The organism is cyanobacterium endosymbiont of Epithemia turgida isolate EtSB Lake Yunoko, from assembly GCF_000829235.1.
Taxonomy (GTDB): Bacteria; Cyanobacteriota; Cyanobacteriia; order Cyanobacteriales; family Microcystaceae; genus Rippkaea.
Map to the genome: position 1 here is coordinate 980418 of NZ_AP012549.1, position 230686 is coordinate 1211103.

Annotated in this window: 154 protein-coding genes, 1 tRNA gene, 1 other RNA gene and 9 pseudogenes (1 of these 165 running past the window's edge); 88 read left to right on the forward strand and 77 right to left on the reverse strand. The window is 33.2% G+C overall.

What is annotated here, in order from left to right:
• Both ETSB_RS10830 and ETSB_RS10835 read right to left on the reverse strand, forming a co-directional pair.
• Nucleotides 1–260: the 5' portion of an aminotransferase class V-fold PLP-dependent enzyme gene (locus tag ETSB_RS10830; RefSeq protein ID WP_408643664.1), read on the reverse strand. The gene continues 22 nt to the left of window position 1, outside the view; 260 of the gene's 282 nt are visible here — the first part of the coding sequence; the start codon lies at nucleotides 258–260; its stop codon lies off the left edge, out of view.
• A 370-nt stretch (nucleotides 261–630) separates the two neighbouring features.
• Nucleotides 631–834 carry a hypothetical protein gene (locus ETSB_RS10835; protein WP_408643665.1) on the reverse strand — a complete coding sequence of 68 codons (204 nt, stop codon included), beginning with the start codon at nucleotides 832–834 and terminating at the stop codon, nucleotides 631–633.
• 183 nt (nucleotides 835–1017) lie between these two features.
• On the opposite strand from ETSB_RS10835, the gene ETSB_RS10840 reads away from it, so the two are divergent.
• From ETSB_RS10840 to ETSB_RS03040, 3 genes are all read left to right on the forward strand, one after another.
• Nucleotides 1018–1182, forward strand: coding sequence for a hypothetical protein (locus ETSB_RS10840; RefSeq protein ID WP_408643666.1), 165 nt, complete (start codon nucleotides 1018–1020; stop codon nucleotides 1180–1182).
• Between the two features lie 210 nt (nucleotides 1183–1392).
• Nucleotides 1393–2880, forward strand: a complete 1488-nt coding sequence (locus ETSB_RS03035) for a TM0106 family RecB-like putative nuclease (protein WP_044106201.1) — start codon at nucleotides 1393–1395, stop codon at nucleotides 2878–2880.
• Nucleotides 2881–3157: 277 nt separating this feature from the next.
• A complete protein-coding gene (locus ETSB_RS03040; protein WP_044106202.1) occupies nucleotides 3158–3394 on the forward strand; it encodes a hypothetical protein in 237 nt (78 codons plus the stop codon).
• A 90-nt stretch (nucleotides 3395–3484) separates the two neighbouring features.
• Here ETSB_RS03040 and ETSB_RS09860 read toward each other — a convergent pair whose 3' ends face one another.
• The 3 genes from ETSB_RS09860 to ETSB_RS03050 all read right to left on the reverse strand — a co-directional run bounded on the left by ETSB_RS09860 (nucleotide 3485) and on the right by ETSB_RS03050 (nucleotide 5515).
• Nucleotides 3485–3649: a hypothetical protein gene (locus ETSB_RS09860; RefSeq protein ID WP_171816386.1), complete on the reverse strand. Its 165-nt coding sequence runs from the start codon at nucleotides 3647–3649 to the stop codon at nucleotides 3485–3487.
• 913 nt (nucleotides 3650–4562) lie between these two features.
• On the reverse strand, nucleotides 4563–5231 hold the full coding sequence (locus ETSB_RS03045) for an HAS-barrel domain-containing protein (RefSeq protein ID WP_044106203.1): 669 nt from the start codon (nucleotides 5229–5231) through the stop codon (nucleotides 4563–4565).
• A gap of 89 nt (nucleotides 5232–5320) precedes the next feature.
• A complete protein-coding gene (locus tag ETSB_RS03050) occupies nucleotides 5321–5515 on the reverse strand; it encodes an NAD(P)H dehydrogenase subunit NdhS (protein WP_171816454.1) in 195 nt (64 codons plus the stop codon).
• Between the two features lie 2244 nt (nucleotides 5516–7759).
• Here ETSB_RS03050 and alaS point away from each other — a divergent pair.
• Complete coding sequence (gene alaS, locus ETSB_RS03055) at nucleotides 7760–10408, forward strand: alanine--tRNA ligase (RefSeq protein ID WP_171816387.1); 2649 nt, start codon at nucleotides 7760–7762, stop codon at nucleotides 10406–10408.
• A 1363-nt stretch (nucleotides 10409–11771) separates the two neighbouring features.
• On the opposite strand, the gene ETSB_RS10240 is transcribed toward alaS, so the two are convergent.
• Nucleotides 11772–11927, reverse strand: coding sequence for a hypothetical protein (locus ETSB_RS10240; RefSeq protein WP_232509850.1), 156 nt, complete (start codon nucleotides 11925–11927; stop codon nucleotides 11772–11774).
• Nucleotides 11928–12601: 674 nt separating this feature from the next.
• Between ETSB_RS10240 and ETSB_RS10245 the strand changes: the two genes are divergently transcribed.
• From ETSB_RS10245 to ETSB_RS09160, 5 genes and pseudogenes are all read left to right on the forward strand, one after another.
• Entirely contained in the window at nucleotides 12602–12841 is a 240-nt protein-coding gene (locus ETSB_RS10245) for a cytochrome P450 (RefSeq protein ID WP_232509851.1), read from the forward strand.
• A gap of 139 nt (nucleotides 12842–12980) precedes the next feature.
• On the forward strand, nucleotides 12981–15998 hold the full coding sequence (locus tag ETSB_RS03065; RefSeq protein ID WP_044106206.1) for a UPF0182 family protein: 3018 nt from the start codon (nucleotides 12981–12983) through the stop codon (nucleotides 15996–15998).
• Nucleotides 15995–16759: an SDR family NAD(P)-dependent oxidoreductase gene (locus tag ETSB_RS03070; protein WP_044106207.1), complete on the forward strand. Its 765-nt coding sequence runs from the start codon at nucleotides 15995–15997 to the stop codon at nucleotides 16757–16759. Before ETSB_RS03065 ends, ETSB_RS03070 begins: the two co-directional genes overlap by 4 nt.
• Before the next feature lie 996 nt (nucleotides 16760–17755).
• Complete coding sequence (locus ETSB_RS03075; protein WP_044106210.1) at nucleotides 17756–18136, forward strand: hypothetical protein; 381 nt, start codon at nucleotides 17756–17758, stop codon at nucleotides 18134–18136.
• Nucleotides 18137–18538: 402 nt separating this feature from the next.
• Nucleotides 18539–18755, forward strand: a pseudogene (locus tag ETSB_RS09160) (photosystem I iron-sulfur center protein PsaC).
• A 451-nt stretch (nucleotides 18756–19206) separates the two neighbouring features.
• Here the strand turns inward: ETSB_RS09160 and ETSB_RS10615 are convergent.
• A pseudogene (locus tag ETSB_RS10615) lies at nucleotides 19207–19449 on the reverse strand (SDR family NAD(P)-dependent oxidoreductase); the annotation flags it as partial.
• 320 nt (nucleotides 19450–19769) lie between these two features.
• Between ETSB_RS10615 and ETSB_RS03080 the strand changes: the two are divergent.
• The 3 genes from ETSB_RS03080 (at nucleotide 19770) to ETSB_RS08815 (ending at nucleotide 22500) form a co-directional block, all read left to right on the forward strand.
• A complete protein-coding gene (locus ETSB_RS03080) occupies nucleotides 19770–20480 on the forward strand; it encodes a DUF1997 domain-containing protein (RefSeq protein WP_044106212.1) in 711 nt (236 codons plus the stop codon).
• 1334 nt (nucleotides 20481–21814) lie between these two features.
• On the forward strand, nucleotides 21815–22009 hold the full coding sequence (locus tag ETSB_RS03085) for a hypothetical protein (protein WP_044106213.1): 195 nt from the start codon (nucleotides 21815–21817) through the stop codon (nucleotides 22007–22009).
• A 299-nt stretch (nucleotides 22010–22308) separates the two neighbouring features.
• Nucleotides 22309–22500 (forward strand): P-loop domain-containing protein, encoded by a 192-nt coding sequence (locus ETSB_RS08815; RefSeq protein WP_052470615.1) that lies wholly within the window; start codon nucleotides 22309–22311, stop codon nucleotides 22498–22500.
• A 716-nt stretch (nucleotides 22501–23216) separates the two neighbouring features.
• Here ETSB_RS08815 and ETSB_RS03095 read toward each other — a convergent pair.
• From ETSB_RS03095 to ETSB_RS03105, 4 genes are all read right to left on the reverse strand, one after another.
• Nucleotides 23217–24008, reverse strand: coding sequence for an MlaE family lipid ABC transporter permease subunit (locus ETSB_RS03095; RefSeq protein WP_044106214.1), 792 nt, complete (start codon nucleotides 24006–24008; stop codon nucleotides 23217–23219).
• 2254 nt (nucleotides 24009–26262) lie between these two features.
• A complete protein-coding gene (locus ETSB_RS09865; RefSeq protein ID WP_171816388.1) occupies nucleotides 26263–26424 on the reverse strand; it encodes a DUF5989 family protein in 162 nt (53 codons plus the stop codon).
• On the reverse strand, nucleotides 26424–26828 hold the full coding sequence (locus ETSB_RS03100) for an SxtJ family membrane protein (protein WP_044106215.1): 405 nt from the start codon (nucleotides 26826–26828) through the stop codon (nucleotides 26424–26426). Before ETSB_RS03100 ends, ETSB_RS09865 begins: the two co-directional genes overlap by 1 nt.
• A 45-nt stretch (nucleotides 26829–26873) precedes the next feature.
• Nucleotides 26874–28724, reverse strand: a complete 1851-nt coding sequence (locus ETSB_RS03105; protein WP_044106216.1) for a carbamoyltransferase family protein — start codon at nucleotides 28722–28724, stop codon at nucleotides 26874–26876.
• A gap of 823 nt (nucleotides 28725–29547) precedes the next feature.
• Here ETSB_RS03105 and ETSB_RS03110 point away from each other — a divergent pair.
• A complete protein-coding gene (locus ETSB_RS03110; protein WP_044106218.1) occupies nucleotides 29548–29736 on the forward strand; it encodes a hypothetical protein in 189 nt (62 codons plus the stop codon).
• Nucleotides 29737–29772: 36 nt separating this feature from the next.
• Here ETSB_RS03110 and rpoD read toward each other — a convergent pair whose 3' ends face one another.
• The gene (rpoD, locus tag ETSB_RS03115) at nucleotides 29773–30912 is read right to left on the reverse strand and encodes an RNA polymerase sigma factor RpoD (protein ID WP_044106219.1); all 1140 of its coding nucleotides are present in this window, start codon (nucleotides 30910–30912) and stop codon (nucleotides 29773–29775) included.
• Between the two features lie 97 nt (nucleotides 30913–31009).
• Here rpoD and ETSB_RS03120 point away from each other — a divergent pair, with 97 nt between their 5' ends.
• Nucleotides 31010–31198, forward strand: coding sequence for a hypothetical protein (locus ETSB_RS03120; RefSeq protein WP_044106221.1), 189 nt, complete (start codon nucleotides 31010–31012; stop codon nucleotides 31196–31198).
• 738 nt (nucleotides 31199–31936) lie between these two features.
• Here the strand turns inward: ETSB_RS03120 and ETSB_RS03125 are convergent.
• Complete coding sequence (locus ETSB_RS03125) at nucleotides 31937–32392, reverse strand: divergent PAP2 family protein (RefSeq protein ID WP_044106223.1); 456 nt, start codon at nucleotides 32390–32392, stop codon at nucleotides 31937–31939.
• A 20-nt stretch (nucleotides 32393–32412) separates the two neighbouring features.
• A complete protein-coding gene (gene crtE, locus ETSB_RS03130; protein WP_044106225.1) occupies nucleotides 32413–33342 on the reverse strand; it encodes a geranylgeranyl diphosphate synthase CrtE in 930 nt (309 codons plus the stop codon).
• A 1253-nt stretch (nucleotides 33343–34595) separates the two neighbouring features.
• On the opposite strand from crtE, the gene ETSB_RS03135 reads away from it, so the two are divergent.
• Nucleotides 34596–35765 (forward strand): tetratricopeptide repeat protein, encoded by a 1170-nt coding sequence (locus tag ETSB_RS03135; RefSeq protein WP_145972225.1) that lies wholly within the window; start codon nucleotides 34596–34598, stop codon nucleotides 35763–35765.
• 82 nt (nucleotides 35766–35847) lie between these two features.
• On the opposite strand, the gene mnmH is transcribed toward ETSB_RS03135, so the two are convergent.
• Nucleotides 35848–36894: a tRNA 2-selenouridine(34) synthase MnmH gene (gene mnmH / locus ETSB_RS03140; protein ID WP_044106229.1), complete on the reverse strand. Its 1047-nt coding sequence runs from the start codon at nucleotides 36892–36894 to the stop codon at nucleotides 35848–35850.
• Between the two features lie 2367 nt (nucleotides 36895–39261).
• Here mnmH and ETSB_RS03145 point away from each other — a divergent pair.
• Both ETSB_RS03145 and ETSB_RS03150 read left to right on the forward strand, forming a co-directional pair.
• Nucleotides 39262–40188: a UDP-glucuronic acid decarboxylase family protein gene (locus ETSB_RS03145; RefSeq protein ID WP_044106231.1), complete on the forward strand. Its 927-nt coding sequence runs from the start codon at nucleotides 39262–39264 to the stop codon at nucleotides 40186–40188.
• Nucleotides 40189–40232: 44 nt separating this feature from the next.
• Complete coding sequence (locus ETSB_RS03150; RefSeq protein ID WP_044106232.1) at nucleotides 40233–41579, forward strand: UDP-glucose dehydrogenase family protein; 1347 nt, start codon at nucleotides 40233–40235, stop codon at nucleotides 41577–41579.
• Between the two features lie 92 nt (nucleotides 41580–41671).
• Here the strand turns inward: ETSB_RS03150 and ETSB_RS10250 are convergent.
• The 3 genes and pseudogenes from ETSB_RS10250 to ETSB_RS10255 form a co-directional block, all read right to left on the reverse strand.
• Nucleotides 41672–41893: pseudogene (locus ETSB_RS10250) on the reverse strand (HAD-IA family hydrolase); the annotation flags it as partial.
• Nucleotides 41894–42043: 150 nt separating this feature from the next.
• Nucleotides 42044–42166 carry a hypothetical protein gene (locus tag ETSB_RS10465; RefSeq protein ID WP_269763979.1) on the reverse strand — a complete coding sequence of 41 codons (123 nt, stop codon included), beginning with the start codon at nucleotides 42164–42166 and terminating at the stop codon, nucleotides 42044–42046.
• Between the two features lie 6 nt (nucleotides 42167–42172).
• Entirely contained in the window at nucleotides 42173–42355 is a 183-nt protein-coding gene (locus ETSB_RS10255; protein WP_232509853.1) for an HAD family hydrolase, read from the reverse strand.
• 182 nt (nucleotides 42356–42537) lie between these two features.
• Here ETSB_RS10255 and ETSB_RS03160 point away from each other — a divergent pair, with 182 nt between their 5' ends.
• The gene (locus ETSB_RS03160; protein WP_145972226.1) at nucleotides 42538–43947 is read left to right on the forward strand and encodes a peptidoglycan DD-metalloendopeptidase family protein; all 1410 of its coding nucleotides are present in this window, start codon (nucleotides 42538–42540) and stop codon (nucleotides 43945–43947) included.
• Nucleotides 43948–46777: 2830 nt separating this feature from the next.
• Here the strand turns inward: ETSB_RS03160 and ETSB_RS03165 are convergent.
• The 3 genes from ETSB_RS03165 to ETSB_RS03175 form a co-directional block, all read right to left on the reverse strand.
• The gene (locus tag ETSB_RS03165) at nucleotides 46778–48550 is read right to left on the reverse strand and encodes a ribonuclease J (RefSeq protein WP_044106235.1); all 1773 of its coding nucleotides are present in this window, start codon (nucleotides 48548–48550) and stop codon (nucleotides 46778–46780) included.
• A 178-nt stretch (nucleotides 48551–48728) separates the two neighbouring features.
• Nucleotides 48729–49619, reverse strand: coding sequence for a 4-hydroxy-tetrahydrodipicolinate synthase (gene dapA / locus ETSB_RS03170; RefSeq protein WP_044106236.1), 891 nt, complete (start codon nucleotides 49617–49619; stop codon nucleotides 48729–48731).
• Nucleotides 49620–49670: 51 nt separating this feature from the next.
• Entirely contained in the window at nucleotides 49671–50702 is a 1032-nt protein-coding gene (locus tag ETSB_RS03175) for an aspartate-semialdehyde dehydrogenase (protein ID WP_044106238.1), read from the reverse strand.
• 455 nt (nucleotides 50703–51157) lie between these two features.
• Between ETSB_RS03175 and tig the strand changes: the two genes are divergently transcribed.
• From tig to ETSB_RS10260, 5 genes are all read left to right on the forward strand, one after another.
• Complete coding sequence (gene tig, locus ETSB_RS03180; protein ID WP_044106239.1) at nucleotides 51158–52552, forward strand: trigger factor; 1395 nt, start codon at nucleotides 51158–51160, stop codon at nucleotides 52550–52552.
• A 250-nt stretch (nucleotides 52553–52802) separates the two neighbouring features.
• Complete coding sequence (gene clpP / locus ETSB_RS03185) at nucleotides 52803–53426, forward strand: ATP-dependent Clp endopeptidase proteolytic subunit ClpP (RefSeq protein ID WP_084220235.1); 624 nt, start codon at nucleotides 52803–52805, stop codon at nucleotides 53424–53426.
• Between the two features lie 21 nt (nucleotides 53427–53447).
• Nucleotides 53448–54791 (forward strand): ATP-dependent protease ATP-binding subunit ClpX, encoded by a 1344-nt coding sequence (clpX, locus tag ETSB_RS03190; protein ID WP_044106242.1) that lies wholly within the window; start codon nucleotides 53448–53450, stop codon nucleotides 54789–54791.
• 207 nt (nucleotides 54792–54998) lie between these two features.
• Complete coding sequence (locus ETSB_RS03195) at nucleotides 54999–55571, forward strand: 5-formyltetrahydrofolate cyclo-ligase (protein ID WP_044106244.1); 573 nt, start codon at nucleotides 54999–55001, stop codon at nucleotides 55569–55571.
• Between the two features lie 668 nt (nucleotides 55572–56239).
• On the forward strand, nucleotides 56240–56485 hold the full coding sequence (locus ETSB_RS10260; RefSeq protein WP_232509854.1) for a hypothetical protein: 246 nt from the start codon (nucleotides 56240–56242) through the stop codon (nucleotides 56483–56485).
• Between the two features lie 2307 nt (nucleotides 56486–58792).
• Here ETSB_RS10260 and holA read toward each other — a convergent pair.
• Nucleotides 58793–59776: a DNA polymerase III subunit delta gene (gene holA, locus ETSB_RS03205; protein ID WP_044106247.1), complete on the reverse strand. Its 984-nt coding sequence runs from the start codon at nucleotides 59774–59776 to the stop codon at nucleotides 58793–58795.
• A gap of 66 nt (nucleotides 59777–59842) precedes the next feature.
• Between holA and ETSB_RS03210 the strand changes: the two genes are divergently transcribed.
• Nucleotides 59843–60616, forward strand: coding sequence for a DUF1868 domain-containing protein (locus ETSB_RS03210; protein WP_044106249.1), 774 nt, complete (start codon nucleotides 59843–59845; stop codon nucleotides 60614–60616).
• 2182 nt (nucleotides 60617–62798) lie between these two features.
• On the opposite strand, the gene ETSB_RS03220 is transcribed toward ETSB_RS03210, so the two are convergent.
• From ETSB_RS03220 to ctpA, 4 genes are all read right to left on the reverse strand, one after another.
• Nucleotides 62799–63116, reverse strand: coding sequence for a hypothetical protein (locus tag ETSB_RS03220; RefSeq protein ID WP_044106252.1), 318 nt, complete (start codon nucleotides 63114–63116; stop codon nucleotides 62799–62801).
• Nucleotides 63117–64299: 1183 nt separating this feature from the next.
• Complete coding sequence (locus ETSB_RS03225) at nucleotides 64300–65577, reverse strand: DNA cytosine methyltransferase (protein ID WP_084220236.1); 1278 nt, start codon at nucleotides 65575–65577, stop codon at nucleotides 64300–64302.
• Nucleotides 65578–65597: 20 nt separating this feature from the next.
• The gene (gene xth, locus ETSB_RS03230; RefSeq protein ID WP_044106254.1) at nucleotides 65598–66386 is read right to left on the reverse strand and encodes an exodeoxyribonuclease III; all 789 of its coding nucleotides are present in this window, start codon (nucleotides 66384–66386) and stop codon (nucleotides 65598–65600) included.
• Nucleotides 66387–66658: 272 nt separating this feature from the next.
• A complete protein-coding gene (gene ctpA / locus ETSB_RS03235; RefSeq protein WP_044107588.1) occupies nucleotides 66659–67900 on the reverse strand; it encodes a carboxyl-terminal processing protease CtpA in 1242 nt (413 codons plus the stop codon).
• Between the two features lie 1661 nt (nucleotides 67901–69561).
• Here ctpA and ETSB_RS03240 point away from each other — a divergent pair.
• The 5 genes from ETSB_RS03240 (at nucleotide 69562) to ispE (ending at nucleotide 78278) form a co-directional block, all read left to right on the forward strand.
• Nucleotides 69562–71265: an ArnT family glycosyltransferase gene (locus ETSB_RS03240; protein WP_408643872.1), complete on the forward strand. Its 1704-nt coding sequence runs from the start codon at nucleotides 69562–69564 to the stop codon at nucleotides 71263–71265.
• 1032 nt (nucleotides 71266–72297) lie between these two features.
• Entirely contained in the window at nucleotides 72298–73692 is a 1395-nt protein-coding gene (pds, locus tag ETSB_RS03245) for a 15-cis-phytoene desaturase (RefSeq protein ID WP_044106256.1), read from the forward strand.
• Nucleotides 73693–73884: 192 nt separating this feature from the next.
• Nucleotides 73885–74817, forward strand: coding sequence for a 15-cis-phytoene synthase CrtB (crtB, locus tag ETSB_RS03250; RefSeq protein ID WP_044106258.1), 933 nt, complete (start codon nucleotides 73885–73887; stop codon nucleotides 74815–74817).
• 1071 nt (nucleotides 74818–75888) lie between these two features.
• Complete coding sequence (locus ETSB_RS10470; protein ID WP_269763980.1) at nucleotides 75889–76020, forward strand: hypothetical protein; 132 nt, start codon at nucleotides 75889–75891, stop codon at nucleotides 76018–76020.
• A 1316-nt stretch (nucleotides 76021–77336) separates the two neighbouring features.
• Nucleotides 77337–78278, forward strand: a complete 942-nt coding sequence (gene ispE / locus ETSB_RS03265; protein WP_084220180.1) for a 4-(cytidine 5'-diphospho)-2-C-methyl-D-erythritol kinase — start codon at nucleotides 77337–77339, stop codon at nucleotides 78276–78278.
• Between the two features lie 104 nt (nucleotides 78279–78382).
• Here ispE and ETSB_RS09870 read toward each other — a convergent pair whose 3' ends face one another.
• The gene (locus tag ETSB_RS09870; protein ID WP_171816389.1) at nucleotides 78383–78544 is read right to left on the reverse strand and encodes a hypothetical protein; all 162 of its coding nucleotides are present in this window, start codon (nucleotides 78542–78544) and stop codon (nucleotides 78383–78385) included.
• Between the two features lie 17 nt (nucleotides 78545–78561).
• Between ETSB_RS09870 and ETSB_RS03270 the strand changes: the two genes are divergently transcribed.
• On the forward strand, nucleotides 78562–79815 hold the full coding sequence (locus ETSB_RS03270; protein ID WP_044106265.1) for a GNAT family N-acetyltransferase: 1254 nt from the start codon (nucleotides 78562–78564) through the stop codon (nucleotides 79813–79815).
• 105 nt (nucleotides 79816–79920) lie between these two features.
• The gene (gene ruvX, locus ETSB_RS03275) at nucleotides 79921–80370 is read left to right on the forward strand and encodes a Holliday junction resolvase RuvX (protein WP_044106266.1); all 450 of its coding nucleotides are present in this window, start codon (nucleotides 79921–79923) and stop codon (nucleotides 80368–80370) included.
• A 596-nt stretch (nucleotides 80371–80966) separates the two neighbouring features.
• Here the strand turns inward: ruvX and ETSB_RS03280 are convergent.
• From ETSB_RS03280 to ETSB_RS03290, 4 genes are all read right to left on the reverse strand, one after another.
• Nucleotides 80967–82286 carry an aminopeptidase P N-terminal domain-containing protein gene (locus ETSB_RS03280; protein WP_044106268.1) on the reverse strand — a complete coding sequence of 440 codons (1320 nt, stop codon included), beginning with the start codon at nucleotides 82284–82286 and terminating at the stop codon, nucleotides 80967–80969.
• A gap of 1270 nt (nucleotides 82287–83556) precedes the next feature.
• On the reverse strand, nucleotides 83557–83625 hold the full coding sequence (locus ETSB_RS10845; protein ID WP_408643873.1) for a DUF2973 domain-containing protein: 69 nt from the start codon (nucleotides 83623–83625) through the stop codon (nucleotides 83557–83559).
• Between the two features lie 159 nt (nucleotides 83626–83784).
• Complete coding sequence (locus tag ETSB_RS03285; protein ID WP_044106271.1) at nucleotides 83785–84108, reverse strand: DUF2605 domain-containing protein; 324 nt, start codon at nucleotides 84106–84108, stop codon at nucleotides 83785–83787.
• Nucleotides 84109–84326: 218 nt separating this feature from the next.
• The gene (locus tag ETSB_RS03290; RefSeq protein ID WP_044107593.1) at nucleotides 84327–85514 is read right to left on the reverse strand and encodes an LptF/LptG family permease; all 1188 of its coding nucleotides are present in this window, start codon (nucleotides 85512–85514) and stop codon (nucleotides 84327–84329) included.
• Between the two features lie 178 nt (nucleotides 85515–85692).
• On the opposite strand from ETSB_RS03290, the gene ETSB_RS03295 reads away from it, so the two are divergent.
• Together ETSB_RS03295 and ilvC are read left to right on the forward strand one after the other, a co-directional pair.
• Nucleotides 85693–86472: an SDR family NAD(P)-dependent oxidoreductase gene (locus tag ETSB_RS03295; protein ID WP_171816390.1), complete on the forward strand. Its 780-nt coding sequence runs from the start codon at nucleotides 85693–85695 to the stop codon at nucleotides 86470–86472.
• Nucleotides 86473–86799: 327 nt separating this feature from the next.
• Nucleotides 86800–87795, forward strand: coding sequence for a ketol-acid reductoisomerase (ilvC, locus tag ETSB_RS03300; protein WP_044106275.1), 996 nt, complete (start codon nucleotides 86800–86802; stop codon nucleotides 87793–87795).
• A 2321-nt stretch (nucleotides 87796–90116) separates the two neighbouring features.
• Here the strand turns inward: ilvC and ETSB_RS03305 are convergent.
• A tRNA-Thr gene (locus ETSB_RS03305) sits at nucleotides 90117–90188 on the reverse strand.
• 1420 nt (nucleotides 90189–91608) lie between these two features.
• On the reverse strand, nucleotides 91609–91986 hold the full coding sequence (locus tag ETSB_RS03310; protein ID WP_044106278.1) for a DUF423 domain-containing protein: 378 nt from the start codon (nucleotides 91984–91986) through the stop codon (nucleotides 91609–91611).
• A 977-nt stretch (nucleotides 91987–92963) separates the two neighbouring features.
• On the opposite strand from ETSB_RS03310, the gene ETSB_RS09570 reads away from it, so the two are divergent.
• Together ETSB_RS09570 and ETSB_RS10850 are read left to right on the forward strand one after the other, a co-directional pair.
• The gene (locus ETSB_RS09570) at nucleotides 92964–93146 is read left to right on the forward strand and encodes a hypothetical protein (protein WP_145972227.1); all 183 of its coding nucleotides are present in this window, start codon (nucleotides 92964–92966) and stop codon (nucleotides 93144–93146) included.
• 823 nt (nucleotides 93147–93969) lie between these two features.
• On the forward strand, nucleotides 93970–94062 hold the full coding sequence (locus ETSB_RS10850) for a transposase (protein WP_408643874.1): 93 nt from the start codon (nucleotides 93970–93972) through the stop codon (nucleotides 94060–94062).
• Between the two features lie 203 nt (nucleotides 94063–94265).
• On the opposite strand, the gene ETSB_RS03315 is transcribed toward ETSB_RS10850, so the two are convergent.
• Nucleotides 94266–95012, reverse strand: a complete 747-nt coding sequence (locus tag ETSB_RS03315; protein ID WP_044106279.1) for a tetratricopeptide repeat protein — start codon at nucleotides 95010–95012, stop codon at nucleotides 94266–94268.
• Between the two features lie 213 nt (nucleotides 95013–95225).
• On the opposite strand from ETSB_RS03315, the gene ETSB_RS03320 reads away from it, so the two are divergent.
• Together ETSB_RS03320 and hemL are read left to right on the forward strand one after the other, a co-directional pair.
• Nucleotides 95226–95552, forward strand: a complete 327-nt coding sequence (locus ETSB_RS03320) for a septal ring lytic transglycosylase RlpA family protein (RefSeq protein WP_044106280.1) — start codon at nucleotides 95226–95228, stop codon at nucleotides 95550–95552.
• A gap of 213 nt (nucleotides 95553–95765) precedes the next feature.
• A complete protein-coding gene (hemL, locus tag ETSB_RS03325) occupies nucleotides 95766–97067 on the forward strand; it encodes a glutamate-1-semialdehyde 2,1-aminomutase (RefSeq protein ID WP_044106282.1) in 1302 nt (433 codons plus the stop codon).
• Nucleotides 97068–97522: 455 nt separating this feature from the next.
• Here the strand turns inward: hemL and ETSB_RS09580 are convergent, their stop codons facing one another.
• The 3 genes from ETSB_RS09580 to ssrS all read right to left on the reverse strand — a co-directional run bounded on the left by ETSB_RS09580 (nucleotide 97523) and on the right by ssrS (nucleotide 99677).
• Nucleotides 97523–97636 (reverse strand): DUF2997 domain-containing protein, encoded by a 114-nt coding sequence (locus ETSB_RS09580; protein ID WP_145972228.1) that lies wholly within the window; start codon nucleotides 97634–97636, stop codon nucleotides 97523–97525.
• Nucleotides 97637–97876: 240 nt separating this feature from the next.
• Nucleotides 97877–98992, reverse strand: a complete 1116-nt coding sequence (locus ETSB_RS03330; RefSeq protein WP_044106283.1) for an ABC transporter permease — start codon at nucleotides 98990–98992, stop codon at nucleotides 97877–97879.
• A gap of 501 nt (nucleotides 98993–99493) precedes the next feature.
• A non-coding RNA gene (gene ssrS, locus ETSB_RS08995) (6S RNA) lies at nucleotides 99494–99677 on the reverse strand.
• A gap of 1175 nt (nucleotides 99678–100852) precedes the next feature.
• On the opposite strand from ssrS, the gene ETSB_RS09875 reads away from it, so the two are divergent.
• Nucleotides 100853–101020, forward strand: a complete 168-nt coding sequence (locus ETSB_RS09875; protein WP_171816391.1) for a hypothetical protein — start codon at nucleotides 100853–100855, stop codon at nucleotides 101018–101020.
• A gap of 1606 nt (nucleotides 101021–102626) precedes the next feature.
• Nucleotides 102627–104099, forward strand: coding sequence for a sodium:solute symporter (locus tag ETSB_RS03335; RefSeq protein WP_044106284.1), 1473 nt, complete (start codon nucleotides 102627–102629; stop codon nucleotides 104097–104099).
• A gap of 75 nt (nucleotides 104100–104174) precedes the next feature.
• Here ETSB_RS03335 and ftsH3 read toward each other — a convergent pair whose 3' ends face one another.
• Together ftsH3 and ETSB_RS09880 are read right to left on the reverse strand one after the other, a co-directional pair.
• Nucleotides 104175–106025, reverse strand: coding sequence for an ATP-dependent zinc metalloprotease FtsH3 (ftsH3, locus tag ETSB_RS03340; RefSeq protein ID WP_044106285.1), 1851 nt, complete (start codon nucleotides 106023–106025; stop codon nucleotides 104175–104177).
• A gap of 176 nt (nucleotides 106026–106201) precedes the next feature.
• Complete coding sequence (locus tag ETSB_RS09880; RefSeq protein WP_171816392.1) at nucleotides 106202–106354, reverse strand: hypothetical protein; 153 nt, start codon at nucleotides 106352–106354, stop codon at nucleotides 106202–106204.
• A gap of 1171 nt (nucleotides 106355–107525) precedes the next feature.
• On the opposite strand from ETSB_RS09880, the pseudogene ETSB_RS03345 reads away from it, so the two are divergent.
• Nucleotides 107526–107818, forward strand: a pseudogene (locus ETSB_RS03345) (S9 family peptidase); the annotation flags it as partial.
• 618 nt (nucleotides 107819–108436) lie between these two features.
• Here the strand turns inward: ETSB_RS03345 and ETSB_RS03350 are convergent.
• From ETSB_RS03350 to ETSB_RS03365, 4 genes are all read right to left on the reverse strand, one after another.
• A complete protein-coding gene (locus tag ETSB_RS03350) occupies nucleotides 108437–109003 on the reverse strand; it encodes an anti-sigma factor family protein (RefSeq protein WP_232509856.1) in 567 nt (188 codons plus the stop codon).
• Nucleotides 109004–109032: 29 nt separating this feature from the next.
• Nucleotides 109033–109686, reverse strand: a complete 654-nt coding sequence (locus ETSB_RS03355; RefSeq protein WP_044106288.1) for a sigma-70 family RNA polymerase sigma factor — start codon at nucleotides 109684–109686, stop codon at nucleotides 109033–109035.
• A 1996-nt stretch (nucleotides 109687–111682) separates the two neighbouring features.
• On the reverse strand, nucleotides 111683–112132 hold the full coding sequence (locus ETSB_RS03360) for a YlqD family protein (RefSeq protein ID WP_044106289.1): 450 nt from the start codon (nucleotides 112130–112132) through the stop codon (nucleotides 111683–111685).
• A 36-nt stretch (nucleotides 112133–112168) separates the two neighbouring features.
• On the reverse strand, nucleotides 112169–114097 hold the full coding sequence (locus ETSB_RS03365; RefSeq protein ID WP_044106290.1) for an AMP-binding protein: 1929 nt from the start codon (nucleotides 114095–114097) through the stop codon (nucleotides 112169–112171).
• A gap of 640 nt (nucleotides 114098–114737) precedes the next feature.
• On the opposite strand from ETSB_RS03365, the gene ETSB_RS09885 reads away from it, so the two are divergent.
• Nucleotides 114738–114893: a hypothetical protein gene (locus ETSB_RS09885; protein WP_171816393.1), complete on the forward strand. Its 156-nt coding sequence runs from the start codon at nucleotides 114738–114740 to the stop codon at nucleotides 114891–114893.
• Between the two features lie 1459 nt (nucleotides 114894–116352).
• Here the strand turns inward: ETSB_RS09885 and rnhA are convergent.
• Both rnhA and ETSB_RS03375 read right to left on the reverse strand, forming a co-directional pair.
• Nucleotides 116353–116829 (reverse strand): ribonuclease HI, encoded by a 477-nt coding sequence (rnhA, locus tag ETSB_RS03370; protein ID WP_044106291.1) that lies wholly within the window; start codon nucleotides 116827–116829, stop codon nucleotides 116353–116355.
• A 90-nt stretch (nucleotides 116830–116919) separates the two neighbouring features.
• The gene (locus ETSB_RS03375) at nucleotides 116920–118437 is read right to left on the reverse strand and encodes an ammonium transporter (RefSeq protein ID WP_084220181.1); all 1518 of its coding nucleotides are present in this window, start codon (nucleotides 118435–118437) and stop codon (nucleotides 116920–116922) included.
• 311 nt (nucleotides 118438–118748) lie between these two features.
• Here ETSB_RS03375 and ribD point away from each other — a divergent pair, with 311 nt between their 5' ends.
• The 5 genes from ribD to ETSB_RS03395 all read left to right on the forward strand — a co-directional run bounded on the left by ribD (nucleotide 118749) and on the right by ETSB_RS03395 (nucleotide 125902).
• Nucleotides 118749–119831 (forward strand): bifunctional diaminohydroxyphosphoribosylaminopyrimidine deaminase/5-amino-6-(5-phosphoribosylamino)uracil reductase RibD, encoded by a 1083-nt coding sequence (ribD, locus tag ETSB_RS03380; protein WP_044106292.1) that lies wholly within the window; start codon nucleotides 118749–118751, stop codon nucleotides 119829–119831.
• Between the two features lie 1328 nt (nucleotides 119832–121159).
• The gene (rpmG, locus tag ETSB_RS09180) at nucleotides 121160–121354 is read left to right on the forward strand and encodes a 50S ribosomal protein L33 (RefSeq protein WP_084220182.1); all 195 of its coding nucleotides are present in this window, start codon (nucleotides 121160–121162) and stop codon (nucleotides 121352–121354) included.
• 42 nt (nucleotides 121355–121396) lie between these two features.
• A complete protein-coding gene (gene rpsR, locus ETSB_RS03385) occupies nucleotides 121397–121612 on the forward strand; it encodes a 30S ribosomal protein S18 (RefSeq protein ID WP_044106293.1) in 216 nt (71 codons plus the stop codon).
• A gap of 297 nt (nucleotides 121613–121909) precedes the next feature.
• Nucleotides 121910–123925, forward strand: coding sequence for a ribonuclease catalytic domain-containing protein (locus ETSB_RS03390; protein ID WP_044107596.1), 2016 nt, complete (start codon nucleotides 121910–121912; stop codon nucleotides 123923–123925).
• A gap of 1323 nt (nucleotides 123926–125248) precedes the next feature.
• Nucleotides 125249–125902 (forward strand): DUF3386 domain-containing protein, encoded by a 654-nt coding sequence (locus ETSB_RS03395; protein WP_044106295.1) that lies wholly within the window; start codon nucleotides 125249–125251, stop codon nucleotides 125900–125902.
• Between the two features lie 1442 nt (nucleotides 125903–127344).
• Here the strand turns inward: ETSB_RS03395 and ETSB_RS03400 are convergent.
• Nucleotides 127345–127602 carry a hypothetical protein gene (locus ETSB_RS03400; protein WP_044106296.1) on the reverse strand — a complete coding sequence of 86 codons (258 nt, stop codon included), beginning with the start codon at nucleotides 127600–127602 and terminating at the stop codon, nucleotides 127345–127347.
• A 2295-nt stretch (nucleotides 127603–129897) separates the two neighbouring features.
• On the opposite strand from ETSB_RS03400, the gene hemC reads away from it, so the two are divergent.
• On the forward strand, nucleotides 129898–130860 hold the full coding sequence (gene hemC / locus ETSB_RS03410) for a hydroxymethylbilane synthase (protein ID WP_044106300.1): 963 nt from the start codon (nucleotides 129898–129900) through the stop codon (nucleotides 130858–130860).
• 108 nt (nucleotides 130861–130968) lie between these two features.
• Here hemC and hemF read toward each other — a convergent pair whose 3' ends face one another.
• The gene (gene hemF, locus ETSB_RS03415) at nucleotides 130969–132003 is read right to left on the reverse strand and encodes an oxygen-dependent coproporphyrinogen oxidase (protein ID WP_044106301.1); all 1035 of its coding nucleotides are present in this window, start codon (nucleotides 132001–132003) and stop codon (nucleotides 130969–130971) included.
• A 1357-nt stretch (nucleotides 132004–133360) separates the two neighbouring features.
• Between hemF and zds the strand changes: the two genes are divergently transcribed.
• The 6 genes from zds (at nucleotide 133361) to ilvB (ending at nucleotide 139800) form a co-directional block, all read left to right on the forward strand.
• The gene (zds, locus tag ETSB_RS03420; protein WP_044106302.1) at nucleotides 133361–134794 is read left to right on the forward strand and encodes a 9,9'-di-cis-zeta-carotene desaturase; all 1434 of its coding nucleotides are present in this window, start codon (nucleotides 133361–133363) and stop codon (nucleotides 134792–134794) included.
• A 103-nt stretch (nucleotides 134795–134897) separates the two neighbouring features.
• Nucleotides 134898–135347, forward strand: coding sequence for an SRPBCC family protein (locus tag ETSB_RS03425; RefSeq protein WP_044106303.1), 450 nt, complete (start codon nucleotides 134898–134900; stop codon nucleotides 135345–135347).
• Nucleotides 135348–135407: 60 nt separating this feature from the next.
• Complete coding sequence (locus ETSB_RS03430) at nucleotides 135408–136439, forward strand: thiamine phosphate synthase (RefSeq protein ID WP_044106304.1); 1032 nt, start codon at nucleotides 135408–135410, stop codon at nucleotides 136437–136439.
• Nucleotides 136440–136515: 76 nt separating this feature from the next.
• Nucleotides 136516–136743 carry a sulfur carrier protein ThiS gene (gene thiS, locus ETSB_RS03435; protein WP_044106305.1) on the forward strand — a complete coding sequence of 76 codons (228 nt, stop codon included), beginning with the start codon at nucleotides 136516–136518 and terminating at the stop codon, nucleotides 136741–136743.
• Nucleotides 136744–136759: 16 nt separating this feature from the next.
• Complete coding sequence (locus ETSB_RS03440) at nucleotides 136760–137422, forward strand: class I SAM-dependent methyltransferase (protein WP_044106306.1); 663 nt, start codon at nucleotides 136760–136762, stop codon at nucleotides 137420–137422.
• 518 nt (nucleotides 137423–137940) lie between these two features.
• Nucleotides 137941–139800: a biosynthetic-type acetolactate synthase large subunit gene (ilvB, locus tag ETSB_RS03445; RefSeq protein WP_044106309.1), complete on the forward strand. Its 1860-nt coding sequence runs from the start codon at nucleotides 137941–137943 to the stop codon at nucleotides 139798–139800.
• Nucleotides 139801–139997: 197 nt separating this feature from the next.
• On the opposite strand, the gene ETSB_RS03450 is transcribed toward ilvB, so the two are convergent.
• Nucleotides 139998–141032 carry a hypothetical protein gene (locus tag ETSB_RS03450; protein WP_044106310.1) on the reverse strand — a complete coding sequence of 345 codons (1035 nt, stop codon included), beginning with the start codon at nucleotides 141030–141032 and terminating at the stop codon, nucleotides 139998–140000.
• Between the two features lie 1645 nt (nucleotides 141033–142677).
• Between ETSB_RS03450 and ETSB_RS03460 the strand changes: the two genes are divergently transcribed.
• Entirely contained in the window at nucleotides 142678–143400 is a 723-nt protein-coding gene (locus ETSB_RS03460) for a WecB/TagA/CpsF family glycosyltransferase (RefSeq protein ID WP_044106314.1), read from the forward strand.
• A 432-nt stretch (nucleotides 143401–143832) separates the two neighbouring features.
• Here ETSB_RS03460 and ETSB_RS03465 read toward each other — a convergent pair whose 3' ends face one another.
• On the reverse strand, nucleotides 143833–144999 hold the full coding sequence (locus ETSB_RS03465) for a pyridoxal phosphate-dependent aminotransferase (RefSeq protein ID WP_044106315.1): 1167 nt from the start codon (nucleotides 144997–144999) through the stop codon (nucleotides 143833–143835).
• A 146-nt stretch (nucleotides 145000–145145) separates the two neighbouring features.
• Here ETSB_RS03465 and ETSB_RS03470 point away from each other — a divergent pair, with 146 nt between their 5' ends.
• The 5 genes from ETSB_RS03470 to ETSB_RS03485 all read left to right on the forward strand — a co-directional run bounded on the left by ETSB_RS03470 (nucleotide 145146) and on the right by ETSB_RS03485 (nucleotide 152758).
• Nucleotides 145146–145892 carry a DUF561 domain-containing protein gene (locus ETSB_RS03470; RefSeq protein WP_044106316.1) on the forward strand — a complete coding sequence of 249 codons (747 nt, stop codon included), beginning with the start codon at nucleotides 145146–145148 and terminating at the stop codon, nucleotides 145890–145892.
• A 1491-nt stretch (nucleotides 145893–147383) separates the two neighbouring features.
• Nucleotides 147384–147524 carry a hypothetical protein gene (locus ETSB_RS10265; protein ID WP_232509857.1) on the forward strand — a complete coding sequence of 47 codons (141 nt, stop codon included), beginning with the start codon at nucleotides 147384–147386 and terminating at the stop codon, nucleotides 147522–147524.
• A 194-nt stretch (nucleotides 147525–147718) separates the two neighbouring features.
• On the forward strand, nucleotides 147719–149419 hold the full coding sequence (locus ETSB_RS03475) for a peptide ABC transporter substrate-binding protein (protein ID WP_408643876.1): 1701 nt from the start codon (nucleotides 147719–147721) through the stop codon (nucleotides 149417–149419).
• Nucleotides 149420–150592: 1173 nt separating this feature from the next.
• The gene (locus tag ETSB_RS03480) at nucleotides 150593–151561 is read left to right on the forward strand and encodes an ABC transporter permease (protein ID WP_044106319.1); all 969 of its coding nucleotides are present in this window, start codon (nucleotides 150593–150595) and stop codon (nucleotides 151559–151561) included.
• Nucleotides 151562–152116: 555 nt separating this feature from the next.
• Nucleotides 152117–152758 (forward strand): phosphoribosylanthranilate isomerase, encoded by a 642-nt coding sequence (locus tag ETSB_RS03485; RefSeq protein ID WP_044106320.1) that lies wholly within the window; start codon nucleotides 152117–152119, stop codon nucleotides 152756–152758.
• Nucleotides 152759–153586: 828 nt separating this feature from the next.
• Here ETSB_RS03485 and ETSB_RS03490 read toward each other — a convergent pair.
• Genes ETSB_RS03490 through ETSB_RS03500 form a run of 3 tightly spaced genes read right to left on the reverse strand, consistent with a single transcriptional unit; the run spans nucleotide 153587 to nucleotide 158413 of the window.
• A complete protein-coding gene (locus ETSB_RS03490) occupies nucleotides 153587–155185 on the reverse strand; it encodes a CPBP family intramembrane glutamic endopeptidase (protein WP_044106322.1) in 1599 nt (532 codons plus the stop codon).
• A 48-nt stretch (nucleotides 155186–155233) separates the two neighbouring features.
• On the reverse strand, nucleotides 155234–156796 hold the full coding sequence (locus tag ETSB_RS03495; protein ID WP_044106323.1) for an ArnT family glycosyltransferase: 1563 nt from the start codon (nucleotides 156794–156796) through the stop codon (nucleotides 155234–155236).
• A gap of 30 nt (nucleotides 156797–156826) precedes the next feature.
• The gene (locus ETSB_RS03500; protein ID WP_044106326.1) at nucleotides 156827–158413 is read right to left on the reverse strand and encodes a hypothetical protein; all 1587 of its coding nucleotides are present in this window, start codon (nucleotides 158411–158413) and stop codon (nucleotides 156827–156829) included.
• Between the two features lie 82 nt (nucleotides 158414–158495).
• On the opposite strand from ETSB_RS03500, the gene ETSB_RS03505 reads away from it, so the two are divergent.
• The 4 genes and pseudogenes from ETSB_RS03505 to ETSB_RS10270 form a co-directional block, all read left to right on the forward strand.
• Nucleotides 158496–159845 carry a histidine phosphatase family protein gene (locus ETSB_RS03505; RefSeq protein ID WP_044106327.1) on the forward strand — a complete coding sequence of 450 codons (1350 nt, stop codon included), beginning with the start codon at nucleotides 158496–158498 and terminating at the stop codon, nucleotides 159843–159845.
• Between the two features lie 732 nt (nucleotides 159846–160577).
• Entirely contained in the window at nucleotides 160578–161171 is a 594-nt protein-coding gene (gene leuD / locus ETSB_RS03515) for a 3-isopropylmalate dehydratase small subunit (protein ID WP_044106329.1), read from the forward strand.
• A gap of 617 nt (nucleotides 161172–161788) precedes the next feature.
• Nucleotides 161789–162724 carry a tRNA epoxyqueuosine(34) reductase QueG gene (gene queG, locus ETSB_RS03520; protein ID WP_044107597.1) on the forward strand — a complete coding sequence of 312 codons (936 nt, stop codon included), beginning with the start codon at nucleotides 161789–161791 and terminating at the stop codon, nucleotides 162722–162724.
• Between the two features lie 286 nt (nucleotides 162725–163010).
• Nucleotides 163011–163966, forward strand: a pseudogene (locus tag ETSB_RS10270) (nitrogenase component 1); the annotation flags it as partial.
• Between the two features lie 325 nt (nucleotides 163967–164291).
• Here ETSB_RS10270 and lepB read toward each other — a convergent pair.
• Nucleotides 164292–164891, reverse strand: coding sequence for a signal peptidase I (lepB, locus tag ETSB_RS03530; RefSeq protein WP_044106330.1), 600 nt, complete (start codon nucleotides 164889–164891; stop codon nucleotides 164292–164294).
• Between the two features lie 157 nt (nucleotides 164892–165048).
• Here lepB and ETSB_RS03535 point away from each other — a divergent pair, with 157 nt between their 5' ends.
• Nucleotides 165049–166359: a dihydroorotase gene (locus ETSB_RS03535; RefSeq protein WP_044106331.1), complete on the forward strand. Its 1311-nt coding sequence runs from the start codon at nucleotides 165049–165051 to the stop codon at nucleotides 166357–166359.
• A 90-nt stretch (nucleotides 166360–166449) separates the two neighbouring features.
• Here the strand turns inward: ETSB_RS03535 and stpA are convergent, their stop codons facing one another.
• The 4 genes from stpA to ETSB_RS03555 form a co-directional block, all read right to left on the reverse strand.
• Nucleotides 166450–167766, reverse strand: coding sequence for a glucosylglycerol 3-phosphatase (stpA, locus tag ETSB_RS03540; protein ID WP_044106332.1), 1317 nt, complete (start codon nucleotides 167764–167766; stop codon nucleotides 166450–166452).
• Between the two features lie 2302 nt (nucleotides 167767–170068).
• The gene (locus ETSB_RS03545) at nucleotides 170069–171256 is read right to left on the reverse strand and encodes a DUF445 domain-containing protein (RefSeq protein WP_084220183.1); all 1188 of its coding nucleotides are present in this window, start codon (nucleotides 171254–171256) and stop codon (nucleotides 170069–170071) included.
• 163 nt (nucleotides 171257–171419) lie between these two features.
• Nucleotides 171420–174485 (reverse strand): phosphoenolpyruvate carboxylase, encoded by a 3066-nt coding sequence (ppc, locus tag ETSB_RS03550; protein WP_044106334.1) that lies wholly within the window; start codon nucleotides 174483–174485, stop codon nucleotides 171420–171422.
• Between the two features lie 228 nt (nucleotides 174486–174713).
• The gene (locus ETSB_RS03555) at nucleotides 174714–174917 is read right to left on the reverse strand and encodes a hypothetical protein (RefSeq protein WP_044106335.1); all 204 of its coding nucleotides are present in this window, start codon (nucleotides 174915–174917) and stop codon (nucleotides 174714–174716) included.
• Between the two features lie 651 nt (nucleotides 174918–175568).
• On the opposite strand from ETSB_RS03555, the gene ETSB_RS03560 reads away from it, so the two are divergent.
• Nucleotides 175569–177395 (forward strand): DNA polymerase III subunit gamma/tau, encoded by a 1827-nt coding sequence (locus ETSB_RS03560; protein WP_044107599.1) that lies wholly within the window; start codon nucleotides 175569–175571, stop codon nucleotides 177393–177395.
• Nucleotides 177396–179340: 1945 nt separating this feature from the next.
• Here the strand turns inward: ETSB_RS03560 and ETSB_RS09190 are convergent.
• Entirely contained in the window at nucleotides 179341–179538 is a 198-nt protein-coding gene (locus ETSB_RS09190) for a sigma factor (RefSeq protein WP_232509859.1), read from the reverse strand.
• Nucleotides 179539–179996: 458 nt separating this feature from the next.
• Here ETSB_RS09190 and ETSB_RS03565 point away from each other — a divergent pair, with 458 nt between their 5' ends.
• From ETSB_RS03565 to ETSB_RS03575, 3 genes are all read left to right on the forward strand, one after another.
• Nucleotides 179997–180728, forward strand: coding sequence for a Bax inhibitor-1/YccA family protein (locus ETSB_RS03565; RefSeq protein WP_044106337.1), 732 nt, complete (start codon nucleotides 179997–179999; stop codon nucleotides 180726–180728).
• A 505-nt stretch (nucleotides 180729–181233) separates the two neighbouring features.
• Complete coding sequence (locus tag ETSB_RS03570; protein ID WP_044106338.1) at nucleotides 181234–181518, forward strand: hypothetical protein; 285 nt, start codon at nucleotides 181234–181236, stop codon at nucleotides 181516–181518.
• Nucleotides 181519–181640: 122 nt separating this feature from the next.
• Complete coding sequence (locus tag ETSB_RS03575; protein ID WP_044106339.1) at nucleotides 181641–181922, forward strand: DUF3288 family protein; 282 nt, start codon at nucleotides 181641–181643, stop codon at nucleotides 181920–181922.
• Between the two features lie 175 nt (nucleotides 181923–182097).
• On the opposite strand, the gene ETSB_RS03580 is transcribed toward ETSB_RS03575, so the two are convergent.
• A complete protein-coding gene (locus tag ETSB_RS03580; RefSeq protein WP_145972230.1) occupies nucleotides 182098–182547 on the reverse strand; it encodes a hypothetical protein in 450 nt (149 codons plus the stop codon).
• 1183 nt (nucleotides 182548–183730) lie between these two features.
• Here ETSB_RS03580 and ETSB_RS10475 point away from each other — a divergent pair.
• From ETSB_RS10475 to ETSB_RS03620, 8 genes and pseudogenes are all read left to right on the forward strand, one after another.
• Nucleotides 183731–183853: a hypothetical protein gene (locus ETSB_RS10475; protein ID WP_269763981.1), complete on the forward strand. Its 123-nt coding sequence runs from the start codon at nucleotides 183731–183733 to the stop codon at nucleotides 183851–183853.
• Between the two features lie 1742 nt (nucleotides 183854–185595).
• Nucleotides 185596–185739, forward strand: a complete 144-nt coding sequence (locus ETSB_RS09890; RefSeq protein WP_171816394.1) for a hypothetical protein — start codon at nucleotides 185596–185598, stop codon at nucleotides 185737–185739.
• Nucleotides 185740–185983: 244 nt separating this feature from the next.
• Nucleotides 185984–187097 (forward strand): peptide chain release factor 2 gene (gene prfB, locus ETSB_RS03595; RefSeq protein ID WP_145972231.1). Its coding sequence is split into 2 segments (ribosomal slippage): nucleotides 185984–186055 and nucleotides 186057–187097, totalling 1113 coding nucleotides; the frame shifts between segments, so codons are not numbered across the junction.
• Between the two features lie 336 nt (nucleotides 187098–187433).
• Complete coding sequence (locus ETSB_RS03600; RefSeq protein WP_044106343.1) at nucleotides 187434–188708, forward strand: glycoside hydrolase family 10 protein; 1275 nt, start codon at nucleotides 187434–187436, stop codon at nucleotides 188706–188708.
• A gap of 155 nt (nucleotides 188709–188863) precedes the next feature.
• Nucleotides 188864–189100 carry a 50S ribosomal protein L28 gene (rpmB, locus tag ETSB_RS03605; RefSeq protein WP_044106344.1) on the forward strand — a complete coding sequence of 79 codons (237 nt, stop codon included), beginning with the start codon at nucleotides 188864–188866 and terminating at the stop codon, nucleotides 189098–189100.
• Between the two features lie 193 nt (nucleotides 189101–189293).
• Entirely contained in the window at nucleotides 189294–190355 is a 1062-nt protein-coding gene (locus tag ETSB_RS03610; RefSeq protein WP_044106346.1) for a mannose-1-phosphate guanylyltransferase, read from the forward strand.
• 207 nt (nucleotides 190356–190562) lie between these two features.
• A pseudogene (locus tag ETSB_RS09000) lies at nucleotides 190563–191688 on the forward strand (ABC1 kinase family protein).
• Nucleotides 191689–193554: 1866 nt separating this feature from the next.
• A complete protein-coding gene (locus ETSB_RS03620) occupies nucleotides 193555–194667 on the forward strand; it encodes a metallophosphoesterase family protein (protein ID WP_044106347.1) in 1113 nt (370 codons plus the stop codon).
• Nucleotides 194668–195019: 352 nt separating this feature from the next.
• On the opposite strand, the gene ETSB_RS10275 is transcribed toward ETSB_RS03620, so the two are convergent.
• Complete coding sequence (locus ETSB_RS10275) at nucleotides 195020–195202, reverse strand: hypothetical protein (protein WP_232509861.1); 183 nt, start codon at nucleotides 195200–195202, stop codon at nucleotides 195020–195022.
• A gap of 183 nt (nucleotides 195203–195385) precedes the next feature.
• Between ETSB_RS10275 and ETSB_RS03630 the strand changes: the two genes are divergently transcribed.
• Nucleotides 195386–195850, forward strand: coding sequence for a J domain-containing protein (locus ETSB_RS03630; protein ID WP_044106348.1), 465 nt, complete (start codon nucleotides 195386–195388; stop codon nucleotides 195848–195850).
• Nucleotides 195851–196216: 366 nt separating this feature from the next.
• On the opposite strand, the gene ETSB_RS03635 is transcribed toward ETSB_RS03630, so the two are convergent.
• Entirely contained in the window at nucleotides 196217–196600 is a 384-nt protein-coding gene (locus ETSB_RS03635) for an AbrB family transcriptional regulator (RefSeq protein ID WP_044106349.1), read from the reverse strand.
• A gap of 314 nt (nucleotides 196601–196914) precedes the next feature.
• On the opposite strand from ETSB_RS03635, the gene ETSB_RS03640 reads away from it, so the two are divergent.
• Together ETSB_RS03640 and cbiB are read left to right on the forward strand one after the other, a co-directional pair.
• Complete coding sequence (locus tag ETSB_RS03640) at nucleotides 196915–197358, forward strand: Rrf2 family transcriptional regulator (RefSeq protein ID WP_044106352.1); 444 nt, start codon at nucleotides 196915–196917, stop codon at nucleotides 197356–197358.
• 260 nt (nucleotides 197359–197618) lie between these two features.
• Nucleotides 197619–198617, forward strand: a pseudogene (cbiB, locus tag ETSB_RS03645) (adenosylcobinamide-phosphate synthase CbiB).
• Nucleotides 198618–199073: 456 nt separating this feature from the next.
• Here the strand turns inward: cbiB and ETSB_RS10620 are convergent.
• From ETSB_RS10620 to ETSB_RS03655, 3 genes are read right to left on the reverse strand one after another with little or no spacing between them, the layout of a single operon-like run.
• On the reverse strand, nucleotides 199074–199574 hold the full coding sequence (locus tag ETSB_RS10620; RefSeq protein WP_408643878.1) for an aminotransferase class I/II-fold pyridoxal phosphate-dependent enzyme: 501 nt from the start codon (nucleotides 199572–199574) through the stop codon (nucleotides 199074–199076).
• Nucleotides 199575–199580: 6 nt separating this feature from the next.
• Entirely contained in the window at nucleotides 199581–199715 is a 135-nt protein-coding gene (locus ETSB_RS10625; protein WP_332403778.1) for a hypothetical protein, read from the reverse strand.
• A gap of 16 nt (nucleotides 199716–199731) precedes the next feature.
• Complete coding sequence (locus ETSB_RS03655; RefSeq protein ID WP_044106353.1) at nucleotides 199732–200013, reverse strand: HU family DNA-binding protein; 282 nt, start codon at nucleotides 200011–200013, stop codon at nucleotides 199732–199734.
• An 881-nt stretch (nucleotides 200014–200894) separates the two neighbouring features.
• Here ETSB_RS03655 and cobO point away from each other — a divergent pair.
• Nucleotides 200895–201370: pseudogene (gene cobO, locus ETSB_RS09195) on the forward strand (cob(I)yrinic acid a,c-diamide adenosyltransferase); the annotation flags it as partial.
• Nucleotides 201371–201415: 45 nt separating this feature from the next.
• Here the strand turns inward: cobO and ETSB_RS03665 are convergent.
• Together ETSB_RS03665 and ETSB_RS03670 are read right to left on the reverse strand one after the other, a co-directional pair.
• Nucleotides 201416–201946 (reverse strand): hypothetical protein, encoded by a 531-nt coding sequence (locus ETSB_RS03665; RefSeq protein ID WP_044106354.1) that lies wholly within the window; start codon nucleotides 201944–201946, stop codon nucleotides 201416–201418.
• A 504-nt stretch (nucleotides 201947–202450) separates the two neighbouring features.
• The gene (locus tag ETSB_RS03670; RefSeq protein WP_044106355.1) at nucleotides 202451–203437 is read right to left on the reverse strand and encodes an RNA polymerase sigma factor, RpoD/SigA family; all 987 of its coding nucleotides are present in this window, start codon (nucleotides 203435–203437) and stop codon (nucleotides 202451–202453) included.
• Between the two features lie 455 nt (nucleotides 203438–203892).
• Between ETSB_RS03670 and ETSB_RS10855 the strand changes: the two are divergent.
• The 4 genes and pseudogenes from ETSB_RS10855 to gltX all read left to right on the forward strand — a co-directional run.
• A pseudogene (locus ETSB_RS10855) lies at nucleotides 203893–204024 on the forward strand (transposase); the annotation flags it as partial.
• Between the two features lie 305 nt (nucleotides 204025–204329).
• The gene (locus tag ETSB_RS09895; protein ID WP_171816395.1) at nucleotides 204330–204482 is read left to right on the forward strand and encodes a hypothetical protein; all 153 of its coding nucleotides are present in this window, start codon (nucleotides 204330–204332) and stop codon (nucleotides 204480–204482) included.
• Between the two features lie 509 nt (nucleotides 204483–204991).
• Complete coding sequence (locus ETSB_RS03675) at nucleotides 204992–205582, forward strand: YdcF family protein (RefSeq protein ID WP_044106356.1); 591 nt, start codon at nucleotides 204992–204994, stop codon at nucleotides 205580–205582.
• A 504-nt stretch (nucleotides 205583–206086) separates the two neighbouring features.
• A complete protein-coding gene (gene gltX / locus ETSB_RS03680; RefSeq protein WP_044106357.1) occupies nucleotides 206087–207538 on the forward strand; it encodes a glutamate--tRNA ligase in 1452 nt (483 codons plus the stop codon).
• 1102 nt (nucleotides 207539–208640) lie between these two features.
• Here the strand turns inward: gltX and ETSB_RS03690 are convergent.
• From ETSB_RS03690 to ETSB_RS03715, 6 genes are all read right to left on the reverse strand, one after another.
• Complete coding sequence (locus ETSB_RS03690) at nucleotides 208641–209735, reverse strand: glycosyltransferase family 4 protein (protein WP_044106360.1); 1095 nt, start codon at nucleotides 209733–209735, stop codon at nucleotides 208641–208643.
• Between the two features lie 12 nt (nucleotides 209736–209747).
• Nucleotides 209748–210905 carry a glycosyltransferase family 4 protein gene (locus ETSB_RS03695; RefSeq protein WP_044106362.1) on the reverse strand — a complete coding sequence of 386 codons (1158 nt, stop codon included), beginning with the start codon at nucleotides 210903–210905 and terminating at the stop codon, nucleotides 209748–209750.
• Nucleotides 210905–212074, reverse strand: coding sequence for a glycosyltransferase family protein (locus ETSB_RS03700; RefSeq protein ID WP_044106363.1), 1170 nt, complete (start codon nucleotides 212072–212074; stop codon nucleotides 210905–210907). The genes ETSB_RS03695 and ETSB_RS03700 overlap by 1 nt, the downstream gene beginning before the upstream one ends.
• Nucleotides 212075–212178: 104 nt before the next feature.
• Nucleotides 212179–212748 (reverse strand): D-glycero-alpha-D-manno-heptose-1,7-bisphosphate 7-phosphatase, encoded by a 570-nt coding sequence (locus ETSB_RS03705; protein WP_044106365.1) that lies wholly within the window; start codon nucleotides 212746–212748, stop codon nucleotides 212179–212181.
• A 13-nt stretch (nucleotides 212749–212761) separates the two neighbouring features.
• Entirely contained in the window at nucleotides 212762–213355 is a 594-nt protein-coding gene (gene gmhA, locus ETSB_RS03710; RefSeq protein ID WP_044106367.1) for a D-sedoheptulose 7-phosphate isomerase, read from the reverse strand.
• 22 nt (nucleotides 213356–213377) lie between these two features.
• A complete protein-coding gene (locus ETSB_RS03715) occupies nucleotides 213378–214304 on the reverse strand; it encodes an NAD-dependent epimerase/dehydratase family protein (protein WP_044106369.1) in 927 nt (308 codons plus the stop codon).
• Nucleotides 214305–215098: 794 nt separating this feature from the next.
• Here ETSB_RS03715 and ETSB_RS03720 point away from each other — a divergent pair.
• Nucleotides 215099–216133: an agmatine deiminase family protein gene (locus ETSB_RS03720; RefSeq protein WP_044106371.1), complete on the forward strand. Its 1035-nt coding sequence runs from the start codon at nucleotides 215099–215101 to the stop codon at nucleotides 216131–216133.
• Between the two features lie 667 nt (nucleotides 216134–216800).
• On the forward strand, nucleotides 216801–217688 hold the full coding sequence (locus ETSB_RS03725) for a carbon-nitrogen hydrolase (protein ID WP_044106373.1): 888 nt from the start codon (nucleotides 216801–216803) through the stop codon (nucleotides 217686–217688).
• A gap of 83 nt (nucleotides 217689–217771) precedes the next feature.
• Here ETSB_RS03725 and ETSB_RS09205 read toward each other — a convergent pair whose 3' ends face one another.
• Complete coding sequence (locus ETSB_RS09205; protein ID WP_084220185.1) at nucleotides 217772–218020, reverse strand: hypothetical protein; 249 nt, start codon at nucleotides 218018–218020, stop codon at nucleotides 217772–217774.
• Between the two features lie 2116 nt (nucleotides 218021–220136).
• On the opposite strand from ETSB_RS09205, the gene ETSB_RS03730 reads away from it, so the two are divergent.
• Nucleotides 220137–221030: a S66 peptidase family protein gene (locus tag ETSB_RS03730; RefSeq protein ID WP_044106374.1), complete on the forward strand. Its 894-nt coding sequence runs from the start codon at nucleotides 220137–220139 to the stop codon at nucleotides 221028–221030.
• A gap of 722 nt (nucleotides 221031–221752) precedes the next feature.
• On the opposite strand, the gene ETSB_RS03735 is transcribed toward ETSB_RS03730, so the two are convergent.
• The 3 genes from ETSB_RS03735 to smpB all read right to left on the reverse strand — a co-directional run bounded on the left by ETSB_RS03735 (nucleotide 221753) and on the right by smpB (nucleotide 227522).
• A complete protein-coding gene (locus tag ETSB_RS03735) occupies nucleotides 221753–222724 on the reverse strand; it encodes a glycosyltransferase family 2 protein (RefSeq protein WP_044106376.1) in 972 nt (323 codons plus the stop codon).
• Nucleotides 222725–223046: 322 nt separating this feature from the next.
• Nucleotides 223047–224270: an argininosuccinate synthase gene (locus tag ETSB_RS03740; protein WP_044106377.1), complete on the reverse strand. Its 1224-nt coding sequence runs from the start codon at nucleotides 224268–224270 to the stop codon at nucleotides 223047–223049.
• Between the two features lie 2784 nt (nucleotides 224271–227054).
• Entirely contained in the window at nucleotides 227055–227522 is a 468-nt protein-coding gene (gene smpB, locus ETSB_RS03745; protein ID WP_044106379.1) for an SsrA-binding protein SmpB, read from the reverse strand.
• Nucleotides 227523–228542: 1020 nt separating this feature from the next.
• Here smpB and ETSB_RS03750 point away from each other — a divergent pair.
• The gene (locus tag ETSB_RS03750; RefSeq protein WP_044106381.1) at nucleotides 228543–229739 is read left to right on the forward strand and encodes a DNA double-strand break repair nuclease NurA; all 1197 of its coding nucleotides are present in this window, start codon (nucleotides 228543–228545) and stop codon (nucleotides 229737–229739) included.
• A 282-nt stretch (nucleotides 229740–230021) separates the two neighbouring features.
• Here ETSB_RS03750 and ETSB_RS03755 read toward each other — a convergent pair whose 3' ends face one another.
• Entirely contained in the window at nucleotides 230022–230585 is a 564-nt protein-coding gene (locus ETSB_RS03755; protein WP_044106382.1) for a TIGR04376 family protein, read from the reverse strand.
• Between the last annotated feature and the right edge of the window lie 101 nt (nucleotides 230586–230686).

The following is a 230686-nucleotide window of genomic DNA, read 5'->3' on the forward strand; positions in this document are numbered from 1 at the left end:
GTAAAATAATGAATGCAGACTCGAATGCAATCGGGATAATAGAGGTTTTTCAATAAAAACCCTTTATTATCCAATGCCTGAAATAATTTTTTATGAGCAAAGTTTCGGGTAACCTGAAAGGAAACTAAACCAGCTTCAGTATCAGAGTTATTCAAGCATTTTATACCCTTAATTTTAGATAATACCTGCCATAAATAGGCACTCAATTGACAAATTTGTTTATAGCGGGTTTCGACTTCTCCCCAATTTTTATGAACCACCAGGGCTGCCCGTAATCCTTTATATTGGGGATAGGCTGAGGAGGCTACTTCAAATTCCCTTCCATTATTTTTCCAAGCTATAGGTTGTCCATTCCCGTTAACATCAATCCTTCACCAACCAATAAAAGTTGGATTTAAGTAATCGAAACTTTTAGGTTTAAGATAGAGTACCCCAACACCTACTGGACCGCAAAACTATTTATGGGCAGTAAAAGCAAGCATAACAATCTCCCCCCGAGGTAGCTAAATATAGGAGTGAAGAGCCAGCTGACTGGGCTGCATTGACTAAAACCCTGATAAAGCGATCACTGTGAGAAAAATGATAACAAACACTGACAATCTCATCCAAGAGTAACATATGTCCGGTATTCTAGAGTAAATGGCTGAGGATCACTAATCGGGTTGTGGGGGTTAAATAGTCCTGAATTAAGGTGGTGGGGTTTCCTTTATTTAGGGTTTTTAAGATGGAACAGATTGTAATTTCTCCCCCAAAACGCCGAGCAATTTCTTGAACAATAGCAATGATACCAGGATGCTCACAATTGGTTATTAAAATGCGACATATTTTTGTCAATCAATGCCCCAGAGAACAATATTACATCCAAAGGTCACGTTTTCAGTCAAAGAAATTGTTTAAGTAAATATACTTAATTTTCAAGCTAATTCTTGTCTGAGTAAAACTTCCTTTTGTTGTCAGCAACTATTAACTCGTAGGGAAAACGGTCCTTTCTGCTGCAAAAATTCGTGAGGATCAATAATGGCTTCTAAAGCTGAACGGGGTAGGGTTCCTTGTCCTCGAAAATTTAAATCAACCTTGTTGCTTAGGCTAGGAAATTCTTGTCGTTACTGTTTTAAGAGGAAGGTAATCCCTTGGATGTCTATCATGGGCTACCCAACATTCACAGTGAGGAAAAATCTATAAGGCAAATATGACATAGATAGTTGGCGTTAAAATGTCTTCATTGCTCTTAGTTTATATTTTTAGGATAGTAGAAATATTTTTAGTGATATTCCACTTTAGTAGCTTTTTCTAAAAGCAGAAATACTACGCTAAAGCAAAGATAGTTACTTTTTCTCTGTTTTGATATCTATATCCTTTTTCTAGCTTTATGTTTTATCCTCAAACTCAAGAATGCTGCTAACTGATATCCTCTTACTCGATTATAAACGCTGTCAACGGCGTGCCTTTCTTAATGTTTATGGTGATTCCCTCAAAAAAGGTGTTGAACGGGACTTTTTGCTAAAGTTACGTCAGGAAAATCAACTTCATATTACTTCAACCCTGGAAACATTTTATTCCCATTATCAAAAGCCTCAATATGACTTAAAAAATTCGAAAGATCAGGCAAGAGCCACGGAAGCTTTGATGAGACAAGGGATTAGCTGTATTTATAACGGAACATTGTTTGAATCTCACGAATTTAGGGAGCAGTATCACCCTCACTCGACTCTAACACTGTTCCCGGATCATCATGAGTTTAATTGTCTGGGAAAACCCACATTATTAATTAGACACCCTGGACAGTCAAAATTTGGGGATTGGTTCTATTCTCCTGTAAGTATTTATTTAGGTCGTCGTCCCAAAACTGAATATAAAATCGTTGCAACGTTTTATGCTTATCTTTTAGGCAATCTTCAAGAAACCCTTCCTCCAGCACCGACGTTAATTTTACGCCAACATAACCATTATGAAGTAGATTTGAGCCAATGGTTACCAAGACTTAAGATACTGGCTACAGACTGTTTGGAAATGCTCACCCAATCTCAAGAGCCAGAAGTGTTTATTTCTCGTCAACGGTGTAATTTGTGCCATTGGTATAAACATTGTTATGCAATTGCCCAATCTCAAAAACATTTATCGTTAGTTCCAGGGGTAACACAGAGTCGTTATCAGTCTTTGTTGGACATAGGGGTAGGGACAGTAGAATCTTTGGCCGATATTTGTCCTGTGAATATGAAAGAAGTCATGGATTCTGATTTGGCTAACCAACTCCAACAACAAGCCCAAGCGATAGTAGACAATCGGGCGATCCGAAAATCCAAGTTTCAAAGCGATATTCATGGATTAATTCCTACTCGAGAATTTGAGTTATATTTCGATATTGAAGCTGAACCAGAACGGAACTTAAATTATTTATTAGGGGTACTATTGGTAGAACACTCAACCCAAACAGAGACATTTTATCCTTTGTTGGCAGAAAATCCTGAAGACGAGCAGCAAATTTGGCAACAGTTCCTTGACTTAGTTGACCAATATCAAAATGCTCCTATTTTTCACTTTTCTGAGTATGAAGTAGAAACAATGAAACGGTTAGCTAAATTGTACCAAACTCCTCAATGGCAACTAGAACATTTATTATCTCGTTTTGTTGATCTTCATCACCGTGTTATTACCTCTGTAATTTTACCTGTGGAAAGTTATTCCCTAAAATCATTAGCAAACTGGATTGGATTTCATTGGCGTGACCCTGGTATTAGTGGAGATCAATGCGTTTGTTGGTATGATCAATGGTTAAAGACAGAAGATCGTACTTTATTATCCTCTATTTTGCGTTATAACGAGGATGACTGTCGTGCAACTCTTTGTCTCAAAAATTGGTTATTAGAATTTCTAGGTTAAAGATTTCGAAGAACTGATATGAAAAGACTCTAAACTTTTTTAATCTAGTTCAACAATTATTTATGAACAAGACTAATTTCTGATGAGCAATGTCTTTGTTTTTAAAGTTATGTAAATATTTTTTACAATTTCTCAGTTTGGTTATCTAGATTACCAGTTTTTTGAGAACGTCAATGTTATCCTCAAATTAAGGACAGGCGTTCAGAAGATGATGAGGACCGTAGGATTTTCCCTCTAACGTTTTTGTTAACCTACAGTGATCAGAAGGTGATTTGTTATGATGCTCCCAGTTTTTCCTCTCTTATTCTTCATAATCTCCATCGGGAGTACTTTGTGGTACCAACGGACAGACAATGATATTTTCGGGGTTTTAGCCGCTGCGAGTGCCCTGACTTGTCTAATTTGGGGATTAATCATTGCCCATTGGTCAATTCATTTGGTGAGTTTAATTATGTTGCTAAGATTTGGATCGCCTGTTTTCAATGCTATTCAAGTTAACGTGAGCGATAAATAAGTTTAAGATCACTAGGAAACAACAAAAAGCTGTTGGAATTTAGACTTTTCATATTTCATCAATCCAACAGCTTCGGTCTAAAAAAATGAATTAGTCTTCGCCACTTTCGGCGTCTTCAGCACCAGGAGTAATTTCTTCGGTAGTAGGTTGAATGCTATCTTCAAGCGTTCCATCTTCTTCAGAAGGACTAGAACAAGCTCCGATGATAGTGGCTAGACTAAGAGCGAAAAATAATTGCATTGTTTTCGAAGGCATAGCTATTCTCCTAAAAGAATCTTCTAAAGCTTCTATTGTAGATATAAATACTTATTTTTTTCAATAACAGAGATTGACAGAGTATAATGTTTAGTTCCAATGACCACTATTAACAGATGATGGTTTTGACTATTTACTCAGGTTTTGATGTCCGAAAAATTAAAGGCTCTAAATTAAGAAGGTATCTCAAGTGAATCTCGTTGGTGAGATAAACACTGTAGTTCAGCAAGCAAAACCAGCCAAGAATACTACTTAGGCTTATCAAACCAGTTCTCAAAGTTGAAAAGTATAAAATATTCTAAAAACTTTTCTAGAACGTAACTTTTTTTAGAAAATGGCGGTTTATCCTAAGTGTATTTATTTTTCTTTAGTTGCTACGAGAAAAAAATGTCCTACGGAAGTCATACAAATAATGTTTTTATGGAGAGTCAGTGATTTTTACCTTCTAATGTTTTGTTTATCTTATTTATCAATACTTTTAAGACTCATTAAGGGAGTAAATTGGTATATTGAAAAGACTAAAAGGAAAATCGCTTATAGATTTATAACAGATTTAATGCTAGTATTTATGTTTTCTTTTTTACATGATGTTAACCTTATGACCTAAACAGTTTGATTAGTTGTGATAGGATGGATTGAAGGTTTAGTCATCAAGTCAGCATTAAATTTTATTTAATCTAGATTAAGATTTGTCGTTTAGTTTTTGCTAAAGACAGTAAAATCTTATAATTTAATTTTTTGTCTAAAACTTGTACAAATTTGTTACGTAAATAAGTAAGTTTATAATTAGAGAGGTGTTAATCGTAAAGATAATTAACAATTAAAGCTATTATAAACTATTTATGACAAAAACACAGTAAATAAAGTATTACTTTGTAAGCTTTACTACAATTCCCTACAATTTGTTTTCTAGTTAAAGAACAACTTGGCTTAGAATATATTGCAAACGATCATAATCGTCTTTTAGTAAAATACTTAAATTTCGTCCGACTTTAACTAGCCAATCCCGCTCAGTTTTTCGTAATAAATAAATCTCTCGTATTGTAGCAGCAATTAAGGCTTCAAGTGGGGCATCCTTAACTTGTAGAAGAATGCGCAAAAAATCTGTTTTGTCACTAAAGTGAATAATTTCCTCAGGTTGACATAGATAGACTCCCTGATGAATTTGGGGCGGACGAGGGGGTAAATATTGATAAACTCTGTCATGAGTTTTTCCATTATTATTGACCCCATGATAAGGAGTTTCAAAACCGACAATGCTGGTGCGAAACTCGGTTCTTAGCATAGCAAAAATTTGGGGTTGCTGCTCGCGTAAATCTGTCAAAGATAATCCTAACGCTCGTGCTCGATGTACTGAGTCAATGGGTGAAGTAGTAGCGTAAGTGACAATCCCCAAAATTTTATTCCCTGATTCTTCATCTAAGGATTTAACCCAACTGCCAAAAGCAGGCATCACCGGAAAGTTGAGTTCTTCAGGTTCGAGACATTGAGCTAAAAATTGAGTGGTTGATGTTTCAATGACCTCAGCAATATGACTCGGTTGACGGTTATCTGTTACAAATCGGAGTAGGGGAAAACGCATACGCTATTCATTATCTAAATTATTAGAATAAGGGACTGAGCCCCATTTAATCAATCTTAAAGGAGCCCACTACAAACGTACAATTAATGCTATTTCTTATTTTTAACAGCTATGGGATCAAATGCTTCTAATTCGGATAGTTGGAAGGTGACGAGTTTATCCCAGTTACCTCCTTCAAATAAAATAGCAGCTTTTCCATCGCTCACCCGCTGTACAAGTCCTTCAAAAGAGTAGTAAGTATCATCAGGATTAGTAACTCGCACGGTTGTACCAGGTAAAATCATCATAGTTTTTGTCTCATTAGTAACGTTTCTCTGTATTAGCTTAACACCAAAGATATTTAGTTCATAGGATAAACAACAGTTGATCGTAAGGAATAGTTCCCTATTATTTATTTTGTTTGATTATCGTTTAAGATCTATATATTACAGTCACAAAAAATTATTATTTAACTTAATAATATTTATTGTAGTTTCAACAGAACTATTAAATCTTTGACTGAACTGATTAGTAAAATTAATTTTTCCATGAATCTCAATTATCGAGATATTATCTTTAGAATTTTTTTTAGTTATGTTAAATTTTGATTATAAAATTTATGTTAATAAGTAAATACTTGTTTAAGTAATAGACTGTATTTTAGTTTTTTAGACGATAAATAGCTTGTCAGGGTAAGTAATCTTTGGAAGAAAGACAAATTATTTCTATTGATCGATTGACTACCCTGAATTTTTAAAATTTTATGATTTAATGCAGACAATTATTTATTAGACAATGTTATCTTTGTATTTTTTCAAACTAACTTTGGTGAATAATATTATGATTTGACAAAGTCAACTATACGGTATAACTTATAATATAGTTATTATCTTCTATTGTAAGAATAATATATTTACTTTTAAAATAGAAGATAGGTTTAAAGTGATTAACAATTATTTTATCGAGACTGTGAGCAGTTATTATATTAATTTTATAGACCTAAAATTGTATATTTTTATATTGATAATCATATTTTATTAAGTTGATTAACTTTCGTATATTTTAGGCAAAAAATAGCAGAATAAATCCAGTTAATTTGATAACCGTCTATAGTAATATCCATTTTATAAAAAAATAGCAAATAAAATTTGATACAATAATCTTATTATAAGTTGCATCTTTTTATAATTATTTAGTAATAAATATGCTAAATTTAGTTAGATAGCAAAAAGTTATATTATTTTCTTCAAGAGATTTAATTATATAAAAACTTACTTAGTTTTTAACTTTAATATTTTTTTAGATAGATAAATATAAATATTTATTATTTTTTTAAAAAAATAAATAAGTAGAGGTAAGATATTAAGTATTTATAATATTGTTGGTTATTTAACTTATAATTAAGTCACAAAAACTTAGATTATAAATTAAGATTTTATAATCTAAGTTTTTTAAAAATTATTTTTGTTGTAATTTTTCTAATTAATAAAGAATAAATTATGAGGAGATCAATAATTATACTTTGATTGATACATAATCCAAAGTGTAATTATTGATTAATTTAAAATATTTTTTATAAAACAATTTTAGGTTAATTAATATAGCTTAATTAATTTAAGTGTAAAAGCTAAAATAATTAGATTTTTAAGGATTAAAATTATCATATATTTATGACTATTATTTCTCAGTACAAAGTATATATATACTAGTTTGTATCAAAATACTTAGTACTTGTTTTTTGTATTTACTAAATGAATGCTTATGGTCAAGATGAATAATATTACTAGATTTAAGTTATTCTATAGTTTATTGTCTTTGTTTAAATAAAAAAATCTTTATTTTAAAAAATTAAAAAGTAATAATCATCTACTATCTGTTTAGTGATCTTTTGGTTTTAGATTGAGTTTGAAAACATTGCTAATCATTAATGAATATATATAATTTAATTTTTAAAAATCATTAAAAAATATCAACCAAGAAAGCTAAAATACAATAAATACAACCGACGAATAAAATAAATATGAGTTTAATATCTGTAATATTTATTACAATATTTTTTCAATGAATTAAAAATATATTTAAGTATATTTTTAATGAATTAAAAAATAATAAAAATAATGAATTTAAGTTGATTATTTGATTAAAAAATATTTGCTCATGGTATATTATATACTGAAACCTAATATAAAGAAATTACAATTAAGATAAGTAATTAATCAATAAAATTTTTATTTTATTGACGACTTCTCAAGTAGATAGTTACCGTGATACTTTATTTATATTTTATTTTTTGAATTATTTTTTAAAATTATTTAAGTAATAACTTGGTTAATTTTTCTCACTTTTAGGTTGATATCTTTAACCTAAAACTCTACAATATCCTTTTTAAACTAACGTACGCTTCATCATTATTTATATGAATAACCAAGATTATATCAAAATTATTTTATTCATATGATAAGGTGACATGATAGGTAAATCATGCTACATTCCTCACAATGCCACAATAATGAAAATATGATCACGACAGACTCCTATTGGTAACTTTTATGGCTAGAATTTCTAAAACTCCTAAATCACTTACTGGTGCTCAGATTCGAGATAAATTTCTTAAATTCTACGAAAAAAAACAACACAAAATATTACCCAGTGCATCTTTAATTCCAGAGGATCCTACTGTACTTCTAACCATTGCAGGGATGTTACCTTTTAAACCTATTTTCTTGGGAAAACAAAAACCAGACTATCCTCGGGTTACTACCTCGCAAAAGTGTATTCGTACCAATGATATCGACAATGTGGGACGTACTGCGAGACACCATACCTTTTTCGAGATGTTGGGAAATTTCAGTTTTGGGGATTATTTTAAAGAAGAAGCAATCGTCTACGCTTGGGAATTATCAACTCAAGTGTTTGAATTATCCCCAGAAAACCTTGTTGTGAGTGTTTTTGAGGACGATGACGAAGCGTTTGCCATTTGGCGTGACAAAATTGGCATTCCTCCCTGTCGCATTCAAAGAATGGGGGAAAAAGATAACTTTTGGAAAGCAGGACCCACGGGACCTTGTGGCCCTTGTTCAGAGATGTATTATGACTTTTCTCCTGAATTAGGGGACAATAATATTGATTTAGAAGATGACTCCCGCTTCATCGAGTTTTATAATTTGGTGTTCATGCAATATAACCGTGATGCCGAAGGAAATCTAACCCCGTTAGAAAATAAAAATATTGACACAGGAATGGGGTTAGAACGGATGGCTCAAATTTTACAGAAGGTCCCTAATAATTACGAAACAGATCTAATTTTTGCCATTATTGAAACGGCAGCAAAAATTGCTGGAATTAACTATAGAAAAACAGATAAAAAAACCAAAATATCTTTGAAAGTAATTGGCGATCATGTACGGTCCGTAGTTAATATGATAGCTGATGGAATTACTGTTTCAAATACAGATCGCGGTTATGTATTACGTCGATTGATTCGTCGAGTGGTACGTCATGGTCGGTTAATTGGAATAGATGGGGAATTTATTACTAAAGTTGCTGAAACAGCGATGCAACTTGCCGAAGAAGAATATCCTAATGTTAAAGAACGAAAAACGATAATTAAAAAAGAATTACAAAGAGAAGAATCTCGTTTTTTAGAGACCTTAGAACGCGGAGAAAAACTATTAGTTAAAGTTATTGAAAATACCGATAAGAATAATAAAATTTCCGGAGTAGATGCGTTTACCCTTTATGATACCTATGGGTTTCCTCTCGAATTAACCCAAGAAATTGCAGAAGAACAGGGGTTTACTGTTGATGTTGACGGCTTTGAAGTAGCGATGAAAGAACAGAAAGAACGGTCAAAAGCTGACTATGAAACCATTGATTTAACCGTAGAAGGTAGCTTAGATAAATTGCGTGAATATATAAATCCTACATTTTTTTTAGGCTATACAGAACATAAAATAACGGCTAAAGTAAAAGCGATTTTGGTAAAAGGAAAACTCGTTAACAATGCGACATCAGGAACTAATATTCAGATTATTTTAGATCAAACTCCTTTTTACGGAGAGTCGGGGGGACAAATCGGTGATCGTGGTTATTTGACTGGGGATAATTTACTGATTTGTATTAAAGATGTTAAGAAAGAATCGGGAATTTTTATTCATTTTGGACGAGTTGAACGAGGAACTATTGAAGTAGAAAATACTATCACCGCAACTATTAATACCCTCTGTCGTCATCGGGTTCAAGCACATCATACCGCTACCCATTTATTGCAAGCAGCGTTGAAAAAAGTAGTTGATAATTCTATTTTTCAATCAGGATCATTAGTCAGCTTCGAACGCTTGCGTTTCGATTTTAATTGTATCCGCAGCATAAGACCGGAAGAATTGCAAGAGATTGAGACTTTAATTAATAGTTGGATCTCCGAAGCGTACGATACCCAGATATCAGTTATGGAGTTAAAAAAAGCTAGAGATAAAGGAGCAATTGCTATGTTTGGGGAAAAATATAGCACAGAAGTTCGGGTGATAGATATTCCAGGAGTTTCTATGGAATTATGTGGGGGAACTCATGTTAAGAATACTGCCGAGATTGGACTATTTAAAATTATTCATGAAAGTGGTATTTCTTCAGGAGTAAGACGTATTGAAGCGGTAGCAGGTCATGCGGTTTTAGAATATTTAAATGTGCGGGAAATAGTAATCAAAGAACTTTGTGATCGCTTTAAAATTAAACCCGAAGAAATTAGCAATCGTATTAAATCTTTACAATCTGAATTAAAAACTACTCAGAAAACATTAGAATTAGTAAAGCAAGAACTTGCTATTGCTAAATCTGATAAATTATTGAGTGAAGCTGAGGCGGTTGGTTCCTTTAAGATTTTAGTTTCAGAGATGGGAGATCTAGAAGGAAAAGATTTACAAACTGCGGCAGAAAGACTACAACAAAAATTAGGAGAAGCTGCGGTTATTTTAGCTTCAGTTTCTAGTGAAGGAAAGGTTAATTTAGTGGCTGCATTTAGTAAAAAAGTTAACAAAGAAAAGAAACTGATGGCAGGCAAGTTCATCGGTGAAATTGCCCAAATCTGCGGAGGAGGTGGCGGAGGTAGTCCTAATTTAGCTCAGGCAGGGGGAAAGAATACTAGAAAGTTAGCTGAAGCTTTATTAATGGCTAAACAGCGGTTAATAGAGCAGTTGCAATAATGACAAAAAAGGGTGAGGAGAAAATTATTTTACTTTTTCTCCCTCAGCCCCAATTCTAAACTCAGTGCTTTTCCTGATGTAAGTTATCATCTTAGATGAAGCAAAAATTTTAATATCTCAAACACATAAATTTATTCCATAAACCAATACTATTTGAGTAGTGAAAGAATTGAAGATAATAATTTAAATTAATTAGAGAGCCGGTTTCTGTCAATTCAATCAATTAAGTAAGTATCGTCTTTTCGGTATTAATTCTCATTACTGTTTAATAAGTAGTTCTTCTTATTTACTCATGACCATCTCATTATACAAATGATACTTTGATCTTAACCTATAAGATAAGTAATCACACTACGATTATGTTATGTCCAACAACATGGGCTAGTCTGTAGTTGTGATAATTAAAAACCTTTTTGAGGCCTTGCTAAGTCTACTTGATGTGAATTTTATTTTAGCTCATCATCATTTCATGTTTTAACTAATCAGCTTTTTTGTACTAAAAATAACTAATTGTTAATTAATGAATTATGATATTATTATTTTAAATATATTCAATAACTATAAAAATTAAGTTTTTATAGAAAAAATAAATATTTATTAAACAACACTTTTATTTATTTAATCATATTTTTTTATAGCTAACTTAGAAAATTTATAACATTAATAATTTCTTAATAATAAATAATACAAATTTTACTTTTGGTATTGGTTATATTAGGATATTTGCTGCCTTATAAATTCTCCTATAATTTAGGATTTCCTTTTTTATTGGTCTAGAGAAACCAAACTATGGAAGATTAAATAATCATCCTATCTTATTAATCTGATAGCTAACCATCCCTGGACTATTAATTGCTAGGTGGAGGTTTTCTAAAATATCTGATTCCCAATGTTTGGTTTATCTTTTGATTGTATCCAATGACCATTATGAGTTAAGTCCTAATTGCAATAAACAAGTTAATTGTCCTTAGTTAATTTTACAAAAACTTACTGATCGGGCATCGTAATAAGTAGTAAATCCAATAACTCGCTTATCGACAAAGAGATTAGTGATGTTTTAGAGTATATTCAATAACATTTTCTGGTTCTTCAACACGAAGTCTTACCCAAGGAGTTTCATGATGAAAACAAATTTTGAGTAAAAATAACTTTTATATTTCAGCAGATAAAAATATTATCTATTTGCTCCAAAGGTCTTTGTTGCTGATTAAAAAACATGTTAATTGCCCCGAATTTAACTATAATTTTTACGTTATAACGTCTCTATGTTTTACCTTGGAGCAAGGATTCATAATCAAGGAAATTTTTTATAAACCTGTTTGTGATATGATCACTTATTTCTGAGTTAAAAACCTCTTTATTGTTACAATGTCTGCAATGGCTTTTTAGTACGGTGAGTTACCTCAAAAATACCCAAAATCACTGTTTCGACATATTCTTTGACCAAGTAGGAATACAAGGACCAGTCATCTTGAGCCATCCTTAGGCTATGAGAGAGCTTTCGATCTAAAGATTGCAAAAAATTCAGCGTATCAAGTTAATACAATAAATTGTTCCAACTTATTTTCGGGGATGATCTCACTACAATGATAGATGGCGGGCGATTACCGTTACGATGGTGCTCTTTTTTCATGGCGAACGACTCAAAAGCTATGAAGACTTAACAATATATATCACTAAAGAAGTCATGGATTAACTTCCAACAGATAAATCATTTCTAGCACGAAGTGCCATGCAATCTGCCTCTCTAAAAGTTTTTACGGAAACTATCTTTGGAATCAATCAGTCGGGGAGAGTTTTCCTGAAGACTCCAGAGTCTTATAGGTCAGTTGTACAGATATTCTTTTTTTGCTAATGGAAGCGCGAGACAAAACAGGAGAAACCCTTAATGATAATGAATTATTACGCGATGAACTAATAGTCCTATAAATTGCAGGTCATAAAACAAGACAGCGATGACCTGTAATTTATGTTGGCTTCATCATTCCTTCGACGTCAAAAAACTCCTTTTCAAAGAGTTAGCTAATTTTGAGGATTCGCTTAATCCAATAGCAACCTTCTGTCTCGCTTACTTAACGACGATTTGTAGTTAAATTTGACGAATTCTACCGGCGGCGATGTTAACTTTTCCTCAAATCGCCTAAAAATAGGTCGATATTTTGGTTTATTCCATTGTGCCAAAAACTCTTCATTATGGGCCGTATCTACTTGACCTTGCAACAGGAAAACCTTTATGCTGATATTTGTGAGGTTAGACCAGAACACTTTCTGGAAAAGCAATATTCTCCCTATGAGTTCGCTCCTTTTGGAGGTCTGGTGGTTTATCGTTGTTTGGAAGAAATTTTAGCTAAATTCGAAACAAAGTTAGTTCTGAAATACTATTGTCTCAGGTTATTAACTAAAGTTATGGGAGCAACAACCAGAAACTTATAACGCCATGGCTTGACTTTAATCTCCAACTCGGGGAGTTAAAATGATTAAGTTGAAAGTCTTAGACAATTCACCTCAAAGAAAGACCTAACTTAATAGAGTCTAAGGTAAAACTCTTGATTTCATATTACTTGCGTCCTGAATGTTAAAACTTTCCACCCATAGTATTTTAAAAGTCCTCGTCGGCAGTTTATTTGGACTGTGGATAATCTTTGAATTACTCTCCCATCTGGTGGTGGAATCTCTTTGGTTTCATGAGTTAGGCTATCTGAATTCCTTTTTAAAGCGGTTACTGTGGCAATTTGGGCTATTTGGTATAACAACAGGATTTTCTCTTGTTTTTTTACTAAAGAACTTACACCAAGCACAGTATTATCAATGGCATTCTATCCCAGAACCCTATTCTCTCCAGAAAGGACGACACATGAGGAATAGGAGCAATCACATCCAAAAAAACTATCAAACCTCATTTCCGGAATCCCGTTCCTTTGGTCTATCTTGGTTATTAACCCTAGTGATGTTCTTGGGAACACTTATAGGATTAATGTTACTATACTACAGTCAAGTTGCTTATGATATTTGGACTCCTGATCTAACTCTTCCAAATATAACTCCCCCGCTTCCTTCTCCTTTTTATTTCAATTCTATACCAAAACTTTTTTCTCAAATTTACCAGCAGCTTTGGAAAGTTGGAGTTGTTGGGGGATTAATTCTTTTGACTTTATTGAGAAGAAAATACTATCTAAAAGCCATGGCTATCATTTTTAGTATTATTTTTGGCTTAGTAATATCAGGGAATTGGACAAAAATTCTTCAGTATTTTAACTCAAACCTTTTTTTGACAATAGATCCTCAATTTGGTAGAGACATCAGTTTCTATGTTTTTGAGTTACCGTTTTGGAAATTGCTTAATTTTTGGTTAGGTGGACTATTTATCTACGGCTTTGTCGCCGTTAGCCTTACTTATCTCCTATCGGCTAACAGTCTTTCTCAAGGAGAATTTCCAGGGTTTTCGCGCCACCAACTACGTCATCTGTATCTATTAGGCGGTTTAACTATCTCGATTGTAGGATTGCGCCATTGGTTGAACCGTTATGATCTTTTATATTCTCCCCGTGGAGTAGTTTATGGGGCAAGTTACGCCGATATCCATGTGTCATTACCGGTGGATACCACCCTATGCGTCTTAGTCACAGTGATCGCTGTGTGGTTACTTGTTAAAGCTATAACAGGATTCGGTCCCCCCCCCCCTGTACAACCTCTTAAAAGTAAGAATAGACCTTATTTTCCTTTTTCTACCCTTCCTTTTATTTTATATTTAATAATTCTCTTTTTTGGTTCATTCGCGACTGAAGTAGTTCAAAGTTTTGTGGTTGAACCGAATGAATTAGTACGAGAACGCCCTTATATTGAACGGAGTATTGCCCTAACCCGTGCCGCGTTTAATTTAGATAAAATTCAAATCGAAACCCTTGATGCTACTGGAACCCTGACAGATGAAGATCTGCAAGATAATCGCCTAACTATCAAAAATATTCGTCTGTGGGATGCTCGTCCTTTACTGCAAACAAACCGTCAACTGCAACAGATTCGTCTTTATTATAAATTTCCTGACGCAGACATTGATCGTTACAGAATTCCTATAGAAAATGAATGCTTATCCTCCAATATAGCTAAACAACAAGTATTAATTGCAGCTAGGGAGCTTGATTATAATGAAGTTCCTGAACAAGCTAAAACCTGGGTTAACAAACATTTAATTTACACTCACGGCTATGGATTTACTATGTCTCTAGTCAATCGAGTCGATCAAGGGGGATTACCATCCTATGTTGTCCAAAATATTGGGACAACCAGCAATGCAGGGGAATTACAAACCTCAAGTGCTAATATTTGTGACAGTATTCCTATTGATAACCCTCGTATCTACTTTGGGGAATTGACCGATACTTATATCATGACTAATACGGAGTTACAAGAATTAGACTACCCCAGCGGTCAGGATAATGCTTACAATATCTATGATGGTCAAGGAGGTATCTCTATTGGTTCGGCGGTACGAAGACTACTATTTGCCGAGTATCTCAAAGACTGGCAAATGCTGTTTACCAAAAATTTTACGTCTCAGACTCGTTTATTGTTTCATCGTGATATTAACCGTCGTATTCGTAAAATTGCCCCTTTTCTACACTTTGATCACGATTCTTATTTAGTCAGTGCGAAGGTAGATGACTCTAACTCTAATAGGTTAGTCAGTTCCAGTACACTCTATTGGATTGTAGATGCTTATACCACCAGCGGTGGCTATCCTTACTCTGATCCAGGAAAACACAGCTTTAACTATATTCGCAACTCCGTCAAAATCGTAATTGATGCCTATAATGGAGACGTACAATTCTATGTTGTTGACCCGAGTGATCCTATCATTGAAACCTGGCAACAAGTTTTTCCAGACTTATTTAAGCCTCTAGAAGAAATGCCTATCACCCTAAAGGCACATATCCGCTATCCCAAAGACTTGTTTAATACCCAATCAGAAAGACTGTTAACCTATCACATGACTGATGCTCAGGTATTTTACAATCGTGAAGATCAATGGCGTATTCCCCAGGAAATCTACGGGAGAGAACGACAGCCCATTGAACCTTATTATCTTTTAATGCGTGTGACTGGAAAGTCTCAAGAATTTATTTTAATCAACTTTTTTACGCCTACAAGTCGTAACAACTTAATTTCAGGTTTATTTGCTCAGTCTGATGGAAAAAATTATGGCAAATTAAATTTGATTCAATTACCCAAGCAACGAGTCATTTATGGACCCGAACAAATTGAAGCTTTGATTAATCAAGACCCAGTAATTTCTCAACAGATTTCCCTTTGGAATCGTCAGGGATCTCGTGTTATTCAAGGTAATCTTTTAGTCATTCCTTTTTTTGCTGAACAATCTCTTCTTTATGTAGAGCCCTTATATTTAGAAGCAGAGCAAAATAGTCTTCCGACGTTGGTAAGAGTCATCGTGATTTATGAAAATAAAATTGTTATGGCCCAGAATTTAGATAAGGCACTTAAATCAATTTTTGAACCTTTAAAATCTACTTCTGAGACAATTATTCGATCTCTTACAAAAGGAGAAGGACAAACATTACCAGAATTAAAATGAACAACTATCAGACTAAGACTAACGCTCTAATTTTTGGAGCATCAAGAGGAATTGGTTTAGGGTTTGTTAAAGCTCTTCTTGAAAAACAAGACGTTAATATTTATGCAACTTATCGTCGTACAAATTTATCCACCGAATTACTTTCTTTGGAAACTACACATCACCAGACACTTCATTGCTTAGCAGTAGATGTAACAAAAGAAGACCAAATTACTAACCTTTCGGATTATATACAGCAGCAAACGGAATCTAAACTTCATCTAGTAATTAACTGTGTGGGAATTCTACATCAAGGAACCTTACAACCTGAGAAAAGTCTCAAACATATTAATTTAGAGAACTTGGTTTATTATTTTCAAGTCAATAGCATTGCCTCGGTTTTAATTGCTAAACATTTTATGCCATTATTTTGTCATTCTAATAAAAGTATCTTGGCTTTTATTAGTGCAAAAATCGGGAGTATTCATGATAACCATTTAGGAGGTTGGTATGGCTATCGTGCTTCTAAAGCTGCTCTAAACATGTTTATGAGAACGATTGCCATAGAGTATAGTCGCAAATGCTCCCAAACAATTGTAGTTAGTTTACATCCTGGAACGACTGATACAGATTTATCAAAACCTTTTCAAAAAAACATTCCCCCCCATCAGTTATTCTCAATAGAGAAAACAGTCAATCAACTACTAGAAGTGATTTATAGTTTAACTGCAAACGACAGTGGATATTTTATTTCCTGGGAGGGCAATCGTGTGCTCTGGTAGCTTTATTGAAGTTAAGTCTTAACTCAACTTTAATAAGAAGAACTATTTTACCCTCGATTGATTTCTGATTGACGTAATTAACATTGTTCTTAATTAAACTTAGTTTGTTCTTAGAAGATGACAGCATTCTCTTTGATAAGAGTAAATATATACTATCAAGTTTTAACTAAAACTAACAGACTTTCCATAATAATTAATCCCGTCGCTCAAAATTGCCACCTTATCACAGTAAAAAAAGTAATGCCTAATACATACACTATTGCTGCTATCCCTAAAGTGCGGGACTTCAGACTTAAGTCCTCACCCTATTAATGAGTATCCGATGGCATATAATCTTAACTAAAGATGAGATAGATACATTAATACCTAATTTAAACAAATTACCACAGTCATTAAGAATAACTCACACTAAACATCAAAGATAGCCCGAGCACAGAGTATCTATTGGATGAGTTTTACCTTCTCCTAAAAATAGATTGAGCTAATCATTCTAGTTGTTCCTATTTCAATGAAAATAGACCCAAAAATTGTTTGGTTTATCCACCTGACAGAAGAAAATTGAGAAGTCATAAAAATAGCTACTGATAATAGACATAAAACAACAAAAACTTTATTTGAATTGTCTAAATAGTGTTTTAAAACCTGCAAAACGAGTTTATTTAGATTTAAAAAGTCCATTTAAGGTGTCAAAGTATGTAAATCACAATTTTTAATCGTTTAACTAACTAAATTATCAGTTAACTTAACATATAAGTTATTTTCTGGTAAAACCAGAAAGTCTATTTTTATTGAAAATTAATCCCTTTCAATTATTAAGTCTTCTCGACTTATTTCGACGTTTTTTCGTCAACTTTCTGTTTACAGTTATGATAGTGGCAGGTGATTTATTACACTAATCAACCAACAAATCCTACCCGCAAGGAATTGTCTTAGATGTTAGTTTTAAATATTTTAGAGTTGCGCTTATCTTAACGATGAATAACTGAGGAGACTCCCGTGAATAATAAGTTCCAAAAATTTGTCTGGCTCAATAACTTCGGACTTAACTACTTGTTGATATTCTTATTGCTAGGACTGTTTTTGAGTTGGATAGGGTTAGGCTGGGTCCTTAATAGCTTTCTTATCCTTGTCGCTTTAATTTTTATTGCTCCAATGATCGTTTTATGGAGAATACGCTGGTGGCTTCAACGGGATTTAGTTGAAAATAAGTGTCCAGTCTGTAGTTATAGGTTTACGGGATTTAATAAAACTGAAGGCCGATGTCCTAATTGTGGTGAACCTCTCAAGATAGAAGAAGGGCATTTTTATCGCGTTATCCCACCAGATACAATTGATATTGATGCTGTAGAAGTCTCTGTCAATCAATTGGAAGACTGATTAAATAAATCATATCAATTGTTGATGATAATAGTTGTTAAGACCTAATTTTTAGTGAGTGATCGCAAAGTAACTGTTATATTATTTAAAGTTACGTCGGCTTTTAGCAAAGAAAAGTTGCTCTGCGCGATAAACTAGCTTATAGTCTAATTCAGACTTTTTAAAAACCCTAAAACAATATTACTCCTTAATGTACAAGAAATTTGTCTCGTAGATAGTTTTCTAGATTGCCAGTAAGGATACCTTTTAGATATGCTAAACGTATGGACGCCAAGACCCCTACAATGAAAAGTCTTGTAGGGGTCTTGGCCGATGAATGAGGAAGCTGCTTCACATACGGACTATCAGTCTTGAGTGAGATGTGTCATGAAAGAAATCACTCGGCTAAAAAGACGACAATCAATGTCTCATAACGTCGTAAAAATTTACACCATTTGTATCGGCTGCACTCAATGTGTTAGGGCTTCTCCCCTTAATGTTTTGAAGATAGATAGTCTTTTGGGATAGCTGCGGGGTTGGTCAGATTGCTTGATCTTCTTATATAGAAAACTGTATTGATTGTAAGCGACATCAAACAACCTGCCCGACTAATTTCTTTAGTGTATGTGTTTATTTATAGACATACACTGCTCTTGGTATGGGTTTTGCCTACTTAGGATGTCTTAATTTAAGTGTGCAGCATACTAATTTTTTTATAAAATCTGAGCAACTTTCCCACATAAAGGGAGCAGTTTGCTCCCTTTATTGTATTTTTAAAAAAATTAATTGTAGTGGGGTAAACGATGATGAACCTACAGGTTAAAAAATAAGTTGAAGCAGAGACAGTCCCTGATTTTTATGTAACGATTTCGATAATTTTATTACGTTACTCTAATTGCAATAAAGGTTATACGCAAATTATCGTTACTTTTCGTCGTGGAACACTCCCTTCAAACAAAGTATATGATAATGACATCAAAATGGAATAAGAGTGGTTCTCACTCTTATTCCATTTTGATAAACAATTGTATTAAGTTAATCTACTGTCTTGCAGATAGATTGCCGCCTGTTTTTTCTAAAGTTAAGATTAACTAAAAACAGTTCAACAAGTGAAAAAACTTGAACACAGACAGGGAATAAACAAAAACAAACTGTTTAATTTCATAATCTTTAGCTAAATTAACTAAGTTTTTGATTCTTTGATAATCTATCTGATACGGTCCCGTCGTATCAAAACTGGAGCTAACTCCAGTAATATTAAGTAGTATGTTGCAATCAGTAACAGCCTCGATTAGACTTTCTGATTTGAGAACATCACTAACGACCAACTCAACTTCAGAGGGAGAAGTTGAGTTGGTCGTTTATAAAATTTTTACTAAGATTTTAACTAAAATTTAATGACTGGTCAGTTATTGAATAATATATCCCCTTATCTATACTGCTACTAATGTTTTCATCTGTCTCTACTTAAGTCGTTTGTCTGACTGGACTGATTTAATTCATATTTATCAGTCTAAATACTTAAAACCTGATAAGGTTGCCTAGTATTTTTCTTTAAGATAAAATACAAAGATAATTGGTTATTCCTTTTTTCTAAAAAAAGAGAGCCTTTCAACAGATTAAATTAACTTTAAATGTTCTATAAAGGTTTGCTATGGAATGCCAATGGACTGAGAATAACTCAACTGATGTATCTCAACTATCAGACCCCCTTGCGAAAAATCCGATTTTTTTCCAGACGCAGTTTGTTGGCTATATGGAAATGTACAGTAATCAGCAGACAGTAACTAACTATCTCAATGCTCATCAAGAATGGTTTTGTCGTTGTGCTAAACCGATGAAAACTGAAGCTATGGGAAAAAATGGTTATATCTTATCGGTAGGACGATTTGTTTTTTTGGGATATAAAGTGGAGCCCAAAATAGCTGTGGTTTTATTGTCATCGCAAGATGGAGTTTACCTAATGAATACTATTCCTCTTCCTGAAAAATCTGATTTAGGTTATGAGATAGATTATAAGGCCTCTATGCAATTAGAGGAAGTTTCTGCCAAACTAGCAGGAGAGGGAATAGGAAAAGCTTATAAAAAGCAAGGCTTATCTCAGTTACCAGACGTGATTACTAAAATTCGATGGCAATTACAGATAAATGTTGCTATCCAATTTCCTAAATTTATTCACAAGTTATCTTCAATAGTAATTCAAAAAACTGGCAATCACTTTATAAGTCAGATTATTCACCAAATTTCTCCTAATCTAACTTATAAAGTTCAAAAAGACTTTCATACTTGTCTTCATCTTCCCGTACCTCCGAAAAGTAGCCGCTACTTAAAGAAAGTTATAGTTTCTAGAGAAGACGCTATCTAAAATAAGGATTTAAAGACTCAAAGGAAATCTGGTACAAGCCTAGCCCTATTTTTGTCTAACTAATTAGTGCGATAGTGAGACTAATTAGTCGAGCTCGAATGAGCGTAAAACAGAACAGAAAAGTGACAATTTCTAGATACCAGGCTGCCTAAAAATTTAGCTTTTAGGTATTTCTTTCTAAGAAAGAGGAGGACTGTAAAATTATTTGAGGTGTGAAAGAAAAAGAAGAAAGTAATTATATGATTTGAATAACAAGAAAAACAATTAAACATAATAGTAATGTGCAAACTGAATAGAAATTTTAGTGATATTTAATCAAAACCTAGACTGAAAAGTAAAAATTTTGCGGAAATTATGAATAAAAAGATATATGAAGCTGACAAATGCTGTTAAGACAAAAGAATAGAGATGGTAATTATTCTTGATGATGACTTACTGCATGTAAGTAGTTTAGTTCAGGTTAAACTGAAATAATCAGAAGAATAATAGTTATATATATTTTTATACAAATTTATAGTTAAGAACTCAATCCAATGGAAAGGGAATAACATCAAATAAAACCTTATTAAATTAGAAATTATAAAATGATCACAAGTATTTTTGAATATAAATATATCCTAGCTAAAATAGTTAAATAAAGTTTTTATAAAAATAGTTTTATTAAAAATAACATTTTAAGTAATTTATTCTTTAAACATAGTTAACTAACTTAGTTATTAACAATTGCCAAAACTTGATTTTTTTCCTTATAAACATAGTTAAGTATATAGTCTATTTTAGACTATATACTTAACTATGTTTATTTATATTTATCTTACTTACTCGAGTTTTAAGAATTGTAAATAAATTAGCCCAATACTATGTTTTTGAACAATTTTTTTAATATCTGAGTTAATCTAATTTTTCAGAATAGTTACGGTTAAAAACGAGGATTTAGGAGTCTAATATCTGCTATTTCTCTACAAAATCCTTTAAATTATCTCAACACTTCTTGATTTATCAATCAAACTACCTTTAATCTATATATTCTGGCAATAGAATATTTTATTGATTTTTTTATCATAATCTTGATCTAATTATAAATTATGACTATCTCCATCGAGATAATCACTAACCTTGATTTTGTCCAAAATTATAATAATTTTATTCTACCTATATTATCTTAAATAGATAGTATTAAATAGATGAGGTGATAAACTTTATAAAAATATAAAAAGAGATTATAAATGACCAGAATTTATCCTAATGATTGATTATGTTAAGACTATTTTTTGGCTTTACTAAGTCAAGTTTTTATAAAAGTTTACCCACTAACCACTTGATTGTCTCTAAGGTTGTCTAATTCTCTTAGTCGACAAATTATACTTATAGATTATTTAAAGTATCGATTTGCTCAAATTACTGAAAAATTAGCCATCTATCGAGGAACAGTCAAGAGTAGTTCAATCAATACTGTGGTAGTCAAACAGGAAATTTTACCTCGTACCGTAATTTTTATTAACAATGGTCAGGTGAAAGTCTATTTTTAGGTAGGACTTTCAGCCCGAGAAAGAATAACTTCAAGTCGTTACGCTCTCCAAATCTTATGTCAATATATCCCAGATATGGTTGAGCACGCCTTTAAATATGGGGTTATTTATCCTTTAAATCTGTAAAATAGCCTTAAAATTACCTAAACAAGACAGAAAATACCAACTAGTTACGTTAACAATTCATAAACAAAAGATTAATAACTTTTGTGGATAATTGAGCTGTTTTACTAGGAATTAGGAGAATTAATCTCCGTTTCCTATAATAAGGATGTAATTCCTTTTCAATCATCAAAATTATGGCATTATTTATGGGTGATAGTTATCATCATGGTAGATCAACTCTACTCAGAACAGTAGAATCAAAAGTTTATAACCATATTCCAGGGGATAGACTATTATTTATAGTCACAAATCCAGAAGTAGTTAAAATTAGTCCTAAAAATAGAAGAAGTATTGTGGGAGTTAATATTTCTCCTTTTATTAATTGATTATCCTAAAACAGTTCCACCGAAAATTTTTTAACAACTACTGCTAGTGAAAGTAGCTCCCAAGTTGCCAATATTATTGAAGCCTTTGAAGCGGGGCTAGAGTATTATTAGTGAATGAATATACAGCCACAACCAATTTTATAATCTGTGACCTGTCGAATGCAACAATTAATTGCTAAAGATAAAGAACTAAATTACCCTTTATTTATAAAGTTCGACAATTATATATAGATTATTGGGTATCTATAATCTTAGTAATGAGAGGTATTAAAAATCATTTTTATGTAGCTTATAAGGTAATTATTATGGAATTTTTTAGTAATTTAAATATTACTAACTGAGCTATAACAATAGCTTAATAATTCATAAATATTCGTCCGACAGAGGGACATATAAGTTTTATCAGATCATTCCCAAAATTCTTTTATCATAAAGTGTTGATCCTAGTAGAGAAAACCAAGCATTTACAGTTAAAGTTCGAGATGTAGATCAGAAAGCTTTTAGGATAGAAAATATTGATTTAAAGACAGTAAAACCTTGCCGTTAATTTCAGATAAAATAATAGCTTGTGCGTAACGGGATAGTGGAAGTTAAAGTTATTAATTTTAAAAAGCTATTAAATATTAAAATGTACTTTTATCTTTCCTTCTAATCCTCTGATTTTAAAGCAGGATAAATTCAATTCCTATTGTTAAATGCATTGAATTAAAGTCTTACTAGAGAGAAGTTGTGCCTGTTCCTTTAAACATAAACCAAGAGAGGAAAAAATTAACAACAAATACAGCTAATAAAGCTGTTACAACTGCTGTCGTCGTGGACTGTCCTACCCCCTTAGCTCCCCCCGTAGTAGTCAAACCCCAACTACAACCAATCACCGCAATTAAACCCCCAAAAACAATTGATTTAATAATCGAAGTCAATAAATCCCAAAGCTCAAGAAAATTACGGGCAGATTTTAAAAAAACTACTGGAGAGATATCGTATAAACTATCAGCAATTAATAACCCCCCGGCCATCCCAGTCATCAAGGAAAGAAGATTTAAAACTGGCAACATCATACAACAGGCTAAGACACGAGGAACCACTAAGTAATCGATAGGGTCAGTTTTCAGCATATAAAGAGCATCAATTTGCTCCGTTACGCGCATTGTTCCGATTTCGGCTGCAAAAGCTGATCCCACCCGTCCTGCCACCACCACAGCTGTGAGAACGGGAGCTAATTCTCTTGTTAACGCTAAGGATAAAACGCCGCCAACGGTACTGGCTGCGCCAAAATGAATAAATTCCCTAGCTACTTGAATTGTAAATACCATTCCTACAAATCCTGCCGTCACTAAAGCAATTGTTAGGGACTCAGGTCCAACCACACTCATTTGTTCAAGGGTGTTGCGTCGGTGGATTCTGCTTTTCAGCAAGTGAAAAAATACTTGTCCTCCTAAGAAGATGGCTGCTAGTAACCGCTCAAACCATACAGCAAAACCGCGACGGGTACTTGTCTGGTTAGTCATTGACTTCCTATCCTGTGAATTCATGTCTCTTTCATTATCAACCAATGATTCCCAATTCCCCTAGGTTTCATTTTTCACAAACAAGAGTAAATCGTAGTAAATAGCCACTAGTTCTTGTCAAAAACCTACTATACCCTAAGATTTTGGGAAAATTTTTATGCCACAACTTAGGTAATCTAACCGGTATAATTGACGGACTAAGTATCTTTCCTTTGTTGAATAGTATCAACTGCAATTGAGCGCACCAAACTATAAATACAGTTGGAAAGATCGATAATATCTTCAAAGGAGATTTTTGCCTGTTCAGAGGTATTTACTAAATTTATGACCTGTTGAATTTCTTCTTAATATTGCTATCATAATTAAATTTATTTGACTTTGGATTTGCAATATAATTTGTTCAATATTTTTTATAAATTTGGTTTAATACTCAAATAACTGACAGTATAGTCATAGAATATTAGAATTATCTTCATAGGTTTTAGCTTCAGCTATAGGCCGAATAATCGTAGTTACTTCTTGATAAGTTCTCTGTTTATAAGTAAAATTATCGTCATTTGGTAGTCTACAATAACTCCTTTGTTATACTATTGCCTCTCTTGTCACAACTTGGTTATGATAATTATTTTTAATATCTGTGGTGTCTTTTATCCTATCACAAATTTTTTTAGGTAACTCATCGAGCTGAATATAAAATCGTAATATAACCTAATCAAATTAAAACTTCTTTAGAACTATCCTCTTCATTGTTTAATACTCACTCACCTGGACATAAGGAGAAATATGATTCAATAACATTTGTTAGAAGTGTAATTTTTTTGACATTAAGTTATTTCATATCTCCAAATACTTTTATCAATAGCTAATCCTAAAATATATTTTTTAAAATGACAATGAAAATAATTTCAGGAAAGTTCGTTTTCAGCATAATGCAATCACCTAAAATTTTTCCTAAATCAACAACCTAAATTATCTGATTCCATAAATTAATAACTTTTAGTAATACCATAAAAACAGTATAAATAAACGTAGTATAATTAGAAATATATTGGGTGACTTCTTTAGCGAAAGTGAGTATATTTTTTCTAAAAATTGTAAAAACCAAATTTAAGAGGAGATTTTTTATATTTAACTCTTCCTAATTAATAATTGTCAAATATCTTGATCTTTCGTAATCTTTGTTGTGAGTTTATTTTCTGAAAAATTGGCATTTAATAAATAAGGTTAAATATTTATTTGCTGGAATAGATAAAGTGATTGCTATCTAATATTTTAGGCTAAATTAAAAGAACTTTGTTATTACTAAGTCCTTAAACAATGAGGAAAATAACATTAGTATCAACTTCCATAGGTAAGTCTCTTTATATTTGATGCTAATTATCAATTAACTCTTCAGCCTTTATTCTGTCTAACTTAAGAAAAATTAATAAATTACAAAAAAAGTAAGCTAAACTCATCTTATATTTCCTGAATATGAATTTATTAATTACACACAATTACTTTAGTATTTATTGTTAAAGTTAAATATACTAATGAGTTGTTTGTAATAAAATAAATAGATTTATACTTACTTAATTTTAGCCTTAATTATTCTAGAAAAATAAAATATAAAATTGAATGATATTTTCTTAATTTTTTTTCATCTCTAAACTTTTAATTAATTGGTACTCTATCATTTTTATTTATACTTATTAAGTGTTGCCCATTCGTAACACAAAATATAATTTATGGTCATGATATAAATAATTAAATATTTTGGATAAACAATTACAGATTTAATATTTGGATTAAGCGGTCAAATACCAAATTAAATATAAATAAAAAACTCAATTAAAGTAGAGCAAGATGACTGAAATAAAGCTTCAGTCGAAGTTATTCAATTTGCTAGCCACTTAAGTTTTTATCAAGAACTGTTGTAACCAACTAAAACAAACTAAATAGGTTAATCTGTCAATATAAAGAGATGACCAATATGGCTAAATTTTTATTAATACCGTCACCACCGAACTTATCATTTAAAAATGATACTGTAAGTGTAAAAATAAAATAGGGAAGAGATTTTAACTTCCTAGGTTTTCGAGTAAGCCTAATCGTTATTATACTTACCTCTTTTATTTATTTCAGAAAACATTTTAGCGGGAAATAACACTTTATCAGTAATATCTACATTAATTTACAAATTTTTTTTAAAAAAAAATTATTAGTTATTGATACTCATTTAATTTTCTTGAGCTTAAGTTTTGCTCTAATTCCTTTAAAATAAAGTATAAATAAAAGGGGCAATAACTGATCCTTGTGTCAATACAATTAAAGTGCCTAATAACACTAATGTAATAACTAACGGAGCTAACCAATACTTTTTACGCTCATTAAAAAATACCCATAGATCTTTGATTAAATCAATAAATCCTTCCATTAATATGGTTTCTCCATGCTAATTTTTTCTTTAATAAAACTTGAAATACGATAAGTTTCTAGACTAGGATTAATTTTTTTCATTTGATCTCGATTAAATAACCGCATAATAAATGCCATGGGAGTGACAACAAAAAAGAAGATTAGACCCAAGATAATTCTTGTATTAATCCAAGCAAGTACCTGCGCGACTTTCATCCAATTGTTATAAATTGGACCGAGAGACTGGGGAATAAAAGTTGCTAACCCATACATTACTCCGGTAATAAACCAGGGAGTTAATGGCAACTTATGCCCTCTAATTAAAGGCATAAATAACCCAAACAATCCAGAAATAATTGTTCCGGTTAATAGCCCAAAATTTCGTAATTCTTTTCTATTTAACTTAGGAATTTCATGATACATATCTTTAATATTTAATTCAATAAATAATAAAAAATATTTTTTCTATTAATCTAGTTCAAATTTATCTTGCCACTCATTATTTTTCTGCCATTGTAGTTGTTCTGATTTAGCTAGTAAATAATTTTCAATCACTAAATAGTCCATCTCAGTACGCATAAAACAACGATAAGCATCTTCAGGGGTACAAACAATTGGTTCTCCTCTAACGTTGAAGGAAGTATTAACCAATACTCCACATCCTGTTAATGTTTCAAACTCTTTAATTAATTGATAGTAACGAGGATTAGTTTCAGAATGAACAGTTTGTATTCTTGCCGAATAATCAACGTGGGTAATAGCAGGAATTTGTGAGTGAGGAATTTTTATTTTTTTTATGCCAAAAATTTTTTTTTGTTCATCCATCATTGATATATGTAAATCTTCTTTTACAGAAGCAACTAATAACATATAAGGACTTGGTTGATCTAATTCAAAGTAATCAGAAACTCGTTCAGCCAAGACCGAAGGTGCAAAGGGACGAAATGACTCTCGATATTTAATTTTTAAGTTCATTATTGACTGCATTTTCTCGTTACGAGGATCACCAATAATTGAACGATTACCTAAAGCACGAGGACCAAATTCCATGCGTCCTTGAAACCATCCAACCACATTGCCTTGAGCAATAATTTTAGCTACTTTTGAAAATAATTTATCGTTATCTAGACGAATATATTGAGCGCCAATATCATAAAAATATCTACCAATTTCTTCATCATGAAATTGAGGACCTAAATAAGTTCCTTGCATTCGATCTAACTCAATTTTTGAATCACTTATATTCCGGGGATTTTCTAAATATTGATACCAAATTGCTAGAGCTGATCCAATTGCCCCTCCTGCATCCCCTGCGGCAGGTTGAATCCAAATATCTTTAAATTTACCTTCCCGCAAAATACGTCCATTAGCGACGCAATTTAAAGCAACACCCCCGGCTAAACAAAGGTTATCTACTTCTAATTCTTTGTAAACTGTATTGGTTAATTTTAAGACAATTTCTTCAGTCACTCTTTGGACTGAAGCTGCAATGTCCATTTCTCTTTGAGATAGCTTACTTTCAGGTTTACGGCGAGGGGCACCAAAAAGTTGGTCAAACTTCCTATTAGTCATTGTTAACCCCGTTGCGTAATTGAAGTATTTCATGTTCAGGCGGAATGTGCCATCTTTCTTAAGATCAATTAAATTTTCTAAAATAATATCAACATATTTGGGTTCACCGTAGGGGGCTAATCCCATTAGCTTGTATTCTCCAGAGTTAACTTTAAAACCAATATAGTAAGTAAAAGCAGAATAAAGTAGTCCTAAAGAATGAGGAAAATTGATTTCCCATTGAGGTGTTAATACATTATTTTTTCCTAGCCATAAAGATGTTGTCGCCCATTCTCCCACTGCATCTAGACACAATACCGCAGCGTCATTAAAAGGACTGGGGAAAAAAGCAGAGGCTGCATGAGATTGATGATGTTCTGTAAACAATAATGGTGGAAGTTCAGAAGATTGACAATTAGCAAGCTTAGCTAATTCTCTTTTGAGGATGGTCTTGAGATAAAGTTTTTCTTGTAACCAAGCTGACATCGCCACGACAAAAGAACGAAATCCTTGAGGTGCGTACGCTAAATAAGTTTCCAACAGACGTTCAAAAGTAACGATTGGTTTCTCATAAAAAACAATATAATCTAACTTTTTTAGAGAAACTTTTGCTTCTGCGAGTATATAGAGAATAGAATTTTTAGGAAACTTTGCATCATGTTTCTTACGAGTGAAGCGTTCTTCTTGGACTGCAGCTATAATAGTTCCTTCTTCAACCAAAGCTGCTGCACTGTCATGATAGTAGGCTGAAATCCCTAAAATTCTCATTTTCCTGTGATCTTCCCCTTTGTTACACCATCGACTATGGAAACCCTAAGTACTTTACAAGTCAAGGTATAAGATATCATAATACAGAATTTCTCGGACTCATGAGCTACACATTAACTCTATTTTCTCTTTCGGCATTTCTTGTTCGATCACACCCAAAACTATGCTAATATCTAAGATTCTATGTGTTAATGAGTAAAAATAAAGTAATACAGAATATAATTGTTGAATATCTGCAATTTTTTCAAGACATACTCAGTGACTTTATTACAAAAATATATGTGACCAATTGAATAATTATTTTCTATGTGAAGAACAATAGCTCTCACATAGAAAATAATTATTTCAATCAATTTTTTCAACTCGAACATAATTTTTTTCTCTATATTTATTCATATTTTTGTTTGGTATTTTTATAAAAAATCTTACTGCACTAAGATTCAATCTTTCATCATTATAAGCAACTTCACGTGTTTCTTACTTGATACATTCATCTAGATGAACATCAGGATGGATTTTCTCTATATCATGGGAACCCTACGTCCCCTATATCTGAGATAACTTTGTTGTTATATCTCATGTTTGGCTAACAAACAAGCTCATCTCAATATCATAACAGCTAATTTTGGGCTGGGTTACTTTAAATTTTAGTAGCGGAAATAAAGAATAATCTCCAATAAAGTTGTCATACTCTTTATCAATATTCCGTCTTAACCCATATCTACACTCTACTGAAGTTATACACCATTGCTAAACTATTCAAAACTTGTTATTGTGATTTGCAGTAGTTTGCGATGTACACTTTTTTAAGTTGTTACTCACTATGACTAATTTTAATCAATATGAAAGAAAATCTGGTTTCATCGCCTACGCTGAAACTTTGAATGTCCGTCTAGCGATAATTGATTTTGTTGCTGCCTTGATCACTGAGTTAGTCACCGCTCAAGGAGTTCTCCATTTACAGAGTTTGCTTGAAATTCTTAGTTTGCGTCCTATTAATCTCATTGTTTGACTGGGTTCTCCCAGTCAAACAATGAGATTAATTTTACTAGCGGACATATTCTTTGAGAATACTATTGCGATTAGGATGTCGCAATTTCCGTAAGGCCTTAGCTTCGATTTGACGAATCCGCTCGCGAGTGACATTAAAGATTTGTCCAATTTCCTCTAAGGTTTTCATGCGTCCGTCATCTAAGCCATAACGTAGCCGGAGAACATCCCGTTCTCGTGGACTTAAGGTATCGAGAACATTTTCTAAATCTTCCCGCAGTAGATTTTTAGAAACTTCATCTTCTGGATTTTCTCCATCAGCTTCAATAAAATCTCCCAAGCGGGAGTCTTCTTCCTTACCAATAGGGGTTTCTAGTGAAATAGGTAATTGGGCTGATTTAGCAATAAAACGAAGCTTCTCGATGGTCATTTCCATACGTGTAGCAATTTCTTCTTCAGTAGGTTTACGGCGCATTTCTTGGGAAAGAATCTTAGTAGTTTTTTTTATTCTAGAAATGGTTTCGTAAAGATGAACTGGAAGGCGAATGGTACGCGATTGATCGGCAATTGCTCTAGTAATAGCTTGACGAATCCACCAAGTAGCGTAGGTCGAGAATTTATAACCCTTTTCGTGGTCAAATTTTTCGGCTGCTCGAATTAAGCCCAGAGAGCCTTCTTGAATCAAATCCTGGAAAGATAGTCCCCTATTCATATATTTTTTAGCAATAGAAACCACCAGACGTAGGTTAGAATGAACCATTTTGTCCTTAGCTCTACGTCCTAAAAAGAGACGGCGTTGGAAGGCATGCCAATCGATATTGACGGCCTCTGCCCATTCCTTCTCAGTGGGGAAGCGTCCCATGTGTTCACTAAGTTGTTCTCGAATTCGTTCCAATTCAAGAAGATCAGCAATTTTACGAGCCAATTCAATTTCTTCTTCAGCACGCAAGAGTCGAATACGACCAATTTCTTGAAGATAAACCCGAATTGAATCCTCTGTGTAAGGTTTTTTCTTACTTTGAGCGCGACGGCGAGAAGCACTTAGTTTTCGGGTATTTTTCCCTTCTGGTCCAGTTAGTCCCTCATCAAGTACCACATCATCAGCCGATGCTTGTATGGCTTCATCATCATCGGGGATGAAGAATCCCACATCAATCTGAGGTTCAGTAAGGGTTAATAGCTCATTAGCCTGCGTCATGCCGTTTTCCTCTTGCTCCTTGAAGTGCACAACTAGAAGATAGGGTGTGATAGTAGAATTTACGAATCCAACCTCCCTAAAGTAGACTTATCTGAGAGTGATTCGTAAGGTTTCTTGGGAAAAAGCAGTTCGAACTGGCTTGCTTGGGGTTGACTATCATAAGAACTATGAGTCTGAAGCTACCAGTTTGGAAAGTTCCCAAGAACAAAGTCCGGGGTCAAAAAAATTCAAGACCTCTCCGATTGTAGCCTCGATTACCAAGAATCGGGTAAGGTTTTTGTTTTAATTGCACAATATCATTTAAGATTTCGGATAGTGTTGAAGAACACTGGATAAGAGATAACTGGACATTTAGATTTAATTAGGTGAAGACATGGTTAATGGAGGTCATTAACAAACATATCTCGAGCGAAGAATTGCGTTGTTATCAACGCAATTCTTCATAATTCACTTACCTAGCTAGTCTTAGAAAAACTCGAGGATAGACCCAAGTATTACTTGAGCCTAGGGAGGTCTAAGCTTAGGTATACTTATCGGTCTTAATCTTCAAAACTAGGCAAAGCTCCTCAACACGGGTTAAATCATTAGTCATCGTTTTGAGTTTTTCATCAAAGTTCGAGGACATTCATCCCCAATAAACGAGAATCTTGACTGACAGAAAAACAGTACGTTTATCCTTGAAAAAGAAAAATTTTGTGCCCCTGCTATTCATAACGTTAGCAAAGTTTCTTCTGTACCGATCACTTAAGCATAAAGAAAATCGAACTAATGTGAAAGTTTGATGACCTAGACTTTTATATTAATCGCTGCACTTACTCTAAAGTTGCCTTAGTAATAATCCTGTTATAATCGTTGAACTCTGCATTTGACTATGATTTACATCATACTTCTCTAAACAGAAGTTAATAAATATCGTGGTTAAAAAAAGCTTTTAGTGTTAACAACACTAAAAGCTTTGTCCGTTACTTGTTCGACTCAGTGCAAAAAGCCTCAGTCAAGAACTCTAGAGAAGTGGTGCTTAATATCAAAAAGCAGGTAGAGCTAACACTGAAACGCCAACCCCCCAAGCCAAGCCGACAAAAACCTGAAAAGGTGTGTGACCCAGTAGCTCTTTCAACCGCTCTTGATTAAGATGATGTCCATCTTGAAAAAATTCATCTAGAAGTTGATTGAGAATCTTTGCCTGTGCTCCTGCGGCTTGACGAACGCCAGCCGCGTCGTACATCACGATTACCGCAAATAGAGAAGCAATGGCAAATTCTGGAGTATTCCAGCCGACGGTTAATCCTACACCGGTAGCTAATGCTCCTACTAGAGCAGAATGCGAGCTGGGCATTCCTCCAGTATTGACAAGATAGCCCAGATTCATTTTACCGTTACGAAATATCTCAATAATTGTTTTTAATGCTTGTGCCGAAAAACAAGCCAGCAAAGACGTCGAAAGGATTGGATTGTAGAAAATCGTCTCAAAATCGTGCATGGTTAATTTTTAAAGAGCATTTAATTTTTGCGGGTGACGATAAAGTTGGCGATCGCCCTTAATGGGTCAGCCTTAGCTCCGTAGGGTATTAATTCGGTAATCGCTCCACTTACTAAGTTTTGGGCTTGTCTTTTTGATTCTTCAAGGCCCCAAAGGCTTGGATAAGTTGCTTTTTGATCTCGCAGATCTTTTCCAGATGTTTTCCCTAATTCTTCTTTGGTGGAGGTGATATCTAAGATATCATCAACAATTTGAAATGCTAAACCAATGTTTTGAGCATATTGAGATAATCTTTGCACTTCTTCTTCTGAAGCTCCAGCTAGGATAGCCCCTGACACCACTGATGTTTCCAATAAAGCTCCTGTCTTACGAGTATGAATGAACTTTAAAGTATCAACACTAATATCGTCTTGTCCTTCTGATTCTAAATCCAATACTTGACCGCCGACTAATCCAGCTGCCCCTACCGTACGACCTAAGCGGGCAAGAACAGTAATTAAATTGTGGGGAGCGACGTTACGCGTTTGGGTAGCTGCATATTCAAACGCATAGGCCAGTAAACCATCTCCAGCCAAAATTGCAATATCTTCCCCATAAACCTTGTGATTTGTTAATTTCCCTCGACGATAGTCGTCATCATCCATTGCCGGGAGATCATCATGAATTAAAGACATGGTGTGAATCATTTCTAAAGCACAGGCAGTAGGCAATGCTATTTCGTTGGTGCCACCCATCAACTCACAAGTGGTTAAGCAAAGAATTGGGCGCAACCGCTTTCCTCCGGCTAGTAGCGAGTAGCGCATTGCTTCATAAATTTTTTGGGGACAAGTAATGGAAAGGGAACTATCTAATGCTGCTTCAACAAGTTGTTGTTTTTCGTTAAGATAGGACGCAAGGTCGAAATGTAATACTTCCCGTTGCGCCACAAGGTTTTCGCCTGTTGTGACCATGTCTAAATACCTTGAACCAAGCAACTTTTTTGATATTATCTTTATTCAGTTTACACCGAGATCTTCCTTACTCGACTTTAAGCAGCCATTTTAACTCTCCTAGTCACAATGTTCTCATAGTTTATCCTATGCTTGAAAGACGTGTGATAAACAGTATCTGCCTTTAGATCAAGTAAAAATATGCTATTACTAAGCGTTAATACTTCAAATTCTAAATTATCGGACATATTGCGAGGACTCACATCAGCTTTTTACTGGGGAAAACCCTGATGGGGAGCGGGAGAATTTGTTTAAGTTATCCAGTATTGACATTCAATTTTCTTATGAACGTGAACGGACCAATTGATCATTTGGGAACTCCTTCACTTAAAATTAAAGACTGTTTTTTAGGAAATAAAGCGATTTCTTCAGGCTCAATAGTTTGGGGGGGGGGATAGAGTTGTCCTGTTGATTTGTCAACATGGTGATATTTTCTCTCTTTATCCTTTCAATTGGAGGATTGCCCATTTCTAAGAAAAATAAAGACAATTGTATGGTTGAGTGGATATATCTTGTAAATTATCATCATAAAAACCATAAAAAGAACAGTTTGACAGTTATTAAGTGACAGTCAATAATCAGACTACAAGTATTTTTTAAAATTTGCGTTTCTAGTCAATATTCTCCTAAAAAACTTCAGGAAAAAATCGAATTTTTTTTTTATATTCAACTTAAACACTTATTTTATAAGCAGTTAAAACAAGGCTTAAACTGAGACTAATTATTACGCTAAGAACATTCTACACTTTCTGAGCCCTAAATTTTATCAGATCATCAATATTTTTTTATAAAAAAATGTGGCTCTTCTAGAGTGAGTATGATAGATTAGTGGCTAATGACTTCTAAAACTCTTGTTTTAACTGTATTCTATAACTCTGATAACTTTGTCTTGAATAATAATTAATTTTTTGGAATATTCGAAACCTTGTAAAGTAAAACATTCAGATTCTTTTATTGCAATTTTGTAATAGTTAGTCTAGAAAAATCACAAATTTCATCTTAATTGACCGTAACAATTCTAAACAATTCGTTAAATTCATAGTTGCCTTTCCTTCGATATTTTTCTGACATCTAATTTTGATAATTGCTATATCGATTACCTTTAATCCTTAATCATTACTAGTTAATATAATTTTATGTTGTACTTTTCAAAAAAAATCAGCAAAGTTTTCTTTGTGATTACTTTACTAATAACAGTTAAGAACCCTAATATTGTGATTCATTCATTACCGGTATTGGCTCAAGTTCAACAACTTGAACCCAACCCTTTAGAAACTTTTATCGAGGATCCTCTTCTTCCTTCAGTGCCCCGTCCTCTCACTTCATTTGAACAACGTAAACTGAGAGAACAGCTAAATACTTTAAATGCTGAAGCTCAAACTCAGCTGCACGCGGACAATGATAATGTAGCCTTCAAAATTTGGTATCGGGAATTGAGATTGCGAAGAGTTTTAGGACGTTTAGAAGAGATTAAATCGTTAGGAAGAGTAGGAGAAATTGCTTGGAATCGGACACGTACTGAAGATGTCCAAGTTATTAACAAACGATTAGTTACTTTACAAGAATTATCAGAAAAAGAAGATTCTTTAAGTTCCGCTTTATTAATGGCATTAGCGGATGCTTATAAAAAACTACATGCTTTAGATAATTCCTTAGCTATCTATCAAAAAGTCCTCAATAATGCCCGTCAAAATAATGACTCTATTGCTGAAGAAGCTGCTATCAGAGAGTTAGGTCAATTGTATTTAGCTAAATTTGACTATCCCAAAGCTGCTCCTATTTATGAAGATTTACTCAATCGCTCCCAAACTAGACAGAATATCTTAGAAGAAGGAGTGTATCTGCAAATATTAGCTGAGATTTATGGACGATCTTTGCAACCGGAAAATGCAGCTAGAATCAAACAGAAGTTAGTTGAAAACTATCTATCAAGTCAAGAATTAGAGTTAATTCCTTCTCTGAAAACTGCCATAGGAAAAGATTACGAAATTTTAGGAAACCCAGAAATTGCAAGTCAAAACTATCAGGAAGCTTACTCATTAGCTTGGTCATTCCAATTATTTGGAGCAGCAGCAGAAGCGTTAACACAATTAGGAAACCTTTATCAAAAATATGATCAAAATGACTATGCTTTACAGATTTATAAAAATTTAATTCAAGTAGAACAATTATCCTATAATTATTATGGATTAATGAGAGTCTATGAAAAAATTGGCCAGATTTATATGGTTAGTCAACAATATGAATTAGCTTTAGAATTTTTTAAAAAAGGATTAATCTTAGCCCAATCTCTTAATTATAAACAAAATGACTTTTTAGCTTATATACAAAAAGCTAATACAAGAATAGAGGGAGGAAAAATCAAAAAAGAAGTTAGTCCTTGACCAAAAAGATAGCCCAAATATCTAATGGAAATAGATATTTGGCGTTTTCAGATGTTGGAAAACTCTTAACTACTTTTTTGCATCATAGATTTTCTAATATTTTTTCTATCTTTACAGAGTTATACTCAGAAAAAGAAATGCTTTTCTCAAATCTATTATAAGTTTTTTTTATAGATTTGCGATAGGCAGGGTCATAGTGAGTGATCAATAAGTCTTGTGCCAAATTAAACCATTTTTTTTGATCAATCCATCTAAACCAATCATCTATTTTCTCTTTCCCATAACGAGATTTAAGATAAGTTAGTCTATTTTTTAAAATGTTCGGGTAGGTGATTAAATAAGTATATTCTCGTAGTAAAAAGTTAACTCTTTCGCGCAGAGGAAGTTGTACTTCAATACAAGGTGATTCTTTCATTTTACACCAAAGTTTTGAAGGTAAATAAACTTCACCGATTTTGTAACTTTCTGATTCAACCCATATAGATTTGGTAATATCAAAGCTTTTAAATTGTTGCAATAAAAGCGAATCAAAATATTTTTGTGATGGTTGATAATCTATCTTTTTTGCCCATTCTTTTCCTAAAAGTGAACCTCGATGATTTGCTATCTTTTCTAAATCTAAAACTTGATAGCCTTGTTTAGAAAGCTGATGTAATAAATTAGTTTTACCAGTTCCTGTTAATCCACAAAGGATATTATAATTGAACTCTAACGGCAATACTTCTAATTTTTTTCGTACATATTTGCGATAAGTTTTATAGCCTCCTTCTAATACTTTAATCTGCCAACCAATTTGGCTTAAAATAATGGCTAAACTATTTGATCGTTGACCTCCTCGCCAACAATAAATTAAAGGAATATAATTTTTATTTTTTCCTAAAAAGTAGGTTTCTAAAAAATAACTAATATTTTTTGCAATTAGTGAAGCCCCTATTTTACGAGCTTCAAATGGAGAAATCTGTTTATAAATTGTTCCAACTTTTTCCCTTTCTTGGTTATTAAGAACGGGTAAGTTAATAGCTCCAGGAATATGATCTTCCATAAACTCATTTTCAGAACGGACATCAATAATTTCACTACAATCATTTTTCTCGCTAATTTGATTAATAAAATAAGGTAAATTTACCATAATCTAGTTTAATTTATTATCAATTTATAGGAATCAAATATATAAGAGGTAATTCTGATTTAAAATTTTCGGTCAATATTTTAATATTAACACATCTGGTTTGTTATAGCAAAATGCCCCAAGAAACTAACTTTATTTAAAAATAAGTATTCTCCCTCAAAAAATTACTATTAACTGTATAGATTTTATCTTTAAATAATTAGCTTATAGTAGTATTAAATATAATTTGAAAGTTAATTTAATCAGGAAATAACACTCATAATAATTTAAACTGCTTATAATACTAAGAGAACATTTTTCTTGACTTACTTTTAATAACCAAGGTTTCCTTACATTGATTATAAAAGCAGAAGTTATAGAACTGAGTATCTGTTCTTCAGTACCAATAGCATAGCATTGTTTTTGCTCCGATCAGTTTATAAATATTTACAACTGTGAGTTTAGCTGTCAAATCATTCATTTGATAATAGAATAAAATTATATTTTCTGAAACATTTAAGACATTACTATTACTAAAGTTCAAGGTAGTCCAATTATTAAAAATTGCACTTACACGAAGATATACAGATAGAATAGTAAGTTACTCATATACTTTCACTAGGTTGAAATAAAAGATTGAATTATTTATATAAATTTTTTTTATAAGTCAACCTATAATTAACTACTATATGATTAGCACTTTTCTCCTTATAAAAGGACTGTTATCAATTTTATAAATAAAAAATTACTAGACTGAAGGAATACTTATGTAAGTTTTTTACACAAATAAAGTAATCATACCAATATTTATTAATAATGGTAACTTTTATGCTAGTTTAATAGCAGCTTATAAAGCTAGATTTAAAAAAAATAAGCTGTATTTTTATAGAAAATCTTTTTTAAAATAGTCATAAAAAATGTTCGGTGTTTTTTAGTACTCAGCTAAATAGATTAATGTAAATTATCTATTTAGCTGAGTACTAGTGCAAGGTAAAATAACCATTAAAAATAATCCAGTTATTACTGCTGTACCAATTATATTTACTTCCTATTTTAATACTTATAAACTTGGAAAATTTACCTAATAGTATTGATAATCAACTATGCACTACTCACTCAAAAAATGTATTGTAAAAATAAAAATAATAGTATTTTAGTTTTTAATTTTATAGATTCTATTTATAGAGAGAGAAAATTTATTCACACTAAGCTCAAATAAATCATAAAAAATAATTGTAGTGAAACAATTATTTTTTATGCAATCCCCATATATATTAATATTAGATAATTGGTTTCTTATCTATGTAGAATAAATAGACATGATGGGAAAATCTACTAATGATAGTACTATTTCTAGTATCTATATAACTGCTTATAAGGCACAAATGAAAGAAACCCTTAAAGAAATATTGTTTTTCCCCATCGTCAGCGTATCTTTAACATTCAATTTAAATAGGTTGTGAGTATTATATAATTAATTTTTTATTTATAAGTTAATAATTATTAAACTTGTTTTATATAAAAAAGTGATGTTATCCTTTGTTTAATTTCACTTAATTTTTTATTACCTAAAATAATTAATATATTGATTGTTGCATTACAGTGCAGGTTTCTGTAAATTTTTCTTATAGAAATAATTATTATTTAGATAATTTATACTATTAACTAATCTGTTTTACTCTAACTTTTTATTACTTTTATTTTAGGTATAAATATATTTATTATGACATTTATTTTAGGTTTATTTAGTAGTATTTAGAGCCAGTTTAGTTGAACTATATTTTTTTAGTGTTTAACAAATATAAAATATACATTAATTATTACTATAATAGTTATTATTTTTACAGTCAAATAAAAAATTATTTTTTTATTTTTAACAAAGTAGATATATAAACAGTACTATTACTAGTTTAATTACTAAGATTAGGACCAAAAGTTTCAGTGTTGCTAATAATTATTGCCAATTTAAACCTGTTAAAGCCATACTAGTTTTGTCTTGATTGACTACCCTAGTAGCAGCGTATTAGTGAATTTGCATCATTTAACAGTGATGGTTAAGCTAGTAATTAGGGATGCTAGTATCAGCGGGATGTATCTAAGAAGTTATTGTTATAATCTCCAATTAGGACCTGCCATTGTTTTAGTTACGCCCAGGTTATTTGTAATAGCTTTGCTGTTGATTCTTCGATATAGCTTACTGAACCAGTCCATTTTAGGGGCCTTAAATTTTTGGGAGGAATTGATTATCCATTTATTATAATTATTATATAAGTTAAAAGATATTTTTCTTTAGAATATCGATTTTTGGCTATTTTAAAAAATTAATATAAGATGACGAAATGTCTGTTTTCAGTTAATATTAGGTTTAAATTTTAAACAGTAAATTACATGAGAATTCTAGTGACAGGCGGTGCTGGTTTTATTGGCTCCCATTTAATTGATCGCCTAATGGAACAGGGGCATGATGTCCTGTGCTTAGACAACTTCTATACAGGTCACAAACGCAATATTGAAAAGTGGTTTGATAGTCCCTATTTTGAACTCATCCGTCATGACATTACTGAACCCATTCGTCTTGAAGTAGATCAAGTTTATCATCTTGCATGTCCAGCCTCTCCGATTCATTATCAATTTAATCCCGTTAAAACGATTAAAACTAACGTTCTAGGAACCTTGTATATGTTGGGTTTAGCTAAACGGGTTAAGGCAAGATTACTGTTAGCGTCTACCTCGGAAGTTTATGGAGATCCTGATGTGCATCCCCAACCTGAAGAATATAGAGGCAATGTTAACTGTACAGGGTTGCGAGCTTGTTATGATGAAGGAAAACGGGTCGCTGAAACCTTGGCTTTTGAATATCATCGAGAACATAAAGTTGATATTCGGATTGCGCGGATTTTTAATACTTACGGGCCACGAATGTTAAAAAATGACGGTCGTGTTGTTAGTAATTTTATCGTTCAAGCCCTAGAAAGAAAACCTCTAACAGTTTATGGAGATGGCTCTCAAACTCGGAGTTTCTGCTATGTTTCCGACTTAGTTGAAGGTTTAATTGGACTTATGAATAATGATTATATTGGCCCAATCAATTTAGGTAATCCTGGCGAATATTCTATCCTAGAACTTGCCAATATTATCCGAAGAATGATTAATCCTGATATGAAATTAGTCTATAAAGATTTGCCTCAAGACGACCCCCGAAAACGGCAACCGGATATTACCAAAGCCAGCATCTATCTAGGTTGGGAACCCAGGATTTCTTTAAGAGAAGGTTTAGAGTTAACTATTAGAGATTTTCAGCAGCGAGTTTATTAAACAATTATTGACATTTAAATCATAAATTTAAAGGATAAAAAACCATGCGCGTTTGTGTCATTGGAACTGGTTATGTTGGGTTAGTAACAGGAGTTTGTTTAGCCCATATTGGTCATAATGTTATTTGTGTCGACAACAACGAAGAAAAGGTAAAGTTAATGAAGTCGGGACAGTCCCCCATTTATGAGCCTGGACTTTCGAAATTGATGCACGAATCGGCCGATGTCGGACGGTTAGAATTTACAGTAGATCTGGCCACAGGGGTAGCCCACGGAGAAGTTCTTTTTATTGCAGTGGGAACCCCTGCTCTACCTACCGGCGAAAGCGATACCCGTTATGTGGAAGCGGTTGCTCGTAGTATTGGTACTAACTTATATCAAGGGTACAAAGTAATTGTCAATAAATCTACTGTTCCCATTGGTTCAGGGGACTGGGTAAGAATGATTGTGATGGATGGCTTAAACGAACGTCCCAATAATGGTAAGGTCGAGTTTGATGTGGTTAGTAACCCAGAGTTTTTACGAGAAGGGTCAGCCGTTTATGATACTTTCAATCCTGAGCGCATTGTTTTAGGGAGCAATAGTAATAAAGCCATTGCCATGATGCAAGAACTCTATAGTCCTTTAGTGGAGCGTAAATTTGCTAATAATACTGCCTTAAATCCTGTTCCAGTGGTAGTAACTGATTTAAACTCTGCAGAAATGATTAAATATGCGGCAAACGCATTTTTAGCAACCAAAATCAGCTTTATTAATGAAGTGGCTAATATCTGTGATCGCGTCGGAGCCGATATAACTCAAGTAGCTAAAGGGATTGGATTGGATTCCCGTATTGGTAATAAATTCTTACAAGCGGGTATTGGTTGGGGAGGGTCTTGTTTCCCGAAAGATATTTTAGCTTTAATTCATACTGCAACCGATTATGGTTATGAAACAGAGTTACTCAATGCTGCTGTAGCTGTCAATAAACATCAGCGACTAATTGTTATTGAAAAACTACAGCAGGAACTGAAGATTCTCAAAGGTAAAACCATTGGCTTGTTGGGGTTAACTTTTAAACCTAATACCGATGACATGCGAGACGCTCCATCTTTAGTCATCATTGAACAACTGAATCGTTTAGGGGCTAAAGTTAAAGCTTATGATCCGATTGTTTCACAATCAGGATTAAGTCATGGACTATCAGGAGTTATTATTGAAGCCAACCCCGAAATGTTAGCCGACAGCTGCGATGCATTAGTGTTAGTAACAGGCTGGCAAGAGTTTCTTAAATTAGACTTTGAAAGAATGGCCAGTTTGATGGTTAGTCCTGTGATAATTGACGGTCGTAACTTCTTAAACCGATCTCAACTTGAATTTTTTGGCTTTCGTTATTTAGGAATTGGTCGGTAATTTGTAAGCACAGCTTGTCACTGACTATTAGTAGTCTAACGATGGATTGATTAATTTAGCAAAGTCTATTCGAAAAAAGATTATATATTTAGCTAGGGTAAATACCATTTTTTAGGTTCAAACTCTTCTAAGGAATTGAGGACTTGATCAGCCTGGTCAAATAATTGGCAATCACTTGTTTTATAAGGAACTACTACCGTCGACATTTCTGCCGCAATCGCAGCTTTCATCCTTGCCAAGGAGTCTTCAAAGACTAAACAATCACGGGGATCTACCTTCAATCTTTGCGCCGTTAATAGGAAAATATCAGGGGTAGGTTTACTTTTTTAAAAATCAGGATCATCCCCGAAAACAAAGTGATCAAAACAAGATACCCAAAAAGGAGAAGACGATATTTTTAACTCAAAATGATACCGAATAGAACTCGAGGCAATAGCCTGGGGAATGCCTTGTCTAGCAAAATGCTAAGTTAATTCCTTTGCACCCGAAAGAGGTTGGACAGTGGCATAGAGTGGATAGAGGAGGGCATAACGTTTTTTTATGTATTCTTCGGGAGTCAGGGGAATATCGAGTAATTCTACAAACAATTGTGCTTACTCTTTAATACGGCGGCCAGCCATTTTTGCTTTAACCGAGAGATCACAAGTTTTTCCATAGCGTTGGGCAATAATTTGGTTGACCTTTTGGTAAAGAGTTTTTGTACCTAAGAGTAGTCCGTCCAGATCGTAAATTAAATAGGTGATAGGTTTGAAATAACAGAATGAGTAATTCATCATAAACTGCTTACCTTAGTCTTTCAATGGCAATAATTTAAATCCCTAGTTCTTTTATTCTTGAAAAAGTGTCGAAACTTCTAGATCATACTATTCTGGTTAAAGTTGTTAAGTTTTTCAAAAAGCTGAAATGAAAAGAAATATTTATTTGTAATCCGTTATCATGCCTTAATAAGTAGTGAATTATGAAAAGTGTAACGGACATGAATCAATTCTCTTGTCAAGCAGCAACCCTCGTCAAACACACCAATATAAATCACCTTTTAAAACAAGGTATTAGTCTGATCAGTGGACTTAGTGTAGTCGGTAGTCAGCTGTTTCTATCTCCAGTTAATGCCTCCACCAATACCTTAATTATTGCCGATACCATAACATCATCAGGCAAACCAGGGACAGTTGAGTCGTCTTTCCCAAAAATTCCGAAATCTTTTCCTCGTATAGTACCTAATCGTCCTGCAGCTAATAAACCTGTCTTAAGTCCTCCCTCCGTTAAACCTGCTACCCCGAAAATAGCTCCCAAACCTTCAGTCTCTAACCGTACTAATGGAAATGCTGTTCCTAAAGTAGGATTACCAGCTCCCAAAGTCTTGCGCTCAACTTCTAAAAAGTCTTCTGTTGCTCCTGTAAGTCAATCGCTAGCACCCTTTCAATCAGAAGAAATTAAAATCATTCCTTCAATAGCTGCCCAGGGTAAAAATAGTTATATAGATTTTACTGATTACGGCACAAACCTTAGACAATCAGTAGTTCCTTCCAGTTCTGTCATTCTCACCGAAAGGTCAACAGGATGCCAAATTATTTCCCAAAACAGTCAACTGCTTAAAGGCAATTGTGGTTCAGTTGCTAAGGCGGAGTTTTCAAAAGTAAAACCTGCCTTAGCAAATCATGACGTTAATCTCGTAAGTCGTCACACAAGAGCTCTCTCTAAGGTTATTAGTTATTCCCCTTATACTTCTTCAGTGGAACCTGTCTATTTCAAAGCTCGTCCGGTTAATCCTCAACAAGTGGTCAGTTTAAAACCTATTACTAGAAAAAGATTATCTATTTCTTTAGAACCTATTCCTAAATATAATCGAGCGGCTAGTCTCTATAGTCGTCTAAATTCTATCGCTCCTCAACAAAGCCAAACAGACTTAATATATCCTTTACCAGTGGTTGCCAGTATTACTTCAACTTTTGGGTGGCGCACTCATCCTATTTCAGGAACTGGTCGTCAACATAGCGGGACAGATATCGGTGCCCCCATTGGGACCCCTGTTTTAGCAGCCTATGACGGGGAAGTTTCCCAATCCAACTGGCTTGGAGGGTATGGTTTGACAGTTATTCTGCGCCATCTAGAGGGAACTCAAGAGTCTCGTTATGCTCATTTATCAAAGGTTTATGTTCAACCTGGAGAATGGGTTGACCAGGGAGCCGTCATCGGACGAGTAGGAAGTACGGGTTATTCTACTGGTCCCCATTTACACTTTGAATGGCGACATTTAACTGACCAAGGTTGGGTTGCTGTTGATGCGGGACTACATTTAGAATCTGCTTTAGATAATTTAATACGTTCAATGCAGATGGTTGAGGCTATAAAAACTTTTAAGGGCTAAATTGAACTAACAAAATTAACTATTCAAACTTATTTTGATGACGGTATTATCGAGCTCTCTGCAATATATATAGGAGGTTTTTTTTGTCGTCAAAGTTCTGTAGTAATAACCCTTGAATACACAATTAAGACAATAATTGCGCAATAGCTATTTGTCTTAATCTATGTAAGTTTTCTTATCTCTCCAAATTTAGTGCAAGTGGTGTAAGTTGAATATCTTGTTTTTAGAGAATCTAAAAACAAGATATTCATGAGGAATTAAACCCTAGACTAGTAGAAAAATATTTTCACTAGCCTGATAGTGACTGTTATTACAACTTATAGTGCTTTCTCAAAATTGATATTATTCAAGCAATTTTTTACATTCATAATCAGATAATATATGAAATTAGCAATAATTGTATCTTTACTTAATAGCTAATACTCAATAATATCAATATATTATGATTAACTTTTTTTTGTAACCTGTAATTAATTATAAAAGTTATTACCTACTTATAGCAGATAAATTTTAAAAATTGATCTGCTATAAGTAGGTAAACTTAAATGAGTCTAAGATAGAATAGTAGTTTTAAAATAACTATCACTAGAGGCAAGTTCACTAAAGAATTTAGTGAACACAGTTAGAATAGCAGAGACTATAACAGTTAATTTTGAAATAAAATTCTCTCCATGATAAGAGTAAAAACATTATGTTTAAATCTAAGAAGATAGAAAGTACACAAAATATCTTGAGTAAAATTAGTTTTAAAAACCTTAAAATAAAAAGGTAGATAAGTCTAGAAAATTATAAAAATATAAAGCAATAGATACAGTAATTGTTCTTGATCATAAATCAGTGTATACAAGTAGTTTAGTTCAAACTAAACTGAAATAATGAAAATAAAAAAATGATGTTTATATTTTCTACTAACTCATACTTCAAAAGTAAACTTAATAGAAATGTAATGGTATAAAATAAATTAATAAACCTGCTAAAAGCATATTTAAAGATGAATATATTTGAGCTAATTTAGCTAAATAAATTTTTGCTAAAAATAATAATTTTTATTATCAACTGTATAGGCAATGTTGTGTAATTGCAGTGATAGCTGCTTCATTGATATATAGATTTTTACTGAAAACAAACTTTTAAATAAAATAATTCGGACTTTATTTTAACAATCTACTGCCAAAAATAAATTAATTATATTTGTAGTATTATCTGATTTTAGGTTTGATAAAAACTTAATTATTTTTCTAGTAAATTTAGGGTTAGTTACTTTTTATATTAACCTTAACATCTTATGTTAGTTTTGATCATGTCAATACTATCTAAACCCTTATTTCTTAACCTATCTAACGATAAAATACGACGTTTTTTATATCTGTCAACAAACTCCGATGCCAATAAATATATCAAAAATGTCTAGTGAACAAAACAATTATGTCCCTCATAATCAATCATCTTCCAAAGGATATTTTCTATTGGTTTTTTAAAATTCTGTATTATTTTTCTTACTGATAATATTCTCTCTTAACTCGCCTGTCTTTGAATATATTCAAGTATATAAAAAAAATAATTGTACGGTATATTATTTACTTATTCTTGTAATCACTTATCTTTGTAATCAAAAATTTTATGATCAATTATTGAAGCTCCAATTAATAACTATCTCACATTCTATTAATCTAATCAAATATTAAAACATTGATTATATAATTCCTGCTGTTCTCTTAGTAACTATTAACTTTAGTTAAAACTTTCTATTATCATCGATACAAGAGACTTTATCAATAATTGTTGAGTGGTAGTTACATTATTTATTTCTTATAATAACCGTTAATAATTTTATTAAAATATTAGAGAATAAGATGATTAAAATTTTGATTTTCTGATTTTGAAAGAGTTAGTAAGCTTAGTTTAAAAACAATCTTTAATTCAATTAAAAATTTGATCAATAATGGCTTGTCGTTACCGAATATGAACACTTTATCTAACCTATCTAACATCACTGTATTGTTATTTATAGTATTTTTATACTACTTTTTAATTACTTCTTTCAAGAAATAGATAATTATTTATAATTGATTTCCAACTGAAATCAGTATAATTTATCTTAAAATTAAGTATGATTTATCTATTTTTAGGAATATTAAAGTTTAACTAATTAAAACTCAATATAAAAGTTATATCTAAAAAATTGACTTAAATTTTAATTAAAAATATTGGTAGTCTCTACATCAAATATATGAACTTTTTAAGCATTATCGAGACAAATAAAAGAACTCATCAACAGATTTTCGAAATATTTCTTTAAAAACTTTAATTTTTTTCTTAAAAAGATATTGTATCTAATCTTTAAATATATTCTTTTAGCTAAAGGTGAAAAATATCTTCCTTTGCAAAGAAAGTACTCCAAAATATACACCAGTCTATCATTGATTTATTCCCCAAAAATATTAGACAAAATAACGTTAATCAAGAACATATTTATAAATTTTCTATTCTCTGTACCCTTTACCGAAATCATTATTTTCTTGCAATCAGCCAAAATTGTTAATAATAAATAAATCCTAAAATCCTTATCTAACCTAACTTATAGAAAAAAAAGAGGATGCAAAAAAATAGAATAAAGAATCTGAATCAAATTACCTACAGAACTAACCTACAAGAGATAATCAGATAAATATCAGAACTGTTCTGACTAACCATTCACCACTGAACTTCTGTCTACCCTAGAACTTATTCTAATAATATTTGAAGTAAATCAATAAAAAAAACTATAGAGGCATAAAAGATTATGTCTCTATAGTTTTTTTTATTAAATTTAAAAGTCAAAAATAAACGTTTAAGACATTGCAGACGCGGTTGAACGACGGCGACGATAGGTTTTCGTTACTGGACGTTCTCCAGGCTCGGGTTCTTCAGGAGTTTGAAGGAGAAACACTACCATTGGCTGACTTCGTAATTCGCGCCTAACTAATCGTTGCAACGTGGTTTCGATTTCCTCCTGGAAAAATTTCCAATTAACCCCAATCCCACTACGATTATCATCATGAGAAAATTCATCCCAGCGTTCACTTAAAATTCGTTCAATAGCACGAATGATCAACTGTTCCAATAGCGATCGCTCTACTTTTGTCACCACACCCCGCAGATGAACTTCAGGTTTTGCCATCAGTTTCCCCTGCCAATTAATAGCAGTGGCTACTGTAACTACTCCTTCTTCAGCTAACTGTTGACGATCATGCATAACATGATCATGCACTACACCAGTCTGATCTACTAACTCAATTCCAGAGGGAACTTGACCAAGAACATCGATATTATCCGGAGAAACTTCAACGATGTCTCCATTTTTTACAATTACCATGTTTTCTGTAGGAACACCCATGCTATGAGCAGTCTGAGCATGTTTAAGCAACATTCGGTGTTCCCCGTGAATCGGAATAAAGAATTTTGGACGAGTCAAAGCCAGCATTAATTTATGTTCTTCTTGGCAACCATGACCTGATACATGGATTCCTTGATGACGACCATAAATGACCTCAGCCCCCTGCATCATCAAGCGGTCAATGGTGTTCATCACCGCGATAGTATTCCCTGGAATGGGGTTAGCAGAGAAAACAACCGTATCCCCTTTTTGAACTCTGATGTGGGGATGTTGTCCTGTAGAAATACGGGTTAACGCTGCTAATGGTTCTCCTTGAGATCCTGTGGTTAGCATTAATACTTTTTCGTCGGATAAATTCCGCATTACTTTGAGAGACACAAAAACGTCATCAGGACATTTAATGTAGCCCAATTCCCGCGCATGGGCAATAACATTAAGCATTGAACGTCCCACAACTGCCACTTTTCGTTTGTGCTTCTCGGCGAGTTGCAAAATAATATTGACTCGATGTACCGAAGAAGCAAAAGTTGTAATTAACAACCGTCCAGGGGCTTGACTTATAATGCGATCAAGGTTAGGATAAACCGATCTTTCCGAAGGGGTTATTCCTAAGACTTCAGCGTTGGTAGAGTCACTTAGTAGGCATAAAACACCTTTTTCTCCATGTTCAGCAAGTCTTTGTAGGTCGAAGTGCTGTCCATCAACAGGAGTATAATCAACTTTAAAGTCTCCTGTATGAATAACTACTCCTAACGGTGTGTGAATAGCTATGCTGAAACTATCGGTAATGGAATGGGTATTACGGATAAATTCCACTAAAAAAGAATCACTGATCCGTACCATATCCCTAGGTTCAGCCGTCTTTAGAGTTGTACGATCGCTGACTCCGGCTTCTTCCAACTTATCGCGCAATAGGGCAATCGCTAGTTTTGGACCGTAAATTACCGGAATATCAAATTGTTTTAGATGATAGGGAATGCCCCCAATATGGTCTTCATGACCATGAGTTACAATCATTCCCCTAATTTTAGTGCGATTTTCTCGCAAATATGTCATGTCAGGGAGAACAATATTCACACCGTGCATTCCATCAGTCGGAAAAGCAATTCCCGCATCTATCAGCAATATCTCATCTTCATACTCAAAAATACAAGTATTCTTGCCGATCTCATGTAATCCCCCTAAGGGAATAATTTTTAACGTTGGTTTTTTCAGGTTTTTACTCATTGGACTCTTTTTCATTTCAGCTACTTTGATTGTCAACAGGTTAATTATCCAAAAATATAATTGTTCATAAAAATTTATCTAGTCTTATTCCTAGAATTAGTTGAAGTAAATTTTACAATTGCCGTTTATTTAACTCCAATTAATCTTAGCCTATTTATTCCATCATAAAGCCTAATTCCTAAACAAGAGATAGGTGTTGTAAAACTGATTCTAACTCTTGTTTTAAGTTAGGAGATAGTTCTATTAGAGGAGGTCTTAGTCCTCCCACTTTCCATCCTTTTAAATTGAGTGCAGCTTTGATTGGAATAGGGTTAGTTGTACAAAATAGTGCTTTGAATAAGGGAAAAAGCTTTAAATTAATGTCTCTTGCAACCGTGGCTTTTCCTGTTCCAAATGCTTTAACCATTTCTTGTATCTGTTGTCCCACTAGATGACTAGCCACGCTGACCACTCCTATTCCACCAACGGTCAACAAGGGTAGGGTCATAAAGTCATCTCCTGCATAAATCGCAAAAGAGTCGGGGGTTAAACGACGAATTTGACAAGCCTGCTCTAAGTTTCCAGTAGCTTCTTTAATGGCAACAATGTTTTCAATTTCTGCTAATTTAGCCACTGTTTCAGGTAAGAGATTTTGTCCAGTACGCCCCGGCACGTTGTATAACATAATGGGTAAATCAGGGGACTTTTGAGCAATTTCTTTAAAGTGTTGATACAGTCCCTCTTGAGGGGGTTTATTGTAATAGGGAACCACTTGTAATGATCCGTCTAAACCCAATTTAGATGCTTTTTCCGTTGCTTCTACCCCTTCTCTTGTAGAGTTAGAACCTGTGCCTGCAATAACTTTTCCTCGATTACCAACAGCTTTTTTAACTACCTGAAATAACTTATATTCTTCAGACCAACTTAAGGTAGGAGATTCCCCCGTTGTGCCGCAAATTACTAAGCCGTCGCTACCATTTTCTACTAAATAGTTAGCTAATTCCTCGGCTACTGCGTAATTTACTTGACCATTTTTATCAAAAGGAGTCACCATGGCGGTGATTACTAGTCCAAAACTGCGATCACTCATTCTTTCGTTTACTTTTTCAAAGTTAGTGGTTAATTTTTATTCTAAAAGCTTTTATTTATTAGCCGAACACAGCCATCTTTCTTTGATTAATAATTCCGCAATTTGCACTGCATTGAGGGCAGCCCCTTTCCGGATTTGATCTCCACAGATCCATAATTCTAAGCTATTAGGGTGAGAAATATCCTGACGAATCCGCCCCACCAACACCTCATCTCGTCCTGAAGCGTCCATAGGCATAGGAAAATAGTTTTTCGTCCAATCTTCAACTAGTTTAAGCCCTGGGGAATTTGCTACAATCATCCTAGCATCGGTCACAGAAAATTGAGCATAGAATTCCAAGTTAACAGATTCTGAGTGAGCACGTAGTACGGGAACCCGTATGCAGGTAGCCGTTACTCTTAAATTAGGCTCATTAAAAATCTTACGAGTTTCATTGACCATTTTCATCTCTTCAGTACAATATCCCTCGTGGTTAAGAGGAGAATTGTGGGGAAATAGATTAAAAGCTAAGGGATAGGGAAAGATTTCTGTTTGGGGGGGGTTACCGTTTAAAATAGCTTGAGATTGGACTTTTACTTCTTCCATCGCTCTTGCTCCTGCACCACTTGCTGATTGATAGGTGGAGACAACAATTCTCTTAATAGGTTGAACTCGATGGAGAGGATAAACCGCGATTCCCATCAGAATCGTCGTACAGTTGGGGTTAGCAATGATTCCTTTGTGGTACTTAGCCGTTTCAGGATTGATTTCGGGAACAACCAGAGGAACTTCTGACTCCATCCGAAAAGCGCTGGAATTATCTACCATTACCGCTCCTGATGCTACGATACTTTTTGCCCAGGTTTTGGAAGTTTCTCCTCCCGCCGATGCTAATACCAAATCAATATCCCTAAAGGAATTTTCTGTTACTGCTTCTACCAAAAGGGTTTCCCCTTTAAAAGTCAAGGAATTTCCCTCAGAGCGTTCAGAAGCCAAGAGTTTAAGACTAGCAACAGGAAAGTCACGATGTTCTAACAAGTTAAGCAACTCGGTGCCAACGGCCCCTGTGGCTCCCAGAATAGCTACTCTAACTGGTTTATACAATGAATATTACCTCCTAGGGAATCGGTTAAAAATCAGAAATTGCCATTGATTAATTGTCTGTTCTGAAGTTAAGAAAATTTTGACCTATAAGGGTTGGATTATTAATACTTAATCAGAATTTACACAGAGAAAAATATGTTTTAATGTTGTGTTTACAATATTCCTATATTATTGAGACTATACTAGCTCAGTTTAGCGAAAAGGCTTATCTTAATTCGGTCTAAAGGTGTTGTAAATGACCTAGTTTACCCTATCATAATAGAATGATGCGACAATGTACTCTTATCAAGAGAGGCATATCCCGGCAAACCCTGTCAACCGACAAAAAGCCGAGGGACTAATGATTGATTCTTAATGTTTTTAGGATATCATTGAGCTGCTTTTCCTTAAAGCATTAAGTTTAATTTAGGCTGGTATTACTGTAGTTTAATGTAATTGTTTGAGATAGAACGTCGATGAAAGTAACTCAGGAAAGACTCCCTGATAGTCAGATTGGCTTAGAAATTGAAATTCCGGCTGAAACCTTAGGGAAAGCCTACGAGAAAAAGGTCAATACCTTGGCGCATACTGCCAATATCCCTGGGTTTCGCAAGGGAAAAGTTCCCCGTAAAATCTTGCTTCAACGTCTAGGAACCAAGTACGTTAAGGCCGCGACTCTCGAAGAATTGATTCAGGAAAGCGTTAAAGAAGCTGTTCAGCAAGAAGAGTTAGAATTGTTGGGCAATTATCGGCTATGCTCTGATTTTGAAGAATTGCTGGAAAAATTTAATCCAGGGCAGTCTCTAACTTTCTCTGCCGCTGTAGATGTCTCCCCCAGTGTAGAACTGGGGGATTATAAAACCCTGAGTGTGAAAGCTGAAGAAACCCTCTATGATCCCAAACAGGTAGAAAACTGGTTAAAAGAACGACGAGAACAACAAGCTACCCTAATCCCTGTCGAAGATCGTTCTGCCCAAATGGGAGATGTGGCCATTGTTGATTATGTAGCGCATTTTGTACCGGAAGATGGGCAAGAAGTTTATGGTCAAGCAATTTCAGGAGTACAAGGGACAGATTTTCGCGTGGATCTCGCTGAGGGACGTTTCATTGAAGGCATGGTAGAAGGAATAGTTGGAATGAAACCAGAAGAAACTAAAGAACTTAAGGTGACGTTTCCTGAAGACTATCCAAGAGAAGATTTGTCCGGACGACCATCAATTTTTACCATTACTCTCAAAGAACTCAAAGAAAAAGAACTTCTCGAGCTTAATGACGATTTAGCTCGAGAAATTAGCGAATTTAAGACAATGAACGAATTAAAGGAGTCCTTAGAAAAACAGTTTATAGGAGAAGCCGAAAAAGCAACTAAGAAAAGCATCCATGATGGCATTATTGCTCAGCTAATGACAGTCTGTACGGTTGACATACCCGAGACTTTGGTTCAAGACGAAGTAACTCAAGTTTTGACTCAAACAGCCATGCAGATGGAACAAATGGGTATGGAGATTAGCCAATTATTTACTCAGGAAAAACTTCCAAAACTGCGAGAAAACGCTCGTCCAGAAGCAATAGAAAGGTTAAAACAATCCCTAATTCTTAAGGAATTAGCTCAAGTTGAAGGCATCCAAGTTAAACAAGCTATTTTTGACGAAAAAATTAACAAAATTAAAGAACAACTTTCAGACCGGGACGTAGATCTCAATAGATTAAACCAGATGGTCACAGACGAACTCTTAATAGAAGCGACTCTCGACTGGCTACAAGAGCAAGTTACTATAGAACTAGTCCCTGCAGGAACCTTCAAGAAAAAAGAAGCTGAGCAATCTTCAGCCGGCTCTGATCAGCCATTGACACCTACTGCAGAAGGATAGACCTCTCTTCAGGTGTGTAAACGGTTAATCTGATTCACTTTTTTCACACTTGAGGCATAATGTTGAAAGAGAGGATCAGTTCGCTGTTCCAGTTTGGGTGGACTAAAAATAGAAAATGCAAAACTAAAACCTATTAGGAAATGAGCCATTATTGAAAATCTTTCCCTTGACAGTTTAATTAAAGGCTATGAATAAATTGCGATTACTAGACTATTCCATCACCAACCAACATTTTTTAGAAATCTATTCCATGTCCATGAGTAAAAATATCGTCCCCATGGTCATAGAACAATCTGGACTAGGGGAAAGGGCCTTTGATATTTATTCCAGATTGTTACGAGAGCGTATCGTTTTTCTGGGAACTCCTGTTGACGATCAAGTAGCAGACTCAATCGTCGCACAATTACTTTTTCTCGACGCTGAAGACCCAGAAAAAGATATTCAGCTTTATATTAATTCCCCCGGAGGGTCTGTTTATGCTGGACTAGCTATTTATGATACTATGCAGCAAATTCGTCCCGATATAGTCACCATTTGTTTTGGATTGGCTGCTAGCATGGGAGCGTTTCTTCTATGTGGAGGAGCTCCTGGTAAGCGGATGTCCTTACCTAGTTCGCGCATAATGATTCACCAACCTTTAGGAGGAGTTCAAGGACAAGCCGTGGAGATTGAAATTCAAGCCAAAGAAATTCTTTATATCAAACGGCGGTTGAATGAAATGCTAGCCTATCATACCGGTCAACCCCTCGATACTATTGCAGTCGATACGGAACGGGACTTCTTTATGTCGGCGCAAGAAGCAAAAGAATACGGTTTAATCGATAAAGTGATTTCTCGGCAAGATCTGTCTGACCCCACTGTTCCCGTTACCTAAGTCAATTAACTCCAAGAGCTTATGTCTAAATACGACTCCCACCTAAAATGTTCATTTTGCGGTAAATCCCAGGAACAAGTGCGAAAACTGATCGCCGGTCCAGGAGTCTACATCTGCGATGAATGTGTTGAGCTATGCAACGAAATTTTAGATGAGGAATTGATGGATACTCCGACAGCGGCAGTGTCCGCAGGTTCCTTAAGAGCTGAAGAGTCCCAACCTAAACGTCGTTCAAGTCGCGAACATCTTTCCCTAAATCAGATCCCCAAACCTAGAGAAATTAAAAACTACCTAGATGAATACGTTATTGGACAAGATGAGGCTAAAAAGGTTCTTTCCGTAGCAGTTTATAATCACTACAAGCGTTTGAGTCTTAACCCGTCTCCAGAGGGAGATGGTCCGGACGATTTTGTTGAACTGCAAAAATCGAATATTTTGTTGATGGGTCCAACAGGTTCAGGAAAAACTCTTCTCGCGCAAACCCTGGCCCAGATCCTACAAGTACCCTTTGCCGTTGCTGATGCCACCACATTAACTGAGGCTGGTTATGTGGGGGAAGATGTAGAGAACATTCTACTACGGCTATTACAGGTAGCTGACTTAGATGTCGAGGAAGCCCAGCGAGGTATAATTTATATAGACGAAATTGATAAAATTGCTCGTAAGAGTGAAAATCCTTCCATTACCCGTGATGTTTCTGGGGAAGGCGTACAACAAGCTTTACTCAAAATGTTGGAAGGAACAGTAGCCAATGTTCCTCCCCAAGGCGGAAGAAAACACCCTTATCAAGACTGCATTCAGATTGATACCAGCAACATTCTCTTTATCTGTGGTGGGGCATTTGTCGGTTTAGATAAAGTGATTGAACAACGACGCGGGAAAAAGTCCATAGGCTTTATTCGCCCTGGAGATGGTAGTCAAGCTAAAGACAGACGAGCAGCTGACTTGATGCAACAAACCGAACCAGACGATTTAGTTAAATTTGGCATGATTCCTGAATTTGTGGGACGAATTCCAGTAATGGCTGCCTTAGATCCTCTAGATGAAGATACCCTTATTGCCATTCTAACTAAACCCCGCAACGCCTTGGTAAAACAATATCAAAAACTATTGAAGATGGACAATGTTCAGTTAGATTTTAATAAAGAAGCAGTGCGGGCGATTGCGAAAGAAGCCCATCGTCGCAAAACGGGAGCAAGAGCATTGCGGGGAATTGTGGAAGAATTGATGTTAGAAGTGATGTATGAATTGCCTTCTCGTAAAGATGTTAAGCGGTGTATGATTACTGAGGAAATGGTCGAAAACCGTTCAACAGCTGACCTGTTAGTTCATCCCTTGTCTTTACCAACTCCAGAGTCTGCTTGAAGTTAGTTAAACGTTCAAAATGGAGCAAATGGCAGCAGGACTAACTTTAAATATTCAATATGTAAAAATGGCGAAAATGTTCTTTTTTGCTACATTAGATAATGAGAAAACTTATTTAAAAAATGTTCCGAAATTTTTAGAGGTGTAGTAACTGTTTTAGAGGTATAGTAACTGCCCTCTGGGTATAATGTAATCCTTGGGACTAAAATGATCTCTTCTGAGAAAAAAAAGTTACGACGTAAACTCTTAAAACAACGTCAATCTTTAGATAAGAAAATATGGCAGGAAAAAAGCAATAGCCTTTGTGAAAAGATAAAATCTTTATCTTTATTTCAGGAAGCCAAAACAATTCTGGCGTATTTCGCCTTTCGCCAGGAACCTATTCTTAATTCTCTATTTACAATGGAACACTGTTGGGGGTTTCCTCGTTGTGTCGATCAATCCTTAATTTGGCATCATTGGATTCCTGGAGATGCTATAAGTGCAGGAACTTATGGGATTTTAGAACCTGACTTAAATGCTCCAATTTTAAACTCTTTTGAGGTTGATTTAATCTTGGTTCCTGCTGTCGCTTGTGATCATCAAGGGTATCGCTTAGGGTATGGAAGAGGGTTCTATGATCGTTTATTGAATTCTACTCAATGGCAACATATTCCTACCATAGGAATTATTTTTGATTTTGCCTATGTTAGTCGACTATCAGTTGAGCCTTGGGATTGTAAATTAAAGGCAATTTGCACCGAAACACAATATTTAAATTTATTAGAATCAGATAATTGAGTATATCTGCTTAGAAATAGATAAATTTGTCTACCATAGAAATTTACTGATTTACTGAAAGATTCTCTAAGACTGCCGTTAGCATAAAGTTGTGTGATAATACACGGTCGGTTAATGTTAGGTTTGATAAAAAAACTTGTAAGAAGAACATTTATTTAGACGAATTATAAAGTATTTTTTTATGACTGAATTAGGGGCTGTGATGATAATGGATGGACAGATTTACCTAGAAGAAGATACAATAACTACCAAGTATCTCATCCCGAAGCAGTACTAAACCGATCTCTGTTGATGCACTTCGGGTTGTTAAAATAACAAAAGAATTGTATTTGAAGGAGAAAAGTTGATTAACTGGGGAAGTTATTACTTAGGGTTATGGTAGTTGTTTTTACTTATTCTCTTAAGAGTTCCATACTGACTGTTTCTACTTTGACTTTTGATGCTGTAACAATAGCTGAATTAGAAGTTAAAGAAATCTAATCTATATCAAGAGTACTCAATTATCTCGATTGTCCAATAATATTGCAATTTAGTTGTTTTAATTGAGAAAAAATATGATTTAATTTATAACTTGTTTTCCTGATAATAGAGCAGATTAATGGTGATATAAATTAGGTAATTTTGTGGAATAAAATCAATAATTTTTAGCAGCGTTAGCCTAGAGATTATTGCAAGAATGGTGCAATGATAAAGATGTGTTAGGAATTGACTTGCGACCCCAACCTCGTTTTGTTCCTTGTTCTCCTCAAGTAATTGAAGAACTTAATAAAAAAGTTAAGCAACAGATTCAAAAAGTTATAGGTATTTTAGATGGATATAATCTTCAAGAAGAAGTAGTCATAATTGTTATTACTAAAAGGAAAATTAAACTAATTAATTTTAAGCCTAAGCTTTTCATTCCAAATTTTTTTTGAAGATGTATCTAGTGGTTTGTATGAGTTAATTAAAAATTCAGATAAATTAATGATTAAACAACTTAATAAATGTTAATTGTGAAGGGACGCGTATGCTTGTATTTAGCTTTGTTTAATTTTAGGGTATGTCTCCACCAGTTACATAGTGATGACAGAAAAAAATACACCAAGGGAATGAAGGAATGGATAGTAAGTAAGTCAACTTATAATAAATGTAAAATAGAAAAGTAGTTTTTTGTAAAATTATTATATGCTAGCCTGTCTAAGAATTTATATAACAAAATTAAAAGAGTAAAAACTATAAAAGTTAACTAGCCACTTAAAAAGTATCTATAGAAGAAGAGGAAAGAAAAAAAAATTATGTTGAAATCCAAGAGAATAGTAATTTTAAAAATACAGATTAGGTAAATACATCACAAAATATAGTTAAAAAAATAACTTAAGAAATTACATCTATTGTTTCTGTAGATTTCTAGTCTATATAAATAATATATGGGTGGCATAAAATAAAAACTTATGAAATTACTATAAAGATATTTACCAACAAATACAATTCAGTTAAAGTAGTCAAATAAAATATTATTGCAGAAAAATTACTCTAAAAAATATTGATTTTTTAAATCAATATTCAAATCTAATTACTTAAATGTTAAATCTGTAAAGTAATTTGTTTTTCTTCCATTTATTTAAAGCTATCTACTCACTTGTTTCTGGAGTCCTAGTCCATGCTCTGTAATTCACCGTTAGACCCTTGGTCCACTTTAGTCTGTCGGGTTTATCTATGCAAGCTTCACTATCTCCTAGGTGGATTGCATAGGTCACCGTACTATTGAGGTTATTCAGAGCGATTTGAGAAACATGTTTGCCATCGTTCTCAGAATCAGCATTCCGCGAAAACTGACTAGTATCCGGCTCAAATCTTTCGCCATCTAGGTTAGAGTATATATTATCACTAACTTCCCACTCTTCGGCAATGAACCATACGTCATTTTCAAAGCTGATTTCCTCGTCGGACTTATTTTCATGCTTGGAGTAAGTTCAACAAAGGAATTGAAGAACCAATTAATTTTCTAAGGTAAGCTGCTACTCTTCGCAGAACTCGACTAGTACCCATCGGCGAAAGTTTGATTTTTCTACTTAGCTATTAAGTCAGTTGGGTCGGAGTTTTGCTGCCTATAATTTTACCAAACACATCGTAGACTATGCGGAACAAATGTCCAGCATCTTCAATCATTTTGCGAGCAGCACTGTTGTTCATAGTAGTCAGTGTCTTAAAATTACTATACGGAAAGTCGACATCACAGCTACCACAGTCCTACAGGTGAATATACTGGTCCAAAAAATTGCCTACTTGTTATTCGTTACACCTCTTTCAAAAAAGTATGTTGCGTTATAAAGTCAGATTATTAACAAAATTTTTTCCTTTAGTATAAAGTGGAAAAATACTTCATATTTTCCACTGAAAAAGTTAGTGAAGATTATTAGTCAGTAGTCATTGACTCTGGGTTAAAGTTAATAAATTTTACTTTATTTTTTACCATCTTATTACTTTTAGTGTGGTATAAATTTTATCAGATACATTGTTTATATGAAAAAAGTAGTCGATGGACAGCAATTATTGGTCCTTTTTATAGTGGTTTAGCTATTTTTTGTACAGGTTACATTTATCATAAATTTTTTTATTTTTGCTGTGTAGAGGAAATTCTTCCCCTTTTTATGGATGGTGTCTTCAGTCTTTGATAAACCTCCCTAATAGTTGCGGTTCCTATCTAAATCCCGATATCCTAGCAAACTACAGAGCTTGATTAATTGAAGGTGTAGCTTTTTGATAGGCTTCACAATTTCTTTCTTAAATATTCAACTACTAGATAGGGTAGTAAGTGGTTGATTTACTACGAAAAGATTATGATACTATTGTAAATAGTAATCTATTTAGCTATGAATATTTAGTTATAAGACATGATAAGCACACCTGAACTTATCCGACTTGCTTTTTGAGTAATAATATCAGTCTAATTATATTAGACTTGTTCAATAATATTAAGTTCAGGAATTAGACTAAAAAAAAGATTAATTTCAAGATATTAACTTTTAAGAATAAACTTGAATTTTTAGAGACTCCTTAATGATGTATATCTTTAAGAAGATAACTGTAGGCTGTTGTAGTGTATGTTTATACATCATAAAATCAATTTTGGTCTGTTGTAGGAGAAAAAAATAAGAGACATTGGCAAAAAAATTGTGGTTTATATAACGTCTTATACTCAATACTTGGTTTATGAATAGTCTCTCAAAAAAATCTATTACTTATATGGAAAAAATACGACATAATTCAATCGTTTTAGTTTTTAAGCTGGCTAAAGCATCACTACCCCGTTTTAAAGCAAAATCCAATTCTAATAGAATAGGCAAGGTTGCTAAGAGTTGCTGACTAGAAAAAGATTGTAATTCTCTTCGCAAAAAGTAAAGACGTTTGTAGTTAACAATATCAGCAACTTTGGCAATCACTTTGTCATCTTTTTGACCAGATTCAATTTGAAGTTTAACCATTGCCCAAGTGCGGAATTGTCCCACTAAAGTTGCTACAAGTTTTAAAGCGGGTTCATTATGGGAAATCAAATCAGTAATTAATTTTAAAGATTGTTCTTTATTCCCCTGACGAATAGCTTGAGCAAGTTGTAAACTGCTTTGGTTACTAGCATTGACTAAGGTAGTAATAATATCTGTCCCTAAGGGCGTGGTTCTATCGAGACTATAGAGGCGTAGCTTTTCTAGTTCATAATTTAATTTTCGCGTGTTATTCCCGATAGACTCTACTAATAACTCTGTTGCTTTAGGCGTTAGTTGAACGCTAATTTCCTGACAAATGTGCTTAACTTGATTAATTAATTCATCAGTTTTCCAAGGAGAAATAAGAGAAAATTCTTTAACTTCGGCATATTTTTCTAAAAGTTTGGTAGATTTTAGTCGTAAATTAGGTTTGTTGTTTAATGTTAACAATAGATGAGAATTTTCGGGAATAGCAGGTAAAGTTTGTTGCAGTTGGGAAAATATCTCTTCGGAACACTCATGACAGATGGTAGGGTTTATAACCCAGACAAGTCTTTCTCCTCTGCCAAAAACTGAAGTCATTGCTTGATTTAAGGCTTTTTCTATGGCATTAGCCTGATCTCCATAGATTTTATCGTAATTAAATTGAATCCAGTTAGGATCGAGGAGAGTTTCTAGTTTTTTCTTAACAGTTTGGGTGATTGCAAAGTCATCTTCACCCCACAATAAATAAATTGGCATATAAAATTTAAGATAAATTAGAGAAAATAATAATATCAGGTTGTTGAATTCTTAGAGGAAAAAAGCTTGGACGAAACTTATCAAACCTATGTCAATCGGGTAGCAAGACTGACCATACCGGATATTTATCAAACCCAACTTCAGAATATCCAAAAATCACCTAAATTTCAGGGTGGAAAATTTGTTGCTTTTCCCGGTTATACAGTTCTTACTCCTCCTTACGCAGAAGATTTTCTTAATGAGGAATTTTATCATCATCTGGAAACCATACAACAGCAATTGTCGGAAGAGATAGACTCAGATATAGTTGCTTGGGTACCCCCAAATAGTTTTCATTTAACCTTGGCTGATTTAATTTGGGACAAAAGTTATCAAGAAGCGGTTCAAGATAGCCCTAATTTCGACCAAAAAATTCAAGTTTATATGGAAGAAAGTTTTAAAAACTACCAAAAAATTGAACTAGAAAAAAATGAGCCTAAATGGCAATTATTAGGTTTACTAGTGTTTCCTCGTGCTCTAGTCGCAGGATTAGTACCTTGTGATGAGTTATCCTACGAAAAAATTGTTCAATTAAGGCGGTCAATTTATCAAAATATGGATTTAATAGCTTTGGGAATTGAACAACAGTATTATTTTACAGCTCATATTTCTTTGGGATATTTTACGGAAAATATATATGAGCTTGATCGAGATTACTTAGCCTCTGTTTTAACTACCTTTGATGATAAATGGTTAGAAGCTGAACCAAAGGTTTTAACAATTCGCCAGGCTGAGTTACGCAAATTTAAAGATATGACGAATTTTTTACCCAGTGATAATAATCCTAGAGTAAAATTTTAGGTTTTAAATTTGGTTAGAAAGTAGGATAAATTAGATATAGTCTTAAACTATTTGAGAGATTGTTTGTCGATGATTAAATCAAGTAAAAATTATATTTTTTGTAGGGTAGTTAAGTTTTTATTGATAAACAGTCTCTTCAGATTTTCCTAAATTGATAATTTATCATCTATTAAATTTAGGGTATTAGCATACAAAATACTCGATGCTATAACTGTGGGAACATTAATGTCAGGAGGAGACTAAATTCTTATCCAATACAATCCTTCAATAAGAGCATGGCAACCGGTAAAAATTGCCTGTCCTGCTGCGCAATTTACGATCTATAGGTTTCTTGATAACGGTGTAGAAGTCACTATCAAAGGATTGTAATTGCTCTTTTCTAAAAAGTTAATAGTCTTTAATTATTTAATGTTATTATCGTTATTATAGTCCACGATATTATATTCTATTCATTTCTCTATTCCCTCTGATTTAATTTTATAGATGGATGGATAACAAGCTTTAAGATAAGTACTTTTAAGACCTTTTTGTGCTTTTATAAAAGATTTAGGAATACAAGAGTTTTTATTTAATCCTCTAACCAAAATATTAATAATGGCTTGACTTCCGCTTAGGAAATATTCACAACCCACATCGGTACAAATAAGATTTTAAACCTGACAAAAGGAAGCATTCTCAATCAATTAAGCGATATACATAATAAAATTTAATATTTTTATCTATTAAATTTTCTACAGAACTATTAATAGATTGCAGTAAAAATGAGCTTTCAATTAAGTTTAAATAAATAACAACTAAAGTCTAAATTAATTGTCAGTTAGCTTATAATTAAATAGTATAAATATTTTTTATTTTATAAAAAATAGCCAATATTTTTATTTAAATTATTTTAACAACGTCTAAGAATTTCCTGATTTTTAATAAAAAGAAGTTCCACTTTCAAATTTTAATCCTTAGGGTCAAAACTATGAGCCACTTCTCCAGCAATGGTATGACGTTTTAAAATAACTATTGTTTGCCATATTGAGTTACTAATGCTCTACGGTTAAGCCTTTACTTCCGCTTATAAAGCTATCATATACATAAAAAACAATAAAACCCTTGATGATTAGCATCTATTAACTCTACTAAATTTAAGATAGTAAAGATGACCTAACCATAACATAGCACTATTGGTAAAAAACTTTAATAATAAGCATGCTGTTTAAAAATTTAAAAAATCTAAAATAAAGTTTTTTCAACGTCAATATTAATGGTTTTACACGACAGGTTTATTAGAAACTATCTTTTTACTTCTATGGATTAGATTATCTATGTTGTGAGTAAAATTTAGACTAAATATTTTAATTTTGTAGTAGTTAAGAAGTTGAAATCTTCTATAAAAAATATATTTTTTACTACTAAACTTCTGATATGAAACTTATATTTTTTTAAAAAAAAAGAACGGGGAATACATTCTAACTTTCGGTTTTCTGATCAGACTAATAGTTATTCTACTTTTCTTTTTTAAGAAAGTTAAGAATTCTTTCTTTCATATCTTTTTTTGTATTCTTTTCCTGTACTAACTTTGATTAAAGTAGTACTTCTTTTAATCGGTCAAACTAGACCATATAATTCATCTTTATGAAATCTTTAAGCAAAAAAATAGTGCTTTTGGGTAAAAAACATTTATTTTCAAGAAATGATTGATTTTTTGAAAAAATTAATTAATATTTAATATCTTTTATTTCTTTTTCTTAACTGTTCCCTATTCCTAATTATTAGCTCACTATATTAAGTCCGGTAAAACTTCATATTTGTGATATTATAATTATGAAATAATATAAAGACTATGAATAATATGTCCATTATTTGTAAGGCTAAGATAGAGCGATAAAATTATCTCAATTTTTACAAGATCAGGAGAATTATGTTCCATATAATCAACATTATAGATAAATTAATTTTTATATTTATTTGTATTTTTTAAAGCTTCTTAAATATAAATTTATTATTAATAACTCTAGGATTTTATCTAGTAGATATTTTTGTTTATTCAACTAGTGAAGAATCCTATTAATTTTTATTGATAGTTTTATGTTCTCAGGCTTTGAGGATTTTTCTTGAAGCTTTTTAATAAGCTTTTTTTGGGTTCGATCAAAATCAACTTAACCATACGCTAATATTGGCGTATGGTTAAGTCTTAAGAAGACTTATTTTTAAATAAAGCTTTATATAAAACAAATAAAATGGACCCTAAGATTCCGAGCATGATTACAGAGGTCACTAACCGTAAGATACTATTGAGTAAGGATAGAGCCACAATAATCGCTACAATAGCCAGGCCTATTTTTGTATAAATAGCTAGTTTATTGTACCATTGTTTGAGGCGAACTAGGAAACTTTTAGGATTTTCATTAGCCTTAAAAGACCACACAGAAAATAGTTCAGATTCTTGGTTTATTTCCGCTTCTAAATCTTTGAGGTGTTGCTCCCCGTCTTGAGGATTTTGCTGACTCATAGTATTTGGATGTTAACTGAAATTGCTATCTAGATTCTGTGTCTATTATAATGGCAATACTAGAACATTAGGATATAATAAATATTAGTGTTCTTAATTTTCTCATCCCTAAAATAATTTTAGGGATGAGAAAATTAAGAACATATATTATCATTTTGTAACCTAGATAATTATTCAGCAATCTATGTCTCTTAAACATAGCTATCGTATTTACTTAACCTATAGTTTTAATCTTTTGATAACATTTTTAGTTACTGTTTTTTTATTTTTTTGAGACAAGTATATCATCATGCATTTGAGTCTATAATTTTCAGGAGTTTCACACTCTAAATTTTGTATAATTACTTTAGCTTAATCGTGTACCGACAAAAAACTCGTTATTAATAATTGAAAATCAAAACAACAAGTGATGATAGCCACTATCATCGCTGCTCGTCAAAAAGTTCGCACTTTTTTTAAATATTTCTTCAAGTCCACAGGAAGCTGATACCAATCCAGTGAAAAAAGCTTATCTTACTTTATAAGTGGTAATTTTTCATACTTTATCTAAGGCATTTTCTAATAAAACAGGTCATAGCAGAATAAAATATTTTTATACTTCAATAATCAGAATTGTCGAACGTAATGGCTTAAATCAGTAGGTAATTAAAGTAAATACTTTCCAAAATAACTTCAAAGAGGGTGATTGACTCAATTAATTAGGGTAATGATCAAATTTCAGTATGTTATTGGACTTTAGATACAATTGAATAGACTAATAGTACATCCAAAGAAATTAATATGTGATTGTCCTAGGGTTACAGAGCAAAATATTATATCATTATCAATATATAACAAATACTTTATTTTATAAATATATCTATTAATTTAAAGGTAAAAATATACAGTACTTACAAAGTATTTTTGTATCTTTACGTATAATATAAAAATTTTTATCTTATACGTAAAGATAGTAAGAGTTAAAACGTATATTTGTCAGCAGCAAAACCAGCTTAAGTTAAAAGTTACATGCAATAATTATGTTAACTATCTTAGTTAAGTCTGAGATTAATGATAGTTAACATAAAGTAATTAGTTCATAAAAATTTAGGTCAATAGTTTAATTAGAATATGGTCTTTATCTAAAAAATACATTATCTATATTATTTTTAATATATTATCTCAGAGAATATTTATAATTATTTTATCGAATTCTTTTATTAATTAAACTAGAATTAACTCCATAATATTGAGCTGCTTGTGACATATTAAAACTTAATATTTCCTGTTTCATGAGTGAATATTGAGCCATAGGTTTAATTGATTTAATGCCAAGACATTTGATGATTTCCGTTGCAATTGCTTTGGCTAGTAAAGGAGGAACCGAATTACCTACCTGACGAAATCCATGCCATTTAGTAACATGAAATCTAAACCAATCAGGATAAGAATGAAGTCTTGCAGCTTCTCTAACAGTAATACATCTAGGGGTAATAGGATGAATGGGACGAGGGGAAGTATGCCCTCCTCTACTACTAGGAGTTCCTGCTCTTAAGGTGTTACATATACTATCACAATCTAACCTTAATAATCGACTAATAGGTTCAGTTTTTCCCGGAAGAGTTTTATTAAATCTTTCCTTAGATATAAGAGTATGTTTTGTTCTTAAGCTAGATGTTAGAAGGTTTTTTTCGTAGCTTCTTTGATAAGAAAAATCATCATCTAAGTCGACTAAAAATCTCAATTTTTTTACGTAATTACTTTGTGTACCGTAATTAACAATAGTCCAATCTCTCTTTTCAAGTTCAGGATAATTATTGACTTCAGGTAAGTCCTTAATTGCATCCCAAACGGTAGGACAATTAGGTAAAATAGACCTGGTTTTGGTTGCTAATTTATGAGTGAAATTATTACTGATAGCTTGAGGATAGTTAGGTAAAGTCAATCTTTTCTGACATCCCAACAAAAAAAGTCTTTTTCTATTTTGGGGAACTCCATAATTAGCAGCATTTAAAATTTGATAATTAGTTTCTATTATATAATTATTTTGAATGAATTTATCGAAAATATTTTCTAAGAGTTGTTGATATTTTCCGATAGCCATTCCCGGAACATTTTCAAGTACAAAATACTTTGGATTCAACTCTAAAACTAATCGAATAAAATGATAAATTAATAAATTTCTTTCATCTTCTAAAAGACGTTTACCTATTAAAGAAAATCCTTGACAAGGAGGTCCACCAAATATAACATCAATGGAGCGATTACCAATTTTTGATAGTTGTTTAATTTCTGATCCAGTAATTTCTTGTATATCCCGACAAATGGTTGTCCAAAACGGAAAGTTATACTCATGAATAGCGCAATGAATGGGATCTATTTCTATTGATGCAAGAACATCAAATCCAGCTTGTTCAAAGCCTAATGTCATTCCTCCTGCACCAGCAAATAAATCAATAGCAATTGGTCTTTTGTGATTGATTTGCAAATTTTAATTACTCCTTAAAATTCAACAATAACTGGAGCATGATCGCTCGGTTTTATCAATTTTCTTGGCTCAATATCAATAGTGCAACTAATAGCTTTTTCATAAAGTGTTGGGGTAAGATAATGGTGATCAATCCGCCATCCGCGATTGTCCTGAAATCCGCCCGCTCTATAGTCCCACCAGCTAAAATACTCACCTCCTGATGTGAATTTTCGAAAGGCATCTTTTAATCCTAACGAAAGGATGTCTTGTAAAGCTTCCCGTTCTAACGGAGAAGACATAATATGATTCTCTTTAGACTTATAGTTATAAATATCTCTATCTTCTAAGGCAATATTAAAATCTCCACAAATACATAACTTTTGATTAGATTTATCTAAAATATTAGCTACATATTGTTTTAGGACTTTTAACCACCGTAACTTATAGTTATATTTTTCACTTCCTACAGAAGTACCATTAGGGACATATAAATTGACGATCCTTACATCCTCTAAGATTCCTGTAATAACTCGTTTTTGCTCATCAAACTCTTCTAATAAAAAATCCTTAATAATAGGACTAAATCCAGTGTTAACATCTTCTAAGGGTTGACGACTGAGAATAGCGACTCCATTGTAGGATTTTTGTCCATAAATATAAACGTGATAACCCAATTTTTCAAAAGTGCTTTTAGGAAAATCGTGATCAACCACTTTAGTTTCTTGTAAACAAAGAGCATCCACACAACTACTATTTAACCAGTCTATGACATGGGGTTGTCTAATACGAATTGAGTTAACATTCCAGGTAGCAATTCTCATATACTCTAGTATTCTTTGTAAGTTTATAATGTTAGATTTATTTTGAGCAACAGTGTTTCACACACAATCAAAAATTTTTATAAATGTAAACTTCAAATTATCTGGACAGTAGTCTAGGTTCTCTATCATCTAAATAAACTAGCAATTGATACTAATAAGAAAAAAAAATAACAGACGGGTTTTCTTTATTGAGACTATTTTAAAGGTGTAATGATTTGCAAAAAAAACTATGAGAAAAAAAGGTCTTTACAAAAACTCTAACAAACTTTAATTTAAGAAGCATGAACTACTGCCATATTACTTATTAAAAGCTTAATAGCAGCTTGATATTGTAAATCTATATCAGTACCAATTTGTTGATAACTAATAGGGTCTTGGGGAACGACTTCATCAGGAATAATTCCTAATCTATGAATATCTTTGTGGTTGGGAGTTTCATATTTAGCTACTGTTACCGCTAATCCTGCTCCATCAGGTAACTCGAACAAAGACTGAATTAAACCTTTGCCAAAGGTTTTTTCGCCGACTAATATACCTCGACCATTATCTTGTAATGCTCCGGATACAATCTCACTAGCACTGGCGGTTCCTTCGTTTACTAGTACGGCTAAAGGAGCTTCTGTTAACGCGGAACCAAAAGCAGAAAAACTATCTCGAATTCCTTGACGATCAACTGTATGAACTATAGTTCCATTATTTAGCCAAAGACGAGCAACTTCAATCCCTGCCTGTAACAATCCCCCTGGGTTATTTCGTAAATCTAAAATATAAGCCTTAGTTCCTTGTTGTTCTAAATTAGCCACTGCATCAGCAACATCTTGGGCTGCATTAGCACTAAATTGACTAAGGCGAACATAACCAATAGGAATGTTTTGGGTTTGATTATCAATATCAGCAAATACCGGACTTAGCGAAATATGAGCTCGCATAATGTTAATTTGACGAATGACCTTTTCATCCTTGTAAGGTTTGATGGTTAGAGAAACTTGTGTTCCATTCGCTCCACGCATTTTGGTAGCTGCTTCATCAAGAGTTAAAGTAGTGGTGTCTACTCCGTCAATTTTCAATATGCGATCACGTGCTTTGATACCAGCGGACTCAGCTGGTGATCCTGTTAAGGGCGCAACCACTTCCAATTTGCCCGTCTCGGGATTGATATTGATCTGTAAACCTACTCCTGATAATTCTCCAGCAGTACTCATTTGTAAGTTGTTATATTGTCCTGGTCGTAGAAGGCGAGTAAAAGGTTCATCGAGAGTGGCTAACATTTCGTCAATGGTGTCGTAAGTTTCTTTACGATCATGAAGATGTCGTTGCAGAAATTTTTGACGTAATAACCACCAATTTTGGTTATTAAATGAATTATCTATGTAGGCTTGATTAACCAATCGCCAAGACTGAAGTAAGAGTTTTTGATCTTGCGTAAACGCTGAAGCAATTGGACTACCGACGAAGCAATTGAGCAAAAGGGAACAAATAACTAGAATAGTAACCAATAACGTACGTTTTCTCATGAGAAAGGTAGATAATTGATGTTTTGTCTTTTTCTTAAAAAAGGGACTCATGGCAGAAGTCAGAAATGATAAGTCAAAAGTAAAATTTCTTTATCGGGTTAGGTTTGAGAAAAAAGTTTTATCAATCCCTATACTTTTAATTCTATGGTCTCACTGTGCCGAAAGTTTTAGCAAAAATTTTACTAAAAACTTCTACTTTAGTTTGACTTAGAAATCTAATTGATAGGTTTTGTAACAAAAATAGAAGTAATTATCCAAGTGACTGAAGTAGTTCTTGCCATGATCCACAGAAGTACTGTTAAGAATAACACGTAAGAGGCAATCACCATATAAGTGGAGCATTACAGACTCAAGAAAAGTGTTTGACTCAATCTCTCCTTCTAGGATAATCAAATAGAGACTAATCAAATACTATGCTTTTCTTGCCTCTTTTAGAAAGCCAAATTATTGTAAATGTGCTCAAAAAGTTAAAATTAATCAAGTATTATCGCTAATATTTAAGCTTACTCCCTAATAGAAAAAAAAATTTCCATTGATCAATAATGAAGTATGTACAGCTATTTTAGCTATATTTCCAGGGTTTTTAGACAAAGTAATCTAAATCGTTCCTAATTTACCCCAAAAACTTATCCTAGTGATTTTCGGCAAAATTCATCAATAATAGAAAGCTATCCCTAGCCTAGTCTTAGCAGAAAAGGAGCAAAAGTTCCTTCAAGCCACTGATGTAGAATCATATAAAAGTTCTTAATCCATCAAACTATCAATGAAGCGATTAATTTAGTAACCGATGAAGACATGATTTGGTGGTTTTAACACTGCAAATAGCGATTGAATTTTGAGAAAAATAGGAGAGAACTTATAAAACTTTATCCCTCACTTCTAGCTGTTAAGAAAACATAATTATCTATAGAGACTGCTAAATTTTATTAAGCATAGTCATAAAAAATTAGCTCATATATTTTTATAAACAGAAGAACTCCTCAAGAGAATAATTTTATATTAATAAAATTAGATAGTAATAATACTATTACTTTTTAGTAATGCTCATTATTGAAATAATTACGTTGATTTTTTAACTATTTTTACTTTAAAATAACGTGTCTATTTTATGCTAATTTTTATTTTTTCGAAAAATATAGTCATTATTGTAGAATAATAACCTAAACTATTAATAATTGTTATATAGTTATACGTAATTTTTTTAGTTATTATTCTACAATAAATAAAAAAGGTAAAAATATTTTTACCTTTTTTATTTTCCGCTTAACTCATTGAAGACAGTAAAAACTCAATAATAAAAAATTTTACTCAAAGTATCACTTCTACTTTTATTTTACTTATTAGTTTATAAAAAATAAATTTATTCAACTTAGCTTTGCTTTTTCAGGCTAGCTGTAGTAAAATGAGATTATTAGAAATAAAATTATTGATTTTAAATATAGTAAAATATAGTTTATAAAATATGTTTTATTAATCAAATATATACTATTATTTATTATGATATATTTTTTTTTATAAAAATTATAATCTTAGCCATAATCAAATTTTTATACCTTTACTTTATTGAGAGTTTTAGGAAAAAATGTCATACTGAATAAGTATTAACTACACCCCAATAAAAACTCTTGGACAGAACCACTTTTAACTCTATTAGTCATAATATCTCCATTATTCGAAAAAAACTAAAATCCTGTTATTGGCAAAAATCCGTTATTTGGTTATTGTTAACAGGGCTTATACTACGTTTAATAATTGCTTTCTGGCTGCTTCCTGGTTATGACGAAGGTTACTATTATCTATATACTCGCCATTTAGATTGGAGTTATTTTGATCATCCGCTATTAGTTGCTCTAACGACAAATTTTGGTGTTTGGATCACTGGTATCACGTCTCTTTTTACTCTACGTTTGGGAACAGTAATTTTATATACAGGGACTCTATGGTTACTATATTTAACTAGTGCTAGACTATTCGATCATCAAACTGCTAAATTAACTCTATCAATCGTCTCAGTAGTTCCTATTTTTAATGTAGGATTTGGGGTGATTACTCTTCCTGATAGTCCTTTAATCTTTTTTTGGACTGCAAGTTTATATTGTGCAGCTGTTGAGTTTTTTCCAAATTCTAATCGAAATTTCTATCCTACTTATCGCCTCGCTATTTTAGGAATTCTTGTGGGATTAACTTGTTTAGGTAAGTATCATGGATTTATATTAGGGTTAGGATTAATTGGATTTTGTTTAACCAGTCCTCCCCATCGCCGCGTCTTCCTATCGCGTTGGACAGGATTAGGGATTATATTATATATTTTAACTTTATTTCCCCTTTGGTTTTGGAATTTAAACCACGATTGGATTTCATTTCGTTTTCAATTATTAAATCGTTTTGAATCTCCTCCAGAAGGAGAAATATCACCCTCAAGATACAGTTTATTTAATGTATTTTCTATTTTTTTGACAGAACTTGGTTTGCTATTTCCTACTATTGGTATTCCTTTATGGTGGGTTGTTTTAAGGTCAAGTTTATCTCAATTGATAAGATTATTTGATGATAACTTACATATAGTTTCAGGAAAATCACAGCAGACATTCAGTGAGTACAATTTAGCTCAAAAACAATTATTTATTTTATGGGTTTCTCTTCCATTAATGCTAGGATTTACTCTGCTTGGCGGTAAACAACAAATTCTTGTTACTTGGCCAATTCCAGGGCTTTGGAGTGGGACTTTATTATTGGGATTTTATAGTATTCAATGGAAACAACAGTCATCCAATTTAATTCGATGGTGGATTAGAGGAACAGGGATAATAACTACTATTATTTTACTCCTATTGCTACTTCATACAACAACAGGAACCTTTTATAAATCTAGCCAATATTCCCCTTTTGGTAATTTTTTGACTCCTAAAAACGATCCTACTAAGGAACTAATTGATATCGAACAATTGCGAAAGGTTTTTGCAGAATCTTCAGAACTTATGAATGCTTTAGATGAAACGACTTTTATCTTTACTAATGCATATTACTTAGCTGGATTAATCGATTTAGCTTTGCGACCTTTAAAAAATATTCCTGTGACTTGTTTTAGTTATGATATGCGGGGATTTATTTTTTGGCATGATACTAATCAATGGGTCGGAAAAGATGGACTTTATATTACTTTAGAACAATTCCATAAGATGCCTCATTTAAAGAATGATTTTAGTCGTTACTTTGAAGAGTTTCAGGAGATTGGTACTGTTCCTATCAGTTTAGGAGGAGTGGTAGTTAATGTGTTTCATGTTTATAAAGCAAAGACTTTCCTTAAACCTTATTCCCTAGAAGAGTCTTTCTTATTTTATAAAAATCAGTCGCTAGTATTCTAAACAATATAGTTGATATTTAATCAATTAGATTATAAATATATATATAAGGAATAATTACTTATATATATATTTTATTTTTAAAGAAAAATAAAATATATATTAATTCTAGTCTAGAAATTTAATTAAAGTAATAAACTAATACCTAGTAGTTGAAATAAAGTCTTAAAAAAATAATAGTATTACTTATTAATTACTAAATATTTTATAATATAAATCTTAAATATATAAGCGTTTTAACACTTTATTTTCTTATATTCGAGAACACGCAAAATAAATTAAAAATTTTTTTAAAAAAGTCTTGTTTTATTCTCGCTCAGGATTAAAAGAGGTTTACTGTTGATCAAATCAGACTAAAAATGACAATCTTTCCTCAAAACTATTTTTTAACAAAAGGAGGTAATTAATTCTGATTATTTATTTAACTAGTCGATAAAATTAAAAGTGAATAATTTATATTTAAAAATCGTATTCACATGTATTCTCTTAAAAAAAATTGAATTTATCTGCCAGTATTAATAATTATAGGTCTCTAATAGTTGTAGAGTTTTAATTTTTGTTGAAACTTATTGAATTAATATCAAAGATAGGTTTAAAATCTGTTTTACAATATTTTAAGTTTTATTTAGATATACTAAAAATAGTACTTTTAACCCTAAATTAGTAAGTCGATAATAGGCAATTCTCAAAGGTAATATGTATTGGTAAAAAGCGTATTTTTTACTTTATTTTAATCAAAATTTGATTTTATCGAAACATAAGTTAATTAAATTAATTAACTTATGTTTCGATAATTTTTTAGTCATAAAAATCTTTCCAAGTCTACAATAAATTCAACAAAAAACCAAAAATTTATTTTGTCACTAAATCATTTTAAGATGATAAATGTTGGCGTTTGTGTATTTTAGTGTATCTACTGATTTCCATTCATAAATTCTGACTGATAAAAATTTTAAAATTTTTAAAAATTGTAACGAAATGCAACGTACAATGAGAATAATTGTGAACACACCTATCAAAACGAGAAGATTATAGATGCGAGTCGCGATCGCCGGAGCAGGACTGGCTGGACTTTCTTGTGGAAAATACCTTATAGATGCAGGACATACTCCTATTATCTTAGAATGTCGAGACGTATTAGGAGGCAAAGTAGCTGCTTGGAAAGATGATGATGGAGACTGGTATGAAACTGGACTACACATCTTCTTCGGAGCTTATCCCAATATGCTGCAATTATTCAAAGAATTGGGGATTGAAGAGCACTTGCAGTGGAAAGAACATTCGATAATCTTTAACCAACCAGAACTCCCTGGAACCTATTCCCGCTTTGACTTTCCTGATATTCCTGCTCCGTTTAACGCTATTATCGCCATTTTATGCAACGACGATATGTTGACTTGGGAAGAAAAAGTTAAATTTGGCTTAGGGTTAATTCCAGCGATCATCCACGGACAAAGCTACATTGAGAAAATGGATCGTTATTCTTGGTCTGAATGGATAAAAAGACAAAATATCCCTCCCAGAGTAGAAAAAGAAGTCTTTATCGCTATGTCCAAAGCGTTAAACTTTATCAACCCCAATGAAATCTCAGCTACTGTTCTCCTAACAGCCCTTAACCGTTTTTTGCAAGAAAAAAATGGCTCAAAAATGGCTTTTCTAGATGGTCCTCCCACTGAAAGGCTTTGCAAACCTATAGTTGACTATATTACTGAACGGGGAGGAGAAGTTAGACTAAATGCTTCTCTCAAAGAGATTATTCTAGATGAAGACAACACCGTCAAAGGATTTTTGCTCAGGGGATTTAATGGTGAACCTGACGAAATGTTTGAAGCTCACTTATACTTGTCTGCAATACCAGTTGATATTCTTAAACTACTCTTACCTCAACCGTGGAAAACATTGGATTTTGCTTGCCAATTGGAAGGGTTAGAAGGAGTTCCTGTAATTAACTTACACTTGTGGTTCGATCGCAAATTAACTGATGTCGATAATCTGTTATTCTCCCGCTCGGACTTACTCAGTGTCTATGCGGACATGAGTAACACTTGTAAAGAATATGCCAACCAAGATCGCTCCATGTTAGAGTTAGTTCTGGCTCCTGCTAAAGATTGGATAGGTCAGTCGGATGAGGACATTATTGCTGCGACTATGGAAGAATTGTATAAACTGTTCCCCCAACACTTTATGGGAGAGAATCCTACAAAATTACTCAAATTCCACGTAGTTAAAACTCCCCGTTCAGTTTATAAAGCTACCCCTGGACGACAAACTTTTCGCCCCTCTCAAAAAACTCCAATTGCTAATTTCTATCTAGCAGGAGATTACACAATGCAGCAATATCTTGGAAGTATGGAAGGAGCAGTCCTCTCAGGCAAGTTAGCCGCTCAAGCTATTGTCCGAGATTATCCTACCAACATCGTTACCTCTTAATCTAGGCAATTCAAAAAAATATTAATTAGTTTAAATAAATTAAACTAATTAATATTTTTAGTAAAATTTTAGTGACTTAAACTAATGACAATAAGCTCATTATAATGCGACAATAAATACTGAATATCTAACGGTCAACCATTTAGGTAAAGCCCCTTTTTTTTCTATAAACAATCATTCTGCTTGTGCTGAATGCTGCAACTGCCTGAACCATCCAGAATCAAAAAAAAACTCGTCTCTTTGACGGAATCTTACGAACTCTGTCGCCAAATTACGGCAAAGTTTTCCAAAACATTTTATCTAGGAACATTGTTAATGCCTCCCGAAAAGCGTCAAGCAATTTGGGCAATCTATGTTTGGTGCCGTCGCACTGATGAATTAGTTGATGGATTCCAAACTCAATTGACAACCGTAGAAACCTTACAACATTGGGAGAGACATTTGGAGATGATATTTTCAGGTTGTCCTTTTGATAATGAGGATGTAGCCCTAGTTGATACTCTCCAGCACTTTCCTCTTAAAATTGAACCATTTCAGGAAATGATTGCAGGACAAAAGATGGATCTGTATCATAGTCGGTATGAAACTTTTGAAGAATTACGACTGTACTGTTACCGTGTAGCTGGAACGGTGGGGTTGATGTCCAGTTCGGTGTTAGGAATCAATGAAAATAAGTGCAGCACTTTTTGGCAAGAGAATCAGTGCCATTATATTCCCAAAGAAGAAGCAATCGCCCTCGGAATTGCCAACCAATTAACTAATATTCTACGGGATGTGGGAGAAGATGCCCAAAGGGGACGAATTTATCTTCCTCTAGAAGATTTAGAACAATTTAATTACACTCAAGAAGATTTATTAGAGGGTGTTATTGACGAACGGTGGTGTAACCTAATGCGTTTTGAAATTAAACGCGCCCGCCAATATTATCGGGATGCCGAACGAGGAATTCGTTTTCTATGTCAAGATTCTCGTTGGCCAGTATGGGCAGCATTGATGCTCTATCAAAGTATTTTAAACGTGATAGAAGCTAATAACTACGATGTGTTTACCAAACGGGCCTTTGTTAGGACTCCTAAGAAAATACTTTATCTTCCAGTGGCTTGGTTACGTGCACAAGTTCTTTGAAGTATTGTACATCCTAGAGAAATTTTATGAGCATTGAATTACATAGACAAACAATTAACAGTTAACCATAAATACATTCCATAGATATTTTTAATAGAAACTAAGAATAAGACCAATCAACTCAATAACTAGCAGGGCGTTTTAAAGTCAATTATATTTGGTTATGGTGTTATCGATTATTTCCTTAGACGTTATGAAACAATATAAAACCATTTTTCATGAACGAGAAAAATATCCTTGAATTTAAGACAGAACAACTTGATGTCGTAGAACAATTGCTAGAATAAGATGACGATGCAACTCTACAAAAACTAAATACTCGCTTATGTGAGAAAATAGATGTTACAAGCAGTATTTATGCCAGGTGCCGTTTGAGCCAAAAATTCAAGTTAACCTGAAGAAAAACACTTCAGGCTTTAAAATCTTATGGATGTAAAGTGCCAGTCTTGAAGCGAAAATATTAAACGACACCTAGACAACCCAAATTTTCAGACCTAATTTTTATTGACAAATTTATATTAACTAAATCTTAATATTAAGATAAGCACTAGTGCAACTGTATAGATCGCTTTAAAACTATTTCCCTCCAGCAAATCTAATTAACTTAGACCATGGATTAACTATGATATATCAGATTAACAACTCCTGTGGCTATCTTTGATATTTAAGTCAAAGATAGCCACAGTTGAGCCAGATCATTGGTCAAGTACTGAAGAGGTATTAGCTAAAGCCCAACATGTATTATGTCATAATCATATTTTTTCCACGAAACCTCCAAGTCAATTGGCAGTATTATACGGCTACTGTCATACTATTTTCTCAGTTAAATTCTCTTTGGACCAAACCATCTAAGAAGTATCATTAAAGTATTTTTAGTCTCAGAATTACAGCAGTGCAAGCATGTTCATTCTCCAAAAGTTTTATATACAATATGCAAAAGGTTCAAGGGACAAACAGCCAGCAATCACCTTATTATCTAAAATTAGACAATGGAATAACAATTATTTTAAGAGAAAACCTCACAGCAGATTTGATTTCAGGTATAATTTTTCTAAAGAACGCCGAATGCTTATGGAAAGCGAGATAAACCCTGGACTCTTCCATCTTTTAACTACGTTAATTACCAAAGTAACTGATAATTTATCTTCAGTAGAAATTGCTGAAGCAGTTGAATATATTGGAGCCAGTTTAGGATTTAATTAGGATCTTATACCACTGCTGACTATTTAGTAATAGAGATACAAACCGTTTTTTTATTTTCAGGAAATGTTAGCGTTAGTAGGAAAAATGTTGCAAGTACCAATTTTTTCTAAAGTGACTGTGGCTTAAAAAAAACCTAATTTTTCAAAGGATTTGGTTTCAACAAGAACAACTTTTGAATATAGCTTTTAATCAGTTACCAGCAGCTATTTATAGAGATCATCGTTATGGAACTCCTATTTGAGGGAAAGAGGAGACCGTTACAAATTTGACTAAGGAAGATTTACCGCATCATCAGAATCACTTTCATCCCAATAATTTAATTATTAGTTTATCAGGGTTTTTAAATATCGATTAGGCTGTTTTTGAGGGTAAAAAACCTTTAGTAGGTCAATTCTTTATGATCATTTAAGTATACTTACTTTATATAAGTTTAAAGTTTGTCCCTGTGAGAAATTTACTTTCCAAACAACTCAACAATCCATCATTATGTTAGGGGATTTAGCTCCAGAAGCACACAGTCTTGATTATAATGTTTTGAAATTATTAAGTACCTATCTAGGCAATGGGTAATCGAGTTATTTATCTATGTAATTGCGGGAAAAATAAGGATTAACTTATTATGTTTTGGCAATTAATCTTACTTGTTTGAAATCATCTCAATTTATCGTTTATATAGAAACTGCTGCTCACAACACTACTATTGCCATTGAACAATTGCAACAAGAAACTAAACATTGATCGTATCAGGAACTAACTCCCCAGAAATTAAACTATACCCAGAATAAGCTCCTAGGACAATATACATTAGGTAAACAAACTAATTCAGAAATAGCTAACTTATATGGCTGGCATGAAATTTTGGTATTAGGAATAAAATTTGCTCAGGATTTTCAATATTAAATTAACCAAATAACTTAAAAAATGATACAAATACTTTCTGATATATATTCACTTTTTTTTATATTGATGGCGTATTACTTAATACTGTAGAACCCAATAATTAATTGTTAAAATAATTACTTATAGTTGAATTTAATAAATCATTAAAAATACTTTTAATCATCAAAATTAAACTGTAGTACATGGGTAAAATTTTACAAAATTTCTTCTACTTTATTTTATAGATATAATTTTAAATATTCTATTGTTAAATAGGGTTTAAATAATTTATGAAGAAATTATCTTTGTATTTTAGTATTTGGAGAGGACCTAATCATACTCCTAGTATCGATGATAAAAGTCGCCACAAGAAAAGATGAGGTGTGTGAGAAGATAGAGAAGGACATTGAATATCTGATTTGTTAATTCACTCGGTTATGCAATCCTATACTTTAATTGCTCCAGCCAAAATAAATTTGTATCTAGAAATCATTCATGATCGTCCAGATGGTTATCATGAATTGGTAATGATTCTTCAAAGTATTGATTTAGCTGATCGTTTAGAAATTCGTTCCCATGGAACTCAAGACTTTCGTTTAACTTGTTCCCACCCTCAAGTTCCCACTAATGAGACCAATTTAGCTTACCGTGCGGCACAATTGATGAAACTTGAATTTAGTGAAGCTTTTGCTAACTATGGGGGAGTTGATATAACAATAAATAAGCGTATTCCTGTGGCTGCCGGATTAGCTGGAGGCTCAACTAATGCGGCAGCAGTATTAGTCGGGTTAAATTTAATCTGGGAATTAGGGTTGACTATACCTCAATTACAACGGTTAGGAGAAAAATTAGGATCGGATGTTCCTTTTTGTATTGCCGGAGGCACTGTGGTCGCTACGGGAAGAGGAGAAAAATTAGTTCCAATAGGAGATCTTGATAGTTTATGGGTGGTATTAGGGAAATACCAAAGCTTAGCGGTCTCTACTTCTCGGGCTTATCAAACTTATTGGCAGCAATTTAGCCATGAATATGTTAGTGATCGCGCCGTAGTCAACTCTCGAATATTTAGAGTTTATTCCGGCCCTTTGGTTCAAGCTATTAGTCAAAAAAATAGCCAGAAAATTGGTCAATTATTACATAATGATTTAGAAAAAGTAGTTTTACCTGAATATTCCCAAGTTATGAAGTTAAAAAAAATATTACAACAAACAGGGGGATTGGGAACGATGATGTCAGGATCAGGCCCAACGATATTTACTTTGTGTCAATCTCAACAAGAAGCTGAAAATATTAAATATCAAGCTAGACAAGCTATTTGTGATCCTAATTTAGAATTATTAATAACAAAGTTATCAAGTAGAGGAATTCAAATTATTTAAGTTCAAACAACAAGCCCTATAAAAGCAAACTACCTTCTAGCTTACGAATTTTTATCAATAAGTGTCTATTTATATTTAATAGGATCAGTTTTCATCTCAAATCTTCAATCCCAAAAACTAATTATATTTGGGTAGGGATCAAGTCTGGGTAACAAATAAACCAGCAAAACATCTATAGTTTTTGTCATTCCTCCCTTACCTTGATCTTGAGCGAAAGAAGGTGACAACCATGGAAAAATGGTTAAGATAGAGCCAGTAAGCGACATAATCTCCACCGCAATCCATGAATTCTCCTTTAGATGATGCCCCTAACCCCATAATTCGTTCTGTACAGTATCGAGATTTAGATTCTATAGAACATTTGATTGTTCAAATAGCCCAAGAACAGCCAGATTCAAATCTTACTGTGTCTATTCAACAATTACAACAAGCACGGCGTTGGTTTGGACTTCTTAAATTCTTGAGTTGGTTTCCTAACTTGTTCCAACACCATTTTTGTGTTTATATTGCTGAACCAAAAACACTACTAAATCAAGGAACAGAGCGATTACAAGGGTTTATTCAAATTAGTCCCTTTAATAGGGATCGCAGTACCTGGTGTGTAGAACGAGTGGTGATTAACAATCAAGATTCTCAACCCCAGTTGATGACTGATTCTAAAGGAGTGGGCTCTCAACTATTGCGCCACTGTTTTGAAACCATTTGGGAAGCCAGAACTTGGGTTTTAGAGGTCAATATCAACCAAAAAAGTACCCTTGCTCTCTATCGTCAGAATGGCTTTCAACCCTTGGCTCAATTAACATATTGGTCTTTAACACCGAAATTACTGCAAGAACTTGCCCTAGGAGACTCCGATTTTCCCAACCTGTTACCGGTGAGTAATGCCGATGCTCATCTACTTTATCAGCTTGACTGCGTTTCCATGCCACCTCTGTTACGTCAAGTTTTTGATCGCCACCTCCTTGATTTTAAGACTCCATTTTTGGCGGGGTTAGTCTCTAAGTTTCGACAATGGTACGACCACACTGATGTTGCCCAAATATATGTGTTTGAACCTCAGCGTAAGGCAGCTGTTGGCTATTTTAAACTAATTTTATGTGACAATGGGTCTAGCCCTCATCAAGCTAAGTTAACGGTGCATCCAGCTTACACTTGGCTTTATCCAAAGTTGTTCACAAAAATGGCACAGATTGTACAGAATTTCCCATCCCAAAGCTTAGAGTTGGTTTCGACAGATTATCAGCATGAACGCGAAGAGTATCTCGAAAAATTGGGAGCGCAACGTAATCAACACACTCTGTTGATGTCCCGTTCAGTATGGCATAAACTCAAAGAGGCTAAGCCTGAAGGACTACATTTATCAGAGATGTTACAAGGATTACAGGCAGTTCCTCGGACTCCTATTCCTAGTCGAATGTCTTGGTTTAACATATCTTTTAATTCCTCAGAAAAAAACTTTAATTCACATAATGGAAAAAAATCTAGACATAAGCTACAAATTCTAGGAGAATCTTCTGAGTTTAATGATGAGCCGTAGAAGTATTAGGATCAGAAAGCTCACTTTAATCAGTAAACGAGCTGATGGGAAAATATTTTAACTTCTCTCTTCTGGCTTACTTAATATAATTAGATCTAATTAATGATGAAACGAATTTCGGCCTTAGGATTAGATATCGGTAAAAAGCGAATTGGGGTAGCTGGATGCGATGGAACTGGGTTAATTGCAACGGGGTTGACAACAATTCACCGTACTTCGTTTTGGGAAGATATTCAACAGCTTCAACAATTGATTCACCAACGGGAAGCACAATTATTAGTTGTAGGACTTCCTTATAATATGAATGGAAGCTTAGGATTTCAAGCTAAGCAAGTACAAAAATTTACATTGCGTATTTCTCAACCCTTACAATTACCAGTGGAGTATGTCGATGAACGATTAACCTCTATTGAGGCTACTGTACAACTCAAGGCACAAAAACGGTTTTCTACTTGGGATAAGGGGGCAATTGATCGTCAAGCTGCTTGCATTATTTTGCAACAGTGGTTGGATTATAAGTGTTCAAGAGTAGGCAACAATCAGAATTTGACTTGAGTAGAACTCAGTCAATCCAAGGCTATTTTAAATCACTTTTTGGTACTTTGTGAATTCTCATCAAGTAGAGCGTTAGTGAGGGCTACATAGTTAATTGATAGTTAGTATTCAATCCAAATAGAATTATTTCTTGGAATTAAGTATAAGTCTACTTTAGAGCATTTAAACTAAAATATGGTCTACTTATTTATTAAAATATTTGCTCATTACCGAACAATTCCAAGTTAGTCTAATACATAGCAATTACCTTGTCTTTTCTAGACAAAATATATTTTACGTAGTTTGTTAATGTATAATTTTCACTATGTATAAATATACAAAATAGTACACGTAATTTATATGCATCAAAATTTCGAAAAAACTTTGTAGTATTGTTTAAGTCAGCAAAAGCTTCTAGATAAAGTATCATAGTGGTGCTTGACATTAAAACTTTTTAACGATGACTTATGTTATGCCGATCAATGGCACAATTATATTTAAGCTATCTGTAATAATCAACATTTTTCACTTGTTCTCGACCTCGCTATTAATAAATGTTATAAATAATAACTTTATCGAATTAAACATTTGATCGGCGTCAGAGTCCACAATAATACTTACAAACTAATCTCATCAATCATTTTAGGAACTCCAGCAGTTAAAACTTCATGACCTGTTTTTGTTACTAATACATCATCCTCTATTCTAATGCCAATACCGTGCCATCGTTCAGGAATTTCTGGTTGTCCTTCAGTAGGTTTTATATTAGGACTAATATAAATTCCAGGTTCAACCGTCAGCAGATGACCAGATTCTAACAGTTGCCAAGTTCCTCCTCCCTGTTTATAAATCCCCACATCATGAACATCTAACCCTAGCCAGTGGCCAGTTTGATGCATATAAAAAGGTTTATATTTTTCTTCTTTAATAATTTCTTCTAAATCTCCTTTCAGTAACCCTAAATCAATCAATCCTTGGACTAAAATACAGACTGCCTTGTCATGAAACTCGTTATAAGGTTTCCCAGGTATAACCGATTCTATGGACTTCAATTGTGCTTCTAAAACCAACTCATAAATGGCCTTTTGTTCCCCTGTAAATTTGCCGCTAACGGGAAAAGTCCTGGTAATATCTCCATTGTAATAGCCATAGGAACAACCCGCATCAATCAAGAGCAACTCATTTTCTTGAATTTGACGACAATTTTCAATATAGTGGAGGACGCAGGTATTGGCTCCTGATGCTACAACAGAAGGATAAGCTGGGCCCATAGATCCATGTATACGGAAGGTATGTTCTATTTCTGCCTGGATTTCGTACTCATAATGTCCTACTTGAACAAATTTTCTAGCTCGGTTATGAGCAATGACTGAGATGCCTATCGCTGTGCGTAACATCTCTAACTCAGTAAGACTTTTTACCTGACGCATGGGGTGAAGAATAGGGTTGGGATCTTCAATGGCAATGGGCCCAGTTCCCCGCTTTGAATACGCTGCCATTAACCGTTGCCAATGGGACAAAATCATATCATTAAAATTCTTATCCGGTCCGAGATGATAATAGATACGGTCAGCTTTTTTAATGTATTGGGGTAGCTTGCTATCTAATTCATTAATGGAATATGCCTCATCTGCACCATAGAACTCTTTAGCTTTTTCTACACCACAACGATAACCTGTCCAAGTTTCTTGTTCAGGATCTTTCGGTTGAACAAAAAGCACAAAATGGTGTTCTTCGTGCTGGGGAACTAATACTGCTACGGCTTCAGGTTCATTAAATCCCGTAAGGTAAAAAAAATCACTATCTTGACGAAAAATATGTTCCACATCATTGTGCATAACTACGGTACTGGAACTGCGAAAAATCGCAGTTCCAGTACCGATTTTTTTCATAAAGCGTTCTCGACGCTGACCATACTCTGTTAGTTGAATTTCCATAATTGATCTAAATAATATGTAATTGATCTTAATATAAAGTTAACTCACAAAATTACTAAATAGTCACTAAAATCAATTTGTTCCGCAACCAACATTGATAAGTCTACAATCTCTATCACAAATTCTTAATTTTCCCCAATAATGTTGCTCATTTTAATCTGAACTGTGGGCAATTGGGACAATTTAATTATGTTTATCATGTAAAACTAGGACAGGAAGACTGTTGACTTGAATATTGACTGGTATAGGTGACAGATTAGTAATCTAGAGAAAGCAAGCACTGTTCCTCGTAGGGTAAGCTGACGACTCTTCCGTCTCATGCCATTATTTGACTTCCATTTTCTCTATATATTTCTAATGGACGGTTAAAAAACTAAAACTTAGAGGCAAGTGACATTAACTTTTGTACTTAAGAATATTTTTACCTTAACTATGCTGTAGTTAACCCTTCTAAACTAAAACCAATGAAGGTAATAGAAGTTAGAGAGTTGAAAAATTCGACGGCAACTTGTTGCAACTGTCCTGTTAGGGTTAAACCAGGACAATCCCGTTGATTGAGATTAGGAATAGTAAAAGAAGTTTGACGTTTCTTAAAGTGATTGCTAAGATATCAAAATTTAACAAAATTGAGGTTCGACGTAAACCTATGTAGATAGATATATTATATTTCAATTAATTAATTCTCCTGACAGCTTGGGATAAACTGTGCGTTAGTTACAAGATATAGTCTTTGGTAGATTACAGTTCAGATGAGGACTTATTCTTTTTTACCAAGAACAGAGATTGTACCTAAGCGAGCTAACAAGGCATAAGACTTTTTGGTCGTCATTAAGTATAGGAGAAGCATATTATGTTCAAATAATCCTTACTTGTTGATTCTGACAATAGAATAAGTCTAGACCAAGAGTATAATAATGTTTAATTTTCTCAGTGAGAAGTGGTTGCTAACTTTAAACAATCTAAGGTTTTAGTTTCATAGGAATTGTTGCCCAATGTTTTAACTCTCTTTTTTAGCTTTCTTTTTCTTTCCCTGAAGATTGACTCGGTGACAAATTGTACAAAGCATCAAGCTGTTATCTCACATCTTCAACCCTCACCGAACGCATTACTAATTAATAATGAATAGTTCATCGGTAGGATTTTCTATCTTATCTAGTAACTCAAGATAAACAGTTTTTTGAGCATTTTTCCGATTTATTTTTCGATTTATTGAAGTATTTCTCTTCGGTGTATAACGATCTGGGCAATCAATACTAACCTTAATTAAACTTCAAATTAAATTACTGACAACAAAAAATGCAACCACGGTAAACGCCAGAATGTAGAGTAGATGTAACATTGAAATCTTATAACAAGCAATAGTCACGTAAGGTTTATATAGTGGTCGAGGTAATCAAAATTAATTAAGATTTACTTGACTAGCTTACTAATAATCGTGAGTAATAATTATCACTTTGTAGATTAGATTTCTGGATCTTGGAATAACACCAGGGGGAACTTAATTCTTATTTGCTTTGTATAATCGCCACTGCATGGAGACTTGCCAACATTCTGCCACTAATTTGTGCCAAAGGACTAAGATAGCCGTATCAATTCCCGCTTTTTGATCGGTCGCTTTAAATAATATTTGAGCCGTAATCACTTCTTGCTTGCTCTTATCAACCCTGGCGAGCAGATCGTCTTGTTCTTCAGGGGAAAGTAAAGTAATTCTTTCAGATTCTAATAAAGTTTGTGTGCGGAAAAACCAGTATTGAAAGTCTTCTAATAAAAGCTTAAGGATTCTTGTCAGTAACTCTGATTCATTAGGTGGGGAGTTTATCATTTTTTCGAAAATTTTATATGTAATCTATCTTAGCGGGTTTCATAATTATTAACATTCAGATACAAATAATTAATAAGTTTCTTCAAGTTTTCAAGACTCAGGGAAGTTTATCATTGGTAACGCACCGATATAAACAAATGAAAACCAACATGCAAATAGTCCATAACAGTATTTTTATCCCTTGTTCGTTCTATGCTGAAAGCAAGACTAGGGAAAATTTAGGATTTAGCGAAATGATACAGTAACCAGTATCCCATTCCTAAGCCAAGAAAATTAGGCAACCATGCAGCCATAAAGGGAGAAATAATACCCATTAATCCTAAACTACCGATAATAAATCCCAAAATATAATAAATAAAAATAATCACCACACTAAAGCCAAAGCTGGTAGCTCTCCCCATCTGCTGAGGCCTTACCCCTAAAACTGAGCCCACTAAACCAAAAACAATACAAATAAAAGGAAAAGCAAGTTTTTGTTGGATTCGCACTTGAAAGGTTCGCAAGTTTTTTTCATCCCCAATCATTCTCAATAGTTTCATGTATTGTTGAGCTTGAATGATATTCATTTCATAGGGATCTCGACCTTGAAGAGCGAATTCAAAGGGAGCTTTAGTTAAAGCTAACTGACAATGTTTAAAAGAAGACATATCTCTGTAGGAAGCATCAGGAGCTAGTTTATAAATTGTTCCATTGAAAAAATCCCAAGTATTTTCTTTAGAATTCCAAGTAGCTGAATCGGACACAACTATTTTGTTGAGATTAGTTCCTGTCCATTCTAAAATTGTCAAGGTCTTCATATACTGACCGTCAAATTTCTCAGCATAAAATAAATATTTTAATCGTTTAACTGTTTCTGCATTTGGCAAATATACTACTTCATAGTTAGGATAAAAAATATCCTTCTTTTGCCAAAAAGGATGTTCTTCTTTTAGATATTCAACTAAGATAGATGTAGCTTGGTAATTAGCACCAGGGACAACTAATTCACTAAACACAAAGGTAATACCTGTGATTAATAAACTAAAAACCAAAGCAGGAGCAATTATACGATACAGACTCACGCCACAAGCGCGTAATGCGATTAATTCACTATCGTTACTAAGACGTCCATAGGTTAGTAACGTAGTTAACATAACTGAGATCGGTAGGGCATAGGCGGTGAATTCAGGTACTTTTAAAAGTAAAACCTCCAGGGCTTGCATTAGGGGAAGATCTGACTCCACCACTTTATTTACTAAATCTGATAAATAACCAATCGCCACCCCTAACGACGAAACCAGTCCCACGCTAAAGATAAACGGAGGAATAAGTTCGCCTCCAATGTAGCGATCCATCAAAGATAGAGAGAACCGGCGTTGTTGCGATCTCCATAAGTCGGACAGAGATTGAAGAAATTTCGTCAACATCAGAGATTTAGTAGAAGCACCCTTCATTAAACATCGACGGACAATTGATTGGTTAGTTGCTGTAGTAACTCAATAGAGCCAAGTTTTCCATAAATGTCAATCTTCCCGGTGATCAATTTGATCATGCGTTACAATCCTTAAGGTAAAGTGACTCTCACTAGATTTGAGTAGGATGACCATGAAAACGGCTTTGATTACTGGTGCATCTTCTGGCATTGGAACAGCCTTTGCTCAAGAATTAGCGATGCGCCAGATAAATTTAATTTTAGTTGCCCGTTCCCAGAATAAACTATACCAACTTGCCGAAAAGTTACAACATCAAGTTCCTATAAAAGTAGATGTAATTGTACAAGATTTAACTGAACAACAAGCTGCCAAGAAAGTCTATGATACTATAACAGAGAAAGGATTAAACGTTGATTTTTTGGTTAATAATGCAGGAGTTGGAGATTATGGAGCGTTTACCCAACGGGAATTATCCCGCCAAGCGGAAATGATCCAACTCAACATAGTTGCTTTGGTGGAGTTAACCTATTTATTTTTATCGGAGATGCAACAACGAGGAACGGGGAATATTATTAACGTTGCGTCTATTGCCGGATTTCAGCCCTTGCCTTATTTATCGGTTTATGCGGCAACAAAGGCCTTTGTTCTCAGTTTTTCTGAAGCGTTGTGGGCAGAAAACAAAGGAAGAAATATTAATATCCTCGCGTTATGTCCTGGTCCGACAGATTCCAATTTTTTTGAAGCAGCGGATTTTCCAGACAGTTTTACTAATAAAAATAACGGTAGTTTAACCTCGGCTAAAGAAGTTGTCAAAGATGCTCTTAAAGCCCTTGAAAACAGAAAATCTAATACTGTCCCTGGTGGTCTCAGTAATCAATTTATTGTGAATTCTAGCCGTTTTCTTCCCAGGGAATTGTTAATTAATGTCATAGAAAAAAAATTTAGAGGTTAGATAATAATTTTAATTTAGTAAAAATATACATTTTATAGTTAGCTTTTGATTAATTAAAGAATAAGGTTTAATTTATGAAAAATAGCCATTTCTCTTCATAAAAAATTGAAAACAGGATTTACTATTTTATAGTTTTTATTACAAAATAAGGAATTGCAGAAGAAAAATATTGCAGAAATCAACCTAAGATTAACGTATTTTTTAACTCAACAAGTCTAGATCGCTGTTCCTCGTTAAGTTTAAAAAAATTATAATCTAAACTTCCTAATAGTTAAGTATGATAGTAAGTTCAGAAAAGATTAAAACTTGCAACAAGGAGACAACCCCATGGCTCGGATGTACTATGATACAGATACCAACCTAGATCTTTTAGCTGGTAAAACCATTGCGATCATCGGTTATGGTTCCCAAGGTCATGCTCATACCCTCAACCTCAAAGATAGTGGCATAGACGTTATTGTGGGGTTGTATCCAGGGAGTAAATCCGTTCAAAAAGCCCAAGATAAAGGATTAAGGGTTCTAAATGTTGCCGAAGCAGCTAAAGCAGCAGATTGGATTATGATTCTGTTGCCCGACGAAGTTCAGAAAACTGTCTATCTTAATGAAATAGAACCTAATTTAACCGAAGGAAAAGTGTTATCTTTTGCCCATGGATTTAATATTCACTTTGGACAAGTGGTTCCCCCTCCTAATGTTGATGTGGTGATGGTTGCTCCTAAAGGTCCAGGTCACTTAGTTCGACGTACCTATGAACAAGGGGAAGGGGTTCCCTGTTTGTTTGCTGTGTATCAAGATGCTACTGGACAAGCCCGTGATCACGCTATGGCTTATGCTAAAGGGATTGGTGGGACTCGTGCGGGAATTCTTGAAACTACCTTTCGAGAAGAAACTGAAACGGATCTTTTTGGAGAACAGGTTGTTCTTTGTGGCGGTTTAAGTGCTTTGATTAAGGGCGGTTTTGAAACTTTAGTAGCTGCAGGATATCAACCAGAATTAGCTTATTTTGAATGTCTCCACGAAGTTAAATTAATTGTCGATCTTATTGTAGAAGGTGGATTAGCTAATATGCGCAATAGTATTTCCAATACTGCCGAATATGGGGATTTAACTCGTGGACCTCGCATTGTTACTGAGCAAACCCGTGCTGAGATGAAAAAAATTCTCAGCGAAATTCAGTCAGGACAGTTTGCACGAGAATTTGTACTGGAAAATCAATCAGGTAAACCAGGTTTTACTGCCATGCGTCGTCAAGAAGCCGAGCATTTAATTGAAAAAGTAGGAAAAAATTTAAGGGCTATGTTTAGTTGGTTAAAAGACAAATAAAATCCTAATTAATGAAATGAAAGGCTACTAGTTTCCCGTAGCCTTTTCTCTTCCTGTGTCTATTTATTCCACTCAAGCTATCATTTGGATTGCTAGTCTTAGGGTAAGGAGTAAATCCCAATAGTATTTGATTGATTTTAATTTGAAGATTTTTACTGATAGTAAGATAATTCTAAAACAGAAAAGTAGGTTTTTAAAAGTAATCTCTAGATGTAAGTTTACCTAAAAGTTCAGCGAAGAAAATTAGAAAAGCAAAACCCATTAGACTTAGCCTGTGCTCTGAAGATTTTTAGCATAACGAGAGTAAGGATATTATATTTGAATACAAGAGCATGAAAAGTTAAAGAAATTACATATTGGGTTGGATTTTTTAAAAAATACTTTCTAGATAGATTCTACGAGAAGTTAAAAAAATAACCTGTATAGGGTAAAATATTAAGATCTCTTGAAGAGCTCTTGGAAAAGAATAAAAGAACTTATTATAGTCAATAATTATTCAAGATTGTTTAATAAGAGAATAAATTTAAATTTACTTCGGGAATAACGGGTACAATTTAAGAGTAAAAGTCTGAAACTAGAAACAAGCAAAAGTGAGGATTAGAATTAATATATGTCATCAAAAAAAGTTTAAAATACTACAAATAAATACAACAGTTTAGTTAAAAACTAACTGAAATAATAGTAAGTAAAAATGAGTCTTTCCATGTTTTATACTAAACTGTTGTATAGTTCTGAACTAAATATAAGAAAAGGTAATAGCATCATAATAAAAAATATTAAATTGCCAAAATTATGTCTTAGCTAAGACATTTAAACAAAGTATTGCTTAAAACAGTTACTCTAAAAAATGACGATTAAAATAATATAAAATTAACCATATTTACTTAAATATAGAAATGAAGTGTATTTTTAATGTTTATTTAGAGTAACTTACTTAACCCAGCTTTTATAAAACGCATTTGTCGTCTCTATGCTAGTAACTGAATATATTTACGATTTTAGTTATACTAGTTTTAAAGTTTTACAAACATAAAAAGGTGAGTTAAGCTTTCTTCTGAAAGATCATTATGTGTCCAGCTTCGTAACTAAAATTGTTTTTTGTTAGGCGAGTTTATAAATAAAATTATGCCCTTTGTACTTAACTTATGAGAATATTATTACAATTGCTTTGTTCCTTAATTTTTACGCGTGTAATTTTAAATCATAATTCTAATAAATTTAGAAGTTTATCTAATGTCTTGATATACAAATAAAATGTCAATTACTTTTTCAAGTCAAAACTATAATCTTGACATTTTTTCGTAAAAATATAAAAATAATTTTATTTTTAATAAAAACCTCATCACAAGATATCATCTATATAATTACTAATATTCTAGTAGGGTTTTCTATTTAAATTAAATACTATACTATAGTGAACATTATTTTTTAAACCAATTAAATCTTGAATTTAGAAGTACTAGCAGTTGCTTATTATTAGATAATAAATGGAATAGTAATAGCTTTTTTTAAAAATAGATCTAACAGTAATTTGTATTTCTTGCAGTTTAAGTAGCAAAAAACTTTCTTACAAAAATAAATTAGCAATTAGAGATTGACCTTAAAAATAGAAAGTTATCTATCTTAAAATTGCTAGAATTACCTTATTCTTTATCTGCTACTTCTCAGAAAAATTTACAATTATTATACTTCTCGAATAATTTATCTATAAATCGCTTTCTTAATTATATATTTTGATAATTCAGTCTAGTCTGCAGTTCCTTAAATTTTTCATCCTTTCGTATTTAAAAATAATGTTTATGTTATTATTATAACGGGAATTTTAGGGTTGTGAGTCAACCTTGACAGTTCTAGTTTTTCTCATTCTCTTAGCTGAATTTTTAGGCAGTCCACTATTTGGTGAACACTCTTGTTCTACTACTTTTGTATTTTTCTATTCTAGGTTTATTTAAGCTCATCTACTTACACTTCACAAAATACTTCTATGTCCCTAACAAAGGTTCTCTAAGCTGACACCCAGTGGTATTTTCCGTAGCCTTTGTGTAGTTAATTCCGGCATGATCAAGAGGACCATAATAATGATTAACGATATCAACAAGACAATCAGGACTCGACTTCTATCTTGTTCCCCAAAAATTTTAACTTTCCTCATGCATAAAAAACATTGACCATCATAAAGAAGTTTAATCTTCTAATGGACTTAAGAAAATACTGAAAGATTAGCCAAAGTTGAATGATTTTTGAAGCCAAAAACAGATATCGATAATTTATTGATGAAAATTACGGCATATATAGTGTTTATTGAACAAACTAAGGCCCAAAGCTGGTGACAGGATTTGAACCTGCGACCAGCTGATTACAAATCAGCTGCTCTACCACTGAGCTACACCAGCACTAACAATGAGCGGATCAATCCTCTACTGCTTAAGACTGAGCGGACCCCCGCCGGGCTTAACCTTGCTTCTGCCAGCATTGCCGACTTTGTCCTTACAGTTCTATACCTTTGACAGCAAGTCTATGACATACCAACCCCGGAGCGGGAGCGTAAACTCGGGTATGCCTTACCCTATTTAATTTCTAATTTGCTCTTACCTATTTGGTCTTACGCTTTTTGCTTTTTTAGCAGTAATGGTTAGAGATTTAAAAATTGCGGAATAAGAAATTTAACCCGGTTTTCTATCGCCTTTGATGTCATCGAACTTAAAATAGTTTAGCATATTATGCCCTAAAAGGAGAGATTTTTGAACCAAGATTTTTCAATAACAAATTTAAGATGTTTTTCATGAAAAGTTTTTTAAAGTTTAGGCTTTACCCCGACAGCACGTAACCTAACAGCTAAACGTTTAGATTTTTACCTTTTGACTTCAGCCTTTTGATGTTTCTGAATAGCTAATTCTTCCTCACAGAGTTACAAGTCTTCGTTTTCAGTCGACTATCTCAATCAATAGTCTTTACGTTATTTCTAGTTCCTGCCCAAAGTTCTAGATAAAACTATAATTAAGGAATTCCAGAATGTCCTGCACCATTTGATAATGTTCAATTGTGTCTGAAAGAGATTCTTTAGTGATAGTGAGGAGTTACCATTGAAAATGGGAGGTATAGCTACGATAAATTTCAGTTTTATAAACATAAATATGAGGAATATAAGCCCAGTCGTAGTCCTTTACGACTATTGACTACCATTGACTATGACGTAAACATCATCATTCGTAGTTATAATAATAGTATTAGTCCACAAGTTGATAGTACATTTTACTGTATAGAATATAATTAGATTTCATCTGATAGATAATTAGAAGAGAGTATCATAATTACTCCAAAATTAGAAATAAAAACATTTAATACGACTAACAGAAATGATAAGGTTATTTTTCTGCAACTAGCAGAGATATTTAGTAATGAGAATGATCTTTATGACTCTAAAATAGTATTTACAAAGCCAGAAAACTTTATGCAACTAATTTTCTAAAACTGATGATAACATATCTTATTGACACAGTTCTTAACTCATCTTTATGCATTTAATAATATAATTATTGATCAATCCATTAGAAATTAAACCTATAAAAAATAGCTATTAATCTTATTACCAAGATATAAATTTTACGAATACGTATATATTATCTACTTAAAAATCAGATTGTTTAAAATAAGATTTATTAAAGGCATCAGAGCTTTTTTCTGATTAGGAAGGAAACCTAACCATCACAGACATGCAATATGTTCGAATTAATAAGTAATAGCATCATTTAAATTTTAATCAAACAAATCTGTCGTTAGATTAAATATTTCAAAATACAGTACTTTTAAAATTTATTTCCAATTCCAAGCAGTAATAACTAAACTTCCCCATCCAACAATAAATGCCACCCCACCAATCGGAGTAATTGCCCCTAACCATTTAATTCCAGTTAAGCTAAGGGCATAAAGACTCCCTGAAAAAATAAATATTCCTACGAGAAATCCATATCCAGCCCATAATAAACTAAAAGGATAATTTTGTTTGATAGTTAATAGTAACATGACCAACAACAAGGCTAGGGAATGATACATTTGATACTTAATTCCCGTCTCAAAAATATCTAAGGCGTGATCACTTAGTCGATTTTTTAAACTATGACGAGCAAATGCGCCTCCAACTACTCCTAATCCGGCTAAGGCCGATCCAGCTATCATAAATACTTTAACCATTTTCTTACTCTAAGTTCGCTTGTAACTACGGTTCAGCATTAAATCCTAATTTAGTACTTAATTTATTCTTAAGTTACTTTATTCTATTGTTGTTTTTGTAATCTCTGTTTAACAATTGCAGCAGCCGTCTCTAATGATAGCATTTTTAAAATGTAAAAGCCTGGTAAAAGTTTATCTCTTTCTAATAACCCTGTGCCTAAAGTGAAAACCGGAGAATTAGAAACAAAAATACTAATCATCAAAGCTGGGAAAGAGTAAATTCACGATATTTATATTAATACTTCTTCATAGTAAGCAAAATTTAAAAACTTAATATCTCATAAAGATGAGAGTAGTCTAATAACTAATAATTAATTTAATTTAAATTTTAAATAAACTTCTAGCAAAAGCTGAGTAATTAGTTCTGGGTTTAATCAAGAAAAATAACACTCAAGTCATAAGTTTAAAAATATCAGAGGTCTATTAAAAACAACACAATACACTAGGGTTTGCCCAAAATATTGAATGCCAAAATTATTGATTACTCCGATAACTATAACAATCAATACAAATATCAGCAAAAGTTAAGTGATTTTACTAATGTCAATCTTTATCTTAATTGATATTAAAAGTTACCAAGAATTTTCCTGACTCATAAAACCAAAATTGTATCCCCATCTTAGTAACTAAACTTTATTTAGCTTTGAGAAAGATCTAACAAAATTTAAAATAATGAGGAAAATACTACTACAAAGAGCTATGCAGCTTATGAATCCTATCAATAATTAAAATTTTAGATATAATTCAGAGGTGCTAGAAGATGAAGATATTGAACTTAAGATTTAACTTTGTGGTATCTGTCATGATCATCTAGGTATACTTAAATAATGACTGCAAACTAACTTAGTATCTCTTTCTTCCTGAGCATGAAGTAGTAAAAACTGTTGAAGCAGTCGAATATAAAGTAACTATTCTAAAAATTGAGCAGCCAGTAGTACTTGGCTAGTTTTCGAGTTCGTGCTTTATTTATGTTGTTTTTGTCGAAAAATAAAAATTTCTCCCATCATACTTTGGTTATTTCTCTGCCCTATGAGGTTAACCGAGAAACGGCTAAATTTTTATTTTGCGGCGGCGGAATTCTAGGTTTTCACTGTATCATTCAATGCAGTGAATGTCTTTAGATTTGAGGATATCAGATGACAGCATTTTGTAGTAATCTTGAAAAGGAAGAAAGAGTCTGTCAATCAGAGATTGATCATTTTGTTAATCCCCGTGCTCTAGAAGCAATTTAAATTATTGTAAATTCCTTTGATTTTATTATCTCTACGGTAAATATTGGAGCAGATGAACTTAAATTACTCTGTCTGGAAAGATAATATTAATCGCTAAAGATAAAGAGCAGACAATTAATAGAATAATATGAGTTCTACAGAAATTTATGGAAGGAAAGGTAAGCCGTAACTTGCTACTAAGATAGGTATTTATTGAAGGTAAAAATGTAGTCCTTGTTTAAGAACAAGCAAAGTTACGCCTTTTGTAAGAAATCATTTTCTATCTATACCAGCGATAATCGTTTCGTGAAGCTTATGCTCTAAATAACGATGTTTTTTGCTATTGTTTACTGGTTTATAAAAGATAAGTTACACAGCTAATTTTATAGACTATACACTATTTCTAGTCTTATAAGAGACTAGCAGTAGTGTATACACAAATTTTAGATATTGAGTTTTTTGAGGACAAACTTATATAGTATTGAATTAGGGAGTTAAACTACTTTTGATTATTAACAAATACGGTAAATCATTGACTTATAAGTTAACTTCAGGTGAAGTAGATGACCGGAAAGTAGTTCTTAAGTTAAGATAGTATTTAATTCGTAAATTATTGAAATAATGAGGGTATTTTTCTAAAAATCTCTTTAAAAGACTCTGTCCAAAAAGACTTCAAGTGACTCTTTATCATCAACATAAGATAAGGTTAAATTTAGTTAAACTGACTAACTAAATATTAGTTGTTAAATGTCTTATAATTGAAATGGTTAATGATCAACTTAAAAATATCTCTAAGATTGAACATTTTAGAAATCGAAGTCTTTGAACTGTTTTGTTGAATCTTTTGCTTGACTGAGTGCTCATACCTATCTACCTGGAAGACATTCTCTCGATTTAGAATTAAAAGGTAAGTTGGGCTTGTATTCTACACATCAAGGAAAAATAAGCCTTGAAATGGTGAAGAAGTTTCACCTTAGTTCATTCATAAGAAGTGATGATCAAGGCAACATAGTTTGTATAAAGCTTCAATTATTTTCTTACTTCTAGGGCTTTAATTTGTTCAACGGCTGCGTAATAACCTTGATCATACCCCTGTTGTTTCCACACTTGAGCAGCTTTTTCAAAATCGGCAATCGCTTTTTGACTCTGTCCGAGATCAGATAAGGCTAGTCCACGGTTGAAATAGGCTTCTCCATAGTCTGGCTTAAGTTTAATTGCCTCAGTAAAGTTATTTTGAGCCAGATCCACCTGCCCTAGGTTTAAATAGGCTAATCCCAGGTTATTATAAGCAAAAGCATCATTAGGATTAAATTTAAGGGCTTTTACGTAATTGGTGATCGCTTGTTCATCTTTTCCTAGGTGTAAGTAGACGTTACCTCGATTAACATAAGCTTCAACTAGTTTGGCATCGAGTTCGAGGGCTCGGCTGAAATCCCCCAATGCCAATTCAAATTTCCCTAAGTGGCTATATGCAAACCCCCGATTAAAATAAGCATTAACATCATTAGGATTTTTTTCAACAGCTTTAGTAAAGTCCCTAGCAGCCCCTTTAAAATCGTCCTGACGACTTTTTGCAATCCCCTGTTGAACGAATTGAATCGGACTAGTTTTAACTAAATTAGCCTGGTTTGTTTGAGCAGAATTACGGTTACAGGCAATGTTTGAACCTAATAAAAACAGGAATATGAGAAACAGGTAAACACGAGACTGAATCCTTAAAATTAGGAAGGATTTAAATGATGGAAAACAAAAAACGGGAGAATTTGGGAGATTCAAAATGGATTGCTCGAGTGAGTAATTTCAGAAAATTTAGCAATTAACTCCTAATTCATGAAAACCCAACTCTTGTTAGTCAAGATTTGTCTAGTTAAAGCACACCCGAAGAATAACTACTGCTGGCAATCATCGTGCGACGTGTTGTTAACTAGACAAATGTAAGAAAACTGAGTATATTAACTTGGGTTATCTGTATGAGGAGTTATCTTCACAATGAAAAAACTGTTGGTGTCTACTTTGATGATAGCGTTGACTGCAGCTCCTGGACAGGCTCAAACAGCAACTTATTATTCTTCTCACTATCACGGCAAAAAAACCGCATCAGGAGTAATATTCAACAATTATCTACCTTTGGCGGCTCATCCTTCCCTTCCATTTGGTACAAGAGTAAAGGTGACAAACCGTAAAAATGGTAAAAGCACCATTGTTCGAGTTGTGGATCGCTGCCGTTGTAACATTGATTTGTCTCGAGGTGCTTTTCAACAAATTAGTTCTCTGAAATCAGGTAGAATTCCGGTGAATATTAAGGTTTTACGTTGAAATTGAGCTCTAAATTTCCTTATTTTTATAATAACCAAAATTTAGAACAAATACTCTATTAAGGACAATAATTTTTTATAAACCTCATGAGTGGTCTTCGTGTACTCGTAAGATAATTAAGTTTAGGCAATTAGTGTTAAGTGTTAAGATAACCCATACTTTAATTGTCAAACAAGACAAAGTTGCCTAATTACCAACAGAAAGGAGACAATAGTGGTTAGTACAGTATTATTCACAACCACGAAATCAGAAGAAATTTTCACCGCAGCCCAAAAATTAATGCCTGGTGGGGTCAGTTCCCCGGTACGAGCGTTTAAATCTGTTGGTGGACAGCCGATTGTTTTTGATCGCGTTAAGGGAGCCTATATTTGGGATGTAGATGGCAACCAGTATATTGATTATGTAGGAACCTGGGGACCGGCTATCTGTGGCCATGCTCATCCCGAAGTCATTGCAGCCCTCCATGAAGCTTTAGAAAAAGGAACTAGTTTTGGTGCGCCTTCTTTTCAGGAAAATATCTTGGCAGAAATGGTTATTGAAGCTGTTCCTAGTATAGAGATGGTCAGATTCGTCAATTCAGGGACAGAAGCTTGTATGTCTATCTTGCGTCTCATCCGGACATTTACTCGACGCGATAAGATAATTAAATTTGAAGGGTGCTATCATGGCCATGCTGATATGTTCTTAGTCAAAGCAGGGTCAGGGGTTGCAACCTTAGGTTTACCTGACTCCCCAGGAATTCCTAAAACCACGACTAGAGACACTTTAACGGCTCCTTATAACGATTTAGAAGCGGTTAAAACCCTGTTTGCCAAAAATTCTGATGAAATCGCAGGAGTTATTTTAGAGCCGGTTGTTGGTAATTCCGGCCTGTTAACTCCTGATGCGGGATTTTTAGAGGGTTTGAGGGACTTAACTAAAGAATACGGGGCTTTACTAGTATTTGATGAAGTAATGACTGGATTTCGCTTAGCTTATGGAGGAGCTCAGGAAAAATTTGGTGTTACTCCTGATCTAACCGCGTTAGGTAAGATTATCGGTGGTGGTTTGCCCGTGGGAGCTTATGGAGGACGTAGGGATATTATGGCAATGGTGGCACCAGTGGGTCCTATGTACCAGGCGGGAACCTTATCAGGTAATCCTTTAGCTATGACTGCGGGGATTAAGACTCTTAAATTGCTACAAAAACCGGGGACCTATGAATATTTAAGTAGAATTACCCACAAGCTGAGTGATGGCTTCATCACAATTGCTCAAAAAGCAGGTCATGCTATTTATGGGAGTGGTATCGGGGCTATGTTCGGACTATTTTTTACAGAAGGACCTGTTCGTAACTACAATGATGCAAAAAAGTCTGACCTACGTAAATTTAGTCTTTTTCATAGGAGAATGCTCGAACATGGTGTTTATTTAGCTCCTTCTCAATTTGAGGCGGGTTTTACTTCCTTAGCTCATAGTGATGAGGATATTGATCGAACCTTAGAAACAGCACGCAAAGTTTTTGCAACTTTATAAGTTAGAGAGTTTTAATTAGCAGTCAATGATTTAACAGAGTACTAGGGGCTTTCTCTTCAATCGCTTAGGTGTTTTTCGGTGGAATGGCATCTACTTTCATACTAAATCTAATTTTTATATCTTCTGTTCGTCTCACCTTTCCAAATAATTTTGTCTTGCTCCAAATTTAAGTAGGTTTTTACAACCAAATTTAGTCCTATATGTCAAGAAAATTCATAATTTCTCTTTTTAATTCTCAAAAAAAGAGAAATTATGAATTTTCTAATAAAAAAGCGAAATTCTATGTCGTAAATTTTTATCTTATTCAATCACCATTTCGGCGGTGTTGTTTTGTCCTTTTCGGTACCTTCCTTCCAATCAATTACCATCTCAATTGATTGGTTATTTTTACGAATTAATCGACTGGTTGAGTGTGATCCTGTAGAGTTTTCTCATTAGTATAGAACTCGTCCCAATTAAGTTTCTATTGTTACAGTCACCTCTTGATAAGAGACTCCAACAACATTTATAATATCCTCTTGAACTCGACCGTCGGTATAGATAATTAATTCTATGGTTTCTATCAACATGGCTTATACTCAACTCATTTTAGGGAGAGGAAATCAGTTGTTACTCAAAAAATACTAGTTTTACTTACAAAGTCTATTTAAACAATCTAAATAAACTGCAAACTATAAGTTATTTTTTAGCAATAATTAAAATAATAATTACCCTTTTTATATACAAAACCTCCTTGACTTTTTATAAGAGCCAAGAGATTTTATTCAACTATAATAAAGACATATAAAATCGTTCCAATTGCAAGAGTACTAATTTTTAAGGAAACGAGGATCTAGAGCATCACGTAGTCCATCACCAAGTAGGTTAAAGGATAAAACGGTAAGAACGATCAAAAGGGCAGGTGGCCAAATTAACCAAGGTTGTAGAATAAGAATCGAGGCATTAGTAGCTACTGAAAGTAAATTTCCCCAACTGGGATCGGGTTGTTGAATTCCTAAACCAATAAGACTCAACACAGACTCAGCCACAATGAATCCAGGGATAGCAAGAGTGGCCGAGATGACGATATAGGTGGCGGTTTGAGGTAAGACATGACGAACAATAATTCGCCCAGGGGTTGCTCCCATCGCCTTTGCTGCCTGGATGAACTCCTGTTCTTTGAGAGAGAGAACTTGACCTCTAATCACCCTTGCTAGTCCAGACCAACTAATGAGAGAAGTAATAAGAATAATGAGTAAAAATCGTTGTGCACTGCTTAAACTGGGGGGAAGAACTGCCGCTAAGGCAACTAACAGATAAATTCCTGGAATAGTCATTAATACTTCTACCAGACGCATTGATACCATATCTAACCAACCCCCAAAATAGCCAGAAATTCCTCCGGCAAGTATACCTAAAGGAAAAGAAACTAAAATTCCTACCAAGCCAATAAATAGACTAATTCTTCCGCCAAATAGTAATCGACTAAATTCATCTCGTCCCTGTTCATCAGTTCCGAGGAGGTTTAATTTAGCCTTTCCCAGCGCCCCAAATAAATGGCGATCAACAGGTATCCCAGGAAACAGTTCCACTTCTTCAAAAGTGGGGGGTAAAGGGAGACGAATTTGAAACAGTTGATAACGGTCACCTTTAATAAACAGACGAATAAGTGTAGGATTTTCAAAATCGACATTTAAAGACCGTTCTCCTGTTTCTACGTCTGTCGGACTTTGAGTTGTGGGGTAGATATGAGGCCCAATAAACTTACCGTCTGGAGTTGTCCAGTAGATGGGGGTCGGGGGTAATAAAGACCCGTCAACTTGAGAAACATAGGGATTGTAGGGAGCAATAAAATCCGCTAAAATTACTGAAATATAGAAAAATATTAATATAGTTGCTCCAAAACGAGCGAGATAGTTGTTTTTGAGTTTTTGAAACCAGTTCATAAGCACTGTAGCTAATCATTTATATGTTGATTGTATAGTGGCTAACTTGATCTTTGACTGACATATAGTAAGGCTTGGAGATAAAAAGATAAGAAAAATATTTTACTTTTCACTTTCTCGAGACTCTACCAATTGACGCTATCACTACCACGCTACGTCTTAAGATTCTTTATCTAACAAAGATACTCATTCTGACAGGTCTGAACAAATCAAAATAAGAGCCTCTAAATAAACACTAAAAAAGAAAATTATTTTGTATCTTTACATTAAAATACCCATAGTTAAACTTATATTACTTTTAAGGAGATAATCGACAACACCATAACCGAATATAATTGACTTTAAACCACCCTGCTACTTATGAGGTTGATTGGTCTTAATTATTAGTTTCTATTAAGAATATCTATGGAGTATGGCTTTATTCTTTTCTGTAACCAATATTTTTTAGTTTTTTTACCTGAATCGATTTGAATACAAATCGCTTTCAGATTTTAATTTGATTAAAAGACTGCCGTGCCGTTTTACCTCAGTTTATGACCTGGACGGACCAGGTGGGCACTGATGCATTTTATTTTCGTTTCCGAGTACAAGCCCGGTTTACTACCACAAAAAGCTGTCAGCTCCCTAAACTTACAAAGCATAGATCAAAAAACTTTATTGGCAGCCACCAACGCGGCAGTTACGCCATATTATAGCATAATTGAAAGAGTTAAGGTTTTCTAGTTATTGCTATTAAAATAAATGCTGCTAGAATTATCCAGGCATCTTTCAATCAGTGATCGCCGATGAAGATTATTATAGTCTCATCTGAGTTTTTCCCTACCCTCCCATTCAGGGAAAAACTCAGATGAGAACGTTTTCCTTAAGTGCCATGAGATCCAATGGGATACATAAGTATATTTATACCATTATTTGTCTGTTTGAATAACCTAAGTTGAGAGAAAAACTGTCTATCAATGGTCTAGTTTTGATCGAACAAGAGTACACTTAGGAATGAACAGATGAACCTTATGAACAACTCCTAATCCATTTGACATCATAAACAATTATAATTACCCAATAAAAATTCCTGTTATTTATGCCTATCTTCGTTCAGGAGGAACATTAGTTAACTGATGTTTAGGGAGTATTCCAGGCAATCTCATCCTATCGAAAGTCAATCCTCTGTCCGCTGTCGGTCCTATTGTTTATCAAGCACAGCACTGGCTTAATCTTTGAACTGAATATCAGGTTGATAATTTTGTCCAAAAACCTATGGGTAACAGATGAACTGTTTGCCTACCATATCTCAAAGGTATAACTATAATCTCATTATTCCGTATTGGACTGAGACTGTATTGACAGTCCTACGGAAAATAACATTTTGACACCGAGTTTTTTATTGGAGCAGGACATTTATCTGTCTAATTACGGACTAAACCCTTTACTTTTAGTTATAATTCGTCATGGGGCTGACGTTTATGAGTCTATCACCCGCACCTTTCAACCCCTACAGTGTTTGGTTCAACTCTTTGGAGAAATATACTTAAAATATCCTCAGGCTATTTGCAAATATCTAATCTTTCATTATAAGCAGATCTGCGAAGACTCTATAACTAAAATAAATTTTAGTTACAAAATTCTTGAAATCAATTAAGATCTAACTTTGATCAATAAATTTTATTACTTTTATCATTATACAAGAGATAATCGCTTAAAGCAATCATCAAAAGAAAGATAACTTACTGAGATTAAGTTACGTCCGGGTAATATAAAATCTGAGCCTTATATTGTGGACAGTGTTGTTCGAAACTGTCAGAGAGCAGATAAATTATTAGGTTATGAATCAAACAGATAGGTTATGAATCAAACAGATAGGTTATGAATCAAACAGAATTGTCAAAAATAGTTTGGGATATCCTCGAATGGCGAGCCTTCATTATTTTAAAAGGGCGTAAAGAATTAAAAACAATTCAGTATCTCTTATATCAAACCCAATTCAAATTGTCCTACACCATACAGCGATTAGTGAAAAATCAAGCTCAATAAAAATAACTTCAACAGATAATCAATGAACAATAAAAACAAATAACAAATATAAAAAATAAACTAAATTGCAGAAAAAAAATCAATTTTAATATTACAAATTATTGAACACTTACAGGAAATACCTAATAAGAGTAAAGCAACTAGTCTAAGTATATAAAGTAGTAAATTCTGTTAGTCAAGGAACTGTTTTTTCACAGTTAAAAATATTTAGGTTTAAAAAAAAGAGAATAACTTAGGATTTTATTTGTATTGATTTAATAAAAAATAAAGATATTGTTTTTACTAATAAACTTAGTGATACTGTTTAAGTATTCTTCAAAAATTTATATTGCATAATTTTAATACTTACTGCTAAAAATAGTATCTTTAAGTCTTATTACAATTGATATAATATACTTTATATTGTTTTCTATATAAATTTATAATTATTTTTATAAACGATAATAACCGGCAATTTAAAATTGTTTGTATATAACATTAATTAAATAGTAAAACTTGTTTTTTTAAAATGATTATAAATATTTGTCCACTTGTCAAGCCTACCTAAAAAATTTTTTAAAAAATAGAACATCGGAAACTAAATATACAGAATTAATATATTCTTAATTATATTGCTAGATAGATTAATTGAGCTCGACAAATATTTCACGCATACTGTAATTATATCTTGACAAATAACGATCTTAAAAAGTTATTGAGATCAAGATTACGATAAAATTGCGGCATATGTTTAGAATATTTTATGTATTCTTCGTCCCGGCAAGAAGATTTTTATAATAAAACTTTATATCCCACCAACTTTTTGCCTTGTTTACCATTTTATATATCTATAAATTATCTCTTAACAAGCTCCTTTAGTGTTGGCACAACTATTTTTTACTCGCTAACTATCTGACGTCAATTAGGCTTGTTTGACTATTGTGACAGTTAATAAATAAAAACCCAACTATTATAAATAATTAGTTTTTAACAATTTTATTTAGTAAAATATGTTAACATAACGACTATTTAATAGCTTAATATCATAAAAAAACAGCGCTAAAAAATTTAGTTTAAAGTTTACATATAAACCTAGATAATTACAACATATTATATATTAAATAATTTATTAAAGTTTAAAATTCTGATTTTAATAAAAGAAAATATTTTTTTATTAAAAATCAACGAAATTTTTAAAAAAGAAGAATAATATAGGTGAAATTATATTTACAAAAACTTACAAGTTATCTCAAGACTAAACCAGTTAGGAGAAGAATTTATAACAGTTATTCGGCAAAAACTGACTTATTTAGGTCTGTTAAAATTAACTGAGTTATGTCAATAATATTTATTATCCCCGATATTGAGTAACTATACTGAAAAAACTTTGCGTTAAAATAGGAAAAATTTTTTAACTTAGTATTCTACTAGTTAATTCAACATTATTGGTGTAGTAAACACGCCAAAAGCAAAAGTTAAAATAAATAATATTGACTATTTTGACAAACAAAAAATACTTTAATCTGTAGTGTTCTATATAAAAATATTAAACTTGTTGTAAAACTACTATCTACATACTATACAATACTATTGTTTTGCTTTAAAACGGTAGGAGTTTAGAGTCTCTATGAGTACAATCGATTGGGTTATTATTTTAGTTTATGCAATGGTTGTACTCGGAATTGGAATTGCGGCAAGCCGAAAACAAAACAATACGGATGAATATTTCCGAGGATCACAGCAACTCCCTTGGTGGGCAGTTGGCTTGTCAATTGTTGCTACATCTTTTTCAGCAGCTTCACTTCTTGGAGGTCCTGGAGAAGGATATAGTCATGGTTTTTTATATTTTCAACTTCAGTTAGGTGATTTGATTGGTTACGTCCTAGTTATTTTCCTGTTTCTACCATTTTTTGTTCGACTTAATTTAACTACTGCTTATGAATACCTTGAGAAACGTTTCGATGCAAAAACACGCTCTCTAGGTTCGTTGTGTTTTCTCCTATTTGTCATAGCTCGGTTAGGGGGGCTTTTATATGCGGCATCCCTAGTGGTTTCAAGAGTTACGGGGCTTTCACTGTATGTCTCGATATTACTTGTCGGCATTATATCAGTGATCTACACTATAGTCGGTGGAATTACGGCAGTCGTTTGGACTGACGTGCTTCAGTTTTTCATGATTTTTGTGGGCTTAGTCGCTGGAATTTGGACGATTGTATCAAGTGTACCTGGTGGATTTGGACAACTTTGGCGTGTCGCAGAAGAAGGAGGAAAACTCGCTGTAGTTAATCTATCTTGGGAACTAAAATCAATCCGTTCTCTACCAACAGCTTTATGCGCTTATGGCATATTGGCTTTTGCTGTGGCAGGAACAAATCAACAATCTGTTCAACGTTATGTTTCGTGCCCTGATCTTACATCGGCACGTAAGGCAATTTTGTTTGGATGGGTTGTCGGTTTCGTCGGCGTAGCTGCCACTCTTTTGCTTGGAGTTTTTTTGTTTGCGTTTTATTCCCTAAATGCCGGACTACCTGATCATATCAAACCCGATGAAATTCTATCCTATTTTATTGTTCATCAAGTTCCACCAGGTGCTTCAGGATTTTTAGTCGCAGCCGTCTTCGCAGCGGCCATGTCATCAATTGATTCTGCACTTCATTCTCTGGCTACCTGCATGACGGTTGATTTTTATCAGCGTTACTCTAGGTCAAAACCGAGTGAATCTCAATCCTTGAAGGTAGCTCAGGGTTTGATCTTTATTTGGGGTATTCTTGGTATTTTTTTGGCGTTTTATGTCGCTTCAACAGGAGAATCTTTACTTCCATTTTTAATAAAATATACTGCCATGTTTTTGGGTCCATTACTGGGAATTTTTTTCATGGGAGTTCTTTTTTCTCGTATTAATGCAACAGGAGCATTTTACGGAACGATTGCTTCAGTTGCTCTTCTGGCGACTAGTTCAACCTTGAAATGGTTTAGCTTTCCAGAAATTTGGCAATCTGCAATTGCGGCTCCCCTTGCAGTTATATTAGGTTTGGTAATTTCTTTATTAGGTCAACGGCCGGCAAAAAACTCTCTCAAAGGGCTTACCCTCTGGACTTAATAAATAACTACCCCGCCAATTTTTTAAATCAGCGGGATAAAAAAATGAAATTGTTAAGATATCAAACTATAGATTTTAAGCCAAGGCGGCCATTTTTATCTCATTACTGTTTAAAATACTCTGTAGTTCTTCGGCATCAACGGTTTCTTTCTCCACTAACATCTCAGCCAATTTGTCAAGAATATGACGGTTATTTACTAGCACATCTTTAGCTCGTATATAAGCATTATTGACTAACTGACGAACTTCTTCATCGATTACGGCAGCCGTTTCATCAGAAAAGTCTCGATCAGAAGCAATGTCACGACCCAAAAAAACATTACCATTCTGCCGACCCAAAGCCACAGGGCCAAGACGATCACTCATTCCAAAACGAGATACCATTTGACGGGCAACTCGCGCTACCTGTTGAAGGTCATTAGAAGCACCAGTAGTAACTTCTTCTTCTCCAAAGATGATCTCTTCTGCCACACGACCTCCTAAAGCTACGGCCATCTGGTTTTGGAGATACGAACGGGAATATAAGCCTGACTCCATACGATCTTCACTAGGAGTGAACCAGGTCAAGCCGCCAGCGCGACCACGGGGAATGATGCTAATTTTCTGTACTGGATCATAATCAGGCATTAACGCACCCACTAAAGCATGACCGGCTTCATGGTAGGCCACAAGGGTTTTACGTTTTTCACTCATGACACGGTTTTTCTTCTCAGGTCCAGCTAAGACACGATCAATAGCATCATTAACTTCATCCATAGAAATTTCTGTTAAATTCCGACGGGCAGCCAGAATAGCCGCTTCATTTAAAAGGTTAGACAGATCAGCTCCTGTAAAACCAGGACTACGACGGGCAATTTTATCGAGATCAACGTCTTTAGATAAGGTCTTACCACGGGCGTGTACCTTGAGAATTTCTTTACGACCTGCATAGTCAGGACGATCAACCACGACCTGACGGTCAAAACGACCAGGACGTAATAAAGCCGCATCGAGGACGTCAGGACGGTTTGTAGCAGCAACTATGATTATGCCTGTATTTCCTTCAAAACCATCCATTTCAGTGAGTAATTGGTTGAGAGTTTGTTCCCGTTCATCGTTACCACCGCCTAAACCTGCACCTCGTTGACGACCAACGGCATCAATTTCATCTATGAAGACGATACAAGGAGCATTGGCTTTTGCTTGTTCAAAAAGATCTCGAACACGAGAAGCCCCAACACCAACGAACATTTCTACAAATTCTGACCCAGAAATAGAAAAAAAAGGAACACCAGCTTCTCCAGCTACTGCCTTAGCTAAAAGAGTCTTACCGGTTCCAGGAGGTCCGACTAGAAGAACTCCTTTAGGAATTTTTGCCCCGATAGCAGTAAAGCGGTCAGCATTTTTCAAGAAGTCTACGACTTCAGCTAATTCTAATTTAGCCTGTTCAATACCAGCTACATCTCCAAAGGTAACTTGGGTTTGGGGTTCCATTAATACCCGCGCTTTAGACTTACCAAAGTTCATCGCTTGAGAACCAGGTCCACTTTGGGCGCGACGGAGTAATAGGAAAAGTCCCACTAACAATAAAATAGGAAGGAATAAACTACTGGCCACCCGAAACCATAGTCCTTCATCACTTTGAGGCTGAACGGCAATATCGACATTATTTCGAATCAAAATGTTAATTAAGTCAGGATCGTTTGGAAGGTTAACCAATAAAGGTGCGCCACCATTGGGGTTAGGAACTCTTGCTTCAGTGCGATCAGCACTTAAAGTAACCCGTGTAATTTTATTATTTTCAACTTTTTTAATAAATTCACTGTAGGTGAGAGGTTCCCGACTTTGAGGTTGTTGATCAAAAAATGCAGAAGCTAAGGCCAGTACCACAATTAACAATAGTGCGTATAGTCCAGCATTACGCCATTTTTTATTATTTTTCTTCACGCTGTAAGCCTCCTAGATGAGGGTAAGGGAATCGTTAATTTTTGAATGTACATCAAGGTATTATCTGAATAATACTAGTGGCAATATTAGAAAATATTCCCGGAAGATAAACATTTGTTAATTTATGTTAATCCTTTTCTGGAACAATTTCCCAATAGATACTGTTTTGAGTCTAACTAAAAATCGAGTTCAAGTCGCCAATCATTGCTAGTATCTACAGTTTTAACGTATATTTTTTCAGTCTCTGTGAACGAGTCTGTAGTCACCTTTTGTTTTTTAAAAATATTAGGCATGGCATCTAAAATATATCCCTGACGTTGGTTGCTCAAGGCTATTTCCCAAAGTGTTTATAGAAGCCTAGCAATTTATGAGATACAAGCTAGTTTGTAAATTTGTCTCTCTTTGATGGCTTTTACCCACTAATAGATGCGGTCAATCTTTGTATCTAAAATTAGGTATAATGCTTTCCTTTGAAAGCATTATACCTAAAGAAAAGAAATGATTTTAAGTTTTGTCGTTTATTTGTGAACTGTATAGCTATTGTTTATTTTAAAAAAATGAGCTAAATGTTTGCGAACTATATTAGAGCGAATATCAATAGCATTAATTATTGATCTTAAATATTAGTTGACTGTTGTTCTTTCTAAACCTAATTCATTTGACATTTAAATTATAAAATTTTAGCATTTCTTTTCAAGAGTAATAACACTAGTCTCTAGCAGTTGTGATAGCTTCTTGTTCTTGCCCAGAATAACATTAAAATTATTGAATAATATCTAAGTACATGTGAGCTTGGACAATTAGATATAAATGTAAGACTTGTAACCTGATTCAGTCTTTAATTCATCCTAAATCAGGATTTTTTGAAAAGAAACTAAAATCTTTTTTTATTCTTATGTGTAAATTAATCTCCGTATAATTTTTGTAAAATTAACAATATTTTATATTAAGTTTAAATAAAAGGTGATTAAAGAGGGTTAAGTGTTCTTTGATTTATGTAATAAAAAATATATTATTTAGATTTAATTAAATCTAAATAGTTTTACTTAAACAAAATAGTGACTTTAAATATCGTTTTGGGTTTATTTTGTGCCCCAATAGTTTTTTGTGTATAAAATAGTATAATAAGTCTAATTGATTAATATTCTTGATTTGTTGCGTTTATATAAGCTTTTAAATTATCAATAAATATAATTTTGATCACTTTATTAAGATAACTAATTTTTTATATTTTTGTGACACTAATAATTAAGTGTTAAAGGTGAAAATTATAAGAAACTTTCTAAGTTAACTTTAACATTGAGATATAATTATAGAATTTTTATAAAGTCTAACCCGCTCATTACGTCACAATAAAGATCAAAATTGGGTATCGGACTTAGTGCGTGAATAACTAACCAAATAGTTAGATATCTTAAGTATTCTGTCTGCAAAATTGCTGATTAGACAAACTACTCGAGATGATTTCCTTGATTTATTATTGAAATTCTAGAAAATCCCATGAAATCCTCAATATTAGCTACTTTCGGTTCTTGGAAATCTCCTATAAGTACAGATATAATCGTCTCTGGAAGTATTGGACTAGGAGAAGTAACTTTCGATAATGAAGATATTTACTTGTTAGAATCAAGAGCAACAGAAAGGGACGTAATGTTCTCGTTAAACGTAATGTTGATGGCTAAATCACAGATAAAACACCTCAACCATTCAATGTGCATACCCGTGTTCATGAATATGGGGGAGGAGCATTTTTGATTATTGAAGGAACTATTTATTTCGTTAATTTCAAAGATTAACGCATCTATAAAATGATGGTAGATGCTATTAAAGAAAAAAGACTATTGGTTGCTTATATTACCTTTGAAGAAGAACAACACGGGTTTCGTTGCGCAGAAAATATTAAACGGGCTTTAGATGCATAATTTTATTTTTACTCTCGAATTTTTGGCTTTGAACCTGCGGAAAAGTTAGAGCCAATCGAGATTATTAATCTAGTAAGAGACATAAATTAAAATCCTTGACTATGTTAAGCGGTTTTGTTTACGGGATCTTAAAATTCACAAGAGTCTAACCATTCTATTTACTGCCAAGATCAGGTAAAAGAGGGATAAAGTACTCCATGAGTAGAGAACTTTATCGTCTAAATTAAGATTATCCTACAATTGACTTTTTGGTTTTTGGGACCAAATAAAACCCAAAATAGTTAGACACTTGAATTCTAGAAGTATATGAGCACGAAAGATTACCTCAAAACACAATAATGAATATTTCCGACCACCACTTTTTGTCCATCCACTCTCCGGAAATCTACTTAGAGAAGCTTGAAGCTAAGTTATGACCTTAGAAAAAGTCAGAAACTTAAGGGGACACTGACTTTATCAGGAGAGTGGATGGCATCCCCTTCATAATTCTCATTGAGTAGAGGAAGGAATGTCAAGTACAGGACGATTTAACGCGATAGTTAATGGTTCTGCTTCTACATCAGCAAAATTAGGAGACAGAGATTGTTTTTCTATGTAAAAATTATAAATAATTCCCATAACAACTGTTGCGATCACCACACCGCCCCATTGGATAAGTCGTTGGGTTTGGTTTTGACGATCAACTTTCTCAAAAACGCTTTCAGATAAACGTTGAGATGAAACTGGACTTTTTGGAAGCGGAATAGTGAGAATCTCTCGTTGTAGGCGAGAAAGCTGGACATACAATTGATTAAATTGAGAATCAGTATCAAGTAGTTGCTGTACTTGACGGCGTTCTTTAGCTGTTACCTCCCCATCTAAATAGGCACTTAACAACTCAAAACGCTCAAACTGATCATTGATATCACCCGAATCGGCTGATTGCAAATGCTGTTGTTCAAAGTTAGACATCACGATATACCTCTCCAAGGAGCGAAACCAAATTAGTTGGCTGCGGAGACGGATGCTAATGATAGCATTGTCATGACACCCCTCACAGATTGCCAAAAGGGGCAATGGTTTAATATTCTCGGTTCGTCTTTATTTTAGTCTATATATTGCTGGAGAACTGATTGTAATTTTGTTCTCGCTCTAGCAATACGAGACTTGACTGTTCCGAGGGAGACCCCTGTCATTTGGGCAATTTCTTCGTAGGCCATGCCTTCGATTTCTCTTAGAACAATGGTTGTGCGAAATGCCTCTGGTAAATCGGCGATCGCTACTTTTAGTCGGTCGTAGAACTCACGAGTTGCCAAGTCATCGTCAGGACTGGGGTAATCGGACACAATATCCCATTCAATCTCTCCGTCATCGACGCGCCTAGGAGCATCTAGTGAGATAGGATGACTAACCCGTTTACGTTTACGTAATTCATCGTAAAACAAATTTGTGGCAATACGACTTAACCAACCTCGAAATTTTACCGGTTCCTTCAGGCGTTTAATATTACGATAAACCCTAATCCAAACTTCTTGGGCAAGATCTGCTCTATCTTGCCAATCAGGAGCGAGGTGATAGAGAATCCGATCTACATGAGACTGGTAACGATTTAATAGCTCTGAGAATGCTATCCGGTCCGGTTTAAACCCTTCTTGACAGCTCAAAATTAAGTCGTAATTAGACAGTCGTTCTGGAGATAGATTGAGGGAAGCTCGTTTCCCTTGTGTTGTTGACCAGGATGCTGAAATTGCTTGACTCATTAGGTTATTCAATGCGTGATTACTCCTCACATTAATTTTTTCAAGACGGACTATTTGATTATAAGGTTCCCATTAACAATTAATTTCTAATCGGAAGCTAAGAATATTAGTAAAGTGGGAATTTTAGTAAAAAGATGTCTTTTTTGAATTTTTTTTTGAGTATTCAACAATTAAAAACTTAAGATGACGTTTGATTACTTCATCTAACTGTTCACAGATTAAAAGTTAAAAGTACTGGTGGTCTAATAGGGAAATTCAACGATTATATAAAACTGATTAGGATGTTAAATCTCGAATTTAACTATACGATTAATGGCTAAATTCAAGATTAATTGTTTCATAACATTAACAGATTGTTTGTAATGCATAGCTATTATTTTTCCCATTAATTAAGACTTCCATAAGTTATTTAAAGCCATGTAATATAGTTCTGCAGCTGATTCACAAATACGTTTTACTTCTATTTCTATTTGTAGAGTGAAATTACCATTTTTATACGATGCGTATTTAACAATATTTTAAATGCTCATGTATAAAAAAATTTTGCTACTTTTATACCTGTTGTGATAGAAGAAAACAATATAATAAAATTTAAAAGTATCTTCTCGTAAAACTTACAAGATTAAAAGAGCTTAATTTTTATTGAAATTAAGCTCTTGCAGTTACTCTTTTAAAATAAATAAAAATTTTAAATTATACTAGTAAGTAGTTTAACGTTCTCAGTCTAGAAAAACTAAAATAATAAACTTGTCAAAAAAAGCTTTTAAAAAATCAATATATTTTTGAAGTTAAATATGCTACACTAAATATGATAGCAAAAAAATAACTTATAACAAGAGAGATATAATCTGGATACAAACGATATCTAGATTATATTTATTTAACTCAATATCTTCGTTTAAGTGAACGAAGATATTGAGCATTCAAAAAGCTAGTTCACTCTTCTTTATAAGAGTGAACTAGAGATAGATCATAAAAAATAGTGAGCTCACTGTAGCAATAAATTTTAAAAAAGATAAAGATATAAATATTAAAAATAAGAATCTGAAGTAAAAATAAACTTTGTATGAATTAATAAACTACTTTAAAAATTGGCTAATGAATTAAAATTTAGGCCAGTACATTAATATATGAATAAATTATATACAGGAATGAAAGTAACTAGTTGGATAGAAAAATAAAACTGTGTTCATAAAGTTTTGGGATAGACAAGAATAGGATTGCTTAAAGAGTTGAGATACTCTTAACTGAGTTCAGGGCTAAAAACATAGAAATAAAAATCCTCTTTAACAAAAAATCTTTAAAAGTCACCTTTAAAGCTAAAAAACTAGAAAAAAGATATCTATGATTTTAAATCAATATATATTTTTAAAAAAATTTAGAACAAAATTAAAGTCAATCAGAAAAAAAGTTTTAAGTTACATTATAAAATAACTAATTATATATCTATATATTTGTCAGGCTACTAACAAGAAACCTCTTATTAAATAAAATTCTAAAAGTAGATACAAAACTGTTTAATTTAGTTTATAGACATTTTTCTAACAGTATATGACTGTCTTAAAAAAAATTAATTAATAGAAGATAATGGCGAATGACACCATAGCAAAAATATAAAAAATATTTCAATAATTTTAGAGAACATCTACTAGCTCAATTTCGAATAATTAAGTTCAAGTTAATAGAGAGAGATTATAAATGTTATTATATGAGCCTTAAGTTAATGAGTATTTAAAAAAAATTTACGAGATACAATAAGAAATTTAAAATTTAACTTATTCTAATTATTTAAACTTACTCTAATTTTTTAGAAAAGTATAGCAGCTGCATCTAGTACTGGACGTATTCACAGGGAATAATCTAATGTTAGATTGGGCTGCTGTTATTTTATTTAACTATAAAGTAGAGAAATAGACAATCAGTAAGGGCTGAAGCACCCATTACTGATCCATTTCATTAATTTTTAGCTTGGCGCTTTTAATATTTCTATAAATTTTTAAATATCACCACGAATTTCTTCAACAACTCCATCGCGAACCACAATTTCTACGTTCAGCTTTTTGAGTAAATTATCTCCTTTTTCTAAACGGAAAAAGCTTTCCATCTGCCCTTGAACCACTTCCTGATCTAACTCCAACAATTGAACCTGCTGCATTTGCTGTAAAAACTGATTTTTATTTTCTAACATCTCACTTTTTTTTTCATTAATCTGAAGTCGAATATTATCAATTTGCTCAGTGACCGTAGGTCCCGGGGGAGAGATACTTTGTTTTTGAATTTCTGTAATCGTCCGTTGACCTTGTATTTCAATCTGCTGCATCTGGTCATCAAGTTGAGTGATTTGCGCTTGAAGTTGCTGTTGTGCCTCTTGTTTCCAAGTTGTCGTAACTATTATTTTCAAGGTAATCGGTCGTTTTAGCAGTAAACTGGGGTTTGCCTCATCCATTAGTTTTCCATCCTTTCATAAATTATTAGTGATTAATCAGGAAACTTTCCTATAATCAAATATCTCGTCAATCATACCTTGATACTGTTGTATAACGACTTGCCGTTTAATTTTAAATGTCTGGGTCATTAAACCATTTTCACGGGAAAATGGTTCTAAAATAAATTTAAAACTTTTTATTTTGTCATCAGGGCGGTATCCAGGACGGTTTTTCACTTCTCGACCTAACTCTTCCCGAAATAAAGTTTGTATGGGCTGACTATAAAGATCACTACAGACAATTTCTTCAGAAGTTCCGGACATATCGGGAAGGTTTAGAGTGATTTGTTGGTTTTGTCCCCACTTGTTCAATGCTTCTAGATTGGGCACAATTAACGCCCCTAAAGCTTTTTGATCTTGACCTACCAATATAATTTGGTCAATGTAGGGACTACGGGTACAAGCCTCTTCAATAGCCTGTGGTTCGATGTTTTCTCCATTACTCAAAACTATTGTATCTTTGTCCCGTCCAGTAATCACTAAATCACCCATATCAGTTAACCACCCTAAGTCCCCTGAATTAAACCAATTGTCATCATTAATAGCTTTGGCGGTAGCTTCGGGATTTTTATAGTAACCTTGCATCACTTGAGTTCCCCGAATTAACACAAGTCCTCTTTCTCCTTGAGGAACCGGTTGTCCGCTATCAGGATCAACAATACAAACTTCGGTTTCAGGAATACATTGTCCTGATGATCCGCGTAAGTTGTGGCTATGGGTACGAACATTAGTAACAGGGGCGGTTTCAGTTAGCCCATAACCTACTAAAAGGGGAATGTTGATAATTTCGTAAAAAGTATCGATATGTCTAGCCAGAGAACCTCCTCCACTAACAATAGTTCTAAGGTTTCCTCCAACTTCTTGCCGAATCTTACTGTAGATTAGTTTGTCTGCTAATCTATGAAGGGGAGTTAATAAAACCGTTTTTATTTTGGCTAAAAGGCGTTCTGCACTAGAAGCTTTAAGGTGGTCTAGACTAAGATTATTGGCAATACGTCGGGCGATAATGTACTGTTCTGAAACGGTTAGGAAAAATTGGATTATTTTTTGTTGGGTGGAACTTTGTTTCCGAAATTGCTTTTGAATGCCTTCATAAAGGAATTCCCAAAGACGGGGGACTCCAACCATGTGTTGGGGTTTAAATCGTATGAGATCAGCCTTAAATGTACGTATATTAGTGTAAGTTAAAATACAACCCCGAGAAAGGATAAAATATTCTGTGCTACGTTCGTAGGCATGCCATGATGGTAAGATAGCAAGAACACGCTCACCTGGTCTAGGTTGGATAACCGCTTCCAAGTAAACCACCTGATGGAGTAAGTTTCTGTGGCACAACATAACCCCTTTTGGTCGTCCAGTGGTTCCGGAAGTATAGATTAAAGTGGCTAGCGTTTCTTTAGTTTGATGAACAGGTTTTAGGGTGGAATGACTTCCTAGTTCCATCAATTCTTGGAAGTTGAGGATTTTGATAATGTCGTCTGCACTTCTTTGTTCATCACTTAACAAAATAATTAGTTCAATAGGCAATCTATTAAGATCGGACCGGAGTTTAGCTAAGGTTTGTTGGTTTTCTACAATGAGGATGCTACTATTGCTATCACTCAAAATGTAGAGTAATTCATCTTTATCGGCTTGAGCCGAACGTACCACATTAGCCGCACCAGCCATCATTGATCCTTGATCGGCTATAAACCAACGGGGACTGTTATCAGCGACCAGGGCAACTTGTGAGGAAGATTTTATTCCTAAACTTTGTAATCCTGCGGCAAAATCTTTAATGTTTTGGTACAACTCACCATAGGTTATGCTTACGTTGGGCGTACTATGTGGGTCTTCAAGGGCAACGATATCCTTAAATTTTTCAGCCGTTAGGGTCCAAATTTCAGGTAAGGTATTGATTAATGAATAGTCTGGTTGATTTGTCATCAAACTTTAGTTGAAGAATGCTTGTAAATCAAATATTAACCCTTTTACAAGGAGGTGTTAACAGCGCACAACTTGTCTAAACATACTGAATATAGGTGTGTTACATTGAAACGAAAGTTCAATTTATCTAATAAAAAGAGTTGGTCTAAGTACTTTTACTTTGTTAGTAAACATTTAGTAATTGTTAGGATACTCATCCTTACCTAAATTTTAGATCTAAAAAGTATAACTAATACAAATTTTATAAACTTGTAAAAAATTGTTAAATAATAATATTCCCAGTTCTAATTAATCATTAGATATAAAAAATAGATCAATAAAAAGTAGACAAAAAATAGGTAATTAATATAAAAATATATACACTTAATTCTAAAAAATCTAGCATAAATTTTAACTAAAATGTTACGATTTTCTTGTAAAAATAATGTGATAACAAAGACTATACCCTAAATAATCATTAGATCCGTTTTTAAACGTTTTCGAGATTCAGTTAAGTGAAAAAGTTGAAATAAATAAGACATGATAAGCAATCAACAGACTAATATCATCATTATTGGATTAGGATTATGTTTGATTTTCCAGCAAACATTATTTTTGTTAAGGTAACTAAAAGTCTATATACTCGAAAAATTTATCCTCTATGCCAAATTTGGCAATAATCTTTTTCAGACTATCCTATTACTGTTTATTAGTAGTGGTTGCAGGAGGGGTTTCTTTATTACTAGCTACTGTGTTAATGTATTTTGTTGATGAACCTAAAACCTCAGAAAAGACATCTATAAAAGTAGAAATTTGATCTCCTTCCTAAGATTTAGGATCTCAAATTTTACTCCTTGTTTACAATTATCTATTTATGAAGAGGCAACTTCAGAACGGTGTAAAGGAAATTTTAGGTAAAGTTACATAATTCAACCGAAGTTTCTCTACCTTTCCTAAGCTTCTAACCGTCTTAAATCACTTATTTTAGGACTGTAATGGAGTATATCTACAAAAGATATTAGATACTACATCATTTAAAAAACCAATTTATCTTAATACTATATATATCCTTAAACAACGTAAGTTAAACTAAATATAAAAAAATATTGTTCCTCTCAATATATAAGTTAAAATACGAAATAATTGACGATAATATAAAATATTAATCGAAAATAATTAGGACTACAATGGCTTTCAAAAGCTAACAGAAAACAAGGACAGCCTACGCTTTAATTCCGAATCGAGAGAAAGGCTTTGAAGTAAATTCAGTATAAGTTATCAGATTGAACACTTGAGACATCAAAGTGTTCAATCTGATGGCAGTTTTCAATTGAGTAGCTTACAATAACAATACTGTAGAAACTCAATTAATTACGTCTTCATCAGTTCTTAAATTAATAACTTCATTGATAGACTAATTGAATTTTATGAAATTTTTGAGTTAGCAAATATTCTTCTATTTTTGTCCAACAGGTTTTAATAAAGTTTAAATCAGGACAATAATAAAATACAACTTTTACTTTTTACTTCTATATATTCCATCAGGTTTATATTTTTCGTAGCTTCATAAATTTTAAAAATATTCCTAATTGCATAGACTTTTGGCTAGCTACTTCTATAGTAGAAGTACTTTCCCTATCGAAGTAAAAACAGCTTTTATATTTATACATTTTTTATATTAAAAAATTTATAAAAACCTGGTATAAAGATAGATTGAATTAATATAATATTTTTGCCTACTTTCCTTCAAAGAAGACTTACTAAATTGAGTTTAATTAGTCAGTCTAACTAACTTTTGAACAAAATATATCCTTTGAATATAAATGTTTGCCTTAAATATAGTTTTAGACAGAGTTAGGATAATCCATATTTCTTGGAGTTCACTTTCAAGCTAGTACGTGGTTTTTTCCAATTAAATAACGATATTTATTTAACTAGATAAGAAATAGATAATAAAAAAATTTTCTGTCATGAGAAAGAATCTGCTAGTGTATAAAGTTCTTTAAAGGTGCAATGTCTTGATACAGGAAAAGTAATTGCAACAGCGATAATTTTTTTATAAACAGAGATAATCTCTTTTTTCTTGAAAAAGGTTTGTAAATTGAGGAACTAAATGACAATACAACAATACTCAAATCTTTGATAGAAGTAATTTTACTCAAAAGATACTATTGAGACTATATTCTATATCCATGGTACTATACCTCAATAAATACCACTTTTAGTTAGATTAGAATAGAGCTGCTTCCCCATCTTTCTACAACTTTTTATCAAACTCAAGTTTCATAAACATCATCAGAGGGTAAATTAGGTTGTTGAGAAGCTTCAACCGCGAGGTAATCGCAATATTCATTTTCTGGGTTTCCTGCATGACCTTTAACCCAAACAAAATCAACCTGATGCTTCTCGCATAAGTCTAGTAATTGTTGCCAAAGATCGGGGTTTTTAGCGGATTCTTTCTTGTTGCGCTTCCAACTGTTGTCCCGCCATTTTTTCGCCCATCCTTTAACGATAGCATCAACTAAGTAGCGAGAGTCAGTATAAAGAGTAACATCACATTTTATGTTAAGAGTTTCTAGCCCAACAATTGCCGCCATCATTTCCATACGATTATTGGTAGTTAAACGAAAGCCTCCTGATAATTTTTTTCGGTATTCGTTATAAATCAAAAGGGTTCCATAGCCCCCTGCACCAGGATTTCCCGAACAAGCTCCATCCGTGTAAATTAAAACTTTTTTGAGAGAATTATTCATAACTTAACCACTTCTTCTATTAATTGACTAAAAAAAATCCGTTAAGATGGACGTAGTTGATACTTTTTTTAGGAAAGATTTAGATTAAACTTAAGAATCTGTATCGACATCAACGTTACTAAGAGTAATGCTTTGTCTATCACTAAAACTATCGGATTCTTTCACGAAACCATGATAAGCTTCCATGCCATGTTCACCTATATCTAGTCCGTTTATTTCCTCTTCTTGAGTAATACGGGTGCCCAAAGTGACCTCAAGAACTATCCAAACTACGCCACTGAAAATGACAGTAAAGACTCCAATGGAAATAATACCAACAATTTGATTAATTAATTGACCAATACCACCGCCATAAAAAAGACCCACTTTTGTGTCAAAAAAACCAACTGCTAAAGTCCCCCAAATTCCGTTGACTAGATGAACAGAAATAGCCCCAACAGGATCATCAATTTTCACAACAGAGTCAAAGAAATCAACAGAGTAGACGACAATCACTCCGGCGATTGCTCCTATAACAACAGCTCCGAAATAGGAAACCCCATCACAACCGGCAGTAATTCCTACTAAACCGGAAAGAATACCATTGATAATCATAGGAAGATCGGGCTTTTTGTTCTTAAACCAAACGACTAAAGTGGCTGCTATACCACCACTAGCAGCAGCTAGGTTAGTGGTAACAGCGATATAAGGAACCATTTCATCGGCTGATAATTGAGAACCTGAGTTAAACCCAAACCAGCCAATCCAAAGAATGAGACAGCCCAAGGTAGCAATACTCATATTGTGGCCAGGAATAGTTTGAGGACGACCATAGACATACTTACCCATTCGAGGACCAAGAATAGCAGCCCCAACCAAACCAGCCCAACCTCCGACGGAGTGAACCACTGTAGAACCGGCAAAGTCTTTGAAGTTACCTAACCAACCACCTCCCCAAACCCAGTGGCCAGTGACAGAATAAGAGACTGCTACTAACAATAGACTAAAAATTAAAAAGTCAATAGATTTAATCCGTTCAGCCACAGCTCCTGAAACAATAGTAGCGGTAGTTATGGCAAATGCGGCTTGAAACAAAAAGGCAACTGAAATAGGCAGTCCAGTCGGAAACGGATCAAGTCCATAAGTTGCAGGATTATCACTACTTAAAAACCAACCACCACCTCCAATAATGGGGTTGTCAGGACTACCAAACATCAAAGAAAATCCGATTGCCCAATAAGCGAGGATTGATAAGGCTAAGACAATCAAATTTTTTGAGAGGATGTTGACGGCATTTTTCCGACGACAGAAACCTGTTTCGAGCATCCCGAAACCTGCATTCATGCCAATGACCAAAATGGCGGCAATTAACACCCAAATAGCATTGAGGGTTCCCTGAAGGGTTGCTATATTAGTATTGATGTTTTCAATAGCAATTCCAGTAGTTTCTGCATCTTGTGCGGCTATTGCTCCATGCCAAATAATGACAATAATGGCAGTCAAGGGGATACAAGCCAGCCAGTAGGGAGAAAAAAGATGGGCAGTAGACTTAAATAATTTCCCATAGGACATATCCCATAAACAAGGAAAAGTCTTAGAAACGGCTTTAATCGTTCTCATTGATCGCATTTTAGTTAATATTCGATGAGAGGTTTCATTGAGTTAAATTGACTCTATCCATGTCGGACATGATAGCGAGATTATTCAATAAAATCAGCAAATGTTTGTGTGTTATGACTGCTCGCCTTGTTTTTGTCCTTAATTTTATTGTCTAAACTATAAACATAACCGACAAATCCTTCTAACATAGCAGATTAGAGTTATATCAACCTAAATTGACTGTTAGTATAGTAATACCTAAAAGGGGATTGCTATATTAACAGTCAATTTAGGCTTGGTACATCTCAAAGTTTTTATAATTTTTTGACTCTAACGAAATCATGAATCAGTTAGACTTTGACCGAAAAATAATGCAACGATGTTTACAATTAGCCCAGCAAGGGTTAGGACAAACTTCTCCTAATCCTTTAGTAGGATCAGTAATTGTCCAAAATTGGAAAATAGTAGGTGAAGGTTTTCATCCCAAAGCTGGATCTTCTCACGCCGAGATTTTGGCCCTACAAAATGCGCAGGAAAAAGCAAAAGAAGCGACAGTTTATGTTAACCTCGAGCCCTGCAATCATTATGGTCGGACTCCTCCCTGTACAGAGGCTTTGATTAAAGCAGGGGTTAAGAAAGTAGTTATCGGTATGGTTGACCCTAATCCTTTAGTTTCAGGAAAAGGGATCGAAAAACTCAAACAAAGTGGAATTGAGGTGGTGATTGGAGTAGAAGAAGCCGCATGTCGTCAGTTAAATGAAGCCTTTATTCATCGTGTTTTATATCAAAAACCCTTGGGGATTTTAAAGTATGCTATGACCCTTGATGGTAAAATCGCTGCGACTACAGGTCATAGTACTTGGGTAACGGGAAAATCATCGCGTCGTTTAGTCCATCAAGTTAGAGCAGCTTGTGACGCAGTAGTAGTTGGTGGCAATACAGTTCGACAAGATAACCCTAATTTAACTACCCATCAGGTGGGAGGGTCTAATCCTTTACGGGTGGTAATGAGTCGTAGTCTTGATTTACCTCTTCAAGCAAATCTTTGGCAAACAGATATTGCCCCTACGTTAGTCTTTACAGAAATAAATAGTAATCCCATGTTTCAAGAAAAATTAAGTCATCAAGGGATTGAAGTAATAGAATTAACTTCCTTGACTCCATTAGAGGTGATGAAAGTTCTTTATCAAAAGGAAATATCCAGTGTTTTATGGGAATGTGGGGAAACATTAGCAGCACATGCGATCGCTGATGGGGTGATTCAAAAAATTATGGCTTTTATTGCTCCTAAAATTATTGGCGGTTTAACATCTCCTTCACCCATAGGAGAGTTAGGATTGAAACAGATGACTGAAGCGTTAGAAATACAAAAAATTACTTTAAGTCAAATTGATCAAGATATTTTAGTTGAAGGATATTTATAAATTGTTAATCGATAACTTAGCATTATAGCTCTTGTGAACTGAGTATGATCAGTTAATAACTTCCAAAACTTTTATTCCGGCTATATTCTATGATGTTGTTATAGCCAGTTTCAAAGGAACATGGTGATTTAATTGGGTTCAAATTGGTCGAGTTTGTTAGGAAACTTATTTGTACAAGACCGGTCAACTAGGACTAGGAAAATAGGTTGACTGCTTAAGTCCATACTTGTCAATACTAAGGCAGTGATTTTAGATGTAATTTAAATTGGTTAAAAATGACTTGTAAATAACATTGGTAATGTATAGTTAATAACTATACCTAAATTAATTATTAAAATTATCTCTCTTAATTAACTTAATGAATGGCGCAACAAAGATGTTAAGTTTAAGCTATATCAACCTCATTGAGTTCAGAATTAATATTTTATAGCTGAAATAATAGTTGATTAGTTTTAAATAATGAATGAGCAATCCCAAAAAAGTTTAAAAAAATTTAAATTAATTTAATCAATGGAACTGCGTATTATAGTTAGGCACTTAATAAAGTCTGATAACGTTATTAAACGATACTACTGTCTACAGTGATATTATTATATTATTTTTTACTGCTAATTCTTTCAAAATTTTATTCACTATTGTCTTTTCTGAACAAATTTAACTTAGTTAAATAAATAATTAAAGAAAAAAATACTAAGGATAGCAATTAGAAGTAATTCTAGATAAAGGAATGTTTGGTTAAGTTCAACAGGTTAAAGGTTAACAATTGGGACTATAGTTTCTTTCCATAAGGTTCTCTTGTCGTTGAGCAAACCGTACAGCGGAGATACCGCCAATGGAGAAGACTGTAGAAACAGCTAACACATGAACGGACAGCAATCTTACGGTGAAATGGTGTTTTTCTGAATTTAGCTATCAACAGCCTCACAAAGCTTAGATGTTTTCAGTTATTAAACTTGTTTGAGAATTAACTCCCCTAATAGGGCAGTCAAAAGTACTTTTTTGTTAACAAAATATATAGGGTTTACTCATAAACACAAGCTACCTTGGCTCTTTATATCCACATTTGTGCAGGTATACTCCTTTCTGAAAAATTATGGGAAAGCTCTCCGTAAAATTTATTGCGCTTTGACTGGTAACCGAAGGATAGAAGTGTGGAGAAACATAACTTAAATAGGGACTGGACCATATTTGTTCCCCTACGAGTAGGTTGTTAAAAATACTTGATTAAAAATCTCCTCTTCACCCTTGGCAAATTTGGAATTAATATGAGATAATGTACATTTATATGTTAAAATAAGTAATTACCCATTTGCTAAGTAAGATAGACTATGGCCGCTAAAAAAGGAGTACGTATCGTCATTACCTTGGAGTGTACTGAGTGTCGGACAAACACAGAAAAACGCTCATCAGGGGTTTCTCGCTATACTACAAGCAAGAATCGCCGTAACACCACAGCGAGAATGGAAATTAAAAAGTTCTGTCCCCATTGTAATACTCACACCATACATAAGGAAATCAAATAGTCATCGGTCGTCGTAAAGTCTGTAAACAATTAAACCAAACATATGAGTTACTATCGTAAGCGTCTTTCTCCCATACCTCCGAGTCAACCCATTGACTATAAAGACACAGAACTCCTAAGAAAGTTCATCACAGAACGGGGGAAAATTTTACCCCGACGGATTACAGGGTTGACAGCCAAACAACAACGGGACTTAACGACTTCTGTGAAAAGAGCTAGACTTATTGCTTTGTTACCTTTCGTAAACAAAGAAGCATAAGTTAAGATTGAAGCTATCACTCAAAACCTTATGACTTAAGCAAGAGATGGAGTAAGAATTGGTCTTCGTTCTACTAAATGAAGTCGGTCAACTTGAGGAAGTGAACTGGAGTGGAAGTAAGCATAACAAAAAAGTTTAAGAGATTCTACCACAGGTAAGAACTATCGGTAATTCCGTTAATGTTAACTCTGAGATTAAAAGTCACACATGATCTAAAACCGTCAAGCTAGACTCAATAGTAAAAAGACGGGACTCCTAAATCAAGGAGGAATGTTAATAGTTAAGGCAGCAAAGCGGGTGGAAAAAGGAAAACTCATTGAATTTAGGGTACAGGGAGAACGTCGTATTGCAGTCGTTGACCGCCCAGAAGGAAAAAAAGATTGGATGGTCATTGATGTTGAAGGTCAATCCCATAAAATTCGACCTCAACGGGTAGAATATGAGATAAATGGAAGTTCCTACACAATTAAAGATATTCCCCAGTTTTTACAAGAAGTTGAACCCTACCTTGACCCCTCTAGTTTAGAAGTGGCTTGGGAGTTGCTAGTAGAAAATGGACAGGGGGTGACTCCTTCTGAAATGGCGCAATTGCTGTTTTCTGAAGCTTCTCCAGCTCACTGTTATGCAGCTCACAGTTTATTGTGTGACGATAAAATTTACTTTAAGAAAAAAGGGGCTAGTTACGAGCCGAGAACCAGTGGTCAAGTTGAAGAAATCAAACATCAACTAGAGGTTAAACAGCAACGTCAGCAAGAAAAAGAAGTATTTTTAACTAACATAGAAAAAGCTCTGGCAGGGCAAGAGATTGATTGGGCAGAAAGCGATCATAATCGTTTGGAATTGTTAGAACGCTTAGTTTTACAGCCGGAACAAGCCAATCGTAATTCTCAAGAAATTTTAGATGAAATTGGACGACCTCCTACTCCAGAAGCGGCTTTTAAGTTGTTAGTAGAATTAGGATGGTGGAGTCGTAACGAAAACCTATTTCTGCGGCGTAGTTCTTATCCAATTCAATTTTCTAGAAAGGTACTTGACGTGGTGCAATTCTATTTAGAAAACCCTCCTCCTGATCGAGACAGTAATCGCCTTGATTTAACCCATCTCAAAGTCTATACCATCGATGATGAAAGTACTGAAGAAATTGACGACGGGTTGAGTGTGGAATTCTTAGGGGATGATCAGATCAAACTCTGGATTCATATCGCCGATCCAACTCGTCTAGTGACCCCAGGAGACGAATTAGATTTGGAAGCGCGAAGACGAAGTACCACCCTCTATTTACCTACGGGTATGATTTCTATGTTTCCGATAGAATTGGCAACTGGCCCAATGAGTTTACGCCAGGGTAAAATCTGTCCGGCCTTAAGTTTTGGCGTAATTTTAGATGATAAAGGAGCAGTTCTTGATTATTCGATCCACGCCAGTTTAATTAAACCAACCTATCGCCTTACATATCATGATGTAGATGAGATGTTTCACTTAGCTATTAAAGCTGAACCAGAGATCCCTATCCTGGCTGACGCTTCCAAGCAGCGACATCGATGGCGGAAGTCTCAAGGATCGATTACTATCAAGATGCCAGAGGCAGTTATTAAAGTTAAATCCGAAGATGATATTGTAATCGAACTGATTGATAGTTCAAGAGCAAGACAATTAGTCGCAGAAATGATGATTTTAGCCGGGGAAGTGGCTGGACGTTATTGTCAAGAACACAGTTTACCAGTTCCGTTTAGAGGACAGCCTCAACCAGAATTACCCCCAGAAGAAGAATTACTCTTATTACCTCCAGGACCTGTGAGAGCTTGTGCTTTGCGCCGTTGTATGCCTCGTAGTGAGATCGGAACTTTACCTAATAGACATGCAAGTCTAGGTTTAAATACTTATACTCAAGTGACCTCGCCCATTCGCCGTTATACGGATTTGTTAACTCATTTTCAACTTAAGGCACATTTACGGGGCGAGCCTTTTCCATTTCCCCTTGATGTTATGCAACAGATTATTTATAGCGTGACTTTATCAGCGCAAGAGGCGACGTTAGTAGAACGACAAACTAATCGTTATTGGGGATTAGAGTTTTTGCGACGTAATGCTGATCAAATTTGGCAAGGAGTAGTTTTGCGTTGGTTGCGAGAAGATGAAAATTTAGGAATCTTGTTACTCGAAGAATTAGGATTAGAATTGCCTCACCGCTTTGAAAGGGCTGTATCTTTGGGTGATCGCTTGTTGGTTCAGGTTAGTCGTTCTGATCCTCATCGTGATGAGATTCGCTTTCGAGAGATGCCTAAACACGAAGTCCAATCAAGTATGATTTAAAATTAGTGCAATAGGTCAATTTGATCTTTCTATAGGAGATTTGTTCAAGTGCTAGAAGTATATGATTTATTCTTATTTTCTTTTATATTATCAAATATTTTTATAGAAAAAATCGTCATAAATTAGTTATTTAATTACCTCTCATATTCTTGTTTGTTTTAGTCTAATTTCTTTATTTTTAACTAAAATATTTAAACTTTCTCTTGGATACAGAAATTATTTTTTAGTTAGATTAGTTGTAATATCTAGATTTTTCTATAAAAATAACTAAAAAAATATAATAATAGTTACATCAGTTTTAAATTAAAAATTAACAAGCTTATAAAGCTTAAAACCTCAAATGAAGGTGTAAGCTAAAGTAAACCATAAGCGTAAACAATAAAAGACAAAAGAATCTGTTATATTTATAAAATATTCGCTAATTGATGGTAGGGAAAATCAAAAATTGATTGAAATATTAGCTAACAGGTTTAAAATTTCCAGATTTTAAATAGTTGTTAAATCGGTAATATACTCTCAAAAAAAATTGATTGATGTAAAATGATAATAAAAAAATATTTGCTGTTCCTAATTTTTAGGATAGAAAAACAAAATTTGGTAATGAAAAATTAAATTATAGCAACAAGTCAAATATTTTGGATGGTTTTATGAATCAGTATTTATCTCAGCTTGATGAGAACAAATCCAGTGATGACTCAGGGAACCATAGTTTAAACTTTAACCGCTGGCAGATAGGTAAGAGAAAGAATTCTCACCACCTTGACTCACATTTAACTAAAGGTAAACATTTAAGGAAGCTAAAGAAAAAGTGGGTAGTGAAATTGCTGAAATTGCGCAACTTACAATGACTCCAAACTATTGGACCTCAATTATAACCTAATTACAAATATTAGGATAATCAGCAAATATAGGGTATTTGGAAATAAATAATGTGATTGTTTTTGACCAAAGAATAAGTGGGGACATAATTTAGAGAAAACGGTGAAATCAGGGGTGACTTATCATTGATGGAGTTAGTTCTACGTACATCGAATTAGCGATCTCGGTGGTTCAAAAAGAAGTCTTCTCTCAAGCTACAGAAAACTCATAGCAACAAGTATAAGTCGTTTCAGAAGTCCTGAACTAGACTGCCAAGTAATCGCTAGGATTAGGATTGATGAAACTAATATTCCCCATTCTAGATTATTGCAAACTGAATAGCGCTAAACAAGAGCCTCTGATGCTAATATGCCAATGATTTTGGAAAAACAGAACGTAAGAGCTTCTGTTACTCTAAAAATAGCCACTAACCATTCAACTAACTAACTGTTTAGGAAACATCAAATGACAAGTTACACAACAACGATTACCGAAGCCAGAGAATTATTTCGTGCTGCCTATGACAATCGCTATACTTGGGATATAAATTTTCCAGGGTATGCAGCAAATGTGATTTATAAACGAAAAGATAAGATTTTTACTGGTCAAGTTCGAGTTAATCAGAATCTCAGTGCTGAGGTTTTAAATGTTGATGAACTTGAAATCAAAAAAGAACTTCATCATCAACTGTGGGAAATTGCTATTCACCGTATTCGTCGAGCCTTTGAAGACACTCACGGACAGAATACCTTTACGTATGGGGAAACAGATGATACTGGTGCGGTAGAACTCTTTGTCGGTGGTAAGTCAGAAGGAGATAGCTACAAAGTTCGTAACAATGAAGTGTGTTATGTTCGTCGTCATATTCATAGCGTAGTCGTTACTATCAATACCTTTAGTAGCCATAATACAGGAGAAGGCTATTTGTCTCACCGTTATGATTCTGTTTACCACGATTCTAAAACTGGAGAACTTAAAGGTGAAATAAATAATTTCGAGGATAATTATGAAAAAGTAGGGAGGTATTATATTCTTGCCAGTCGTATTATCCAAACTAGAGAACAAAGAGAAATAACAACCGAAGTATTTAACTTTTATAATATTCAGTTATTAAACTGATAATAACTGGATTTGTATCCTTAACTTTAATATCACGATAGATATATATTATAGAAACCAACCTTAGCACTGATGGCTAAGGTTGGGAGTTTATGAGAAATACCAAAATTTTTAGTGCTAATATAAATGCAATATAGCACTAGATAAATACATAAAAACTTGAGTATTTCCAAAAAATACGTAGGTAAATTAAAATAAGTCTAAATATAAAAACGCAGTCACAAAAAAGTTATTACTATCTCTTGTTTATCTTACAATTTTTATTTTTAATTAATATTAATTATTATACTTCTTTAATCTCTTTTTAGAATAAATTTTTTCTATAAAGTGCCAGCAAAATCAAAAGAGATCACTCGAATATTTGATTATTTTTTGATGATTATAAAATTTTTTATTGTTCTCTATCTATTTTATTTACAAACTTATACTACATAAGTATCTTTAATAGAAGAGAGTTACGTAAAATAAAAGCTTATAAAATTAATAAAAAATATTTAAAGATAAATATGCTTTGGACAATAACGTTAAATAAAAAATTTTAGAAAAACAATATTAACTTAATCCTAGGGTTTTAAATATAAAGATACAAGATGATTTTTTATATTTAAATTATAATTAACTACTACTCCTTAGTTTGTTTCAAAAACAATAGTATAAAAACCACCTATAAAAATAATTATTTTTATAGGTGGTTTTTTCAGCAAATAAATTTTTGATTACTATCTTAACTTACTCTAATATAGATAATTTTTTATAAAAAACTTAATTAATATTGTCTAACTTAAGGTTTCATTTTTTTCAACAGGGACTTTATTTTCCCGTAACTGAGTGATGAGAAATACTTTGAATACCTCTATAGCCTAGCATAGCTGTTCCTCTTTTAATAGAATGAGTAGCCCGCAATATTTAATTAACCAGTTCTCGATCTTCAACAACAAAAGATGGTTTTTATATTCCTAATTTAAGGATTTATAAAATATTCCCTAGTTCATCCAATGAAGTAACCTAGTATTTTTTGTTAATCTATAATAGTTTCTTTATTAACGCACAACAAAAATGGTCACAGTTAATGCATGTAACCAATCAATGAAGCCTATAATCCCAATATTACCGCATTTCTAAAAACTTGCTATAGATTATCTGGGACTCTCTGTTTCCTTCTAGTTCCAAACGGTGATTTAGATTCAAACAAATAATATGAGGGGTGAATGGCTACTCACCCCTCATATTATCAATCAGCAGTAATGGCAAAAACTGAACAGGAAATATTAAAAGTTTAAATGATTTCCTTTCAGATTATGCTATCACACTACCTATTTAAAATCAGAAAATAGAGAAAGACTAACATATCCTTTTGTAAAACTATCAACTGTTTCCTGTTGACTAATTATCTAGCCGATAAGGCCATAACTCAAAAAGGTTGCTTACTTTTGCGATTTAGCTTAGGAAAAGAACCCTGGGACCCTTCCAGCCGATGCAGCGCCATCTTTCTGAGAAAGGATCACGGCACTGATTTGATCGCTCATCACAGCGATTTTCTTCTCCGTTTGTTTTTCACAAGTTAATTCAATTAATTCAGGAGTTAGGGAGCGCATAGCAGAGATAATTTTCTCATATAGAGAGTCTGCATCTTTTGTCTCTTTACGCTGGACGGAAATAGGTATAGACGTATATTTCAGGGTCAGTTCAATGCTAATCATGAATGCTCTTAACTACAGAGGTATCCTTTTGATTATCTGACAGAATTTATCTTTCTTTCCAGAACCAACAGCTAAGGAGAAATCTTCATATTTTATTAATACTCTAGATCGAAAGCTATGGTGCTTTATTCCGGAGGGGTGTAACTCAAGAAAAGTAGAAATTTCTCACAATTCTCTGAGTATTATAAACTTAGGCGTCTTCAAAACAGAAGTTGAGATAACTCTTTAACATTGTTTTTAATAAGGATCTGGAGATTGATTTATGTAATAATTATTGCAGTTAGACGCGTCGAGAGAATAGTTTAAAACTTTCCGTCTAGTCAACATTCATCTTTACAACCCCATTGCTTTCTCTGTTCCTATCACGGTATTCGTCAGTGTGTTCTTGATGTATTCTTTGGAACTGTCTAGCTAGTTATTTGCCCTTAGTTTTAGCTTACCTGGGATTCTCTGCCTTATTCTCTTTCTTTAAGGGTTCCACAACTTGACTCTTAACCTCTTCCATTATGATAGAAGTCGTTGAGTTATAGATAGTGGGTTATTGTGTGCCATTCACGGTGCGACTTTCGAAAACATTACTGTTTGAAATGTAAAACAAGTGAATTCTTCACTTTGTATTATCATAGACCCAGTCTCAATCACTTTATCCAGATTATGCTTCTTCATGCTATCTATTCCTGTAAATAGACTTCGGATGAGTTTTTTGGACATCCTTGGTCCGACTTTAAACATTCTGTTTCTCAAGAATTGCGAGCAGCAGAACACCTCTAGTTTAAGAGACTCTGCACCAGAATATTTTGTTAAATGAAGCTCTATGAGCTTAAATAGCCCCTCAAAACCAAACCTAACAAAACTTTATATTCCCTAAGGAAGTCCTACTTTGTAGTGATACTCTTTAATCGTAAGACCTGAAGAAGGATGGATAACTAAAGCCTTCTTCGTTAGGGTTTTCTCGAGTAAATCGTAGCTCCTAAGAGTGCTATTTTTTAATTAATGTTAAAAACAGGAATTTAAATATTATTAAATTGTAACAGCCCAGAAAACCCCTGGTATTATAGAACTTATTATGTGTAATTAATTAGGATTATTTTATATATTTTTTTATGACAAATAATGTTTTGTATATAAAATTTGATTTATTTTTTATTTTTAAATAAATCTGTTTGCCTTTTATTTAATCATGACATATTTTTTCTTTTTAACTAGTATTTATAAGCTATCTATATTCTTATTTTATTTGTTTTAGATTACTGAATTGAGCATTAACTTATTTTATTGCATTGAATATGCCTGCTAATACTATAACTTGTAGCAAAAATTTATTTAAAATAGATAATATACTTTCTAGATATTTAGATTTAATTTTAAAATTTCAATAATAATTACCTTCTCTTTAATATTAAATATTGTACTATTTTTTCTGGCTATCTTATAAGTAATTAATTTTCTTTTTTGTCTAAGTTTATTTAGATCATATGATGATTTTTTTGTTGTTTCATTATTATTATTTTTTTATCTGCAACTATTAATGTAGATCAATAGAATTTTTTCTGTTTCTTGTTCACTTACTTTATTTCTTTTGATTACATTCTTTGTATCACTAATTGAGATATTTTTAATATTTTCTATATTAAATACTTTAATATATATTTTTTTGCTCTTATATTAATGTACATATACATTAATTATACTCCATTTAAAAACTACTAATTATTAGATAAACTGTTTTCTCCATACAAGTTAAATCTCTAATAGTTAACTAATTAACTTACTTAAGTTGTCTAGTTATTTAACTCCTATGAATATAGGCTTTTACTGGTTATGGTTTTTATGAAATAAATTATTTATGGTTTATTTAAACCATGATGATATTTAATCTATCTAGAAAATATTTTTTACAAAACAGAAGAGCCTTAAAATATATTAAATTTTTTAAAAATTTGCTTAAACAGTAATTTGAGTATTTATCATTTTACCTATTTTAAAATAAGAAGAATATATTTTATTTTTTTTAAAAATTCCGTTAATTGATAGAAAGAATAAAAATACAGAAATGATCTTAATCACAAAATAATAAATACTTCGATAAGATTGGGACTATATTTTATGTCTGAAGTATTATCAAATATCAGTAAATATCGCTTACAGCATAGAGCTCCTACTTCCTTTTTCTTTCCTTACGTTCCGTCACTTAAGTACTTCTGTATAGATCAATGTCTTGTGTATAATTAGTTACTTGAGTACAGCAGATAGGACAAACAACCGCTTTACACCTCACCTAAATTAACAAAATCTATGGCTGTTTTTATACCAGATCGCCCCATCCGTATCGGTTCGCGTAAAAGTCAGTTAGCTTTAGTACAAACCTATTGGGTTCAAAAAGAACTGCAAAGTTACTATCCTGAACGCCAATTTGACGTGGCAACCATGAATACTCAAGGCGATAAAATTCTCGATATTCCCCTGGCTAAAATTGGTGATAAAGGTCTATTTACCAAGGAATTAGAAGTAGCCATGGAGCAAAATCAAGTTGATTTTGCCGTGCATTCTCTCAAAGACCTCCCTACTAATCTACCAGATGGTTTAATGTTAGGGTGTGTTACTGAAAGAATTGATCCGGCTGATGCGATTGTTTTTAATAAAAAGCATCAGGAGAAACAATTAGAGACTTTACCCGAAGGGGCAATTATTGGTACTTCTTCCTTACGTCGTTTAGTCCAACTGCGCTGTCATTTTCCCAATTTAACCTTTAAAGAGGTGCGAGGTAATGTTAATACTCGCCTTAGAAAACTTGATGAGGGAGAATACGATGCGATTGTTCTAGCTGTAGCAGGTTTACAGCGTTTAGATATGTGTGATCGCGTCCATCAAGTCATTAAGAAAGAGATTTGCCTTCATGCTGTAGGACAGGGAGCTTTAGGGCTCGAATGTCGTGAAAGAGATGAAGAGATCCTAGAAATACTCAAAGTATTAGAACACGAACCGACCCGAGATCGCTGTTATGCTGAACGAGCATTTTTACGAGAACTAGAAGGCGGTTGTCAGGTTCCGATTGGTGTGAATACAACTATCGAAGGAGATACCCTAACTTTAACGGGAATGGTGGCTAGTCCCGATGGTCAAATCCTAATTAAAGACACTATTAGTGGACAAAGAAAGTTTGCAGAGCAAATAGGACTAGATTTAGCTAAATGTTTACGAGATGCCGGTGCAGATCAAATATTAGCAGAAATTTTTGCTCAAATTGAACGAGGATAGGGCTGAATAAGGATAAATTTTATTTGCAAGTGATAGGCTAACACGTATTCTAAAATTTAGGTTAATCATTTTGACTACTTCTGTTTAACCTAACTCTTGTGCTGACTTTTAACATTGATGCCAATTCGCCCAATCTTGAGGTTTCAAGAAAGTGTCACGTAACTCAAATTCAGGAGTATTCGGTTCAGGAGAATAACAATATTCCCAACGTACTAATGGCGGCAAAGACATGAGAATTGATTCAGTCCGTCCGTTGGTTTGTAACCCAAAAATAGTCCCGCGATCATAGACTAAATTAAACTCTACATATCGTCCCCGTCGATATAATTGGAATTGCCTTTCCCTGTTTCCATATTCTGTATTGCGTCGCTTTTCCACGATCGGAACATAGGCTGGAAAAAAAGCCTGCCCACAGCTATTAACAAAAGCAAAAAGGTCTTCCCAAGTGCGGGGTTCTAAAGGAAGCAGTTGGTTGCTGTGAAGGGACGCTGCTTTGTCAGTGTAAGGACCGCGGTATAAAGAAGTTAAGCCATCTTGATAATCGAAGAAAATGCCACCGACTCCGCGCATTTCTTGCCTATGCTTAAGATAAAAATATTCATCACACCAAGGTTTAAAGACAGCGTAATATTCTGGATGATGTTTATCACAAGCTTCTTTAAGGGTACGGTGAAAATGGGCAACATCTTCAGCAAAAGGATAATAAGGGGTTAAATCAATCCCCCCCCCAAACCACCACACGGGACCAGCTTCAAAATAACGACAATTGAGGTGAATAGTCGGAATATAGGGATTACAGGGATGGAGAACCATAGAGGTCCCCGTAGCATAAAAACCATGCTCTTCAGTCTCTGGTCGTTGTATCAAAATAGACGGAGGTAACTGTTGCCCCCAGACTTCTGAGAAGTTTACTCCACCCTGTTCGAACACACCACCATCACGAAGAACACGGGAACGCCCTCCTCCTCCTTCTTCTCGTTGCCAACCATATTCACGGAATTTACTTTGACCATCAACTTCTTCAAGTTTGGCACAGATTTCATCTTGAAGATTTTTCATAAACTGACTAACCTTTTTCTGTGCATCTTCAGGAGGAAGGGAAGCTCTTTTTAGAGGGCTTGAGTCTGTTGTTAAGGAGGTCATAGTATTTATGGTTTAGTTTGTTATACTTCATGCCTTGATTGAGAAACGTCCTAAGAGACAATTGGGTAAATACAGCAGGAATCTATTCCTTAGGTTATGATCTGTTTAACTTTTTTGTTACAGCCTTAGAACATTATATAAGGACGATTCAAGTTACTATTAATTAATTAATAGCAACTTGTTAGGAGCATTAAGCTAGTCATTGACAATGTATCTTAATAGTTAATTAAGACTAGTGTTTGTTGGATGCAACAATGATCGACGGTGGCTATATTCCAGAGGATATTTGAAGTATTTTAACTTTAGACAATTTTTGATACTTTTCGAAAGGGTTAGAAAACGATAGAAAATTAATTTATTTTATTGATCTGGTATTTAGTATCTTGTTCAAGGAAGAGAAAATGAGTATTTTTTAAAAAAAAAATTCCAAAAATAATAAATTTATTGATATTAAATATTTTAAATTATTTTTGTAAAATCAGGAGTTAGTTATCGCAAGTGTAAATATTTTTATCAGTTTTTTTATGATGGTATTTAAAGCTTATAGATATCTTGCTATATATGTTGTGATTAATTTTCAAAAAATATCTCTCTAGAAGAATAGAGAGTAAGATAACTAACTACATTAAATTTTAAAAAAGTAATTCTAATATGCTTAATTTTTTAGGTGTTAAACAAAAAATACTTAAACTTTAAATTTTAAAAATAACTGATTATACTCATACTTACACAAAATAATTTATTTATCAAATTTTAGAGTGTTATGTCTTCACAAACAAGAACATATGTCAAAGGCAATTTAATATTTAAAGAATTCGATTATAGAAGATATTATTGTTGAAAATTTATAATTCAATACTATCAAAAAATATATATATATGACATATTTTATAAATAAAATATTTTAAATATTAAAACCTCAAATAACTTAAAAGTTATTTGAGGTTTTAATATTTTGCTTGTTATCAACAATATAGTGAAATAAGTCCATGTTAATATTTAGCAGATTTCTACTATACTAGAGCTAGGTAGAGCCCCAACATTATACTTGACTTCTCTATTTCAAGAGGTTAGGCAGAATTTATAGATAATATTTTGTATCGGTTTTAAATTATCGCTTATAATTTTGACAAAATTATAAGCGATAGTTAAATAAATATTTTAGAGAATTGATTTAGCTAAATTGAACCTAGGAGATATAAAAAAAGAGTGGGACGGATAAAAATAGTCAACAAACATATATTTTTGCTATTGAATCAAACTCAATAAACAGCAATTAAAGTGCAGTTAATAGATTGAGCTATAGCTCATCTATTACAATCTGTAAAAATAAATCAAATAAATTAAGGAAGATAGAATGCGGGTTGTAATCGTTGGTGCAGGGTTAGCCGGACTAACCACCGCTATTGATTTGGTTGATGCCGGTTACGAGGTTGAAATTTTAGAATCTCGCCCTTTTATCGGAGGAAAAGTAGGCAGTTGGACCGATGATGAAGGGAATCATATTGAAATGGGGTTACATGTCTTTTTTGGCTGCTATTACAATCTATTTACTCTAATGGAAAAAGTGGGAGCAAGCCAAAATTTACGTCTAAAACAACACATCCATACCTTTATTAATAAAGGTGGACGGGTTGGAGAATTAAATTTTCGTTTCCTTGCTGGTGCTCCTTTTAATGGGTTAAAAGCTTTTTTTACTACTTCTCAACTTTCTACGTTTGATAAAATTTCTAACTCTTTAGCTTTAGGAATCAGCCCTATTGTATGGGGATTAATAGATTTCAATAGGGCAATAAAAACTATCAGGGAATTAGATACTATTAGCTTTGCAGACTGGTTTCGTCAACATGGGGGAAATAATGGCAGCCTTAAGCGAATGTGGAATCCCATCGCCTACGCTTTAGGATTTATCGATACAGAAAATATTTCAGCTCGTTGTATGCTGACAATTTTTCTATTTTTTGCTACGAAAACTGAAGCATCTGTGTTACAAATGTTAGAAGGTTCTCCTTATAAATATATTCATAAACCGATTATTGATTACCTTGAAATAAGGAAAGCAAAAATTTATACACGACGGCGTGTTAGAAACATTTTATTCCAAGAAAATGATAATAGAACTCAGGTAACTGGACTAACTGTTGCCAATGGAAAAACCGAAGAAATCATTGCAGCAGACATTTATGTCTGTGCCTGTGATGTCCCTGGAATTAAACGAATAATTCCTCAAAACTGGCGTAAGTGGTCACTGTTTGACAATATTTATAAGTTGGAAACAGTTCCTGTTGTGACGGTACAATTACGCTTTGATGGTTGGGTGACCGAATTAAAGGATTCCAAAAAACGCGAACAATTACAAAAAGCAGTTGGACTCGATAACTTATTGTATACACCTGATGCAGATTTCTCTTGTTTTGCTGATTTGGCTTTAACAAGTCCTGGAGATTATTATAAAGAGGGACAAGGATCTTTATTACAACTAGTGTTAACTCCTGGTAATTTATTTATTAAAGAGAAGAATGAAACTATTGCTTATCATATTTTAAATCAAGTCTATAATCTGTTCCCTTCCTCAAAAAATCTAAAAATGATTTGGTATAGTGTTGTTAAACTAGTACAGTCTTTGTATCGAGAAGCGCCCGGAATAGATCCTTATCGTCCTACGCAAGATACTCCTGTTTCTAACTTTTTCCTAGCAGGAAGTTATACTCAACAGGATTACATTGATAGCATGGAAGGGGCAACAATTTCAGGAAAACAAGCTGCGAAAGTTATTTTAGAAAAAGCATAAAACGTTAAAACCTATCACTAACCTATCATAACTTGTTAATATACTGAGGACAGTGGGCATTGCTAACTTTCTTTATTAATCAGTCGTTAATCTTAACTAAATAATGTCTAATTGGTTAGAACATAGCGTACAAGTTGAAGTGGATGCTCCGATTGACTTAGTTTGGAGTCTTTGGTCAGATCTTGAACAAATGCCTCACTGGATGAAGTGGATAGACTCAGTTCAAGTATTAGAAAATGATCCTGAATTGTCTCGATGGAAATTAGCGAGTAGTAGCTTTGAATTTACTTGGTTATCTCGGATTCTGAAATTAGTTTCTCACCAAATTATACAATGGGAATCTGTCGAGGGATTACCTAATCGTGGGGCAGTTAGATTTTATGATCGTCATGGAAAAAGTATTGTCCGCTTAACAATAGCTTATAATATCCCTAATTTTTTAGGACAACTGATGGAAAGTTTATTTTTAGGAAGAATTGTCGAGTCAACCGTTAGAGCTGATTTAGAAAGATTTAAAGAATACACGATAAAACTTCAGAAAAGTTTAGGATAATTACACTCTAACTTATGTTAGGAGTTTAGTAGGTATAAGTTTTTGAATCATGGAGATTTAATGAATAAAGATTTTAGGAAAGGTTGGTCTATTCCTCGTATTTTGGATACTAACCTCGATCGCGCCAGAGAAGGATTAAGAATTATCGAAGAATGGTGTCGCTTTGGACTGGAAAATAGTCAGTTGGCCGAAGAATGTAAGCAAATGCGCCAAGAAGTTGCGCGTTGGCATTCTCATGAAATACGTCTTGCGAGGGATACTTTAAATGATCCTGGAACAATGTTATCCCATCCTCAAGAAGAAACCCGTAGAAGTATTGAGGATCTTCTACAATCTAATTTATGCCGTATTCAAGAAGCATTAAGAGTCCTAGAAGAATATGGTAAGCTCTATCAAGTTGAGATGGGTATTACTTTTAAAAATATTCGCTATCAGGTTTACATTTTAGAGAGTAATTTATTGACCCATAATCGTTATCAAAAACTCAACAAATCTTTACTTTATTTAGTGACTTCTAGTTCGAAAAATATTTTATCAATTGTTGAATCTGCTTTGAAAGAGGGGGTAACTTTAGTTCAATATAGGGATAAAAATAACGATGATATTTTTATCCTACAAACTGCTAGAGATATTTGTCAGTTATGCCATGATTATAATGGCTTGTTTATTATGAATGATCGGGTTGATTTAGCATTAGCCGTTAATGCAGATGGAGTACATTTAGGACAACAAGATATCCCTATATCCTTAGCAAGACAGATTTTAGGACCAAACAGTATTGTCGGGTGTTCGACCACTAATCCTCAAGAAATGGCTCAAGCGATCACTCAAGGAGCAGATTATATTGGGGTGGGTCCAGTCTATGCAACTCCTACCAAACCAGGAAAAATTCCAGCCGGTTTAGACTATGTTAATTATGCTCAAAAACATTCCCCCATTCCTTGGTTTGCTATTGGAGGAATTAATCACGAAAACATTAATGAAGTAATTACAGCAGGAGCTAAACAAGTAGCCATTGTTCGTGCTATTATGGAAGCAGATAACCCCGCTACTATTACTCAAGAACTACTGAAAAAATTAACCATCGGCTGATTTAAAATGTTCAAATTATTTTATCATAAACTTTATTTTTAACTAAGTTATTTATAACAGTAACTAGGACTATTCTATGAGCGCCTTATCCGAGATTACCCTACAAGTTAACGGCAAATCAACAACTTGTCCTTCTAATATGACTTTACCAAAACTTTTGGAAAAAATGAGATTAAATCCACGTTTAGTAGCAGTGGAATATAATGGAGAAATTCTGCATCGACAATATTGGGATAACACCCAGTTAAAAACAAATGATCGCTTAGAAGTTGTTACTATTGTGGGAGGAGGAAGTGAAAATTAATTAATAATTAATAGTTATGTTCAATAAAACTCTGGGAATTGACCCAAAATTGTATGAGTATTTAAAATTGGTTTCTGTCAGAGAACCCAGTATTCTAAAAGAGCTTCGTCAAGAAACTGCTAACTATCCTATGGCTAGGATGCAAATTGCTCCTGAACAAGGTCAACTCATGGCCTTGCTGGTTCAGTTAATGGGAGCCAAAAAAACCCTGGAGTTGGGAGTCTTTAGGGGATATAGTTCATTAGCGGTTGCTTTAGCTCTTCCTGATGAAGGTACAGTAATAGCATGTGATATAAGTCAAGAATATACAACTATCGCACGTCATTATTGGGACAAGGCTAAAGTTTCTCACAAGATAGACTTACGGATAGCTCCAGCTCTAGAAACCTTAGACAAACTGATAGCTGAAGGACAGGGTAATACTTTTGACTTTGCTTTTATTGATGCTGACAAAAGCAATTATGATAATTATTACGAACAAGTTTTGAAACTAGTACGACCTGGAGGGTTAATTGCTATTGATAATGTTTTATGGGGAGGAAAAATTGTCGATGAAAATATTAAAGATAACCGAACCCAAAAAATGCGAGCTTTAAATGAAAAAATTTATAACGATTCAAGAGTCAATATTAGTTTAATTCCCATTGCTGATGGATTAACATTATTGTTGAAACGATAATCTACATTATTAGATTTCAATAAGGCAAATATTAAACGAATGACAATCACTAACGATAATCTCCTGAAGAGAACGCAATAATTGCGATCCTTTAAAAGAAAAGGATTTAGTTACTATGTAAGTAAGGGACGGACAGATTTAGAAACGAATAGTTGATATTTACACTCAGTGCAGCGTGAAGGTTTTGATGTAAGTAGGGAGAAGTAGACATAAATCTCAGTTATACCTATACCCAGCAATTTTGCTGATCACCTAGTTTGCTAATGCAACAAAAAATTATAGAATAATGTTTATTGATTGCAAGGAAAACCTAAAACAACTCACCTTAACCATTAATTTAGAATTTAATGAATCATTGTTTGGGAAAATACAGGTAGTCTCTGATGAACTGAAGATTTGTCACCCGATGGCTCGGTTAAACTTTTCTAAGCTATTCAGCGAATATATCTTGATGTTGCTTTCAAAACAAGAAAACTAAAATAGAAATTTATAGACATAAGTTTAAGACGGTATACCCTGTGGTTTCTTCAATTGAGAAAATAGCTTCAACTTTACCTGGAACTCCTCAACGACGAACAGGAGCTTTTGTCCTAATAGACAGCTTAGTTCGTCAAGGTGTTAAACATATTTTTGGTTATCCGGGGGGAGCTATCCTGCCCATTTATGATGAACTGTATAGGGCTGAAAGCAAAGGATATTTACAACATTTCCTGGTGAGACACGAACAAGCTGCCGCTCATGCAGCCGATGGTTATGCTCGTGCAACTGGTAAAGTAGGAATTTGTTTCGGAACGTCAGGTCCAGGAGCGACGAACCTAGTAACGGGTATTGCCACGGCACACATGGATTCAATTCCCATGATTATTGTCACTGGACAGGTAGGACGAGCATCCATTGGAAGCGATGCCTTCCAAGAAACTGATATTTTTGGCATTACGCTACCTCTGGTGAAGCATTCTTATGTGGTTCGTCATGCTAAGGATATGGCTAGGATAGTTGCTGAGGCGTTCCACATTGCCAGTACAGGACGGCCAGGACCTGTACTAATTGATGTTCCTAAAGATGTAGGTCTTGAAGAATGTGATTATATTCCCGTTGACCTCGGACAGGTTAGACTACCAGGGTATCGCCCTACAGTCAAGGGTAACCCTCGTCAGATTAACGCAGCTTTGCGCCTAATTGAACAAGCCCAACGACCTTTACTTTACGTAGGTGGGGGAGCAATCTCTGCTAATGCTCATGCCCAAGTTAAAGAACTAGCCGAACGGTTCCAAATTCCCGTTGCTACTACCTTAATGGGAATCGGAGTATTTGATGAACATCACCCTCTCTCCGTGGCCATGTTGGGAATGCATGGAACCGCCTATGCTAACTTTGCTGTAAGCGAATGTGATCTTTTAGTTGCGGTGGGGGCGAGATTTGATGATAGGGTAACGGGAAAACTTGAAGAATTTGCCTCTCATGCTAAAGTTATCCACATCGACATCGATCCAGCAGAGGTCGGAAAAAATCGTGCCCCAACCGTTCCCATTGTGGGAGATGTATGCTGGGTTCTAGAACAACTACTAAAAAGGGCTAAGGAATTAGGCTTACCTGCCGACGTAGGAATAACTCGGTCCTGGTTGGCTAGAATTGATCGTTGGCGAGTAGAATATCCCTTGGTTGTCCCTCACTATGATCATAGTATTTCACCCCAAGAAGTCATTGCTGAGGTAGCTTCTCAGGCTCCCAATGCCTATTATACCACCGATGTGGGACAACACCAGATGTGGGCAGCTCAATTCTTAAAAAATGGTCCTCGTCGCTGGATTTCTAGTGGAGGATTAGGAACTATGGGCTATGGAATGCCCGCCGCTATGGGGGCAAAAGTAGCAGTTCCTGATGAAGAAGTTATTTGTATTACTGGAGATGCCAGTTTTCAAATGAATCTTCAAGAATTAGCTTCTTTATCACAATATAGGATTAATGTCAAAACAATTATTATTAATAATGGTTGGCAGGGCATGGTGCGTCAATGGCAACAAACCTTCTTTGGAGAACGATACTCCTCCTCCAATATGCAAGTTGGAATGCCTAATTTTGAGCTCTTAGCCCAAGCATTTGGAGTCAAAGGGATGACTGTACGAGAACATTCTCAACTATCGAAGACGATTATTCAAATGTTAGCCTATGACGGACCAGTGTTGATAGATGTTCATGTGACTAAGAATGAGAACTGTTATCCTATGGTAGCTCCAGGGAAGAGTAACGCCCAAATGCTTGGATTACCAAAGCGCAAAGCTATTGGAGAACCAATCACATCGATATGCTGTACCAATTGTGGCGAGAAAAACCCGACAACCAATCATTTTTGTTCTGCGTGTGGAACAAAATTGTAAACCTGGTGAGGATTCAAATTTTTTCTCGCCACAATTGCTTGCCCTTTCCTCTTTCTTGGAAGGGGTTTTTGATTGCTGACAAAAAGTTCATCAATTTTCACGAGAAAAAGGCTATTTTTTGTGTAATATTTTCCCCCTTAATTTAAAAAAGATGTGAGTTAATTCAATGAGCTTAATTTACTTTTATTGTTTTAAATTTAAGGCTCCTGTCGAAAAACCTTCCCTTTCCCAGCAGGATTATCGACATAGTGCCATTTTTGCTCATCCAACTCAATCACAGGGGGATCAGAATTTTGCTTGGATTGGAAAATCCTTTTATAGAGAGTAGAATCACTAATGCCTAACTTCTCAGCCATTTGAGATCTAGTGAGTACCCTAGACTTAGATGACTCTTGATTAGTTGTTATCATCGAGGGGGTGGTTTGTATTTCTGATTTGGTGAATACCGCCTCTTTCTCGATTATTAGACTAGGTTTAGCAAGTTTTTGGGGTTTAACAAAAAATGTTTTGTTGTCTTGAAGAGGAGGCTGTTCTACAGATGGTTTAATGGGCTTGCGGTAACGAGGAATCCTCTCGGTTGGCAGTTCAAGATCTTCAATCCATCCCCAACAATTACGGGAAGGGATGAACTTGAAAACGGCTTGAATAAACCAGCGTTTGGGTAATTGTTCCTTGGGAATTTTAGGATTAAATTTGAAGGGACGCGGATCGTCATTACGGCGCATCAATACGGGAAGATGAGAAGCTTTAAATTTCCCTTGCGGGTCAGTGGCATTAGAATTTCTATAGATCGAGATCACTGGTGTTCTTAATTGAGGAACAAATTGCCAAATTCCTCGAAACTTAAAAATTCCTCGGGTTTCCTCCCATTGATTTTCTTCTCCCCAAGCGGCAACTTGAAAGCGAATAATGGGGTCTTTTCTGGGAATGAGCAGACACTTAGGATAAACTCGCAAATAGATAGGGTTTTCAGGAGAATTGCTATGTTGTTTCAGCCAAGCTTTGTAGCGATAGCCAGGAAAGAATAAACTGTAATTTTTTCCTGCGATGGCGAGGGCAAATTTTCCCTCTTCTTCTTGATGAGGAGTCCCATAAAGAGTGCCAATTGCCTGAAAAAGGAGAGGTTGGTCCTCAGTGTCAGCAACAGATTGAGAATCAGAATCAACGATTAAAGGGGGTAGCTGCTCTACTTTTTGGTGAGTTTGATGAGAGAGTTCGTTGGCGGCAGGCATAAATAATAAACTTCATAATCGGCTGAATTTGTCCCATTATTATAGACCCGATGAACAAAGGATTCTAAGTATCGTTAAGGATGGGTTACATACTTTTGAGATCGGGATTAGATTTAAATTTACACTCCTTTTAGTTTTGTTGAAGCCGTAGGATTCTCATAATATAGTGGATCCTTATGATATAGCCCAGTCGAATAAGGATAGCTAAACGTATTTTTGTTTGACTGGATTCACCAAATCAATAGCTATGCAAAACAGTCCATCAATTACACTGTTCAATCTAATATACATAACTAGATTTTTAAGTCTAAGCAATACTTGAGTCCAAATTTCAAAAATAGAGCTCGAAAAATACTTATTCAACACTATTTTTAATAACTGTTTCCGATGAATCATCATCAGGTAGTTTGCTCAACTATTATACTTGTTACTATACTATATTTGATTCGCTGATTATAGATAGGGCAACATTATACTAGTTGACCTTAAGTTCTTGTTTAGTAAATTGAATATACTACTTAGTATAGTGGGTTTTTAAAAAAATTATTTTAATTTTATCTTATTTTTTATGAAACTAAATATTTATAAATAAGTATTTAAAAGTAAATAATTTTATATGCTTACAGTTGATTAGAATCCATTTTAGATTTCCTTAGAAAGATTTTCTTATTTTGTGATAAATATTTAGATTAATTAACTCAGGTAAATACTGTTCATTTTAAAATGAATTGTTAATTTTTCTATAAATTGTATTTTACAATGTTTTCTCTATATCGGATTTAACAATAAAATCTAATTTTACATAATAAATCTATATAAAATTCCTGTTTTTATTGTTTAGTTTTTGCTTGAAATTAAGCATTTATATAATACTTAAGTATTAAGAGTATTTTATTTTTCTTTACAGTATTTTTTGCACTACCAGGCTTTTGGAATTTTTTATATTTTTACGGAAATTATTTTTACTTCTATCTCTTTATTTGAAAGATTAAATTGTTACTATTTTGTATAAAATTAATTTTTATTTCAAGGGCCATTTAAAATTTTTGATATTCTAGTATTTTTTATAAATTCTTATATTTTCCCTATTTTTTGAATAATTAATCTAAAAATTATTATTTTATTGTATTTTTTAAAAATTTTATCTACTCTGCCATTTCTTGAATTTTATACATTTTTAAATATAAGCATAGTATTTCCCATTTGATTATCCTTATGGAATAATTTTTGGAGTCATAAGTCAATTTCTGCAGTTTTTATTTTTATAATTTTATCAGCTTAATTGTTATATATTATAAAATATAAAAATTATTTTTTAAAGTATATTTTTGTCCTATGCATACTTAATACAATTAACTTATTTGGATAAAAGAGTAAAGTTTTTATTATTAATGACTTAACATTAATTACAAAATAATTTCAATAAATCACCTAAAAAAAATTAAAGTGCTATAATCTAACTTAGATATAATCATGTTTACGTTTTAATCAAGTATTCTCAAAAACTTACTCTATCGTCTATTACTAACATTTATTTTAAATGTACTTATATTCGTCAATAAAAACTAATAAAAGCCGTCGTCTTACGAGGTAGTTTCAGATCTAAAGTTTTTGAATAGTAGTAATTATAAATACAATTTGATATATGCTAACTAATCCTCCCTCATTTCCTATTTTTAATGTTTTCGTACATCTTCTTGATGATTATTCTTCTTGGCTACTTCAATGCCTCAATCATCATCAAGGAGTTCATGTTGTGACTCTGAACGCAGAGATGGCTATGTTAGCCGAAAAAGACTCCTCGGTGGCAGAAGTCATTCGTGAAGCTGATTTAGTAATTCCTGATGGAGCTGGTGTCGTCCTCTATCTGCGGCTGCGCCAACAAAGACAACAACGATGTCCAGGAATTGAACTGGCACAATCGTTGCTTCAAGAATTGGGGTCACAAGAAAATTTCCCTTTAATTGTTTTTTATGGGGGAAAACCTGGAATCAGCCATGCAGCGGCAGACCAATGGCGTAAGAAATTTCCAAACATTTCTATTCTTTCATCCCATGGCTATTTATCCTCAGAAGAAGAAGATCTATGGCGACAAACTCTATTGGACAAACAACCCCAATTAATTCTTGTAGGATTGGGGGTTCCTCGTCAGGAATTTTGGATTAGGCAACACCGTTATTTATGTCCCCAAGGGATTTGGATTGGGGTTGGCGGAAGCTTTGATATTTGGTCTGGGACTAAAGACCGGGCTCCTCGGTGGTTACGAGACAACAATTTAGAGTGGCTCTATCGTTTATATCAAGAACCCTGGCGTTGGCAGCGAATGTTAGCTCTACCTAGGTTTTTGTTACGATCACTTATCCATTAAATCAAGATTACCGAGGGATTACTTTACAGTACTTTAATCCCGAGATAATAGCGAGCAGTATAGTTATATTGATCGTTTGTACAATTATTTCTTCGGGTCGAGACTTTAATTAGTATGCTGTTGCTAAAAAAATTAAGACGCAAACCCAACTTAAAATATTGAACTACTTCAGTCAAATTATTTTATTATAGTCATTTTGTAACTATTTTTAAGGAACAATAGACTTTCGATTAACTAGTTTTGAGAATATTTATAGTATTTTAATACTAAACATTAAAAATGGACAATGAGAGGAATAGTTAAGCAATACCTCTCGGTCATTAAAACAACTTCACATATAGAAAATTTGTTTAAATACTAGCCTCTCTAAAAGATCTTTATACATTGCAACTAATTTTTTTTATAAGACATAACAATTCTCCCTTTGATAACTTAAAGACTGCTGACGAATTGAGCTAATCTGTCGATTCCTTTTTCGATAGAAGTTAAATCAGTGGCATATGATAAACGAATACAGTTATCTGTCCCGAATACTTTCCCTGGAACAGCTGTGACTTTTTGAGATTCTAAAAGTGCTTCACAAAAATCGAGAGAACTAATCTTGGTGTGACTAATATCTGCAAAAACATAAAAAGCACCCATGGGGGTCGGACAACTTAGGTGAGGAATTGTCATAATTCCGTCCAAAATGACTTGACGACGTTTAGTAAAGGCTTGTAGCATTTGCTCGACAGAGTCTTGAGATTCTTCTAAAGCGGCAATTGCTCCATATTGGGCAAAAGTACACACGTTAGAGGTACTATGACTTTGGATGGTATTAGTAGCTTCAATTAATTCTATGGGCGCAGCCAAATATCCTACACGCCACCCTGTCATTGAGTAACTTTTAGCAAAGCCATTACTAATAATTGTACGATTAAAAATCTCAGAACTCACTGCTCCAATGCTGAGATGCTCTGCCCCGTCATAGAGAATCTTTTCATAAATTTCGTCGGAAACCACCCACAAATTGTTCTCTATAATGACCTCTGCTAACGCCTTAATTTCTGTGGCAGAATAAACAGTTCCGGTTGGATTCGAGGGAGAATTTAGAACAAATAATTTTGTTTTAGGGGTAATCGCTCGACGCAGTTGAGCTGGAGTGATTTTATAGCTTGTTTCTGTTGTTGTTTGCACAATTACCGGTGTTCCTGTTGCCAATTTAACCATTTCTGGATAACTTAACCAATAGGGAGCCGGGATAATTACTTCATCTTCAGGATCAATCAACGCTAACATCAAGTTAAATAAAGACTGTTTACCCCCATTGGTCACAATTATATTGTCTGGGGTATAGTTTAAATTGTTATCAATCCGTAACTTTTTGGCGATCGCTGCTCTTAGGGTAGGTTCTCCTGCTGCCGGACCATACTTAGTTTTTCCCTGATTTAGAGCGAGTTTGGCCGCTTCTTTGATATGTTGTGGGGTATCAAAGTCGGGTTCCCCAGTACTAAAGCTGCAGACATCAATACCTTGTGCTTTCATTGCCTTAGCTTTGGCGGCAATTGCAAGGGTAATTGACTGAGAAACCTTCCCCACTCGTGTTGCCAGTTTAATCATTCGATTCGATATTCCCAGGCCAAACAAATAATAATTCTATTCATGATATCGTTTCACTGGGGGTGTATCTCAGGTTTTAAGGAATACTTTCTTAACGCCACAGGAAAATGGCACAATTAACTTATCAGAATTTATTTTAAAAGTCTATGACTATGCATCCTCAATTACAGACAGCCTTTGCTCAACATAAAGCCCTCAAAGTGATTAGTGGGTTAACCAATTTCGACACAGCGAACGTTACGGCTATTGTTAAAGCTGCCCAAGCTGGGGGCGCAACTTTTGTTGATATTGCCGCAGATGTTGCCTTGGTGCGCCATGTACGTCAATTAATTGATTTACCTATTTGTGTCTCAGCAATTAAACCAACGTTGTTTGTCGAAGCGGTTAAGGCAGGAGCCGATTTAATTGAAATCGGCAACTTTGATGCTTTTTATACCCAAGGACGGCGATTTAAAGCAGAAGAAGTTTTAGCCTTAACAAAAGAAACCCGCTCTCTTCTCCCTGAAATTACCCTTTCAGTGACGGTTCCCCACATTCTTCCCCTTGATGAACAAGCTCAATTAGCTGAGCGCTTAGTAGAATTTGGAGCTGATATTATCCAAACCGAAGGGGGATTCAGCAGCCAACCTACTCATGCAGGAATTTTAGGGTTAATTGAAAAGGCTGTCCCTACACTAGCTGCTGCTTGTAGCATTTCTGATGCAGTATCTGTTCCGGTGTTGTGTGCGTCAGGGTTATCTTCTGTGACTGTTCCTATGGCGGTTGCGGCTGGCGCGTCCGGCGTGGGGGTAGGATCAGCCATTAATAAACTGAATGACGAAGTAGCGATGGTCGCTGCTGTTCGTTCCTTGGTAGAGGCGTTAACCGCCAGTCCAGCTAGAATCACCCATTAAATATTTCCTGGAATCGATCTGTAGAGACGTTTAACTCAAGCGTCTCTATTTTAATTAACTGGTTAAGCTGTTTAAAAATAAATATCAATAATTCTGATTTGAGACTAAAAAGAATATAAAAATATTTTTTAAAAAACAAGACTATCCGCTGGTTATTATAAACTTAATAAGTATTGTATTTATTAAATTAATGGTTAAGGACAAAAATTAATAAAATTATCATAAATAATAGAAAGTTTTATTCTATTAAACATTGTTAGTAAAAGGTTTAAACTGAAAATGTTCAAAAATATGGAAACAGTAACTTTTCAGAGTGATTTTTTGAAAAGATACTGAATTTAATCCTTTTTTTAAAAAAATAAGAATTTGAAATAATTCTGAACATTTATAAATTATTGGCTAATCTAAGAATCAGTTAAATCAGTTAATATTTAAGTGAGAAGCAATATTATTAGTAGGTTTTTATGGGTTAAACTTTATCGTTGGTCATCTTTATGATGATAGAGAAAAATGATCACTTAAACTCCTTTAATGTACAGATTTTTTTATCCTAGTTCTGACTTAAAATACGAAATTCTAACTCTACTAACTTAATTTATTTTTTTTCATCAAACAAAAAAAATATCTTACCTCGTTCTAGAAGATTATGCCATAATGATAAGGTTTAAAGATCATCTTAAAGTGATATGTATGTAATTATTTTTCTTGAAAAAATATTATTAGCTACTTCCTATATTTTAATATTTTTATTACTTTATAGTAGCTTTTAAAAATTTAAAGCTACTATAAAGTAATAGCTATTATCTTACAAAAAGATATGCTAATTGTTCCTATCTTCATATCAAGCAATGGATTAATTTTATTTGGTGATACATCTATCTTTATTGATCAAAATTCGACTACAACTTAAGATAATTATACCCGAGCATTACATAACGGTGAAAAGTTGCAAGAGTCCTATATTAAAATATTAATTTACTTAATACACATTGCATAAAAATTAACAATATAATTAATACTTTTTGCGAAAAATTATGAACCCTTATTTTTTTACATTGAATATCATCTTTTTTATTCTCTCCTTATTATTTTGTGATTTAAAAGAAGTAAATATTTTTCTTAAAAATTTTAATTTAACTTATTGTCATTATTCATATTGATTTAGATAAGTTGAATCAGATTTAGCGAATAGTTAGAGTCTCAAGTTAATTAATTTATTGATAGTCAATTTGATGAAAACTAACAACAAAATTATTATAATGGTAATAATTTTGTTTAGCTAGAAAAATAAAATTAAAAACAATTAGGATAATAGTCAGTGATTTTATAAAAATTGCTGACTATTATCCTAATTGTTTTTATCCGTAACAATTCTAACTTAGATAGATTTGAGAGAAATTTTCAATGAATACTTCAATAATTTAACAATTTTGGTCTATAGTAGAAAAGAGTTCTGCTGGAACCTTAGTATACTTATATGACTCGTATTTAGTGAGTCAATTACTGAATAAACTCGATGCACAATACTCTTTGTCCGGGGAAAAATTACAGGTCATGAAAGTTTATTTTTGTTCGAAAACTGTTTTAATTCGAGATATTGCCCGTTCTCGTATGAAATACTTTTTTGATTAACTTGTAGTCTGATATACACTTTTCTGACACAATCACGATAACTGACAACTTCTACTGTTCCCTATTCCCACGTTGTGTTGAAATCATGAAAGTATCAGAGTGAAATCTTTTAGTCCATCCCATTTGAGGAGTCATAACTTATAGTGATAGTGATAAGGAAATTGTCAAGGAATTGTTCTTCAGTCGTACAAGTCTTGCTGTCTGTGGGAGTAACATTTGTTTTATTTGCTTGTAATCGTCAACAAAACAACCTAAGCTCTCAGATAACGCCCAAAAAACAAAGTGAAACCTTGAATTTATTGTACTGGCAGGCTCCCACTATTTTAAATCCTCATCTTTCTACAGGATTTAAAGATTCTGAAGCTAGTCGTATTACATTAGAACCTTTAGCTAGTTATGATAATCAAGGTAACTTGATCCCTTTTTTAGCCGCTGAAATTCCCTCTATAGAAAATGGGGGAATTTCACGTAATGGTAAGTCAGTAACATGGAAATTGAAAAAAGGAATCAAATGGTCAGATGGAACCCCATTTATCGCTGATGATGTTGTGTTTACCTATCAATTCATTACTAATCCTAAAGTAGGTTCAACTAGTGCCAATAATTATGCTACTGTCGAAAAAGTTGAAGCCATAAATGAAAATACAGTAAAAGTAGTTTTTAAGCAACCTAATCCGGCCTGGGATCTTCCCTTTATTGGTGGAGGAGGAATGATTTTACCTCGCCATCTTTATGAAAAATATAACGGTAAGAATGCACGGCAAGCCCCTGAGAATCTAATTCCTGTTGGTACAGGTCCCTATAAAGTTGTAGAATTTAGACCTGGAGATGTAGTGGTTTATCAAGTGAATTCCTATTTCCGGGAAATTGATCAATTAGGGTTTAAAACAATTAAATTGAAAGGAGGTGGAGATGCCACTTCTGCCGCACGAGCGGTGTTACAAACAGGAGATGTAGACTATGCTTATAATCTACAAGTGGAAGTTAACATTCTCAACCAATTGGAAACAGGTGGAACTGGAAAAATAAAATCTATTTTTGGAGGGACTAGTGAAAGAATTTTAATTAATTTAACTGATCCAAATAAAGCAACAGCAGAGGGAGAAAAATCTAGTTTAAAATTTCCCCATCCTTTTTTTCAAGATAGGCAAGTAAGGGAAGCTTTTAGTTTAGCAATAGATCGAGATACTATTGCTAAACAATTATATGGCATAACTGGAAAAGCTACCTCAAACTTTTTAATTGCTCCTACACAATACAATTCTTTTAGCACAAGTTACGAGTTTAACTTAGAGAAAGCATCAAAGTTATTAGACAAAGCAGGGTGGAAAGACTCTAATAATAATGGAATTCGAGATAAAAATGGAATAGAAATGAAAGTAGTCTTTCAAACCTCAGTAAACCCACTACGCCAAAAAACACAAGAAATTGTTAAGCAAGGACTACGAAAAATAGGGGTAGCTGTTGAACTCAAAAACGTTGATGCAAGTATTTTCTTTTCCAGTGACCCAGCCAATACCGATACAGTAGAACATTTTTATGCTGATTTAGAAATGTTCACAACTGGGAACAGAAATCCTGATCCCAGTACCTATATGAAGACCTATATGTGTGATACCATTCCTCAAAAATCAAACAACTGGTCTGGAGATAATTACTCCCGATATTGTAACCCAGAATATGATAGACTATGGCAACAAGCAACTCAAGAATTAGATCAAAAAAAACGACAAGAAATTTTTATTGAAATGAACGACATTCTGGTTAATGATTTTGTGGCAATTCCCTTAATTCATCGAGCTGATGTTGTTGGAATTAGTGATAAAATTAAAGGATTCAAATCAACCCCTTGGGACTTTAATACCTGGAATATTAAAGATTGGAAAATATACTAAAGTTAACTTGTAAGTTGAGTATAAATAGATGATACAAAGTTTAGTTGTGAAACCTTATTTGTAACAAGTAAAAGACAATATAAATAAAAATAAGGTTTAGGCAAACTTATTTAGTTTAGCTAGTCACTCTCTTTTTCATAACCTAAAAAGAAATGTCATAACAGTCAAAATTATGTAGATTGAAAAGTGTTCTTAGGAAGAAATTATCGACGATAGTGTACTAGCTATAGCAAAAAATTATAACCATAATAAAGAAGTGATTAAAAATATAGTCAGTCAAAAAAAAGATTAAAAAATCAAAAATTGAGGTAAAGAGAAGAAAACAAACCTTAACTAATAAACCACTTTTTAAAAAATAGCCTAGTAATTAAAATCAAGATCAGTAGATAGACAGATATAGACATAACTGAAAGTACTTGTTAGATAGCGAGACATAATTGTATTAATAAAATTTTGGAATAAAGAGGATAAAATTTGAAAAAAAATTGCAGATATTCTTATCATAATTTTAAGCTAAAAATATGATAAGGGATAGCTTATTTAATAAAAAAAATAATTGAAATTTTACCTTTAAAAGTTTAAAGAATGAAAAGAATAAATCTAGAAACCTAAGTAGATATGTATTTTTTATAGACTTAGAGTAGAATTGAGGACAATCAAAAGAAAAGTTGGAAGTACCATGTGGAAAACCCCGACTATTATGATAGAATTAAGCTGTGAATAGTCATATATCTGTGAATTAATTAAACTACTTACGTGAAAAGTCTTATGGAATTAAATTTCAAGAGTGAATATAAAATGGCTGAATTTAGTTGATGAACATCTGGCTAAAAGAACATACGGTTTCATAGCAGAAAGAGAAAATTTGCTTCAAAAATTACTGGAGATATTTGCTAGGTTACTCTCCAGAGTTAAAGCTAGTAAAGTTATTTTGGATATTATGTAGATAAATATTCATTAGTAGATAACTGTTCATTTTATAAGTTTTTTAAAAACCTCTAAGATAGAAGAAGTATTGCTGAATTGTCGTTATATTCGCGGTGAAATAAAAAAATTAAAGATTTAACTCATTATCATTGCTTAAATCTACTGTGTTTTTTTAGGATGGTATGTCCATCAAATTTAATATAATAGTCACATTGCGCGAAACTCAATGTATTGGATCATTATCAGATGACATCTTACTTAATTAAGCGTTTATCAACCGCCATTCCTACTCTACTTGTCATTAGTATTGTTATTTTTACTATTTTAGCTTTAGCACCAGGTAATCCTCTGGGAGAATTTGCTTCCAACCCGGCTATTACACCAGAGATAAGGGAAAATATTCGTAAAAGTCTAGGGTTGGATCAACCAATTTATATTCGTTATATAAAATGGATTTTAGCTTTTATTAGAGGAGATCTAGGCTATTCTTTCACTAGTAAAAGTCCAGTGATTGGTTTGATTTTACAACGAATACCTACCACCTTATGGATAGCTGGAACTGCTTATCTCCTAAGTTTTTTAATTGCTTTTCCTTTAGGGATAGTTTCTGCCTTAAAACGATATTCATTGCTAGATCAAATTGCAACTACCGTTGCTTTTTTAGGATTTTCTTTGCCAACTTTTCTAACAGGATTATTATTTATCGTCATATTTAGTGTCCAGTTAAAATGGTTTCCTTTTATTTATAACAGCACATTACAAATAACCAATTGGTCAAATTTTATTGAGCAAATCAAACAATCTATTATGCCAGTTTGTGTATTAGCTTTATATCAGTCAGCGATTTTAATGCGGTTTTCACGTTCAGCCATCTTAGATGAACTCCCCCAAGAATATGTTCGCACCGCCTATGCTAAAGGATTAGGAAGTTTTGCTATCTTGACTAATCATATTCTTCGGAATGCTATGATTCCCATTATAACTTTAATAGCCTTAGATATTCCTACGATTTTTACTGGAGCATTAGTTACGGAACAGGTATTTCGTATTCCTGGAATTGGATCTTTATTAATTGAATCGATCTATCGGAATGATACTCCAGTAATCATGGCTGTTACCTTTATTTATGCAATTTTAATTTTTATTGGCAACTTTTTTGCCGATTTTACCTATAGTTTTTTGGATACACGAGTTAAGCTAAATACAAAAAAATAATTATATTAGCTATTTGCTTTTTTTAAATTATTGATGTTCTCTATATCAAATGCCCAATAGCACACGAGTATGTTTTTGTCTAAATCTAAAGTAAAGTCAGAGTAATAACCAAATTTTAAGCTAACAATAAGAATAAATTTTTAATTATAGTCAGGAACTATACACTCTTACTTATCTATAAAATACCGGCATTAGAAAAAACTAGAATAATGCAAGCTTCTAAGATGTGACTAAAGCCAGTGATTACCAACATTGAAGGAATACTATATTTTTCTGAAATGCTAGTTGAGGAAAAAGTCAATTTAGCTCAGCTCCGTATTTGGGGTGGCAAAATATCCCATAGCGATAGCTAAAAGATTAGCAACAATCTTAATAACCCCTATTGACTAATTCTAACCGATGGTATCTGGGACAATTGTCTGAGCAAATAAAATCAAGTCTGATAGTATAGATACTGTATAATTTATGAGTTGATAAACTTTAATTAAAAATAGGGACTATATAAATCCTTTTGGCAAAAAGTTTACTTTAGTTTTACTATCTAATAGTAGCAAAATGAGAATTAAGATATGCGGCATCACCCAACTATCCCAGGGAAAAGCGATTGCTCAATTAGGGGCTACTATGTTGGGCTTTATCTGTGTTCACCGATCTCCTCGTTATATTAGTCCATTTCAAATTCAAGCCGTGATTAAGGAAGTGCCAATAACAGTTGGCTCTATTGGGGTTTTTGCTAATGCTAGTCTATTAGAAATAGAACAAGTTCTCAACCAAACAGAGTTAACTGGGATACAATTGCATGGGGATGAGTCGCCTCAGTTTTGTCATCAAATTAAACAACGTTTTTCTCATCTTGAACTGATTAAAGCCTTTAGGATCAAAACTTCTAAGTCATTACAAGCCATACCTGCTTATTTTAATGAAGTAGATACATTACTATTAGATGCTTACCATCCTAATTTGTTAGGAGGAACTGGTCACACCTTTAATTGGAAAATTTTAGAACAATTTAACCCACCGCTTCCTTGGTTATTGGCAGGAGGATTAACCCCTGATAATATAGAGCAATCTCTAACATGGTTACATCCAACGGGAATTGATCTTTCTAGTGGTGTTGAAGAATCACCTGGTGATAAAAATTTAACAAAAGTGGCTAAGTTATTTGCGTTACTTCAAGATATTAATCTTTTAAAATAAAATTCTATCGAATTTGTCATGTAAAAATAAAAAAATCAAGGAAATACTTCCATTGTTAATAATAAACTTCTTACAAGCCATTATTGCTATATGGTATAGCCGGTATTATGGTAGTTTCTTTGTTAGTATAAAATAATGCTACACTAAATTTAAAATTAGATAATTTATGTCAAAACATCTATTAATTGTAACCGAAAAAGTATTTTGAATAACTAGAGGTTGGAATTGATAATAAGTTGAAGTTAATTAGAATAAAAGCTTATGGACTCAGAGATTTTATTAATTTTTAGTTCTGAAGTTTTCTGACTTGGCATTTTGCCAGTTAGTTCAGTATAATCGGAGTATAACAACAGTGTTTTTGAATCTCATAGAATTAAGGAGTTACTCTAATTAAATAGAGATACAAAGTAATTTATTTTTTTAAGCTTTATTTAGGGCTACCTACTTACTAACTTAAAATAATCAGAACTAAAAAAATATCCAGTTTGATTACTAGCCTCTAAATCGTCAAAATTTTCAATAATATCCTCATAGATTAGATATATAAAGATATTATTGAATTCTTATAATGTAAAAACAGTAAATTCATTAATTTACCGTTTTTACAGTCATTTTTTATCTCTAGTCTTCTTAAGTCGGAGTTTCTTCAGTTGGCTTTGCGATCAACTTTTGCTGAAAGATAATCCCTAGTAAAGTTAACTTTCAAATAGTGGGATGACGTATAATTTTGGCAATCAATAGTATTTCTTAAATCAGAAAAGAAAGGCTCTTCCGATTTAAGAAATACTATTGATTGTTTAATTTAATTTAAGAACATAAGATTAGCTTTTACTTGTCACTACTACCTAATAAAAACAAACTCAATAACGTTCCGCTATTCCAAAGACTATGAACTAACATAGAAGACAGAAGATTGCGCGATTTCGTATAAACTACTCCCAAGACCATACCTAAAATCGCTAAGGGAAATACTTCTGATAAATTTAAGTGAGCAATAGCAAAAATAAAACTACTGATAGTAATAGCTGCCCAAACCGGAATATAACGGGTTAAAGACGATAACAAAAATCCTCGAAACATAATCTCTTCATAAAAAGGAGCTAAGAGAGAAGCAGTGAAGTAGAAAATAGCTAAAACTACTGTATCTTGGGTTTCCAATGCTAGAAATAATAAAGGATTACTACCCCCTTGACCATCCCATATCTGTTGATTAATTAAAGAGATAATAATCACTAAAGGTAAAGCAACCAAATATCCCCCAACTCCCCACATTAACCAATTACTTTTTATCTCGAATCGAAACCAATCTTTTGGCAGGGGAAAATAGGATTTAATTGACCAGTAAAGTACAAAAAGACTTGCTAAAGTCAGAGATAAGTAACTAGCTAATATGTAAAAAGCTTTTTGCCGTAAACTGAAGTTGGTAGGATTGAAGGGAAGAAAGTTAAATACAATAGGAAATATGATTTGGCCGACAAAGAAAAATCCCACAATCAAGACCTGCCAAATAGTTTCAGCATCCCAAGGGGTTTTCCAAGATAGTTTTTCACTAATGTATAAAATAGACCCATGTTTTTTAAGTAATAACTGAGCCAATAAAAAGATAAGTAAACTAAATCCAATGATTCCTAATAATACTGGAATAATGCTGACCCAAGTTAATTTGATAATGGCTCGATTTTCTTTTTCTCTTTGTTGATTTTCTAATGAAATTAAGTCAGCTTGTCTATCTTGAAGTGTGTAAAGCCTTTTTAAGGTTTGATAACTGAACCACCCGCGTAGATTATGCTGTATTTGCAATTCTGCATTAGATAATATTTTAGGATTTTCATTCCATAAGTTTGTTAAAATATCAGCGACTGTTCCTGTTTTAGACTCTAAATCATTCTCATTGTTAGTAGTCAACATTGGTTGCCAACTTTCAATTGCTTTTGATATTTCTCCTTGTTTAATTTTTAATATTCCCAACTCTAATTTTAGCTTGTTAATTACTTGTTGCTGACTATTGATATCAGTTTTTAATTGCGCTTGATTTCCGAAATATACTGAATTACTATTTAAAGTAATGGAAGAGTCTTTAACATCTTCAGAAACTGAACTACCAGTAGCAATTTTAAACTTATTTTTTAATCTATCCAAACTTTCTTGAGAAGTTTCAATAGCAGTTTCGTATTTGTTGGAAATTACTTTGTAGGGGTTTTTTCCAATTAATACTTTTTCGATTTTAGCAAAATTAAAATTCGCTCTAGTCTGATCAATATTTGAATACTTCGAAAAAAATTCTGAAGATTGCAAAATTAAATTTGTTTGATATAGCTCAAGATTAACTTGTACCTGTGGTTGGTTAATACTATTGATTAACAAAAATAATACGGGAATCAAAGAAATAATTGTTAAAACTAATACGGTTAATCGCTTCACTGACATAAATTTTACTTTTTTTATAATTAGGACTTGAAAGTAAATTTTTTCTTATTATCTAGACTTTTTAATTAAAATAAAGTCTTGAGTATTTCCTAAGATTTTATACTTATTTAAGTTTAACTTTTCTAAAGTTAACGGATCTAAAAGGAAATAGAACGAGATAGCTGCTGATTTTTTCAACTCTTCTAGATTTTGAGCAATCACTTGACGATCACTATAAAAATCTAAACTAGTACGACTGTAAGCATAAGAAGTATAAATTACTGTATTAGGGGGAGTGTTTTCCTGAATTAGAGTAGCTACAGGTTTAACAGGAAATGATTCATTTAGTTCCCAAATCCATAAATCAGATCTTACAAATATGCTCAAACTCAAATATAATCCAACAAAAAGAGTAAAGATAAAGTTATGATTATTTAGTAGAAAATTAACGTAAGATAAAGCAAATGTAATTCCTATTAAAATTGATAATGTGAGAATTTGAAAATCATTAGTTTTTATACTAAAATATACTCCTCCTGCTAGTGAGGCTAAACTACCAACAATTAGTAAACTCCCTAGAATCTTGGGATAAAATTGATAATTATTTCGTATAATTTCAGCTAAATATGCTCCCACAGCTAAAGAGAAGAACGGATATACAGGCAGAACATACCATGGTAACTTAGTCCTCATCAGGGATATAATTCCTATAAACAGGATAAACCCAATTAAAACTAATTTAGCCCAACTTTGCTGATATTTTTTAATCGCTAAAATTAATCCTCCGGGTAGAAATAAAAGCCAGGGAAAACTATATTTTATTAATTCAATTATATAGTACCATACTGATCCTTGATTTCCTTCAACTGCTTGAGATAATCGATCAAAGTTTTGTTGTAAAAAGTGAACTTTAATGAATTTTTCTCCATACTCTATAATTTGAAGTGGATACCACAAAATTACTGGAAAAAATCCTAAGATAAATCCCACCCAAAATACAGGATCTTTAAAAAAAATTAAAGATTTATTAAAAATACAAAATATTGCCAAAATCCCACCTAAAGCAATAACTAAAATTCCTTTAGTAAAAGCGATTAATCCTAATCCAATTCCTACTCCAATTATCCATAAATGCTGATAAAAAGACTGAAATAAACAGAAAATAGAAAACAGGAAAAAAGTATTAATTGGTCCATCTAACATTGCTAGTCGTCCATGACGTACCATAGGCAATAAGGTCAAATATACCAATGTGCCCAAAATAGCTGGAAGACGACTAGAAAAAATATTTTTTCCTATCAAATATAACAAAGGAACACCACAAGCTGTCAAAAAAGCACAGGGTAAACGGGTTGTAAATTCACTGATACCAAAAATTAAATAGCTTATATTTATTAGCCAAATAATCAGAGGAGGTTTCAGTAAAAAAGGTTCATCATGATAGGTCATATATAACCAGTTACCGCTTTTATAAATATCTTTAGCAACAGTTCCATAATATCCTTCATCCCAATCCCTTAATGGTAAATCGCCCAAGCCGATTAAATATAAAATAAGAGCAGATAATAATAAAAATATAGACCAAGATATATCCTGGTTTATACTTTTAAAAAATTGTTTTAAGTTAGGCATTCTAGAGATCATTAGGTCTATCTTGTCTATCTATTGGGTTAGATTTTTTTGTTTAATCGAATAAAGATAATACTTTTCATTATAAATGAAAGCTTTTTTAAATTGAGCTAGGGAAATAATTTCAAGATCGCTTCTTATTGCTTTTAATTGTCGATTTAAAATTAAAATTACATCTTTGCTATTTTCACTGTTATTAATCAACTGATTGATTGTTGTCAATATTTCTTCGTCATCGATTATTTTTCTCCGTTCATTAAACAAAACATAACTTCCTAATTTTTGGCTTTCTAGATAGTAAATTTTTTGATTTAAATAACCACTAATAGGAGCAATAGTAAAGTCTTCACTACCGGCAATTATCATTGATTCTAGATTATTTTTTTGAATAAAGTTAGCTGTAGCACGACTAGCGGAATAAGGAGTTAGTAAATCCCGACTAAAAGCAACAATGCCAGCAATCAACTGAAGATATAGAACAATCATAAAAAAATTATTTTGATGATTGGTTACAAACTTGAGCCAACTTGAAGATAGTTTATAGAGTTTTTGAGGAGTATAACGAAACAAATCAACCAATAATTCAGAATCAAAACAATAATTTTTTATCCATAAAGAAGCAATTAGAATGATATATAAGTGTCCATAATGTCTTTGGGAACCTAAAAATTTTAGATATGTAAAAGTTAAGAATTCTATACTACTAACTAAATAGAAAAATAATGCGATTGGTTTTTTAATTAAAAGCGTCGATACGAACCCTAACAAACCTAAAGATAGAACTGCAAAAATAGCTAAATCTAGAGGTTTCCTATCGCTAGGGATTAAAACTAAAATATAGCTCCTCCATATTCTTGTTAACGACTGATTGAATCTAATCCAATCAAACTCAAAAAACCATTGACTTGCTCCTCCTTGCAGTGTACTGTCCGACGGAGGAAGTAACATAATTACAGCGAACACTATTCCTGAACCAAAAATTATGAAAGCAATAACAACATTTTTAATTCCTGGTTTAACTTTATGTTGTAAATAATTCTGAGTCAAATAGTCAAAAACTAATGTTAAAGCTAAAGACATAGAAATCATCAAGCAATAGGCATTTGTATTAGCCATAAAAGCTAAAATTATAGCTAGGGGAATATAATTTTTATGGCGAGTTTTAAAATAAGTGCAGAAGCAAAAAATAGCCAGAATTCCTAAAGAATAATTTCGACTAATCAAAGTATATTCATAAAAAGGTAAATATCCTGACGAAAATAATAACTTTTGCTGTTTGGTAAAAGGAGAATAAAAAACAAATAAAGTCAGACATCCGACAGCAATAAGCCAATGAAAAATCTGCATTGCTAGAGGATTATGAGTTAATTGATTAAGTACCCATAAACAGACATACCAAAGAATTGGATGACCTTCATAGTTGATATTATGAAAGAAATTTTTCCAAGAAACACTATCCCTAGCAATTAACCATCCATTGACTTCATCACGCCACATAGCATGATTAAGAATACCAATTAAAGTAATGACAGCAAAGCTAATGACTAATAATAGGTTGAAGTTATTTTTTTTAATTAAATTTAAGTTAAACCGAGAAACCCATTTTTTTACGAGAGTCATACTTAAATCATAAAATTTAATCTAATCAGTTCCATGAACCTGTAATCTAGAAACTGGTAATCCATAGAGAGGATAGAAGATAGTGGCTACTCGCGTTATTATAGTGCGTCATGGACAAAGCAACTATAATGCTCAAAAGCTTATACAAGGTCGCAATAACGAATCAGTTTTGACCGAAAAAGGTCGTCAAGATGCTCAAAAACTAGGGGATAGCCTTAGTTTACTTCCTATTGATGCAATCTATTGCAGTCCTCTGCAACGGGCAAAAGCTACAGCTGAGATTATTCATAGTCGTTTGCCTTCTCGACCAAGTTTGTCTGCTATCAATCAATTGATGGAAATAGACCTTCCTCTCTGGGAAAAGCAAAATAAACTTGAAGTAGCTAAAATATTCGAGACTGAATATCAGTTTTGGAAAGAACGTCCCCACGAATTTAAAATGCTTATCTCTACATCTGAGGGAAAAAAAGAGCATTTTCCAGTTCTTGCTTTATATCAACAGGCTAAGAAATTTTGGCAGAAAATAATCCCTCAGCATCAGGGTGAAACTTTGTTAATTGTTGCTCATAATGGTATCAATCGTTGTTTAATTATGAGTGCTATTGGAATATTTCCAGAGTATTATCACTCAATTCAACAGTCTAATTGTTGCATTAATATCTTGAATTTTAGCGGTAATTGGGGGGAATCAGTGCAACTCGAATCCCTGAATCAAACCTCCCATTTAGGAATCCCCATTCCTCCTACTCGTTCTGACAAAAATCATTTACGCTTTTTACTTGTTCGTCATGGAGAAACCGAATGGAATCGGGAATCGAGATTTCAAGGAGGTAGAGATATTTCACTCAATAAAAATGGTAAAAAGCAAGCACAAAAAACGGCAGATTTTTTCAAGGAAGTCCTCTTGAACTTTGCAGTTAGTAGTCCGATGTTACGTCCAAAAGAAACTGCCAAAATAATTCTTCAATATCATAAAGATGTTGAGTTAGAATTAAAACCTCAACTTCAAGAAATCTGTCATGGACTATGGGAAGGAAAATTAGAATCGGAAATTAAAGTAGATTTTCCAGGGTTATTAACTCAATGGAAAGACTCTCCAGAAACAGTACAAATGCCAAAGGGAGAGAATTTACAACAAGTATGGGATCGAGCAATCATTTGTTGGAATCAAATGGTAGAGAATTACAGCAAATCTCCTGAATCTAAAACGGGTATTGTAGTTGCCCATGATGCTATTAATAAAGTAATTTTATGCTACTTGTTAGGGCTAAAAACCAAAGATTTCTGGAACATTAAACAAGGAAATGGTGGCGTTAGTGTGATTGACTATCCTCAAGGAATCAAGGGATCTCCTGTTTTGCAAGCGATTAATTTAACCAGCCATTTAGTAGGATCTGGAATTTTAGATCAAACAGTAGCTGGGGCATTGTAACTAACGATTTCTATTCACGGCCTCATTTGTTAAGGAGTGGAGCTTTGACTGTTGGTCAGTCCAAGAGTGAGAGAGAAGCTCATGAAACTAGAAAACTGCCCATTCTTAGAAAGAAGTCTACGAGTACTAACAAAAATTACGATCATTATGAAAAAGTAATTCACCACTTTTTCATAATGATCGTAATAACTATGATGTTAACTATAATTGTATTTGCTAAAAGCGACTAGTTTAATTGACTTTTTTAAAAAAATTTAGTTTAGACATTACAATGTAAGCCCAAAAATTATATTTTATAGATAAAAATACTACTCTCAGTATAGGATAAAACATTAAAATAATTTCAGCTAATATTTATTATTTATAATATCTATTAGATAGTTTTAATTGAAATTAAATATTTATCAATACTTGTATAATTTTCAGTATCTATGACATGTTGAATAATATTTTTTTAAAAAAAATACTTATTTATATTTTTTTATTTTTTAGAAAAAAATTAGACTCTGATAATCATGGTTATTTTGGACAGAAAATATTAAACACAAACTCTAACTTAGAATAAATAATTGGGAACATCTAAAAAATTTTGATATTTATTCTGGATAAGCTAAATCTAAGGAGGTTATAATTACAGTGAAACAATTGCGAACTAAATACTAGTAGGGTATAAGTGAAACAATGGTGAGAAGAAAACAGACTTTGAATTAGTACTATAAAAGAGTCAATATAATGAGTAAAGTACAAACTATTTCCGGATCAGGGATTCCTGTTGTGGGGGATGATATCGATACTGATCGCATTATTCCAGCACGGTTTTTGCGTTGTGTCACTTTCAAAGGTTTAGGGGAGCAAATTTTTGCCGATGATCGTGCTCAACTTAGAGGACAACACTTCTTTGATTTGCCCCAATATCAAGGCGCTAAAATTCTTGTTGTAAATGCTAACTTTGGCTGTGGCTCATCAAGAGAACATGCCCCGCAAGCAATCATTCGATGGGGAATTAAAGCCATTGTTGGAGAAAGTTTTGCTGAGATCTTTTATGGCAATTGTATCGCCAATGGAATTCCCTGTGTGACAGCTAAAGCAGAAGATATTAAGCAGTTACAAACCTTAATTCAAACCCATCCGCAACAAGAAATTACTCTTGATTTAACCGAAATGAAATTTAGAGCAGGAACGTGGATAACTCTGATCGAAATGGAAGAGGGTTCTCGGCAAATGCTTTTAGGAGGAACTTGGGATAGTTGTGGACAACTTGTCCACAACATCGATAGCGTTCGTGAAATCGCTAGCCAATTACCTTATTTATCCTGGAATTCTTAAGTTATTTCTAGTGAATAAATATCAATAAATCCTCTAAATTTTTCCAGCTTACTTAATTTAATAAACACTCAGAAGTTAATCTGGTGATAATAATGGGACAGACTAAATTTTAACCTCTAAAATATCCAACGAGCAGATGTTATTTACATTTCTCTCAATAGAAGTTAATTTAAACTCTACTGCCTTAGATTACTCTAAATCTTAGTGGAACAGGTTTAATCTATACATGGATGATCGGTACTCAATTGATAGCAATCAACTAAATTAAGATAAAATAAATCTCAACTATGCTGAATCTAAATTGTGTTAATTTCGAAAACAAAATCATTGTCAATGCAAGTTTAATACATACCAACTTCAAGTAAACTAATTTTAGGAATGATGATTGAAGAAGTGCTAAGTTTAGTTAGACAGAGCTGAAAAAGGTATAATTCAGTCGTACCAATCTCCTAGAAGTAAAATTTAGCTGATGCTAACATAATTGATACTTCACTTCACTAGGAGAGAAAAGTTTGCACGGCACGAACCTTCGTGATTGCAATGTTAACGATATTAGTTTTTCCGAAGTAATCATGCTTAACGGAAGTTTTTGTCTAGAAAAAAAACAAAAATTAGTCATGAATATCGAAAAGTGGACTGAGACAATTAAACAAAAAATTCTAGATCTAGGTTTCCATAAAGTCGGAATTGTTAATGTTAATAGCCAGTTTAATGATACTGCAACCACTCATCTGAAACGTTGGTTAGCATTAGGGTATCATGCTGATATGGCTTGGATGTCCAACCCGAAACGCCTCAACATTCGGGACTGTATGCCTGAGGTAAAATCAGTTATCTGTGTTGCCCTTAATTATTACACTCCTCATCAACGTCCCGAAGGGAAAAAATACGGCAAAGTCTCCCGTTATGGGTGGGGACGAGATTATCATAATGTTATGCACAAAAAGCTAAAAGCCTTCAGTCAATACCTAAAAGAGCAAGAGGATTCAATTAAAACTCGCTATTATGCTGACACAGGGGCAATACAAGATAAAGTTTGGGCGCAAAGGGCTGGAATTGGCTGGATTTCTAAAAATAGCAATCTTATCACCCGCGAATATGGAAGTTGGGTGTTTTTGGGTGAAGTGTTAACTAATTTAACCTTAATTCCTGATACCCCTCACACTCAACACTGTGGGACATGTACTCGCTGTCTGGAAGCATGTCCGACGGGGGCCATTGTTCAACCTTTTGTAGTAGATGCCAATCGTTGTATCGCCTATCATACCATTGAAAATAGGCAAGCAACCTTACCAAAAGCAATCACCTCTAACCTGAAGGGATGGATCGCGGGATGTGATATCTGTCAAGATGTTTGTCCTTGGAATCAACGCTTTGGACAAGAAACGAATATCGTTGATTTTCAACCCTATTCTCAAAATATTGCTCCAAAGTTGACAGAAATAGCGAACATTTCCCTCAAAGCTTGGGATAATCATTTTAGATCTTCGGCATTACGAAGGTTAAAATGGGAGAGATTGCGACGTAATGCTCGTGCCATTTTAGATACATGAGGAATCAAATCATGTTACTACTCCACGACCTACTATCCATTTGTTGAGATTGCCAATAGTTTATAAGAAGAATTTAGCTACAAATCAGTTAACCGTAAAAAACGAGAATAACTCACAAATTTAAGTGCTGAAGATTCTATTAAAAGGTCAGAGATTATTTTTTATAAAAAAATTTTTTAATATAAATTAAATAACACAATCAAACATTTAATACTAATTAGTGATACTCTGCATAGTTTAAGCCATCAAACAAAGGATATTATCCAGAAATAATCACATTTAAAATCGTTATAATAAACTGCAAGTATCAGATATAACCTTGTATCAAGTCATTAAATTTTACCGAGAAAAAATCAATTAAAAACGTGAACTAACTCAGGGAAAACCTGAGGAATATTCTGTTAATATCTACCCTAGGTTTCCATGAGAAGTATAACTATGCTGAGTTAAAACGATTGATGAAAGATTTAGAAATTTAAATTAATAAAGTAATTCCCGAAGATACATCAGTTCACGACCTAAAAAAACACCAAAAGCGTGGTTTGATTTAGCTTCTTATCGAAAATTAGGACTGATAGTAGCTCAATATTTATAAGAAGAATTTGGAACTCCCTATGTATATATTACCCCAATGGGAGTACTAAAAACAGCACGGTGTATCCAGAAAATTTAACAAGCAATTAATGAACAAGGTGCTAATGTTGATTATGAAAACAATATCAAAGAATAAACTCTTCATGTTTCCCAGGCTGATTGGTTTTCTCATTCTATTGATTTTCAGCATTTAACGGGGAAAAAGCAATAGTATTTGGGGACAATACTCATGCAGTAGCAATAACTAAAATCCTCACTCTGGAGATGGAAATTCATGGAATTTTAGCAGCTACCTATTGTAGGTACGACAGAAAATAGTTCACAGAACAAGTCAGTGAATATTGCGATCAGATTTTAATTAGTGATGATAATGCAGAAGTTAGTGATGCAATCGCTCGTCTGAAACCTTATGCCATTTTTGGAACCCAAATGGAACGTAATCTTGGGAAGCCCTTAGGTATTCCTTGTGAAGTAATTAATTGCTTAGCCTATTCATATTCTTTTACCTTGGGAATGGAAGCGAATCTCTTAGAGATTTTTTGGGTAAATGATACTAAAGAAGTTATCACGAAAGGAATTTATACTAATTCTGATTTGAATTGGAATCAAGAAGCACAAGTAGAATTCAATAAAATCCCTAGTTTTGTAGGAGTTCATCAGTGTTATAGCAAAACTGATTCTAATTTAATTCGCCAAGTTTTCATATAAAATAATTTAGTTTAAGATATAAATGGGTCTAACAATTCTTGATTCTAAATCTTGTTACTACCTTCGTTTATTCAGGTACCCTGTTTTTACGATGTTAAGAGTTTAATGATGGCAAGAAAGCCTGCGCAGATGGGACAGTCTAAGGAGAAAATAAAAATACTATATTTATCTCCCTGGTTTTAAGTAGCCAAGAGAATTAGTTCGTAGATTTTAAATAGATTCGATTTATTGCTGTCTATTGAATCAATATACTTTGAGGAAATGTTCATGGCTGAGTTGATGGATAAATGGGATATTTATGCAATATCTCCAGTCGGTTAAACGGCCAAAAACGCACAAAGGCTTTACCAATAATTTTCTCTTTCGGCACATGTCCCCAGTAATGGGAATCGTAACTATTATTACGATTATCTCCTAAAACTAGATATTGCCTTTTAGGAACTGTAACTGGACCGTAATCATAGTTAGGATCTTCGGAAATATATTTTTCTTTGATAGCTTGACCATTAACATAGACCTTTCCTGTTTTCACCTCAATGGTTTCTCCAGGTAACCCGATTACCCGTTTAATAAACGCATCGCGAAAATCTTTCTCCTGAAGAGCTTTTGTTGGGTTAAATACTACCACATCCCCCCGCTTGGGTTCTTGGAAATGATAGCTAACTTTTTCGATGATAAGGCGATCATTGACTTGTAGAGTCGGTTCCATCGAAGATGAAGGAATATAACGAGCTTCTGCCACAAATGCGCGAATACCAAAAGCTAAAATAGCTGCTGTGGCTATAGTTTTAATCCCTTCAATCCAAGGGTTTTCTTGGGGAGACTGATTTGGATTCTTAGTCTCTTGTTTCAAGCTTCGAGCCATAGGAGTTATTAATATAAAAACAAAGAATTACAAGACATAGGGATAGGAAACTTTCAAAGTAACGGTTATTTGCTTTTTAGTTTGTTGATATCCAAAACAGTGGCAAGATTGAATCAATTATTCTCAGAATTTATGTAGGTCTACCAATACTCATACTATGATACAACTCCTCATTCGTCACGCTCGGATTCTCTTACCTGATGGCCAGTTTCTTTTCGGGGATGTTTTACTTCAAGACGGAAAGATTCTCGAAGTAGCTTCAGAAATTATTACACCGGACCCCAACATTCTCATAGACGCAACGGGACTAACTTTGTTGCCTGGGGTGATTGATCCTCAAGTCCATTTCCGTGAACCTGGATTAGAACACAAAGAAGACCTTTTTACCGCTACTTGTGCCTGTGCTAAGGGGGGAGTTACTTCTTTTTTGGAAATGCCTAATACTCATCCGTTAACCATTACTCAAAGAGCTTTAGATGATAAACTACACCTGGCTGCCCAGAAATGTCTGGTCAATTATGGGTTTTTTATCGGTGCTACCACCGACAATTTACCTGATTTATTAATAGCCAATCCTACCTGTGGCATTAAAATATTTATGGGGTCAGCACATGGGACGTTATTAGTAAGTAGAGAAGCTGAATTGGAGCCAATTTTTGCCAAGGGAACTCGATTGATTGCAGTTCATGCTGAAGATCAAGCTAGAATTATTCAACGTCGTCAAGAATTTCATAATATTACTTATCCAGCTATCCACTCCCAAATCCAAGATGAAAAAACTGCCCTTAACGCGACAAAATTAGCCCTAAAATTGTCGAATAAGTATCAACGACGATTGCACATTCTCCATCTTTCTACAGGAATTGAAGCAGAATTCTTACGAAAGAATAAACCTCATTGGGTAACAGCAGAAGTAACTCCCCAACATTTATTACTTAATACGGAAGCCTATGACAGAATAGGAACATTAGCTCAAATGAACCCCCCCTTGCGGTCACCTGAAAATAATACTATTCTTTGGCAGGCTTTGTTAGATGGGATAATTGATTTTATCGCTACCGATCATGCGCCTCATACTTTAGAGGAAAAAGCTAAAAGTTATCCCAATTCTCCTTCAGGTATGCCAGGGGTAGAAACGTCTTTACCCTTAATGTTAACTCAAACTAAATTAGGACACTGTAGTATTTCTCAAGTGGCTAATTGGATGTCTACTGCCGTGGCTAAGGCTTATAAAATTCCCAATAAAGGGTTAATTAAACCAGGGTATGATGCTGATTTAGTACTAGTTGACTTAGAAAATTATGCCCCTGTTCAACGAAAAAATTTACAAACTAAATGTGGTTGGAGTCCTTTTGAAGGATGGGAGTTGACCGGATGGCCAATAGTAACACTTGTTGGGGGACAAATAGTTTATGAAAGGGGAAAACTAAACACTGACGTTCGGGGAAATTCCTTAAAGTTTGAATAATTAACAGTTAACTAACTTTTCTATTCATACTAAGAGCAACAAAAAGTTATTAGCCTTTATTTTTTTTAGCTTAGTTATTTTTCCCACTACTCAATTAGTATAATTTTTTTTATGCCTTGCTACAGCTGACTTTTTAAAAAATTCAATATACTGTTTATATCCCTCGGGAAATACAACATTTAAAGTCAGTGGATCATCTTTATCTCGGTAATCTCCCAAGCTTCTAATAACGAGTAATTCTTCTGGTGAATCTTTATTTTTAGGGTTGATAAACTTTTCTATTTTTAGAGGCTTACGATTTTTAACTTCCCCACTACTACTATCAATATAAACTGTAATATTTCCAGACTTAAATTCTTTGCCAATCTCTTGAATAAGCTGTAAAAACCCACGATCACTCCCCCCCCGTTGAAAGGTCAATTTACCATTTATTTCTTTAGCTTTGCTAGTTACAGTATCCCCTACTCCTATGATAGTCGGCATTTGCATTGGATCAAAATTATCTTTAACTAATTTCAGTATTTTTTGATGATCTCTAGGAGATTGTCGAACGTTAAAATTTTTTCCTAGCGGGTACTTTCCAATTTTATTGAAAAAGTAATGATTGAGAATAACCAATACCCCAACTTCTTTAATTGCCCCCCGCAACATAAATTGAAAGTCTGTTGTTCCTGAGTCTTCCCCTTCAGCTATTTGCATGATTTCTCGTCCTTGAACATCTTTTCCTAAGTTGGGAGCATAATGAACAAAAAAGGAATTATCTAACCCTTGATGTTTAGCTTGTTCTTGCAAATCATCCATTAAAATTTTCATTGCCTGCTGTAATTTACAATAGCTATCCTCTTGATGCTGTAAATATTCATGAAATATGTTTAAATTAACAGTCGGGGATACTTTATTGTCTAGGACAGTTAATTGAATTCCTTGTTGTATTTTACTTTCTTCCAACCCACAATTATTTTGCTTAAAAAATTCAATTAAAGCTTTTTCAATTTTCTGAGGAACTTGTTGTAAAAAGGTTAATTCTTCTTCACTAACACCAAGATGAGAGATATTCCCATGACAATCTTGCCATTGAACTCCACCACCCGCTAAACCTGGTAGATAAAGACCTTTATTTTGGACTAAATTGATATTATTGAAGGTACGTTCAATAATTGCATTCACCCCTCGTTTGCCAATATGTTCCCCATTGGTTAAGACAAAAAAATGTCCTGCAAATAATTTAGTAGCTTCCAAATAATTTTTATCAATTATCCTTGTCAAAGGATCTTTGACTAACTTCATACAAACACCATCAAGATCTTGAATAATTAAAATATGTTGCTGATTAGAGATTAAATCGATAAGATCCTGATGATCAAGAGATAAAGAACGTTGATTTAAGGGAGTATGGGTAGCAGACATTACAATTAATAATTAAAAATAATAAAATAACAAGTTGGGACAAAACTCTAATTTACAACTTAATAATACATAATTTAAATTTAACATAGTCATTCTGGCTATGCAATTGCTATCAACTTCAACCACTTTAAGCAAACAACACTAACCTTTAACTTTAAACTTTATTAAAGATTAATTACCTTTATTTTTGAAATTTTTGTCATATGTCAAGGTAAAGATATACCATATTTCTCATTACTTATAATAAAAGGCCATTTCTTTATCTTTTAAAAGAATAAATCCCTCATCAATGAATATTTAGTTTAATTTTTATTGGGAAATATATTGATCTTTAATATGAACGACATAAAAACACATAATATTTGTAACTCCACTACGTGATTTTGGGCTTCTAATGCAATTTCGTCTCAAAAAATGATTTAATAGAGTGCTATCCACATCAATTCGTTGAGAGATACCTATATTAACTCCATCAGTTTCGGTATCAGAGATTAGTGAATTTATAATTAATTACGGTGTTTATTTCTCTTTAATCACTCTATTAGGATTTTGTTCTACTATTATTTTTATGATAGGTCTTCCATATTAGAAAAGACAATTAGATGAGTATCATAATCTGAAAATACCTGCTCTCAAAACTAAGTTGAGTATCGTCAGTTACAACAAATGCATCAAGGCAAATAATATTGGCTATCCTAGACGCACCTTAACAAAATTACAATAAGTAAAAGTTAAAAGTATTGCTCTCATAAGGTTTCTACATTTGCCGAAAAATATTTTTTATAAAAATTAATTTTCTTATTATAGAAGATATATATGTTATAAAATTTTTAATAAAATAAATAGATAGTTTCTGACAATTTCAAATCCAATAACTAAGGTAGTAAATTTATTTGTTCATCAAAAATAAGAGTGTTTTTTCTACTTTATTAAATTCTAAATAGTAGATCAAAATTACTATTGATTATATTTTTTAATGTTTCAAAATTAAAATATTACTAATACCAAGATAAATTATATTATATATATACTTTTATATATTTTTGATAAAAAAATATTTAATACTGTATCTTATCTCAGCAAAATCATCAAGAACAACTAGCAAAAGTTTATTTCTGCAATTTAAAATAACTTATTCGGTTATTGAAGATCACTATCGCTTATTAAAGTAATTATGTAGAATAAGTTATTTATGCTCAGAAGAGTTAAGACAATTTAAATTCACTTGTTGAGTCCTTTAGGAGTTTTCGTAAAGTTAGAGTTTATAATAGTTAAATAGTTAATTCTAATTTGATATTAGAGCATTTAAATTAAAATCAAGTACTCTTATTTGTTAAAATATTCAGTCATTATTAAACAAGTTTGAGTTAGTACAATATAAAATAACTATTTTAAATATTGTAGGTGCACAATATTTTATATAATTTGCAAATGCATAAGTTCTAACTTATATCATATCTCAGATAGAAAAATACCTGTATAAAAATTTATTTCTCTAGCTAAGCTAACTAATTCGATCTTTTTTTAAGTTATTAAGCTTTTAAAATAGTATGTATTTTAAACAATTATTAATGTCATAAATTGACTGATACTCTTGGGAATAGTTAATTTATAACATTAACAATTTAAAAATACTAGATTTAGTTCAAATGTTAACTATATTTTAGACAAAACTAAACTTAATTTACACTACTTAGGATTAGAAGTGAATGATAAAAAAAATTATATAATATAGATAAAAATCATCAAATATTAGATTAATTTAAACAACTTAAGCTTCATTTATTTCCGGATAATGTGACACATAATAATACTCAATTACGAGAAAATACTTTAAATATTAAAAATATTTAAAGTATTTTCTCGTAATATTAATGTTTAAATAAAAATAGAGAGAGTAGTAAATCAAGAACAGTTTAAATTTTTATAAAAAAAATATAATTTAACTTAATGAGTGTCAATAAAAAATTAAAAAGTAGTTAATAATGAATAATTACTAGATACTAATACGCTTAAAAATTTAGCTCATAGAATTAGTGAAGTAAGGACTATAAAAGTTTACTAGTGAGATATTCTCTCCAAAACTAAGACAAAAAAATTAAAAGCTAAATAAATTGTAGATTAAGTAAAGTCACCCAATCTACAATCAGAAAAACAATAATTACAGAAAATAATGTAAATCTACTCATTCAACCTCTTACTCAACATAAAACAACAAGTTTATTGTCACAGAATAAAGTTTAAAAAATATATACTAATATTTTTACCTGAACTAATCTCATTTTTCTAGAGAAAAATGAGATTAGTTTGACTTTAATAAAAATAAAAGTGTTTGTAAAATTCCTACCATAAATCCTAAGATTCCTCCCAGAGTTACAATAGCTTGTAACTCATTTTTAACTATTCCTTTAACTGCTATTTCAAGATTTTCAGGAGTTGTAGCATTAACTCGATCAATAATTACTTGATCAATAGATAAAATTGGAATTGTATGAGCAACAATTTTTTCTAAATCTTCTTCGAAATATCCTTCTAAAAGGAAAGCTAATTCTTCGCTAATTTTTACAAAAAAAATACTTAATGTAGTTGATTTTTGCAATCTATTAATAATTAATATTGCTAATTGATCCCAGTTAATTGTATTTTCAAAACCTTTAATAAATTGTGTGCCCCTGTTTTGTATATAATCTTGTACAGTTTCCCTAGTAGTTTTACGTAATTGTTTTACAGTGGAAACTGGTAAATTTTCTAAACAAAGACTTTGCAACCATTGCCGTAAACGACTACGAAGTTCTAAAGATAGTATTAATTCCTTGAAACGGGTATTAGCCATTTCTTGTTCTTCTAAACAAAAATTACGCAACCGTGTTAGGGTATTCTTGAGTCCAAATAAATTAGCGACTACCCAATAAGTTCCACTGGTTTTTTCCCGAAATCCTTCATCAATTACTTGAATATTACGATCACTCAAAAAATCAATTAGAGTTTGCCTCAAAACATCGGGAGGGACAACTGTTTCTAGTAACCAGTCAGCAAACTGTCGCGTTTGGGTATCTGTTAAACGAAACTCAAGTAGAACCTGGTTAAAAATTTGATTAATTTGATATTCTAAGAAATCTTGACGATGAGCAAATGCCTTTAGAAGTCGAGGCAAAGACTCACTAAATAAATCCCGCAAAATATCGGACAAAATTCTAGCTGTTTTTTGTTCTTTATCGTTTTTAATCTGTTTAATAGCTAAGGTAAATAACCAGAGAATAGCAGATTGTACTCGTTCAGTTTTGAGCAAACGTCGTGCTAACTTTTGCAACTCTTCTGGGGTCAAAAGCGATCCCATAATTGTATCTGAGACCTTTCTAGCTAAACGTTCTTGGTTACGAGGAATCAACCCTGGAGTGAAGGGGACACGACGCTTACCAATATGAATAGCTCTATAAGGACGAAAAAGCATATTAATGGCTATATCATTGGTAAAGTAGCCAATAATCATACCCCCAGCTGGAGGTATGATTATTGTCCAGACTAACGATAAATCTAGGTTAGTGATGCTCAAGGGTTATCTGTACTTACTATAAATAAATGCTCCTCATCCCATTATGGACAATCGTGATGCTTATTAAAGTATTGATATTGATCGATTAAATTTACTCCGATCATCCTGTGTTCCTCATTCCTGCAGCAATTCCATTAATTGTTAACAACGCTCCCCGTAGTAATTCCTCCTTAGAATAGCGGAAATGAACTACCCCAGATTCGGACTGATGAGTATATTGACGCAACCGCTTTAAGAGAGAAACTTGTAAAAATCCTAGAGGAACAATGGTTCCATTGCGTAACTGAACCGAACGTTGTAGCCCGACATCACCATCGAGTAATTTTTGGTGCTTGGTAATAGAGAGAATAATATCACGAGTTAGGTAATATTCTTGAGATATTTGTTTAAAAACTCGATTAAATCGCTCTATATCTTCGGGTTTAGATAATTCTCTTACATAATGATGAGCAATTTGTAAATCTACCTTAGATAGGGTCATTTCAACTTTAGAAACTACCATTTTGAAAAACGGCCACTTGAGGTAAAAATATCGCAATAACTTCAGATTTTCTTCTGTTTCTCGATCTCGAAAACTTTGTAGAGCGGTTCCTACTCCATACCAAGCTGGTAAAAGAAAACGACTCTGAGTCCAACTAAACACCCAAGGAATAGCGCGTAAGCTACTCAGATCTTTTATACCGCTTTTGCGTCGTGCGGGACGAGAACTAATTTGCAATTGGCTAATTTCAGGAATGGGAGTTACTGACAAGAAGAAATCTAAAAAATCTGGCTGTTCGTAAATTAGCGCCCGATAGGCTTTTCTAGCAGTTTTAGCTAACTCGTCCATAATTCCATTCCAAGAGGTGATATCATCAAAACCACTTCCTAATAAACTCGACTGAATCACGGCAGTGGTGGCGGTTTCTAGGTTATACAAGGCTAATTCAGGAAGGGAATACTTAGAAGCTAACACTTCTCCTTGTTCCGTAATTTTAATTCGTCCGTTAATGGTAGAAGTAGGTTGAGCTAAAATTGCCGCATAGGCAGGACCGCCCCCTCGCCCTACTGATCCACCCCGTCCATGAAACAATCTTAAATCAATACCATGAGGTTGAGCCACTTTTTGTAGGGCTTTTTGAGCTTTGTGGATTTCCCAGTTACTGCTGAGAAACCCTGAATCTTTGTTACTGTCGGAATACCCCACCATGATCTCTTGCAGGTTAGTCGGTTGTAATGCCGAAAGAGACACAGGGGTGGGCTTGTTCGAGTTATTAGAGCATTGAAGTTGATCGTATCCACCCGCCAAAGCTGCACGATACAGGGGTAATTGGAATAAATCTCCCATCACTTGTGGAGCACGTTTTAAGTCGTCTACCGTTTCAAACAAAGGCACAATGCGAATGGTAGTTGTACTAATTGCTGGATCATAAAGTCCTGCTTCTTTTGCTAACAATAGGACTTCTAGAACATCGCTGACATAGTTAGTCATACTGATAATGTAGGTTTGGCAGATTTCTAAGCCAAACTCTTGTTGCAGGTAGCGCAACATCCGCATAGTTTCGAGAGTTTCACTGTGCTCGGCTTTTTTAAACTGCATCCCTGTGGGAATTAAGGGCCGTCTGGTACCTAGTTCTTGTATCAACCACTTCACTTTCTCTTCTTCGGGAAGCTGGTTATATGGTTGAGGCAGAATATCTAAGTATTCGGCAATTTCTTCTATAGCATCAGAATGACGGGAGGAGTCTTGACGAAAGTCTAACTGCGTCAGGGTAAAGCCAAATATTTCGGCTTGAAAGAGTAAGTTTTCGAGTTCTTGACAATTGAGTCCGGTTTCTTCAAGATTTCGTTTAATGAGTTCTAAATCTTGCCAAAACTCTGTTCCCGAATGATAAATATTCTGTCCCGTCAGACTAGAAAGCAATTGTCTTTGTTCTGGGTTTGCCAAACGATCATTGCGGTCACGGGTATTTTCTAATCGTTTTTGAATATAAGATAATTTTAAACGATAGGGTTCGTGCCGGTAACGGATAGCCAGTTGTTCATAAATCTCTGGCATGGCTGAGCGGTCAAGTTCTAGGGCATCAAGTAAGTCTTGGGAAACATTGCTCCAGTGGAGGGAAACACTTAACAGTTCTGTTAAATTCTCAATAGAGTGCAAATACTTCTCCAACACCAAGTTGCGCTGATAACAGGCTGTCTGCCAAGTTACTTCTGGGGTAACAAAGGGGTTGCCATCACGATCACCCCCGACCCAAGAACCGAAACGACAAAAGGTACTACGGGGAGGATGTAACCAGGGAAAAGACGACTTCAAGGCTCGTTGTAATCGTTTAGACAGTTGGGGTAGGGCATCAAATAAGACTTCATCGAAGTAGTGGAGGGCATAGTCCACTTCATCGAGAACACTGGGTTTAAATTGGTGAAGTTCATCAGTGCGCCACCAAAGACGGATTTCTTCTGTGAGTTGTTCCTTAGCGGTTTGAGCTTCCCAAGAGTTGTTCAGTCCCATCCCCCGAAACGATTCTTCAGCTTGATCCAAGCGTTGTAGAATGCCCACAATACGCTGTTGTTTACGTCGGATCGTATGGCGAACAATTTCAGTAGGGTGGGCTGTAAAAATTAGACGGATGTCAAGTTGATTAAGCAGCCGTTGAACTTGTTGGGGCGGAACATTAAGTTGTTTTAATAGAGGGAATAACCAGTGAAAAGTTCCAGCTTTATCAGAGACAATATCACCTTCAAAACGTTTTTCTAAAAAGTTTACCTGTTTTGATGGGCCGTAGATTTCTTTTTCCTGTTTATTTGGAGATTTATTTTCATTTCCGGCACAGGTCGCGCGTCTTATCAACTGTTGCTCTCGTTGTTCGTAATGTTGCTCAACAATGTTAATTAGTTGAAAATAAAGAGCAAATGCTCTAGCTGCCCGAATCGCTTCATTAAGTTCTAATCGTTCAATAAGCTCGGTGATCGAGGCTTCAGGGATACTTGTCACCTGTCCCTCAGGAGAACACATCGTACGAAGTTGTTTTAGTAAATCTACCAATTCCTGACCACATTCAGCTTTTAACACCGCCTCCCATAAATCTTCAACAAGTTTGAGACGGTGACGTAAAAATAAGTCGGAAGTCGAAAAAACGTTAATGTCTCCGACCATGAATTTAGATGATTCATGCAACGAATTCATGGGAACCTCAGGGACGTTCTATAAACCTAGTAAGGATGGAAATCTTCAGGAATCGAGAGCAGCATAAAGATCATTTTTTTCTTTTGAGAACTTAGATAGTTAAATTTATTTTAGTTAGAGTAAGTGTTTGCTAAATTTTTCTTGGCCCAGCAATCCCCATCATTCTATCGGTTCTTGTCTGGATTAGAAATTAATCTAAACTATAATTGGCAAAAATTTAATTATAGTTTAAGAAAGTGGATTGATTGAACTGCTGTCAGTAAAATTGAGGATAGGCAAGCGATCACCCCGAAATACTTCTTCGCTAGCCTCTCCCAACTTTCCTAATTTCTGAGTAATTTTATGTACCATAAGCAAACTACCCAAAAACGGAGTAGTTGCTAAACTTAAGTAGACAATGATAGGAGGGAGGGGCTGATTAACTTGGCTCACAGATCATTACTCCTGATGCTAGATTACTGTTTTTATCATATACTCTTCTTTCTTTTTTGACAGTATTACAGGTTACGATGAACTTTTTTAAGTTTATTTCTGTTAATGCTAATAAGGAAAAAGCCATGGTAAATTATTAAAATGTCAGGAATAATTTGATTAGTTAAAATAAATAAAAATATGATAGCGAAAGACAGAGTCGTTTATTCAAGAAATGTCTATAATCAATTTTGTATATTGAATGAGTTAAAGCTTACTTTATTTAAATTTCTAATTTAGAACGGCAATAGCTTACCCTAGTTTATTTCCATATAAACCTTATTTTTGATAGGATATTTATAATTATTTAGCTACAGGTTTTGTTTCTATCTATTCACTATAATTAAAAGTGATTGCGCTATATTTTTTCTATATTCTATTAAGCTAAACCTCTGGCAATAAATAAGGAGAAGAATTATATATTCGTAGTTTAATGCAAATTATTACATTCAACAAAGCCAGTGTTAATTAACACTATTATGTTTCCTATAAAGATTAGTCTGTTCCAGATTTAAACAGTTGTTTTAACTGTTATGTTCTAATTGTTACTGGATACAATCAAGGCAATTATACCACCGTAGCTATCTATTCAAAAATTAACCATTAACTATGATGTCTTTTTATGAACCTCTACATCATAAATACCGTCCCCAAACATTCGCTGACGTAGTGGGACAAGAAGTAATCACCACCACTTTAATAAATGCGATCATCTCCCGAAAAATTGCTCCTGCTTACTTGCTTACAGGACCTAGGGGAACAGGTAAAACCTCCTCGGCACGAATTTTAGCCAAATCGCTTAATTGTCAACAAGTCGAAAATCCTACTTCCATTCCTTGTGGTAATTGCGAAGTATGTCGAACAATTTCCAGAGGATTGGCCCTAGATGTCATTGAAATTGACGCAGCTAGTAACACAGGAGTCGATAATATTCGAGAACTTATCGAAAAGGCGCAATTTGCACCTGTTCAGTGTCGCTATAAGATATTCATCATTGATGAATGTCATATGCTTAGTATAGCGGCATTTAATGCTCTTCTCAAAACCTTAGAAGAACCTCCGGATCGAGTAATTTTTGTCCTCGTCACCACCGATCCTCAAAGAGTTTTACCAACAATTATCTCTCGTTGTCAAAGGTTTGATTACCGACGTATTCCTATAGAAGCCATGGTGGGTCATCTAAGTAAAATTGCTCACCAAGAAGCAATTGATATTGCTGATGAAGCTCTAATATTAATCGCCCAAATTGCTAATGGGGGATTACGAGATGCTGAAAGTCTTATGGATCAATTAAGTTTATTATCGGGGACTATTACCTCAGAGAAAGTCTGGGACCTAGTTGGAGCAATTTCTGAACAAGATTTATTGAAACTATTACAGGCGATTTCCTCAGATACCCCAGAATTAGTGATAGATAACTGTCGTAATTTAACGAACCGGGGAAAAGAACCTTTAGTTGTCCTGCAGTACTTAGCAGGATTTTACCTCAACCTTTTGATTGCCAAAACAGCCCCCAATCGCTCTGATATAGCAACCGTAACAGCCGCAACTTGGCAAGCTTTATCTACTGAAGTACAAAAGTGGGAAGTTGAGACTATTCTACAAGGACAACAATGTCTTAAAGAAAGTGAAGTTCAACTAAGGAATACTACTCAACCCCGTTTATGGTTAGAAGTCACCCTTTTAAGTTTATTGCCATCAGCTTTTCATTCCCAAACCGTTTTTAAGTCTAATAACAAAGTAGAAGTTAGAAAAGAAGAGGTAATAGATAAAACACAGGAGATAACACACACCATTTCTCCCTTGTCCAACCACACCTCTAAAATACACATATCCTCTCAAGATTCTAATATTTTACAAGCGGAAAAGACGATAACAGATGTAATACTTAATGTCAATGAAACATGGTCGTTAGTTTTAGGAAAATTGCAACCTTTTACTCAAGATTTAGTCAGATCTAATTGTCATCTTCTTAATTTAGATGAGTCGACGGCCTATATTGAAGTTCGTAGCCAAGGATTACTCAAATTAGTCCAAGGAAAAATTACTAATCTTGAGGCATCTTTTGTCGAGGTTTGCCAACGTCCTATTAAGGTTGATTTAAAAGTAGCTTCCTCTTGTAATATAACTTCTACAAGTCCCCAAACTATTCAACTGTCGCCGTCAAATCTTCCTCCAGTTAACAATAATCAAACTTCACAACCTATTAACTTACAAGTAATTACCCGGTTTCATCATTCTAATGATAATAATAATGACTTAATAACTCAAACTCCTAAATCTGAAATAGAATTACAGTCTCAACTAGAAATTACTTGTCCTAACAAGGATACTGGTTTCAGTGATACTTCTGGTAGTATTGCGATTAAAAAAATTGAAGAAGCTGCTAAAAATTTAGCCAAAATGTTTGATGGAAAAATTATTGATTTATCTCATTGATTTTACAGTATATTTTCCAATATATTTGAAAAATATTAAAAAGTTAATAAATATTATTTATCCCCACTATCACAACCATTTTTAGGAAATTATAAAGTTTAAGATTCTTTTCTCGCTGAAACGATTTATCAACAGCAATTTAGAAATCAGAATAGAAAATTTAGATCTAACTCAATCAAGTTCATATTTGTTACAGAAACCATTTATATAAAAATTAGAAATATATAATAATCAGTTAAATTAATCAGTTTATTTAGAAAAAATAGATAATATAGACGCGATTACTCAGAGAGTTAAATCTAATTAATCTGCTTTAGATAATCCCTTAAAAATTATAAGATATAATACACAAGAAACTAAGTCAAAACTTTATGTGCAAGAACAACAAAAAATCATAGATAATGAAGAAAATCTAGAATTTTAACAAGAATATATTTTAAAAATTTACTTATCACAGTTTAAAATGGAGGTATATAGCTTAAATAAAAAATTTTAATCATATTAAAATTTACTATATATAAATTAATTATCAATCAATTATTGATTAATTATAAAATTTTTAAAAATTCATTTTTTATAATAAAAAGTAATTTATTAGATTTAGTTATGTATTTTTTTAAAAAATACAAAATTATCACCTGATGAATTGATAAATAAATTTAAATACAATTATAAAAAATAAGAAAAATTATATGAAGCAATTTAAAATTATAAAATAATATAAAATTATAAACAAAAATATATTTCTGTTAAATTATTAAAAATAAAAACATAAAACAAACTTCAACAATCCCAAAAGAATGAAAGTCTATAAAACAAATCAAAAAAAATTAGTTATACGGAACAACGAAAACAATAAAATTATTAACTCGGAAAGCTGTACAATGGTTAAAAGATATTGACATTACCTTAGATGAAGGATTTTGGTTGTAAAAATTTTCTGTTTCCTATCCATCTAAATTAGAAGCCACACTCAATTATATTGCTGTTTTCAATGATCTATCCTAAAAGATAGTTAGATATTACAACTTTTTTTGCTGAGCTGAAAGTCTTGTAAAGTATAATGATTAAGATTTTATAATCTTAATCATTATTGATAACTAAGTCTTTTTAGCTACAGAACAAAGTCATTAACTAAAAATTTTTAAGATTATTAACTACTAATTTATTTAATATTTAGTTTTTGAGATAATTTTCAGGTTATTTTTTGTGGTTAATATCTATGATTGTATTAAATAAAAATAAAACTTTGAACAGGTAGAAAATGCTTTTGTACGATTAGTGAATTTAGAAAAAAATAAGAGAACGCTCATTATAGCCTTTCTGGTGTGAATACAAAAGAAACCTGGAATTATTTGAGCACAAGTTTATCGTCATAATACTGAGTAAAACATGGCTGCTGTTGGAGAAAAAATTAATATCAAAAATATTCAATAAGTAGTCAATAAATATTATTAAGTTGCGGCAGATTATTTAATATACTTTTCATTAAGTGAGTTATTTTTAAAATTCTTTTATTGATGATGAAGGATAATTGTTGTGGGAACCTACCGATTCTATTGGACAGATACTTACCGTGAATTCCTTGAAAAATATACGTTCAAAAGCAACTCTTATTTTATCTTTGAGCTAATTTATTGCATGTTGTAATTGTGGTCCATCTTCTTGTAATAGGGAGTTAAGCTGGTTATTATAATCTGTTATTTTGGCTATTTTAGCAAAATTTTGCTTTGTAAGACTTCGAATATCCTAAAAACTTGATTACATAAAGATTTAGCTTTTAGATCCAAAGAATACAGTCATCATTATATTTTCATGAATTACTAACTACTAATCTATCAGACTTCTTCTGAAGAAACAGGAATTATTTCTTTAAAGCCAATAGAACAATTTTTTGCTAGATTAAGGGTTGTATCTAAACTAATCAATATCTGATTTTATCAAGCTAATTCATATTCATGTTAATTCTCCTAAAGGAATATTTAACCCTAATGTAGGGAATAGCAAAATAACTGAAAGCATGACTTTGATGGGGATTAAATTGTTCAATGGTACAAATTAATTTTAAATAACCAATTTGTGATAAATCTTCATAAAGTTCTGAACACTTATTGCTTACATTATAAGTAACTTGAGGAACCAATCCGAATGTGGTGACTCAACCAATTTATTACACAAGGACAGAGAGGAGTTTCTCGAATAAGTAATTAAAAGTTACATGCCTTCTTTCTACATTGTTTTACTTAGTTTCCATTGATACCTCTGTTATTGAACAATATTGATAGCTTAAAAATAATTAACTTAGGTCATCAATTGTTCTATTCATCAAAAAATTGGACTATGGGCATTACACGAAAATCTTACAAAACTTGTATATCTTCCCCTTAGTAAAATACACAAGTTTTACAAGGTTGAGAAAATGGCAGGTTAATCTTTAGTCAATGTTGTCGTAATTGACTAAAGATATTTTCCTAATCAACCCATATTTATTATGGATTCAGAAATTACATTCGGTATTTTCAACTAGCTGCTCGGTCTCGATTTTGGCTATAAAACTTAAGTAAGTCCTTAAAATCAATTAAAGGTAGTAGAACAGATTCTATGAGTAACACCAGTAATTTTCGTAACGCCATTCGTGATGTGAAGGGTCAATCTCTTATTGGACCCAATGTCATTGCTAACGCCCTACCCTATCTTGGAGGCGGATTGGTGCTAACAGCTGTTGGCACTTATGGGGGATTAGGGGTGATTCAATCCTATCCCAATCTATTTTTTCCCTTCTTAATTGCAGCATTGATTATCGAGTTTGTCCTGTTTTTTGTTGCTTGTAATGTAGCTGAACAAGGCAATAATGATACAGCTTTACCTCTACTAGCTCTTTATAGTCTTCTTTTTGGGTATACTCTTAGTGGAGTAGTTTTTGTCGCTTTAGGAACCCAAGGAGTTGGGCTAGAAGGTATTGCCGTTGCTGCTGGAGGTTGTGGCATTGTTTTTATGGCAGCTCGCAGTATTGGGTCCAATCTTTCTGAACAAGATGGTATGGCTTTAACTAAAACCATTAGCTTAGGGGTTATTTCCCTATTAGTGGTAATGATTGGTCAAGTACTGTTTGCCTTATTTGGGGTTTATACACCGACTTGGTTAGACATTGCTATCTCTGGTCTTGGGGTATTTCTGTTTGCTGGAGCCGCCGTGGTAGATTTTTATATTTTACCTCGTACCTATCGTAACGATCAGTATCTCTCGGCAGCCCTGTCGATGTACCTGACCTATATTAACCTGTTCATCTTTATCTTACGTCTTTTGATTTCTATCAACAGTCGCGACGACTAATCTGTTGAAGTAGAGGGAAGCACTGGTTATTTGCGTGCTTCCCTCTACTTCAACAGATTAAAGCAGCTCTTTTTCTTCTCAATAACTATTTTTAGGAAAATGGTCTATTTTGAGGTCAAGGATTATAACTATTATTGTTTAGTAAGCAATCTATGGCAGACTCCCAATTCCAACTAATCAAAACCCCTAAACTTAGAGAACCGAAGTTTTACTTTAGTGAATATGTAAAACACTTCAATGTCCATAGGTACGTATCCGCCATAACTAGGATTTGTTCTGAGCCTATTCATTGAATATCTGACTGGTCGGGGCTTATTAAGTTAGCTGGGTTTACAGTGAATAACCGTGCCGGAAAAAAGAAAGTCATAAACTCTTTTCCTATTCGTCAAGTCTATGCCATGATTAGTCTAAGAAATTTCTCCGAGACCTGTTCAGTTTTGGGATAGCTTGAGATAAGCTGAAACAAGAATAGTTAATTAGAACAGCACAATATCAGTACATCATAATGAATGTTTTTTTTCCTCGTTTTCTCAAAAAAACTTACCGTAAAGATCCAATTTCTAGCTTCATCTTAGTGGTAGGAGCAGTTGATTCGGTCATCGGGGGTGTATGGGAGAAATCGACTTTACTGTCCTCTGGACTAGTGGTGATTTTACTCTCTGTAATCCTACGCTACTGGAAAACTCAAAAAGCCCAACATTTAGTGACCAAAGATCCCCCTAGACGATACCTTCTTCTGAGCCCTATGCGATCACCTTTACCAAGATTAACTAATGATAAGTCTCGTTGATAAAAACGATAACTATTAAAGCTTTGGGTTAAACATCTTTATGACTGTCGAGAAATAATCTAAAAATTCTCTCCACATTACAGTATAAGATGGACAACTACTTAGTTCTTAAATTGTGATTAATGTCTCAAGATCAACAACATCCCCAAGAAAAAAAAGATCAAGAAGTGGTTAATACCCTTCTCCAAGAAGAGGCTAATCCTTATAATTTAGCAGAATTAGCTCGGTTGCGTATCCGCTACCATAACTTTCCAGGGGCTAGGCGGATCCAAAATGATCTAAACTTACTATTGCAAAAATGGGAACTGACCGAAGAACAACTGTTCAAACAAACCCGTCAACTCCACGAAACTCGTCAAGTTTATCAACTTATTAAGGGCAAAAGTGCTCAGGATTGGAGTTGAAAGGAGGGATGGAGTTGGTGAGTACAGCTAGTTGCTTAGCATTCACCATAGCTTAAATGGGTATACAATAGAAAAATAGTTAAAGAAGAGGGAGCTCTAAGCAGCAATCTGCCTAAAAGTTCAGCTGGCAGAATTATAACAACGAGGCCTAACCCTTTTCCACATAAATAATCGTTCAATGAGGAGGATTACTGGAGATAATATTTTTGTGGTCAAATCTTACTTCTATCATGGTTAATTCTGCATCAAAGATATGAGAATCCTTACTCCAAGGTTCTCTGCTTTTCATAGGAACAAATAGTGTAGGGGATAAATTTTGAATCACAAGAGAAGCAAGATTATTGTCCACAATGTCTAATACTACTTTTGGCAAGAGGATTTGTAAAATTTTAGTAGAAATGGCTTTGGTTGCCATTCTTGTGAATTCATGCAGAACAAATTGCAATGTAACTCTCTTAAAATAACTGCCAGAAAAATCTGTTTTTTCAGTTATACCATATACCCATTGGGTGGGTAATTTCTTGATAAGCAATTTGAAGCCATTTTGGGAGTTAAAGTCTTTCCCTTCCAAAATACTAAGGAGATAAATATTGTAGCAAAGTTCACTTAAAAGACTGCTTACCAAAATAAATTCCCCTCATCATAAGGATGAAAAGAAACTCAATAATGATCAAGATAGGTAATGCTAGAATTAGCAATTCATTTTAATAAGCTTTGCTTAAATTATTTGTAATGGAGTCAGAAAAATAATATGATACTGAGTCATTTTTTGAAATTTTAAGATCGTAATATAGATATAATTTGGCTAGATTTTATCTTAAATCATTTTTCAAAAATTTTTGACTAAAATTACGTTATTATATTATTTATACTAACATTTTATAAAAACTGAAAAATATTAGTATTTTAAAATTTAACTTTTAGTTCACAAACTAGCATCAAGTGATTTTTGAAGATAGCTGTTATAATTAATCCTTGTTAAATCTATCATTTCTATGAAAATTTGACGATTAATAAAATTACTATAAGTTACAGTTAATTCTTGACCTTGTGAGGTTAAAGTATCCACACTCACTAACCCTAATAACCTAATAGTTGTGGCTGTTGGTATAAAAGGTGAAATTTTAAAACCTGAACTCAATAAAACTTGATAAAATCATAACCGAAACAGTGAGTACTATTAAATTTTATGAGGTTTGCTTTATAATTTTAAATTAGTTAATAGTAGCCTTGATTGAGTTATCTAATAACTATAACTGATTTTGTGTGTGGATCAAATAGAAGACACTGAAAATACACCATAATTCAGTGAATTCTAAATATCGTGGATATACAACCAACAACAAATCAGCATTTCTAAGATTGCTGATGAGCAGTAGTAAATGTTCGGTTTTCTAACAAAAAAGTTTACTTTAAGTGCTGCAGCAAGATATCAACAGTATGTCAATGACAATTGGAAAAAGTTCTGTGTAGCTCTTTAATACTATTCTAGTCTGAACTCTAATATTGTTAAGTCTAGTCTATATAGACTAGACAATAAAAATTATTTCATCGAAAGATGAAATAATTTAGTTCATTTTTTTATAAAAGTATTTAAATAGTAGTTAAGTAGATAACCTATATTATAGGATGTTCAAAATACTAATAATTAGTAATTGTAATATTTTTATCATTGGAAATAGGTTGTTAACACAAAATTTTGTGTTAACGATTTTTTATGGAAAAAAGTCTATTATAGTTAACAACTATAATCATTATTCAATGTTTCATTGACATTATAATTTATGCTTTCTTTCTCCCTGTTAGAAATGAATCATCATCGTTACCAATTAGGAAAATATACTGATGCCCTAATAGGTTCAGATCAGATTGTCGTCTGTAATAGAGATTTAGAAGATATTGCTATTAACTTTGTAATCGCCATTGAATAATAGATCGGCTATAGAGACCAGCTAAATGACATCGGGTAGAAATTCGCCAATAAACAATATAACAAGAACTGTCTCAAGAATATTTAATTTTCTTTATTCGTGCTTTAACTCGATAATTATACAAAAACTTGCAAGTCAAAGAAAAAAGTAACGAAAGACCTTTGGGCGTCTTACCTTGTTTCGACTCCAAAGGTCTTTACGTATTACTTTTACTCCTCACACATAACAAGAGAATATCAAACTCAACAATAATACGTAAGTAAATATATGACAGTTTATTGATTGTCACAATAAAAACCAGCTCAGAGGGCTGAGTCTAGATTACTAATAATCAATTTCACAAGAAATATCGGATGAGCATAGAAATTATCGAGGTGTTCTTATTTCTGTTTAGTTTGAAGATAGTTAATACGTAAAAAAGCACGCCATTATCCTCAGGCTTATTTACGACTTAAATGAGTAAAGAAAAATTTTGTATTGATTATGTCAGGATATCTAACTATGATTGTAGGATATCCATGAGTTATGAATATAGAAATTGGGAAAGATTGAATATAGTTACTCACAACTCAAGTATAACTAAAAAATCACTACCCAAACCTCTTTATTGGTTAGTAACATTGGCTGCTGCCCTAGTAAATCTTCATCTAACCCTACTTTATCAATTTAATAAACTAAATTTCATGAGTTTAAGCATCTTAGTATGGTTGACTATTATTTTCCTAATCTGGGATAAGAAAGAGCGATTTAAGTTAGACAGTGAAATATTTTTAGCTTTTTTAGGATAAATTTTAATTATTGATATTTATCCTAAAGAGTATTTTTTCTACCCTTAATATCTGGATTTGAATTAGTTTGACTGGTATCAGTAATCAAGGAATTCAATCAAGACTTAAAAGAGTTATTGATTCTTCTTTTATTAACTTTTTTTCTCCTGTCACATCAGTTTTAAATATGATTAATTTACTACTATTAACGGCTCTTATAATATTTTTATGCTGCCAATAGGCTTTAATTCTTATCGAAAAGAATTTTTTATTAAACTACCAATAGGTAAAGTGTAAGTCTATGGAGCCTGTTCTGGTATTGAGAGTATTATGCTGATGTTTCTGTTTCTATTTTCTTCTTACTGTAAATCGGACTCAGCAAATTGTCTATGTGATCAAGGCAGTATTATTAGGTTCTGTAACCAATGCTGTTAGAAGAGTTTCTATGATAACAGTTTTAGTTGCGTTTCCCGACGGGGAAGCTTTTAATACTTGCATAAAGATACTGAAAGTCTTTTATTTTCTTTGGCATCAGTATTAATATTTGGTATATTTTATTGGTTATTGATTTTATGTGCGGGTTAAAAACTTGAATTTTTATGGCATTTTATTTGAAAACTTACTTTATAATCACCTTGGATAAATAACAGTTAGTGGCAGAAATATTTCAAAAAAAATAAAAAAATTACCAATATAAACATAGTCTAACCTAGACAATTATAGGGATAAAAGCCAGTTATCGTAAATATGATTAGGCAAACATTAATTGTCTAGGTTTTTCAAAAAGTCCCATTCCATAAATAACTGTAGTAATAAAGATTTAAAAAAAATATTGGATTATATGAAATATTTAAATATGATAATAAAGCTTACTTAAGTAGTTATATTAATCGAACTAAAAAAAGTAATTTACCTTATGCACAACATACTCAAAATAAGTATAAATATAGTTGGAACGTATAACGAACCTGATTTTTGTTTATTGGTTATAAAAATTTATTTGGGACAGCTTGTTTGTGGACTTTGATTTCAAGTTCTGTGGCTTCTAATTTAGACTCTACCGCTTTAGCAAAGACCTATCAAAACCTAGAAACAGTTTCGGTTGAATGGTCTATTTAGTATAGACCTAAATTAGCTCTAATAAGCCTAAAATAGTAAAAATTAGCTTAATTCTAATAAAAATTAATTTGATAGTAAATTTATATTAGAATAATAAGTGAACTGTTAGAATTTTAAACAATTCCTGAATGAGACTGCAAAAAAGTTAATATTAGTGATCTTACACGACCAGGTTCGATAAAATCTTAAAATTAGAGACAAAAGAACTACAATAGAGAATATTTACTTAAGATTGTGTCGAAATATGGAAACAGCAGAATTAAAACGCGAAATTCAAGGGGTTAGCACGCGCCTGAGGAAAACTCAGGAATATCTTTGACTTACCTGCCCTGAAAGCCAATATTCAAGACTTGGAAACCTTAGCTGCTCAACCTGAATTTTGGGATAATCCTGAGATAGCCCAAATCACCTTACAAAGACTCAACGATTCCAAATCTAGTGTTGAGCAGTATCAACATTGGTTAGGTCAGCTAGAAGATACAAAAGTAATCGCTGAATTACTAGAATTAGAAGAAGATGGGAGTTTATCTAAAGAAGCGGAGACAACCATTAACCAACTTAACCATGAACTTGACCTCTGGGAGTTACAACAGTTATTGTCAGGTATTTATGATACTAAAGGAGCTTTCCTGACCATAAATGCAGGAGCTGGGGGAACCGATGCCCAAGACTGGGCGCAAATGTTGTTACGGATGTATACTCGTTGGGGAGAAAAACACGATTATAAAATACATCTGGCTGAACTTTCTGAAGGAGATGAAGCCGGAATCAAGTCAGCGACTCTAGAGATAGAAGGGCGCTATGCTTTTGGCTATCTCAAAGGAGAAAAAGGAACTCATCGATTAGTGAGAATTTCTCCTTTTAATGCCAATGGAAAACGGCAAACCAGTTTTGCGGGAGTGGAAGTTATGCCAGCGTTAGAAAAAAAAGATATTACTATTGATATCCCCGAAAAAGATTTAGAAATTACTACCACTCGTTCTGGCGGGAAAGGTGGGCAAAATGTTAACAAGGTAGAAACAGCGGTTCGTGTCGTTCACCTACCCACTGGGATTGCAGTTCGTTGTACACAAGAACGTTCCCAACTCCAGAATAAAGAAAAAGCCCTCGCTCTGCTTAAAGCAAAATTATTGATCATTGCCCAAGAACAACGTGCTCAAGAAATTGCTGAAATTCGGGGAGATATCGTAGAAGCAGCTTGGGGCAATCAAATTCGCAATTATGTCTTTCATCCCTATCAAATGATTAAAGATGTGAGGACAAATGAAGAAACAACGGATATCAGTGGAGTTATGGATGGCAATCTCGATACTTTTATTGAAAGCTATCTGCGCCACGGGGGTCGTGGCGAGGATTAATTGATGCTTATACTACCCATTCATCAGAACAATCTTTACCACTTTGGCTTGATATATACCCCCAAATGTAGAAAATTTCTCTTTGATAGCAATCTACTTTTCCTAAGCAACTATAGTAATGGTTAAACCGTCGTTAATCCTAGCATAGCTAGCAGCGGAAGAAAAAAACCATAAGTTCCCTAATCACCATTCCCATAGAGGTTTTAGTAAACTAAAAACGTAAAAAAAAATACTGAGATTGAAACTAATTAAGCAAAGAAGATAGTAGGAAACGTTTTAAAAAAATTCGCCCATGGGTTAGCCTAGCCAGTGTACAACAATTCTATCATTTACTCTATGGCAAAAAACTTATTTGAGCGTCAAGCTAACCAGTTAGTTAACTTTAGCCGTCTGTGGGGTTATCAGGCATGGTTAGTCTTTCTGGTCATCTTTAGCCTTTGTGTTACCCTAATAATCTTTACAATTCAATCTCCAGTTCAATCTCGTAATCAACCCTCAGAAATTCGGGGAGTGTGGCTAACGAATATTGATAGTGATGTACTTTTTAGTAAAAAAAACCTGTCCGAAGCAATTGATACCCTCAACCAATTGAATTTTAATACCCTCTATCCCACCGTCTGGAATTGGGGTCATACCCTTTACCCATCTGAAGTTGCTCAACCTATTACCGGGACTAAACTAGACCCCACAGAAAGGCTACAGGGACGAGATATTTTGCAAGAAATTGTTAATCAGGGACATCAGGCAAATATGGCAGTTATTCCTTGGTTTGAATTTGGGTTTATGGCCCCTGCTGACTCCCAACTTGCTCAAAACCATCCTCAATGGTTAACTCAACGAAAAAACGGTGATAGAATTTGGTTGGAAGGAAAAGTACATAAACGTGTTTGGCTAAATCCTTTACATCCAGAAGTTCAAACTTTTATTACTAATTTAGTCACTGAAATTGTGAGTAAGTATGAAGTAGATGGAATTCAATTTGATGACCATTTTGGCATCCCTTTTGATTTTGGTTATGATGATGTTACCGTCACACTTTATCAACAAGAACATCAAGGTAAATTACCTCCAACCCCCCCCATAAATTTGAAGACAACCAATAATTGTACAATCAATGATCAAGTTTGGCAGGAATGGACAAGATGGCGGGCAGAAAAAATTACAAGTTATATGACCGAGCTATTTAAAACTATTAAAGCCACCAATCCTAGTGTTATTGTTTCTTTATCTCCTAACCCTCAACCCTTCTCAGCTAACTGTTATTTACTAGACTGGCATCAATGGGAACAACGAGGATTAATAGAAGAATTGGTCTTGCAAGTTTATCGTCCCAATCTCCAAGATCTTCAACGAGAATTGAGAAGCCCTGAGGTTCAACAAGCTAAACAACATATTCCTTTTGTAATCGGAGTTCTTTCTGGTTTAAAAGATCGTCCAGTTCCCATAAAGCGAATAATCAAACAGGTAGAAACCATTCGTCAAAAACAATTTTCTGGAATTTCCTTTTTCTTTTATGAGAGCTTATGGAATCTTGGCACAGAATCCGCAAAAAAGCGACAATCAAGTTATCAAAAGTTGTTTCCAACTAAAGTAAATAGGCCAGAAGCTTAAGGGGATGATTTTGGGAGTACTGTGCGAAGTCCCACTAACTGGCATATCTATGACTCAATCTTTTGTTATGACCTAAAATAGAGACATTTTCAGAAGATTTTTGGTAGGATCAAAGACTACAAGAAAGTTAACACCAAAAGACAAGGAGATTTTCTATGGCCCGTAAATGTCAATTAACTGGAAAGCAAGCGAATAACGCCTTTGCTGTTTCCCATTCCCACCGTCGGACTAAAAAATTACAAGAAGTCAACTTACAATGGAAACGAGTTTGGTGGAATGAGGGCAACCGTTGGGTTAGATTGCGTTTGTCCACAAAAGCCATTAAAACTCTAGAAAAGAAAGGGTTACAAGCGATAGCTAAAGAAGCGGGGATTAACTTAAATAAATTTTAATTTTGCAAGCTATAGAGGAAAGTTTTGAGAAAATAGAGAGGGTGGGGAGAAGTAAATTTGGTTAATAGCATGAGTAGTAATGGATTATTTCGTATTAAATCTAGTCTTTGTCCCTTATTCTTGATAAGACATGGGGAACTAATCATGACTCAAGCTTTAATTCCCGTCATCCTCGCTGGTAGTAAACCCAATTATGACTCAAGCTTTAATTTCTGTAATCCTTGCTGGTGGAAAAGGCGGACGTTTTTGGCCTCTTAGTCGTCGTTATCGCCCCAAACAATTTCTCTGTCTTGATAGTAGTGGACAGAGTTTATTACAATCAACGGCTGACCGTCTACTTCCCCTAGCCCAAAATTGGGATAATCTTTGGGTAATTACCTCGGTTGCTATTGCTGGTGGGGTTCGAGAACAATTACCAGAGTTAGCTGAAGGGAACCTCTTGGTGGAAACTGAAGGAAGGGATACTGCCCCTGCAGTAGCTTGGGCTACTCTAAAAGTGGCTGAACGTTGTGGACCAGATGCAGTCGTTGGCTTTTTTCCTGCTGATCATTTAATCGCTGATATTCAAGGGTTTGAAACAACCCTCAAAGCTTGTTCCCAGTTAGCTATGGCTAAAGATGCCATTGTCACCTTAGGCATTAAACCTAGCTATCCCTCCACAGGCTATGGTTATATTGAACAAGGAGAAAAACAGGGCGGTTGTGAGAAACTGCCAATCTATCGTGTCAGTCGCTTTACTGAAAAACCTGATCAAGAAACTGCCCAATCTTTTATTGCAACAGGAAAGTTTAGCTGGAATAGTGGGATGTTTATTTTTCGAGCAGAAGTCGTCCTCAAAGAACTAGAAACCTATGCTCCTAAGATGATGCAATTGTTGAAGGATAAAGGGGAAGCAGCTTATTCTGAATTAGATAAGATAAGTATTGACTATGCCCTGATGGAAAAGACAAAATTAGCCTATGTTTTACCAGCTAATTTTGTTTGGGATGATTTGGGAGACTGGATTTCTTTAGAAAGACTTACCAAAAGAAACGGGGCTAATATGGATTTAGCTAATCACGTTCATTTGGATACTCAAGGGACGATCGCTTATTCGAGTGACAAAAACCATATTATTGCTACTATTGGATTAGAAGATATGGTAATTGTGCACGACAGGGATGTTACCCTAGTGGTTGGGAAAGAACGTACTCAAGACATAAAAAAACTATTAGAGTTATTGCAAGCTAATGAACAATTAGAAAGATATTTGTAAATATTCACATCGACTAAAATGATTGATGATGACTTTAGTACCTAAAAAATTATTGACTATTAATACTAGTTCTTCCAAGCTATGAGTATGATTAGTTTATAACTAACGACTTCTAAAATTCCTATTCTGAACTATGCTCTGATACTCCCAAAAACCTTCGATTTTGGCTTATTGTAGTGTTATCACAGCAAGTCGAGAAGAGCCTTAGTGTTTTCTTTTACTAAAACTAGTGTACGTCAACGGGAAATTATCGAAATAGTTATCGGTAATAGCTGGCACTATATACGAGGGCTATTGACATTAGGAAAAGTTGATAAACCTCAAGTTCCCCCACCAGAGGTTTTACGAAATATTTTAGTAGAATTTGGTCCATTTTATCTAAAATAAGGACAAATTATTAGTACTTGTCCTGATATTCTTTCTCCTAGTTATATTAGAGTGTTAACTGCTCTACAAGCTAATGTTCCTCCTGTGTGTTGGTCTAAAATCGAAGAAATACTTTTCCAAGAATTACAAAAACTTTTAGAGAATATATTTCAAACCATTAATCATGAACCAATTGCAGCCGGTTCTATTGCTCAAATTTATCGGGACACTTTAATCAATGGAACCGAAGTGGCAATTGAAATCCAACGGACAGGAATTGATATAATTGTTGCCGAAGATATTGCTTTAATTGAAGGAATTACTTAGTTAGTTTCTTTCACGGAGTTTAAACAAAATTATGACATTGTTAAATTAATAGACGAGTTTGCTCGAGCTATTAAGTCAGAATTAAATTTTACCCAAGAGGGACACTATACCGAGTACATCAGCCGAAATTTAGCAACGAGTAGCTGATTCGATACTAAACTAAATATTTAGTCGTTCCTCAAGTATATTGGGAAGTTAGCATGAAAAAAATTCTAGTTCTGGAATGGTTAAATGGTCAACCAATTCTTAATGTAAATTTCAGTATCACTCCTAGTCAGAAATCTCTTAAGAAGAGAAAACAAGAGATAACAACCTTACTATTTAGAGCTTTGATATAAAATCTATTTATTTAAAAACTCCTCGGCAAATCGAGATATTATTAAATCGTTTATCCTCAGAAACTTTACAATGGAATTTGCGCATAAAAGAATTAAATCTTCTAGGCTGTAGTGTTGATACTTCTGCTAATCGTCTATCTTGTAGTATCGTTTTAAGTTCATTAATTGTAGTAGTTGCTATTATTTATAATAATTCCAAAACTCAACAATTATATCTAATTAGTGTGGCTTTGTTTGCCGTAGCAAGTTTATTAGTAATGTGGTTACTTATTAGTATTTTAAGATCAGTACGTTTAAAGTAAACGTTTTATTGTTTATAAAATTTTTTAAAAATAAAAACTAAGCTGTAATTTAGGTTAGATTACAATTAATTACCACTTATAATGTAAAAATATTAAATCATGTATATATGATTATACATTGCAAGGGAGAGCCTCCATAGATGGTTCAGGATTACTATGATAAATACAACTTTTTAAGCCAATGAGTATAACTAGTTTTTTATTCATAAATACTTGTAAATTTTTAGGTAATAAATTTAATAATTGATTACCTAAAGACTAATAATTTTCTACTAATTTTTTAAAAAATATAGATAGTTAAGCAACTATAGAACTGTATATAAATTCTATTTTTATTTTTAGCTATGAGTTCATCTAAGTTTGAGGGCACGTTCAAAAAACTTCTACAAAATTAGAATTGTCAAATTATGACAATAAATTTCAGTATTTTAGTATATATTTAGCAGTACTATTCAACAGTACGTGGCGTATATACTATTTTTTTATTTATTTCAGCTTCTAAAAGATTAAAAACTAATCAATATTATTCTCTTTTTTTATCTCAAAAAAATCTACAACTCTAGCCTCTGAATAAACAGCTTTTTTTAAAAACCCTAAATCATATTTATATTCAAAATTTTTTTAAAAATCGCATAAATTTTTACTTTATTTCAATATTTTTCTATAAAATTTATTTCTGAACTATAAATTGAAACAAAAAATAAGTATAATTATTATTTCAATTGTTTTGCTTTTATTTTAAATAAATAATTAATATTCATTAAATCATTGCAAATGATAATTACAGTATCTATTCTCTTGTTTTTCTCTTTATTTAAATATTTTTATTTAGAGTAGTTAATCTTTTATTAAGTTCATATATTTCTATTGTATTTAGTGATCTTTATTTTACTTATTAGTTAATTTTATAATCTTTTTATGACCTACCTGCTTTATCTGAAATTCTTTTGAAATTTGTATGAAATGATGAAAATGATGAATTGACCGGTCATTAAATTTATTTAAACTTCTATTTTCTTGTATTAAAGATAATATTTATACTCTTATTGTTACCCTAAGAAAATATTAAATACAAGTTTATTTACTATCATGTTGTCTGACTTTTTAGGTAGATTTATATCTAATAATCAATCTTTTTAAAAGTAAATTAATTTAAATTAATCTACTTACTTATTTTTTATATTCTAATTAAATGTTTACTTAGAAACAACTATATATTATTTTTAATATCTAGAAAAAATACTATTTTTTTAAGGCTAACTAATTAAATAGTTTATTGTTTAGTTTATTGTTTATTTTAATATTTTTGTATAAAGTAAATATATCCTCCTACTACGTCATTATTTGGCCTGTCAATCCGGGAAAATAAATTCGTTGCATCATATCCTTCTAGCCATAGAAACTTATTTATTAAAGTTAACATTGTTGATTGTTAAAGAAAAGATATTTAATCTGGTATAATTTTTTTTGTACTTAAGTCTTTTATTACCTTTCCTAAAGGGGGTTTATATTTTTATTATCTCTTACTTTACTAATTTTAGATATTATTGGAAATATAATAATTATTTACTATAAATTATTTAATAAGCTTTTTGATAAATATTGGAAAATCTGATATGGTTAAAAGTTTTTTATTTTTTTTTCACCTTTGCTAAATTAAGAGATTTTTTGTCTTCCGTTTATACAATTTAACTTTCTGCTTATAACGATTGATATCACAAATCACTATTATCCACCAGTTATAATAATTCCATTGTTCTTGACATTGACTTTATGAATATCATCTTATTTATTTTTTTAACAAAAAAAGAAATATGATATTAAGTTGATAATCAATAGTTATTGGCATTTTGTCAGAATAAAAAAATGAATTTAAATCGTCGTAAATTTTTAATTACTAGTGGAGGTTTATGTGGGTTAAGAATTGCTTATTCAACCCATCCAGGATTAAGAAGTGAGAATATAAACTCTCAACTCCTATCTACCCCCATTCAAAAATACAAAGAGACCTCGATTTCTTACCCTGTAGCCGTTGCCCCTCCAGGATTATTTGCTCCTATACGAGGAGATACTAGAATTATTGTCATTAGCGATCTTAATAGTCAATATGGGTCTACTACTTATGAATCAGAAGTTAAACAAGCAATCACCCTTATTCCAGGATGGAAACCTAACTTAGTATTGTGTGGGGGGGATATGATTGCTGGACAAAAAAAATCTCTTACTAAAACCCAAATTCAAGCCATGTGGTCAGCTTTTGATGCTAATATCAGTAATCCTTTACGTCATTTTAATATTCCCTTCGGGTTTACCATCGGCAACCATGATGGATCAGGAGCAATTTATCAAGGAAAATATACTTTTGCATCTGAAAGAGAATTAGCCTCAAATTATTGGAATCAACCGACCTCTAATCCGGGATTAGACTTTATTGATCAAGTTAATTTTCCTTTTTATTATAGTTTTATTCAAAATAATGTTTTCTATCTAGTTTTGGATGCTTCTACCCATATTATCTCCTCTGAGCAGTTAACCTGGATTAAAAAGAATTTAGCAAGTTCCATCGCACAAAAAGCTAGATTGAGACTGGTTATTGGTCATCTTCCTCTTTATCCTATAGCTGTAGGACGAAATGACGTAGGAAATTTTTTAAGTAATGGAGAAACATTACAATCAGTGTTAGAACAATATAGAGTGCATATTTATATTAGTGGACATCATCACGCCTATTATCCAGGAAAAAAAGGCCGATTAGAATTACTTCATATCGGTGTGTTGGGAGCAGGTCCCAGGAAGCTACTAAACAGTAATATCATTCCCAGCAAAACCTTAACAGTAGTTGATATTTATCTAAATTCTCAAACTATTAACTATACGACCTATGATATGAAGACTCTGGAAGTTGTCGATATTAAAACATTACCTAAATGCATTGGCAAAGTGCGGCGTAGAGATCTTATGGCTGGCTCAAATTCCTAATGGGAAATAAACAATCTACTAAGAGGTCAATAAAATTGACCTCTTAGTAAAATTTATAGTTCTACTAATTTGGCATTTAACTCATTATCATCAAAAGTCCATCGTTTCAATTATGATGACTCAGAACAAGGCAATAAATCAAAAATCTCTCGTAACATATCATAAATGGCTTTATATGAAATCTGTACTTAATTATCAAAGACAATACTCGTTGTTGCTTGATAATCACAGTTTGAGGAATTACGCCATTATAATAGAACCCTGGTTCTTCAGGAGAAAAGTCACTTTAGGAAGAATGGAATCGACATTGAGTAGGTAAAATGTCACCAGCTCTGTTATAAAATCACTGCACTCAAGAAACAATAATAACAAATTGCTTACAATCTTGACTCTTACCAAGACAAAAAATTAAAGCCGTTGGCATTTGCTGTTTAAAACTATCAGTTAAGCTTAATTTCGTTGAAACCAGAGAACCATTTCTCCCATAGACAACACAAATATTGCCACCAAGAATATCATCATCGATATTTGCCAAAACTGTGGAGGTTCCTCTGGTTATTAAAACTACTCCCATAGCTATGACAAGGATAAGACAAATTTTAATCTGAATTTTTTCGCCAGCAATTTTCTATTAGTTTTGATAAACGTCATGGTATTGAAACCCTTCGCTTTTAAGTTTAGTTAAAATAAAGTCACGAAAAATATTATAAGAAATCTTGTGACTCAGCAGCCAACTACAGCACAATCAACCTATCGAAAAATTCCCATACAGACAAAGTTTGCCAATAGCTACTACGCCATTTTAGGGCTTCATCCGTCCGCTTCCGCCGTCGAAATTCGAAGGGCTTATCGGGAGCTGAGTAAACTTTACCATCCCGATACCACGGACTTACCTTTAGAGACAGCTACAAAGCAATTCCAAAAGCTTAATGAAGCCTATGGAACTCTAAGTAATCCTGAAGGGCGCTCACTCTACGATCTTAAAATTGGCTATTCTCGTCGGAATGTGATTCAAACTTTTGACGATTGTCCCCAAAAAAAGGTTTGGGGAACTTCCCCATGTCCAAATTCAACTTCTTTTGATTCAAGTAATCGTTCTTTGTCAGCCGGAGAAATTTTTGTTCTGTTTATTTTAGGATTAACTTTTGTAGGATGTATGCTCTTAGCGATCACTATAAATTGAAAAATGGCTCGCCGAAATTAGCCTAGATATCAGATAATTAGCAGTCTGCTATCCTAAAGTAGAAACCATAAATGAAGAGATTATACGGATTCTTAAATACCCTCTAAGTTGCTAAGGGCTTGAATCGACTGTTTGTTCAAATTCTTTAGATATATTTAATAATGATCTTTTTTTTGAAACGAGACGAAGTGACTCATTTACTAATAAAATAATAATAAGGGGCTTGCTGTCCTTCCGAGAACTGCAAGCCGTGGTTTGATGTCGTTACCTTGATTGAAGTAGTAAGCGTTGTTTAGTCTAGCCTCTAAACGACGCTATTTTTTTATTTTGTTAAGTCTAGGAAAACTGGATGAACTAACATTAGTTTTATTCTTCATAATCATCAAGTTCACCAAGTTGTCTGAGATGGATGTGCTTCCGCCCTAGGGTAATTTCAAATTCGTCCCCTGGTTGTAGACCCATTTTTTTTGTGTAAGCTGAACCAATCAAAAGGTTACCATTTGATTGCACACTAATTCTATAACTAGCCGAACGGCCGCCTCTTCCCTGCCCTTCCGAAGAGCTATCTAATTCAATTCCTTCCGCATCAATTAAGGCGTTAAGAAATTTCATCATGTTGACTCGTTCTATACCATTTTTAGTCTGGGTATAGTAGCCACAAGCTCTAGCTTTTTCTTCTTTACCGAGGTTACCTAGCTCTTTAACTTTTTCGACTAATGCTGTACCGGTCAGGGGTGTATCTTGACTCATCAACTTAAACAGTAACTAAATGAATAATATGGTTGACAGATTAGAAATATAATATGACATCGAGCAACTCAAAAAGTGCCACGATTGCTAACTATCTCCCCTTTCATTTTACACACAACAAGTAAACTTTATCTACCATATGACCAGATCAATAATAATCTATTGCTCTTGCTCTTTAAAGAAGAATCATCTACAGAATTTACAAATATTTGAGTCTCAGGGTTTTTGTTGAGAAGAACGTGTTATAAAATCAACAACGAACCCTTTAACAGTGCCTTACAGTCTACTTAAAACTAAGGGAACAAACTAACCAAATGAAGTTAACAACTCGCAGTCATTATAGCGTTAAAGCCCTGCTGGATCTTAGCTTACAGCCGAACTATGGTCCAACTTCAGTAAAAGCGATAGCAAGACGACAAAATTTACCGGCTCCTTACTTAGAAAAATTACTGATTGAAATGCGTCATTCTGGGTTAGTTAAGTCAGTGCGTGGTCCTCAAGGAGGCTATCAATTAGCATGTCAACCTAATCAAATTTCCCTAGGACAAATTCTGGATGCAGTTGAAGAAAAAAACCAACCTTTGTCAGGTTATCAGCCCGATCTTACGCAAGGATCAGATTGGGTTGCATTTAGTTTATGGAAGCGGCTTCATGAGAAACTTAAAGAGGCACTTTACAAGATTACTCTTGCTGATCTTTATTATGATGCTCGCAGTTGGCAGGCTTCTCAAGGAGAAGCCACAAGTTTTGTGGTGTAAAAGATTAATATTTAATAGTTAAAAACTAATTAAGTTACTATGAAACTTGCTTTAATTTTTGTACTATAAGCTTACGCATTGATGTTAAATAGCATTTGACTCATAATCAAGATTGCTAAAATTTTTTAGAAAAAAAGGTTTTTAATAAATTAAATTACTGTGAACAGTTTAATAAGGATAATTAAGAAACAAATGTAAATAAAATTATAAACTTTAATAACCTCACCAAAAAATAACTTAAGCTAGAAAATGATCAGATTATGAAGACAAATCTAGAAGCAATTATTTTAGGGATAGCTGCCGTAATTGATTATAGAATAAGCGAGCCTAAAGAGTGGTGACATCCTGTACAAGGGATAGGATGTGCTATCTCAAGGTTAAGTAAAGTTGTAATCATCATTTGTCAAAGAAAATGGCAACGTCGCTGGTGAGTAATTCTACTAGAGTTAGAGATAATTCTTTGTAGTGAAACTACTAGTTAGATAATCGTTCATCTAGCTAAAAATATTCATTTCTTGTTAGTAATTGTAGTACAAAATATTCTTTTAGCAAGTTGTTTTGCAGCCCGAAGTTTATGGTTTGCAACCAAAGCAGTTCTTTCTTCTTTAGTTGAAGGAAATATTATAGTTGCGAGGGCTCAACTTGGTCAATAGATAGAAAGGGATACAGATAATCTCTCAGAAGAAATCTTACGCGCTATTTTAGAAACAGTTTTAGAAAATGCTGTCGATGGGGTAACAAGCACGTTGTTTTATGCAATTGTTGGGGCATTTTTTCCAAAAATTGGGTTGCTTCCTTTTGCATTGGGTTATAAAGCGAAGCGGTGAGGACCCTTGATTCAATGATTGGTTATAAAAAAGATACCTTTCAAGATTTAGGATAGTTTAGTGCAAAGTTGGAGGATTATTTAACTTGGTTTCCTTGTCGTTTGACCGTATTAACCTTAGCCTTAATATCAGGAAGACCCCTAGCTATATTATCAATTTGTCGTCGTAATACTCCGCACGATCCCAGTCCAAATTCTGGTTGGAGTGAATCTGTTTACGCAGCTATCCTATTTTAGGAGTTCAATTAGGGGATACCAATACTTACCAACGCAAATTAAAACACAAGCCAAGCCATTATTAGGAGATTTCCTACACCCAATTACCCCAACAATTATCTATCAAGCTTTAAAATTAACTCAGATCTGTTTTCTTTTATGGTTAGGATTAGGAATAGTGAGCTTATTTTGTATAACAAATTTAACATTTTTTTGACCTTACTGCAAACCTTTATTTTTAAATCGTTAATTCTCTGTTTCTTAAAGTTTACTTGGCTGTCCCCACCGTATTTTGTTCAAGTTGATTGCACATCAGCCAAGTCCTTTATTAAAAGTTGGTTCTCACTGCTACCCGAAAATAGCTGTCGCCTAATCCAGGGAAATTTAGATAATCACGGCTAAAAATCTGATATTATTGTAATAATTTATGTTGAAGTTGGGAACTAGGAACTTAAGTTTTCACTAGTAAAAAATTAGCAGTACTGGGGAACGTCTGTAATCCTTTAAGGTCTGATAATATTTTCAATAAACTTTTTTTGCTAGCAACTAACCAAGACCAAGTTTGCTGTTGAAACTCGTGATCATTAATTACTGCCTCTCCCACAGCTGCCGCTAAGCTATTAACAGACCTCTCGCGATAATTACCATTGTTGGAGACGATAAGGATGGGCGATTATCCAAATTTGGTGAGTAATCGTATAATCACTAAATTTGGATAATCGCCCATCATCGGAATTAAGCTTTGTTGCTCATGAGGGGGGAAAAAGTCCATAAAGGACTTATAAACCACTACTAAAGCAAATTTTTCCAGTAAGGGTAATAAAATATCCCTATGAAATAACTTTCCTGTGGGATTATGGGGATTGTTGATGATCACTCCGCTCAATTGGGGGTTAACAGGGTCTAAGTTCAGAAAAAAGGTTTTTCTTTTCCAAGAGAAAGGGCAAGACTTTACCTTAGCACCAAATCCTTGTAGAGCGCGCCAATAGTCCCAAAAACCAGGAACTATTAAGTAAGTGAGCTTTAGATTAACTAATTCTCGGACTGCCCCGGTTAATAGTTCAGATGCTCCATTACTAGGAACAATCCAATCAGGTGAGATGTTATGTAATTGTCCTAAGGCTAATCGCAATCGAAGATAATGGCGAGCAGGATAATGGGCAATAGCGGTTATTCCTTTCTAAAAAGCGTTAATCGCACTGTTGGGAGGTCCCAAAGGGTTAATACTAACAGAAAAATCTATAATAGAAGTGACTGGACAGCCTGCTTGATTCGCTGCCCAGGTTAAGTTTCCTCCATGGATAGGCCGTTTCATTCTAATGGAATAACACTTATGACTTGGGTGCAACTTTTTCCTTAAATAGTTTTCCAGCAGAAAATGCCGGAACCCTTGTCGCAGGAATTAACATTTTTTCGTTCGTTTTTGGGTTACGCCCTTCACGAGCTTTGCGATCGCGTGCCTCAAAAGAGCCAAAACCAACAAGAGTAACTTTATCATCTCCGGAGACTGCTTCCATAATGGTTTCAATGGTGGCCGAGATAACTGCCTCAGCCTGCTTTTTGGTAACATCGGCTCTATCTGCTACTGCATCAATCAATTCGCCTTTATTCATACGAGAATCTCCCTTTGTTCTTAATTTGATAGTTTTTAGGATAAATTTCTTCAGTGACATTTTGCCATGAGAAATTTTTCTAAGGAGCCAATTAGAGAAATATTAGTTTGGGTAAATTCCCAAAATCCTCATAGGCTAAATGTTTCACTGCATTATTCTAAGCCCTATTTGTCTTCTTTGGTATCGCTTAAACCTTTAATTTCTGTAGATTTTGTCGGTTTTCTGGGAAATTTATTTCCTAAACTTGCCCATTGTGCATTGAAGTATTTGAGAGAAAACTAGCAGCAATGAAGTTAGAGTTTAAATAATTAGATTGTAAACGAATATAAATTTTAAAAGTTAAAACTAAATAGATTTTAAGTGAGTATCTTTAAATAAATAGTCAAAAAAAATTACTTTAGATCTCTATATTAGAGTTGTATAAATTAATTTTATATAACTCTAATTATTATTAAATAATATTATTTTGTTTGTTAAATATTATTTAAATAATTTTCTAATTTTTATTAGACACAATCACCCTTATATTAATTTATTTATAGACTCTAAGTCATTTATTTATAGACTCTAAGTTATTTAAAAATATAAATTTAATTATTTTTAAATATTGCTTAAGTTTAATTTAAACTAAACTATTTTTACTTATTTAGTAATAATCACGAACAGTTACAGTATCTGTTCTGTTTTTTAGAAAATTATATAATTTTTATCTTCCGTAAATAATCTATTTAGAAAAATAATTTCTAAATAGATTATTTAATAATTTTAGCTAATCTACAATTTCTTTGAATTTACATTATCTGAGATGGAAACATGATACTTTTACTTTTGTTTTCATCTTGTAAAAAATTTTGGGGTAATGAGTGAAATTCAATAATTAAGGACTTGTTATTGTTAATACCAGTAATGGGAAAGACAAAACCACAGCCGCTTTTTGGATGCTTATAAGACCCCTTGGACATGGGTTCCGAGTGGCTGTCGTCCAATTCATTAAAGGAACTTGGGAACTTGCAGAAAAAGAGGTACTAAGTCGGTGGGGGACCGACTAGAATTTTATGCTATGGGGGAAGGATTTACATGGGAAACCCAGGATCAAGAACGAGATATTGAGAATGTCCAAGTTGTCTGGGAAAAAGGGTTATCTTTTATTTGTAACAAAAAGTATCGATTAGTGTTACTCGATGAAATTAATGTTGCCTTACAATTGGGCTATCTCGATGTAAATACGGTTTTAAAAGGACTGTCCCAAAAACTAAACTGTCCACTGCTCATGTTATACTGACAGGAGGCGGTACACCCCTTGATAGAAAGGGCAGACTTAGTGACGTAAATGACCTTAATTAAACATCCTTTTTAAAAACAAGGGATTAGAAATCAACCAGGGATTGAATTTTAATTTTAGTCAATTTGAAGGTAAGCAAGCATCTAGGATGCGTTGGTCGTTGTCGCTGAGATCACCAAGACGATGGTATCCCTCTAACGTAACTTCTGAGGATCGTCTGCTGTTGGTGGCTACTGGAGAGACAACCTGTAAACCGATGGCATAATTGTATTTCATGCCATCATGAGGATCGATAATAGAAAGATTTATTTGACGACTATCAAAACTACCTGAAAAACAGTTAAATTCTGATCTCGGCATATAAAATGCCCCAATAACTTCCCCTTTTTGAACTTTAAAGACTAAATATTCTTGTCCCATAGTTTCGGGTTCTGGTGATCGTCCATACAGATAAACTCCATTAGCTAAACCACTAATTCGCGTTAAGGAAACTTCTTCAGATGAACTTTCTTGACTATGAGATGAATTTTCTTCAGCTGCCTGTACAAAATTACCACTAATTGTCCCTGAACTAATAAGTAGACTCAGAGATGCTATAGATAACAATCGGAGATGTGTGAGTGAAAATAAGAATGTTGGAACAAAAGACATTTGATTTCCCTGAACATATGAACTAATATCAATTACAAGAAATATGCTTGTTTAAGCTAATATCGAAACTGGGAGGAAGTACTCATTCGGGACAATCCTTTGTGCCATTATCAGATAATACTGTCGAACTTGTTGTATCCAAATATGCTTAACTAAACCATTTTCCCTGGAAAAACAGAATTGATAGAAACACCATATCTGCTCGGTTCAACTTATTTTTAAAGCAATTATCTAACTGCCCCCCAAAACACTGTTGGGAGCTGACGTTAATTAGCTAAAAAAGTTTCCTCACTACCATTTTCATTGTGCAGTAGTTTTCTAGAATAGGAGAACTTTTTTCTTAAGTTTTAATAAATGATCAATCAATGGACAAGATTTTGATTAACTGTACAATTAATTTTTATTAAATAATTTTCTTTGCAGAAAAAAGTGATCGTTAAGAAGACGACCGCCTTAACCCATCTAAGCTGATGTTTGTAGAATATCAAATGACTAGGAATTGATTTAGCTAGCTGCCAAATATTTCTTGATATTTGTTTTACTTCTACGTAAGTAAGCTAAGGCTTGATGTTCTAACTGAAGAACTCTCTCACGACTAATATTGAGCTTTTTAGCAATTTTAGTTAGGGATAGTTCTTTCCCATCCTCCAATCCGAAGCGCAAAGTAAGGATCATCTGTTGCTGTAGAGTTAACTCCTTCATTAAATCTCTCAAGTCTTTACGTAGTAACTCTTGAATAGTGTAGTTGTCAGGAGAAACACCTCGATCTTCTAGAAGTTCTAAAAGTTCTGTGTCTTGATTATCCCCAACTCTGACATCTAAAGAAATAGGTTGACACGCTATACTTAAATACTCCCAAATTTTAGAAGCTTCGAGATTTAAAACTGCACCAATTTCGGTAGGAGTAGCACTGCGACCTAATTCTTGAGACAGTTCTCGTTGGATTTTCTTTATTTTGTTGAGTTTTTCAGTAATATAAATAGGCAGGCGAATAGTGCGAGCCTGTTGGGCGATTGCTCGAGTAATTGCTTGACGAATCCACCAATAAGCGTAAGTAGAGAACTTATAGCCTTTGGTTGGATCAAATTTCTCAACTCCTCGCGCTAACCCTAAACTTCCTTCTTGGATAAGATCGAGAAATTCCATGTTGCGCTTCTGATACTTCTTGGCAATGGCAACCACTAGGCGCAAGTTGCCTTCAATCATTTTACGCTTTACCCGATTTCCTTGGTCAATAGTTTTTTTTAGGTCTGATTGGCTAAGGTTGACAGCTTTTGCCCACTCTTTAAAACTTGGTTCTTGTCCTGCATCTTGAGTAAGTTGCTCTTTTATTTCCAACAAAGACATCATTCTTTGTACTTGTTTCCCATATATAATTTCTTGCTCATGGGTTAACAGAGGCACCCGTCCAATTTCATGCAGATAAGTCCGCACCATATTTGTCGAGTACATAGGCTGTTTCGTTTGTGAGTTGACATTAGCAGTAGGCATTGGTAGGTTATAGCTCCTTAAAACCTGCTTCAAAGTCTTTCACTACACTTTAGTGTTTTCCCCAAAATAGAGGAAATGCACATGAATACACTAGAAGAAACAACAAATGTGTAATCGATATGACTTTGATTTTACTCTAAACTAGCTCATTCATTTAGATGATGGCAATTATCAAACTGTTTATCCCTAATTCAGGGAAATAGAGTGACTTCAACCACTTTCAGTAAAGATTATAATTGTCACTTTAAAAGTCAACTTCAAGTAAACTTTAGGCATCTATTCACTAATAATGACGTAAAAATCAATATAAAGAAAGATTAAAATTTAGGGTGATTTCCGAACCTAACTTGAAATGATTCACAATAAATAACCCTTAGCTAATAATTAATATAATTTACAAGAAGTATATTAATCTTAATGAGATCAATAAAGCTTTTCAAAAGCTTTATTGATAAGGACTTCAAGTAATTACTCGTTATCAACAGAAGATCGAACAAAAGTTAGTGAAACTAATTGATAAAATTTTACTTCGTAATAATTATTGGAGCGAACCGATTAACGACCAACTAAAAAACATCTATCAGATTTAATTTGAGAAAAATTGAAGCGTTTGAGACTATTATGTTCAATTTTAAAATTAACCGATTACTTATTACCTGTTTACCTCAAAAATATTCTCCCAATTGAGGTTAAAAAGAGAAGTTAACCTCGCTTCTTGATATGTCTAAACAAAAATTGTAGTCTTATATTGTTGGCGGTTACCATTTCAGAGTTAGATAATCGTCAACTTTGTTGTGTTTTGACTTAGGTATTGAGAATAACAAAAGTATTTTTAAATCTTATATAACTCATATACTCAATCAAATGATATGATTTTAAAAGGGGTTACCCCTTGGGGCTGTGGCTCAGTAGGATAGAGCAAGCGCCTCCTGAAGTGTCGGGCATCATGGACGGAAACGCCATAGATGGATGTGGTCAAATTCAAGGAAGCCTAAGTCTTCTTAAAGATAAGGTAATCTTGAGCCAAGCTCTAAGTCCCTGGTAGAGAAGGTGCAGAGACTGGTTGTAGGTCGCCAAAGGGACACAAAAACAATAGGGCTAATCATGTCTACAACATAACGGCCACCACCTAAGGACATCAAGTCTAGGGTGAAGGAATAGTCCAGAGAGTGAGGAAACTCACACTAATCTGAAGCGCTAGGTCGCCGGTTCGAATCCGGCCAGTCCCGTTAACCTGTCAGTAAGTCTCTATCAAACAGTAACTATAGAGAGAATAATATAATATTATTCTAAGCGTTATCCATAATTGAGCACTCAATTTTTTGGTTTAAGCTCAGATACGAGTCACAAACATCGATGGTTTATGGCTCATGATTAACTTTTATGTGAATTTTTGTAAAGATCTAATGACTTTAATATAGTGTTTCTCAGGAATGGGAAGATTGAGGTATACCCTAATTTATTTCCTGTTGCCTAAAATTTAAAAAGTTTTGTATTTCATCAAATATGCTTTACGGCTATCCCAATTAGTTTGATAGTTCCATTATTGTGTTCATGTTATTAAAAATTAATCCCAAAAAACACCGTATAAAAGTTCTTTCATCTCGTTGGAGGTATAGGTTGTTACCTCTAATTTCTCTGGTAGGTATTAGTCTGTGGGCAGGTTGTAAAGAATTACAAAGTTATATGGTGCAACCTGAAGCGATCTTTGTTTTAGGAGGACACGAAGAACGCGAACACTTTGCCGCTCAATTGGCTAGTCGACATCGCGATCTCCCTATTTGGGTGTCTTCTGGAAGCCCTCAAAGCTATGCTAAAAAGATTTTTAGGGAAGCCGGTATTTCCAGTGCTCGCCTTTATCTAGATTACCAGGCACGGGATACTGTAACTAACTTTACAACCCTAGTAGATACCTTTAAAAAACAAGGCATTGATAGTGTTTATCTAGTTACTTCCGCTAATCATATGAACCGTGCTCGCTTTATTGGGGAGATTGTTTTTGGCACTCGGGGGATTATACTTAAACCTATAGCTGTTGAGTGTGATCGCCCTCCTGAACCCTTCAAAAAAATCCTCAGAGATGTAGCTAGATCACTGCTGTGGTTGGGTACGGGCAAAACAGGAGAAACTTTGATTGTTCCTTGAAATTAAATTCTTGGCGGTATTTTTTAAAAGTCTGTTGCCAAATGTTTTGGGGTTGAAGCTCTGTTCTTTCGGGGAGACTTTGTGTGTTATTATAGTGTTGTGTTAATATGTATGAAGTATCGATAAAGTCCTTTTTTAGAAGATTAATTTAAAGACTTTGTAACCGACGATAGCTGGGAAGCTCCGCTCCTTCTGAGACGTATTCTTCCATAGAGGAACTCTGCCCAGTCAGTGTAGAATAAGAATTAATTGTTAGTTTGATTGTGAAGTGATTTAAACTATTAAACATTCAAAAAAGGATGCATCCTGCTGTTGGGTAGTGAATGTTACGTCGGACTGGAATGCTTGTGGATTTAGAGTTTGGTGGAGGTGTAACTTGGAAAAACTATGTCTAGCTAAGAGAAGAATAAGCAAGAGTCCCTGTCGTTCTAAGGACAGGGAGTGTCAAAACAGAACGCTGTGCATTAGGTTCAAAGTAACAAACACAGGCTTAGGAGAGATGTCGTGACACCCAGAGTTCGTATTGCACCAAGTCCCACTGGAAATCTACACATTGGAACTGCAAGGACAGCTATTTTTAATTGGTTATTTGCTCGTCATCACTGGGGGCAATTTATTTTACGCATTGAAGATACGGATCTTGAGCGATCAAGACCAGAATATACGGAAAATATTAAATCAGGACTCACTTGGCTAGGGTTAAATTGGGATGAGGGTCCCTTTTTGCAAACCCAACGCTTTGATCTCTATTGTCAAGGAATTCAAACCTTACTTGATAAGGGGTTTGCTTATCGTTGCTACTGTACTCCTGAAGAATTAGAAAAAATGCGGGAGGAACAAAAAGCAAACAATCAAGCTCCTCGCTATGATAACCGTCATCGTCATCTCACTGAAGCAGAATGTCAAAAGTTTGAATCTGAAGGTAAAAAACCTGTTATCCGTTTTATTATCGATGATAACCGTGAAATTGTCTGGAATGACTTAATCCGAAATAAAGTAACCTGGAGAGGAAAGGATCTCGGTGGGGATATGGCAATTACTCGCATCCCTCAACTTGAAGGAGAGTCATTTGGACAACCCCTATATAATCTAGCTGTGGTAGTTGATGACTTAGACATGAAAATTACCCATGTCATTCGGGGAGAAGATCATATTGCCAATACAGCAAAACAGATTTTACTTTATGAAGCGTTAGGGAAAACAGTTCCAGATTTTGCTCATACCCCCCTTATTTTAAATCAGGAGGGAGGAAAACTGTCTAAACGCGACGGAGCATCATCTATTGATGACTTCCGTAAAATGGGTTTTTTACCCGATGCTCTCGCCAATTATATAATGCTCTTGGGTTGGACTCCCCCTGACTCCACTAAGGAAATTTTTACTTTAAGTGAGGCCGCGAAAGAATTTAGTTTAGAAAGGGTAAATAAAGCGGGGGCAAAATTTGATTGGGGTAAACTAGATTGGATTAATAGTCAATATCTCCATCAAATTCCAGCCTCGGAATTAGTTGAGCTAGCTTTCCCCTATTGGAAAGAAGCGGGTTATGAAGTTAATCTGGAAAGTGATCGTCCTTGGTTAGAACAGTTAGCAGCTCTAATTGTCCCCAGTTTAACTAGGTTAACTGATGTAATAAAAGAGAGCCGTTTATTGTTTGGCAACACACTTAGTTATAGTAATGAAGCTCTAGAACAATTGCGAAAAGAGGGAGTCAAAGATATCATACAAGCTGTGGTTGATAATTTAGCTAATTATCCTCAGTTAAGTGAAGACAATGTAAAGGAGATTATCAGGCAAGTTACCGTAGATTTTAAGATCAAAAAGGGTTTAATTATGCGCTCTCTCAGAGCCGGTTTAATGGGTGAATTACATGGTCCTGATTTAATTAAATCTTGGTTTTTATTACACCAAAAAGGATGGGATATAATCCGTTTAAAAGAAAGCTTAAGTCAAATCTAGAACAGATAAATTCTTGATTTTGGTAGGAGCGTAATTTATTACATCTCCTTTAGTTTTAAAAGTTAACGTTCGAGTTTTTATTAATTTGATTAAATATTTTTTAATCTTGACTTGAGAAAAAGTGATTCTGGAATATCTTGTAAAGCAGATAAGTCTTTTTTGCGGAGTTGACAGCTTTAGGATTAAAGAAAAAATAAACCTATTTATGTATTTTCTTCAGAAATTGACTCTGATAGTAGAAAACCTGTTAGTTAAATTTTTGAAAAAAACCTTCAATAATTTTACTGAAGTAGCAGAGAAATAAATCTTTAATCATAATTTTTATCTGCTTAATTTTTCTGTATAATATTTAATATTTAATATTTAATATTTAATATTTACGCAAACCTATAAGATTTAAAATATAAACAGATAACAATCTTTTTAAGAACTATTTATAGTATAGTATCGAAAAAAAATATAAGTTTTGTTAGTGTAAAGAAGATAAAAATTTTTTAAAATATTAAACATTATATTTGCTACTAATTTATTTGTAAATTAGCAATCATTACTATTATTATAGAAACAATAATATTATCAGCTAGATTGCCATAAGACTTCAAGAAATACTGTATTTCTTTGGAGAAAGGTAAGAATTAAAAGAGTCATTAGACTCTTTTATATAAAAATAAAAAATATAGAAATAAAATTTAATTGCTAATAATAGACTGGCTATAAATCATAACTATAAATCAGATAAAACTCAACATTGCCACTTTATTTATATCTATAGCATCAAATATTTCAATTAGTTTAATGAATGGTATTCTAAATTTAGAAAAATTTACTATTGTCCACTATCAGACTTAAAATAAGATAAGAACAGATTAATTTATTTAAAAAATTAACGTAACAACAATTGGCATTTATCTTGGCTTAACTATTTTAAATTAATTCCAGATAGAGAGAGCTATCTATCTCAAAATAGATGTAATTTTTAAACTAATGTAAAAATTAATTTAGAGAATTGTCAGGCTAACTTTAAAAAATACTAAAAAAGAACAAAAATTACTAATGATATGAAAAAGTACCTCAGATATAAAAATAATAATCAATCTAGTATTTAAAGAAATCTTTTTAAAACCTCTAAAGTGGAATTTCCAGTTTTTTGCCAACTGAATTGACTAGATTGTTGTAAACTCAAAGTTTTTAACTGTGATCGTAACCCATCATCATTGATAATTTGTTCCATTGCATCCGTTATTTCTGATACCTGATAAGGATTAATTAATAATCCCGCATCTCCTGCAAGTTCAGGGAGAGAAGATGAGTTAGAAGTAATCACAGGTGTTCCACATCCCATTGCTTCTAAAACTGGAAACCCAAATCCTTCCCATAAAGAAGGAAATACTAATGCTAATGCTTGATTTAATAGAATAGGCAATTGATTATAGGAAACGTAATCAAGAAATTTAATTTGATTTCTTATTCCTAATTCAGTTGCTTGTTGTTGTAATTTGGGGGTATAACGTTTATCTGTTTGCCCCGCTAACCAAAGTTCATAATTTTGATAATTCCTAATTCCTGCAAATGCTTTAATTAAACGGGATAAATTTTTATGGAGATCATGACGACCTAAATAAAGGAAATAGGGTAAACTAGTCTTGGATCTTATTTTTTTTTTAAATTTTAACGGACGAAAATGATTTGAATTATAAGCAAGAAGAATAGGAGTTATTTTCTTAGCAGAAATCCCAAAAAAATCAATAATATCTGTCGCTGTTGCTTGAGAATTACAAAGAATATGTCTAGCTTGTTTTAAAACTTGTGGAATGTAATTCTTGAAATAAGGTGTTAGAGGGGAGTTCTTTTTAGGGAAACGCAATGGAATTAAATCATGTACCATGACGACGGATTGACAGTTAGTGTACAATGGAGCTTCAGGAACTGGTGAAAATAATAATGAACCTTCTAATTTTTTATAGATTTTTGGTAACTTAAACTGTGTCCATAATAATCTACGAAAATGACCTACAGTTCCTTGTTCTGAAGTTAAATTTTTAGGTATTAAATAGCAATTAAAGTTATAATTATTTTGGGCTATTAATAATGTAGGATTTAGGTTTGTAAAGTAAGGAAAAATGCTATCAGCATAAATAGTAATGCCTGTCGGTTTAGACATCAACATAGAAAGATTAATAAACAAATTTTTTGCCATATCAATAAACCATTAATTAATTAATTGGTAAGCTTTAAAAGTTTCTTGTGCCGTTTTCTCCCAAGAAAATAATTTTGCTCTTTCTTTTCCTTTCTTAGTTAATTCTTTTCTTAACTGAGAATCACTAATCACCTTTAAAATAGCCTCGGCTAATTCTAGGAAATCATTTGGATTAATCAACAATGCTGCATCTCCCGCAATTTCAGGAAGGGATGAAGTATTAGAAGTGATTACGGGGGACCCTAATGTCATTGCTTCTAGAACAGGTAAGCCAAATCCTTCATAAAAAGAAGGATAAATAAAAACCTCAGCTTGAGCATAGAAGAAAGCTAATAATTTATCAGGTAAATAGTTTAAATAATAGATACTTTGTTGGTATTTTGAATTTTTTATTGCTTCAAAACTAGATTGATACTTCCATCCCTTTTGACCAATTAAAATGAGGTTATGAGGAATTTTATGTTGTTTCTTTAAATAGTCAAACGCTTTAATTAAAGCAATCACATTCTTTCTGGGTTCAATAGTACTAACAAACAGAAAATAAGGAATAGACAAATTATAATCTATAGAATTTTTGAGAAGCTCAATCTTATCAAATTTAATTTCATTAGAAGAGTAACGACTTGCTTCGTAAGTTATCTTAATTCTCTCAGAACTAATATTAAAATATTCAATAATATCCTGTTTAGTACTTTCAGAAAAAGTAATAATCAAGTCTGTCCATTTTAAACAGCGTTTAATTCTTTCTAAATATCCTTGAACAAGGGTAGTAGAATATTGAGGATATTTAAGAAAAGTTAGATCATGGATAGTCATTATTTTACGACTTTTGGGATAAGGATAAACATAATGATCGGTTCCATGAATAATATTAGGTTTATTTAAATAGCCCTCAAAATGTGACAAGATAGAATTAGGATATTTTGCTAACACATCAGCAATAGTAACAGGAATAGGTAAGATAGAAACTTGAGAATAGTAAGTTAAAAAATGAGGGATGGAAAAATTTCTCAACAACCAATTTTTGACGGAAGGATGAAAGTAAATTTCTAGCTCAAAGTGTTCAATTTCTTGTAATTTAGCCAATGATGCTATTATATTTAGGACATAGACCCCAATTCCACTAAGTTTTCCCCTAAGCGGTGTTCCATCAAGACAAACTTTAAACATTATTTATGGTTGATTATCTTTTGCATAACTTCAGCATAGCGATTCAAACAATGATAGTTTAGGTAGCTGTTTTGCATTGCCTTGATTTTATTTTTTATATTGGGATATTTAATTATTCTAAGAATAGAGATGAATACTTCTTCAGGAATTTCCCAATTAATAATTAATTCACCTAAATCATATTTAAGCAATTCGTAAGCCATCCAAGTTTTATCAGTTACTAAAGGTATTTTGCCAGCAATGATGGACTCAGTAAAAATTCCTGACGTTCTTTCTCCATAGGACTGGCAATCATAGGGTAATAAAATAACATCACTAACACTTAGCCAATAATTATACTCTTTTCTTGTTAATTTATCTTGAATTAATTTAACTTTAATTCCTCCTTTAGTTACTTTTAAATTAGATGTTTTTGCTGCAACTAGATAAATTTCATCACTGTTTTTTAGATTGCTATCAACTAACTTTTTAATAATATTCCATCCTTTTTCCTCTCTAGGAAAACCTGGCCACCAACATAAAATTCCAGGCAACTTATTTTTTATATCGCAATTATAAATTTTAATTTCAGTATGAGGAATTGGAATTACTGTAACATGTTCTTGAAAATAATTAGATAAAGATTGACCTAATAAATCGCTATCTGTTAGTAACTTTAAGTTACCTGCTGGTAGACTTTTCTTGATCAAATAATTGAGAAACTTATAAACGTATCTAGTTTTATCTTTATGAGTATTTCTACGATATAGTAGCCAAACTGATAAATTTTTTGTGGGAACTAGCCATAAAGCAATCGTTAAGGCAAGCAATTGTAAGTGAATAAATCTTTCGAGAAAAACAATAGATAATTCTGATTTGTAAATAACGTTATTTCGTAAATATTTGGCTGTTGTCGTCCCTAAATAAAAAACTCCAGTTAACCTTAAAATTTTTTGCCAAAAATTTCCTTCTTTTTCAAGATCAAAATTGCTTAAACAGTCATCCCATTCTGCAAGTACATCACCAACTTTTGACTTAGAAGGAATAGCAGCTAAATGTTTCCAGCCTAACTTAGAAACCGCTTGACTAACCGCTTGATGATAGGGAACAATGTGTCCTTTACCTTCCATTAAATTAGGAATTAGTGAAACTAATATAGGTGTTGAAGACTCTTCCTGATTTTTAATCATTAATAAATATTATCTCATTAGAAATAACTGTTGTATTAAGACAATACAAAATTAACTGTTCGTATTCTGTTGTTTTTTCGTCAACAAAATTTACAATACTACTGTCAATTTATTAGTTTAACTGTCTCAAACAATTCTTTAAAGACTTTAATTTGTATCGGATATTGCGCTAATTTTTTTACTGTCTCTAGTCCCCGTCCCGTTAAAACTAAAATAGGTTTACAATTAGCCCTAATAGCAGCTTCTAAATCACTAAACGCATCACCAATAAAGAAAGATTGAGACAGAACTATGTGATGTTTGTTAGATGCATTAATCAACATTTCAGGAGAAGGTTTACGGCAAAAACACTTGTCATCGGGACGGTGGGGACAAACAAAAATATCAGTAAAGAATACCCCAAAATAGCTATATTGTTGCTGAATATAACAGTGAACCTTTTCAACATCTTGCAAACTGTAATATCCTCTACCAACTCCGGCTTGGTTAGTGATTATAATCAGTAAATAACCTGCATCTTGCCATTGTCTTAAAGCTTCCCCCGCACCAGAAGGAAGCTTCACTTGTTCAGGTTTACTTAAATAGGGGACGTAGTTAACAATCACCCCATCTCTATCTAGAAATAGGGCTTTATTGAAATGTGTATGAGAAGTATTGGTTGAATAATCCACCATTTCATTTCAGATGTCAAACCGCAATTTGGCCTTCTAAGCCAGCGTTAGCAAACAACTGCGCTTCCACTTGCTCACAAATTCGATGATAGGTCATTAGGTGAATTTCTTGAATATAGGGGGTGTGGTGTTGTTTTACAAAAAGGGGATAATCTGACATTTCTTTGAGCATCCCACCATTATTTCCCGCCATTCCTATAGTAACCAATCCCATATCTTTAGCCATCTCAAAAGCACGCACCACATTGGCAGACTTTCCAGACGTAGAAAGTCCCCAAAGAATATCCCCTGGTTGTCCAAAAGCTTCCACTTGGCGGGAGAAGATTGTTTCATACTCGTAGTCATTAGCCCAAGCAGTCAAAGTTGCCAGATTACTTCCTAGGGCAATTGCGGGCAAACCTCTACGATGCAGTTGAAACCGCCCCACAAATTCAGCCGCAATGTGTTGAGCATCGGCCGCGGAGCCGCCATTACCACAAATCAGTAATTTATGTCCATTTCGGAACTGTCTAGCAATTAAACTGATTGTTTGTTCAACTGAAAGACAATATTTGTGGTTAAACGCTTCTTCTAGGCTTTTGAGCCTATGTTGAATCCAATAATAACTCACCGTTACTCCTCACTTAACTTACTTACCTAGCCGGAATAAGTTTTCCTTGTTCGAGCCAGAACCACTCTATAGTTTTAGCTAACCCTAATTCTAATGGAGTTAACTTGAAATTGGGTAAAGATTCCTTAAGTTTTTCAACAACTAAACACTTAGACCTAGCCCCTACATAGCGAGAGGTATCAAATTCAATTTGATTGAAGTCGTAGTCAACTTCTCTACAGATTAGCTTGGCAAAGTGTCGGATAGTGTATTCTTTCCCTGCGCCAATGTTAATTAGGTCATTATCAATGGTAGCAGCTAGTTGGGTGGTAATCTTAGCAAAATCTTCAACAAAGACCAATTCCCGTAATTGGGTTCCATCTCCCCATAAGACCACAGGTTCGCTATAAAGTTTCCCCCGAATTATCTTACGGATTAGATCGAAAACAAAGTGCATCTGTCGTCCATCAGTGTGATATCGTGGACCATAAAGGGTAGAAGGAACTAAACAGAGATATTTTAGACCATATTGTTTGTTTAAAGCTAATAAACCTGCGTACAGCATTCGTTTAGTCATGGCATAAGTAAACAAACTGCTGATAGGTATCCCTGTGAGGTAATTTTCTTCGAATAAGGGTAAATGAGGGTCATAAGCGCAACTTGTCCCCATACAGATGAATTTAGCCTGGGGTTGGTATTTCTGCCACCATATGAGAATGTTAGTATTCATCTGTTGGTTAATAATCCATTGTTCCCCTGGATGGTAGAGACAAAAATCCCCTGCTTGGGTCCAGGCAGCTAAATGGTAAATTTGATCATAGTTGTGATCGTTAAAATTGAGTAACGAGTCAGTTTGAGTGAGATCGCAGTTTTTAGAGTTGAGACGGACTATTTCGTGTCCTTGTGCTTGAAGTTGAGAACAAAGATTAGTTCCGACAAACCCCATTGCACCAGTAATTAGAATTTTCATTATTGAGTACTCCTTTTATCAGCATTCGTTGATCACCCTTGCGGAAGAGTATCGTAGAGATACTATAGCTATGGCATATAGTTTTGTAAAGAATTCTAAAGGTTAAGAGATAGAGAGTTGTTAATGTTTATTGAACGCCAAAACTTCAGAACAGGAAAATTATCTTCGCCAATAATGGTATTATTGGCAAAGATAATTTTACAAAAAAGATAAATATATTGATTACAAAATAAATGTCTTCATCAAGCTTAAAAATATTTTGTTTACACTAAACCGAATGATGTAGAAGCGCCAAGTTAAAAAGGTTTGGATTTAAAACCTAAAAAAAATGTCGAGGAGCAATTCCTTAAGATTATAGAGGTAAGTCGTCAAAAAAATTAGGTTATAGCCAGTACAATATCAACTAGCGTCCTGACATATTCCTGTGCATAAGGCTTAAGCTCATTCTATTGTCTATTTTTAGCAATCTATTCTATAAATATCTGTTTTTATTCCTTTACTCATTAATTAAACTCTTAAGTAGGTTTTTGTAGATTTAAACGGCTTGTTGCTGAAATAGATAAGAAAGCTACAATACTATTACCCTTTACATTACTAAAATAAACTTTAAATATGTTTGATCGAAGTTCCAATAAATCTATGTTCTCTTACTCTAGTTGATTTTAACGAACACCGGCTATTTTAGATAAAAAAATTAAACTTTTACTTCACCCTAACATAAAAAGATAAAATCGAACAAGAATAATGTTTCTCTTATCTTGATTTACAAAAAAGGTTTATGAAAAAGTAACAAGATGTATTCACTTCCTGCTGAATGGTATGAACAGGATGGGGTAGTGTTAACTTGGCCTCATCAAGATACGGACATAGCTCCTTTCCTAAAACAGGTGTATCCGATTTATCTTAAAATCAGTCAAGCAATTACCCAACGTCAAAAGTTAGTTTTAATTGTTTATGATTCTATCCTCAAGTATGAGGTTAAAAATCAGCTAATTTTACATAAAATAGACTTAGAACAGGTAATATTTATGATCGCTCCAACTAATGATATTTGGATAAGAGATTATGGAATTATCACTTTAGTAAACTCACAAAATAAGCTTAAAATCAATAATTTTCTTTTTAATGGCTGGGGTAATAAGTATAAACATCATCTTGACAATAGAATTAATAGTCACCTCATCAATAAAGTAATTAATCCTGAAGTAAAAACTGAATCTATCCCATTTGTTCTCGAAGGAGGAGCAATTGATTCAGACGGAAAAGGAACAATTTTAACTACTAAATCTTGTCTGCTAAATCCTAATCGAAATCCTCAATTTACTCAAAGACAAATAAAAGAAATACTACTAAAAAAATTAGGAGCTAAAAAAATTATTTATCTAGAACATGGACATTTAGAAGGAGATGATACAGACAGTCATGTTGATACTTTAGTTCGTTTTGCTCCTAATAATACCATTGTTTATGTTACTTGCTCTGACAAAAAAGATAGTCATTATAAAGATTTACAAAGACTTGAAACTGAATTAAAAGACTTAAAAACAGAGGAAGCAAAAAATTATAATTTAATTTCCCTTCCTTGGACTAAACATAAGTACAATGCTCAAGGGAATAGACTTCCTGCTACCTATGCAAATTATTTAATTATTAATGGTGCAGTGTTGGTTCCTACTTATCGAGATAAATCAGATAAGACAGCATTAATACAAGTTCAAAAAGCTTATCCTAGTTATCAAATAATTGGGATAGATTGTTTGCCTTTAATTTATCAATTTGGTTCATTACATTGTATTAGTATGCAACTTCCAAAAGGATTGCTTAAATAATTAAGCAATATATATTAATTAGTTATAGTGTTATTTTTAGCTGAGTTATGATCAACAAATAATAAAAAATAAAGCTGGGTAAGCCATTAATTACTAATTTAAAATACTAAGTCTAAAAGAGATGATTTTATTACTTTAAATTAATAATTTTTGCTTTGTTTTTGTTGATTGTATCTAATTAATTTAAGTATTTATTAACAAAATTCTATCAATTTTATTAATAAATATGTTTTTATGGTGTTTTATACTGTATTGAGTTGACTAAAAAATTTTAAATTTACCGTAGTTAATTATAATTAAATGTAGTTTGAATTTCTAATGCTATCCCACAGAATTTTGGTTCCATCCAATCTAATTTTTCAAAAATTCTGTATGCTTACTGTCAAAAAGATAATAAACTTTTATCAAAGTAGAATCATTAAACTAATTTTTATCACTTCTCTGTTGTGGGTCTGTGACAAATAGTACGGGAATATAATCATCTAGGACATAGCACCAAATCTCAATAAGTTATACTTATAGCATAAGAGCTGCTGCTTCCCTTTCTCTTCATAACTTCTTGTCGAACTCACGTTACAAAACTGCAAAACTAAAACTTTAAGTGTAGGGTAGATGATGCCTATCAAGAGGTTAAGATTGTTATCAGAAAATTTTTGTTTAGTCAATTATGATTAATTCCCTAAAAGTCGGCTTAGTCCAGCACAGCAACACAGAAGATTTAGATATTAACCTAGAAAAAAGTAGTCAGGGAATTCTGCAAGCAGCTGCAAAAAATGCTCAATTGATTATTTTGCAAGAACTCCACAGAAGCCTTTATTTCTGTCAAACAGAAGATTTTTCTTCGTTTAACTTAGCAGAAACTATTCCTGGTCATTCTACCCAAATTTTAGGGCAACTAGCACAAGAATTAGGGGTAGTAATAGTTGCTTCTTTATTTGAAAAACGAGCAACCGGTTTGTATCATAATACAGCAGTTGTTTTAGATAAAGATGGTAAAATTGCAGGAAAATATCGGAAAATGCATATCCCTAATGACCCTGGTTTTTGCGAAAAATTCTATTTCACCCCTGGAGACTTAGGATTTGAACCAATTAACACCTCTGTAGGACTCTTGGGAGTCATGGTTTGTTGGGATCAATGGTTTCCCGAGGCAGCACGGTTGATGGCCATGAAAGGAGCGCAAATACTAATCTATCCAACGGCGATAGGTTGGGACTCTAGAGATAGCCAAAACGAGCAAATCAAACAAAAAGAGGCTTGGATTATTGCACAACGCGCCCATGCTATCTCTAATGGTATTCCTGTCATTAGTTGTAACCGTGTGGGATATGAAGCTAATACCAGTGGTAAAACTGAAGGAATTCTTTTTTGGGGTAATTCCTTTATTGCGGGTTCTCAAGGCGAAATTTTAGCACATGCAAGTGAAGATAAAGAAGAAGTAGTTACAGCTACAATTGATTTACAATACTCGGAAACTGTACGCTGCATTTGGCCATATTTACGTGATCGCCGCATCGACCATTATCAGGATTTACTTAAAATTTATAGAGATTAATCATTTTTATTTTAGCTATAAACCTTTTATTTTCTTCGTGTTTATGTGTCTAGAGTGTTAAGTCTCAAACTCTTATTTTTATTTTATTTGATTACATTAGTTTCTCGCCGTTTTTGAATGTAAGTTATTAAACAACCACTCATGTAACGTCCGTAGTTATCGAGGTTATTTTGTTGTATTTTGCATTCAAGAGACATGAAAGTTTTCACTAATGCGGAATTCCTCAACATTACTGTTGCAGCGAGAAAAATGTAGTTACAGAAGACAGTAGTAGTTTTGTTTACTTTAGGGGTAGTGAAAACTATTTTAGTTACTCCTCCTTTTATTTTCATGCTTTTACCATAGGAGGTACTTTAGAATGGTGTCATACTAAATATGATTTCTATACTCTCCCGGAAAAATATAGGAAATTTAACTCATTATTATTGGTTAAATATATAATTTTTTATTGTGTTTCTTGCAAAATATTCATTAACTTAAAACTCATACAGTAACGTCCATTATCTTTCTAGGAACTGTAATCATGAAGAGTAAATTAGGAAATACTCTCTAAAAATCCCTGAAATAATCTTTCTCTTTTTACTATAGCGCCATCTGGCATTATCTTTTGGGAAAAAATATAGATATCTTTATGTTTTTAGTTAAATATTCACCAACTGAATTCAGTTATTTTATATTCACTTTTATAATCTTGTTCCATAAAAGTTCTCCTGTTAATAGGGTTACAAATTTATAATTATATGACTATTTATAGCAGACAGTTTTGTCTGGAACTTCAACTCTTTTTTCTTATATATTTATCAAAACCTACATATCTGTTTTAGCTTCTAGATATATTTCTTTCAGTTTATTAAATTCCGAGAGTATTTTGTAAATAAATCTTTTTTGTTTAAGGTATTTTATTTCTATTTTTTAGCCTTAAAAACTAAAAAAGCATCTAATTTTTCCAGTAATAAATATCATCTTTATGTATTATTAATTCATGATCTTTTAAAATTCTTTTTTCGAAAAAATATTTTAAATACTTTATTTATAAACCACTTTTTTTAAAAAAATATAATATTCTTAATTATATAAATAAAATATTTATTTTTAAACACTTCTTTTTTTTTAAAAGTAGACTTAAATACTTGGCTAAATAAAATTTATAAACCTGTTATCAGTTTTATAAAAACCCTTGCAAAAGTTGCGCATTAACTTTATTAAAAGTCTCAATTATAAACTTTTTTTAACTTTTACCTTGCTGCTCTAAAAAGTATATGGGTTTTAAAAATGCGTTTCTGTTACTGGAATTTAAAAGTTAAGTGTACGGTGTTTCTTTAATCTAGTGACACTTAATCTTGGTAGCTGTATATTACAATTACCTATAATATTAACTATATCAAGTGGTTTATCCAAGAATTGTCATCAGTGTATTAGTAAACAAAATCGTTTTTTTAACTAAAATATATATTTTGTGAGGGAAGCTATATATAAAATAAAGTAAATACAGTGGCTACCTTTACCCAAGAAAATATTCATTTAGTAACTTTTAAAAAATTGTGATTAATATTTTTTAAGAGCTAAATAACAAGTACTTAGTCTTGATTAAGCTAGAAAATTAAGTATATTTAACATATAGTAATATTTTTATATATAACAATTTTATTATAACTCCAATAAACTTAATAACGATAGTTTTTATAAACTACACAATAATAAGATTTATACTTTTGTATATATGGGACACGTAAGAAAAAATAAAATTTTGCAACTTATACCGGTTGAATCTTATTTAACTAAATAAATTACTATCCAATATCCTAAATCCTATTACATAACCTTCATTCCTCATAAAATATATGAACTCGTTCCTTAAATTCTTGAATAATATTTATCTACTATTTCTAATTCTGACGGATTAATTACCCCTATTTATATAGGTTATTTTAAAGGTTTTTATTCACTTGGGCATTAATATCTAATATTTTTTAATCATCAGCTTTTTATTCAAAATTTATTTAATAAAAAGTATTAAATTTTATTAAAAATAATAATTAATTAATATTAGTAGTAATAACAGTTTTTATGGCAGCTACAAAAAATAAAATAGTAATCAAAATAATTGTTAATAGATACTCAAATAAACCCCAAAAACGTTAATATTTTTTACTTAATTTTACCCTAAAAAATTTTTTAAAAAATAAAAACATACAGAATAATCTCTTAGAGAAATCATCGTATTTTTCTGACAAACTAAACAAAGTTTGTCAGAAAAAATTTTGTAATAATTAATTAATATATACGATTATTTATAGTTAGCTTAATTGATTTTAAGTTAGACAACTCTATTTATATTATTTTCTCAGAACTCATAATTGCTCCAATTGAATCATATTTCTCTTCAAATTCCTACAACATCACCAAATAAATAGATAATTAATAATTATCTATTTATTTGATGATGTCATGAAACTCCCTTCTCTTTTAAAATCAGGAGACTTAGTACAAGTTATCACTCCCAGTGGTCGGCTAAAAGAATTTTCTGCATTTGAAAAAGGACTAGAAATCTGGCGATCACGGGGCTATCAAATTCAATTGGCAAGTCACTGGAACACCAGCGAAGGATACTTAGCTGGAACCGATACTCAACGACGACAAGCATTATTAGAAGCTTGGGAAAACCCCCAATGTAAAGCCATTGTCTGCGCTAGGGGAGGCTATGGAAGTGCCAGATTGCTAGAAGACTGGCAATGGAACTCTGTTTCGGCTTCATCACCAAAATGGATGATTGGTTTTTCTGATATCACGGGATTATTGTGGAGTTTAGCAAAAGAAGAGATTGCTAGTCTTCATGCTCCCGTTTTAACTACCTTGGGAGCTGAACCTCACTGGTCAGTTCAACGGTTATTTAATTACCTTGAAAAAGGACTGTTACCTTCTCTCCAAGGTTTAGGATGGGGAGGTGGGAAAACGACAGGAACCCTACTTCCAGCGAATTTATCCGTCGCTACTCACTTACTAGGAACTCCCTTACAACCATCTCTAGATGGGGTCATATTAGCCCTAGAAGAAGTGGGAGAAGCCCCATACCGTGTAGACCGTTTTGTGACTCAATGGCGGTTAATGGGAGCATTTAAAGGGATTAAAGGGATTGCTTTGGGACGATTTAGTCAATGTAACTTACCGCAATCTAGCTCAAGCTGGACAGTAGATAAAGTACTACGTGATCGTCTTGGAGATCTCAACATTCCCATTGTATCAAATCTTCCTTTCGGCCATGATGGAGAAAATGCCGCTTTACCTGTAGGAACTCAAGTCAGTTTAGATGGAAATCTTGGCGTTCTTAGTTTCATCAACTAAGATTAATCTGAAGTACGGTGTTGGGATAACAGATTCAATGCTAATGATTTCTTAAGGAGAAAACTCCTCTCTGTGTTTTCCGTACAAATATGAATAAAATAGCATTTGAATTGATGTAAGTTACAGTCAAAGTTTTAATTGTTAATTAGCTTGACCATTGAGATAACAATCAGATTAATGATGAATTTCCACCTTGTCTCAATTCGGGGAACTAAAATCCAGTATATTGAGGCAGGTAAATATAAGAAATTAACCATTTTATCCTTACATATAATTAGTTTTCAGGCAATCAATTTCAAGTTATTTTTCTTAAGTTACCTAACTATGGCAATATTATTCTGTGGTTGTTTCCCTGTCTATGAGTGGAAGTTATAGTCTAGCAATAGTTGTTAACTATGAATAAAATTAGGAAAATTTGTGGTTGTTGATCCTGTTAGAATTTCTAAGTTTAAAGTACAATTAACTGTAGTTAAATTACCAATATTAGCAATTTTTGGAAGTGACAATCGAAGTATTCCCGTTAGTTAAGCAGAATAGTTGCTTAAATCTATGCCCGACTCCGGCTAAGTACTTTTGGAAAATGCCGGACACGATTGTTATATAAGGAGGACAGAAATACTTAGGGCTCATTTTTTAAAATTTTTCAAATCTCTCAAGTTTTCTTAAAACTTATTCAGTGCAGGTTGCACTACTTATAGCGTGTTAACTTCTAACTTCGTGACTTATTCATTATTAACAGTCAAACCATAACAATCTCGCACAAGATAGAGAGGACGTTCTTTAACTTCCTCATAAACTCGACCCAAATATTCTCCAATTACCCCTAGGCTAATTAATTGTATTCCGCCCAAAAATAAAACGGTCACCATTAAAGATGGATAGCCAGGGACATCAACTCCTGAAACCAATGTCCAGACAATTAAAAATAATCCATAGAAAAAAGCGAACAAAGATAACAATACCCCAACATAACTCCACACCTTCAAAGGAACCATACTAAAAGATGTAATTCCATCAATAGCAAAATTCCAGAGTTTCCAGTAATTCCATTTAGTTTGTCCTTGGTAACGAGGAGGACGATCATAGAAAATCGCTGTTTCTTTATATCCTACCCAAGCAAATAACCCTTTCATAAAACGGGTTCGTTCAGGGATTTTTTTAAAAGCCATGACCACTCGCCGATCCAAGAGTCGAAAATCTCCAGTATTTCTAGGAATAGGAACACAACTCATTTTACTAATCACTCGGTAAAACATATCGGCTGTAAAGCGTTTAAGCCAACTTTCTCCTTGACGTGATCGCCGTTTAGCATAAACGACATCATATCCTTCGCGCCACTTGGCAATCAGTTCTCCAATTAATTCTGGGGGATCTTGTAAATCTCCATCGATGGGAATAACAGCTTTTCCTCGAGCATAATCGAGACCGGCGGTTAAGGCGATTTCTTTGCCAAAATTACGGGATAGTCCAATTATTTTAATTTTGGGATAACGTTGATGATAATCAATTAAATTCGTAAGGGTATTATCTCGACTTCCATCATCAACACAAATAATTTCATAAGTCAGATTTAATTGGTCTAAAACTGATAACAGTCGCTTAAAAAGCTGGTCAATATTTGGTGCTTCGTTATATAAAGGAACAACGACCGATATTTCTATTGAATCCATCATAGGGTCTATAGGATGACTCATCGTCAGAGAGGAGCTGCTTGTAGATATATTTAAAGTGATTACTCAGTCAAAATATTGGCTCTTCTAGGATAGCTTTGATAAAATAACAATAAATAAAAGTTAACAGTCTTATTTTATAAAGTTTTCTAAAATACTAAAAACTTGATACTTATAGAGATAAAATTTTTAGTATTGTAGAATACAGTCAAGAATAAAAGTTTGAGAAGTTATTAGCTGTTAATTTATCAGACTTAGTCTAAACAAAATAAAATGTTTAGCATGAAAACTATGATAGAGGTCTAATATCATTAACCCCTACTAATAAAAATGTATTTTACGACAATTATGACTTTCTAGAAGCAACTAGACTTTTAGACCTTTGCGCCCAAACTCTAGTAGGAAGTCCCCAAATGTAGATAAACCCCTCAGCTGCCTTATGATCAAAGTCATCATCTGTCCCATAGGTAGATAAATTCGGACTGTAAATAGAATTGTCAGAGTAGCGACCTACAATGACGGCGTTCCCCTTAAATAATTTGATCCGAACTGTTCCCGTAACACGGTCTTGGGTTTGGTCAATAAAAGCATCGAGAGCTTCTTTTAAAGGACTATACCATAACCCTTGGTAAATCAGTTTACTGTAGGTATCACCCACTCCCTGTTTATACTGAGTCACATCAGCAGTGAGGGTCAAACTTTCTAGGTCGCGGTGAGCATCAATTAACACCAATAATGCAGGAGCTTCATAGATTTCCCGCGATTTGATGCCTACAACACGGTTTTCAACCATATCCAGACGACCAATCCCATGATTACCTACTGTTTCATTCAATTGACTAATCAAAGTCACGGAATCGAGGATTTGACAATTAAGACTAACAGGAATTCCTTTTTCAAACCCAATCTCTATGTATTCAGGCTCATCAGGAGTATCTACAATCGCTTTAGTCATTAAATAGATTTCTTCGGGAGGTTCGGTCATTGGATCTTCTAATGTACCGGCTTCAATACTACGTCCGAGGAGATTACGATCAATACTGAAGGGAGAAGATTTTTTAACGGGGAATTCAATGCCGAATTTCTCCCCATAGGCGATAGTTTCCTCCCGACTCATGTTCCATTCCCTTGCTGGCGCGAGAACTTTTAGTGCAGGATTAAGGGCGAGGATACCTAAGTCAAAGCGTACCTGATCATTTCCTTTAGCGGTACAACCGTGGGCTACTGCATCCGCCCCATATTTTGCTGCCGCTTCTACTAAGAGCTTAGCAATTAAAGGACGAGCTAATGCAGTGAATAGAGGATAGCGATTTTCATAAAGGGCATTCGCTTGAATTGATCGAAATCCGTAGTCTGTGACAAATGTTTCTTGAGCGTTAGACACCAAAGACTCTAAAGCACCACATTCAATAGCTTTGGCTTGAATGGTCTCTAATTCATCCCCTTGTCCCAAGTCAGCAGATAAGGTGATTATATTTTTTACCCCCCACTCTTGTTTGAGATAGGGAATACAAACAGAGGTATCAACTCCTCCAGAATAGGCAAGAATAACTTTATCAGCACGACCCATAAAAATTTATCCTTAACAAACAACCATTGAGGTCATTTTACTGGAGTTAAGAGTTTTTAGTTATAAGTTCTTATCAAGAATACAGAACAATTAAGAAATTTAGGAGTTATGTATTGACAGATAAACTTAGATATAGTGCCAGTGAAAATACGAAGTGATGGCTAAGAATAAATAGCAAAAAGAGTTAAAGAAATTACAGATTTGGTGAGACTATCAAAAAACACAATTGGGAAAGCAGTTTTCAGATAGATTGTTCAAGGACTAGAAGGATTGCGGCAAAAAGATAAAATACCTTGAAAAGCTATCAAAAAAATAAACACCTATGTTGATAGCCAACAATTATCTAAGACTTAAAAACAAGAAAAATCAGTAAAAAAATAAATAAAATAGCGATATATAGCTAATAAAACATTGTAAGTATAAAGTAATAAATACGGTGATTATTCTTGATGATTACTCAGTACATGTAAGTAGTTGATTTAAATTACAACCTGGACAATTTTAAGAAAAATAGTTATATTTATATTTTTTACTAACCTCTAGTATAGAATTAAATATTCTAGAAGGAATAAAATAGCATTAAATAAAAGTTAATAAAATTATTATAGGGATATGTTTAAAAGAATTAATTAAGCTGAAGCATTTAAGTAAAGTTTATTTTTTATTTAAAAAATAAGAATTTAACATATAAAAATTAAACTCTAGTTATTTAGATATATCAATATAAAATTTTGTCTATGTTAACTTTTATTTATCCATATTTACGACCGATATTTTTGGTTTATTTAGCAGTTTATTCCTGTTAGGTTTATTGAAGGCTTGAGTAGTTTATTAGTTAGCTATAATTATTTTAGTATAAAAAATAAATTTTTGAATAGAAAAGAAACTAATATCCGAAGTAAATATCTTTTTATTCCTGTCTTTTATAATTGGTTTAAGTTGGTGAATTAGTCAATAAACAATCAGGTTTGATCAATAAAAAAATAAAAGCTAAAACTATACAGTTGATAGCATAACAACTAAAAAAATATCAGAAGTATTATTGGTTTTCACCAACTTAGAAAAATTAGAAGTTTGACTATTAAACTTAAAGTATAAATTTTGTGAAGGACTCATTCCGATAGGTTGGAAAGTTCAATCAACTCAGGATAAGTCAAATATAAGAATTCATCCTATTTTTTTTATGTTTATGGCAATGATCATTGGACCTTTAGCAACTAGCCAATAACAATCAAATTAATTCAATTAAATTATGCAGTGTGGACTAATTTAATTGAAAATATAGCGTTTATCGTAATTAAAAATAAAAAGTGTAGTACTTCTACTTCGAAGCTATAATCTCTATACTATATTAGTGTGATAACTTATATATATATGAAGTTACTCACTTTAGGATAGAGTAAAGATAGAATCTAGTAAAAATTATACTTATTATCTTTTAAGCCGATAAAAAGTTATCTATATATTTTTAAAATAATATTTAAAAATATATGGAAATTAATTAAATAAAATTATTCTATTTAGTTCTTAAACAAGAAAACATATTACCTTTAATTATAAAATTAATTTCCATTAATAATTTACCATAAAACCATAGTCAAATCCAAAAAAGTGGTAGTGACTCTATCTATAGCAAACCTTTAAAATACTTTATTTTATTCTTCTTTAGCGCGAGCAACGACGCAAACTAATTAGTTAAATAAGTGATAATTATTAATAAATTAACAAAGACACAAAGTGGAAACCTATTCACTTCACTTATTGATTTAGCTTTTATTAAATAGATAATTTTTAACTAAAACTATCTATATTTAAGGAGTTTTAATTACATTAAATGGGAATATTTTTTAAAAATATATTCTAAATATCACTATTCAAAATATATTCAATTATTTTTATTTTAAATTTTTTAGGGATTTAAATATTATTTAACTGTATTTTTACATTTGTTAAATTCAATTTAACGATAGCTTATCTTGTACGATATATCTTTTGAAACTTAATATAAATGTATTATTTATACCATAAGCTAAACTGACTTTTAATATTTTAGTACTCTAAAATATTTTTGTATTTTATGAACTGAAAATATAATAAAAAAAGTATAGATTACACTTTACTCAAACAGTAAAAAATACTTTTTTTTTAATAAACTTTAATAGGTTTCTGTTCTTATATAATTAACTAAGTTTTACTTTTTGGGCTTGTACATAAGGTTTAAATTATTTTAAGTCGATTTAAACCTTTTTTATTGAATTTTTTAAGAATACATACAAGACTTCTTTTATTCTGCTAGAAGCTTTATTTTTTAACAAATAGTTTTAAGACAATTCTCCATGAGTTGTAATCACTGGCTTAAAGTTTGATAAAACCATACATCACATCAGAAAAATGGTAACACCTTATAATGATGAGTAGTAGTAACAACTCATCATTATAACGAATAAAAAGTGTATTTTCTATACTTATGTATAATCAATTAGTAGCTAATAAATTCTAATATTCTTGTTCTAAATGTATTTTTTTACTTGAGAAATTTTTACATAAACAAAGTTTTTAGTTTTTGATTATTACGATCTTATTATAGCCAGTCTAAATAACAAATAAAAGCTATCTTTATACATTGAATTATGTCAACAGGCTAATTACTTAGGAGACAAAAAGAATGACAACTTTAGCGACAAAACCGAGTTAGGTTCACAATTGATTGCTAGCTAAATGTGGTATAAAAATATGGTATTAAAAGTACTACACAAACACACTTAGGATTTCTTTTGTTAATACCTAATATTGTTTCATTGCCCGTGATATTTCTCTTTCATCCTGACGGCGTTTGATGGTTTCTCGTTTGTCATGAAGTTTTTTGCCTCGTCCTAAACCTAAACTGACCTTAACTAAACTTCCTCTAAGGAATATTTTGAGAGGAACTAAAGTCAAGCCTTTTTGCTCAATTTTTCCAATCAACTGATTAATTTCTTTACGGTGTAACAACAATTTCCGACTCCGGCAAGGATTATGATTAAAATATTGACTACTAGCTTTATAAGGCGAAATATTAACATTAAGTAACCACGCTTCCCCTTTTTGAATTAACGCATAGCCATCACCCAGATTAACTTTACCTGCTCGAATGGACTTAACCTCTGTTCCTACCAATGCAATACCCGCCTCGTAAGTTTCTGAAATTTCATAAAGAAAACGGGCTTTGCGATTGTTGCTAATGATTTTGATTGGTTGTTTTTGATTACTCATAGGACTTCAAGTGTAACATTATTTTTCTTCAAGGTTACAGTTATGACTCTTCCAAATTAAGTATGTTCAATTAGCAGTTAATAACTTCTATAATTCTTATTATAAATGCATTATGCGACTATAAAAACTTTTTTATAAAAATAAAGTTTTTTAAATATTAAAATTCTTGCAAAACGAGCTAAGAAGAGTTATCCTCCTTTTTAAGGATAAGGTAAAATAAATCTAAAAATAGATAATCATTGTTTCTTGTGAGGCTTGTGATTCATCAATATTAATGACAAATTAAGGTTGAAACAATTTATTTAAAATACCTATAAAAGTATATTTTATTTTCTCATTTGGCTCGTCGTACCTAGTTCTAGAGTACTTTATGGAAATGATTAAAATATCAAGCAATAAAAGCTTAATAATGTTATGAGCAAATCTTGATCTAAATCTCTATTCATTCGTGCGTGTATTAGTTAATTAATTTAGCTGATGTTTAAAGTTAAACATATTCCCTTTTTAAGAACCTAATTAACTTAACAAACGATTTGTAATAGCAATCTTTAATCCGAGCAATAGTATAGTGATTTATTATGTATAATTAAACAATAGCTAAACTAATATAGTTGTAGTTTATATATTAACTATATATGAATATAATAACAAACATATTATTCGTCTTAAAAACGTTATCTATTAAACTTGTAATTTATTACACCCTATTATGATAGGACTGAGATTATTCTTGAATAATAGTAAATTTTTTTGAAAGTAATATTACTGATACAGCTAAATAATATAGTTTATTTATTGCAATAAGTTACCAGCAAAATAAAAGAGTTTATTCATACTTTACCCTATGAAAACACCTATTTTATTACAAGTAGTTTAACATATTTTTTTTATTGCGAAAGAAAAGAACAGTAATCGAACATAGATAACTAAAATTTAATATAGATAAGATTATAATTTTTGTACCTGTTTATAAAGAAATATTGATCAGTTTATTGAATAATATTTATTATAATTATTGAGATGCTTGATATCAACAAAATTTTTCAAAAAATACCTGAAATTAGTCAACATTTTCGACAAGAAGTAAATGCTAGTTATGTACGATTGGAAAAAGCAAAAAAAATCTTACAGAAAATATACGATAAAGAAGCCGAATTAATTCAAAAATATGAGAAGTGGCGTGATTGTCTACTTTTTTCAGCAGCTGTTCCTATCGAACCTCTAAATACCCGAATTAGCCTAACTTTACCCCCCTATAGGCATACTGTTTTTGCTACTGATGGCTCTCAAATTTCTCCTTCTCACCATGAAATCGCGTATTGTTATTTAATAAATGTGGGCCGGGTGATGCTTCATTATGGACAAAATTTACATCCTTTACTTGACAGTCTACCTGAAGTTTATTACCGTCCAGAAGATATTTATCTCGCCAACCAATGGGGAATTAAAACAGAAGAATGGATAGGATATTGCCGTAGCGTCTTAGAAGCAGAAATTCTTGCCGACATGTCCTGTCGTTGGGTGAACCCCCCAGGGGCGCATCAAGAACCTAATTTAGCAATGGTGGACGGTTCGTTGATCTACTGGTTTTTAAACGGATTACCCAAAGAAGCACGAGACCACATTCTCTCCTCAATCCTAACAGCTTGGGAACAGTTACATAAATCACGAATTCCTATAGTAGGTTATTTAAGCGCATCTCGTAGTGTGGAGAGTATAAACTTTTTACGGTTACACACTTGTCCTTTTAAGACCCCAAATTGCTTGACTAATTGTGGAGACTCAGAAGAAAAAAATTTGCCTTGTCAAGTAATGAAACCTTTACGGGATATAAACCTTTGGGGACAATTTTTAGAACCTGGCCAACGAGGTCCTTTCTGGCGTAGTTCTCAACGAATTCTAGAATTATATAAGGAAGCGCAGCAGATTTATTTTTGTTACGTTAATCTGGGATCAGAAATTGCCAGAGTGGAAGTTCCCGCTTGGGTTGTCAAAGATAAACCCTTATTAGAACAGGCTTTAGGTATTTTGTTAGGACAAGTCAGTAAAGGTTATGGTTACCCTATCGCTTTATCTGAGTCCCATAACCAAGCTGTTATTAGAGGAGGTGATCGAATGAGATTCTTTGCTCTACTCGAACAGCAAATGATCCGTGCTGGGTTACAGAACGTTGGAACATCTTATAAAGAACTTAGAAAACGAGGAAGTATTGCTTAATTGATATTTTTTGAAAGTCTTAGTTCTTCCCCTCATGGAAAAACCAGAAAATACTCTTCTTATCTTTCCATTTTCTTCTTTGTAGAGAGAGGTGATTATGACTCTTCTAGGCTGAGCATGATCTATCAGTAACCAACAACTTCCAAAACTCTTGTTATAAAAGAATTCTATAACCATAAAAACTTTATCAAGTAAGACTTTCAGCCTTTTTACTATAAATTTTTTATATAGCGAAACTAAAAAAGTCGTAATTACACATCTTTGAATATAAAGTGTCTGACTCTAAAAATCTTCTTTCAATCTATTTAACTCATCATCAAGTTCCCACTTTTGAAATTCAGCTTCCAGAGGATCAGTAGCCTTATTGTAGAAATATGAATTAATCTCTTGATTCCAACCAATATTACTGTAATTTTCCTTGGCGTAAGCCACTTGAGTTTGTGTAACTTGGTTTTGAACCTCTTGTTTACGTTTTTGAATTTGACGAAGTAGTTCTTTAGTTTTAATTATTTGTTGTTTTGCCCCTTGCATTTGTCCCCAAAGCTGATTTCCTTGACGCAATAAAGTTGCTTCTCTTTGTTGGGCAGGTTCTGCTAAATCTAAACGTCCGACTGCTATAGCTTTAGCAATTCTTCGGTGCCACCGTTGAATATCTTGAGCCACAGTCAAAATATTATTTTCTAAGTATTTTTTTTGTTTTTCTAATTCAATAATTAATCTTAGCGTTTCTTTTTCCTGTTCTCGTAGTTGTTCCAGAAAAGCTTGTAACTCTAGATGAGGATTATTCCTGAGGAATTCTTCAAGTTGTGTTTCGAGAAATTGACTGAAATTTTCAAAAATATTCATACAACTATTAACTAATTTAAAATTTTTACTCTACTTCAAGATAGCGTGTTTGCCCCTTAGGATAAATAACTACTTTCTAATTTTGTACTTCCATCAATATA

What these genes read in the sequence shown, in the direction of transcription:
- ETSB_RS10840 (WP_408643666.1), top strand. Translation starts at nt 1,018, where the DNA reads ATGGCTTCTAAAGCTGAACGGGGTAGGGTTCCTTGTCCTCGAAAATTT.
- ETSB_RS03035 (WP_044106201.1), top strand. Translation starts at nt 1,393, where the DNA reads ATGCTGCTAACTGATATCCTCTTACTCGATTATAAACGCTGTCAACGG.
- ETSB_RS03040 (WP_044106202.1), top strand. Translation starts at nt 3,158, where the DNA reads ATGATGCTCCCAGTTTTTCCTCTCTTATTCTTCATAATCTCCATCGGG.
- ETSB_RS09860 (WP_171816386.1), bottom strand. Translation starts at nt 3,649, where the DNA reads ATGCCTTCGAAAACAATGCAATTATTTTTCGCTCTTAGTCTAGCCACT.
- ETSB_RS03045 (WP_044106203.1), bottom strand. Translation starts at nt 5,231, where the DNA reads ATGCGTTTTCCCCTACTCCGATTTGTAACAGATAACCGTCAACCGAGT.
- ETSB_RS03050 (WP_171816454.1), bottom strand. Translation starts at nt 5,515, where the DNA reads ATGATTTTACCTGGTACAACCGTGCGAGTTACTAATCCTGATGATACT.
- alaS (WP_171816387.1), top strand. Translation starts at nt 7,760, where the DNA reads ATGGCTAGAATTTCTAAAACTCCTAAATCACTTACTGGTGCTCAGATT.
- ETSB_RS10245 (WP_232509851.1), top strand. Translation starts at nt 12,602, where the DNA reads ATGGGCCGTATCTACTTGACCTTGCAACAGGAAAACCTTTATGCTGAT.
- ETSB_RS03065 (WP_044106206.1), top strand. Translation starts at nt 12,981, where the DNA reads ATGTTAAAACTTTCCACCCATAGTATTTTAAAAGTCCTCGTCGGCAGT.
- ETSB_RS03070 (WP_044106207.1), top strand. Translation starts at nt 15,995, where the DNA reads ATGAACAACTATCAGACTAAGACTAACGCTCTAATTTTTGGAGCATCA.
- ETSB_RS03080 (WP_044106212.1), top strand. Translation starts at nt 19,770, where the DNA reads ATGGAATGCCAATGGACTGAGAATAACTCAACTGATGTATCTCAACTA.
- ETSB_RS08815 (WP_052470615.1), top strand. Translation starts at nt 22,309, where the DNA reads ATGGCATTATTTATGGGTGATAGTTATCATCATGGTAGATCAACTCTA.
- ETSB_RS03095 (WP_044106214.1), bottom strand. Translation starts at nt 24,008, where the DNA reads ATGACTAACCAGACAAGTACCCGTCGCGGTTTTGCTGTATGGTTTGAG.
- ETSB_RS09865 (WP_171816388.1), bottom strand. Translation starts at nt 26,424, where the DNA reads ATGGAAGGATTTATTGATTTAATCAAAGATCTATGGGTATTTTTTAAT.
- ETSB_RS03100 (WP_044106215.1), bottom strand. Translation starts at nt 26,828, where the DNA reads ATGTATCATGAAATTCCTAAGTTAAATAGAAAAGAATTACGAAATTTT.
- ETSB_RS03105 (WP_044106216.1), bottom strand. Translation starts at nt 28,724, where the DNA reads ATGAGAATTTTAGGGATTTCAGCCTACTATCATGACAGTGCAGCAGCT.
- ETSB_RS03110 (WP_044106218.1), top strand. Translation starts at nt 29,548, where the DNA reads ATGACTAATTTTAATCAATATGAAAGAAAATCTGGTTTCATCGCCTAC.
- rpoD (WP_044106219.1), bottom strand. Translation starts at nt 30,912, where the DNA reads ATGACGCAGGCTAATGAGCTATTAACCCTTACTGAACCTCAGATTGAT.
- ETSB_RS03125 (WP_044106223.1), bottom strand. Translation starts at nt 32,392, where the DNA reads ATGCACGATTTTGAGACGATTTTCTACAATCCAATCCTTTCGACGTCT.
- crtE (WP_044106225.1), bottom strand. Translation starts at nt 33,342, where the DNA reads ATGGTCACAACAGGCGAAAACCTTGTGGCGCAACGGGAAGTATTACAT.
- mnmH (WP_044106229.1), bottom strand. Translation starts at nt 36,894, where the DNA reads ATGGTAAATTTACCTTATTTTATTAATCAAATTAGCGAGAAAAATGAT.
- ETSB_RS03145 (WP_044106231.1), top strand. Translation starts at nt 39,262, where the DNA reads ATGAGAATTCTAGTGACAGGCGGTGCTGGTTTTATTGGCTCCCATTTA.
- ETSB_RS03150 (WP_044106232.1), top strand. Translation starts at nt 40,233, where the DNA reads ATGCGCGTTTGTGTCATTGGAACTGGTTATGTTGGGTTAGTAACAGGA.
- ETSB_RS10255 (WP_232509853.1), bottom strand. Translation starts at nt 42,355, where the DNA reads ATGATGAATTACTCATTCTGTTATTTCAAACCTATCACCTATTTAATT.
- ETSB_RS03160 (WP_145972226.1), top strand. Translation starts at nt 42,538, where the DNA reads ATGAAAAGTGTAACGGACATGAATCAATTCTCTTGTCAAGCAGCAACC.
- ETSB_RS03165 (WP_044106235.1), bottom strand. Translation starts at nt 48,550, where the DNA reads ATGAGTAAAAACCTGAAAAAACCAACGTTAAAAATTATTCCCTTAGGG.
- dapA (WP_044106236.1), bottom strand. Translation starts at nt 49,619, where the DNA reads ATGAGTGATCGCAGTTTTGGACTAGTAATCACCGCCATGGTGACTCCT.
- tig (WP_044106239.1), top strand. Translation starts at nt 51,158, where the DNA reads ATGAAAGTAACTCAGGAAAGACTCCCTGATAGTCAGATTGGCTTAGAA.
- clpP (WP_084220235.1), top strand. Translation starts at nt 52,803, where the DNA reads ATGTCCATGAGTAAAAATATCGTCCCCATGGTCATAGAACAATCTGGA.
- clpX (WP_044106242.1), top strand. Translation starts at nt 53,448, where the DNA reads ATGTCTAAATACGACTCCCACCTAAAATGTTCATTTTGCGGTAAATCC.
- ETSB_RS03195 (WP_044106244.1), top strand. Translation starts at nt 54,999, where the DNA reads ATGATCTCTTCTGAGAAAAAAAAGTTACGACGTAAACTCTTAAAACAA.
- holA (WP_044106247.1), bottom strand. Translation starts at nt 59,776, where the DNA reads ATGCCAATTTATTTATTGTGGGGTGAAGATGACTTTGCAATCACCCAA.
- ETSB_RS03220 (WP_044106252.1), bottom strand. Translation starts at nt 63,116, where the DNA reads ATGAGTCAGCAAAATCCTCAAGACGGGGAGCAACACCTCAAAGATTTA.
- xth (WP_044106254.1), bottom strand. Translation starts at nt 66,386, where the DNA reads ATGAGAATTGCTACCTGGAATGTTAACTCAATTCGTATTAGACAACCC.
- ctpA (WP_044107588.1), bottom strand. Translation starts at nt 67,900, where the DNA reads ATGAGAAAACGTACGTTATTGGTTACTATTCTAGTTATTTGTTCCCTT.
- pds (WP_044106256.1), top strand. Translation starts at nt 72,298, where the DNA reads ATGCGAGTCGCGATCGCCGGAGCAGGACTGGCTGGACTTTCTTGTGGA.
- crtB (WP_044106258.1), top strand. Translation starts at nt 73,885, where the DNA reads ATGCTGCAACTGCCTGAACCATCCAGAATCAAAAAAAAACTCGTCTCT.
- ETSB_RS10470 (WP_269763980.1), top strand. Translation starts at nt 75,889, where the DNA reads ATGGAAAGCGAGATAAACCCTGGACTCTTCCATCTTTTAACTACGTTA.
- ispE (WP_084220180.1), top strand. Translation starts at nt 77,337, where the DNA reads ATGCAATCCTATACTTTAATTGCTCCAGCCAAAATAAATTTGTATCTA.
- ETSB_RS09870 (WP_171816389.1), bottom strand. Translation starts at nt 78,544, where the DNA reads ATGTCGCTTACTGGCTCTATCTTAACCATTTTTCCATGGTTGTCACCT.
- ETSB_RS03270 (WP_044106265.1), top strand. Translation starts at nt 78,562, where the DNA reads ATGAATTCTCCTTTAGATGATGCCCCTAACCCCATAATTCGTTCTGTA.
- ruvX (WP_044106266.1), top strand. Translation starts at nt 79,921, where the DNA reads ATGAAACGAATTTCGGCCTTAGGATTAGATATCGGTAAAAAGCGAATT.
- ETSB_RS03280 (WP_044106268.1), bottom strand. Translation starts at nt 82,286, where the DNA reads ATGGAAATTCAACTAACAGAGTATGGTCAGCGTCGAGAACGCTTTATG.
- ETSB_RS03285 (WP_044106271.1), bottom strand. Translation starts at nt 84,108, where the DNA reads ATGATAAACTCCCCACCTAATGAATCAGAGTTACTGACAAGAATCCTT.
- ETSB_RS03290 (WP_044107593.1), bottom strand. Translation starts at nt 85,514, where the DNA reads ATGTTGACGAAATTTCTTCAATCTCTGTCCGACTTATGGAGATCGCAA.
- ETSB_RS03295 (WP_171816390.1), top strand. Translation starts at nt 85,693, where the DNA reads ATGAAAACGGCTTTGATTACTGGTGCATCTTCTGGCATTGGAACAGCC.
- ilvC (WP_044106275.1), top strand. Translation starts at nt 86,800, where the DNA reads ATGGCTCGGATGTACTATGATACAGATACCAACCTAGATCTTTTAGCT.
- ETSB_RS03310 (WP_044106278.1), bottom strand. Translation starts at nt 91,986, where the DNA reads ATGGTTAAAGTATTTATGATAGCTGGATCGGCCTTAGCCGGATTAGGA.
- ETSB_RS03320 (WP_044106280.1), top strand. Translation starts at nt 95,226, where the DNA reads ATGAAAAAACTGTTGGTGTCTACTTTGATGATAGCGTTGACTGCAGCT.
- ETSB_RS09580 (WP_145972228.1), bottom strand. Translation starts at nt 97,636, where the DNA reads ATGTTGATAGAAACCATAGAATTAATTATCTATACCGACGGTCGAGTT.
- ETSB_RS03330 (WP_044106283.1), bottom strand. Translation starts at nt 98,992, where the DNA reads ATGAACTGGTTTCAAAAACTCAAAAACAACTATCTCGCTCGTTTTGGA.
- ETSB_RS09875 (WP_171816391.1), top strand. Translation starts at nt 100,853, where the DNA reads ATGAATCAAACAGAATTGTCAAAAATAGTTTGGGATATCCTCGAATGG.
- ETSB_RS03335 (WP_044106284.1), top strand. Translation starts at nt 102,627, where the DNA reads ATGAGTACAATCGATTGGGTTATTATTTTAGTTTATGCAATGGTTGTA.
- ETSB_RS03355 (WP_044106288.1), bottom strand. Translation starts at nt 109,686, where the DNA reads ATGAGTCAAGCAATTTCAGCATCCTGGTCAACAACACAAGGGAAACGA.
- ETSB_RS03360 (WP_044106289.1), bottom strand. Translation starts at nt 112,132, where the DNA reads ATGGATGAGGCAAACCCCAGTTTACTGCTAAAACGACCGATTACCTTG.
- ETSB_RS03365 (WP_044106290.1), bottom strand. Translation starts at nt 114,097, where the DNA reads ATGACAAATCAACCAGACTATTCATTAATCAATACCTTACCTGAAATT.
- ETSB_RS09885 (WP_171816393.1), top strand. Translation starts at nt 114,738, where the DNA reads ATGCCAAATTTGGCAATAATCTTTTTCAGACTATCCTATTACTGTTTA.
- rnhA (WP_044106291.1), bottom strand. Translation starts at nt 116,829, where the DNA reads ATGAATAATTCTCTCAAAAAAGTTTTAATTTACACGGATGGAGCTTGT.
- ETSB_RS03375 (WP_084220181.1), bottom strand. Translation starts at nt 118,437, where the DNA reads ATGCGATCAATGAGAACGATTAAAGCCGTTTCTAAGACTTTTCCTTGT.
- ribD (WP_044106292.1), top strand. Translation starts at nt 118,749, where the DNA reads ATGAATCAGTTAGACTTTGACCGAAAAATAATGCAACGATGTTTACAA.
- rpmG (WP_084220182.1), top strand. Translation starts at nt 121,160, where the DNA reads ATGGCCGCTAAAAAAGGAGTACGTATCGTCATTACCTTGGAGTGTACT.
- rpsR (WP_044106293.1), top strand. Translation starts at nt 121,397, where the DNA reads ATGAGTTACTATCGTAAGCGTCTTTCTCCCATACCTCCGAGTCAACCC.
- ETSB_RS03395 (WP_044106295.1), top strand. Translation starts at nt 125,249, where the DNA reads ATGACAAGTTACACAACAACGATTACCGAAGCCAGAGAATTATTTCGT.
- ETSB_RS03400 (WP_044106296.1), bottom strand. Translation starts at nt 127,602, where the DNA reads ATGATTAGCATTGAACTGACCCTGAAATATACGTCTATACCTATTTCC.
- hemC (WP_044106300.1), top strand. Translation starts at nt 129,898, where the DNA reads ATGGCTGTTTTTATACCAGATCGCCCCATCCGTATCGGTTCGCGTAAA.
- hemF (WP_044106301.1), bottom strand. Translation starts at nt 132,003, where the DNA reads ATGACCTCCTTAACAACAGACTCAAGCCCTCTAAAAAGAGCTTCCCTT.
- zds (WP_044106302.1), top strand. Translation starts at nt 133,361, where the DNA reads ATGCGGGTTGTAATCGTTGGTGCAGGGTTAGCCGGACTAACCACCGCT.
- ETSB_RS03425 (WP_044106303.1), top strand. Translation starts at nt 134,898, where the DNA reads ATGTCTAATTGGTTAGAACATAGCGTACAAGTTGAAGTGGATGCTCCG.
- ETSB_RS03430 (WP_044106304.1), top strand. Translation starts at nt 135,408, where the DNA reads ATGAATAAAGATTTTAGGAAAGGTTGGTCTATTCCTCGTATTTTGGAT.
- thiS (WP_044106305.1), top strand. Translation starts at nt 136,516, where the DNA reads ATGAGCGCCTTATCCGAGATTACCCTACAAGTTAACGGCAAATCAACA.
- ETSB_RS03440 (WP_044106306.1), top strand. Translation starts at nt 136,760, where the DNA reads ATGTTCAATAAAACTCTGGGAATTGACCCAAAATTGTATGAGTATTTA.
- ETSB_RS03450 (WP_044106310.1), bottom strand. Translation starts at nt 141,032, where the DNA reads ATGCCTGCCGCCAACGAACTCTCTCATCAAACTCACCAAAAAGTAGAG.
- ETSB_RS03460 (WP_044106314.1), top strand. Translation starts at nt 142,678, where the DNA reads ATGCTAACTAATCCTCCCTCATTTCCTATTTTTAATGTTTTCGTACAT.
- ETSB_RS03465 (WP_044106315.1), bottom strand. Translation starts at nt 144,999, where the DNA reads ATGATTAAACTGGCAACACGAGTGGGGAAGGTTTCTCAGTCAATTACC.
- ETSB_RS03470 (WP_044106316.1), top strand. Translation starts at nt 145,146, where the DNA reads ATGACTATGCATCCTCAATTACAGACAGCCTTTGCTCAACATAAAGCC.
- ETSB_RS03480 (WP_044106319.1), top strand. Translation starts at nt 150,593, where the DNA reads ATGACATCTTACTTAATTAAGCGTTTATCAACCGCCATTCCTACTCTA.
- ETSB_RS03485 (WP_044106320.1), top strand. Translation starts at nt 152,117, where the DNA reads ATGAGAATTAAGATATGCGGCATCACCCAACTATCCCAGGGAAAAGCG.
- ETSB_RS03490 (WP_044106322.1), bottom strand. Translation starts at nt 155,185, where the DNA reads ATGTCAGTGAAGCGATTAACCGTATTAGTTTTAACAATTATTTCTTTG.
- ETSB_RS03495 (WP_044106323.1), bottom strand. Translation starts at nt 156,796, where the DNA reads ATGCCTAACTTAAAACAATTTTTTAAAAGTATAAACCAGGATATATCT.
- ETSB_RS03500 (WP_044106326.1), bottom strand. Translation starts at nt 158,413, where the DNA reads ATGACTCTCGTAAAAAAATGGGTTTCTCGGTTTAACTTAAATTTAATT.
- leuD (WP_044106329.1), top strand. Translation starts at nt 160,578, where the DNA reads ATGAGTAAAGTACAAACTATTTCCGGATCAGGGATTCCTGTTGTGGGG.
- queG (WP_044107597.1), top strand. Translation starts at nt 161,789, where the DNA reads ATGAATATCGAAAAGTGGACTGAGACAATTAAACAAAAAATTCTAGAT.
- lepB (WP_044106330.1), bottom strand. Translation starts at nt 164,891, where the DNA reads ATGGCTCGAAGCTTGAAACAAGAGACTAAGAATCCAAATCAGTCTCCC.
- ETSB_RS03535 (WP_044106331.1), top strand. Translation starts at nt 165,049, where the DNA reads ATGATACAACTCCTCATTCGTCACGCTCGGATTCTCTTACCTGATGGC.
- stpA (WP_044106332.1), bottom strand. Translation starts at nt 167,766, where the DNA reads ATGTCTGCTACCCATACTCCCTTAAATCAACGTTCTTTATCTCTTGAT.
- ETSB_RS03545 (WP_084220183.1), bottom strand. Translation starts at nt 171,256, where the DNA reads ATGATTATTGGCTACTTTACCAATGATATAGCCATTAATATGCTTTTT.
- ppc (WP_044106334.1), bottom strand. Translation starts at nt 174,485, where the DNA reads ATGAATTCGTTGCATGAATCATCTAAATTCATGGTCGGAGACATTAAC.
- ETSB_RS03560 (WP_044107599.1), top strand. Translation starts at nt 175,569, where the DNA reads ATGTCTTTTTATGAACCTCTACATCATAAATACCGTCCCCAAACATTC.
- ETSB_RS03565 (WP_044106337.1), top strand. Translation starts at nt 179,997, where the DNA reads ATGAGTAACACCAGTAATTTTCGTAACGCCATTCGTGATGTGAAGGGT.
- ETSB_RS03570 (WP_044106338.1), top strand. Translation starts at nt 181,234, where the DNA reads ATGAATGTTTTTTTTCCTCGTTTTCTCAAAAAAACTTACCGTAAAGAT.
- ETSB_RS03575 (WP_044106339.1), top strand. Translation starts at nt 181,641, where the DNA reads ATGTCTCAAGATCAACAACATCCCCAAGAAAAAAAAGATCAAGAAGTG.
- ETSB_RS10475 (WP_269763981.1), top strand. Translation starts at nt 183,731, where the DNA reads ATGAATCATCATCGTTACCAATTAGGAAAATATACTGATGCCCTAATA.
- ETSB_RS03600 (WP_044106343.1), top strand. Translation starts at nt 187,434, where the DNA reads ATGGCAAAAAACTTATTTGAGCGTCAAGCTAACCAGTTAGTTAACTTT.
- rpmB (WP_044106344.1), top strand. Translation starts at nt 188,864, where the DNA reads ATGGCCCGTAAATGTCAATTAACTGGAAAGCAAGCGAATAACGCCTTT.
- ETSB_RS03610 (WP_044106346.1), top strand. Translation starts at nt 189,294, where the DNA reads ATGACTCAAGCTTTAATTTCTGTAATCCTTGCTGGTGGAAAAGGCGGA.
- ETSB_RS03620 (WP_044106347.1), top strand. Translation starts at nt 193,555, where the DNA reads ATGAATTTAAATCGTCGTAAATTTTTAATTACTAGTGGAGGTTTATGT.
- ETSB_RS03635 (WP_044106349.1), bottom strand. Translation starts at nt 196,600, where the DNA reads ATGAGTCAAGATACACCCCTGACCGGTACAGCATTAGTCGAAAAAGTT.
- ETSB_RS03640 (WP_044106352.1), top strand. Translation starts at nt 196,915, where the DNA reads ATGAAGTTAACAACTCGCAGTCATTATAGCGTTAAAGCCCTGCTGGAT.
- ETSB_RS10625 (WP_332403778.1), bottom strand. Translation starts at nt 199,715, where the DNA reads ATGAAACGGCCTATCCATGGAGGAAACTTAACCTGGGCAGCGAATCAA.
- ETSB_RS03655 (WP_044106353.1), bottom strand. Translation starts at nt 200,013, where the DNA reads ATGAATAAAGGCGAATTGATTGATGCAGTAGCAGATAGAGCCGATGTT.
- ETSB_RS03665 (WP_044106354.1), bottom strand. Translation starts at nt 201,946, where the DNA reads ATGTCTTTTGTTCCAACATTCTTATTTTCACTCACACATCTCCGATTG.
- ETSB_RS03670 (WP_044106355.1), bottom strand. Translation starts at nt 203,437, where the DNA reads ATGCCTACTGCTAATGTCAACTCACAAACGAAACAGCCTATGTACTCG.
- ETSB_RS03675 (WP_044106356.1), top strand. Translation starts at nt 204,992, where the DNA reads ATGTTATTAAAAATTAATCCCAAAAAACACCGTATAAAAGTTCTTTCA.
- ETSB_RS03690 (WP_044106360.1), bottom strand. Translation starts at nt 209,735, where the DNA reads ATGGCAAAAAATTTGTTTATTAATCTTTCTATGTTGATGTCTAAACCG.
- ETSB_RS03695 (WP_044106362.1), bottom strand. Translation starts at nt 210,905, where the DNA reads ATGTTTAAAGTTTGTCTTGATGGAACACCGCTTAGGGGAAAACTTAGT.
- ETSB_RS03700 (WP_044106363.1), bottom strand. Translation starts at nt 212,074, where the DNA reads ATGATTAAAAATCAGGAAGAGTCTTCAACACCTATATTAGTTTCACTA.
- ETSB_RS03705 (WP_044106365.1), bottom strand. Translation starts at nt 212,748, where the DNA reads ATGGTGGATTATTCAACCAATACTTCTCATACACATTTCAATAAAGCC.
- ETSB_RS03715 (WP_044106369.1), bottom strand. Translation starts at nt 214,304, where the DNA reads ATGAAAATTCTAATTACTGGTGCAATGGGGTTTGTCGGAACTAATCTT.
- ETSB_RS03720 (WP_044106371.1), top strand. Translation starts at nt 215,099, where the DNA reads ATGTATTCACTTCCTGCTGAATGGTATGAACAGGATGGGGTAGTGTTA.
- ETSB_RS03725 (WP_044106373.1), top strand. Translation starts at nt 216,801, where the DNA reads ATGATTAATTCCCTAAAAGTCGGCTTAGTCCAGCACAGCAACACAGAA.
- ETSB_RS09205 (WP_084220185.1), bottom strand. Translation starts at nt 218,020, where the DNA reads ATGAAAATAAAAGGAGGAGTAACTAAAATAGTTTTCACTACCCCTAAA.
- ETSB_RS03730 (WP_044106374.1), top strand. Translation starts at nt 220,137, where the DNA reads ATGAAACTCCCTTCTCTTTTAAAATCAGGAGACTTAGTACAAGTTATC.
- ETSB_RS03735 (WP_044106376.1), bottom strand. Translation starts at nt 222,724, where the DNA reads ATGAGTCATCCTATAGACCCTATGATGGATTCAATAGAAATATCGGTC.
- ETSB_RS03740 (WP_044106377.1), bottom strand. Translation starts at nt 224,270, where the DNA reads ATGGGTCGTGCTGATAAAGTTATTCTTGCCTATTCTGGAGGAGTTGAT.
- smpB (WP_044106379.1), bottom strand. Translation starts at nt 227,522, where the DNA reads ATGAGTAATCAAAAACAACCAATCAAAATCATTAGCAACAATCGCAAA.
- ETSB_RS03750 (WP_044106381.1), top strand. Translation starts at nt 228,543, where the DNA reads ATGCTTGATATCAACAAAATTTTTCAAAAAATACCTGAAATTAGTCAA.
- ETSB_RS03755 (WP_044106382.1), bottom strand. Translation starts at nt 230,585, where the DNA reads ATGAATATTTTTGAAAATTTCAGTCAATTTCTCGAAACACAACTTGAA.